Origin of the sequence: Paenibacillus agricola (assembly GCF_011440305.1) — a bacterium.
Lineage (GTDB): Bacteria > Bacillota > Bacilli > Paenibacillales > NBRC-103111 > Paenibacillus_S > Paenibacillus_S agricola.
Genome location: NZ_JAAOIW010000002.1, coordinates 240,084 through 470,769 on the forward strand (window position 1 = coordinate 240,084; position 230,686 = coordinate 470,769).

The 230,686-nt window shown below is 47.0% G+C and carries 217 protein-coding genes, 1 tRNA gene, 1 pseudogene and 3 riboswitches (1 of these 222 running past the window's edge); of the genes and pseudogenes, 49 read left to right on the forward strand and 170 right to left on the reverse strand.

All coding sequences use genetic code 11. The features are described from left to right. The 5 genes from G9U52_RS05535 to G9U52_RS05555 all read right to left on the reverse strand — a co-directional run. Positions 1-3,349 (reverse strand): hypothetical protein (locus tag G9U52_RS05535; RefSeq protein WP_166147117.1); only part of this gene is annotated, 3,349 nt, incomplete at its 3' end. Between the two features lie 174 nt (positions 3,350-3,523). After that, complete coding sequence (gene pheT / locus G9U52_RS05540; protein ID WP_166147119.1) at positions 3,524-5,998, reverse strand: phenylalanine--tRNA ligase subunit beta; 2,475 nt, start codon at positions 5,996-5,998, stop codon at positions 3,524-3,526. Positions 5,999-6,019: 21 nt separating this feature from the next. Further along, complete coding sequence (gene pheS, locus G9U52_RS05545) at positions 6,020-7,054, reverse strand: phenylalanine--tRNA ligase subunit alpha (RefSeq protein ID WP_166147121.1); 1,035 nt, start codon at positions 7,052-7,054, stop codon at positions 6,020-6,022. A gap of 645 nt (positions 7,055-7,699) precedes the next feature. Continuing rightward, positions 7,700-7,924, reverse strand: a complete 225-nt coding sequence (locus tag G9U52_RS05550; RefSeq protein WP_166147123.1) for a helix-turn-helix domain-containing protein — start codon at positions 7,922-7,924, stop codon at positions 7,700-7,702. A 133-nt stretch (positions 7,925-8,057) separates the two neighbouring features. After that, positions 8,058-8,651, reverse strand: a complete 594-nt coding sequence (locus G9U52_RS05555; protein ID WP_166147125.1) for a DUF5710 domain-containing protein — start codon at positions 8,649-8,651, stop codon at positions 8,058-8,060. 254 nt (positions 8,652-8,905) lie between these two features. On the opposite strand from G9U52_RS05555, the gene G9U52_RS05560 reads away from it, so the two are divergent. Both G9U52_RS05560 and G9U52_RS05565 read left to right on the forward strand, forming a co-directional pair. Beyond that, complete coding sequence (locus tag G9U52_RS05560) at positions 8,906-10,540, forward strand: Ig-like domain-containing protein (protein ID WP_166147127.1); 1,635 nt, start codon at positions 8,906-8,908, stop codon at positions 10,538-10,540. Positions 10,541-10,634: 94 nt separating this feature from the next. After that, complete coding sequence (locus G9U52_RS05565) at positions 10,635-11,237, forward strand: hypothetical protein (protein ID WP_166147128.1); 603 nt, start codon at positions 10,635-10,637, stop codon at positions 11,235-11,237. A 111-nt stretch (positions 11,238-11,348) separates the two neighbouring features. On the opposite strand, the gene G9U52_RS05570 is transcribed toward G9U52_RS05565, so the two are convergent. After that, positions 11,349-12,989, reverse strand: a complete 1,641-nt coding sequence (locus tag G9U52_RS05570; protein ID WP_166147129.1) for a stalk domain-containing protein — start codon at positions 12,987-12,989, stop codon at positions 11,349-11,351. Between the two features lie 520 nt (positions 12,990-13,509). After that, positions 13,510-13,752, reverse strand: coding sequence for a hypothetical protein (locus G9U52_RS39150; RefSeq protein WP_207952814.1), 243 nt, complete (start codon positions 13,750-13,752; stop codon positions 13,510-13,512). Between the two features lie 212 nt (positions 13,753-13,964). On the opposite strand from G9U52_RS39150, the gene G9U52_RS05575 reads away from it, so the two are divergent. Next, positions 13,965-14,171, forward strand: coding sequence for a hypothetical protein (locus G9U52_RS05575; RefSeq protein WP_166147130.1), 207 nt, complete (start codon positions 13,965-13,967; stop codon positions 14,169-14,171). 234 nt (positions 14,172-14,405) lie between these two features. Here G9U52_RS05575 and G9U52_RS05580 read toward each other — a convergent pair whose 3' ends face one another. The 4 genes from G9U52_RS05580 to G9U52_RS05595 form a co-directional block, all read right to left on the reverse strand. Beyond that, positions 14,406-14,822, reverse strand: a complete 417-nt coding sequence (locus G9U52_RS05580) for a J domain-containing protein (RefSeq protein ID WP_166147131.1) — start codon at positions 14,820-14,822, stop codon at positions 14,406-14,408. After that, the gene (locus G9U52_RS41580) at positions 14,756-15,097 is read right to left on the reverse strand and encodes a hypothetical protein (RefSeq protein ID WP_375790230.1); all 342 of its coding nucleotides are present in this window, start codon (positions 15,095-15,097) and stop codon (positions 14,756-14,758) included. The genes G9U52_RS05580 and G9U52_RS41580 overlap by 67 nt, the downstream gene beginning before the upstream one ends. Next, positions 15,076-15,294 (reverse strand): hypothetical protein, encoded by a 219-nt coding sequence (locus G9U52_RS05590; protein WP_166146745.1) that lies wholly within the window; start codon positions 15,292-15,294, stop codon positions 15,076-15,078. The genes G9U52_RS41580 and G9U52_RS05590 overlap by 22 nt, the downstream gene beginning before the upstream one ends. Before the next feature lie 90 nt (positions 15,295-15,384). Beyond that, complete coding sequence (locus tag G9U52_RS05595; protein ID WP_166147133.1) at positions 15,385-15,573, reverse strand: Spo0E family sporulation regulatory protein-aspartic acid phosphatase; 189 nt, start codon at positions 15,571-15,573, stop codon at positions 15,385-15,387. 33 nt (positions 15,574-15,606) lie between these two features. Beyond that, positions 15,607-15,703: riboswitch (cyclic di-GMP riboswitch) on the reverse strand. 207 nt (positions 15,704-15,910) lie between these two features. On the opposite strand from G9U52_RS05595, the gene G9U52_RS05600 reads away from it, so the two are divergent. From G9U52_RS05600 to G9U52_RS05610, 3 genes are all read left to right on the forward strand, one after another. Then, positions 15,911-16,078, forward strand: coding sequence for a hypothetical protein (locus G9U52_RS05600; protein WP_166147135.1), 168 nt, complete (start codon positions 15,911-15,913; stop codon positions 16,076-16,078). A 162-nt stretch (positions 16,079-16,240) separates the two neighbouring features. Next, a tRNA-Gly gene (locus G9U52_RS05605) sits at positions 16,241-16,311 on the forward strand. 461 nt (positions 16,312-16,772) lie between these two features. Then, complete coding sequence (locus tag G9U52_RS05610; RefSeq protein ID WP_311764809.1) at positions 16,773-16,922, forward strand: hypothetical protein; 150 nt, start codon at positions 16,773-16,775, stop codon at positions 16,920-16,922. A 352-nt stretch (positions 16,923-17,274) separates the two neighbouring features. On the opposite strand, the gene G9U52_RS05615 is transcribed toward G9U52_RS05610, so the two are convergent. From G9U52_RS05615 to G9U52_RS39785, 3 genes are read right to left on the reverse strand one after another with little or no spacing between them, the layout of a single operon-like run. Further along, complete coding sequence (locus G9U52_RS05615) at positions 17,275-17,946, reverse strand: TetR/AcrR family transcriptional regulator (RefSeq protein ID WP_166147137.1); 672 nt, start codon at positions 17,944-17,946, stop codon at positions 17,275-17,277. Positions 17,947-17,982: 36 nt separating this feature from the next. After that, positions 17,983-18,687, reverse strand: a complete 705-nt coding sequence (locus G9U52_RS05620; protein WP_243767159.1) for an oxidoreductase — start codon at positions 18,685-18,687, stop codon at positions 17,983-17,985. After that, the gene (locus G9U52_RS39785; RefSeq protein WP_243767160.1) at positions 18,657-18,794 is read right to left on the reverse strand and encodes an SDR family NAD(P)-dependent oxidoreductase; all 138 of its coding nucleotides are present in this window, start codon (positions 18,792-18,794) and stop codon (positions 18,657-18,659) included. The genes G9U52_RS05620 and G9U52_RS39785 overlap by 31 nt, the downstream gene beginning before the upstream one ends. A 1,036-nt stretch (positions 18,795-19,830) precedes the next feature. On the opposite strand from G9U52_RS39785, the gene G9U52_RS05625 reads away from it, so the two are divergent. Further along, positions 19,831-20,457 (forward strand): glycosyltransferase, encoded by a 627-nt coding sequence (locus G9U52_RS05625; RefSeq protein WP_166147139.1) that lies wholly within the window; start codon positions 19,831-19,833, stop codon positions 20,455-20,457. Positions 20,458-20,686: 229 nt separating this feature from the next. On the opposite strand, the gene G9U52_RS05630 is transcribed toward G9U52_RS05625, so the two are convergent. Together G9U52_RS05630 and G9U52_RS05635 are read right to left on the reverse strand one after the other, a co-directional pair. Next, the gene (locus G9U52_RS05630; RefSeq protein ID WP_166147141.1) at positions 20,687-20,887 is read right to left on the reverse strand and encodes an aldo/keto reductase; all 201 of its coding nucleotides are present in this window, start codon (positions 20,885-20,887) and stop codon (positions 20,687-20,689) included. Positions 20,888-21,068: 181 nt separating this feature from the next. Continuing rightward, entirely contained in the window at positions 21,069-22,055 is a 987-nt protein-coding gene (locus tag G9U52_RS05635; protein WP_207952815.1) for an SDR family NAD(P)-dependent oxidoreductase, read from the reverse strand. Positions 22,056-22,157: 102 nt separating this feature from the next. On the opposite strand from G9U52_RS05635, the gene G9U52_RS05640 reads away from it, so the two are divergent. The 3 genes from G9U52_RS05640 (at position 22,158) to G9U52_RS05650 (ending at position 25,838) form a co-directional block, all read left to right on the forward strand. Then, positions 22,158-22,709 (forward strand): TetR/AcrR family transcriptional regulator, encoded by a 552-nt coding sequence (locus G9U52_RS05640; protein ID WP_166147143.1) that lies wholly within the window; start codon positions 22,158-22,160, stop codon positions 22,707-22,709. Positions 22,710-24,218: 1,509 nt separating this feature from the next. After that, positions 24,219-24,638, forward strand: a complete 420-nt coding sequence (locus tag G9U52_RS05645; protein ID WP_166147146.1) for a hypothetical protein — start codon at positions 24,219-24,221, stop codon at positions 24,636-24,638. A 378-nt stretch (positions 24,639-25,016) separates the two neighbouring features. Further along, positions 25,017-25,838, forward strand: a complete 822-nt coding sequence (locus G9U52_RS05650) for a GNAT family N-acetyltransferase (protein ID WP_243767205.1) — start codon at positions 25,017-25,019, stop codon at positions 25,836-25,838. A 501-nt stretch (positions 25,839-26,339) separates the two neighbouring features. Here G9U52_RS05650 and G9U52_RS05655 read toward each other — a convergent pair. Continuing rightward, positions 26,340-30,482, reverse strand: coding sequence for a choice-of-anchor I family protein (locus G9U52_RS05655; protein ID WP_166147148.1), 4,143 nt, complete (start codon positions 30,480-30,482; stop codon positions 26,340-26,342). 220 nt (positions 30,483-30,702) lie between these two features. On the opposite strand from G9U52_RS05655, the gene G9U52_RS05660 reads away from it, so the two are divergent. After that, positions 30,703-30,882, forward strand: a complete 180-nt coding sequence (locus G9U52_RS05660; protein ID WP_166147150.1) for a small acid-soluble spore protein H — start codon at positions 30,703-30,705, stop codon at positions 30,880-30,882. A gap of 45 nt (positions 30,883-30,927) precedes the next feature. On the opposite strand, the pseudogene G9U52_RS05665 reads toward G9U52_RS05660, so the two are convergent. Next, positions 30,928-31,084 (reverse strand): annotated as a pseudogene (locus G9U52_RS05665) (cell wall hydrolase); the annotation flags it as partial. 462 nt (positions 31,085-31,546) lie between these two features. Between G9U52_RS05665 and G9U52_RS05670 the strand changes: the two are divergent. Continuing rightward, positions 31,547-32,095 (forward strand): RNA polymerase subunit sigma, encoded by a 549-nt coding sequence (locus tag G9U52_RS05670; protein WP_166147152.1) that lies wholly within the window; start codon positions 31,547-31,549, stop codon positions 32,093-32,095. Positions 32,096-32,121: 26 nt separating this feature from the next. Beyond that, entirely contained in the window at positions 32,122-32,358 is a 237-nt protein-coding gene (locus G9U52_RS05675; protein ID WP_166147154.1) for a hypothetical protein, read from the forward strand. 205 nt (positions 32,359-32,563) lie between these two features. On the opposite strand, the gene lepB is transcribed toward G9U52_RS05675, so the two are convergent. Beyond that, positions 32,564-33,103: a signal peptidase I gene (lepB, locus tag G9U52_RS05680; RefSeq protein WP_311764810.1), complete on the reverse strand. Its 540-nt coding sequence runs from the start codon at positions 33,101-33,103 to the stop codon at positions 32,564-32,566. 80 nt (positions 33,104-33,183) lie between these two features. Continuing rightward, positions 33,184-33,657 (reverse strand): hypothetical protein, encoded by a 474-nt coding sequence (locus G9U52_RS05685; RefSeq protein WP_166147157.1) that lies wholly within the window; start codon positions 33,655-33,657, stop codon positions 33,184-33,186. Positions 33,658-33,767: 110 nt separating this feature from the next. Here G9U52_RS05685 and G9U52_RS05690 point away from each other — a divergent pair, with 110 nt between their 5' ends. Further along, on the forward strand, positions 33,768-34,700 hold the full coding sequence (locus G9U52_RS05690; RefSeq protein ID WP_166147159.1) for an aldo/keto reductase: 933 nt from the start codon (positions 33,768-33,770) through the stop codon (positions 34,698-34,700). 120 nt (positions 34,701-34,820) lie between these two features. Beyond that, the gene (locus G9U52_RS05695) at positions 34,821-36,029 is read left to right on the forward strand and encodes an MFS transporter (RefSeq protein WP_166147161.1); all 1,209 of its coding nucleotides are present in this window, start codon (positions 34,821-34,823) and stop codon (positions 36,027-36,029) included. Between the two features lie 114 nt (positions 36,030-36,143). On the opposite strand, the gene G9U52_RS05700 is transcribed toward G9U52_RS05695, so the two are convergent. The 4 genes from G9U52_RS05700 to nikR form a co-directional block, all read right to left on the reverse strand. Further along, the gene (locus tag G9U52_RS05700; protein ID WP_166147164.1) at positions 36,144-37,925 is read right to left on the reverse strand and encodes a putative bifunctional diguanylate cyclase/phosphodiesterase; all 1,782 of its coding nucleotides are present in this window, start codon (positions 37,923-37,925) and stop codon (positions 36,144-36,146) included. A gap of 180 nt (positions 37,926-38,105) precedes the next feature. Then, positions 38,106-39,785 carry a copper resistance CopC/CopD family protein gene (locus G9U52_RS05705; protein ID WP_166147166.1) on the reverse strand — a complete coding sequence of 560 codons (1,680 nt, stop codon included), beginning with the start codon at positions 39,783-39,785 and terminating at the stop codon, positions 38,106-38,108. A 30-nt stretch (positions 39,786-39,815) separates the two neighbouring features. Next, positions 39,816-40,220: a DUF2203 domain-containing protein gene (locus tag G9U52_RS05710; protein ID WP_166147169.1), complete on the reverse strand. Its 405-nt coding sequence runs from the start codon at positions 40,218-40,220 to the stop codon at positions 39,816-39,818. A 26-nt stretch (positions 40,221-40,246) separates the two neighbouring features. After that, positions 40,247-40,762, reverse strand: a complete 516-nt coding sequence (nikR, locus tag G9U52_RS05715) for a nickel-responsive transcriptional regulator NikR (protein WP_166147171.1) — start codon at positions 40,760-40,762, stop codon at positions 40,247-40,249. Positions 40,763-41,368: 606 nt separating this feature from the next. Here nikR and G9U52_RS05720 point away from each other — a divergent pair. The 3 genes from G9U52_RS05720 to G9U52_RS05730 all read left to right on the forward strand — a co-directional run bounded on the left by G9U52_RS05720 (position 41,369) and on the right by G9U52_RS05730 (position 46,823). After that, on the forward strand, positions 41,369-43,594 hold the full coding sequence (locus G9U52_RS05720) for a ribonucleoside-diphosphate reductase subunit alpha (RefSeq protein WP_166147173.1): 2,226 nt from the start codon (positions 41,369-41,371) through the stop codon (positions 43,592-43,594). Positions 43,595-44,049: 455 nt separating this feature from the next. Next, complete coding sequence (locus tag G9U52_RS05725) at positions 44,050-45,087, forward strand: ribonucleotide-diphosphate reductase subunit beta (RefSeq protein ID WP_166147176.1); 1,038 nt, start codon at positions 44,050-44,052, stop codon at positions 45,085-45,087. A gap of 212 nt (positions 45,088-45,299) precedes the next feature. After that, a complete protein-coding gene (locus G9U52_RS05730) occupies positions 45,300-46,823 on the forward strand; it encodes an amidase family protein (protein ID WP_166147178.1) in 1,524 nt (507 codons plus the stop codon). Positions 46,824-47,058: 235 nt separating this feature from the next. On the opposite strand, the gene G9U52_RS05735 is transcribed toward G9U52_RS05730, so the two are convergent. From G9U52_RS05735 to G9U52_RS05745, 3 genes are all read right to left on the reverse strand, one after another. After that, positions 47,059-48,240 carry an ROK family protein gene (locus G9U52_RS05735; RefSeq protein ID WP_166147181.1) on the reverse strand — a complete coding sequence of 394 codons (1,182 nt, stop codon included), beginning with the start codon at positions 48,238-48,240 and terminating at the stop codon, positions 47,059-47,061. Positions 48,241-48,367: 127 nt separating this feature from the next. Further along, on the reverse strand, positions 48,368-50,104 hold the full coding sequence (locus G9U52_RS05740) for a diguanylate cyclase (RefSeq protein ID WP_243767161.1): 1,737 nt from the start codon (positions 50,102-50,104) through the stop codon (positions 48,368-48,370). 51 nt (positions 50,105-50,155) lie between these two features. Then, positions 50,156-50,530, reverse strand: a complete 375-nt coding sequence (locus G9U52_RS05745; RefSeq protein WP_166147183.1) for a response regulator — start codon at positions 50,528-50,530, stop codon at positions 50,156-50,158. Between the two features lie 213 nt (positions 50,531-50,743). Between G9U52_RS05745 and G9U52_RS05750 the strand changes: the two genes are divergently transcribed. After that, positions 50,744-51,127: a hypothetical protein gene (locus G9U52_RS05750; protein WP_166147185.1), complete on the forward strand. Its 384-nt coding sequence runs from the start codon at positions 50,744-50,746 to the stop codon at positions 51,125-51,127. 42 nt (positions 51,128-51,169) lie between these two features. Here the strand turns inward: G9U52_RS05750 and G9U52_RS05755 are convergent, their stop codons facing one another. The 5 genes from G9U52_RS05755 to G9U52_RS05775 all read right to left on the reverse strand — a co-directional run bounded on the left by G9U52_RS05755 (position 51,170) and on the right by G9U52_RS05775 (position 56,597). Beyond that, positions 51,170-51,457: a CD3324 family protein gene (locus tag G9U52_RS05755; protein ID WP_166147187.1), complete on the reverse strand. Its 288-nt coding sequence runs from the start codon at positions 51,455-51,457 to the stop codon at positions 51,170-51,172. Positions 51,458-52,129: 672 nt separating this feature from the next. Further along, positions 52,130-52,735: a pentapeptide repeat-containing protein gene (locus tag G9U52_RS05760; RefSeq protein WP_166147190.1), complete on the reverse strand. Its 606-nt coding sequence runs from the start codon at positions 52,733-52,735 to the stop codon at positions 52,130-52,132. Positions 52,736-52,807: 72 nt separating this feature from the next. Further along, complete coding sequence (locus G9U52_RS05765) at positions 52,808-53,596, reverse strand: alpha/beta hydrolase (RefSeq protein ID WP_166147192.1); 789 nt, start codon at positions 53,594-53,596, stop codon at positions 52,808-52,810. A 96-nt stretch (positions 53,597-53,692) separates the two neighbouring features. Beyond that, positions 53,693-54,799, reverse strand: coding sequence for a histidinol-phosphate transaminase (hisC, locus tag G9U52_RS05770; protein WP_166147194.1), 1,107 nt, complete (start codon positions 54,797-54,799; stop codon positions 53,693-53,695). Between the two features lie 211 nt (positions 54,800-55,010). Beyond that, a complete protein-coding gene (locus G9U52_RS05775; RefSeq protein WP_166147196.1) occupies positions 55,011-56,597 on the reverse strand; it encodes a bifunctional metallophosphatase/5'-nucleotidase in 1,587 nt (528 codons plus the stop codon). A 182-nt stretch (positions 56,598-56,779) separates the two neighbouring features. Between G9U52_RS05775 and phnD the strand changes: the two genes are divergently transcribed. From phnD to G9U52_RS05790, 3 genes are all read left to right on the forward strand, one after another. Then, positions 56,780-57,763: a phosphate/phosphite/phosphonate ABC transporter substrate-binding protein gene (phnD, locus tag G9U52_RS05780; RefSeq protein WP_166147198.1), complete on the forward strand. Its 984-nt coding sequence runs from the start codon at positions 56,780-56,782 to the stop codon at positions 57,761-57,763. A gap of 109 nt (positions 57,764-57,872) precedes the next feature. Further along, positions 57,873-58,823, forward strand: coding sequence for an aldo/keto reductase (locus G9U52_RS05785; protein WP_166147201.1), 951 nt, complete (start codon positions 57,873-57,875; stop codon positions 58,821-58,823). 51 nt (positions 58,824-58,874) lie between these two features. Continuing rightward, positions 58,875-59,804: an aldo/keto reductase gene (locus G9U52_RS05790; RefSeq protein WP_166147203.1), complete on the forward strand. Its 930-nt coding sequence runs from the start codon at positions 58,875-58,877 to the stop codon at positions 59,802-59,804. A gap of 64 nt (positions 59,805-59,868) precedes the next feature. Here the strand turns inward: G9U52_RS05790 and G9U52_RS40805 are convergent, their stop codons facing one another. The 6 genes from G9U52_RS40805 to G9U52_RS05815 form a co-directional block, all read right to left on the reverse strand. After that, a complete protein-coding gene (locus G9U52_RS40805; RefSeq protein ID WP_279538554.1) occupies positions 59,869-59,991 on the reverse strand; it encodes a hypothetical protein in 123 nt (40 codons plus the stop codon). Continuing rightward, positions 59,985-60,782: a lipid II flippase Amj family protein gene (locus G9U52_RS05795; protein WP_207952818.1), complete on the reverse strand. Its 798-nt coding sequence runs from the start codon at positions 60,780-60,782 to the stop codon at positions 59,985-59,987. The genes G9U52_RS40805 and G9U52_RS05795 overlap by 7 nt, the downstream gene beginning before the upstream one ends. Positions 60,783-61,021: 239 nt before the next feature. Beyond that, entirely contained in the window at positions 61,022-61,816 is a 795-nt protein-coding gene (locus tag G9U52_RS05800) for an ABC transporter permease (protein WP_166147206.1), read from the reverse strand. Then, a complete protein-coding gene (locus G9U52_RS05805; protein ID WP_166147208.1) occupies positions 61,809-62,810 on the reverse strand; it encodes an ABC transporter ATP-binding protein in 1,002 nt (333 codons plus the stop codon). The genes G9U52_RS05800 and G9U52_RS05805 overlap by 8 nt, the downstream gene beginning before the upstream one ends. Before the next feature lie 133 nt (positions 62,811-62,943). Further along, positions 62,944-63,813: a YitT family protein gene (locus tag G9U52_RS05810; protein ID WP_311764819.1), complete on the reverse strand. Its 870-nt coding sequence runs from the start codon at positions 63,811-63,813 to the stop codon at positions 62,944-62,946. A gap of 10 nt (positions 63,814-63,823) precedes the next feature. Continuing rightward, complete coding sequence (locus G9U52_RS05815) at positions 63,824-64,060, reverse strand: hypothetical protein (RefSeq protein ID WP_166147212.1); 237 nt, start codon at positions 64,058-64,060, stop codon at positions 63,824-63,826. 144 nt (positions 64,061-64,204) lie between these two features. On the opposite strand from G9U52_RS05815, the gene G9U52_RS05820 reads away from it, so the two are divergent. The 4 genes from G9U52_RS05820 (at position 64,205) to G9U52_RS05835 (ending at position 67,888) form a co-directional block, all read left to right on the forward strand. Beyond that, the gene (locus G9U52_RS05820) at positions 64,205-64,696 is read left to right on the forward strand and encodes a hypothetical protein (protein WP_166147214.1); all 492 of its coding nucleotides are present in this window, start codon (positions 64,205-64,207) and stop codon (positions 64,694-64,696) included. Positions 64,697-64,929: 233 nt separating this feature from the next. Then, a complete protein-coding gene (locus tag G9U52_RS05825; protein WP_166147216.1) occupies positions 64,930-65,676 on the forward strand; it encodes an ABC transporter ATP-binding protein in 747 nt (248 codons plus the stop codon). Next, the gene (locus G9U52_RS05830; protein ID WP_166147218.1) at positions 65,673-66,857 is read left to right on the forward strand and encodes an ABC transporter permease; all 1,185 of its coding nucleotides are present in this window, start codon (positions 65,673-65,675) and stop codon (positions 66,855-66,857) included. The genes G9U52_RS05825 and G9U52_RS05830 overlap by 4 nt, the downstream gene beginning before the upstream one ends. Positions 66,858-67,018: 161 nt before the next feature. Beyond that, a complete protein-coding gene (locus G9U52_RS05835) occupies positions 67,019-67,888 on the forward strand; it encodes an alpha/beta hydrolase (protein ID WP_243767163.1) in 870 nt (289 codons plus the stop codon). Positions 67,889-68,142: 254 nt separating this feature from the next. On the opposite strand, the gene lplA is transcribed toward G9U52_RS05835, so the two are convergent. Together lplA and G9U52_RS05845 are read right to left on the reverse strand one after the other, a co-directional pair. Then, entirely contained in the window at positions 68,143-69,159 is a 1,017-nt protein-coding gene (lplA, locus tag G9U52_RS05840; protein ID WP_166147223.1) for a lipoate--protein ligase, read from the reverse strand. Between the two features lie 157 nt (positions 69,160-69,316). Then, positions 69,317-70,351, reverse strand: a complete 1,035-nt coding sequence (locus G9U52_RS05845) for a Gfo/Idh/MocA family protein (protein ID WP_166147225.1) — start codon at positions 70,349-70,351, stop codon at positions 69,317-69,319. Positions 70,352-70,526: 175 nt separating this feature from the next. Here G9U52_RS05845 and G9U52_RS05850 point away from each other — a divergent pair, with 175 nt between their 5' ends. The 3 genes from G9U52_RS05850 (at position 70,527) to lplT (ending at position 75,012) form a co-directional block, all read left to right on the forward strand. Then, entirely contained in the window at positions 70,527-71,369 is an 843-nt protein-coding gene (locus tag G9U52_RS05850; RefSeq protein WP_243767164.1) for a helix-turn-helix domain-containing protein, read from the forward strand. Positions 71,370-71,650: 281 nt separating this feature from the next. Beyond that, positions 71,651-73,756, forward strand: a complete 2,106-nt coding sequence (locus tag G9U52_RS05855; RefSeq protein WP_166147229.1) for an AMP-binding protein — start codon at positions 71,651-71,653, stop codon at positions 73,754-73,756. Positions 73,757-73,797: 41 nt separating this feature from the next. Then, positions 73,798-75,012, forward strand: a complete 1,215-nt coding sequence (gene lplT / locus G9U52_RS05860) for a lysophospholipid transporter LplT (RefSeq protein WP_207952819.1) — start codon at positions 73,798-73,800, stop codon at positions 75,010-75,012. A 79-nt stretch (positions 75,013-75,091) separates the two neighbouring features. Here the strand turns inward: lplT and G9U52_RS05865 are convergent, their stop codons facing one another. The 12 genes from G9U52_RS05865 to G9U52_RS05920 all read right to left on the reverse strand — a co-directional run bounded on the left by G9U52_RS05865 (position 75,092) and on the right by G9U52_RS05920 (position 90,464). Beyond that, the gene (locus G9U52_RS05865) at positions 75,092-76,480 is read right to left on the reverse strand and encodes an MFS transporter (RefSeq protein ID WP_166147231.1); all 1,389 of its coding nucleotides are present in this window, start codon (positions 76,478-76,480) and stop codon (positions 75,092-75,094) included. 112 nt (positions 76,481-76,592) lie between these two features. Further along, positions 76,593-77,387: an alpha/beta fold hydrolase gene (locus G9U52_RS05870; protein ID WP_166147233.1), complete on the reverse strand. Its 795-nt coding sequence runs from the start codon at positions 77,385-77,387 to the stop codon at positions 76,593-76,595. Positions 77,388-77,540: 153 nt separating this feature from the next. After that, positions 77,541-78,542, reverse strand: coding sequence for an S-layer homology domain-containing protein (locus G9U52_RS05875; RefSeq protein WP_243767165.1), 1,002 nt, complete (start codon positions 78,540-78,542; stop codon positions 77,541-77,543). A gap of 267 nt (positions 78,543-78,809) precedes the next feature. Beyond that, on the reverse strand, positions 78,810-79,691 hold the full coding sequence (locus G9U52_RS05880) for a carbohydrate ABC transporter permease (protein ID WP_166147235.1): 882 nt from the start codon (positions 79,689-79,691) through the stop codon (positions 78,810-78,812). Between the two features lie 21 nt (positions 79,692-79,712). Beyond that, positions 79,713-80,678 carry an ABC transporter permease gene (locus G9U52_RS05885; RefSeq protein ID WP_166147237.1) on the reverse strand — a complete coding sequence of 322 codons (966 nt, stop codon included), beginning with the start codon at positions 80,676-80,678 and terminating at the stop codon, positions 79,713-79,715. 87 nt (positions 80,679-80,765) lie between these two features. Continuing rightward, positions 80,766-82,409, reverse strand: a complete 1,644-nt coding sequence (locus tag G9U52_RS05890; RefSeq protein WP_166147239.1) for an extracellular solute-binding protein — start codon at positions 82,407-82,409, stop codon at positions 80,766-80,768. A gap of 247 nt (positions 82,410-82,656) precedes the next feature. After that, positions 82,657-83,538, reverse strand: coding sequence for a carbohydrate ABC transporter permease (locus G9U52_RS05895; protein ID WP_166147235.1), 882 nt, complete (start codon positions 83,536-83,538; stop codon positions 82,657-82,659). Positions 83,539-83,559: 21 nt separating this feature from the next. Continuing rightward, a complete protein-coding gene (locus G9U52_RS05900; RefSeq protein ID WP_166147242.1) occupies positions 83,560-84,519 on the reverse strand; it encodes an ABC transporter permease in 960 nt (319 codons plus the stop codon). 85 nt (positions 84,520-84,604) lie between these two features. Next, the gene (locus G9U52_RS05905; RefSeq protein ID WP_166147244.1) at positions 84,605-86,245 is read right to left on the reverse strand and encodes an extracellular solute-binding protein; all 1,641 of its coding nucleotides are present in this window, start codon (positions 86,243-86,245) and stop codon (positions 84,605-84,607) included. A gap of 182 nt (positions 86,246-86,427) precedes the next feature. After that, entirely contained in the window at positions 86,428-88,818 is a 2,391-nt protein-coding gene (locus tag G9U52_RS05910) for a helix-turn-helix domain-containing protein (RefSeq protein WP_166147246.1), read from the reverse strand. 202 nt (positions 88,819-89,020) lie between these two features. Further along, a complete protein-coding gene (locus G9U52_RS05915) occupies positions 89,021-89,479 on the reverse strand; it encodes a bactofilin family protein (RefSeq protein ID WP_166147248.1) in 459 nt (152 codons plus the stop codon). 22 nt (positions 89,480-89,501) lie between these two features. Continuing rightward, positions 89,502-90,464, reverse strand: coding sequence for a M23 family metallopeptidase (locus G9U52_RS05920; protein WP_166147250.1), 963 nt, complete (start codon positions 90,462-90,464; stop codon positions 89,502-89,504). Between the two features lie 195 nt (positions 90,465-90,659). Between G9U52_RS05920 and G9U52_RS05925 the strand changes: the two genes are divergently transcribed. Then, on the forward strand, positions 90,660-91,751 hold the full coding sequence (locus G9U52_RS05925; protein WP_166147253.1) for a ParM/StbA family protein: 1,092 nt from the start codon (positions 90,660-90,662) through the stop codon (positions 91,749-91,751). 63 nt (positions 91,752-91,814) lie between these two features. Here G9U52_RS05925 and G9U52_RS05930 read toward each other — a convergent pair whose 3' ends face one another. The 14 genes from G9U52_RS05930 to cobJ all read right to left on the reverse strand — a co-directional run bounded on the left by G9U52_RS05930 (position 91,815) and on the right by cobJ (position 107,654). Then, positions 91,815-92,684 (reverse strand): metal-dependent hydrolase, encoded by an 870-nt coding sequence (locus G9U52_RS05930; RefSeq protein WP_166147255.1) that lies wholly within the window; start codon positions 92,682-92,684, stop codon positions 91,815-91,817. A 27-nt stretch (positions 92,685-92,711) separates the two neighbouring features. Next, a complete protein-coding gene (locus G9U52_RS05935) occupies positions 92,712-93,938 on the reverse strand; it encodes an MFS transporter (RefSeq protein ID WP_166147257.1) in 1,227 nt (408 codons plus the stop codon). Between the two features lie 30 nt (positions 93,939-93,968). Next, positions 93,969-94,973, reverse strand: a complete 1,005-nt coding sequence (locus G9U52_RS05940; protein ID WP_166147260.1) for an aldose 1-epimerase — start codon at positions 94,971-94,973, stop codon at positions 93,969-93,971. A 240-nt stretch (positions 94,974-95,213) separates the two neighbouring features. Beyond that, the gene (locus tag G9U52_RS05945) at positions 95,214-95,774 is read right to left on the reverse strand and encodes a nitroreductase family protein (RefSeq protein ID WP_166147262.1); all 561 of its coding nucleotides are present in this window, start codon (positions 95,772-95,774) and stop codon (positions 95,214-95,216) included. Between the two features lie 10 nt (positions 95,775-95,784). Then, positions 95,785-97,326, reverse strand: a complete 1,542-nt coding sequence (locus G9U52_RS05950; RefSeq protein ID WP_166147264.1) for a cobyrinic acid a,c-diamide synthase CobB — start codon at positions 97,324-97,326, stop codon at positions 95,785-95,787. Next, positions 97,316-98,569: a cobalt-precorrin 5A hydrolase gene (locus G9U52_RS05955; protein WP_166147266.1), complete on the reverse strand. Its 1,254-nt coding sequence runs from the start codon at positions 98,567-98,569 to the stop codon at positions 97,316-97,318. The genes G9U52_RS05950 and G9U52_RS05955 overlap by 11 nt, the downstream gene beginning before the upstream one ends. Beyond that, the gene (gene cobM / locus G9U52_RS05960) at positions 98,566-99,366 is read right to left on the reverse strand and encodes a precorrin-4 C(11)-methyltransferase (protein ID WP_166147268.1); all 801 of its coding nucleotides are present in this window, start codon (positions 99,364-99,366) and stop codon (positions 98,566-98,568) included. Before cobM ends, G9U52_RS05955 begins: the two co-directional genes overlap by 4 nt. Beyond that, positions 99,366-100,076: a precorrin-2 C(20)-methyltransferase gene (cobI, locus tag G9U52_RS05965; RefSeq protein WP_166147271.1), complete on the reverse strand. Its 711-nt coding sequence runs from the start codon at positions 100,074-100,076 to the stop codon at positions 99,366-99,368. Before cobI ends, cobM begins: the two co-directional genes overlap by 1 nt. Next, positions 100,069-101,355: a precorrin-6y C5,15-methyltransferase (decarboxylating) subunit CbiE gene (gene cbiE / locus G9U52_RS05970; protein ID WP_166147273.1), complete on the reverse strand. Its 1,287-nt coding sequence runs from the start codon at positions 101,353-101,355 to the stop codon at positions 100,069-100,071. The genes cobI and cbiE overlap by 8 nt, the downstream gene beginning before the upstream one ends. Before the next feature lie 436 nt (positions 101,356-101,791). Then, entirely contained in the window at positions 101,792-102,916 is a 1,125-nt protein-coding gene (locus tag G9U52_RS05975) for a cobalt-precorrin-5B (C(1))-methyltransferase (RefSeq protein ID WP_166148166.1), read from the reverse strand. Positions 102,917-102,930: 14 nt separating this feature from the next. Beyond that, on the reverse strand, positions 102,931-103,581 hold the full coding sequence (locus G9U52_RS05980) for a precorrin-8X methylmutase (RefSeq protein ID WP_166147275.1): 651 nt from the start codon (positions 103,579-103,581) through the stop codon (positions 102,931-102,933). A 5-nt stretch (positions 103,582-103,586) separates the two neighbouring features. After that, the gene (cobK, locus tag G9U52_RS05985; RefSeq protein ID WP_166147277.1) at positions 103,587-104,360 is read right to left on the reverse strand and encodes a precorrin-6A reductase; all 774 of its coding nucleotides are present in this window, start codon (positions 104,358-104,360) and stop codon (positions 103,587-103,589) included. Positions 104,361-104,377: 17 nt separating this feature from the next. Beyond that, the gene (locus G9U52_RS05990; RefSeq protein WP_166147279.1) at positions 104,378-105,487 is read right to left on the reverse strand and encodes a sirohydrochlorin chelatase; all 1,110 of its coding nucleotides are present in this window, start codon (positions 105,485-105,487) and stop codon (positions 104,378-104,380) included. A 229-nt stretch (positions 105,488-105,716) separates the two neighbouring features. Further along, entirely contained in the window at positions 105,717-107,654 is a 1,938-nt protein-coding gene (cobJ, locus tag G9U52_RS05995) for a precorrin-3B C(17)-methyltransferase (protein WP_166147281.1), read from the reverse strand. 165 nt (positions 107,655-107,819) lie between these two features. Further along, a riboswitch (cobalamin riboswitch) is annotated at positions 107,820-107,966 on the reverse strand. Between the two features lie 203 nt (positions 107,967-108,169). Between cobJ and G9U52_RS06000 the strand changes: the two genes are divergently transcribed. The 5 genes from G9U52_RS06000 (at position 108,170) to G9U52_RS06020 (ending at position 116,104) form a co-directional block, all read left to right on the forward strand. After that, complete coding sequence (locus tag G9U52_RS06000; protein WP_166147283.1) at positions 108,170-109,237, forward strand: acyltransferase family protein; 1,068 nt, start codon at positions 108,170-108,172, stop codon at positions 109,235-109,237. Positions 109,238-109,272: 35 nt separating this feature from the next. Next, positions 109,273-110,586 (forward strand): O-antigen ligase family protein, encoded by a 1,314-nt coding sequence (locus G9U52_RS06005; RefSeq protein ID WP_166147286.1) that lies wholly within the window; start codon positions 109,273-109,275, stop codon positions 110,584-110,586. Then, on the forward strand, positions 110,583-111,743 hold the full coding sequence (locus G9U52_RS06010) for a glycosyltransferase family 4 protein (protein ID WP_166147288.1): 1,161 nt from the start codon (positions 110,583-110,585) through the stop codon (positions 111,741-111,743). The genes G9U52_RS06005 and G9U52_RS06010 overlap by 4 nt, the downstream gene beginning before the upstream one ends. Before the next feature lie 50 nt (positions 111,744-111,793). After that, entirely contained in the window at positions 111,794-114,985 is a 3,192-nt protein-coding gene (locus G9U52_RS06015) for a heparinase II/III domain-containing protein (RefSeq protein WP_166147290.1), read from the forward strand. Between the two features lie 96 nt (positions 114,986-115,081). Continuing rightward, on the forward strand, positions 115,082-116,104 hold the full coding sequence (locus G9U52_RS06020; RefSeq protein ID WP_166147292.1) for a glycoside hydrolase family protein: 1,023 nt from the start codon (positions 115,082-115,084) through the stop codon (positions 116,102-116,104). Positions 116,105-116,321: 217 nt separating this feature from the next. Here the strand turns inward: G9U52_RS06020 and G9U52_RS06025 are convergent, their stop codons facing one another. The 23 genes from G9U52_RS06025 to G9U52_RS06135 all read right to left on the reverse strand — a co-directional run bounded on the left by G9U52_RS06025 (position 116,322) and on the right by G9U52_RS06135 (position 138,781). Further along, positions 116,322-117,137: a polysaccharide deacetylase family protein gene (locus tag G9U52_RS06025; protein ID WP_166147293.1), complete on the reverse strand. Its 816-nt coding sequence runs from the start codon at positions 117,135-117,137 to the stop codon at positions 116,322-116,324. A gap of 34 nt (positions 117,138-117,171) precedes the next feature. Beyond that, positions 117,172-118,293, reverse strand: a complete 1,122-nt coding sequence (locus tag G9U52_RS06030; RefSeq protein WP_166147295.1) for a glycosyltransferase family 2 protein — start codon at positions 118,291-118,293, stop codon at positions 117,172-117,174. Between the two features lie 11 nt (positions 118,294-118,304). Next, positions 118,305-119,501 carry an acyltransferase family protein gene (locus G9U52_RS06035; RefSeq protein WP_166147297.1) on the reverse strand — a complete coding sequence of 399 codons (1,197 nt, stop codon included), beginning with the start codon at positions 119,499-119,501 and terminating at the stop codon, positions 118,305-118,307. Next, positions 119,432-119,974, reverse strand: coding sequence for a VanZ family protein (locus G9U52_RS06040; protein ID WP_166147299.1), 543 nt, complete (start codon positions 119,972-119,974; stop codon positions 119,432-119,434). Before G9U52_RS06040 ends, G9U52_RS06035 begins: the two co-directional genes overlap by 70 nt. Next, positions 119,967-121,136, reverse strand: coding sequence for a DegT/DnrJ/EryC1/StrS family aminotransferase (locus tag G9U52_RS06045; RefSeq protein ID WP_166147302.1), 1,170 nt, complete (start codon positions 121,134-121,136; stop codon positions 119,967-119,969). Before G9U52_RS06045 ends, G9U52_RS06040 begins: the two co-directional genes overlap by 8 nt. A 20-nt stretch (positions 121,137-121,156) precedes the next feature. Then, positions 121,157-122,260 carry a lipid II:glycine glycyltransferase FemX gene (locus G9U52_RS06050; RefSeq protein WP_166147304.1) on the reverse strand — a complete coding sequence of 368 codons (1,104 nt, stop codon included), beginning with the start codon at positions 122,258-122,260 and terminating at the stop codon, positions 121,157-121,159. Further along, positions 122,257-123,051 carry a methionyl-tRNA formyltransferase gene (locus G9U52_RS06055; RefSeq protein WP_166147306.1) on the reverse strand — a complete coding sequence of 265 codons (795 nt, stop codon included), beginning with the start codon at positions 123,049-123,051 and terminating at the stop codon, positions 122,257-122,259. Before G9U52_RS06055 ends, G9U52_RS06050 begins: the two co-directional genes overlap by 4 nt. A 114-nt stretch (positions 123,052-123,165) precedes the next feature. Next, positions 123,166-123,792 (reverse strand): sugar transferase, encoded by a 627-nt coding sequence (locus tag G9U52_RS06060; RefSeq protein ID WP_166147308.1) that lies wholly within the window; start codon positions 123,790-123,792, stop codon positions 123,166-123,168. Between the two features lie 64 nt (positions 123,793-123,856). Beyond that, positions 123,857-124,585 (reverse strand): acyltransferase, encoded by a 729-nt coding sequence (locus G9U52_RS06065; protein ID WP_311764811.1) that lies wholly within the window; start codon positions 124,583-124,585, stop codon positions 123,857-123,859. An 18-nt stretch (positions 124,586-124,603) separates the two neighbouring features. Next, a complete protein-coding gene (locus G9U52_RS06070; RefSeq protein ID WP_166147310.1) occupies positions 124,604-125,209 on the reverse strand; it encodes a sugar transferase in 606 nt (201 codons plus the stop codon). Between the two features lie 6 nt (positions 125,210-125,215). Beyond that, the gene (locus tag G9U52_RS06075) at positions 125,216-126,412 is read right to left on the reverse strand and encodes a DegT/DnrJ/EryC1/StrS family aminotransferase (protein WP_166148170.1); all 1,197 of its coding nucleotides are present in this window, start codon (positions 126,410-126,412) and stop codon (positions 125,216-125,218) included. Between the two features lie 52 nt (positions 126,413-126,464). Beyond that, positions 126,465-127,667 carry a glycosyltransferase gene (locus G9U52_RS06080; RefSeq protein ID WP_166147313.1) on the reverse strand — a complete coding sequence of 401 codons (1,203 nt, stop codon included), beginning with the start codon at positions 127,665-127,667 and terminating at the stop codon, positions 126,465-126,467. Beyond that, on the reverse strand, positions 127,664-129,127 hold the full coding sequence (locus tag G9U52_RS06085; RefSeq protein WP_207952820.1) for a flippase: 1,464 nt from the start codon (positions 129,125-129,127) through the stop codon (positions 127,664-127,666). The genes G9U52_RS06080 and G9U52_RS06085 overlap by 4 nt, the downstream gene beginning before the upstream one ends. Before the next feature lie 2 nt (positions 129,128-129,129). Next, positions 129,130-130,485, reverse strand: coding sequence for a nucleotide sugar dehydrogenase (locus tag G9U52_RS06090; RefSeq protein WP_375790236.1), 1,356 nt, complete (start codon positions 130,483-130,485; stop codon positions 129,130-129,132). A gap of 5 nt (positions 130,486-130,490) precedes the next feature. Further along, positions 130,491-131,648 (reverse strand): DegT/DnrJ/EryC1/StrS family aminotransferase, encoded by a 1,158-nt coding sequence (locus G9U52_RS06095; RefSeq protein ID WP_243767167.1) that lies wholly within the window; start codon positions 131,646-131,648, stop codon positions 130,491-130,493. Between the two features lie 65 nt (positions 131,649-131,713). Continuing rightward, complete coding sequence (locus G9U52_RS06100) at positions 131,714-132,751, reverse strand: Gfo/Idh/MocA family protein (protein WP_166148177.1); 1,038 nt, start codon at positions 132,749-132,751, stop codon at positions 131,714-131,716. Positions 132,752-132,778: 27 nt separating this feature from the next. Beyond that, a complete protein-coding gene (locus G9U52_RS06105) occupies positions 132,779-134,605 on the reverse strand; it encodes a polysaccharide biosynthesis protein (RefSeq protein ID WP_166147318.1) in 1,827 nt (608 codons plus the stop codon). After that, positions 134,605-135,285, reverse strand: a complete 681-nt coding sequence (locus tag G9U52_RS06110) for a CpsD/CapB family tyrosine-protein kinase (protein ID WP_166147320.1) — start codon at positions 135,283-135,285, stop codon at positions 134,605-134,607. The genes G9U52_RS06105 and G9U52_RS06110 overlap by 1 nt, the downstream gene beginning before the upstream one ends. After that, positions 135,269-136,021, reverse strand: coding sequence for a YveK family protein (locus G9U52_RS06115; RefSeq protein ID WP_166147323.1), 753 nt, complete (start codon positions 136,019-136,021; stop codon positions 135,269-135,271). Before G9U52_RS06115 ends, G9U52_RS06110 begins: the two co-directional genes overlap by 17 nt. A gap of 89 nt (positions 136,022-136,110) precedes the next feature. Continuing rightward, a complete protein-coding gene (locus G9U52_RS06120) occupies positions 136,111-136,377 on the reverse strand; it encodes a PqqD family protein (RefSeq protein ID WP_166147325.1) in 267 nt (88 codons plus the stop codon). Next, a complete protein-coding gene (locus G9U52_RS06125) occupies positions 136,374-137,168 on the reverse strand; it encodes a hypothetical protein (protein WP_166147327.1) in 795 nt (264 codons plus the stop codon). The genes G9U52_RS06120 and G9U52_RS06125 overlap by 4 nt, the downstream gene beginning before the upstream one ends. A gap of 67 nt (positions 137,169-137,235) precedes the next feature. Next, positions 137,236-137,538, reverse strand: a complete 303-nt coding sequence (locus G9U52_RS06130) for a helix-turn-helix domain-containing protein (protein ID WP_166147330.1) — start codon at positions 137,536-137,538, stop codon at positions 137,236-137,238. Between the two features lie 19 nt (positions 137,539-137,557). Then, positions 137,558-138,781, reverse strand: coding sequence for a glycosyltransferase family 4 protein (locus tag G9U52_RS06135; protein ID WP_166147332.1), 1,224 nt, complete (start codon positions 138,779-138,781; stop codon positions 137,558-137,560). Between the two features lie 183 nt (positions 138,782-138,964). On the opposite strand from G9U52_RS06135, the gene G9U52_RS06140 reads away from it, so the two are divergent. Further along, the gene (locus G9U52_RS06140) at positions 138,965-139,333 is read left to right on the forward strand and encodes a helix-turn-helix domain-containing protein (RefSeq protein WP_166147334.1); all 369 of its coding nucleotides are present in this window, start codon (positions 138,965-138,967) and stop codon (positions 139,331-139,333) included. A gap of 91 nt (positions 139,334-139,424) precedes the next feature. Here the strand turns inward: G9U52_RS06140 and G9U52_RS06145 are convergent, their stop codons facing one another. Next, positions 139,425-139,616 carry a hypothetical protein gene (locus G9U52_RS06145; protein ID WP_166147337.1) on the reverse strand — a complete coding sequence of 64 codons (192 nt, stop codon included), beginning with the start codon at positions 139,614-139,616 and terminating at the stop codon, positions 139,425-139,427. 155 nt (positions 139,617-139,771) lie between these two features. Further along, positions 139,772-140,188 carry a hypothetical protein gene (locus G9U52_RS06150; RefSeq protein WP_166147339.1) on the reverse strand — a complete coding sequence of 139 codons (417 nt, stop codon included), beginning with the start codon at positions 140,186-140,188 and terminating at the stop codon, positions 139,772-139,774. Between the two features lie 227 nt (positions 140,189-140,415). Between G9U52_RS06150 and G9U52_RS06155 the strand changes: the two genes are divergently transcribed. Together G9U52_RS06155 and G9U52_RS06160 are read left to right on the forward strand one after the other, a co-directional pair. Then, positions 140,416-140,613: a uracil-DNA glycosylase gene (locus G9U52_RS06155; protein ID WP_166147341.1), complete on the forward strand. Its 198-nt coding sequence runs from the start codon at positions 140,416-140,418 to the stop codon at positions 140,611-140,613. 94 nt (positions 140,614-140,707) lie between these two features. Continuing rightward, entirely contained in the window at positions 140,708-142,276 is a 1,569-nt protein-coding gene (locus G9U52_RS06160; RefSeq protein ID WP_166147344.1) for a glycoside hydrolase family 26 protein, read from the forward strand. Positions 142,277-142,437: 161 nt separating this feature from the next. Here G9U52_RS06160 and G9U52_RS06165 read toward each other — a convergent pair whose 3' ends face one another. After that, a complete protein-coding gene (locus G9U52_RS06165) occupies positions 142,438-143,010 on the reverse strand; it encodes a DJ-1/PfpI family protein (RefSeq protein WP_166147346.1) in 573 nt (190 codons plus the stop codon). 328 nt (positions 143,011-143,338) lie between these two features. On the opposite strand from G9U52_RS06165, the gene G9U52_RS06170 reads away from it, so the two are divergent. Next, positions 143,339-144,634 (forward strand): homocysteine synthase, encoded by a 1,296-nt coding sequence (locus G9U52_RS06170; RefSeq protein ID WP_166147348.1) that lies wholly within the window; start codon positions 143,339-143,341, stop codon positions 144,632-144,634. A gap of 228 nt (positions 144,635-144,862) precedes the next feature. Here the strand turns inward: G9U52_RS06170 and G9U52_RS06175 are convergent, their stop codons facing one another. The 12 genes from G9U52_RS06175 to G9U52_RS06230 all read right to left on the reverse strand — a co-directional run bounded on the left by G9U52_RS06175 (position 144,863) and on the right by G9U52_RS06230 (position 155,932). Then, entirely contained in the window at positions 144,863-145,186 is a 324-nt protein-coding gene (locus G9U52_RS06175; protein ID WP_166147351.1) for a DUF2325 domain-containing protein, read from the reverse strand. A gap of 18 nt (positions 145,187-145,204) precedes the next feature. Further along, the gene (locus G9U52_RS06180) at positions 145,205-145,369 is read right to left on the reverse strand and encodes a hypothetical protein (RefSeq protein WP_166147353.1); all 165 of its coding nucleotides are present in this window, start codon (positions 145,367-145,369) and stop codon (positions 145,205-145,207) included. Between the two features lie 234 nt (positions 145,370-145,603). Then, positions 145,604-147,577 (reverse strand): dihydroorotate dehydrogenase, encoded by a 1,974-nt coding sequence (locus G9U52_RS06185; RefSeq protein ID WP_166147356.1) that lies wholly within the window; start codon positions 147,575-147,577, stop codon positions 145,604-145,606. A gap of 171 nt (positions 147,578-147,748) precedes the next feature. Next, the gene (locus tag G9U52_RS06190) at positions 147,749-148,528 is read right to left on the reverse strand and encodes a TspO-related membrane protein (protein WP_166147358.1); all 780 of its coding nucleotides are present in this window, start codon (positions 148,526-148,528) and stop codon (positions 147,749-147,751) included. Between the two features lie 29 nt (positions 148,529-148,557). Continuing rightward, positions 148,558-149,337: a TspO-related membrane protein gene (locus G9U52_RS06195; RefSeq protein ID WP_166147361.1), complete on the reverse strand. Its 780-nt coding sequence runs from the start codon at positions 149,335-149,337 to the stop codon at positions 148,558-148,560. 101 nt (positions 149,338-149,438) lie between these two features. Further along, positions 149,439-149,600, reverse strand: a complete 162-nt coding sequence (locus G9U52_RS06200; protein WP_166147363.1) for a hypothetical protein — start codon at positions 149,598-149,600, stop codon at positions 149,439-149,441. After that, positions 149,581-150,609 carry a TRM11 family SAM-dependent methyltransferase gene (locus tag G9U52_RS06205; RefSeq protein ID WP_243767168.1) on the reverse strand — a complete coding sequence of 343 codons (1,029 nt, stop codon included), beginning with the start codon at positions 150,607-150,609 and terminating at the stop codon, positions 149,581-149,583. The genes G9U52_RS06200 and G9U52_RS06205 overlap by 20 nt, the downstream gene beginning before the upstream one ends. Further along, positions 150,602-151,153, reverse strand: a complete 552-nt coding sequence (locus G9U52_RS06210) for an MOSC domain-containing protein (RefSeq protein WP_166147365.1) — start codon at positions 151,151-151,153, stop codon at positions 150,602-150,604. Before G9U52_RS06210 ends, G9U52_RS06205 begins: the two co-directional genes overlap by 8 nt. 122 nt (positions 151,154-151,275) lie before the next feature. Beyond that, a complete protein-coding gene (locus G9U52_RS06215) occupies positions 151,276-152,316 on the reverse strand; it encodes an AAA family ATPase (RefSeq protein ID WP_166147368.1) in 1,041 nt (346 codons plus the stop codon). Continuing rightward, on the reverse strand, positions 152,306-152,977 hold the full coding sequence (gene pnuC, locus G9U52_RS06220; protein ID WP_243767169.1) for a nicotinamide riboside transporter PnuC: 672 nt from the start codon (positions 152,975-152,977) through the stop codon (positions 152,306-152,308). Before pnuC ends, G9U52_RS06215 begins: the two co-directional genes overlap by 11 nt. A gap of 99 nt (positions 152,978-153,076) precedes the next feature. Further along, positions 153,077-153,850: an NUDIX domain-containing protein gene (locus G9U52_RS06225; RefSeq protein ID WP_166147370.1), complete on the reverse strand. Its 774-nt coding sequence runs from the start codon at positions 153,848-153,850 to the stop codon at positions 153,077-153,079. Positions 153,851-153,997: 147 nt separating this feature from the next. After that, positions 153,998-155,932: a GGDEF domain-containing protein gene (locus tag G9U52_RS06230; protein ID WP_166147381.1), complete on the reverse strand. Its 1,935-nt coding sequence runs from the start codon at positions 155,930-155,932 to the stop codon at positions 153,998-154,000. A 143-nt stretch (positions 155,933-156,075) separates the two neighbouring features. Here G9U52_RS06230 and yhfH point away from each other — a divergent pair, with 143 nt between their 5' ends. Next, the gene (gene yhfH / locus G9U52_RS06235) at positions 156,076-156,273 is read left to right on the forward strand and encodes a protein YhfH (RefSeq protein ID WP_166147383.1); all 198 of its coding nucleotides are present in this window, start codon (positions 156,076-156,078) and stop codon (positions 156,271-156,273) included. A 75-nt stretch (positions 156,274-156,348) separates the two neighbouring features. Here the strand turns inward: yhfH and G9U52_RS06240 are convergent, their stop codons facing one another. After that, complete coding sequence (locus G9U52_RS06240) at positions 156,349-156,759, reverse strand: hypothetical protein (protein WP_166147385.1); 411 nt, start codon at positions 156,757-156,759, stop codon at positions 156,349-156,351. A 169-nt stretch (positions 156,760-156,928) separates the two neighbouring features. On the opposite strand from G9U52_RS06240, the gene G9U52_RS06245 reads away from it, so the two are divergent. Further along, positions 156,929-158,701 (forward strand): hypothetical protein, encoded by a 1,773-nt coding sequence (locus tag G9U52_RS06245; protein WP_166147387.1) that lies wholly within the window; start codon positions 156,929-156,931, stop codon positions 158,699-158,701. Positions 158,702-158,889: 188 nt separating this feature from the next. Here G9U52_RS06245 and G9U52_RS06250 read toward each other — a convergent pair whose 3' ends face one another. From G9U52_RS06250 to G9U52_RS06365, 24 genes are all read right to left on the reverse strand, one after another. Next, positions 158,890-159,822 carry an SPFH domain-containing protein gene (locus tag G9U52_RS06250; protein WP_166147389.1) on the reverse strand — a complete coding sequence of 311 codons (933 nt, stop codon included), beginning with the start codon at positions 159,820-159,822 and terminating at the stop codon, positions 158,890-158,892. After that, on the reverse strand, positions 159,823-160,257 hold the full coding sequence (locus G9U52_RS06255; RefSeq protein ID WP_166147392.1) for an NfeD family protein: 435 nt from the start codon (positions 160,255-160,257) through the stop codon (positions 159,823-159,825). 475 nt (positions 160,258-160,732) lie between these two features. Then, positions 160,733-161,506 (reverse strand): peptidoglycan recognition protein family protein, encoded by a 774-nt coding sequence (locus G9U52_RS06260; protein ID WP_166147394.1) that lies wholly within the window; start codon positions 161,504-161,506, stop codon positions 160,733-160,735. Continuing rightward, positions 161,493-161,864, reverse strand: coding sequence for a phage holin (locus tag G9U52_RS06265; protein ID WP_166147396.1), 372 nt, complete (start codon positions 161,862-161,864; stop codon positions 161,493-161,495). The genes G9U52_RS06260 and G9U52_RS06265 overlap by 14 nt, the downstream gene beginning before the upstream one ends. Positions 161,865-161,869: 5 nt before the next feature. Next, positions 161,870-162,244 carry a hypothetical protein gene (locus G9U52_RS06270; protein WP_166147399.1) on the reverse strand — a complete coding sequence of 125 codons (375 nt, stop codon included), beginning with the start codon at positions 162,242-162,244 and terminating at the stop codon, positions 161,870-161,872. Next, positions 162,234-162,470, reverse strand: coding sequence for a hypothetical protein (locus G9U52_RS06275; protein WP_166147401.1), 237 nt, complete (start codon positions 162,468-162,470; stop codon positions 162,234-162,236). Before G9U52_RS06275 ends, G9U52_RS06270 begins: the two co-directional genes overlap by 11 nt. 2 nt (positions 162,471-162,472) lie before the next feature. Next, the gene (locus G9U52_RS06280) at positions 162,473-162,754 is read right to left on the reverse strand and encodes a hypothetical protein (protein WP_166147404.1); all 282 of its coding nucleotides are present in this window, start codon (positions 162,752-162,754) and stop codon (positions 162,473-162,475) included. Positions 162,755-162,971: 217 nt separating this feature from the next. Then, on the reverse strand, positions 162,972-163,115 hold the full coding sequence (locus tag G9U52_RS06285) for a CD1375 family protein (protein ID WP_166146747.1): 144 nt from the start codon (positions 163,113-163,115) through the stop codon (positions 162,972-162,974). Beyond that, a complete protein-coding gene (locus G9U52_RS06290) occupies positions 163,112-163,546 on the reverse strand; it encodes a YomQ N-terminal domain-containing protein (protein ID WP_166147406.1) in 435 nt (144 codons plus the stop codon). The genes G9U52_RS06285 and G9U52_RS06290 overlap by 4 nt, the downstream gene beginning before the upstream one ends. Before the next feature lie 15 nt (positions 163,547-163,561). Beyond that, positions 163,562-166,456, reverse strand: coding sequence for a hypothetical protein (locus G9U52_RS06295; protein ID WP_166147408.1), 2,895 nt, complete (start codon positions 166,454-166,456; stop codon positions 163,562-163,564). Positions 166,457-166,489: 33 nt separating this feature from the next. After that, complete coding sequence (locus G9U52_RS06300) at positions 166,490-167,131, reverse strand: hypothetical protein (protein WP_166147410.1); 642 nt, start codon at positions 167,129-167,131, stop codon at positions 166,490-166,492. After that, complete coding sequence (locus G9U52_RS06305; protein WP_166147412.1) at positions 167,124-168,299, reverse strand: baseplate J/gp47 family protein; 1,176 nt, start codon at positions 168,297-168,299, stop codon at positions 167,124-167,126. The genes G9U52_RS06300 and G9U52_RS06305 overlap by 8 nt, the downstream gene beginning before the upstream one ends. Further along, positions 168,289-168,648: a DUF2634 domain-containing protein gene (locus G9U52_RS06310; RefSeq protein ID WP_166147414.1), complete on the reverse strand. Its 360-nt coding sequence runs from the start codon at positions 168,646-168,648 to the stop codon at positions 168,289-168,291. Before G9U52_RS06310 ends, G9U52_RS06305 begins: the two co-directional genes overlap by 11 nt. Further along, positions 168,630-169,079 (reverse strand): hypothetical protein, encoded by a 450-nt coding sequence (locus G9U52_RS06315; protein ID WP_166147416.1) that lies wholly within the window; start codon positions 169,077-169,079, stop codon positions 168,630-168,632. The genes G9U52_RS06310 and G9U52_RS06315 overlap by 19 nt, the downstream gene beginning before the upstream one ends. Further along, positions 169,076-169,867: a phage protein gene (locus tag G9U52_RS06320; RefSeq protein WP_166147418.1), complete on the reverse strand. Its 792-nt coding sequence runs from the start codon at positions 169,865-169,867 to the stop codon at positions 169,076-169,078. The genes G9U52_RS06315 and G9U52_RS06320 overlap by 4 nt, the downstream gene beginning before the upstream one ends. After that, the gene (locus tag G9U52_RS06325) at positions 169,860-170,186 is read right to left on the reverse strand and encodes a phage baseplate plug family protein (protein ID WP_166147420.1); all 327 of its coding nucleotides are present in this window, start codon (positions 170,184-170,186) and stop codon (positions 169,860-169,862) included. The genes G9U52_RS06320 and G9U52_RS06325 overlap by 8 nt, the downstream gene beginning before the upstream one ends. Beyond that, positions 170,177-170,650 carry a phage baseplate protein gene (locus G9U52_RS06330; protein WP_166147422.1) on the reverse strand — a complete coding sequence of 158 codons (474 nt, stop codon included), beginning with the start codon at positions 170,648-170,650 and terminating at the stop codon, positions 170,177-170,179. The genes G9U52_RS06325 and G9U52_RS06330 overlap by 10 nt, the downstream gene beginning before the upstream one ends. Further along, positions 170,638-173,040: a phage tail tape measure protein gene (locus G9U52_RS06335; RefSeq protein WP_166147423.1), complete on the reverse strand. Its 2,403-nt coding sequence runs from the start codon at positions 173,038-173,040 to the stop codon at positions 170,638-170,640. Before G9U52_RS06335 ends, G9U52_RS06330 begins: the two co-directional genes overlap by 13 nt. A 42-nt stretch (positions 173,041-173,082) precedes the next feature. After that, on the reverse strand, positions 173,083-173,283 hold the full coding sequence (locus G9U52_RS06340) for a hypothetical protein (protein ID WP_166146749.1): 201 nt from the start codon (positions 173,281-173,283) through the stop codon (positions 173,083-173,085). After that, on the reverse strand, positions 173,264-173,557 hold the full coding sequence (locus G9U52_RS06345) for a hypothetical protein (protein WP_076233246.1): 294 nt from the start codon (positions 173,555-173,557) through the stop codon (positions 173,264-173,266). Before G9U52_RS06345 ends, G9U52_RS06340 begins: the two co-directional genes overlap by 20 nt. 74 nt (positions 173,558-173,631) lie before the next feature. After that, entirely contained in the window at positions 173,632-174,027 is a 396-nt protein-coding gene (locus G9U52_RS06350; RefSeq protein WP_166147424.1) for a phage structural protein, read from the reverse strand. A gap of 107 nt (positions 174,028-174,134) precedes the next feature. Further along, positions 174,135-175,154: a DUF3383 family protein gene (locus tag G9U52_RS06355; protein WP_166147425.1), complete on the reverse strand. Its 1,020-nt coding sequence runs from the start codon at positions 175,152-175,154 to the stop codon at positions 174,135-174,137. A 12-nt stretch (positions 175,155-175,166) separates the two neighbouring features. Continuing rightward, entirely contained in the window at positions 175,167-175,685 is a 519-nt protein-coding gene (locus G9U52_RS06360; RefSeq protein WP_207952821.1) for a phage neck terminator protein, read from the reverse strand. Positions 175,686-175,893: 208 nt separating this feature from the next. Next, entirely contained in the window at positions 175,894-176,403 is a 510-nt protein-coding gene (locus G9U52_RS06365) for a sigma-70 family RNA polymerase sigma factor (protein ID WP_166147427.1), read from the reverse strand. 335 nt (positions 176,404-176,738) lie between these two features. On the opposite strand from G9U52_RS06365, the gene G9U52_RS06370 reads away from it, so the two are divergent. Beyond that, entirely contained in the window at positions 176,739-177,179 is a 441-nt protein-coding gene (locus tag G9U52_RS06370) for a helix-turn-helix domain-containing protein (RefSeq protein WP_166147428.1), read from the forward strand. Between the two features lie 49 nt (positions 177,180-177,228). Beyond that, positions 177,229-177,636 carry an ImmA/IrrE family metallo-endopeptidase gene (locus G9U52_RS06375; protein WP_166147429.1) on the forward strand — a complete coding sequence of 136 codons (408 nt, stop codon included), beginning with the start codon at positions 177,229-177,231 and terminating at the stop codon, positions 177,634-177,636. Here G9U52_RS06375 and G9U52_RS06380 read toward each other — a convergent pair. From G9U52_RS06380 to G9U52_RS06495, 24 genes are all read right to left on the reverse strand, one after another. Further along, positions 177,630-178,262, reverse strand: a complete 633-nt coding sequence (locus G9U52_RS06380) for a hypothetical protein (protein ID WP_166147432.1) — start codon at positions 178,260-178,262, stop codon at positions 177,630-177,632. The genes G9U52_RS06375 and G9U52_RS06380 overlap by 7 nt on opposite strands. A gap of 402 nt (positions 178,263-178,664) precedes the next feature. Continuing rightward, entirely contained in the window at positions 178,665-179,792 is a 1,128-nt protein-coding gene (locus G9U52_RS06385; protein WP_243767170.1) for a toxic anion resistance protein, read from the reverse strand. A 40-nt stretch (positions 179,793-179,832) separates the two neighbouring features. Next, on the reverse strand, positions 179,833-180,561 hold the full coding sequence (locus G9U52_RS06390; protein WP_166147436.1) for a hypothetical protein: 729 nt from the start codon (positions 180,559-180,561) through the stop codon (positions 179,833-179,835). Positions 180,562-180,842: 281 nt separating this feature from the next. Next, positions 180,843-181,895: an ATP-grasp domain-containing protein gene (locus G9U52_RS06395; RefSeq protein WP_166147439.1), complete on the reverse strand. Its 1,053-nt coding sequence runs from the start codon at positions 181,893-181,895 to the stop codon at positions 180,843-180,845. Further along, complete coding sequence (locus G9U52_RS06400) at positions 181,892-182,734, reverse strand: HAD family hydrolase (RefSeq protein WP_166147441.1); 843 nt, start codon at positions 182,732-182,734, stop codon at positions 181,892-181,894. The genes G9U52_RS06395 and G9U52_RS06400 overlap by 4 nt, the downstream gene beginning before the upstream one ends. Beyond that, entirely contained in the window at positions 182,734-183,879 is a 1,146-nt protein-coding gene (locus tag G9U52_RS06405; RefSeq protein ID WP_166147443.1) for a cysteine protease StiP family protein, read from the reverse strand. Before G9U52_RS06405 ends, G9U52_RS06400 begins: the two co-directional genes overlap by 1 nt. After that, positions 183,876-185,309 carry a phosphoribosyltransferase family protein gene (locus G9U52_RS06410; RefSeq protein WP_243767171.1) on the reverse strand — a complete coding sequence of 478 codons (1,434 nt, stop codon included), beginning with the start codon at positions 185,307-185,309 and terminating at the stop codon, positions 183,876-183,878. Before G9U52_RS06410 ends, G9U52_RS06405 begins: the two co-directional genes overlap by 4 nt. Further along, on the reverse strand, positions 185,242-186,456 hold the full coding sequence (locus G9U52_RS06415) for an HpcH/HpaI aldolase/citrate lyase family protein (protein ID WP_166147445.1): 1,215 nt from the start codon (positions 186,454-186,456) through the stop codon (positions 185,242-185,244). The genes G9U52_RS06410 and G9U52_RS06415 overlap by 68 nt, the downstream gene beginning before the upstream one ends. A gap of 81 nt (positions 186,457-186,537) precedes the next feature. Next, positions 186,538-187,296, reverse strand: a complete 759-nt coding sequence (locus tag G9U52_RS06420) for a MeeY/MeeF family manganese export membrane protein (RefSeq protein ID WP_166148186.1) — start codon at positions 187,294-187,296, stop codon at positions 186,538-186,540. Between the two features lie 56 nt (positions 187,297-187,352). Further along, positions 187,353-188,693: a TerD family protein gene (locus tag G9U52_RS06425; RefSeq protein WP_166147447.1), complete on the reverse strand. Its 1,341-nt coding sequence runs from the start codon at positions 188,691-188,693 to the stop codon at positions 187,353-187,355. Between the two features lie 70 nt (positions 188,694-188,763). Next, positions 188,764-189,345: a TerD family protein gene (locus tag G9U52_RS06430; protein WP_166147450.1), complete on the reverse strand. Its 582-nt coding sequence runs from the start codon at positions 189,343-189,345 to the stop codon at positions 188,764-188,766. Positions 189,346-189,479: 134 nt separating this feature from the next. Next, positions 189,480-190,055: a TerD family protein gene (locus tag G9U52_RS06435; RefSeq protein ID WP_166147452.1), complete on the reverse strand. Its 576-nt coding sequence runs from the start codon at positions 190,053-190,055 to the stop codon at positions 189,480-189,482. Positions 190,056-190,108: 53 nt separating this feature from the next. Then, entirely contained in the window at positions 190,109-190,699 is a 591-nt protein-coding gene (locus G9U52_RS06440) for a TerD family protein (RefSeq protein ID WP_166147454.1), read from the reverse strand. A gap of 67 nt (positions 190,700-190,766) precedes the next feature. Beyond that, positions 190,767-191,213 (reverse strand): tellurite resistance TerB family protein, encoded by a 447-nt coding sequence (locus G9U52_RS06445; protein ID WP_166148188.1) that lies wholly within the window; start codon positions 191,211-191,213, stop codon positions 190,767-190,769. 222 nt (positions 191,214-191,435) lie between these two features. Next, entirely contained in the window at positions 191,436-192,329 is an 894-nt protein-coding gene (locus G9U52_RS06450; RefSeq protein WP_166147457.1) for a nucleoside hydrolase, read from the reverse strand. A 25-nt stretch (positions 192,330-192,354) separates the two neighbouring features. After that, positions 192,355-194,745 (reverse strand): helix-turn-helix domain-containing protein, encoded by a 2,391-nt coding sequence (locus G9U52_RS06455; RefSeq protein WP_166147459.1) that lies wholly within the window; start codon positions 194,743-194,745, stop codon positions 192,355-192,357. Between the two features lie 44 nt (positions 194,746-194,789). Further along, positions 194,790-197,927 (reverse strand): glycosyl hydrolase, encoded by a 3,138-nt coding sequence (locus G9U52_RS06460; protein ID WP_166147461.1) that lies wholly within the window; start codon positions 197,925-197,927, stop codon positions 194,790-194,792. Between the two features lie 201 nt (positions 197,928-198,128). Next, the gene (locus tag G9U52_RS06465; RefSeq protein WP_166147464.1) at positions 198,129-199,184 is read right to left on the reverse strand and encodes a sialidase family protein; all 1,056 of its coding nucleotides are present in this window, start codon (positions 199,182-199,184) and stop codon (positions 198,129-198,131) included. A gap of 91 nt (positions 199,185-199,275) precedes the next feature. Then, the gene (locus tag G9U52_RS06470) at positions 199,276-200,928 is read right to left on the reverse strand and encodes an extracellular solute-binding protein (protein ID WP_166147466.1); all 1,653 of its coding nucleotides are present in this window, start codon (positions 200,926-200,928) and stop codon (positions 199,276-199,278) included. Between the two features lie 111 nt (positions 200,929-201,039). Further along, a complete protein-coding gene (locus tag G9U52_RS06475; RefSeq protein ID WP_166147468.1) occupies positions 201,040-201,924 on the reverse strand; it encodes a carbohydrate ABC transporter permease in 885 nt (294 codons plus the stop codon). A gap of 16 nt (positions 201,925-201,940) precedes the next feature. Next, the gene (locus G9U52_RS06480; RefSeq protein WP_166148190.1) at positions 201,941-202,966 is read right to left on the reverse strand and encodes an ABC transporter permease; all 1,026 of its coding nucleotides are present in this window, start codon (positions 202,964-202,966) and stop codon (positions 201,941-201,943) included. A gap of 334 nt (positions 202,967-203,300) precedes the next feature. Next, complete coding sequence (locus tag G9U52_RS06485) at positions 203,301-204,158, reverse strand: carbohydrate ABC transporter permease (protein WP_166147470.1); 858 nt, start codon at positions 204,156-204,158, stop codon at positions 203,301-203,303. 1 nt (position 204,159) lies between these two features. Beyond that, positions 204,160-205,113, reverse strand: coding sequence for an ABC transporter permease (locus G9U52_RS06490; protein ID WP_166147472.1), 954 nt, complete (start codon positions 205,111-205,113; stop codon positions 204,160-204,162). Between the two features lie 27 nt (positions 205,114-205,140). After that, positions 205,141-206,712 carry an extracellular solute-binding protein gene (locus G9U52_RS06495; protein WP_166147475.1) on the reverse strand — a complete coding sequence of 524 codons (1,572 nt, stop codon included), beginning with the start codon at positions 206,710-206,712 and terminating at the stop codon, positions 205,141-205,143. 263 nt (positions 206,713-206,975) lie between these two features. Here G9U52_RS06495 and G9U52_RS06500 point away from each other — a divergent pair, with 263 nt between their 5' ends. Next, the gene (locus tag G9U52_RS06500) at positions 206,976-209,282 is read left to right on the forward strand and encodes a helix-turn-helix domain-containing protein (protein WP_166147477.1); all 2,307 of its coding nucleotides are present in this window, start codon (positions 206,976-206,978) and stop codon (positions 209,280-209,282) included. Positions 209,283-209,595: 313 nt separating this feature from the next. On the opposite strand, the gene G9U52_RS06505 is transcribed toward G9U52_RS06500, so the two are convergent. From G9U52_RS06505 to G9U52_RS06535, 7 genes are all read right to left on the reverse strand, one after another. Continuing rightward, positions 209,596-210,852, reverse strand: a complete 1,257-nt coding sequence (locus G9U52_RS06505) for an MFS transporter (RefSeq protein ID WP_166147479.1) — start codon at positions 210,850-210,852, stop codon at positions 209,596-209,598. Continuing rightward, positions 210,839-212,851: an ABC transporter ATP-binding protein gene (locus G9U52_RS06510; RefSeq protein WP_166147481.1), complete on the reverse strand. Its 2,013-nt coding sequence runs from the start codon at positions 212,849-212,851 to the stop codon at positions 210,839-210,841. The genes G9U52_RS06505 and G9U52_RS06510 overlap by 14 nt, the downstream gene beginning before the upstream one ends. Positions 212,852-212,874: 23 nt before the next feature. Beyond that, on the reverse strand, positions 212,875-213,774 hold the full coding sequence (locus G9U52_RS06515) for an ABC transporter permease (RefSeq protein ID WP_166147484.1): 900 nt from the start codon (positions 213,772-213,774) through the stop codon (positions 212,875-212,877). 96 nt (positions 213,775-213,870) lie between these two features. Then, on the reverse strand, positions 213,871-214,818 hold the full coding sequence (locus G9U52_RS06520; RefSeq protein ID WP_166147486.1) for an ABC transporter permease: 948 nt from the start codon (positions 214,816-214,818) through the stop codon (positions 213,871-213,873). 47 nt (positions 214,819-214,865) lie between these two features. Then, positions 214,866-216,446 carry an ABC transporter substrate-binding protein gene (locus G9U52_RS06525; RefSeq protein ID WP_166147488.1) on the reverse strand — a complete coding sequence of 527 codons (1,581 nt, stop codon included), beginning with the start codon at positions 216,444-216,446 and terminating at the stop codon, positions 214,866-214,868. A gap of 109 nt (positions 216,447-216,555) precedes the next feature. Beyond that, a complete protein-coding gene (locus G9U52_RS06530) occupies positions 216,556-217,263 on the reverse strand; it encodes an isochorismatase family protein (RefSeq protein WP_166147490.1) in 708 nt (235 codons plus the stop codon). 52 nt (positions 217,264-217,315) lie between these two features. Beyond that, complete coding sequence (locus tag G9U52_RS06535) at positions 217,316-218,023, reverse strand: isochorismatase family protein (RefSeq protein WP_166147493.1); 708 nt, start codon at positions 218,021-218,023, stop codon at positions 217,316-217,318. A 262-nt stretch (positions 218,024-218,285) separates the two neighbouring features. Here G9U52_RS06535 and G9U52_RS06540 point away from each other — a divergent pair, with 262 nt between their 5' ends. Then, on the forward strand, positions 218,286-219,215 hold the full coding sequence (locus G9U52_RS06540) for a LysR family transcriptional regulator (RefSeq protein ID WP_166147495.1): 930 nt from the start codon (positions 218,286-218,288) through the stop codon (positions 219,213-219,215). Between the two features lie 101 nt (positions 219,216-219,316). Here G9U52_RS06540 and G9U52_RS06545 read toward each other — a convergent pair whose 3' ends face one another. From G9U52_RS06545 to G9U52_RS06580, 9 genes are all read right to left on the reverse strand, one after another. Then, positions 219,317-220,297: an aldo/keto reductase gene (locus G9U52_RS06545; RefSeq protein ID WP_166147497.1), complete on the reverse strand. Its 981-nt coding sequence runs from the start codon at positions 220,295-220,297 to the stop codon at positions 219,317-219,319. Between the two features lie 36 nt (positions 220,298-220,333). Continuing rightward, positions 220,334-220,492 carry a hypothetical protein gene (locus G9U52_RS06550; protein WP_166147499.1) on the reverse strand — a complete coding sequence of 53 codons (159 nt, stop codon included), beginning with the start codon at positions 220,490-220,492 and terminating at the stop codon, positions 220,334-220,336. An 82-nt stretch (positions 220,493-220,574) separates the two neighbouring features. Then, positions 220,575-220,871 carry a hypothetical protein gene (locus G9U52_RS06555; RefSeq protein ID WP_166147501.1) on the reverse strand — a complete coding sequence of 99 codons (297 nt, stop codon included), beginning with the start codon at positions 220,869-220,871 and terminating at the stop codon, positions 220,575-220,577. Positions 220,872-220,964: 93 nt separating this feature from the next. Beyond that, the gene (locus G9U52_RS39155; protein ID WP_207952822.1) at positions 220,965-221,174 is read right to left on the reverse strand and encodes a hypothetical protein; all 210 of its coding nucleotides are present in this window, start codon (positions 221,172-221,174) and stop codon (positions 220,965-220,967) included. Continuing rightward, positions 221,175-221,885, reverse strand: coding sequence for an isochorismatase family protein (locus G9U52_RS06560; RefSeq protein ID WP_166147503.1), 711 nt, complete (start codon positions 221,883-221,885; stop codon positions 221,175-221,177). 36 nt (positions 221,886-221,921) lie between these two features. After that, positions 221,922-222,644, reverse strand: coding sequence for an isochorismatase family protein (locus G9U52_RS06565; protein WP_166147505.1), 723 nt, complete (start codon positions 222,642-222,644; stop codon positions 221,922-221,924). Positions 222,645-223,478: 834 nt separating this feature from the next. Beyond that, positions 223,479-225,146, reverse strand: coding sequence for a PAS domain S-box protein (locus G9U52_RS06570; RefSeq protein WP_166147507.1), 1,668 nt, complete (start codon positions 225,144-225,146; stop codon positions 223,479-223,481). Between the two features lie 27 nt (positions 225,147-225,173). Further along, complete coding sequence (locus G9U52_RS06575; protein WP_166147509.1) at positions 225,174-226,187, reverse strand: DoxX family membrane protein; 1,014 nt, start codon at positions 226,185-226,187, stop codon at positions 225,174-225,176. A gap of 188 nt (positions 226,188-226,375) precedes the next feature. Continuing rightward, the gene (locus tag G9U52_RS06580) at positions 226,376-228,004 is read right to left on the reverse strand and encodes a glycoside hydrolase family 43 protein (protein WP_166147511.1); all 1,629 of its coding nucleotides are present in this window, start codon (positions 228,002-228,004) and stop codon (positions 226,376-226,378) included. A 174-nt stretch (positions 228,005-228,178) separates the two neighbouring features. Further along, positions 228,179-228,267, forward strand: a riboswitch (cyclic di-GMP riboswitch). Positions 228,268-228,341: 74 nt separating this feature from the next. Between G9U52_RS06580 and G9U52_RS06585 the strand changes: the two genes are divergently transcribed. The 4 genes from G9U52_RS06585 to G9U52_RS06600 all read left to right on the forward strand — a co-directional run bounded on the left by G9U52_RS06585 (position 228,342) and on the right by G9U52_RS06600 (position 230,166). Continuing rightward, complete coding sequence (locus G9U52_RS06585; protein ID WP_166147513.1) at positions 228,342-228,533, forward strand: hypothetical protein; 192 nt, start codon at positions 228,342-228,344, stop codon at positions 228,531-228,533. Positions 228,534-228,602: 69 nt separating this feature from the next. Then, positions 228,603-229,217, forward strand: a complete 615-nt coding sequence (locus G9U52_RS06590; RefSeq protein WP_166147514.1) for a nitroreductase family protein — start codon at positions 228,603-228,605, stop codon at positions 229,215-229,217. Positions 229,218-229,239: 22 nt separating this feature from the next. After that, positions 229,240-229,668 (forward strand): universal stress protein, encoded by a 429-nt coding sequence (locus tag G9U52_RS06595; protein WP_166147515.1) that lies wholly within the window; start codon positions 229,240-229,242, stop codon positions 229,666-229,668. Between the two features lie 156 nt (positions 229,669-229,824). Continuing rightward, positions 229,825-230,166 (forward strand): 2Fe-2S iron-sulfur cluster-binding protein, encoded by a 342-nt coding sequence (locus G9U52_RS06600; protein ID WP_166147516.1) that lies wholly within the window; start codon positions 229,825-229,827, stop codon positions 230,164-230,166. Positions 230,167-230,376: 210 nt separating this feature from the next. On the opposite strand, the gene G9U52_RS06605 is transcribed toward G9U52_RS06600, so the two are convergent. Continuing rightward, positions 230,377-230,686 carry the 3' end of a GntR family transcriptional regulator gene (locus G9U52_RS06605; protein ID WP_243767173.1) on the reverse strand. 404 nt of this gene lie beyond the right edge of the window, so only the last 310 of its 714 coding nucleotides appear in the window; its start codon lies off the right edge, out of view; its stop codon occupies positions 230,377-230,379.

Here is a 230,686-nt window from a genome sequence, read left to right on the forward strand (position 1 = left end):
CGCGTGCTCTCAGCGCTGCCTCGCTTTGCTCCCTCTGCTCGCGCAACGCTTGCTCGCTCCGCGCTTCCAGCTCACGTTGCTCAGCTTCACTACGCTCTCGCTGCTCTTGCAGCACAGCTTCGTTCCACTCCTGCTGTTCTCGCAATGCTTGATCCCTCTGCGCTTCCAGCTCCGCCTCGCGTGCTCTCAGCGCTGCCTCGCTTTGCTCCCTCTGCTCGCGCAACGCTTGCTCGCTCCGCGCTTCCAGCTCACGTTGCTCAGCTTCACTACGCTCTCGCTGCTCTTGCAGCACAGCTTCGTTCCACTCGTGCTGTTCGCGCAATGCATGATCCCTCTGCGCTTCCAGCTCCGCCTCGCGCGCTCTCAGCGCTGCCTCGCTTTGCTCCCTCTGCTCACGCAACGCTTGCTCTTTCTGCGCTTCCAGCTCACGTTGCTCAGCTTCACTACGCTCTCGCTGCTCTTGCAGCACAGCTTCGTTCCACTCCTGCTGTTCGCGCAATGCTTGATCCCTCTGCGCTTCCAGCTCCGCCTCGCGCGCTCTCAGCGCTGCCTCGCTTCGCTCCTCCTGCTCAAGCAACGCTTGCTCGCTCCGCGCTTCCAGCTCACGTTGCTCAGCTTCACTACGCTCTCGCTGCTCTTGTAACGCTGCCTCGCTTCGCTCCTGCTGCTCACGCAATGCTTGCTCTTTCTGCGCTTCCAGCTCACGTCGCTCAGCTTCACTACGCTCTCGCTGCTCTTGCAAAACAGCTTCGTTCCACTCCTGCTGTTCGCGCAACGCTTGATCCCTCTGCGCTTCCAGCTCAGCCTCGCGTGCTCTCAGTGCCTCACTGCTTCGCTCCTGCTGCTCACGCAATGCTTGCTCTTTCTGCGCTTCCAGCTCACGTCGCTCAGCTTCACTACGCTCTCGCTGCTCTTGCAGAACAGCTTCGTTCCACTCCTGCTGTTCGCGCAACGCTTGATCCCTCTGCGCTTCCAGCTCAGCCTCGCGTGCTCTCAGTGCCTCACCGCTTCGCTCCTGCTGCTCTTGCAGTGCTGCCTCGCTTCGATCCTGCTGCTCACGCAATGCTTGCTCTTTCTGCGCTTCCAGCTCACGTCGCTCAGCTTCACTACGCTCTCGCTGCTCTTGAAGCACAGCTTCGTTCCACTCCTGCTGCTCACGCAATGCTTGATCCCTCTGCGCTTCCAGCTCCGCCTCGCGTGCTCTCAGTGCCTCACCGCTTCGCTCCTGCTGCTCTTGCAGTGCTACCTCGCTTTGCTCCCTCTGCTCGCGCAACGCTTGCTCGCTCCGAGCTTCCAGCTCACGTCGCTCAGCTTCACTACGCTCTCGCTGCTCTTGCAGCACAGCTTCGTTCCACTCCTGCTGCTCACGCAATGCTTGATCCCTCTGTGCTTCCAGCTCCGCCTCGCGTGCTCTCAGTGCCTCACCGCTACGCTCCTGCTGCTCTTGTAGCGCTGCCTCGCCCCGCTCCTGCTGCTCGCGCAACGCCTGCTTACTTCGAGCTTCCAGCTCACTTTGCTCAGCTTCGCTACGCTCTCGCTGTTCTTGTAGCGCTGCTTCGCTTCGCTCTCGCTGCTCTTGTAGCGCTACCTCGCTTCGCTCCTGCTGCTCACGCAACGCTTGCTCTTTCTGCACTTGCAGTTCAACGTACAGCTCCTGCTGTAGCTGTAATTCTTCCATCCCACTATTTAATTCGCGCTGCAAATTGCCAACTTGCTCACTTTGCTCACGCAACTGATTCTCAATTTCTTCTTTACTTTGCTGCTCTTGCTCTAATCGTACATGTAAATCTTTAAAGCGTTCACCTTGCTCCTGTAATTGGTTCTCAATTTCTTCCTTATATAGCTGCTCCAGCTCTAATTGTTCCTGTAATTGCTTCAAATGCCCAGCTTGCTCGCGCAGTTGGCTAGCGATTTCTTTTTTCTGTTGCTTCTCTTGCTCCAAATGCTCCTGTAATTCGCGGATACGAGCTTCGCTTTCATCAATCTGCAATTGCAAGTTCTCTTGCTGCTGGCGGCTCTCATTTAATTGCCCGGCATGCTCAGCAAGAAGCTTCGCCTGCTCGTCATTCAGCTCCTGAAGCTGATTTTGCAGCGCTGTATTGCGTTCCTCGCCCTCGCGATGTTGTCCATCCAGCTCTTGGTATAGCTCAAGCTGCAGGTCGTATTCATCCTGGCGAAGCCTGATCTGCTCCTGGAGCTGATCATTTTGCAGGCTTATTTCTTCCAACTGCTGCTGTCGTTCCGCATATTGCTGCAGCAGCTCCTGCGCTTCGCCTTTCCGTTCCTCAAGCTCTGTACGAAGCCCTTTTAGCTCGCTCTGTCCCTGCCACAGCTCCTTCTCTAGTACTTGTCTGGCTTCAGCTTCTTTGCTTATCACAGTATCCTTCTCATCCAACTGGGCAAGCAGGCTGTCCTGCTCCTTTGTTTGCTGCTCAAGCATCTCCTCGAGCAATTGCTTTTCTTCCAAACGCTCGGCTAACTGCTTCGCAGCTGCAATCGACCGCTCCGTAAGCTCTGCAAGCTCCAGCTCTTGCAGTTGACTGCGTTCTTCCAGCTCTTCGCCAATAAGCTGCAAAGCCTTCAATTGCTCATCAGCAGCTAGCTGCTGGGCTTCCAGTTGTTCGTAAGAAGCCTTACGTTCTGCTTCTAATTGTTCCTTGCTCGCTTCACGTTCTGCCTCCAGTTGTTCCTGGCCTGCTTTGCGCTCAGCTTCTAGAATTTCCTCCGAAGCTTCACGTTGCACTTGAATTTGGCTTTCTGCAGCCAGTCGTTCTGCTTCTAGTTGCTCCTCGTAAGCCAGCCGCTGTGCTTCCAGCTGCTCCTTAGAGGTCTGTCTGAGGGTACCCAGCTGTTTTTCCAGCCTAGTGCGGGCTTCGCGCTCTTCAAGCTGTTGGGCTTCCAGCTTTTTGCGCATTTGCTCAAACTCTTTTGCAGACGCTTTCAACCTCTCTAGCTCGGCTAATGCCTGCGTACGTTCACTTTCTAACTGAAGGCTTCCTGCCTCAAGCTCCTGTACATGGTCTCGTTGCTGCTCCAAATCTTGCAATAGCCGGACATGCTGCTCCTGTAAACCGGTTAGCTCCTTGAGCGATTTTTCCATTTCCTGCTGCTTCGTCTGCATTTGCTCTAGGCTATCTTTAATTTTGCAATAATCATCTGACATATGAACCGCCGCCAAAACAGCGATTTTTGGTGTATCCAAACGCGGGGAGCCCGCGGAAATTTTTTCCATCTGTTCATTAACTTGCGCCACAACACGTTTCATATGGGGAACACTCGTCTGTGCAACCAGCTTATATGGGCTTCCAAAAATATCTACCGTCATTCGTACTTTGTCTTCACTACTCACAACAAGCTCTCCTTTCGGAAATTCGCCCTAACTATTGTTTGTATCTTGAGTAAATCGATCCAAGCATAGCAAATTCCTCGTATCTCAATTAGTTCGATACGAGGAGGCTTTTTTCCTGCTATGTCAAGGCATTTTCGTTATTTTCCAATACATGGAATAAAGGCTCGGTGCAGTTTACTTTCTAAGCTCGGCTCCAAAGGATTCCTCTAGAGATGCCACCACACGTGCATGAAGCTCACTAACCTCTTCATCCGTTAAAGTGCGCTCAGCTGTCCGGTACACGAGCGCCAAAGCGACGCTTTTTTTATCCATACCAAGGCGGTCTCCCGTATAAATATCAAACACCTGGATCGATTCCAACAAAGCGCCCGCCACTTTCTTGGCCGCAGCTGTCAGCTCACCAACTTGAACCTTGCGGTCCACGACAACAGCCACATCCCGTCCTATCGAAGGGAATCGTGGGAGAGGACTATACGTAATTTGCTCATCTGCATATAGGGCTAATGCGTTAAAATCAACCTCCAGCACATAGGTATCCGCCAAATCCTTCTGTTGTTGAAGTGCTGGATGCAGCTGACCGATCGTTCCAATTACTAGGGTGCCTTCTGGCGTTGCCAGCGTAATATCGGCTGTTCTACCCGGATGGAAGCCGTCTTGTACAGCTGCCACATATCCGGTAATACCGGCAATGCCCAAGTAGTCCACAAGGCTTTCAAAAACGCCCTTCAAATCATAAAAATCTACATCAACAGACTTTCCGCTCCAATGCGTAGCCTGACGTTTGCCAGTTAACAAAATAGCCAGCATAAGCCGCTCATCCGGCAACTCGGTTAAAGCCGTTTCGTCGGTTACGAATATCCGTCCAATCTCGAATAAAGCAACATCATCCGTATTACGGTTGCGGTTATACGAGGCAGCCTCCAATAAATTCGGAATTAAGCTTGTACGAAGCGTACTGCGTTCCTCGCTCATCGGCATGGACAAAGCAATTGGCTTTGCCGCTTTGAAGGCTCCTGGGAAATCGCTAATTTGCTGGGGATGCGTAAACGAATACGTGACCGCCTCATACAATCCGCTTCCTGTAAGCAAGGTGCGAGCCAAACGACGGATCGATTGCTCCTTGTTAAGCGCACCCGGAGTCGTTACACCTGTCATCAAGGTTGTAGGAATATTATCGTAGCCATAAAGCCTTGCTACTTCTTCAATCAGGTCAACACCACGTGTGATATCGCCGCGTCGGCTAGGAACGTGTACATTGAACTTTTCACCCTGCAAGTCTACCACAAAATGCAGCCGTCCAAAAATCGCCTTCACCTCTTCGGTGGACAATGCCGTACCTAAGTAGTCATTAATCCGGCTCACGCTTATTTCGATCTGCACTGGCTTATGCTCTTGGGCGATGGACTCTACTACGCCTGAAGCGATCTGTCCACTGGCGTATCGACCCATCAGGAATGCAGCACGGTGTAAAGCAGGCAGCACCGCTTCTGGGTTAGCTTCCTTCTCAAAACGTTGCGAAGCTTCAGAACGAAGCCCCAGCTGGCGTGATGTTTTACGGACGGTCCCGCCATCAAATTTAGCCGATTCCAGCAAAATCCGTGTAGTTCCGCCTGTAACCTCGGAGTTCTCGCCACCCATAACGCCGGCAATTGCGACCGGCTTCATGCCGTCTGTAATGAGCAGCATATGTGGCTCCAATGTGCGTTCTACACCATCCAAGGTAAGAAGCTTCTCACCTTGCTTGGCCAAACGGACATCAATATGGCCATTTTCCAGCTTATCCGCGTCAAAGGCATGCAACGGCTGTCCATACTCCAGCATCACGTAGTTCGTAATATCCACGATGTTGTTGATCGGACGCAAGCCCGCTGCCATCAACCGGTTTTGCATCCATAATGGGGAAGTGCCAACCACTACGCCTTCAATCAATTTCGCCGCATAATGCGAGCATTGCTCCTTCGCCGTAATTTCCACCGAAATATGGGCTGATGCCTGGCGAGTTGAATGGGCTCCTTCGCTCGCACTGCCGGCTCCATTCGCAGCCCCTTGCTCGGCATCCGGCAGCAAGATTGGCCTGCCCAGTATCGCCGCGATTTCGTAAGCCGCCCCCAGCATGCTGAGGCAATCTGAACGATTCGGTGTCAGGTCAAGATCCAGTACATGATCATTAATCGCCAGCACATCGAGAATGCTTAGCCCAATTTCTGTATCCTCGGGAAGCACCAGAATGCCCTCTTGAATTTCCTTCGGTAGCAGCTTATCGTTAAGGCCAAGCTCTTTGGCTGAACAGATCATGCCTTGGGATTCCACACCACGCAGCTTCGCACGTTTAATGTTTAAGCCATCCGGCAGCTTGGCGCCGACTATGGCCACAGGCACCTTTTGCCCAGCCTCCACATTTTTCGCCCCACAGACGATTTGCAACTCCTCGCCCTGGCCTACATCGACCTTACATACGCTTAATTTATCAGCATCGGGATGCTTTTCGCGGGACTTCACGAAACCAACGTACACACCCTCTACACCTTTATTGCGATTTTCCACAAAATCCACTTCAACGCCACTGCGCGTTAGCTTTTCCGCCAATTCCGCAGCCGTAAATCCACTCACGTCCACATATTGGGACAGCCATTGATAAGAAACCTTCATGCAGGTTCACGCTCCTCTCGTTTAGATATGTGCGAATTGCTTCAGGAATCGAAGGTCATTCGTATAAAAATGTCGTATATCTTCAATATCATATTTCAGCATCGCAACCCGCTCTACACCCAGTCCAAACGCAAAACCGCTATATTCCTCAGGATCATAGCCCGCCATCTCCAACACGCGCGGATGCACCATCCCGGAACCCAGAATCTCCAGCCAACCTGTCTGCTTGCATACACGGCATCCCGCGCCGCCGCACATGGAGCAGGTTACATCCACTTCAGCACTCGGCTCTGTAAAAGGAAAAAAGCTCGGCCGCATGCGAATCTTAGTATCCTGACCGAATAGCTCCTGCACAAATTGCAGCAAAGTTCCCTTGAGGTCGCTCATCCGAATATTGCGGTCAATAACCAGCCCTTCGATTTGGGTGAACATATGACTATGTGTAGCATCGTCGTCATCGCGGCGGTATACGCGCCCTGGGCAAATAATCCGAATCGGCCCTTGGCCCTTCATCTTCTCCATCGTGCGAACCTGCACAGGGGAGGTCTGCGTACGCATTAAAATATCTTCGGTGATATAAAAGGAATCCTGCATATCGCGTGCCGGATGGTTTTTCGGTAAATTCAGCGCTTCGAAATTATAGTAGTCCTGCTCAACCTCAGGGCCTTCTGCTACCGTATAGCCCATCCCGATAAAAATATCCTCAATCTGCTGGATTACCTTGCCCAGCGGATGCATCGCACCGATAGCTCCAGGCTTGCCCGGCAATGTGACATCGATGGTTTCGGCGCGCAGCCTTAATTCCGTCTCCGCCTGCTGGTACTCGGCTTGCTTGCTTTCGATAACCGCTTCAATGGCGCCGCGCACATCGTTAGCCACCTGCCCAATCGCCGGACGCTCCTCTGCACTTAAAGCTCCCATGCCCCGCAGAACCTCGGTTAGCGGACCTTTTTTGCCCAAATATTTAATGCGCATCTCATTTAATTGCTGTTGGCTCGCCACCTGCGCCAATTCCAATAAGGCTTCCGCCTTTAAAGCTTCTAAACGCTCTTTCATTGTTTCTCCTCCTTGGCATTTTGCTTTAGCAAAATTATCTTCGTAAGCATTTCTGAGTTTTCGCAAGAAAACTTGCTTTTAGGCGTTTCTGTTTTTTTGCTTTTAGCCCTACTAGCCCCAAAAGCCCGGGGGTGAAAACCAGCGAAGTGGCCAGGGTGTTCAGGAGATAGCGTAGCGGTGCCTTTGTTCCTTGGAACAACAGCAATCGGAGGAACACCTTGGCCACGCAGCGAGCCTTTCCCCCGAACGCACAAAAAAAACGTTCCCCATCCCGGAAAGGGACGAAAACGTCGTGGTACCACCCTTGTTTCGAAAAGCATGCGCATGAGATTACAGCATCCACGACGTGGGTACCTTAAAAACAAGCGTGCATTCCGCTTCATTGATCATAACGGTTCTAGAACGCGAACGTCCATAGCCGGTTCCCTCTACTTGCCGCCGGCCGAGGCCGTAGTTTCAAAGGACTGCTCAGGAGTGAACTTCGACAGCCTATTTCTGTAGAACCGCTCTCAATCTCCGGCGGCTCCTCCCTGTATAGAGGCACTGTTTACTTTTCTCCGTCAACGCATTTCATGGTATATAATTATTAGCAGTATTATATGCAAATTAAGCCGAGGTTGCAAGTAAAAGCATTACTATCATCTATTAAGATTTTAATAAGCTGTCCATTTCACTCTTCAGCAAAAGATATCTATGCGTGCTTCTCATAATTTTAATTTTGGTAAGGCAATGTTTATCCACATAGGTTTTCATGGCATCTTTAGATAATCCCAGTAAGGCTCCGGCTTCAGTAATGGTTAGTACTTCCTCATTACTTGTTGCGTTGAACGTTTTTTTTACCTTCTGGTTCCAGTCTTCAAACGAATTCATCACTTCACAACCTTTTCTTATATTAAAATTACCTTAACGGTACCTTAATCGTACCTTAATCATTTTAACACAAAACGTGAAATTTATCTCGTTTAAAAATAGTCCCAGTAGATCAAGGGTATCGCCAGCCGCTTTATTCCATCAACTCTTTGGCTTGCGATTGAGCTCTTGCTGGGGGAAGCCACTGCTCAAAAGGCTTTAAATCCATTCCACCTGGAACAAACCAAGATTTATCTCTGGGATTCCATATGGCTCCAAGCTTTAAGGCTCTATCCTTCTCCATAATCGGAACGACCAGTCTCACAGGCCTTACTGCTGGACCATCGTTCAGCCTTCTTCTCCATTCCTCAAGCGGAATTTCATCCCAGAGCTCTGCCTCTGCATCGTATTCGACCACAAAGCTTTCTTTCATCATTGTGCTATTGATTTGTTGATTATCGACCACAACATAGTTATCCCCTTGCCCTGTATCGCAGTGCGGACATACATGCATAATATATTCCTTTTTCAAGAAAGCACTATATCGCGTTTCTAGAAGGACTCCATGCTTCTTCGCTAAGCCGATCATAGTCGGTGTTTTCTCATAGGCCAATTCTGTTTGGAAAAAGTAACCATTAAACAAAAATATGGTGTTAGTTGGTTTATAGCATAACATAATGTCCATTTGTTGGTCACATTTGTGGCACATGTAACCGGAATGAATTTGAATGCCCCATTGCTCAGCCATTAACAACCCTCCTATGAGTTTTTGAAGAAAACCTGCTCCGCATACATACGAAATTTCCCAATAAACCAGAGTGTTATATTATCCCAATTATAGCATATAAAAAACACAAATTATATAAAACCTCCGACTCAAAAGCAAATTCATAGAATATGTTGATAATAGCTTTATTTTTTTAGTCAAAATGTCGATATAAATGTTAGCTGAATATAATTAAAAGCATTTATTCTATTTTTGAGGAACGAAGGGAGCTTTCAATGAATTTACATGTTGCCCGTATGGTGCTGCTTTTCGCTTTTCTTACTGGTTCTAGCCTACTAACAGGCGCATTATGGGCAAATACAGCATACGCGGAGAGCGAGTCTGCCGCTACCCTAACCGAATTTCAAACTAAGCTGGAGGCGGCTATGCAGACCCGACCCGCTACCTACAGCATTAATTACACAGCAGGCGCTTTTACCAAGAAAAACATGAACGCGATCCTTGATGCTATTTATGACAATGACGATTACCTGCATTACAGCACGAAAACCTATGGTTACACGATGACGTCCGATAAATTATCGGCAACTGTAGATCTCTCCTTTACTTACTGGGAGACCACCGAGCAGTCTGAAGCCGTTACCGCAAAGGTTAAGGAAATCCTTCCACAAATCATTACCGAAGGCATGAACGATTTTCAAAAGCAGAAGGCCATCCATGACTGGATCGTCGCCAATCTTACATACGACACCACTCTTGCGCAGCATTCGGCTTATGCCGGTCTTTTCGACAACCAGAAAACCGTATGCCAAGGCTACGCCTTGTTAGCTTACCGCATGTTGTCCGAAGCAGGCTTGCCTAACCAAATCATTGAGGGCACCGCGGGTGGGCAGCTCCATACATGGAACCTTGTTAAGCTTGATGGCAACTGGTACCACCTTGATACCACCTGGAATGATCCTGTTCCCGATACGGAAGGTTCTATATCGTATGGCTACTATAACTTAAGCGACGCCCAAATCAAGACGAACCATAGCTGGAAAAAGAAATACCCAGCCGCTACCACCGATTTCGGCGTTACCCTTACAAGCAAGAAGGATAGCGACAGTACGAATATTTCCTTTTACGAAAATTTACAGAACTCACTTGAGCTTCACTATCTGAAAGATGAGTATACTATATCCAGCCCTGCGAACCTTTCAGCCCGCATCAAAGAAACATTAGCTGCTAATCTGCCTTCTTTCACAGTGCGCTACACGGCAAAAAGAAGCATTGCCAATGACCTTAAATCAGCGATTAAGAGTTTCGGGAATATATCCCAATATAGCTATGGCTCGCCTGATTATACCAGGACATCTTCAACGGCTGACGCACTGCTAACCGTCAACTTGACCTATACTGATCCCATTGCCGTGAGTAGCCTTACCTTAAATACAGCTAGCGAGTTTTTGAATGTCAGAAGTACACTTGCGATAGTCCCAAGCATCCAGCCGGCCAATGCCTCCAATCAAGGAATCACTTGGTCGTCCTCCAACGATTCGATAGCCCTTGTCAATGCAAAGGGAACGGTCACAGGTAAAGGCGCCGGCACCGCCACCATTACAGCTACCACAATCGATGGTGAAATAACGGCTACTATGGAGGTTACCGTTATCCAGCCTGTAACTCGCATTTCTGTAAGTAAAACAACACTTGCAATGAAGGTTGGCGATCCCGACTTTGCCCTAAGCACCACCATAGCTCCTAGCAATGCCTCCGTGAAAACCGTCACTTGGTCCAGCAATAACACTAATGTTGCTACTGTTGATGAGTATGGTAACGTACATGCCATTGCCTCCGGCAAAGCTACCATCACAGCCAAATCGAACAACGGCAAGAATGCCAATACTACAGTGACTGTCGCCAAATAACCCGCATGGTGTTGCTGTGCAAACATTAATCTGGAATGTTGGTTTCAAAGTCACGCATGGTCAATCCTAGGGATATTGCTGGAGGCGTATGGGGATGTTGAAAAAAATAGGTCTTATCGGAATGCTAAGTTTGGTTATCATATCCATATCGCTAGTTGCTTGCGGACCCGAGCCAAGCGCAGCACCGATGGAAGGGGAACCAAGCGTGCTGAATGCGTCACCCTCTTATCCACCATTAACTAGCGATGAACTCAATCAATTTAAGGCATACCTTCCTTCGATAAGGGGATTCACTTTAGTTAAAGTCGCTGAGATTAGAAACCAGAATGAAGCCTATATTCAATACTTCCCAAGCTTTAGTGACTACCAAGCCGCGAGTAAAGACAACAGCTTAAGTGAGACCGAGTTCAATACCTATTTTTCACTAATGGATACCGTCAATAAAGTGTTTATGGAAGAGTCCCTACGCCTCTTGCACGAATTTCCCACTATCACAAGAATCACGATGAAAATACCTCACAATAACCAAGTGTATGCTATAGAAACCAGCAAAAGATCAATTGAAAATTATATGAAAATCAACTTCAAAAAACTTCATGATGAACCCGACCAGAAGCATTGGAAAGAGCTGAAGAAAAAATATTTTGTTAGTAAAGAAAGAGAAAAATTCGCTATGAGATTTATCCGTGCTTCTTAGGAAATTGAACCTTTTACTAAAAAAAAGCTTACAGGACCCTAAGGTCTTGTAAGCTTTTTTTGTTTGACAAGTTGATGGTTGGAATTGATTGGCTGATTAATGGAATACGGTTTATTTAGTAGCTTCTCCAAATTGGATAATAGCTATGGAAGAACCGATACCCGGCTCGCTCGGCTTGTTATCGCCACGCGGCAAATCAAAGTTGCTGATATACAGCGTATTGCCGACAAAATAAGGGCTTGCCGGGAACTCCAGCGGACCGTTGTTATCGTTATGAGCAACCTCGGTTACAATGCCGTCTACGGTTACTCTAACGATGGAATTACGTTCATTGACTGCTACATAAAGTGCCCCGTCAGGTCCAAAATTAATGCCGTCTGCGCCGTATAGCAATGGACTTTTGGCTACTTTCTCCGCTGCACCGATCGAACCGTCAGCGTTCATAGGGAAGCGGTTAATAGCTCCTCCACTTGTGTCAGAGACATAAAGCTTGCCATCTTGCCCAAAGGCAATGCCATTCACAACAATCAATTGATCCGTGCGCTCGGGCAGGATGTCGCTTTTGAACGTTTTCAAAGTACGGTCAGGAGCGACCCTATAAATATTACCATTCGCACCACCAGTTATATACAGGTTGCCCGCCTTATCGAAGGCCATACCATTCGCGCCTGCCACACCACTCACATACGTTTCTACCTTAGCAGTCTCGAAGGCTCCGCCCTCAAGGTCTTTGGCCAACACCCGCAAGATAACGCCTTCTTGGCCGCCGCTTGCCAGGTATAGGTTACCTGCTGCATCTAAGCCCAGGCCTGTTGCTGCACGCGGCAATTCAGTCAGCACTTCAAACTTACCGCTGTCTGCCATGATGCGGAATAGCTTTTTGGAATCTGAATCTACGGTAAAAACATGGCCCTTCGTGTTGGCAATTACGCCTTCAGTCCGCATCCCCGCTGCCTTCTGCGGATCCAAATCCGCTAGAATGGAAAGCTTGGCCGTATTGAACTTGATCGTCTGTTTAACATCAGGCTGCAATGGCAAGCCATCATTACCGACCAGTTGCACCGTCAATGTGTGCGCGCCAGGCTTTAAATTACTGAATACCAGCGGCTCTCCCTTAAAGGATTGCGTAGCCACCTTCGGATCTAGGTCGGTATCCAGCCAAACTAGCATATGCCCTTCTCCTGGCTTGGCCGTCTTATTGACCGTATAGTCTGTTAACGTTTGATTCTGTGCCAGCACAGCAACCTTCAAATCACTGCCCAGATGGTATTGCCCTTCATTAATGCCTAATATGCGTAGCCCCGGCTTTGTATCCGAGCTTAGACTAACGGTTCGTGTTTGTGCATCATAGCCTACCGAATAACCGAAGGCTTCATAGACGAATCGAACGGGAACATGGGCTGTATCTCCTACCATTTGCAGTGGAGTTGCCAAGGCCAACTTAACTCCGTTTACTGTAACCGTTTTCATATCTACCGTAAATTCCAAGGTACCGCCTGATTTACGCAGCGTGAGTGTCTTCGTATCGGCTTTCCACTGGGCTTCTGCACCCAAACTGCGAGCTAATGCCGTATAAGGCGCGTAAAGATTACTGTCCAGCAAATAACTTTGAGCTGCATACTCGGCATCTTTGCCATTCAGCTTAAGCACCATGTTGGACTTTACCGTATCTGCTGCAAAAGCCATGGATGAAAGCAAAACGAGACTGCTGGTGGCCACCGCTGTGGCAGTAAGCCATTTTTTAATCTTCATTCCTTTAACCTCCTCATAATTTGCTTGCTGCATAAACCTGACTGGTATGTATGTTAGCCGGAGACTACTCCGCTAATTACTAAACATTCGCTGCTTCCCAAACTTCTCCTGCCATAAATATGGCATTCGCTTCTAAAAATTATTCTTAAACAGCTCAGGTGGCTATAAAACAAACTTATTTGCCAAAAGATTATATAGACGGAGGACCAGAGTTGTTGATACGTACCCGTTCGTTTAGAGATCAGTTGGTATGCGTTTTAAATTCCGTACTGCGGGTAATAAGTCATATAAGGCTAGTCCAAAAATCTTAGGAAACGGGGTTTTATTATGAATGATTTGTATATATATTTACCAGTTATTTTTGCCCTTGCCTTTGCCTTTATTATAAGCTATATGGCATTTCGCAGAACCGACGAGGTTGCCTAACAGTGGCCATCCAATTCTTTTATAAATAGAATTCCAATTATAAGCAAAAGAATCTCCTTATCCCCTGTTAAAGTGGGTAGAGGTTCTTTTTTGTTCATACCACGCACTGTTGTTGCATAGGCATAGCTGCGAGAATCTGCTCCAGTCTAAAGACCCGCAGCCCTTTCTGGGTAAAGCAATATGCACAGACATAATTATTTTTGATCGAACGCGCTTCAATAAGACGTTGTGTAATGTTCCCATGTCGATCTATATACATAATCTCTACCTTCTGGCCCATACACCGCTGTAGCTTTTGTTCCATTTCCATCACCTCGCCGATAATTCTCGAAATCAAACAGAACATTTGTTCTCTAATCATATATTCAATATACCGAACATATATTCGTATTTCAACAGGTATTTTTTGGGATATCCTTAAATGGGGGCTAGAATCACTGCAGGGGGGCAAGATATAAAAATATTATGCTCGCCATGCTTCATTATTTCGGCTAACGGGTATATTTTATTATAAGCAAAATAACTCAACATCAGAGGGAGAAACCCACCATGACTGAGGCCCAGCAAAAGATAATTGACGCCTTAAAAAATGATAGATTTGTAAGTGCGCACAGTTTATCCAGGCTAACCAATTTGCCCCTTTATGAGGTTTTCGAACAATTACCCGTTCTTGAATCCGATAAAAAAATCAGATATATTCCTTTTAAAAGCCCTGAGGGCAGCGAAGAAAAAGCTTACTATTTGGCATCAAATTAAACCAATCCAATAGATTCCCGCCTTAATGCGGGTAAGTTTTTTAGAGTCCTTTTAGGGCTCTATTTGTTTTCCTGCTTAATTGGATTTGCAGCTTAAAACGCCGCAGGTCTAATTTTCTGCTGTTTAGAGCCACTTTTACTCTGGCGCAAAAATAATGCAAAAAAAAGCCACTACATAAAGTGGCTCTAAAAATTGAAGCTATACGTTGAAAGCTTGCTGCGCTCTGCTAATGAGCTATTTATGTCCCGGGTGTTGTGCCATTGGAAATTCGGCAGGTGAATAAGCACCTACATCCTTGGCTCCTGCCTGGAATGCCATATACACCTCACTAACACCGATACCAACAGCAAAGATCATCAAAACGAGTACAAGCGAGTAAACAATCTCCATCATGTAATTATCGCGGATATGTTGGACCTTCTCCCTCCACTTTAGCTCGCGAAACTCCACCTTTTGCAGCGGAACATAACCAATTAGAAAGCGGTAAGCCTCATTAATAGCAGCAAAAAGCGGTTCGTCCAGTGAAGGCCGCTCGTCGGCTTCGAGGTATTTGTATCTTTTCATCAGAAAAAAATAACGGTTCTCTATCTCTTGCTCACTTGCATCCTCCGAAAGACCAATGATCCCACATGCTTCCCTGCGGTTTTGCATGATTTTCCCTCCTTTTTATGTAGAGGTTTTGCATTTGGCAGGGAATTTATGCATGTTATCAAGGAACTTTTTTCCATGGGGGAAATTATCGTAAAGAGTTTATTGTAGCTCCCGGTATAAAATCCGGTATCCATACCATCCAAGTTAATGACCATGTGGTTATTGGCAGCTTGTACCTCTTCATGGTTGAGTGTATCACGCCAACCGTCGCCCTCCAAAGGATATTCCAAGGTCGTAGGGTTATCCGAATTGTTCATCCAGATCGTAACATGCATAGTCCCATCCTTCCGTTCAAGGCATCGGGGTTAGCGCTTTTCACGACATGGCGGAACTCCCTCCAGAAGTGGTGATCAATTTCATTGGCTACATCCAGCCTCCAGCCATCCAGGATTTCCTCGACATCATCACGCCCGGCTGAAAGATTGAAATCACTGATCTTACGAAGCATAAAGCTAAAAAGTAAGGACAGCATAGCCCTCCATGCAAACAAAATAACCACTTGGCGAATTCCATAGTTCGCTAGGTGGTTATTTTGGATTCGTATTCGTTGATTTAGTATTCGTTAATGCTGGTATTTAATGAATTTATTCAATTTTCTATCAAGCATTTCACTAAGCTGGAACAAGAGTGGGTCGTGGAGGCTTTCCGTCTGCTCGTACACATTGATCATACATTTTTTCAACGCATCGATTTCAGCCATAAGCAAAACCAATCTAACTTGTTGCATCTGTCGACTATAAGTCTGCATCATACACATTCCTCCTCTAGTTTAAAAAAAGAGTGTTTCGGTAACTGGCTGGCATAGTCTTATTGAATACTGCTGACTTTAGCCCCTGATAGCTTTGCGTCCCCATTTTTCAATGGCTTTGCCTTTTCGGTCTTGCGTATGCGCTTCAATTATACCTCAAATATTGCTAATTTTCATAGAAAGAAAGCCCTATTTTTTCGACATTATTTGCGCTTTCTTTCGTTGTACAAGCTTTGAATACAATTAAAATATTCATTTTATGACAACACTCTTCGAGCATCTTTTCACATAAATTGGGATACTCTATGTAGGTAATAGATATTCATGGAGGTGCTAACATTTGAAAAAGATCATTACTGACGATTGCCCAGCTAGAGGTGGATGGACCGAAGCTGCCCGCGGGCTAGAGGAGTTAGATACCAAGCTAGCAGAAGAGACTGATTATGAAATCGAGTTCGTCAAAAATCAAAACAGAATGATGTCTTTATGGAATGAGATTGTTCAGTGATTGGGTTGGGTGCTTCGGAGGTGAATGGCATCAAAAGCATGAAAAATAACCTGGCTGGAAGTTTCGCTCCGGTCGGTTCAATCTCCTCTGGACAATCGCGTTCAAACGCTTTATAATCAATTGGCAGGCAATGCGCTGTTAGGATAAGCGAGTGCCGTTCATGCGGGTGTAGTTCAATGGCAGAACTTCAGCTTCCCAAGCTGGTGGCGAGGGTTCGATTCCCTTCACCCGCTTACCAAGAAAAACCCTTGATATATAAGGGTTTTTTGTTTGTTTATTTTTCGACAAAGATACCCTATTTTAATGACTTGTTGACGGTGTTGATACAATAAAAAAACACCGGTTAAGGTGTTTGGAAATAGACTGCGTCAACAGTTCGTCAAAAAAACAATAATCCGGTTAGAGCAGTTCCAGATCTATCACAGATTATTTTTTCAGTTCCCACTTTATATCGATGAGTAAAATCTTATTCGACTTCGCCGTTTCTCTTAAGTAATTCATAAACTCCTTCTGGATCAATCTCATACGCAAGTAAGCACATTTTTTTAGCAAAAATATGGTACCTTTCCCTTCAATGATATAATGACAAAACAAGCTGGAAAACGCAGAGAATCCAAGCCAAGCCAAACAACAACTCAGTTTTGAAGATCTGCTTCATTCTTTTATTCTCGATTGCAAGGCGAAATTTTATATTTTGAACGGCGGAGATCCGTTTACGCTTAGACGAATTCTTGGCCATGCTTCATTAAAAATGGTCGACTATTATGTCGAGTTGTTCAGCAGCGATATCAAGCAGCAGCACAAGAAATTTAGTCCAGTTGAGAACATGAAGCGGATCTTATAAACTATTAGAGAGAAGGCATCCATTGTCTTCTCTCTGACAGAGCAATAAAAAATATGAGCTTCAGCTTTCCACTCGGAACATCCTATAAATTTTCATAATTTCCAGTTAACGAGCGACTTGCTGGCTTCAAGTTTTCCCCGTTTATCCTGTGAACTCTCCGAGATTTTAATCGCCTGGAACAGTGGGCCGTTGCCGTGCATTTCAAGGCTACGGAGATTGCTCGTTTGGTTTTTCAGGGTATAGCGGCACCTGTGTCAAAAAACAAAAAAGGACAGACGTCCGAATCGTTCGGATACCTGTCTCACTTCGCTAAACACTAAATTGTTTTTACAAACCCACTGATTCACCAAAGCTACCGCTCATTACGCCTTGAATGCTTGATTAACCCATCTAAATAATACTCCATAGCCAGTAAGGCATGTTTCTTAAAATTCACCCTGTAACCGTCCAACTTATGGTCACCAAGAACCTGATGCATAGCTACAGGCAAACTTGCCGCATTGGCATAACCAATAATAATTGCATTTTGTGCTTGAAGCAGTTCAAAGTAGGATTCCGCTGTAAGGACTGGCAGTCTATTCGTCAGCAACTGTACGATTTTTCCCAGTAAAGTGAACAACCCTATACTGACTTTAACCATCGTGTCGTAATCGACATTCTTCTCAAGCACTGTGCTCTTAATCGCAACCAATCGAACAAATACGGAATCTTGATCCAGTATGCTTTCCATTTCGTGGAGAAATAGAATTTTGAATGATTCAAGCGTTATCGTTTCCAACGGCAGAAGCATATCCTCGAATCTTGCGAATCGCTTCTCATATTCCTGAAATATAATTTCCATAAAAAGTGATTCTTTTGTTTTATAATATAAAAACAGTGTTCCTTTTGATACGCCTGCCACTTTTGCGATGTCGCTCATTTTAATGGCTTCAAAAGGCTGCTCCTTGTAAAGATCATAGGCGACACTGACGATAGATTGTGCTTTATCTGCTTTGGCACGGTCTGTCATAGCCCTTCTTTTCATACCCTCACCTCTAATCATATCCAATTGACTTGAGGTCTATTTTATCATGCTCATGATCATTTTATCCATGGTTCTGTCACTGAATAATTTTCTCATCAATATGGAAGGTCTGGCCAATTTCCCAACCGCATATCTCGTTTTGGGCTTGTTAGCACGAATCGCTTTAACCACAGTATCTGCAATTACGGACGGAGAAGAAGCGGCTCCTGGCTTGTATGATTTTGTATGCATCTTTGCAACAGCCTTTGCCAAACCTCGGTATGGCCCATCTCCAGAGTTCTTTAACATGGGCGCTCCTGATACTTGAGCAAACTCGGTCTCAATCGTCCCCGGTTCAATCACTACTACATCGATGCCGAAGGGCTTCACTTCCAATCGCAAACAATCCGACCAGCCTTCCAACGCATGTTTACTTGCATGGTACCAAGCGCCGAGGGGAGCGTGAATCTTCCCTGCAACAGAGGACGTGCTGATAATAGTTCCGCTTCCTTGCTTTCTCATATGAGGAAGGACAAGTTGAGTGACTTTGGCCAGGCCAAACATATTGACTTCAAACTGATACCTTGCATCGCTTAAACTTACTTCTTCAACACTGCCATAAAGAGCAAACCCGGCATTATTAAAGAGCACATCAATTTTTCGTTGCTCTTTAAGAATTTTGTTTATGCATGCCTGAATGTCTTCTTCGTCTGAGATGTCCATTTTCACCGTTATGGCACCCGCTTTTTTAAGATCCTGCATTTGTTCAAGTCGCCTGGCTGCCGCAGACCTTCAGCAAGCAGTTTTTGGGACGTGGCTTTGCCTATCCCCGATGAAGCCCCTGTTATTAAAATAACTTTCTTGTTCATATGAATACCTCCGCTACGTTTTTTAACGACATAAATGACCCGGGGTCATTATATAGTAATCATAAATGACTCAGGGTCATTTGTCAATTTTATCTGATACTTTGGTTATGTCCTGTGATGATGTTCCGATAGACAAGTTTTTCGAGGTAAGGAACCTTGGTTTATAAGAACCTTTCAAACTTTAAATGATCACAGAGAGTTTTTTATTGCACACTCCTTTTGTTTCATCTCACCTTCTGTACTTGAAATCCTATGAGAAAAGCCACCTTCGTTTTCAATTTCGAAGGTGGCCATTCATACCAATTTTTTTGGAGGATAGCTACTGAGAACCCCCTCCGTCCCATTGTTTGTGGAGGCTCTCCCATGTATTTCTATTAAATGTGTATTCCTGGATCGCCATCAATCAGAAAAGTATAACAGGCAAACAGCTAGCCCGGGCGCTGCGGATCAGCCCGAATATGTTTTCCTGTTCTTCCTCGGTCAGAATGGGCTTTGCGATCCTTAGTTTATTTCTAGCGTGCTGGTTCAACGCCACCACTTGCACTTGCAACATCATGCGGCTTGATTCCCAGCGACCATTGCTTTCAAGTTTTCTTCTCTTGGCGTTGCTTCATGCTGTCACCCTACTCCCGATTGGCTGTATTGCTATTATATTCCCGATCTTAAACACCCGCGGTGCTTTTCGCTGCAAACAATGGGCTTTTACGACTCCTTTGTTAACGGATCGGACTTCGGATAGGTCGCTGGGTTAATCGTCCGTCAGCGCCCATGCAGATGATTTCTATAGTACATCCAATGTACTTCTCCAGCTCCTTCTCCATAACATCGCCTCCTAAAAATAAGAGCTTTTGTTTGTATATTTTGTAGACTAAAATACTAAAATAGTAGATTAACGGCACCGCTAAACTACCGGGCCGGTTTGATTAAAAAACGACGATAATTGGAATAAAATAGATGGGTTTGTCCATAATAAAACAGGCTGATCGATTAATGCTTGAAGGAGAAAATATCCATGAAAAGAAAGTTCCAATTGTAGATGCTGTTGATTATGTCCCTTGTATTCAGTTTGACACCAATAGAAGCACAAGCCAATGGAAACGATCAAACTTGCGTACAATGTTTAAGTCCAACGATAGTGCAGCTCCAAGGAGACTTAAGAAAGCTCTGGATTGACCATACGATATGGACGAGGAGTTACATTGTAAGCGCCCTTGCAGGATTGGATGATCAAAAGGACGTATTGGCAAGACTGCTTAGAAATCAGCAGGACATCGGAGACGCTATCAAGCCGTATTACGGGGAAGCGGCAGGCAATAAGTTGGCTGAACTGTTGAAAGAGCACATCCTCCTCGCAGTGAAAGTAGTGGACGCCGCAAAAAGTGGAAATCAAACAGATTTGAAGAAATACAATAAAGAGTGGTACCGGAACGCCGACGATATCTCTAAATTTCTAAGTACCGCTAACCCGAACTGGACGCAGAAAGATCTACAGGATTTGCTGTATGTGCATTTACAATTCGTTACAGACCAGGTCACCGCAAGGGTTACGAAGGATTGGAAAGCGGATATCCTTGCCTTCGACAAAGGTGAGGACCATATTATCAAGCTCGCCGACACCCTTACTGAAGGGATTAAGAAACAGTTTCCGGAGAAGTTTAAATGAAATGCTATAATGTTCTTGGGAAATGGCATTAAGCTATCGGACACGATATAAGCTTTTTATTAAAATCTTGGTGATTAATATAACCGGAATTCCTTGATAGTTAGGGAGTCCCGGTCTACTTTATTATCACTGAACACTAATGGTTAAGACAGCAATTTTAGACGGATTAGAAGATGCACTAATATGTTTATTTATGTGCAGTAATCAAATAAAAAGCCAGTCTAACACATTATGTTTGTGTTTTGACTGGCTTTTGTTTATTGTCGCCAATCTTACCTTCATTGACCAATTTGCTCATTGCCGTGATTGTTGTTTCGATCGGTACCGTTGGATAGAATCGGTGAAGATATACAAGGTCAATGTAATCCATTTTCAACCGGCGTAGCGACCCCTCGATTGCCCTGATGATGTTCCCTGGACTGCCATCCACGACAGCCGTACCGCCCTCTCCTCGTCATTACTCGGCCATAGGCTGTACTCATGCCCATGCAGCCCAAGCCTTCTACACTCACTTTTAAAACCTGTGTTCCCAATTGGACTGTTTTCATTTTTAGTTTCCCTACATCTCGCCAAGTTAATAATTATTTTTGTTCGATTCTAGAGAGAGTCAATCAGGGCCTCTGAGGAATTGTTCCATGAGAAATGTGCAGAAAATCCTCACTGATCGTCCAAAGCTTTTCGGCCAACGCTGGATCGATGGCCCAAGAACGGACTCCACGTTGCAGCGTGCTGTCTGCCGATACGACCTCCGCGATATCGCCGTCTTCGCAATAGACGCCTCCTTTGCCGTTTAGCATCGGACTGACCGCGCACCATACGGATGTGGCGGCGCCTTGCTCGGCGGTTTTGAAATCTCCCGAAGACATATAGGTACCGTCTTCGTTCCGTTTAACGCCCCAACCTGCTAAATCCTCATCGCTCAAGTGTCGGACCAAACCCGACAGAATAGCGCCAGGATGAACCGCAAAAGCGCGCACCCCGTGCTCTCGACCTCGTTTATCGAGCTCAATGGCAAACAACGAGCACGCGGTCTTAGACTCGCCGTAGGAGACAACCTTGTCGTACGGCCTTTTATTGAAATGCAGATCGTCAAAATTGATCGGTCCTGTCATATGGCCAATCGACGAAAGAGCGACGACCCGAGCGTTACCCGAACGCTTCAGCGCTTCCCATAAACCTACCGTCAGTTGAAAATGGCCGAGGTAATTCGTCGCGAAATGGGTATCGAACCCACGCTCGTCTTTAATCGTCGGTGGAAAGCTAACACCTGCGTTCAAAACCAAAAGGTCGAGCGCTCGATTAGAACTCAAGAAGACCGCGACGAATTCATCAATCGAGTCGGGATCCACAAGATCGAGCCGGATGACCTCGACATTTTTCAGCGTAGTGAGCACTTCTTTCGCTTTATTGACATCACGGGCACCGACAATGACGGTTGCGCCGGCTCCAGAAAGCGCGCGTGTTGTTTCTAGCCCGATGCCTCCATGTCCGCCTGTGACGATTGCCACCTTTCCACTTAGGTCTTGTCCAGCCAGCACCTCTTTAGCGGTTGTTTGGGGTCCGAATTCCGACTGCAACGGTTTTTGTTCGGTTGTCATAATTTGTTTGCTCCTTTACATTATGTTAGACATAAAATATAAAATGTCTATATGTATATACTTACAACTGGACAAAGTTTGTAAAGTGTATAAAATGGAGATATGGACAAGAAAAAGAAACTAGATATTGTTGCGACGGCGTTAGATGTGTTCTTCAAGTACGGTTACAAGCGGGTATCGATGAACGAAATTGCGGAGGCTGCAGGCATTTCGCGCCCAGGCCTCTATTTATACTTTAAGAGTAAGGAGGAAATTTTTAACGCCGCGATTGTTCACCACGGTGACATCCTCATAGAGGAGATTAACAATGGGCTATTGTCCCATCAAACAACAGAAGACAAAATTTTATATGCCTTCGAAGTATGGGCGATCCGTAATTTCGACGATTCGCTAAACTCGCCGGAATATAAAGAAATAACGGACAGCTCCTACCAGTTTGCCCGGGAGGCGCTCGACACGAGCTACGGAAAGTTGGAAACCTTGCTGACCGGCTTATTAGAAATGTACCCTGCCACAGCAAGCGGTATTCCTCCAATGAGATTGGCACATCTGGTAACAGGCGCTTTGCGCGGCTTTAAAACTATTGCTAAGAACTCTAACGAGCTTCGCCATATGATTCAGGACTTGCTCCGAATCGTCTCTGCCAGTCAGTAAGGAATAGTCATCGATGTAAGGTTACTCCAAAGCACGATGCAGTATGAGGTCAGCCAGTTACACTACTGGTTGGCCTTTTTTATTAAGTTGTGTATTTAAGTTGTGTAATCAGTCTGGATGTTTCCAAGGTCAAGCGATCGGGAGCATGGGTTGTCCCAGTCGATACAATACGGATCGTGCCCAGTTCTTGATAAGCTCCAGCTTTGGCTCTACACTGCTTTTAGTCATGACCATCACCTCGCTTTGTTAAATGTCAAAAGAAAAAGCACCGGTTAGGATGCCTTCATCCATTTATTTCAAATGTTTCATAAAAATCATCACCCCCTATTGACCTTCACTTCTTCGACAGGAGGCGAGAAATCAACTTTTTATCCAGCCATATAATATTTAACATAATCTTTATAAATATTACGTTTATTAATGGTATTCTATAATTACTCCTCTTTGTTTAATTAATGATTAGACCTACATCATAATAATGGTGTGGGTCTAATTTGCGTTTACTTCTTTGGCTTTTTTTAATCAATGTATTTATCATGCCGCAAATCCTCTAGCCTCTTTCGATCCAAGCCAACCAGACAGGAGCAATACCCGCCTAGCAGATTAATGCCCCATTGCAATTTGTAACTTATCCATGCCTCACCACCCTCTCCTTCGCAACCTAGTTTATAGACAAGATAATAATGTTGTAGACTGGATTAATTGTAGTAACGTAAATAGAGGATAATTAGTTCATTTAAGAACGTTTTAAAGCTGAAAGAATCCAGAAGAAAACCTAGGGCTTTACATAAGGACGAGGTCGAACAGATATACGAGTCCACAACGAACATTCGTGATCGATTGTTGATTCAGCTGTTGTTTGAAACGGGACTACAAAAACATATGAAAGCGAATAGGTTGCATAATAATCGGCTCGAACAAGAGATTTCCAGCTATCAAGAGCGATTAGTTCATGATGATGGGTCCGTGTCGTTTCACAAAGTAGAAAACTCCTATTTCATGACTGATAATACTTGGAGTGTAGATGTAATTGGTTCCATAGCTAACTTTCAGGATCAGCGAGACAAATACAAACGATCTAATAAAAACATTCGGTTCGAAGTTCAAAACCCGTTGGTTAATCTAAACATCGATAAGGCGGATCGGGAATGGTTGTTTTGGTTGGGAAATCAAAATATCCTAACACAAACTATAAGGAGACATGTATAAGGAGACATTATGTGTACGGAGAACAAATAATCAAATGTTCAATTACACACTTTTTAAGGCATATGCATACCACTTTGTCTCAACTTATTGATACTCGGGAGGAATGGGATAAAGACCGTTGAGACATCCGAACTTTGTATGATACGTATGGGATTAATTTCAATAAGTCGCATTCTCAATATTTTATTTTGTTGACTTCTCGAAAATAAGCACCTCTCAATCCGGAGAAGTGTTAAAATATATATAAAGCAACGTCTTTTAAGCAAAAACAATTTCTCTTGGTCTACTGCAGCAGTCTATATGAATGTTATTCCTGGGTTCTTAAACTTCATTTGCAACTTAGAGCCATTATGGGATGACTTAAAAGATCTTCAAAGAAGCCATATTTCAAAATATATTGAATCGCTTCACCAAAGTGCAAAAAAGCTTACAAAACGTAATTCAAACCCCGAATCGTACATTAAATATAATCTATCTGCTGTAAGTAAGTTTTTAGATGACATTCAGCGTTATGAATATGACATTGCTCCTAATATAAATACAAGACAACTACTTTTTCCCGAAGACAGACCAAAACGTAAAAAGAAACCTTACGATCAAATTGATTACACACCGGAATATGTATTAGAACAACTTTTTTCCAATTTATCCAGAGGTTCAACCTTTGGTATGGATAGCATTCAAGACTGGTTTACGTATTTCAGATGTATTGGGATTTAACACAAGATTGCTTGTTAAGAATCAATGGAAAATACTATATTGAAACTGATATTGAAAAGACTTGTGAAGGGTCACCGCATTCCAAGCGATGACGAATTAGCTAATATGGTAGCGGCTTTAATAAAAAAATCAATTGAGAATAGCAATGAGGACATCAATCTAGAAAGGTACGTCTTTATTCAACTTCGTGGTTCAAGAAAAGATTGACCGTATTCGAACGGGCAGTTTAACGCAAAACAGGAGGTTGTTGTAACTTAGCAGCCGTTCTGTAAGGGTAGTTGAAATAGTTTAGAATTGTGTTGAGGACAGACAGACGTAATATAGTAAGAGGGAAACAAAATTTCCTAAAACAAAGGGAGGCAGGAGAACGTGTCGAACATGGACAAGGAGAACCAGGCTCTGGAGAAAGCGAAAATGGTGTATGAAACAGGCGAGATCATAAGAACCGATATCCTGGCGGGCCTGGATGCCGAGCGACGGTCGCTGGGCGTGCCGTCTGCCAGCGGTGACGTGGTCGTGGATCGCTCCACGGACGGATCGGAGTGCCGGATCGTGTTCGCCAGCCTACCGCCGGAGGAAACCGATAACCTGATCCGCTGGGAGCTGGATGCCGCCGTCTCCGGCGGCTATAGCCTGGAGTGGAAGTACTACGGTCACGATACGCCAATCGACCTGCCCGAGCGGCTCGTCGCCGCCGGGTTCGAGGCCGAGGATGAGGAGGAAGTGTTGGTCCTGCCATTGAACGAGGCATCGCTGGCTGTCTTCGGTGACGGCGGCGAGCACGAGATCAGGATCGTCCGAGAAGAGCGCGACCTGGTGGACTACGCCGAGGTGTCCCGCGAGATTGGCAGGCACAACGTGGAGGAGGAGCGGCGCGCGCTGGCCCTTATGTTGAAGGAGAATCCGGACGAGATGAGCATCCACATTGCCTACGTTGACGGCGAGCCCGTCGCCTGTGGGCGGGTCTACTTCCGGCCCGGAGGGCCCTACGCCGAACTAGCCGGGGGTCGCACCAAGACCAAACACCGGAGACAGGGACTGTTCACCGCGCTGGTCGCCTCGCGGTTGCAGGAAGCCCGTGATCGCGGCCGGACGCACGCCTTCGTCGACGCGCTGCCGACCTCCGCGCCGATCCTGCGCAAGCAGGGCTTCCAGTTCGTGACTCGGACGCAGCCGTTCGTGTTGGAGCAACCGCGGTGAGCGCCGACGCTGATTGGGCAGAAAAGAGCAAGATGAGTAATATGTGCGGGAACAAAATAAAGATTACATGCAGAAATTGTGGCAATGAATTACCAGATGGAAGTTTATTCTGTACCCAAACAGCCAGTCAGATATTTTATAGGTACTTGGAAAGCCTTTAGCTGCATAGAGTTCATGAGGCTCAAGCATGCGCATGCCGATATCCACGATTTGATAAAGTGTCCCTTTGATCCGGTTTAGCTATTGAGATGGCTAGTACTAAGCAATTGTAGAGTTTATGCGGAAGTGATGAATCAACAAAACGAAAAGGAGCTTTGCCACTGAAGTACGGTGGCAAGCTCCTTTTTGAGTTACACTGCGTTACCGTCAATAGTGAATACCAGCTACATCGAGTCGAGCTTGAAAATAACTTCAACCTGATCGTGATAAATGAGACATTATCGACGTAAACGCAAAAGGGTCCGACTCCATTGAGGAGCTCGGACCCTTCTCATAACGACCTTACTTCAGCTGTTGCATGAAGGTGGCCAGCATCTTCGCTGCTTCTTCCCGCGTAGCAGAGTCTGCTGGTGCGAAGTAAACGTCTGCCTTACCTTCAGAGCTTTTGCCGCTTACGATTCCTGCTTGCTGGGCAGCCTGAGCAGCCATCAACGCATAAGCTGGAATAGAGGATTGATCGGCGAACGGAGTTGGTATCATCGTGGCAGGCAAGGTGAACTTCAGGCTGTCTGCCAATCGAACAATCATAGTGACCACTTGGTCACGGGTGATGCGCGCTTGCGGGTCGAACTGACCGTCCGCTACGCCATTTACGATGCCTTGTGCTGCTGACCATTCGACAGCCGCCGCGTAGTATTGATCTGCAGCAACGTCTTTAAAGCGGGTACTGGAAGGCTTACCCAGATCCGCACCAGCAATACGTGCCAGAATCAATGCGAAGTCTGCCCGCGTAATGGGTTGCTCAGGAGCAAAGGATTGATCGCTCACTCCGTTGATGATATTTCGAGCTGCCAAGTAAATGATCTGCTGCTGTGCAAAGCTGGTAGTTGTGTCCTTGAATTCCACTTTGTAGTAGCCAACGGCATACAAGGAGAAGTGCTTCACACTGAAGGTAATCAGACCTGTAGCTTGATCATACCATGCATTGGAAATCGTCTCTAGTTGTCCGCTGTCGGAGACATAATAGATAACAATTGCATTTGGGTTCTCATCCGTCTTTGGCTGATAAGGGACATTAATCTGAACATTACCACCGCCAAAATCAGATATCTTCTTATCACCAACGGATACGGTGAAATCAAAGATCGGGCGATCCTGAATCGCAGCTGCCAGAGCCTCTCTCGATGCGGCTGGAAGCCTTGCTGTCACTTCATCCGCGCTCGTTCGATTGATCGAGACAGAAACGGGCTGATCGAGCGCTGATTGGGATACCGTGAGAATTGCGCTATGATCAAAGGATAGGGTTCCGATGCCTGTTGATAAGGTGAGCTCAGCAACGTTACTGCTAGCTAGCTGACTAAATACGGAGCCTGGCAGCTCAATCACAGCTTGCTTAGCGGTTGCAGCTACCCCGACTTTAATCTCGATGACCTTGTTGGCTTGGCCAACTTGCTCTAATGATTTCAGTACTTCCGTAACTTGCTCTGCTGTAATGGTTGCCTTGACATTCCCTTGAGCGTCAGTCTCAACCTTAGCCGATATTGTACCCTTCACTTCGTTATTGTCGGTTCCAACGACAGGAGCAGACTGAATGGGATCATTCGGTGTAGCAGAAGTGCTAGGCGCTGAATTAGAATTAGATGAATTTAGGGCAGCTACTGTTACATTTGCTTCCGCTGAGCCATAACCATCTGCACTAACTGCTCGAATAACTGCAGTCCCCGCGGTAACTGGGGTAACTGTTCCATTGACGTCCACAGTTGCTACATCCGTGTTAGAAGAGGTCCATGTGACGGTTGAGGCTCCTTCTCCGAACGGTACAACAGTCGCGGTCAACATCTGGCTTGCACGCCGAGCGGTTAAGCTAAGGGTAGTCTGATCCAGTGTCACTTTCGTAACATTCAATTGCAGTACCGAGACGGTACCGCCTACTTCATTGGCTACCAGTAGGAGCGGCAATTTCGTAGGGCTTAGCTCCGCTGGGATAAAGTCGAGACCCTCAGGGCCTGTATCGGTATTGAGGCCTGCTGTGAAATCACGTGTATTGGTGTAGTTCACGAAGATAGGCTGTTCAGGGTTCGAAATGTCATACATCATGACACCACCGACGCGCTCCAAACCGATAAAGGCAATAGTTTTGTTGCCGGCCTTACCAACCTTTACGTCCTCCGGCTCTGGTCCTTTTTTTGTGCTGCGATTATCAAGAGTAACGTTGTTGTTGCTGGCATTAAAATTCGCAGGATAGCGCTGTCCTGTAATTTTTTCAAATGCATTGCCGCTATCATACACTTGCGCCATCGTAGCAGTATTCCAGATGGAGAATGAGCGACTGCCGTATAGATAGATGTTGTCGTTGCCCCAGCCGGTTATCGCTTCGACGCTGTCGTAAGCATTCTTGCTGGCTAGAAATACCGCGGCATCAGAACCGGGAGCCAGGCTTCCCTTGAGTTGTCCGATGCTGGAGGCATTGTTCTTGCCAGGCCATTCGGTTGCATCCCCTTCGTTGGCAGAGAGCAGATAAGATGTACCGTTCAGTGTGGCTGAAGTGATTCCGTCAGGCATGTAGATGCCCTTAAACGGCACATTCTCCAATAGTACCTTGTTATCCTTCTGCAGGTCGAGGCTGTTACCAGGAAGACTATAATCCTTCATGCCCAGCCCCTTAACAGAGGTTATCGTTTTGCTGTTGAGGTCAATGGTGGCTATGGAATTGTTTTCCTGCAAGGAGACATAAGCTTTATTCTGGTCGTCAATGATCGTAATATATTCCGGCTCAAGGTCGTAAACAGCATCTGCCTTCGTCCCTTTGCCTGCAATCTTGCCAGCGCTTGAAGCGCCGCGGATATACACGGTATCATCGATAATCGCCGGGTTGTCGAATTTCAGATGGACTACGCTGTCGTTCGTCGTATCTACAATTGTAACGCTACCCTCTGGATCTTGGCCGTCCAAGCGAGGCTCTGCCTCATTTGCAGTCAGGAGGTAACGTCCATCGATAGATGACTTGATCATGTCTGGCTGCACACCAGCAGGATATTCCTTCAAGAGGTTTCCTGCGTAATCCAATACAAGAATTTTACCAATTTTCATGTGATCTAGCTCTTGTACTGAAACAGACACGTGCTTGGTAGTGGTATTTACATCAACGCTCGTTAAATCGCCATATAAGAAGCCATTCGTCTCAGCCAAGGTCTTCACTTGGACGGAGGTTTCCTTTACAGGGGCAGCTCCACTAAGGTTAACAATGTCCAGTGTTGGTGGATTGCTGGCTCCGTTTACAAGATAGAACTTGCCGTTGTCCTTGTTGTACTTCACGATCTCCGCCACCCCGCCATCGGAGTTCGGCGCTGCAGCCTGGTAAGAGCCGATCTTGGTCACTGAGAAAATATCCGGGATTACCGGTTCTGCTACTAGGGCAGCTTGTACGTTTAACGTTAGGCTTACATTTGCAGTCGAATACACCGAATCGGTTACCGTCACGGTAACTGAATGGTTGCCTTCGGTTCCGGCAGCTGGAGTCCCGTACATGGCACCAGTGGTTGTGCCGATGCTCAAGCCGTTTGCAAGTCCGCTCGCTGTGAACGTGTAAGGTGCCGTTCCTCCATAGACAGACAACGTCACGTTATAAGCAGTACCTACACGAGCACTATCCAGGCTGGTTGTAGCAATGCCCATAGTTTGTCCCCAAGGACCGTCCACAGAACCTCGGGGTTTCTTCAGCTGAATATCACTGGTGCTTGCCATTTCGATGTCGAATTGGGTGAAGTCGGCTTTGTTATTATCGGTATCCGTGAAACTCTTGCGTCGAACGGATTTTTTCTTTGAAGTACCCTCATCCGATCCTGTTGGGAAGGCGGTTTCATAGCTGTTAATTGTACTTCCAGAATCGTTGCTGCCCGTGCCCAACATGTCTACATAACCTTGGGGCTTGTTTGTAAAAAGGTTATTGCTTGGTGTCGTAGCATAAAGGTTATCAATCGAACCGGTATTGCTTGTCAAGACCACCATCATGCCTTTGTTGAGCAAATGCCCAGTGATGGTTTGATTAGCCTTTCCTGTTAAATCAATCTTCGGATTCGTTGCGGTCGTTGCATCCCCCGTAATCAGATAAGAGGAATGAGCAGGAATCGTACCCGTTAAATTAAGCTGCTGCCAGTTGCCGGCAGGACCGGTCTTATTGGATTGCCCAGCGTAATGAAGCGACCAACCGTTAAGATTTACTGCTTGGTTTGTTGGGTTATACAGCTCAATAAAGCTATGGGACACTAAAACGGATGGATCTGCTGCTCCCGTGCCAAACACCTGATTAATCATCACATGCGGTACAGAGACGTCATAGCTGCCTTCCGCACTATTCGGCGTACCGGGATCGGGAACTGGGGTCGAGGCTATTGCCCCCCCTGCGAGGAACAAGCTTGCAAGCAGCTCTGCGGCCAGCAGAATCCCTATAAATCTTCTAAATTTCTTTTTAAATGAGTTCTTCAAACCTTAAACACTCCTATCCTAAATAAAGATATTATGTAGAAAACACCTTCTTCATCTTAGATTAGTTATGTAAAGGGCGTTCGTGGTGTTTATTGAGATATTGTAAAAGATCCTGAGATAGTAGAAAACGTACAGAGAGTTGGTTTAATCATACTAAGAATAATCAGTTGTTTTTGGTAAATAATAAAATGTCGCTATATCAAACATGGAGGTCGTTAACTTGAATAAACAACGAGCACAAGAAATTGTAGAATCACCCGTTATGATTGATGTAACTTACCAAGGAACACCGATCTATATTCAAAATGTTGATGAACACAACGAAATGGCAAGAATCTATCCGCTTGGTGAGCCAGAGAATGAGCAAAGCGTCCCTTTAGACAGCTTAAATGAACAATAAAGGAACAATGAAAAGAGGCCGCCTTTTAAAGGTTGCCTCTTCGTTCTAATAAGTATTATAAATATTTGGGCAAGTTTCAGCAGTTGTTTGGTAAAAACAATGTGCTTTGTATCTTCCTACTAAAGGTTGACCGTACATTCAGCAGGGCATTCTCCTGGTGGTTTAAATACCATAAGCTGAATTTTGCTGGCCAAGCTCTCTCCATTAACCGACCGCTGGCCCCATTGGCGACTACCTAAATTACTTGTATGTCTTCTAGCGTAAATGGACTTCGATATCCCATTGGATGATCCGCTTTCTCTGACCCCGGACGATGCCATGATCCAGTTTTCCCTGCGTACAACTCCGATTTCGACCTGTTCTATTTGCTGTTGATTCCATTCCAATCGGTTGATCCTCCATCCTCAAATATCGTATAGTTATTACAAGGCGGTGGTGGTTGAATGTTTGGATTGACAACGGCTTTATGGGTGGTTATTGGCCTTGCTATTCTTGGGGCAATCTTACTCTACGGAAAATATAACAAGTAAGTCCATGTTGCTCGTTCACAATTTTTCCCCTCCATTCATGGCGAATAAATATGTCTCTGCCCTAAGAGGCAAAATATTTGATCCGGCTGCCGCACTGCATGCCAGATGGTCATTGGGAATGAGGAGGTTATATAATGAAAAAGAAGATCAGCTTGTCGGGAATCATTCTACTCTTACTCGCGGGAATTGCAGCACTTACAGGCTGCTTAAACAGCCCAACGCAGGTTATCGAGCCCCAGTCCCAGTCCGCGTTGCCAGGATACGATTTTAAGCTGTCACCCCAAGAGCAAGAGGTGTACAGCCGCTTCCAGAAGGATTTAAATGAACAACATTTAAAAGAGCTAGAGCCAATCAGTATAGCCAAGGTATACATTCAGGCATCATTGGACAATAAAAAAGAGGTGCAATACGCCCTATACACAGATCGATCAGGACATGTCCTCTGGACCAAAGAAGAGTCTGAGAAATTTACTGAAACCGGCGACCGAGTCCAAAACAAACAACAAACCCTCAAACTATTTAATAACATTGAAAAAGGAAGCTTTATTCAAACAAGTGATTTTGAAGGCTATATTGAATTTGTGCCCAGGCCAGAAGTACAAGGGGCGGAAGGAAAATCCGGCTTTCAAATGATTAAAGACGAGGACGGCATCTGGAATGTAGCGTTTCAGCCTATTCAATAAGCTTAAGGAAGAGAGGCGTGCTTTTTATGAAATTGCCTTTTATATTGCTGCAGGCGCTAGGTGTATTCATTGTTTTCAAAGGTACGATGGTGCTTTTATCGGAAGTTAGAGGTGTAGATGTAACTATTTATGAGCTAGGTATCTTAATCCCGGCTAATGATCGAGGCGTTTATACGTTCGGGACGGTATTTGTTGCCATGGGACTGCTGCTGCTATTCCTTCCTGAGCTGATCAAAAAATTTACTAAAAACCAAAAAAGCTAACGCAAATGGTTAGCTTTTTATTTGCATTTCGTTTTCTTTATTTCTATTTCTTTATTTCTATTTGCCTTCAGATTTATTCGATTTTTTGTCCGATGTACGGGTGGTTGTATTTTTCGCAGCGTGCCCTTGCTGTTTAGCCATGTGGTGACCCCTCCTTTTATAAGTATGGGGTTATTGTTGGTGAAAAAGGTCTTCATTATTCAACTCAATTCAACCCATCCAATGCACCCATCTGGTCAAAAGGGAAATAACGAAACATCACTTTGCCCACCAATTGGCTTTTATCGACAAAAGGGGTTGGCCACAAATGGGCATCCAGGCTCTCATTGCGGTTGTCCCCCAAAAATATATATTGATCCTGAGGCACCTCAATCGGCCCGAAGGTGTAGGTCATCGTTTCTTTCACATAAGGCTCAACCACCGCTAGTCCGTTACGGTACAATGTGCCAGCCTTAACCTCAATTGTATCTCCAGGCAGGCCGACCAGCCTTTTGACGAATCGCTCGTCTTTTTTGTCTGGAAGCGGCGGGTAGAATACCACAACGTCACCGAATTGAAAGTCGGTCAAAGCCACCATCTTCTCAACCAATAGCTTATCCTCCAGTTGGATGGTCGGCAGCATCGATCCGGTTGGCACTCGCATCCCCTGTGCTACAAATGTATTAAAGGTAAAGCTTACGGCTAGCGTAATCAGCAGGGACGGTACCCATTCCTTGAACCATCGTGGTATGCCCTTTCTCTTCACAGCTTCGTCCCCCTCTCCCCGATTAAATACCATTAAGGACAAGTGTACAGCAGCTTAGTGAAAAAAGTGTGAAAAGCACATTATTTAGGCGCGGAAGTAGGGGCAGGAGTTGCGGCCGGCGCGGCTTCTATTTTGGCGGGTGTTATATATTCTTTAAGCTGGGTACCGCCAACCTTCCATTCGATGATAATCTGCTCGGTATCCTGCCAGGAAAGCACTTTGGATTTTTCGCCTAACGTGATGGCTTGTCCAGTTTTCAGCAAATCAATGGACTCCACATAGTAGGTTAATGGAGTCTGACCCTTATGTCCTACTGTTACCGAGGCTTCAGTCAATTCTTCCAGGCCTAGAAATTGGAGTGTTGTAATTTCCTCTAAGTCTTCGCCTCCGACTATATAATCGACCTTCACCTTCCAATGCTCGGATTGGCCTTGTAGGGTAGCAGGCTCCAATTTGACGTTTTGAGGTGCTGGTGTTGTAGCTGATGTACATCCAGCAAGGCTGGCAATCGCAAGAAATAAGGCTAATAGGGGTGTTAGCAGTTGGGTACGCATCGCTCTAATCTTCTCCTTGTATGCTTTTTGTATTATTATCAGCTTTTGACATCGTTTATGCAAATGTCGTTAAATAGAGGGGAAGCTATTCATTCGAGGAGGGTCAACAAATGAAGTATCGGAAATTGGGATCCACGAATTTAAAAGTATCCGTAATTGGCATTGGCACCTGGCAGCTTGGTGGCGAATGGGGAAAAACCTACACACAGCAAGAAGCCGACGCTATTCTGGATCAAGCCAAGGCATCAGGCATCAATCTGATCGACACTGCCGAATGCTATGGGGACCATACCTCGGAATCGCTGATTGGCAGCTATGTGGAGCGGGGCCGCCGCGAGGATTGGGTTATTGCCACGAAGTTCGGGCATCAATTCCATGAGCATATGAACCGCTCCCAATGCTGGTCGCCGCAGGAGGTAATTGGCCAACTGGAGGCCTCTTTACGTGCGCTACGTACTGATTATATTGATCTTTACCAGTTCCATTCGGGAACGGATGAGGCCTTTGACCAAGAGGAGTTGTGGAATCTATTAAGCAAGCAGGTGGAAGCCGGAAAAATTCGCCATCTCGGCACCTCCATCGGCAGTAATGATAATATATACCAAACGCAGAAATCGAACCAAGTCGGCTCTGAAGCCATCCAAGTGATTTACAATCGGCTGGACCGCAAGCCTGAGGAGGAGGTTTTCCCAACCTGCATCGAGCAGAATTTGGGCGTATTGGCGCGGGTTCCACTGGCCAGCGGTTACTTAAGCGGCAAATATAAGCCTGGAGCGGTATTTGCCGACAATGACGTACGCAGCAGCCGTGACCAAGAGAAAACCAAGCTTGTTCTGGAGGAGGCTGCCCACATCCAGCAAAACGAGGTGCCCGAAGGGATCAATATGGCGACTTGGGCACTGGCTTGGTGCTTGAAGCATCCAGCGGTCACAGCGGTTATTCCGGGCTGCAAAAGCGCTGAGCAGGTCGTTGCCAACGCTGCGGCAGCCGAATATATATCCAATAACCACCCGCAAAGCTGGAAGCCGGGCATAGTTATATAATCCATGTTTTTGAATAGTACCGTCCATGTAAATTGATGTCGTATCGCGGTATGCTAATCCGTGAACATATTGACGGGGCTTTCTTGCCTCTGCCGCCCTGTACGAAAGGTCTTGAAGCAGATGAAAGTATCGACCCGTATTTATTTGGATGCCGGATTGCAAAATATGAAAAGTGTTTTCTTCTTTACTTTCCTTGGTGTGTTGATCGCCCGCTTAGGGGCAACCAATTTCCAAATCTCTTTATCGAATTCACTTCCGCCTCTGTTTTGTGCGCTCTCGCTGGCTTTTCTGACGCGGCAGCTCCCAGTAACCAGGGGCGTTTTTCTGATGAGCGGTTATGTTAGGCAAGGAGCCTTTTTATGCATGGCCTTCTCGGTTCTGCTGCCGAACCCGATCCCTTACCTGATGTTTTTCTGGTCGATCAATGCTGTTTCCGTGATGATCAGCAGCGCCCAGCAGCCGGCTATTTTGCGAAAATGGGTTGCCCCCCATGAGTTCCCGCGCATATTCAGCAACAATAAAATTATCGGCATCGTTATTGTCACTATAGGCAGCTTTACGCTGGGACATTTTCTCGATATTTTCAATTGGATGTTCCCTAAAAACTATGTCATCTCCATGCTGGTGGGCTGCTTTGCGACCTTCGCGGGAATGTCGTTGATTGCTGAGCTGGCTCCCCGGGAAAAAAAGAAATTGAAGTTTACCAAGGTACGGCCCTTTCAGGAATGCGACCGGAAAACCTGGTGGATTGGGCTTAATAATACCGGTATTGCGATGGTAGGGCCTCTATTCGTTATTTATCATGTTAATGTATTAAAGCTAACCAATGCACAAATCGCTTATTTCGTGGTGACCGCTGGTATTTTATCCACACTGCTGCTTCCTGTCGCACGCCGCCTGATGGAGCGCTACGGCATCCTGAAGGTGTATGGGGTGGCTGTTATTGGGATGGCGCTTGCCATCATCCCCTATGGATTTATCCAGTCGTTTTGGCTGCTGCTGGTCATTCAGGGCTGGGTAGGCATGTGCCTCGCTGTCCATGAGGTATCGTCACAGACGATGATGATGAACGAAGCCTCGCGGCACCATAAAGAGATGGCCTACTTCTCCGACTTCCAATTGGTAATGAATCTCGGCAACGGGGTTGGCGCATTGCTTGCTGGGTTACTGATCGCCTTTCTGCCGATCTGGGGCTGCTTTATCATTATTGCGATCACACGGATTCTGTTCTTCCTGACTTACCGTGCAGAGCACCATGCCGATCCTCAGGAGCAGCTTATGCTGCCGATGGTCACGGGCGGCAAGCTTAAGGATGCCGCGAAGCTGTGAAATGTGAGCTATGAGCTGTGAGCATCCTATATCGCATAGCCGACGCCCTTCTACTAACTCGAAATACCCCTCCAGACCCACTTCGTGGTCTGGAGGGGTATTAATGGTATCGGGCTAAACAGCCGACGCCGATTCGGATGTCGAATTCGTCTCCGCAGCAGACGGCAGCAGCTCTAGCAGCTTGATTAGGTCATGAGACGGCACCGGACGGCTGAAAATATAGCCTTGGATCTCCTTGCACTGTAGATCCATCAGGAACTCCAGCTGCTCCTGTGTTTCTACGCCTTCGGCAATGACACCCAGCTTTAAGCTATGCGCCATCGCAATAATGGCTTGGACAATAGCCGCATCATCCGGGTCAAAGGTGAGGTCACGCACAAATTCCTGAGCAATTTTTAGCTTATGTATCGGAAATTTTTTCAAATACGTCAAGGATGAATAACCGGTTCCGAAATCATCAATTGAGATTTGCACACCATGGTTGCGCAGCGTTTGCAGCTTGATAATCACCTGCTCCACATGGTACATCGCGATACCTTCAGTAATCTCAAGCTCCAGGTATTGCGGATCCAAGCCGCTTTCCTTCAACGCATCCAGTACAATATCCACAAAGCTGCTTTGATGGAACTGGATGGGCGAAATATTGACAGCCACCTTCACAGGCGCATACCCTGCCTGCTGCCAAGCCATATTCTGCATGCACGCTGTACGCAGCACCCACTCGCCAATGCTAATAATAAGCCCAGTTTCTTCAGCTAGAGGAATGAAGTCGCCTGGTGGGATTAAACCTAGATTCGGATGGTTCCAGCGCAGCAATGCCTCCATTCCGGTTATCCGGCTCTTGCCCACCTCAATCTGGGGCTGGTAATGCAAAAGAAATTGCTGCTCCTCTAACGCCCGGTTCAGCCATTCTTCCATAATCAAGGTTTGAATCACCTTGTCATTCATTTCCGCGGTGTAACGTTGAAACCCCGTTTTGCCGTTCTCCTTCACGCGGTACATCGCCGTATCGGCATTTTTCATCAATGTAACAGGGTCACCCCCATCGTCCGGATAGATGGCGATGCCGATGCTGCAGCCGATCCGCAGCTCGTGGCCCTGGATCTTGAACGGCTGCGTTAGCTGCAGGAGCAGCTTCTGTGCTATCGTCTGGGCATGCTCCGCATTCGCCATATCCTCGATCAGCACACAAAATTCATCGGCGCCGGGTCGGGAAATCCAGTCGACCGCTCGAAGGCTGCCGCGAAGGCGCTCGGCTGCTTCAATTAGCAGCAGGTCACCAAAGGTATGGCCGAAGGTATCATTCACGTTTTTGAAACGCACCAGGTCGATGAACAGCACCGCCATCATTTGCTCCTTTTCCTTGTGGTGGTGGATGGCATTTTCTACGTGCTCCTCGAACATTTTACGGTTCGGCAGGCCTGTCAGCATATCGTGGTAAGCCAGGAAAACTAGCTTAGCTTCCGTTCGTTCACAATGCCGAATATCAATCAGTGAAATATAAAGCGCTGGCAGCATAAACAGCAGCAAACCTGCAACATCATATAAGGTTCCAATCGGTTGGTCCGCATAAGGAGTGAAGCTTCGAACCCCTTCCTCCAAAAGCTCTACGGCAACAAACAGCATCAACAATATAGGAAATAAATAACCGGCTGTGAATTTTCTTCGCGTAGCGATGAGGAACGCCGTTGGAACCAGCACAAACAGGAGAAGCCCTGTCGTGATTACGTCCAGCGGATCCAAATTCACGCCCAACAGCAGCCTGGACATTACAATAATAACCTTCGTTCCTGCCATAACTAGCCATAAGCGAAGCAACGAAGCATGGCTCAGCCAACGGCTACCGCCTTTAATTCGCTCTCTGGATAGCTCGGATAGATACTTTGGATCGTCCATTTATGTCCTCAACTTCCTATAATGGAATTTATGATTAATTCTATTCTGTACTTTCCTATTTTACCCGGTTCGAGCGAATTCGACAAGACAAATATAGACCAAAAGACCCACAACCATCAATCGATGGTTATAGGCCTTTATAATTATTTTATATAAAATTAATAAAATCTTAATTATCCGTTAAAAAAGCCTGATTTGCTTCTCGTACACAGTTTCATCATCATTGCTATTCATGGCACGCACTTCAATTTTCCAGTATCCCGGATAGGGCAGATAAGCGCCTCGCGACTTATAGGTATACTTTTTCATCCCATACGATTCTTCCATCATACTGGTATCCTCCGTAATTTCAAGCGGAACATCAAGCGGTGCCATATCGGGTGCCGTCATATCGCTCATTTTTAACAGAACCTGCTTGGGCTTGCCCAGCTCCTCGGGAAGCCATATTTTCACAGTAAAATCATTAACACCCGGAATATTGGGTGTAATTTGCGCTGACATATGGATCTTCTCTCCCATCACATGCCAATTCAATGGTGCATTGGCCGGAAGCGGTGTTAGATAAGTAAAAACTCCAACAATACCGATGATCAAACCTGCCAGAACGGCATCGATTCGCAGTAAAGTGCCTATTCCAGACCCTGCACGCCGGCGTTGATTGAAGCGTAACAAAGCGCCCGTAACAATAACTAGCAGCACAAGTGTACTTTTGGCCAGAAGCAGCTTGCCCCAATTGGTTTCGAGGATGTATCCTACATTCGGCAGGAAAATAAACACCGACAGCACACCGGACACCACAAGCACAGCAAGGGTGGCTAATGCCATTCCTGATACACGCGGGAATAAAGTGGCCGCTTCCTCCTTATTATGGCGCCATAGCACCAACAGCAGCAGCAAACCGCCAATCCACAGCGCTGCGGCAGCCAAATGGACCACATCGAGCACAATAGTTGGTACCTTAGGTTCAAATGCCGCGGCGTGGCCGTTTAAGCTTTTGGTAAACCAAATCATAACCACCCATACGAGGTCCAGCCATAAACTGCGGTAAAGCAGCACAAACCCAAGCAGGGAAAACACTAAGGATGCCATCCACACATACCCGATATTCGTGTGGGTAAACAGCATCGCCAGAGCCTCAGAGCCACCGTCACCAATCATCGCGAACAAATGGGTAAACATCATAAAAATAAAGGCCACAATAAAGCCTCTTTGCAGCAGTACCGTCCATCCTTTCAGCATCGAAGTCGTGCTTGCTTGTTGGATGCGGCTGAACCGCAACCACAACACCCATCCTGTAAAAGCAAGCATAAACGCATAGTAGGCTATTCTGGAAATGAAATGGACAATATCCGTAAATCCCAGTCCAGTTGATAACCCTTCCGTATGTAAATGCTCACTTTCCATCGTCTCGTCTATCGGAATATTTGTCAGGCTTTGCCCAATTGCAAACAAATAGGTGCCTTTTAAAGGATGCCCGTCCGCAGAAACCACCTGGTAAGTAACCAAGTAACTGCCATGCCCAAGCTGGGGCAAATCCAATGTAATTTGAGTGCGCTCCTTATTAATTTGCGCTTTATTGGCAGTCATCTGCTTTTTATCCATGTCTAACACTTTTATCGATAACAAGCCTTCTTCAAGACGTTCATTAAAGGTTAGCTTAATTTGTGCGGGCGCTTGCTCCAATTCAGCATTGGCAGGAGGTATACTTTCTACCAAGCTGGCATGAGCCCACACGCCCTGGGGCGTTGCCAGTAAAACAAGCATAAGCACCATGCTGAGCAAGATAAGCTTTAGCCCTTGATGCCGTTGATGCTCTCTAGCTTGTCTTGCCAAGTGAAGCAGTGATCCACCACTATCCATGATATTAAATCCTCCTCGTGCTTGTAACCGCTACTCCTCAGCAAGCTTTTTGCGGCCTGAGAAGCCTTCATCCACACCGTGATAATGCGTAATGCTTTCTTCCCCTTGCCTCCAGCAAAGCAAAATATGCTGCCCATCCAGCATCGCTGGAAAATCGACAAGCCCACTGTCAATATCTTTTAGTTGTACACCTTTTAACTCGAAGCTTTTTACAAGGGTGTTGCCCTCAAGCTGCAAAAAATCCATCTCGCATTCCAGCGTAAAAAAAGGGTCGCGCCCCTCAGGAGGTTGATGCTTACGAAAATAGGCTTTCAACAGCTGTAATTCATCATATTTCGTTCGATATTTCTGTTTGATGCCCTGGAGCTTCTCAATATCCAGCTTTACTGACGGAATTAATGCATTGGCCTCATTTACGGTGAAAAAAGGTTTCATGTGCGCAGCCTCCATCTATTTATATATTACAAGTTACTAGAGCTTGAGTGGTTATGCTGAGGGCCGCCGTTTGCATCATGCTCATGCTGGTGCCCATGTGGATGGATATGTCCGCCATGCCCTTGCTCATCCACATGCGTCACAGACAGCTCGGCATAGCTTACACCCTTTAATACCTGGATACGTTGCTGTAGCTCGCGGAGCCGTCCTACAGCGCCTCTGACAACAATTACCTCTAGACACTGGTATTGATTCAGATGGGTATGCAAGGTTGAATTGATTTCTTCATGGTAGTGGTGCTGCAGCTCGGTCAGAACAATCGGCAGATCACTGATATGATGGTCGTATACCATCACAATCGTCCCTGCAGCCATCTGGTCAGTCTGGATATGGCCTGGAGCCAGCAGCGCCCTGCGCACCAAATCACGAATGGCCTCGGAGCGGTTGTCATACCCCTGATTGACCAGCATAGCATCGAACTGCTCAATCAACGATTGCGGCATCGAAATACCGAAACGAACCAGCGCTTCCTTCTCGTTCATTCTCTTTCTCCCCCTTACCTACGTTCACATTTCACGCTTTTACCTTCTTGCTTTAATGTAGCATATTCATAAGGGACAAACCAATTTTTCACCTTACTGTCATAACTTATAACGCAGAAAAAAGGCATCTGGATGAACACCATCTGCATGCAATAGGTACATAATGAATAAATCTAAATCCGACATGAAGGATTAGGCCTATACAAAACTATTTTTTGGGTAGCAGTCTGGCTCCTCGCCCGTGGCTAACTCGCGTTTTTATCCGTAAACGGTCGATTATGGCGAAATACGTCGATTTTATAGATAATCAAGGCCATTCCGTGGACGGCTCGCCTTAAATTAAGAGATTGACACAACACCATATATTGAGGTAAATTCATTTTACGGCTTTAAATTCGACTAGATCTTGTGTAAACGGCTATCACATAAGAGAGATTTTGTCAATGCAGCCGCTGACTGGCATGTTCCTGTTTCGACGATGGGGCAACATGCTTTTTCATTGTCTACAAGCCGCTAACCCTCAATAGCAAGACGGCTTCCCTATTTTATGCTTTCCGATATTCGAGCATGTATTTTATTTATGTTTACAAAGGAGTAGATTACGAAGTGATTATTGTCAAAAGAGATGGCACGAAAGAAGAGCTAGTATTTTCCAAAATGAAAAAGGTTATTGATTTCGCCAGTGAAACCTACCCGGAATGTGATCCGCTGGAGCTGGAGACCGCATTATTGCCTTTATTCCGCAATGGTATTACTACCCAAGAAATTCAACGCCTCCTGATTCAGGTAGCTGTGGAAAAAACAAGCGTTGAACAGCCGACCTGGCAATATGTTGCCGCGAAGCTGTTAGCGTATGATCTATATAAAGAAGCCCGCCTGAACCGTAAGTATGGACATTTTGGCTATGGCGATTTATATTCGCTTGTGACTTATTTATCCGATATCGGCCTATACGGCAGTTACATATTAGAGCATTACACACGTGAGGAAATTCAGGAGCTGGGCCTCTATATCAAGCCTGAACGCGACTACTTATTGAACTATATCGGCCTTAAAACCTTGGCTGACCGTTACCTCATCAAGGGTTTGGATAAAGAAATTCTGGAGCTGCCACAGGAGCTGTTCATGGGTGTAGCGATGCACCTTGCGATGAAGGAAGCGGACAAGCTGGCTTGGGCCAAGCAGTTCTACGACGTTTTAAGCAAGCTGGAAATGACGGTAGCCACACCAACACTCGCCAATGCACGCAAACCGCTGCACCAGCTATCCAGCTGCTTTATCGATACGGTGCCGGACAACCTTTGGGGCATTTACAATGTGGACCAAAGCTTTGCACAGGTTTCCAAGCATGGCGGCGGTATGGGCATTTATGTGGGTAAAGTGCGTAGCAAGGGCTCCAATATCCGCGGGTACAAAGGCGTTGCAGGCGGCGTTATTCCTTGGATCAAAAACTATAACAATACGGCGATTGCGGTTGACCAATTAGGCGTTCGCTCCGGTGCTGTTGCGGTTTATCTTGACGTATGGCACAAGGATGTCCTGGATTTCTTGAACCTGAAAACCAACAATGGCGATGATCGGATGAAAGCCCATGATATTTTCCCAGGCGTGTGCATCCCCGATTTGTTTATGAAAACCGTACAAAACCGTGGTACCTGGTACTTGTTCGATCCCCATGAGGTTCGCAAAATCAAAGGCTACTCGCTTGAAGATAGCTGGGGCGATGAATGGGAACGCCGCTATAACGAATGCGTCCTAGACGACAAGATTTCCAAGGACGAAATCCCGGCAATCGACATCATGAAGCGGATAATGACAAGTGCATTCGAAACAGGCACACCATTCCTGTTTTTCCGTGACACGGTGAACCGTGCCAATCCGAACAAGCATGCCGGCATGATCTACTGCTCCAACCTCTGCACCGAAATATGCCAAAACATGAGTCCAACCGAGCTGCTGCAAACCGAGCATGAGGATGGCATCATTACCAATAGAGTCAAAAGCGGCGACTTCGTCGTATGCAACCTGTCCTCCCTGAACCTGGGCCGTGCGTATACGAAGGAAGATATTGAACGTGTCGTTACTACCCAAATGCGGATGATGGACAATGTCATCGACTTGAATTACTACCCGATCCCGCAAGCGGAAATTACGAACAAGAAATACCGTGCTGTCGGCCTCGGCTCCAGCGGCTACCACCAAATGCTTGCACAGCTTAAGATCCAATGGGAATCCGACGAGCATGTCACCAAAGCAGACGAGGTTTACGAATGGATGAACTATTATGCGATCAAGGCTTCGATGGAAATCGCCAAAGAAAAAGGCGCCTTCAGAGCTTTCGAAGGCAGCGAATGGCAAACCGGCGCTTACTTCGACTCCCGCGGCTACACCAGCCCTGAATGGCTGGAGCTAAAGGCTCAGGTCGCTGAGAATGGCGTGCGCAACGGCTGGATGTTCGCTATCGCACCAACCGCATCCACTTCCTTGATTGCCGGCTCCACAGCAGGTATTGATCCGATCTTCAACAAATTTTTCGTTGAAGAAAAGAAAAACGCGGTCATCCCACAAACGGCGCCTAATCTTAACGCCGAAACGATGTGGTATTATAAGGAAGCCCACCTCATCGACCAACGCTGGAGTATCAAGGCTGCCGGCATTCGCCAGCGCCATATCGACCAGGCGCAGTCGTTCAATCTCTATATCACTCCTGAGCTATCCGCGAAGGAATTCCTCGAGCTGTACATGGCTGCGTGGGAAAACGGGCTCAAGACCGTTTATTATGTCCGCAACAAAAGCCTTGAAGTGGAAGATTGCGTCAGCTGCTCCGCTTAAGCGCCAGCCTTCATAAGCAGCCATGCTTCGGTAAATACTAGTATGGCTGGCTGGGTTATCCCTTGCAGCAGCGAAGCGATCTGCATATCTGTTGACCTTCAGCTTTCATGCAGCAGCGAAGCGATCTGCATATCTGTAAAGTTTTAGTTACTTGAACTTTGTGCTCTTGACCTGCACCAACCGTAAAGCGTGTCTAGCGGATCGATAGCATTGCAACTGCAATGCTATCGATCCGCTAGACGGACGCGAGGCTACACCGCTCCATCAACAACATCATCATCGCACCAAAGTTAAGCGTGTGGCCCGTAAGGATGGCATCCGGCCAGAGCCGGTGCCATCCTTACGGGCCACGAACGCGAGCCAAACCAACAGAACAGTAACTCCCAAGCAAAGGGGGTCCAGGGGGCATAGCCCCTTGGGGTCCCCCTTGCAGGGGGATTTAGGGGGCAGTCTCCATGGACTTGAAAAAGAAAAAACTATTCAACGAGCACGGTGACCGCGACTGGGGCAAACGCCGCATGATTGGCGGGAATACCACTAACCTGATCGAGCTCAACAATGTGAAATATGACTGGGCCACCAAAATGTACCGCAACATGATGAACAACTTTTGGATCCCCGAGGAAATTCCTTTGGCTCAGGATGCCAAGGACTACAAATTCCTTACGCCACATGAGCGCCAAGGTTATGATAAAATCATCAGCTTCCTGATTTTTCTGGACTCGCTGCAAACGTCCAACTTGCCGAACATTAATGAATATATTACCGCACCCGAGGTGAACCTTTGCCTGACCGTGCAAACGTTCCAAGAGGCTGTACACAGCCAAAGCTATTCGTATATTCTAGACAGCGTCTGCTCGGCTGAGGTACGTGACGATATTTATAATCAATGGCGCGAAGACAAGCATTTACTGCGCCGCAACCGTTTTATCACCGACCTATACGAGAAATTTATCGAGGATTCTTCAACGGAAAACCTGCTGCGTGCGATCATGGCCAATTATATCCTTGAAGGCATATATTTCTATAGCGGCTTCAGCTTCTTCTATTCCTTGGGACGCCAAGGCAAAATGCTGGGTACAGTTTCCGAAATCAAATATATCCAGCGTGACGAGCTAACCCACTTGGCATTGTTCCAAAATATATTCCGTGAAATCCGCAAGGAAAATCCGGAATTGTTCACGGAGCAGTTGATCGATGATTTACGCCAAATGATGAGAACCGCCGTTGAGCATGAAATTGAATGGGGCCAATATATTACCAATGATATGATGAATGGCCTGAGCAATGAAATCATCGACCAATATATCAAATATTTATCCAATGAGCGCTTAAAAATGCTCGGTCTGGAAATATTGTACCCGGAGGTTGTTGAGCACCCAATGAAATGGGTAGAAAACTTCAGCAACATGAACAGTATGAAAACCGACTTTTTTGAGCAAAAGGTAACCAACTACAGCAAATCCTCCAGCTTGAACTGGGATGATTTATAAAATTACAATTTTACAGCTTTATTTGTAACCTTGTAGGCTCCAGCTACTCAATATGACCCCTATAGGAAGACCCGTTTAGCCCTGTGAACTCCACAGGCCGAGCGGGTCTTTTTTTGGCTATAGCCAGATTATAATCAAACTCTCCATGTCTTTAGCAAAGAGGGTATGTTAAGTTAAAGATATCGAACTACCATAAATAGGGAGTTGCTCCAATGACAAATAAACCGCAAGCATGGATTATAGAAGCGGATATCACCAAGCTACAGGCCGCTATGGAATCAGGATCGATATGCTCAGCGGATATCGTTCAGGCCTATCTAGAGCGAATCCATCAATATGATTCCACCATCAATTCGTTATTGGAAATTAATCCAGAAGCGATTACAATCGCGAAAGCATTAGATCAAGAGCGCAAGGAGCAAGGAAGCCGTGGAAGGCTGCATGGCATTCCTATCTTATTGAAGGATAATATCGATACACAGGATAAGCTGCATACTAGCGCTGGCTCTATAGCCTTAGCTAGCTCTTTTGCAGCAGCAGACGCCTTCGTAGCGGCCAAGCTGCGTACGGCAGGTGCCGTTATCCTCGGTAAAACGAATATGACGGAATGGTCGAACTTTATGTCAAGCCAAATGCCGGCAGGATATAGCTCACGGGGTGGCCTTGTACTCAATCCCTACGGTCCCGGGGAGCTGTTCATTAGCGGGTCTAGCTCTGGGTCTGCCGCAGCCGTAGCTGCCAATCTGGGAACAGCAGCTCTCGGAACGGAAACAGCAGGATCGATTGTAGGTCCTGCAAGCCAAAATTGCCTGGTGGGGATTAAACCAACGGTTGGATTAATTAGCCGCTCTGGCATTATCCCCATTTCCAGCAGCCAGGACACCCCTGGACCTTTAGCCAGAACGGTTACGGATGCGGCTATTATTTTGGGAGCATTAACTGGAGTCGATGCCAAGGATACAGCCACCTTGGAAAGCGGCAATCATTCCTATACAGACTACACGCCATTTTTGGATGCAAGCTTTTTACAACATGCACGAATAGGCATCCCAAGGCATTATTATAAGCATTTGGATGAAGGTAGACTTGCCATTATGGAGGCTGCCATCACAACACTACGCGATGCAGGCGCCACAATTATGGATCCTGTAGTTCTACACGTCGAAGAAAATAACTGGAACAATGATGCCATTACTTACGAATTTAAAAAAGGACTCAATCAATACTTAGCCCAATTGGCCAGTTCTGCTCCGATTCATTCGTTGCAGCAATTGATTGACTTTAACAACAGCCATGCGGAGATTGCTTTGAAATATGGGCAGGACACCCTGATGAACTCGGAAGAAAACAAACTGACGGAAGCAGCTTATTTGAAAAAGAAGCATGCATACATGCAATTATCCCTGACACAAGGGATCGATTATGTATTGGATACTCATAGCTTAGACGCGTTAATGCTGCCTGGAGATGTCGATGGGATGTATATTGCCGCACGGTTGGGCTATCCTCTGGTAGCCGTTCCCGCAGGATATTCATCAGTAGGCACAGTTGACTCGGATGGCGACCCTACATGCGGTCCCTTTGGGGCCGTGTTCTCAGGCAGAGCATTTAGCGAGCCTTTGCTAATCAAAATCGCTTATGGTTTTGAGCAAGCGACCCACCACCGCTTTCCGCCTCAATTAAAAAACCAGCACGACATTCATGGCCAGGCTGGCTTGACTACCTGGAAATCCTAAGGCGGGCACATAAGCCCTGATTGATCCAGAATCGCCTGTTCGCTAAGCCCTCGGACACAGGAGCCGCTATTAGGCAGAAATATCTATAGGAAGCCTAATCCTGCAAATAGCGGTTTCTGCGTCCGCCAAATCTCCCCAAGGCGGGCAGAATCGACTTTAAGGCTTAAGGATTTTCGGCGCAAAGAACCTCCTACAGCGGACTACTTACTCCAACTCTGTAGAAGCGCCTTGCTGCTCACTCAATGGATTGGAAGGAATCCATGCCTTCCTCCCAGCTCTGGATCACACTGGCAGCAGCTCCGATGCAGCTTGCCAAAGGGAAAAGCTTCGAGCGGACCAAGGTGACTTGGTCGCTTGTGATCCACAAGCACCGTGACTTAAGCTCCTCCTCGATAAACGGGAACATATAAGCGGACGCCTGCATCAACGGTCCATCACAAATAATCAGCTTCGGATTGAGCAGGTTGACCACATAGCTTAAGGCTTGACCAATATATCTGCCGGCCTGCTCGAACTCAGCCGCCACCTGCGGATTACCTGAAGCCAGCTCAGCGAACACCCAATCCAATGAGATGGCTTTTTCAGCAATACGGCCCATTCGCGTTAGAAGGGCTGGAATGCTGACCAAGGCTTCCAAGCAACCTCGGTTTCCGCAGCCACATAAAGGTCCCTCTGGGTCTATGATCATATGTCCCAATTCGCCAGCGGCGTTGGATTCGCCACGAAAGATGGTTTCGTGGATAATAATTCCGCTGCTTACACCATTGCCAAAATAAGCATAGACGAAATGGGCTAAGCCTTGCCCTGAGCCATGCCATAATTCACCAAGTGAGGCCAGTTTCACACTGTTGTCTAATTGGATGCTGATGTCAATTTTGTTCTGGAGCATAGACAGGATCGGGACATCATGCCAGCCCAAATGGCTGGACCTGATCACTTTACTGCCACCAGCTCCCATCAAACCCGGGATACCCAAACATATCCCGATGCAATGGGCAGGCGAATATTGGGCTGCCAACCGGTTAATGCCTACCAAGAGCGCAGCGACTACCTGTTCGGGCGTAGACGATGCCAAGGCAACCGAAAAGGAATCCAGCGGGTTGGCGTACAAGTCGGTAACTACCCAATGCATGACGGTCGAAGTTAATTGGACACCGATTGCCCATTTACTCTGCGCATTGAAGCGGATAATAACCGGCTTACGACCCGCAGTATTCGTCTCCTGAAGACCAAATTCCTGCACAAAGCCTGCCGCCACCAGCTCATCCACAATCGAATTCACCGTATTCTTATTCAACTGCAGCTGTTTGGCCACCCCTACCCTTGAAGTGCTCCGTTCATGTTTGATTTGCTTATATACCAATTTCCGATTAATATCTTTAGCCAGGGTTGGCCCCCGCCCTTTTGATTTTGCCATGGGGTCACCCCTCCCTTTTACAAAATGTCACAGCCTTCATCATAACAGGGAAGTTGCAGGGTGTACAAAAACTGCAACGAAAATAAGCACCTGTCTCTTCATTTAAGAGACAAAGTGCTTATTAGGATTATGTCAGCTCGAGCTGCTGCTTAACTTTAACTTCAAGCTCCACCATCGAAAATGGCTTATGCATATAAGTATCGACCCCTAATTGGAGCCCTCGGGTCAAGTCTTCCTCCCGGCTGCGACCAGACAGCATCAGGATGCGAAGGCTCTCCGGCTTGGAGGATTCCTCCTTCATTCTTTCTAGCATTTCGAAGCCGTCCAGCTTTGGCATCAATCCATCTAAGATGCACAAGTCCACCGGCTGTTTTGTTAAGATCGCATAAGCATCCTCTCCGTCAACAGCCTCCAAAAAGTCGACCGGCAGATGCTGCAGCTTCGATATAAGAATTGAACGAAGAATTCGATCATCATCAGCAATGAGGATAGTTTTGCGTCGTTCCTTTAACGGAACCAGCTCAGGAGCCACAACCGCAGACATGCCCTTGCTATAGAGCAGGACACCATTCCTGCCTTTTTGTTTGGCTGCATACATCGCATCATCCGAGTATTTAATCCATTCCTCTACGGTCATTTCCTTGGACCACTCACAAACACCCGCCGAAAACGTAATATGAAAAGGCTGTCCTTCATTCTGGGCGACAGGGCCGACACGTGCGTGTTCAAGCACGGATTCAATCCATCGTACCGCTTCCGGTCCTGAGGTTCCAGGAAGTACAATAACAAACTCTTCGCCGCCGAAGCGGGCCAGCATATCCGTTGTCCGCAAATGGTTTTGCAGCAAATGTGCCAAGCCTTGCAGTACTAAATCGCCAATGTGGTGTCCATAGGTATCATTAATCGATTTGAAGCGATCGATATCGATAAATACCAAGGACATCGATGCCGGATACCGCGCGACACGTTGCAGCTCCACTTGGATCTGGTGGTCAAAAAATCGTCGGTTATATACACCAGTCAAAGGATCTCGAAAAGCCATTTGCTCGAAGTCTTTGGTTCTTTTCAGCAGGCTATATATACGAGCACTTAGCTCTTCATATTGGAAGGGCTTGGTAATAAAATCATCGGCACCCAAATAAAAGCAACGCACCTTATCATGGATATGGCTGCGACCGGAAAGCACGACTAACGGCACCCACTTTAATGTAGGATCTTCCTTAACGAATTCAAAAAGCTCATAGCCCGATTGGGGGTGCATCATCAAATCTAATAAAATCAAATCGTATGTATATTCCCGAAGTAGCTTTTGGGCGTTTGGTACATCGTTTGCTTCATCGACTTCATATCCTTCAATCTTAAAGCGTCGAACCAAATACGAGCGTAAAACCTCGTCGTCATCGATAACAAGCAGCCTGCTGCCTAAAGCGATTGCAGGAGCATGCTTCACGATCTGCTCTTGCTGCTCGTCCAGGTCATACTCTTGCTCATAGATATCAAGCTCCATAGACAGCTGCTGCATCAAGGTGGAGCTGCCCATAAGCGCTGTTTGAAATTCGCCTTTAATCGAAATATCTTTGGGGACTGTTTGTTCTTTGTCTTGGGCCCATTCCCAGAGACGAACCAGCTTTTCAGCAATCGTTCCAATCCGGATGAAGCCAAACATAGGAGCACTGCCCTTTAAGGTATGCACAAGCCGGTATAATCGAAGAGCAGTATCCAGAGTAGTTTGGTCTTCCTCCATAGAGCTTAGTTCAGCAAGCTGTTCAAGCTGCGTTCGAAGGACCACCATATATTTTCTTCGGCCTTCCTTCATCAATCGTTCTTCTCTACGTATGCGTTCCTCTGGTGTAGTTTGCCGCAAGACCTTTCACATCCAGTCATTATCTTAATAAATACCAAATTTCTTTGGCCATTAGCTTTCAATTAATTGTTGCACCGTATCCACAAGCTGCAGTGGGCTAAACGGCTTTACGATATAAGTGCTGACGCCCGCAGCCTTTGCCCGTTCACGATCCTTATCCAGTGCCTTGGCTGTTAACAAAATAACGGGAGCCCCTTGATTCGGGTTGTCATTGTTACGCAACCACTCGCATACTTCCACACCCGTAAACTCAGGCATCATATAATCCAGAATAATTAAGTCATACGTATTGACTTTAATATAATCCAATGCTTCCTTGCCATCTTCAGCTTCAGTAATATTGTACCCTTCATCCGCCAAAGTTTCTGTTAATAAAAACCGTAGCGCCACTTCATCATCAGCCATTAAAATGTTATACTTGGACATTCGGGTATTCTCCTTGGTTTCAAACATACGATAAAAATCATTATACCATTTTTTTATATGACTATGTTAAAAACATAAGATAAACTTCTTTTTGTATATAGGCAAAAATAACTATTTTTATGTCGTAAGAACTATGATATTATTAGAAACAGCTTCATTCTAATATATACTTTATTTTCGATAGATCATTAGAACTAGTAAAGGAGACGTAAAATGGATAAAATTAACCAAATTATTAAAAAAGTTTCAACCTGTGTAACCTTTGGACAACCCGTTTCGTCCGGCTCTGTGATGAGCCAGCGCCTGTCCGATCCTCGTATGCCCATAATGGCCTATTATATGTCTATGAAAATGATTGAAGAAGCTGAGCATTATTACCATGAGGCTTGGTTAAAAAAGGAAGGATTATTTGCTATAACCGAGGCTTGGTACAAAGATTCCAACGTATCCCGCAAATTATTGAAGGATAATCTGACCTTCGAGCAACTAAAGGAAGAGTTTGGCGAAGAAGAATCCAATGCAGTGGTTCTCCGTATGACAGAGATTATTAAAAAGTCAGAGCGGGAAGACTGGCGCCCCACTTCCAAAAGGGCTTAGCAGCAGTAGACGCTGAAGCCCTGAGATATTTCGTTTACCCAGCTAATGCTGGCCAGCAGCAACACTGCGGGTCTTGACGATAATTTTACGAATACTATCCTCAGACAAATGATAGGTTTGAATCAATTCTGGAACGGTTGAACCGTTCTCATACAATCTATATATTTCGAAATTACGCCGCTGAATGGTTTGGCGTGTGCCATTGTTCTCGCCCCAGCCTGCGCGCGTTTGTTCTTTTTTCGGTATATAGATAATCTCGCCCTGTATATAGTCCTGCAGTTGCTTGAGCAGGCTAGCGGGAAGAAAATCCCTTCCGTTTTTGTACCCCATCGATGAAATCCTCCTTCCGTGCTTTAATTGCAAGCGCCGCCGAGAAAGAGATAAGCATTTTCATCTTCACACCTCCTAAAAGTTTTCATAGAAAACTCATTTCGCAAATTTATACCTAGTTGATGTATATCTTGCTGTGCAAGCATCTACCGAATTTTCACAGAAAAATGACTTCGTAGGTGTCTGCCGCGTTTTTTTTTATCAATGAAAACAAAAAAACACGATCTGCCGTATCGTGCCTGGGTGTCCTTATATGTCATGGTTCATGTTTACGACGTCAGGTGACGGTGATGGAGAAAATGCTTATTCAGTTCAGCCAAACCCCTCTACTTACAGTGCCTTCAACCATCGCACGCCACTCCCTTCGTCTTGGATTCATGATCCTTATTCATACATACAAAATTATACAATATGTACGCTTTAAATGTCCACCCTAGTTTTAGCGGGTACCACCCTTAACGCATACAGAGCTTTAGCGGTTAAATTATACAGGGAGGCCTATAGCCTCCCCGTCATTATGGCAATCCCTGCTTACGCAGAGACCACCTCAGGTTGTAGAATCATTTTCACGATCACTCCTTTCATTGGTACGTTAGCAGGCCTGCTACACTATCTATTAACGCATATTAAAAGGCTGCCCTCAAGCTATTAAATAATTATAATGATTCTATCCTAATTGACGATAGCCCCATAAGAACGTATAAAAGCAACCGCCTGCTGGATATCCATCCGTGCATCCTTGACATCCAGCGACTTGAAATCCACACCGTCCATCTTCGCTCCCCGCAGGTCAGCGCCCTTCAGCCTTGCCTTGGCCAAATGCGCTCTTGTGAGATCTGCGTCTTTTAGGATGGCTTTTTCCAAAATAGCTTCGTATAAATCAGCTTCTACAAACCGAATTCCTCTTAGATCCTGCTTGGACAAGTTAGCTCTGCGGAGATTGGTGTAAGACCAGTCCCCACCTTGAAGTGTGATGCCATCCAGCTGCGCTCCCGTGAAATCGGAGCCGACCATTTTGCAAGCCACGAACTTGGTTACGAACAGGTTAGACCCTTGGAATCGACAATTCGTGAAAGCCGAGCCGGTATGAATCGAAGCGTTCAGCAGCGCACCTGTGAAATCACATTCGATAAAATGGCAGCCGGTAGTCGTAACCTCCTCCAGATGCGTCCCCTTGAATCGGCAGCGTGTGAATGTGCAGTGGTCCAATTCGCCTTCCCTTTGGTCGGCGTGGCTGAAATCCTTTTCCTCATACTGCTGGCTGATATATTGGTACATGGAATTCCTCCTGCCTAGCAGAGTAAGTTCTGTAAGTTCTAGCTGTGTATGCAGGAATATGACCTTGTCCGCTCAAAACCCTTGTTTGGCCAACCATATCGCGCAAGCATCCGTCCATGCCCGAACACCAACCACCTCAGTACCCAATCCTAATCCATGGCGCCCGCTTTCGTAAACATGTAGCTCGAAGGGTACTTTATTGCGGCTGAGTGCGGAAGCAAACATCAGGCTGTTCTCAACTGGAACCGCCGCATCGTCTGCAGTGTGCCAAAGAAAGGTAGGTGGAGTCTCGGGAGTAACTTGCTGCTCACTGGACATAAGCTCGACAAGCTGCGGATCGGCGGGATCACCAAGCAGGTTTGCTCGCGAGCCCATATGGGCATTGGCAACAAAGCTGATCACGGGATAACATAATACGAGCAAATCGGGCCGGCTGCTCTCCCGCTCAATCGGATCTTCTGCATCCGCTTGGCCTTTATCGTAATGAGTACCGCTGGAGGAGGCTAAGTGGCCACCAGCCGAGAAGCCAAGAATCCCGACACGGGCGGGATCGATATTCCACTCCTGTGCCCGGCTGCGGACGATCCGAATCGCACGTTGGGCATCGGACAACGGATTGGGGTGCTGGTAAGGCGCAACTCGATAATGGACAACAAACGCTGAAACCCCCAATGAATTCAACCACAAGGCGATCGGTTCACCCTCATGCTCAGCACGGCGTTGGTAGCCGCCACCCGGACATACAACGACCGCTGCTGAGGGAGCTGCTCCCTCAACTAAATAAGGCACAAGTGTAGGCTTGTCTTCCGCGTCCTCCCCTAGTTTATTCGGTGTACCATTTGGCCAAAGTAAAAGACTCATTGCATAATCCCTCCAGGTTCTCTGATCAAAATAAAACTACGTTTCGATCATACTATAAGCGGGTCAAGGGTTGCACTAAGAGTTTTCGTTGAAAACTTACTTCGGCAATAGGCTCTGGAGCGCTTGGATCAGGAACTCATTCTCCTCCGTGGTTCCAATCGTAATTCTTACATGCTGCGGAAGCCCCCATATGTCCCCATAGCGCACCACTACGCCTTGGGCGAGCAGCTGTTCATAATACGTTTTGGCTTGGGCACCTAGCTCAACCAATACAAAATTAGCCATGCTTTCCGTAAAGGAAAAGCCCATCAACGAAAGAGCGTTATATAACCGCTCTCTACCCGCCGTATTAAGCTGGCTGGAGGACTGGACATGCTGATCATCTGTAATCGCCGCCGCTGCGGCTGCCTGCGCCAATGCGTTTACGTTAAATGGTTCTTTGACTTTAACAATATGACGGATGATCGCTTCAGGAGCAGCACCAAAGCCAATACGCAGGCCGGCGAGCCCATATATTTTGGAAAAGGTTTGGAGGACAACAACCGGATAACCAGCTCGCACATACTCAAGCCCATCCGTATAATCCGCTGCGGTGGCAAAATGGCTATATGCGGCATCAACCACAATCAAAACCCTAGCGGGCAGAGCAGAGAGAAGCCGCTCCATATCTTGCTTTGGCAGGTAAGTGCCTGTTGGGTTATTGGGTGTACAAATGTATACAATCTTCGTCTTTTCTGTAACTGCAGATAAAATAGCTTCAATATCATAAGCAAAATCCTGATTTAACGGAACGTCCACCACTCCGGCATCCATCAGGCGAGCGCCAAATATATATTCTGTGAAGGACGGAGATGGAACGATGATCTCATCCTCCGGCTCCAGAAACGCTTCCGAAATTAGCGAGATCAGCTCATCCCCGCCATTGGTCACAATAAGCTGCTGTAGCTGCAAATCCAGCTTTCGGGCAATAGCTTGCTTCACATCCAAGGCATTGGCATCCGGGTAACGGTGAATTTCTGCCAAATAGTCTTGGGCGGCTTTAACCCCTAGCGGTGAAGCGCCTAGCGGATTCTCATTCGATGCTAATTTCACAACCTTAACCAGCCCAAGCTCCCGTTGCACCTCCCAAATCGGTTTACCCGGCGTATACGGTTTAATGCTTTGCAGCGCTCGGCGCGGCTCGATTTGTGTATGATCTGTCAAATGTTCCAGCTCCTTAATAAATAATCACTACATTACGATAATACATTAATGCGTTACTTTAGTAAAGCATTAATGTGAAAAAAACCTTTTGATCAGCGGACAGCGCTTTGCATAATGTGCTTTGGGATGGGCTTTATTGTACAAACGCCTATAAGGGAACATTCGCAAGGACAGGGCGAATGTTTCCTTATAGGCGTTGTTGAAGCCCTTGTTACTCCCAGATCACCTCCCAGTTGCTATTCAAAGCTGCTTCAATTGTGCCCTTTTCCATAATATAGGCAGCAAGTAGCTCAGACATATCGGTCGGAATATCCTTTACAATCGGCTTCCCTTGAAACATCGTATAGTTTCCGCCACCAGCGGCTCTGTAGTTGTTCATAGCAACCTCATACTCAGCCAACATGTCACAGGGCTCCCCGTTATAACGCAGATCTGAAACACGCTCGCCTTCGGGTCTGGATATATTCAATTTGTATTCAATACCTTCCCACATATCATAGTTATAATGCTGTGGCTTCGGCTCTATAAAAGCGGCGCTGACGCGCACAGGACCGCCCTCGTAAGTAGCGAAATAGGAGGCGGATCGCTCAAGCGCATCCTTAATATCTTGACCTGTAATTCGTATGACCTGCAGGGTATTGGGATAAATATAGTTAGACACAATATCACGCATCGTAATATCAGGCGGAAACCCTAGCGAGATGTTATCAAATAAAGCTGTATTCGATATCGAAGCGCCGGATATATCCATCTGTACCTTATTGATAAATTCGATCAAGGGATGCTCCCTCAACCGTAGTGCCATCGGATCTGTAATTCTCATATCGCCGAGCAGCTTGCCAATGGGTTGGTCCAGCCATTTCTGCGTTAACGCTTCATGCGGCTGTAGAATCGCCAATACTTCAGCCGCTGGCTGAACTGCTGCGGGAGACAATAGCTCAGAGGTTGAGCCCGTCACACGCCAGCCTATTGTCATATGCTCCATCTGAAGCTGTACCTTGCCCAGATAAGCCCCTTGGCTGCCAGGCTGCATGACGATGACCCCATTTACGCGCTTGTCAACAATCGCCCGATGCTGATGGCCCGTAAGCAAAACATCTATGCCCTCCACCTCATAGCAAAGTGCATACCCAACATTTTCACCGGTCAATAGCTCAGTGGGATTACCTGTATCTAGATCCCGTTCAAATCCGCCATGGTAGGACACAACAATAACATCAGCCTTCTTTTCGTTACGCAAATAAGCGACCCATTTTCGGGCGGAATCCACGACATTGTCGAACCGCAGGCCTGCAATATGCTCCGCCTTTTCCCAAAGGGGAATAAAAGAGGTCGTCAAACCTAGCACAGCTACAACCGGACCATTAGGAAAGCTTTTTAAGATATAAGGCTGGCCGAAAAAGGGAGCTCCACTCTCAGCATCTACTATATTGGCGCTTAGCCAGGGAAATGCTGATTCCTCCACCGCCTTGTTTAATAAAGCTTGCCCATAGTTAAACTCATGGTTGCCAATAACCGCACCATCATACAACAATTCATTCAGGCAGCTAACCATCGGATTGAGGGAAGCCGGATTAACGCGAGCATGGTGGTAAGCCAGAGGAGTCCCTTGAATCAAGTCCCCATTATCAATCAGGATGACGGCTGCATGCTCCGCTCTCTGTTTATGTATGATCGTAGCCAGCTTGGCAAAGCCGATCTCGCTGGGCTCATTATTGGCATATTGAATAGGTAACATATAACCATGAAGATCGCTGGTCTGCAAGATTGTGATCGAATATGTCCTGTCGCTGTCCATTATTCATCAATCCTTCCCACTCATCTACACTACGACTTTTCCTGTAATTTCATTATTAACCTAACTATAACAAAGTTAACCCACGCGCTTCAAGGTAACGATATGTTTCAGAACGATTATGTTCAGACCCGTTATGCTATAGTAGAACCAGGTTGTATTCTATGCACACAAGGAGGCCATCCATGTTTAGAGCCCTTGCAACAATAAGCTTATCCTTCCTTCTGGCGGCAGGACTAGCAACAGGCTGCACCGGAGCAACACCGCCGCCACCAGCAGCACCTGTCGCAACTCCTGTACCAACACCTACGCCTGCTCCTGCACCTGTAGCCAAAGTATACATGCCTAAGGAGCTAGACGTGCAATTCGTACCACTCACCAGCAGCGAGACGATCGAAGCCAAAGCAAAGCAGCTGGAAAAACCTCTTACCCAAAGGCTGGGCATACCGGTGAAAATAAAAGTTGCCAACGCCCATAGCGCAATCGTCGATGCGATAGCAGCTAAAAAGACAGATATCGGCTTCTTGACGCCGACCAGCTACGTGCTAGCCCATGATGAGAAAAAAACCGCCGATTTGCTGCTGCAGGCTAGCCGCTATGGATTCAATAGCCTAACCGCACAAGTAGACAAATCGATGCTTGTTAATACCTACCAATCGGTCGTTGTCGTAAACGCCGATTCGCCGATTAAGACGGTGGAAGACCTCAAAGGCAAAAAAATTGCCTGGCTCGATATATCCGCCTCCGCCGATTATATATATCCCTATATGGAGCTGAGGAAAAAAAATATTGACCTTGAAAAGGATGTTAGGAGCATCATTGTTAAAGGCCAGGATAAGGCCGTGCTAGCTGTGTTGCACAACGAGGTTGATGCAGCCATCGTGTTCCAAGAAGCATTATTGAAGGTATCCAAGGGGGATCCTGACGTATATGCCAAAACACGTATGATTTACTTCGATACCTTGATTCCAACAGATACTATCAGCGTACGCCATGATATGAGCGAGGAATGGCGCAATAAAATCGCTGACGCTTTCATAGCTATCGGTAAAGATTCGCAATACCAGCAGCTTCTTTATGAGCTATTTACACATCGTGGGTATACGGTATCGGATGACAGCAGGTTTAATGTGGTTCGTGAAGCCAATAAACTACTGGGCGCAAAGTGAATGCCTTAGATAACGTCTAGGTAACTAGCTGACCTTAAGCACAGTTCTTCCTTAATGGATGGGGTTTGTTTATAATAAGCCTGAGACCCTAGTAAAGGAGAGAAGAATAGTGAAGTATCGCAAGCTTGGAAAAAATGGTCCAGAAATATCAGTGATTGGCTTTGGTTCTTGGGCAATTGGAGGTTCAGGATGGGCTAGTGCATGGGGTGACCAAGATGACCAACTGTCCCATGACAGTGTACGTGCAGCATTGGATGCAGGAGTAACCTTTTACGATACAGCAGCGGTTTATGGGCTTGGATATTCCGAAGAAATTATCGGAAAAGCTTTAAAGGGAGACCGTGATAAAGTCGTGCTGGCAACCAAATGCGGGATGGTCTGGGACGAGGCCAAAAAAATTTCCAAAAACGGAACCTACGATTCCATCATTCGTGAAGCCGAGGCTTCCTTGCGGAGATTAGGTACCGATTATATCGATTTATATCAAATGCATTGGCCGGATACCGACACGCAGGCACCTGCCGAGGAAACGATGCGGGCGATGGACAAGCTGATCCAAGATGGCAAAGTACGTTATGCCGGAGTGAGCAACTATGATATTCCTTTGTTGGAGCAGTCCCTTACAGTCAGGCATGTAGACTCTTTACAGCCTCCCTATTCGATCCTTCGGCCGAAGGTGGAGCAAGAGCTATTGCCATTCTGCCTAAGCCATGGTATTGGTGTTGTTGCTTATAGCCCACTTACTTCAGGGCTTCTATCCGGCAATTATACATATGACACGAAATTCGATGAGGGTGACTGGCGTTCACGCAATGCCGCCCACACAGGCGAGGGCTTGAGAAAAAATGTCGACAGAGCCAATAAGCTGCTAGGTATTGCTGCCCGCTACGATCTTACCCTTCCGCAGCTCGCAATCGCTTACGTCTTGGCGCATCCCGCTCTCACCAGTGCGCTGGTTGGGGTTCGTAAGCCAAGCCATATTTTGAGCGTGTTACCCGCTGTATATGTAACTCTAGATGAGTCTACGTTAGCGGAAATCCGCGGAATCGCGGCGGAGTAACCGAGCCTAACATTTCAGTTTGTAGAAGCAAACTTCCAGGAGGTAGCTAAAATGAAATATAGACAATTAGGGAAGACCGACATCCAGGTTTCGGAAATTACGTTCGGGTGCTGGGAGCTTGGCGGAGGTCAATGGGATAAACAAAGCGATGAGGTTAATATTCGTGCGATCCAAAAGGCTTTTGAATTGGGCATCCATACCTTTGATACGGCAGAAGGCTATGGACAAGGGCATTCCGAGCAAATTGTCGGACAAGCTCTGGAGGGCAAGCGAAAAGAATGCGTGATTGCTTCGAAGGTTTCCAGAAGCCACCTGAACCCTGCTGATTTACGTAAATCAGCAGAAACCAGCTTAAAGCACCTGCGTGTGGATTATATGGATATTTACTATATCCACTGGCCCAATGATGATATTCCGATCAGTGACACGATGTCGGAATTAAACAAGCTTAAGGAAGAAGGGCTTATTCGTGCAATTGGCGCATCCAACTTCTCCATTAACCAGCTACAAGAAGCGATGAAGCATGGACGCATTGATGTCATCCAACCGGAATACAGCCTGCTGCACCGCGGTATTGAAGCGGAAATTGTCCCTTACTGTGAGGAGCATTCCATCGGGATTATGAGTTACAGCTCTATTGCCAAAGGTATCCTTACCGGCGTGTTCCACAATGGCAAGGCAGTTGTCAATGATACGGACTTCCGCAAAGAAAGACGGCTGTTTTTCCCTGAGCATCTGAAGCAGGAGCAGCCATTAATTGATGTATTAAAAAGCTTGGCCGAGCAAAAGCAGGTTTCCTTATCGGAAATTGCGATTAGCTGGCTGCTGCACCAGCCTGTATTAACTTCCGCCATTGTTGGCACGCAAAACGAAAAGCATTTAGCCGAAAATACGCGTGCTGTTGATGTTAAACTGACGGAGGATGAATTAAAGCAGCTGGATCAAATTAGCGCCGATGTAATTGCGGGTATAGACGCTTAATAAGCTCAATACTAAGCTGAAACTGCTGATTATTGGCCAAGCTTAAACATCTCGACAGCGGAATTCAACCCTCTGCCCATATAGCCAACGATAGGGCGGCCGCAGCCATTTGCTCACTGCTTGCGGCCGCTTTCTCCGTTGCTGCGGCGATGCGAATATTACCGATAAGCTTAATTATTTTTACCAAAACGGGACTGCCTTCGTAATGAGGTACGTTCCAGGCAGCAGTAAAAGCTGGGCAAGCACGGTGCCAAAAAAACGCGAGAACATGAGCAGCCCATACATTTTATTAATTTGTGCCATGCTTTCATTGCCGTTCATGGCCCGATCCGTTAGCAGCGCCACCTGCGGATCTACCAGGATCGTCATCAAGATTGTTGCTACGCCGTTAATCAGGCCAGACGATTGCGAGGCGGTAACACTGAACTCCGGCAGCAAAAAGGAGGCATAAAGTGCGGCTAACACCCCTACTGTATAGATGCCGGTTACAAGCGTGTTAAGCACTAACAAACGCTTGGGCACGCCGCCGATGCGCAGTCTCGACAGCATCTCCCAGCTAGGCAGCTGGACATGATGCTTGGCATACTTCAGCTTGCGAATCGAGACCGATTCGCGAATCAGCCGCGGAAGCGAGCCCGCTTCCTCCAGATGGCTGATCATCCTCACTGACAGCCTGATTGCCGTTGGAATGAGCACTATGGCAAACAGAGTGCCTAAAGAAGCGGCAGCAATAAAAATATGAAGCACAGCTTCAAAGGAGAATTCGGGATGTTGCCTGGCATAATCAGCAATCTTGCCCATCATAGGGGCTTGACCCAAATTCGAGGTTCGCGAAACCAAGACGATCATCCCCGTAAGTGATAAAGCGATCGCCAGCTTGCCTGTTCTCACACCCGCCAAACGAACTCCATAAGATAACGTTTCTACAGCATGGATAATAAAAGTCAGTATCGATATGATGATAATTTTTTCAATCATATAGGTTCTATCTCCTCTTTCTCCCGTTCGACCCACAGCTCCGCCCTTATCTCTTCCACCCAAGCTCCATTTAGGTTCGATAATAGTATATATTCGGCAAGCTCTTCATCCATACACATACAGCCAAGCGTAGAAGCGAATTGACTTCTTTTCGCTTCTACGCTTGGCTGTGCTAATTACTGTGCTGCTTTACAACATGTTCATGTATAGCTTTCTTACTTTTCTATGCAGTATGGTTCTTATCCGGCGATATCCCGTTTTGTAAAAAGCAGCCAGGAGATTGCATAAAATACGACCCAGTAAGCAACTAATACGGCGATCGAAAAACCTAAGGTCATCCCAGCCACCAGCGGATGGCCACCCGCCATATCATTGGCTGCACTACTGGACATATAGACGGATAAATCCGTATTCGCGAACAACAAATATTTCACCCAGGTGTATTTGAATTCGGCAAGCACAAAAATAAGTGTACTGGAGGAAAACATCAGAAAGATCGATAGCCCGATTGCTAAAGAGCTACTGCGAAAAGCCGCCGAGATCATAAAAGCCAAACTGACTGACATAAGCAAATCAATGCTTTTAAAGCCATAGCTTTTCAGTATGGCTGTATATGAATCCTGCTCTGGCATCAGACCGCCCAGTCCAAAAAATAAAAGCCCGATAAAGTAAGAGCTGATCAACAACAATAACATGAGCGTGATCAAGAATAAAACAACCGATACATATTTGGATGCTAATATTTTTGACCTTGTCGCAGGGCGGATCAGCAGCAGCTTAACCGTTCCCCAAGTAAATTCCGAGGCCACGCTATCCCCTGCGACGATTACCGAGAAGATAAACACTAGCGCTGTCAAGCTGGTGCTCATGGATACGAACGAAACCATACTGTTCAAGCCGGTTTCCATTACGTATTTCAGCATAATTGCCCATAATAAAACAACCAACACTACTATGCCCAGCATCACCCATGTACGGACACGGCTGTATATTTTCATCTGTTCATTTTGCAAAAGACTAAGGAAGTTAGACAATTTGGTTCCCCCTTGTTATTTCAAGGAATTGGTCCTCAAGAGATTTGTTGTGTATCCGAATCCCATAGACTCTTACACCTGCACGGACAAGTTGAGCGTTCAACTCGGCGATTTGCTCCCGCCCTTCGGTTAAGGTTACAGTCAGGATGCCGCCAGCTGCTTCGGCAAGGTCAAGTGAACCGGAAGCCAGCGACTGTGTATTCGGGGCTTCAGGCTTAGCAGGCAGCTGCTGGATAGCCTGATTGCCTACCAAATCCTCCGCAGCTTGCGCCGCAGCATCGAGAAGGTCGACATCGAATTGAACCTCGACTCTCCCAGCTTCGGATTGCATCTCTTTGAAGGAGCGCACATCAAGTAGCTTGCCATTCTGAATAATGGCTACCCGGTCACACATCAGCTCCATCTCCGAGAGCAAATGGCTGGATACGATGACAGCGAGCCCTTCCTCCCTGGAAAGCTTCCGCAAATAATCACGTAGCTCGCGGATCCCTTCCGGATCCAGACCATTCGTCGGCTCGTCCAATATGAGCACGGACGGACGGTGCAAAATAGCTTGCGCCACTCCAAGGCGCTGGCGCATCCCAAGCGAATACGTTTTCACTTTATCATGAATCCGATAGTCGAGCTTGACCAAGGCAATAACTTCCTGTAGCCGTTCTTCCGTAATTCCAGGGATCATTCGGGCAAAATGCTGCAAATTCTGATATCCACTCAAAAATTTATAAAATTCGGGATTTTCAACAATCGCTCCCACATGCCTCATCGCTTGTTCGAAATCCTGCTTTATATTGTGGCCTTTAACCAATATTTCACCCTCGGTTGTGGACATCAGCCCCACGATCATCCGAATGGTCGTTGTTTTGCCTGCACCATTAGGTCCCAGAAAGCCAAAGACCTCACCTGGCTGCACATCAAAAGACAGACGATCAATGATCGTTTTGGACCCAATCCGTTTGGACACATTACGTAGTTGTACAACACAATTTGATTCCATGAGACCTCCAGCAAAATAAGGATAGGGTAACTTTTCAGGAAAAGTATACCATACCCTCTATTGTAGACCAACCACTCTATGCAAATACTACTAACTTAGCCCGCTTCTGTTTACTTCTGCTTATTATTTCTGCTTAATGGATATCTTTCTTTTTAAAACGCCCGCCCTTGACATCATGGATATTGCCTACTGCCAAAAAGGCTTTTGGGTCATAGTCCTCTACAATCGACTTCATCTTGGCTTCCTCCAAACGGGTGATGACGCAAAAGATAACTCGTTTCTCTCCGCCTGTAAAGCCGCCTTCGCCATTTAAATAAGTAACCCCCCGACCCAGACGGTCAAGGATCGCTTCGCCAATTTCCCGGTAGGAATCACTTATGATCCAGACGGACTTGGACTCATCAAAGCCTTCTATTGTAATGTCGATCATTTTAAACGCTATATAATAAGCAATTAATGAGTACATAGCGTGGTCCCAGCCAAAGACGAAGCCAGCGCTAGCCAGTATAAATAGATTAAAAAACATCACGATCTCACCAACGGAAAACGGTGATTTTTTGTTGACGAGGATAGCTACGATTTCCGTACCGTCAAGCGACCCCCCATAGCGGATCACCATCCCAACACCAACACCTAGTATCATGCCTCCAAATACGGCCGCCAGCAGCGGGTCAATCGTCAGGGGTGGAACGGGGTGCAGCAGCGTTGTGCCAATCGACATCACCGCAACACCAACTACTGTGGACAAGGCAAAGGTTTTCCCGATTTGCTTATAACCCAGAAAAAAGAAAGGCAGGTTGAGCACAAATAAGAAGATACCCAAAGGAACGGAGGTGAGATGGGACAAAATAATCGAAATGCCCACAACGCCACCATCAATAATATTGTTCGGAACCAAAAATATTTCTAAGCCTACAGCAACGAGGCTTGCTCCTAGCAATATAAAAATAGCACGTTTGATTAATTGGACACGTGTTGCTCTGGAATGCTGCGGGGTAATGATTCCTGCTGAATTACTTGGGATCGGTTTTGATGACAACCTCAACCCCTCCTTCGCACGCTTGACCCAGCAGCCCGAACTCCATCCAAATTTCACGAATAATGAGATCCGTAGCAGAGAGCTGCCCGCGGATGAATTCTTGAGATTGCTCCATGCCCTGCATCTCAAGCTGCGCGGTCAAAGCCTGTTTGCGTACTTGCAGCCGTTCTAAGTAGTGTTCAATCTTAGATTTGCGATACGTTTCTGCCATAACAAAGCTCACTCCTTTTCCATAACCTATTCTTATATTGTATTCAGTTGTATACAATAAATCAATTTATTTTCAAAAATTAATGTTCTGCCAGTTAAACGGATAACCTACTACTAATTCTGTTATTTAAGGAGCTGATATTAGGTGAAAACCATCGTTCATGTTCTCGTTTTTGGATTACTTCTGCTGACAACGGCAGGCTGTGGCAACAAGGGTTCCGAGCCGCAGCAGCCGGGTACCTCTAAGGGGCAATCGACTGATCAACAGCAAGCGCCAGGCAAATCAATCGACTCTGAGCTTAAGGAACAGTTGAAGATGTACAAGGAAATTAAGCAATATAAATTTGACGAGGCCGAGAAGGTTCGGAAAGCGGAGAAGGAGCAAATGAAGAAGCTTCTAGATGAGAAGGATAAGCAAGCGGACCAGATCATACAAGAAAATGAAGCGCAAAGTAGCGGGTCTAGCCAAGGAAAGGATCAAGAGCAGGAGCAGGATCAAGAGCAGGATCAAGGGCAAGGGCAAGAGCAAGAGCAAGAGCAAGGGCAAGATCAAGGGCAAGATCAAGGGCAAGATCAAGGGCAAGATCAAGGGCAAGATCAAGGGCAAGATCAAGAGCAAGAGCAAGATCAAGGGTAAGATCAAGGGTAAGATCAGGGCAGGATCAAGAAAAAGAAAACTAGGATCCATGAGCAATTTGATCCAAGCTGCAGCCTTTTCTGAAAGATCGTTAATGAGCTAGCCTGTAGAATGCTTGCCACTTGACTATCGGTATAGGCAATTTAGAACCAATTCCTTGGTTTAAGTGGAAATTCGTTGTTATTTCCGCTAAGCTTAAGAGATACCGATTTCAAGGGAGGACATTTACATATATGAGGCCGATTCTCGAAGTGGATGGCATTACTGGCGGCTACAGCCGCTTGCAGCCTGTGCTGCATAACTTAAGCTTTCATGTGCAGCCGGGAGAGATGATTGGCTTAATCGGCTTAAACGGGGCAGGCAAAAGCACGACCATTAAGCATATCCTTGGCTTGATGCTTCCCCATGAAGGAGAAATTCGCCTTAAGGGCCAGACGTTAGCCAACTCGCAGGAGCAATACCGCCAAACCTTTGCGTATGTGCCCGAAAGTCCACTATTATATGAGGAATTAAATGTTCGTGAGCATATGGAGATGGCCGCGATGGCTTACGGCTTGGAGCGGGCTGACTATGAGCAGCGGGCTGAGGTATTGCTTAAGCAGTTTCAGATGGACACCTACAAAGAACGGCTGTCCTCGCACTTATCCAAGGGGATGCGCCAAAAGGTGATGATCCTGTGCGCCTTTCTTGTACAACCTGAGCTGTACATCATCGATGAGCCTTTCCTGGGGCTCGATCCGCTCAGCATGCGCTCCTTGCTGGAGCTACTGGTTAGCGTGAAGCAAAGCGGCGCGTCTATACTGATCAGCTCGCATATTTTGGCTACGATTGAGCGTTACTGCGACCGCTTTCTCGTGCTGCACCAAGGTAAGCTGATTGCCTCGGGGCCTGTCGAAGCGTTGCAGGCAGAGGCTGGACTGCCTGGGGCTTCCTTGGACGACCTCTTTTACGAGTTGGTTACAAGGGGCGAGCCGCGATGATGGATACGAAAGCCTTGTACTACCGCCGCCAAGCGGAATTTATGAAGGAAATCCGACCCTACCTGCATTACGCATTGCAAAGTATAGCCATCGCTGCTGGTATCGGGTTTCTACTCTTTTCCTTCGGCTACCGGCAGTTCCTGCAATGGGTAACGCCGGAATTCCCTTGGCAGCTGGCGGCGACCGCCTGCATGCTTATTATTTTGGGCGGCGGCCGGGTGCGCACCTATTTGCAGCTGGCGGACACGCTATTCCTGCTGCCGCAGGAATCGGCGATGAGCGCCTACCTGCAATCCGCTATGCGCCGTGCCGGCGTCATTCAAGCCATCTTCGTCACCATAGCATGGCTGCTGGTTTGGCCAATGTACCACAAGCTCGCTCCATCAAGCGGCTGGTTATTCCTGCTGATGCTCATCGTATGGCTGGTGTTCAAGCAGGTGATGCTGTTCGGCAAGTGGACGGAGCTCCAGCTGCAGGAGCAGCCTACACGGCTCTGGTTTATGCTGCTACGCTGGTCGCTATGCGCGGCACTCACGTATGCGGTGTTCGCGCTGGACCCAGCCTACGGCATCGGCCTCTTGGCAGCAGGCTCGATTGGCTATCTCGGGCTGCTGCGCCTTCCGCGGCAGCATAAAGTGCATTGGAGCCTGCTCATTGATATGGAGCTGCGCCATAAAGCAAGCATTTACCGGATGCTCAACCTGTTTATCGACGTTCCCGAGCTGCAGGGCAAAGCAAGAAATATGCGCTGGTTAAACGGACTTGTTCGATTGATCCCGTTTCAACGTAAGGGAGCGTATTCGTATTTATATACACTGGTTTGGCTGCGCTCTGAGCTATTCGGGATTACTTGCCGCTTTGTCGTGATCGGTTTTTTCATGATGCTGGCCTTTGACAACAATATATTCATAGCAGTGTTATACGCAGGAATTGCCTGCTTCAGTGCGATTCAATTGGCAGACCTCAAACGCTATTATCGCGAAAATCTGTGGCAGCATATTTACCCGCTGGCTCCACAGCTGCGAAATCGCTCCGTAAGCACCGTGCGCTCGATTATTCATTTAGCGTCAATCGTCTTGGTGGCGATCCCGGCTTTTTTCACAATGTCTTCACAGATCTATGCGGCTGGCATGCTGCTTATTGCGGCAGCCATTTCCTTGCTTTACCATCGTTTCCGATAACCAATCGCCATCATGGATCGTTCAATGTCCACCATGCTGGCCTACTACCCACGCCAACCTTATTTTATGGAAGGAATTTGCCCATGCGACCTACTCCCACAATATCCAGAGCTCCGCACCCCCGCCTCCCCCTCAAGAGGGTACTGTGGGCTTTTATTATTTTGATTCTAATTCTTGCCCTTACCAGCGCTGGCGTTTCTACTTATGTAGGGTGGAAGCTGACCCATCCGGCACGCAAGGCGCTCACGGACAGCCCTGACAAGCATGGCTTAGCTTTTACGCCTATCGAATTTACTAGCCGCACCAAGGATGTGCGCTTAAGCGGCTGGTTTTTACCCTCGGCAACGCCATCGACGCCAGAGAAGCTGACCGTCATTATGGCTCATGGCTACAGGGAGAACCGGCTGCATAGTGGAGCCGAAGCGCTAAAGCTTGCTAAGGAGCTGGTGGCGCAAGATTTTAATGTCATGATGTTCGACTTCCGCAATTCAGGTGAATCTGGCGGCAGCTTAACGACCGTTGGTTATTTGGAGAAGCATGACCTGTTAGGCGCTATCGATTGGGTTCGCACGAACCATCCGGGGCGGATCGCTTTGCACGGATTTTCGATGGGGGCCACAACCTCGTTGCTTGCTGCAGCCGAGGAGCCAGATATTGTGGGCGTTGTCGCGGATAGCCCATTCAACCATCTGACACGTTATTTAGAGGATAACCTGCCGGTCTGGTCGCATCTGCCTAATTATCCTTATACACCACTAATTTTGACCATATTGCCGCCCTTAACGAAGATAGATCCCGACCAGGTTGATGCTTTGAGCGCCGTCGACCGCGTTTATCCACGCCCCGTTTTGTTCATTCACAGCTCAGAAGATGGTTCAATTCCGTATCTGAACAGTGAGTCGATGTGGGCGAAGCATCCGGATAAATTCGAAATTTGGCAAACCAGCGGCAAAGAGCATGCACGTTCCCATGCCAAGTTTGCGAAGGAATATGAGGCAAAGGTTATTGAATTCTATAACAAGCTGCGGTGATACTTGACCCTCTTTGCCCATTTTCATGTAGGATAGAGATATCACGTATTTCGATCGGGTGTTTAAAGCCAAAACCTCGATGAAGCCCAATGCGTATATGAATATAGCATGCGGGAGCAGCTGTAAAAAAAGCCTAAACCTTAAGTCATAAAGGTTTAGGCCGTTTGGCATTGGGTTGGTGTTAACTTCGCTTGGCATTCATACAGAGTCTTCCACAGCCCCGCGGCTTCATGCTTCAACTTGACCCAGCACACTTAATTCGCAGCAGGAATTTCCTGGAGCAGCAGTAAAGCAAGAAGCTCCTCCGCTGTAATGGCTCCGAAATATTTGCTGAGGTCAACCTTCGCAAGCATGCTGCGCAGCTCAACCTCCTCATAGCGCACGCCAACCAGAAGTTCTTCAAGCTCGGCTACATCGTAAGCACCAAAATAATCGCCAAGCATTCGTATATGGTGGATGTACCCTTCCTCCACCTGCAAACGCACATCGATAATGCCGGATGCAAATTTGAACGCATTTTCAATATTACTTTTGGGCGACTTGCCATAATTCCATTCCCAGCTGCGGTATTGCTCATCAGCCAAACGATATACACTAGCCCATTCGTCCTCTGTCATTGGATACACGGGAATATCCTGTGGATCACATTGGAACACTTCAGCTTTTATTATCTCGCTAAACTTCTCAATCGTCATCGGCTCAGGCAGAAACTCCGATATATTAGCGACTCGTGAACGAACCGATTTCGTCGATTTCGATTGAATTTTCATCGGCTTTACATTCAAGGCAGATGCTACCTGTGCCAGCTGAGAATCAAACAAAAGCGTACCATGCGTGAACATACGCCCCTTGGAGAAAAATTGCGCATTGCCGGAAATTTTACGTTCACCGACCTGAATATCATTACGTCCGGTAAGCGTTGCCTCGACACCGATTTTATTCAATGCATCCGTAACAGGCTTGGTGAATTTGCCAAAATTATGAAAGGATTGCCCATCATCCTTGGTCAGGATGCTGTAATTCAAATTCCCATAATCGTGATACACGGCTCCACCTCCTGATAAACGGCGCACAATTTGGATATCGTGCTGCTTCACATAATCCGCATTAATTTCTTCGACCGTATTCTGGTTTTTGCCAATAATAATGGATGGTTTGTTGATATAAAATAGCAAGCAGCTCTCATCCAGTGGTAAATTGCGCAGCACGTACTCCTCCAAGGCAAGATTGATGGCAGGATCTGTAATTCCCTTATTATCTATAAACAGCATGTAGCTACCCTCTCCATTCGGCATCTCTCGTATGTAGGTTATTATATACTACTCCGTTGAAGAACTGTAACTGTGCAGGTGAGAGGTTCGGCAAGCCTGGGCATACCAAAAAGAGCAGAACCGAAGTCCTGCCCCATTTCCTATAAGTTGTAGCTGCTTACACAACGACCTCTGTCCCGCTATAAACAACCTTTTGGCCTGTCCGTGAGGATTCATAAATATCCATAACAAGACGGAAGCCATTATAGCCTTCAGGACCGTCAATCCAGAATGGCTTACCTGCCAGCAGATGCTCATAAAAATCGCGAATTTGCAATTCGTGGCTCATGCCCCAGTACGATTTCTCACCCATGGTGTTAGCCACAGGCTCTTCCAGAATGGTAAGCTTGCCATCCTGCTCCAAATACAGCGTATCTCCACGTTGTAGCAGTGTGGCTTGCTCGAACACAAGCTCCACCTCGACTGGTGAATTGCGCCCATAAGCATTAGTTGCATAAAAGACCGCTGTAGCTCCACTTTTGAATGAAATGTAAGCATGTGCTGAATCTTCTACTTCAATGATGCCCTCCAACGAATCCGTGGAGATCGAGCCTTTAACGAAGGCGATTTCGCCGCCCAGCCATTGCAGCAAATCCACCGTGTGAATTGATTGGTTGATCAGTACGCCGCCGCCTTCTGTTGCCCACTTGCCTTTCCATTCCGTTTCATAATAAGCCGACGTACGATTCCAGGTAACCAAGCCCTTCAAGCACACCAGCTTGCCATACTCGCCGGAATCAACAGCTTGCTTCATTCTACGGGAAGGGGCATTGTAGCGATTTTGAAAAATAACGCCCAATTGCACTTCTGGAAGCTCCGCGGCAGTTTGCAGCATCTTGTGTGCGGATTCCAGGTTTTCAGCCATTGGCTTTTCAGTTAGCACGTGCTTGCCCGCCTTCAAAGCATCAATCGTCATTGGGGAATGCAAATAATGCGCCGTGCACAAATGAACCACTTGGATATCTTCGCGTTTCAGCATCTCTTTATAGTCTGTGTAATAATCGCAGCCATACTCTTCAGCAACTTTTTTGGCTAAAGCTTCATTAATATCTACAACCGCTTTCAATTGCGCCAGCTCAAGGCCTGCCAAAGCTTTCAAATGCACGCCCGAAATGGAACCGAGACCAATAATAGCTGTACCTAATGCTGTCAATCGAATCACCTTATTTCATAGGATTGGATACGCCTTCGCTCATAGCTTGAACATATCATTAAAGTTAGCTCTATAATGCAGTATAATAAAAACTAATACATTGCGTCAATTGTCGTCTTTCTTGCTTTTTTTGACTTTTTTCATAGATGATAGCTTTTTAATGGAGGTTCTCGCTTTGAATTTCGATATCCGGTATACGACACCCCAGCTGCAGTATAACCATAAGCATTTAATGCAGCCTCCCAAAATGGAATTTCATTTACACGACCGCTACGAGGTATATTTCTTTATATCGGGGGACGTGCATTTTTTGATCGAGAAAAAGGTGTATCCGATGGCTTATGCCGACCTGCTTATTATTAACAACCGGGAGTTGCACAAATCCACATTTCGCTCGGATGCACCTTATGAAAATATTGTCATTCATTTTGACCCAGAGCTTGTCCAGCCCTTTGATTCCGTATTTCATTATGGACTGCTCGACTGTTTTACGAATCGCGCTCCTGGCGAGCATAATAAAATCCAGCTGCATCCCGATCAATTGGAGGAGCTGCTGGCTTTACACAAACGGATTGATGCCTTGCAGCTGCTCCCTTCCGAGGAATCCGGCTTGTTGTTGACAGCCTATTTTATTGAGATGCTTGTGCTGCTGAACCGCGCCTTTCGGCATAATTTGGCACCACTTTCGTCATCTGCCGTTCCAGAGAAGCTCGCTTCTGTCCTCGATTATATTGACCATCACCTCGACCATGATTTGACCTTGGAGACCTTGGAAAAACAGGTTTTTATGAATCGCTACTATTTAAGCCGGCTTTTCCGGCAAAGCACAGGCAGCACCATCCATTCCTACATCTTAATGAAGCGAATTTCGCGAGCCAAAAAACTGCTGCATGATGGTCATAATGTTACAGATGCTTGCCAAATGGCCGGCTTTAACGATTATTCGAATTTTATTCGTATGTTTAAACGTATAGTGGGCATCCCTCCCGGCCAATATCGTAAGCAAAAGTGGGAGTGACGTGCTAGCGCGATTATTGTGGATATGGCGCGATTATTTAAAGGATCAAAGCAAGAAACCTATTGAGCAAAAGGATTTTAGAATGCCCGCGATCGTATTTTACGGTTTCGCAAGCTCTCGAACGCATAGCGGTTGATGCACACCTACCCAGAAAGGGTACTAGTTAAAGTTAGTACTCTTCACCAAGCCTGATACCATGTACAATACATATATAACCAATCTTCGTATTTAACCCATCTATATCCGAAGCTTATGCCCATCCCATAAAGGAGTCGATTTCCATGCCCATTCTAGTCTCATTTCTAAAAGGATTATTCCGTATCCTATTTGGCCTCAAGCTGACCGGCCTGGAAAAGCTCGACTTTAGCCAACCAACGATTCTAATGCCCAACCATGTTTCACTGCTTGACGCTTTGCTGTTGGCGATATACTTGCCACCTAAAGCGACCTTCGTCGTCAATACTTCGATAGCACGCCGCTTAAGCTTTCCACTTAAGCTACGCAGCCATATCATCGTGGATCCGCTTAATCCGTATGCCGTAAGGAAAATGATCAAAACCGTGCAAAGCGGCGTCCCGCTCGTGTTGTTTCCTGAGGGACGGATCACCACGACAGGCGGATTAATGAAGATTTACAGCGGCATAGCCTATGTGGCTTTGAAGACCGGCGCCAAACTGGTTCCGATCGCCATCCAAGGGGCAGAACGCTCCAAGCTGTCCTATATGGGACACAAAATCAAAACGGTCTGGTTGCCGAGAATCAGCATCCACATCGGAGACAGCTTCAGGATTGAACAACAAGATGATACGTCCATGAAGCTGCAAAAGCAGCAGGCTGCCGATACGATTCTTATGTCTATGCAGGAGCATCTCCTGAAAAGCCGCTTAAAGCCAGCCGTCAATTTGTTTGACGAACTGCTGCTGCAAGCCTCCATCCATGGATCCGGCAGGATGATCTGCGAGGACCTGGGCCAGCGCCTCACCTATAAGAAGCTGATCCTCGCTTCCTATATATTTGGCCGCAAGCTGCGCCCCATGCTTCAAGAGCAAGCCGCCATCGGCTTGCTGCTGCCTAACTCGATCGGACATGTGATCGCGTTGTTCGCCCTGCTACGGCTTGGCAAGACGCCGGCGATGCTGAACTTCTCCGCCGGCCAGCAAAGCCTGCTAGACGCTAGCGAGACCGCTGTACTGCGCACGATCATCACCTCACGCCAATTTATCGAGAAAGCGAAGCTCGATGGCGTAATTGAAGCGTTAAAGCAAGAGCACCACATCATCTATTTGGAGGATGTGAAGGACAATGTCTTGCTGCCCGACAAGCTGGGGGGCATGCTCGACCTTCTTACAGGCAAAAAAGCCGACGAAGGGTTTCGCGACATTATCCTGTTCACCTCAGGTAGCGAAAGCAAGCCAAAGGGTGTTGTTCTTGGCCATGACCAATTGTATGCCAACATCCAACAATGCAAAGCTGTCTTTGATTTCACCTCGGCAGACAAAATGTTCAATGCCCTGCCGATGTTTCATAGCTTTGGGCTGACTGCGGGAACGCTGCTTCCTATTCTGACCGGAGTTCCGGTGATGTTCTATCCAAGTCCGTTGCATTACAGGGCGATCCCCGAAGTCGTCTATGACCGGAACGCGACGATATTATTCGGAACCTCGACCTTTCTGGCAGGCTATGGACGGGCAGCGCACCCTTACGATTTTCATTCATTGCGGATCGTCGTGGCCGGTGCCGAGAAGCTCAAAGATGAAGTACGCGAGCTATGGAGCCAAAAATTCGGCATCCGTATCTTCGAGGGCTATGGCACAACCGAAGCTTCGCCGGTCGTTTCTATCAATTCGCCGCTTGCTTATAAAAGAGGCTCGGTTGGCAGGCTACTGCCTGGCATCCGCTACAAGCTTGAGCCTATCCCAGGCATTGAGCACGGAGGCAACCTGCTGATTCAAGGTCCCAACATTATGAAGGGCTACTTAATCCATGGAAAAGGGTTCATTCCTTGTCCGGAATGGTACGATTGCGGAGATGTCGTGGAGCTGGACGCCCAAGGCTTTCTAGCGATCAAATCGAGATTGAAGCGTTTTGCCAAAATTGGCGGCGAAATGATCTCCCTGCAGCTCGTAGAGGAGCTGGCAGCACAATGCTACGGAGATACTCCGCTCGCGGCGATCAGTATCCCAGACGGACGCAAGGGAGAACGCATCCTCTTGTTCGTCACCAAGGAAAGCTTAAACCTCCAAGAGCTAAAAACGAAAATTAACGAAAAAGGCTTCTCGCCAATGCTGCTACCAGCACGCTTGCAAGTGATCGAGAAGCTACCGCTGCTTGGTAGCGGTAAAACCGATTATGTAACGCTCAAGAAGCAACAAGAAGCGGCAACTTAAAGTCCCGCTAATCACCTTGAAAAAGGAAAGGAATGATAAAGATGAACAAGCGAGCGTTAAACTCCTTATATATCACGCAATTTTTATCGGCCTTTTCAGATAATATGTCGTTGCTCGTCATTGCCAGCCTTTTAAGCGAAAATGGCTTTTCGCCTGAATCCTTAGCCCTAGTGACGATGGCCTTTTTCCTTCCTTATATTTTATTAGCACCCCTTGTAGGGCCTTTTGCAGATAAGCTCCCCAAATCCGTTGTCCTTGTTGTCGGAAATCTGATTAAGCTATTCGGTATTATCGGGCTCATTTTCGTAGACCATTCCAGTATTGTTTTGCTGATGCTCTGTTATTTCACGGTTGGTGTAGGTGCCGTCGTTTACTCTCCAGCCAAATATGGAATCTTGCCGGACCTGACAACGAACGATCAGGAGCTGTTCAAGGCGAATTCGAGGATTGAAGCTTATACGATTCTTGCGATCCTGGCAGGTATTGGTGGCGGCGGCGTTATTGTCTCCATGACCACGACTATTCAATCATCGATCATATGTGCCGTGTTATATGGATTATCCATCTGTGTGACCTTTCTCATTCCCCGTATCCAAGGTAACCCTTCCATCCGGTATGCAAAGGAAGCCTCACGATTTTTTAACAGCATTTCGTTATTATTGAAAAATCCCAAAACCAACTTTTCTTTGATTGGCACAGGAGCGTTTTGGATGAGCTCCGCTGTGCTCCGTACCGCTGTGTTAGCTTGGATTCCCATTTCGCTTGGATTTGACCCGAAGGATTTTAACGTTTCGTTAATTCTGGCAACAACCTCGGTCGGCATTATTATTGGAGCTTTTATGGCTCCACGGCTGATCCAGCTTCGTTTTTTTCATAAATCGATTATTTACGGCTTTCTGATGCTGGTTTTGATCCTGATCTTTCCGTGGATCCATGTTACGGCAATTACCATTGCGTTTTTGTTGGCGGTCGGTTTTATGGGTGGGGTGTTTATCGTTCCTATGAATACGGTTCTTCAAGAGGAAGGCACGAGAATGGTAGGGGCGGGAAAAACGATTGCCGTACAAAACTTTTTTGAAAATATATTGATGCTGATCGGATCGGGGCTTTATTATTTCGTCGTTGAAAAAGGCGTCTCCATTTCGATGGCGATTGTCATTCAAGGCTTGATTATGCTGCTGTTTCTTGCCTACCTCAGCCTGCAAATCCAACAGAATAAAAGTAAGCTTGTCCCCGTTGAGAGCACACATTCCTGATATTATTAAATCAGGCTACCACTGAGCAGGAGGTCAAACACGCGGCAAAATTCGCGCATGTTGGCCTCTTTTTCCATTTCTACTCAGTTCCAGATTCCAGCTCTGACTTATTCGGCATCCTTAAGGACAAAGCCACCATCACGATGCTGATTGCCACACAGACCCATACCAGTGTATGCAAATGCGCTGTCGTAATATTATTGCTGAACACCGCACCCAGCAAGCTTGAGGAAAGAATCGTCCCCATAAATCGCGAAGTCATAAACAAGCCCGAGGCAATCCCGGTTTCCGCCGTCGATACATAGGTGTACAAAGAAGTTTGTAAGCCCAGGTTTTGAAAACCATTGCTGATCCCAAGCACCGCCAAGCAGCTAAATATCGCCAAAGGCGTGGAGGCATCATGTACGGTAAGCAGCAGCAGCGTTCCCGCCAATACGAATAAGGTGCCGGTTATAAGCGGTATTTTCGAGCCTGAACGGTCGATCCACCAGCCTACTAATGGTGTGACAAACACGCCAAAGCCCGACACGGCCAGCATGATCAGCCCAACCGTTTGTCCCCCATAATGGCGCACCTGCTGCAAGTAGGAGGGAATTCCAAACATAATGGAATAAAAAACGATATTGACCAATATGAATTGCAAATAAACAAAACAAACATTCGGATTCTGCTTAAGGAATAATACATCGATAAATGGCTTCTGCCTTTGGGCTTCATACTTATAGAAAAACCAGCTTAACAATACGCTAACCGGCAACAGCAGCCAATTCACACCGTCTTTGAACGATAGGAAAAAAAACAGCCAGCTAAAAATAACTATGGTGAATAGAATGATACCCTTGATATCCAAATCCCCAAAGGTCTGTTTGGTTAACAGCTTATCCCGCGGCATGACACGTAATGCCAAAATTAAGGAAGCCGCAATAATCGGAAAATTCACAAGGAAGATCGCCTGCCAATCACTATATTGGATCAGAAAGCCTCCGAGTGACGGACCAAATGCCGCTGAGGTCGAGGAAAATACGGACATGATACTCAATGAGCGTGCCTGGTTCGTGGTGATCACTGCCCGGATAATGCCCATTCCTGAGGGGAACAAGGCGGAGCTGCCGATTGCTTGAATAACGCGGAAACCGATTAGCCAGCCAAAGCTGGGCGATAAAGGCGCCAGCAAGGAAGCAACCGTTATAAGCCCAAGCCCGAGCAGGAACATTTTCTTACGCCCAAACATATCGCCAAGCTTCCCCATAACTGGCTGCGCCACAGCGCTAGCTACATAATACGTAGCGATTAACCAAGAAATCGAGGCGTAGGTAACCTGAAATTCCTCCTGCAGCCTGGCAAAAGCAACCGCAATCATCGTTGTATTCAGTGGATTAAGCAAGGTGCCCAAAGCCACCGCTGTAATTAATAAAAATCGGTATCTGCGAGATTCCTTTGATTCCGCAGTTTCAGCTAATTCTCCCAATATCCCCACTCCCAAGCCTTAAAAGTATATATGTAAAAGAATCCAAGCCGAGGCTAGAAAAAAAATAGGACGGCACTTTCCATATGGTGTGCCATCCTATTTTTTATTTAGTTTACTCTTTAGCCAGAAAAGTTTCAATAGCTTCCAGCAAAGCTTGTGGGGCTTCAACCATACTCATATGGGCCGCTGAGGGGATTTGGACTTGAGTAATCAGTCCGCTGCTTACCGAAAAGGTGCGTTCCACCGGGATGATCTGATCCTGCTCACCTGCAATAAGCAGCACCGGAATCTTCGCTTCTGCTAATACATGGTTGCGGTCCGGGCGTGAACGCATCCCCTGCAACGTACGTATCGCTGCTTGCGAATCCGTTTGTTCGCCAATCCGCTTCGCTTTTGCTACTGCTTCGGGCATGGATGCAAGATGCTCCGGGGCAAATAGCTTCGGGATCAACCCTTCAATAAAGGCAGGAAGCCCTTGCTCCTCAATCGTCGTTATCGACTTTAAGCGTCCTTCTTTGCCTGCTTCATTATCAGGGAACCCCGTAGAATGGATCAGTCCGAAGCCAGATAGCAGCTCTGGATAGCGCTCGGCAAATGCCAAAGTTATGTAGCCACCCAAGGAGTGCCCCAGCATCACAACAGGCTCTAATTCCAGTCCCTTAATCATTTGGGCAAGGTCAGCGGCGAATGCATCCATCGTATAATCGCCTGCCGGCGCACCTGATTCACCATGCCCACGCAGGTCAGGCATCATCCAACGGTAGCCTTCAGGAAGCAAGGGCGATAGCTCATCCCAATAGGCTGAGCTTCCACAAAACCCATGCAGCAGCAAAATTACTTTTCCATGACCTTGCTCACGATAGGATACCTTAGCACCACCATCAACTGCAAAAAAATTGTTTTCCATTTTGCACAACGCCTCCCTCTTTCATCCATTAGGTACAGTACATTCGTTAGGTAATCGTATTATTTCTACTATACGATAATACGATACCCTAATTCCCTAACGGTTGAAACAAAGATGTGGCCGATATACATGTAGAACCAGCCCGTATGGCACTTACGGCAATATAGTAGGAGAGCTAACTGCCGGGGTGGAAACGGTCGGCTCCGATGATCCAACGCTTGAAGCCTGTTCAGCGACCACTTTATATTTCGAAGAAATGTACGTTTCCGCTTTGCCTTCTGTTATCACCTGCGGATACATCATACCCGGCTTTGGCTCACTAATCTTGAATTCAACAACAGCGGTTCCATCCACTCCAAAACGGACACCCGTAATCGCAAAGCCATAACCAGGATGCGGCAGGCTGTGGGTCAGTGTTACTTTGTTAACATCCGCATTTACGGCTTCTACAGTAACAGCAGCTTCACCTTGGCTTTCGCGAGGAGGCTGAACCTGTGGTTGGCCAAGGGTTGATCTGGATTCAAGGAACTTCACCGTATTACTAACCCATACAGCGGCTTCGCCGCGCGTCATCTCACGCTTCGGATAAGCCATCCGGCTTTCGTCCAACGGGAGAATCCGATATAGATGAAGGCGTTGGAAGGTACCTTGGAGTCCTGGGGAAAACTGATCATCGTCGGCAAAAAGGACCGCCATTTTCACCATCGGGAACGTTCCTTTTAGCTCTAACGCGGTAACCAGCAAATTTGCATACTGCTCTCGGGTGATGGTTGCGTTCGGATCCACGTCCTTGGCAATGTCCAGCCCATTAGCCTTAGCGTTAACAAAAGCTTCTGCATACCATGCATCATTAGCCACATTCGTGAAATAATCGGAGGCTTGCGGCTGTTTCGTAAATGAAATGGCACTCAAATTCAAATCCATTGCTTTCACAATCAAGCTTATGCTTTGCGCATAGCTGATTGGGCTGCGTGGTGCAAAATGCTCACTATCGATACCTGCGACGATCCCCTTATCCTTGAGCAACATAATCGGCTCCTTTTCCGTAGCGTTGAGGTCTGTGAAGGCGAATACTGATCCTGCTGATACTGTGCATAGCAGAACCACTGCCGAAACCATGGAGGTCATTTTTTTCATTGAAGTTATCTTTTTCATAATATCCACCTTTCATTAACATGAGTATTTGTTGTATTTGTTAATTGTTAATTGTTCATTCAACTTTGAAGTTAATTCTATAGACGGAGCCCTTATGTAAAAGGTTGCTGCTTGTTCAAAAATTATATACATAAAACCCGATACATCTAAAGAGATGCACGGGCTCAGGGATTCTCACATTTATTCGATAGTAGTTTCTAAAAAAGCCGCTTAACATGCCCCAGTCTATAACTAGGGCAGCAAGCGGTTTTAAGCTGTAACATGCGATCAGCCCTTCAAAGCACCGATCATAACACCTTTAACAAAATATTTTTGCACGAATGGGTATACGCACAGGATAGGAACGGTCGCTACCATGATGGTCGCATATTTAATCGTTTCTCCGATTTGGAGTTGGTCGCCTGCACTGGCTCCCGCTGACATACTATCCGTCTGGTTGGCAAGCAGGATCTCACGCAACGTCAATTGTAGCGGGAATAATTCCCGGTCTTTCAGGAAAATGGATGCATAGAACCAACCATTCCACTTCTCAACAGCGTAGTACAGAATCATAACGGCAATTACGGGCATCGATAATGGGATAATAATTTTGAACAGGATCGTGAAGTGATTGGCTCCATCGATCTTGGCTGACTCTTCCAGGCTATCCGGTACCGACATAAAGGCCGTACGCATGATAATCAGATTAAACGTGCTAACCGCAAACGGAATAATCGTTGCCCATAGAGAATCGATTAAACCCACATTTTTAACGGTTAGATACAAGGGAATCAAGCCACCGTTGAAGAACATCGTGAACACGATAATCAAGATAAACGCCTTGTTCCACATCACATTTTTACGGGAGAGCACATAAGCCCCCATAGCCGTCATCAATAAATTAAGGGTAACACCCATAATTAGAATAAATAACGTGTTCCGGTATCCAATCAAGATACCTGGGTTTTTGAATACACTCTTGTACGCTTCTATACTGAATCCGAGCGGTTTAAGCAGCAGCCCCTTATGGGATATCAGCTGCCCCGCGTCGCTGATCGATGCAAATGCTACATACAGCAACGGATAGAGTGCAAAAATCATTAAGATGACGAGCCCCACATGAATAAAAACATCCATTAGTCTATCCGCAAGACTTTGGTCTTTAGGCATGGTATATTCCCTCCCTTCGCTTTACCATAAGCTGCTATTATTCACTTTACGGCTAATGTAGTTCGCTGTAATCAAGAGAATCAGGTTCAGCACGGAATTGAATATGCCGACAGCCGCGCTGTAGCTCCAACCAAATTCCAGCAAACCTTTCCGGTACACGAAGGAGGAGATCACATCTGCCGTTTCGTAGGTAACCGGATTGTAGAGCAGGATGATCTTCTCGAAGCCTACGTTCAGAAGGTTCCCCATCCGCAGGATAAACATAATGGCGATCGTCGGCATAATACCAGGCAGCGTGATATGGAGAACCTGCTTCCAGCGGCTTGCTCCATCCATGCGTGCTGCCTCATATTGCTCCTGGTCGATACCCATCAGTGCTGCAATATAAATGATCGACTCCCAGCCGATTTTTTGCCAAATTTCAGAAAGAATGTAGATGCTTCGGAATAATTCTGGCTTTTGAAGCATCGCCCTTCCGTCATACCCAAAGTACGTCAAAAGGGTGTTAATAACCCCATCCGAGTTCGTGAAATCACTAATCATTCCGCATATGACAATCATGGAAATAAAATAGGGCATATAGGTGATCGATTGAACGACTCGTTTAAAAATCTGATTGCGAACCTCATTGATGAGAACCGCAAGAATAATCGGTGCTGGAAATTCAAAAATCAAGGAATACGAGCTAATGACAACCGTATTTTTGAGAATACGCCAAAAATAATAACTGCCAAAGAAATCATTAAAGTGCTGCAAGCCCACCCAAGGGCTGCCCATGATTCCTTTCATCGGGGTGTAGTCTTTGAAGGCGATAATCGCTCCATACATAGGAGTGTAGTGAAAAATGACATAGTAAGCAAGGACGGGAACCATCATTAAATATAAGTATTTGTTCATCAAAAAATCTCGGAAAAACCGTTGTGCAAATGTTTGTGATTTAGGCTTGCTGGCCAATCCAGAAGCTTCAACCTGTACAGTTTTTGCCATCTCATACCCCTCCTGCCTTCGCTATTCATCTATGGCTTGTAGCCTGTATAGGGAGGGAGGACTTTTCGGCCCTCCCCTTTAACAAGTTTAGCGTTTGTTGTAGCGATCCAAAGCTGCTTTTTGAATTTCAATAGCGCGGTCAAGCTTAACGGATTTCAGCTTTTCCGTGTATTTCTCGAAAGCATCTACTGGCTCTGCTCCCAAAATAATTTTCAACGTCATTTCATCGACTAATGTGTTGACATCTGTCATAATTTTGGAAAATTCAGAGCTTTCTTCTGGCGTCGGTGTAACTGGTGGCATTTGATATTTGGCCATGTCAGTTTTAGACCAGATAGGAAGGGCATCTTTTTGTGATTGGAGCGCCAAATATTGGGTAATGTATCCTTTGTCTTGAACGAATGGGCCACTGTAATTGGCACGGGTATAGCTGGCTATCGTTTGAGCCGGAGCCAATTTATCCGGATTCTTCATTAGTAGGTCCGTATATGTCGGAACCCCATTTACCATCGTGTAGCTTACGCCTTCTTGTCCAAAGTTGAAGAATTTATTTCCTTCTTCGCTATAACCATAGTCCAGCAGCTTAACAGCCAATTCTGCATTTTTAGAGGTAGCTGTGATGGCTACCATGCCACCATTTATTGAGAACGGCAAGTCTCTCTGTCCGAACTTCGGCATATCACCTTTCTTCAAGACCGGCTGAGGAGCAGCGACCAGCTTCGCCTTAGGATCCTTAGCCTCAATAAGCGGTTGCCATTTACCGATACCGCCACCCGTATTGGCTACTGTCGCACCGGATGCACCGGATACAATGTTGGCATCAAATGCCTTCGCATCGACGGTCGCGATGTTCTTATCCAATAATCCTTGCTCGTACCATCCACGGAACAGTGCGAGCCAATCTTTATAGCCCTTTTCAGCCGGACCAAATTTGATGGTTCCACCCTCCATATAGAAGTCGCGTGTAACTCCGTAGGCGCCCATAAAATGTCCGACGTTAAATTCATTAAATACGCGCGGCTTGCTGCTTACCGTAAAAGGTGCTGTTGCACCTTTCTTTTCTTTAAAAGCCTTCAGCATAGCTGTCCAATCGTCGATAGTTTCCGGCAATGGGATTCCCAGTTCATCGAGCCAATCCTGGCGAACGATCGGGCCTTGATACACCATTAGTAAATCATCACCACGAATGAATGGGAACGAATAATAGCTGCCGTTATCTGTCTTTACCATCTTGTCGATTTCCGGATGCTCCTTCAAATATTTCTTCAGGTTAGGCGCATTTTTATCGATCAAATCGTTCAGCTTCAGAATATAGCCGTCTTTAATCGCTTTTTCCGGACCACCAGGGAAATCTTTAAAGAAGTTGTACTCGATCATGTCTGGCAGATCTCCGGAAGCCAACATAACGTTAAGCGCTTCTTTAGCTTGGTTGGTAGGTGGTGCAATGAATTTCAAAGGAACACCGGTTTTTTTCTGCCATTCTGCAAAGAATGGAACGTCTTGGTGGGTCGATTTAATGCCAACCAAGTTACCAGTTAACTCACTCCAATAAGAGAGTGTTTTATCCGTCTTTATCGGATAAGTAGTTGCGGCTCCAGCAGGTGCTGTGGAAGCAGGTGCTTTCGTGTCAGCAGCAGGTGCAGGTGCTGCTGGTGTAGAGCAAGCGACGACCATTGAGCCCATTATTGATGTTACCACTAGCGTTGAAACGATTTTCTTGTTTCTCTTCATAATATGAAAGACCTCCCTGATACTTTTTTGATCCACATAAGCATTAATATGAGACATTTCTCATGTTTTCATTATATGTTGGCGCTTACACTAAATGAAATCGTATTTAATGACAATTGGATCGGCAAAACGAAGATTATCATACTCAAAATGGACAATCGAGTATGCAAAACTACCAAAAAAGTAGAAAAGCCGCTTACATGCCCAGTCAATTCCAGGACAGTAAGCGACTTTATTCGACATGCATTTAGCCTTTTAAGGCACCGATCATAACACCTTTAACAAAATATTTTTGCACGAATGGGTATACGCACAGGATAGGAACGGTCGCTACCATGATGGTCGCATATTTAATCGTTTCTCCGATTTGGAGTTGGTCGCCTGCACTGGCTCCCGCTGACATACTATCCGTCTGGTTGGCAAGCAGGATCTCACGCAACGTCAATTGTAGCGGGAATAATTCCCGGTCTTTAAGGAAAATGGATGCATAGAACCATCCATTCCACTTCTCAACAGCGTAGTACAGAATCATAACGGCAATTACGGGCATCGATAATGGGATAATAATTTTGAACAGGATCGTGAAGTGATTGGCCCCATCGATCTTGGCTGACTCTTCCAGGCTATCCGGTACCGACATAAAGGCCGTACGCATGATAATCAGATTAAACGTGCTAACCGCAAACGGAATAATCGTTGCCCATAGAGAATCGATTAAACCCACATTTTTAACGGTTAGATACAAGGGAATCAAGCCACCATTGAAGAACATTGTGAACACGATAATCAAGATAAACGCCTTGTTCCACATCACATTTTTACGGGAGAGCACATAAGCCCCCATAGCCGTCATCAATAAATTAAGGGTAACACCCATAATTAGAATAAATAACGTGTTCCGGTATCCAATCAAGATACCTGGGTTTTTGAATACACTCTTGTACGCTTCTATACTGAATCCGAGCGGTTTAAGCAGCAGCCCCTTATGGGATATCAGCTGCCCCGCGTCGCTGATCGATGCAAATGCTACATACAGCAACGGATAGAGTGCAAAAATCATTAAGATGACGAGCCCCACATGAATAAAAACATCCATTAGTCTATCCGCAAGACTTTGGTCTTTAGGCATGGTATATTCCCTCCCTTCGCTTTACCATAAGCTGCTATTATTCACTTTACGGCTAATGTAGTTCGCTGTAATCAAGAGAATCAGGTTCAGCACGGAATTGAATATGCCGACAGCCGCGCTATAGCTCCAACCAAATTCCAGCAAACCTTTCCGGTACACGAAGGAGGAGATCACATCTGCCGTTTCGTAGGTAACCGGATTGTAGAGCAGGATGATCTTCTCGAAGCCTACGTTCAGAAGGTTCCCCATCCGCAGGATAAACATAATGGCGATCGTCGGCATAATACCAGGCAGCGTGATATGGAGAACCTGCTTCCAGCGGCTTGCTCCATCCATGCGTGCTGCCTCATATTGCTCCTGGTCGATACCCATCAGTGCTGCAATATAAATGATCGACTCCCAGCCGATTTTTTGCCAAATTTCAGAAAGAATGTAGATGCTTCGGAATAATTCTGGCTTTTGGAGCATCGCCCTTCCGTCATACCCAAAGTACGTCAAAAGGGTGTTAATAACCCCATCCGAGTTCGTGAAATCACTAATCATTCCGCATATGACAATCATGGAAATAAAATAGGGCATATAGGTGATCGATTGAACGACTCGTTTAAAAATCTGATTGCGAACCTCATTGATGAGAACCGCAAGAATAATCGGTGCTGGAAATTCAAAAATCAAGGAATACGAGCTAATGATAACCGTATTTTTGAGAATACGCCAAAAATAATAACTGCCAAAGAAATCATTAAAGTGCTGCAAGCCCACCCAAGGGCTGCCCATGATTCCTTTCATCGGGGTATATTCTTTGAAGGCAATAATCGCTCCATACATAGGAGTGTAGTGAAAAATGACATAGTAAGCAAGGACGGGAACCATCATTAAATATAAGTATTTGTTCATCAAAAAATCTCGGAAAAACCGTTGTGCAAATGTTTGTGATTTAGGCTTGCTGGCAGAAGCTTCAACCTGTACAGTTTTTGCCATCCCGCACCTCTTTCCTTCGCTATTCATCTATGGCTTGTAGCCTGTATAGGGAGGGAGGGCTTTGCGGCCCTCCCCTTTAACAAGTTTAGCGTTTGTTGTAACGCTCCAAAGCTGCTTTTTGAATTTCAATAGCGCGGTCAAGCTTAACGGATTTCAGCTTTTCCACATATTTCTCGTAGCTGTCAACCGGCTCTGCGCCTAAAATGATTTTCAAGGTCATTTCATCGACTAATGTATTGACGTCTGTCATGATTTTGGCATACTCGGAGCTTTCTTCTGGCGTCGGTGTAACCGGCGGCATTTGATGTTTGGCCATATCGGTTTTCGCCCAGATAGGAATAGCATCTTTTTGTGCTTGGAGCGCCAAGTATTGTAGGATATAGCCTTTATCTTGAACGTATGGTCCGTTATAGTTTGCACGGGTGTACAGAGATAGCGTTTGAGCAGGAGCCAATTTATCCGGGTTTTTCATTAAGAGATCGGTATAGGTTGGAACCCCGTTCACCATATTGTAGCTGACGCCTTCTTGACCAAAGTTGAAGTATTTATTTCCTTCTTCTCCATAACCGTAGTCGAGCATCTTAACGGCTAATTCCGCGTTTTTGGAATTAGCTGTAACCGCTACCATTCCTCCAAAGGAATACGGCAATTCTCTTTGACCGAACTTCGGCATATCACCTTTCTTCAAGACCGGCTGAGGAGCAGCGACCAGCTTCGCCTTAGGATCCTTAGCCTCAATAAGCGGCTGCCATTTACCGATACCACCACCTGTATTGGCTACTGTCGCACCGGATGCACCTGATGCAATATTGGCATCAAAAGCCTTAGCATCAACGGTCGCGATATCCTTATCTAATAATCCTTGCTCGTACCAACTATGGAATAGTGCGAGCCAATCTTTATAGCCCTTCTCAGCCGGACCAAATTTGATCGTTCCGCCCTCCATATAGAAGTCGCGTGTAACTCCGTAGGCGCCCATAAAATGCCCGCTGTTGAATTCATTAAATACGCGCGGCTTGCTGCTTGCCGTAAATGGTGCTGTTGCACCTTTCTTTTCTTTGAAAGCCTTCAGCATAGCCGTCCAATCGTCGATTGTTTGCGGCAATGGGATTCCCAGCTCATCGAGCCAATCCTGACGAACGATCGGGCCTTGATACACCATTAGTAAATCATCACCGCGTATGAATGGGAATGCATAATAGCTGCCGTTATCTGTCTTTACCATCTTGTCGATTTCCGGATGCTCCTTCAAATATTTCTTCAGGTTAGGCGCATTTTTATCGATCAAATCGTTCAGCTTCAAAATATAGCCGTCTTTAATCGCTTTTTCCGGACCACCCGGGAATCCATTAAGGAAGTTATATTCGATCATATCCGGCAGATCTCCAGATGCCAACATAACGTTTAGCGATTCCTTCGCTTGATTTGTAGGAGGAGCTGTAAATTTCAAAGGTACACCAGTCTTTTTCTGCCATTCCGCGAAGAAAGGCGTATCAGCATGGGTCGATTTCACACCGACCAAGTTACCAGGCAATTCACCCCAGTAAGTCAGTGTTTTATCCGTCTTTATCGGATAAGTAGTTGCGGCTCCTGCAGGTGCTGTGGCAGCAGGTGCTTTCGTGTCAGCAGCAGGTGCAGGTGCTGCTGGTGTAGAACAAGCGACCACCATTGAGCCCATTATCGATGTTAACATTAGTGTAGAGACGATTTTCTTCTTTCTCTTCATAATCGTGAAACCTCCCTAATATTTTTTATGAACCGATATTGTCATGAGATACCTCTCATTTATTGTATTATATGATAGCGCTTACAATAAGGTAATATTCATTACTGACAATTGGGTATGCAAAATAGACAATTAAGTATCCAAAAACGTTCACTAGAAGCAAAAAGCCGCCTGGAGGCGGCTTATTCTTCTTTCATCTCTTTATATTTACCTGGCGTGATTCCTTCGTATTTCTTAAAGGTCCGTATAAATGCGTTAACATCATTGAAACCTACACAGCCTGCAACATCACTTACATTCTTATTGCTATCATCAAGCAATAATTTGGCTCCCGCAATTCGCGTTTTATTGATCGAGTCCAACAAGCCTTCGCCGGTATGGTCTTTAAATAGCTTGGACAAATACGCAGGTTTCATGTCAAAATGGTTTCCAATCATCGAAATATTCAAATTCGAATCCTTGTAGTTGGCATCGATATAATCCATTATTTGCCCAATCCGTTCATCCATCATCCGCTGCCTGGATTGCTGAATATTTTGCTGGCGTTTGTTGGAGGTATATTCACACACTTTCTCCAGAAAATCCGTCATTTGGAGCTGCATTTCTTGAATCGTGTCACATGTTGTCAATTGTTCGATCCGTTTCTCAATGCGTCTCGGGTTCTGGATGAACTCACTTTCCTGGATATCCCCGAGCTCGATGATCGTTTTGATCATCGTACTCACTAAATTTAGCATCAAACATCGGGCAATCGTTACTGACATGAACGTGCGGTTAAAATTGCGCTCAATAATATCATCCAACGTGCGCTTGGCCATTTCAAAATCACCGATTTTGACATAATTAATAAGCTGGAGCTCCACTTGGAGCGGGTAATAATAAATCGTGTCCGATTCTTCAGCCGCTGCACTTTGGCGAATCTCTTCATAGGACAAAATTTCTTTGCTGCCCATGACCAGCTTGTACTCCATCGCATCCAGCGCCTCTAAATAAGCTTGGGATATCCCTGTAATCCCATTATGAATGCCGCTAATCGATAGGGTCAGCCCCAAATGATACTTGGACATAAGGAAAGATTGTGTGTCCCTGGCAATGCGTGATAATTCCTCCATACGTCCCTCAGGCGCTTCCGATGAGAAATTAATCAGGCAAACGAGCGTTTCCTCCATTTCCACGACGAAGCCTTGGTGGTGCTGCGCCGCTAACTCCTCCATTACATTCTTAATAATAAAATGCATGAGCTGCTGCGGATCTGCAGAGCCTATTTCTTGGATACGGTTCTGAAAAGAAGCGCTTTCCTGGATATAAAGGAGGATCACGGCAAAATCATCGGTAACAAAGCTCATATTGAAGGTAGCCAGAGACTCAACGGTAGGAATTTGCTCATTCAGCTTGCCTTTCAGCATCCGCCCGACAAAGTTGGAGCGCAGGATGTGATGCTGTTTTTTTCCTTCCGACATGATCTTCGCCATTTCAACCAACGTATGGTCAACCGCCTGCTCAATAAACCGGAATTCATTGTACCCATCACTGCTAGCCATTTCCTTATTAACAGATAAGGTTTTGACCAGGCGCCGTATCGGAATATAGTTTCTGCGCAAGAAAAAATAGGTTAAAGCGATACCGCCAAGCAAGCTAATAAAAATACTCATATAAGTCAGATTACGTATTTTCTCCGCTTTTTCCCAGAACAGCCGGCTAGGAATGATAGAAAGATACTTCAGCTTGGAGCGATCAGATTGGATATAAGTAATCTCATAGTTTTGCCCATCTTTTTCCCAAAAAAATACATTAGAGCCCATCATTTCTTGATCAAAAGGAAAATCACGCAATAAATTTTCACCTTCACCAGAGTTGGAAACCAGCACCTGGTTAGCCTCATTTAAAATTAACACATGACCTTTATTAAAAATCTCCATATTGTCGATAGCACGGAGAATTCGCGATTGGTCAATCATGATCACATTCGTAGCACTCGATTTACCTTTTTCTATAGCATAGGAGCTAACATAAGCAACTGTACTCCTTATTTTCCCAGCTTCATCAATGCGATCCATCGGAATAAAACCTTTGGCATTGGTTTGACTAACAATTCGGTTCCACTCGCTATAAGGAAAAGTATTACTTTTATGCATTAAATCGTAGGCAAAAGGAGCTTCCCTATATACATCCGGCAATAGCACTTTATTGGAGTCGGCTAAGTAAATATAGAAGAGGTCGATTAGGGAATAAGAGGTCCTATATAAAAGCAGATCCTGCGTAATCTGGTGGAGATCATATAAATACTCATTGGGAAAAAGCTGGTACTTATCCGAGTAAAGAAATTGCTGTATTCTCACATTCCATCTTAATTCAAAATTCAAGCGCTCCATGGCCTCAAATTGATTATCCATCACCTCACGGACTTGCATCAGCAAGGATTGATTAGCTTGATTAATTTCATTCTCTAAAGCTTTGCTGGATTGCGTGTATACGATTACACTCATAATCACAGGAAGCAGAAGTACAGCCAAATAAGATAGAAGCCAGGTAAGGAGTACGCTGCGCCTGTTGATTTGGAATTTGCCCAGCATTGAAATACCTCCCTAAATATTAATATGAATTTATTATACTTCAACCACAGCGAATTCGCGACATTCATTGTGAGAGGTTATCATGTAGGGGCGGTTACAAATGGGAAACATGATGAAATCGATCTTCATGGGTAAGTAAAAGAACCTCCCTCTTAGTAAGGAGGTTCTTCGATGCGTAGAATGCCATTTACCTACAATAATTCTACTGCCAAGTAATAACCGTCGGTGTCGTAGGTGTATTTGGAAGCGATGCTGCCGTCCGCTCCTCGCTTTCACTTTCCTGCTTCTCTACCACACTAATCGAATCCCCAGTATCCATTTTACTGGCGCCCTGGAATACGCCTCCCTCAGCAATGACCAAGGATTGTGCGGTTGTATTTCCATAAAGCTTGCCCGTCGAATGGATCATCAGCTTGCCCTTGCACATGATATTGCCATTGACCGTACCTGCCAAAATTACATTACGTGCGATCACATTCGATTTTACAATCCCATGCTCGCCGATGGTCACATCTCCCGCACAATCTACATCGCCAGTAATTTGCCCCTCAATACGAATGCTGGCCTCTGACTTAATCTTCCCCTCGAAGAGTGTGCCTTCACCAATTAACGTATCTGTAACATGTACATCCAGCGCATGCTTCTTTCCTCTAAACATCATCTTGCCCCCGTCCATATCGTTTTTATTTTAAATAAGGCATAGGATCAATACTTTCTCCGTTCTGGAGCACCTCGTAATGTAAATGATAGCCTGTACTTCTGCCAGTCGAACCCACTAGTCCGATATTTTGCCCTTTAAGAACGGGGTCACCCTTCTGTACAAGAATGGCATTAAGGTGCATGTACCAGGTTTGCAGGCCTTTGCCATGGTCTACCAAAATATGATTGCCACGCTCCGAATCGGTGCCTGTTAATTTCACTTTGCCATCAGCCGTTACATATACCTCCGAATTCGCCGGGGCGCTAATATCATAGCCGCTATGGAAGCTGGGCCGATTATTGAAGGGGTCTTTGCGCAAGCCAAACCCCGAGCTGATTCTACGGCTTGCCGAGGGCCATATCGTGGGCGTAACCCTTAGCTGCTCCTTAACGGCCAGCGCTTTATTCTTCGAGTCAGCGATGCTTTGCTTAAGCTCCACCACTTCTTTATCCATATCATTAAGCTGCGTCGTAGTTTTTACCAGCATGGCTGCTACCTCGCTGTCTGCGGCTGGATGGCTGATCCCTCCCATTGCACTATCTATAGGAGCCTCTGCATCAATAATCGCTACGCTATTAGCCGAGCCTGTGATCGAGCGCACCTCATCCTCCAGCTTGCGAATGTCGTCAATTTTGATCTTCATATCTTCCGTTCGTTGGGAAAGCTGGATCACTTCATTCTGGAGCTTATCAATCATTTCATTTTTCTCATCGACAACATCCTGGTAAACGACCTCTTGGCTAACCACTTGATCCTGTAGCTCATTAGCAAGCAGCGAGGTTCGCCCATAAAACACAAAAATGGTTACGGATACCGATAGCAAAGCAATAGTAGCCAAGCCGGCCACATAAGGAAGCAGACTCGGTACCTCAAACCTGCGAACGGAACGGTTAACGTCTGGGATAATGACTAAAGTAAATTTTTTATGGCTCCAATTCAACTTCATCTCTGCTCCTTCAGCCCGACAAATAATGACATATTCCAATTAAATATAAATATATTCGTCAATAAAGCCCAATTAACCTGCAAATTCTAAAATTTCATAGTAAAAATGGTTCTAAAGTACGAAGGGATTTGGTAACATGAAATCGAATTCTAGTACTAAAGTAATTTTTTGGCATCGACAGGAGGATAACTGGAAATGAATTTGGCTGGTATCGATATAGGTAATGACAGTATAAAAGTAGTTTTGGATGGAGTCCGTGATCCGCTAATGATTCAAAATATTGTCGCGCCCGGGTATGAAAGGCATATTTTGCAGGAGGAGGACTCTCCCTTAAAAGCACTTGATGTGGTGGTACATAGTCCACGGCTTTCCAAAAATGGGCAACGGTATTTTGTAGGTCTGCTGGCTATGGAAAACGAGGATAGTATGGAATTAGAGGAGACCGATAATAAAGCAGTTTCCGATCAGTCGTTGGTTGTTGCGTTAACAGCACTCGCTTATGCAGGAATCGTCAGCCAAACGGTTACAAATTCCGGCTATAGCAATATTGAGGAAGTGGAGTATACCATTGGGACTGGCCTGCCTGTGAGAAGCTACGCCTATTACAATAAAATGTTCGAGGACCGGCTGGTCGGCGAGCATGAGGTGACCTTCCTGACAACGCCTACCCTTCGTAACCGCAAGGTTAAGGTATCGATACGCAGGGCGATTATCTCCATTGAAGGCGCCGCTGCTCTCTTCCATTTGGCCACCCATGAGAATCTTCAGGTTCGGGATGAAGAGCTGCATCAGGGATGTATCGGCATTTGCGAAATAGGTGCCTTAACCACGGACTTTCCCGTAGTTAATAAAATGAGCATTGATAACCAATTCAGCACCGGTGAGCAGATTGGCATAGCTACTTACCTGGATTACATCATCCGTGACGTGGAGGATCAATTCGGGTACCGTTTTCCGAGTCGGGCCAAACTCGTGCAACGGATCAAGCGTAATGATTTCATCATTAGGCGCATTGGTGAAGGGCAATCGAGCATGAAGCAGGTCGTGGATATGTATTTCAGCCGCGCTGCCAACAAAATCGTCGACCTGATCAAAAAACGCTGGAAAAAACATCCCGATATCCAATGCTTTTATGTAATCGGCGGTGGCGCTGCAGCACTTCGTTCTTATATTGTCGATGCGGCAGGTCCGATTAAATTGCGTTTTGTGGATGATAGTGAGCTGCTTAATGTCCATGGCTATTTGAAAATGGCCAAAAATAAAATGAACCAAAACAAATTTGCTTAAGAAGTGTCCAGACTTTCCACAGAAAAAGACCGGTGCTCCCATTTTGATGGGCACCGGTCTTTTTTACTTATCCATAAATTCGTATAGGAAGGATTGCTGCCCTTTACGGTAAAATCGTGGATCATATATAGCAAGCTGCTTACCATCATCGACAATAACAACGAATGGCGCCCATTCATGCAAGGTTCGAGCCTTCGGGTTCTTGGCAAATAAAAGGCTCAAGTCAGTCTGGTCCTTGGACTCCAAGGTAGCCTGCAGCTTAGGCTGTGTAAATACGGTAGCCGCGCTGATTTCAACCTTGCCGTCTTTTTTGCCGATCAGTTGGAATTGTCCCGGAATAAATCCAGCCGATAAAGCCAGTTGGTCATATTGGCTCCCATACTGCTGGTGTAATACATAGCCTTGCAGGGATTGAACCAGAAAGTGGCATAGCAGCAGCAGGCCCACAATGCGGTAAACCCGGTAGGCCTTTAGGGGCTTGCGCAGCTTTACATACAGCAGCCCGCCTATCATAATAGCCCAGAGCATGAAATCAACAATCGGAATGGTTCCGAAGGTAATCCTCATTGGCGAGAACGGCTCCAAGTAGCCGGTTCCCCACGCATTAAACAGATCACTGGTATCATGAATCAATACGGCCAATACACCCAAACCAAATAGCCGCCAACCGCCTACCTTGAATAATAGCCAGTTCAGGGCTACTAACAGCGCAGCCCAGACTGGAACTAAAAATACAGAATGGGTCAGTCCACGATGCCACATTTGGTATCGTCCTCCCGTATCCCACAAAGCTGAGACAATATCAATATCAGGGATCTGCGAACCACCAACAGCCGTTACGAACAAAGCTCTTTTTTCATGGGGAGAGCAGTTTCTTTTGTCAATTGCCGCATACATCGTCAGCCCAAAAAGCGTATGCGTGATTGTATCCATCTGAATGCAATCCCCTCTCTAGGCTTTTTAAGCTTCCTTCGCGACCGCATCGCCTCTAAACAGCGGAATCATGATGATCACGCCAATAAGGAATAAAGCTGCTGCGGCTTCATACATAATAACGATATTGAAGATACCCTTCAGCCAGCCTGCCAAGCTCATCGTTATGACCATAGCTCCCATAAATAGCGGACTTAATATCCCGTTGACCCGCCCTACAAAAGCCTCATCCGTGGTTTTTAGTATCATCGTATTAATCCCGATCTGAATGGCCGGAAGTACGAGGCCTCCAAGAAACTGTGCGGTCAATGTCAGCCATAATAAGGTAGACAAGCCGGTCACCACCATACTGGCAGCACTGACAATCATACCGATAGCAAGCATGGCTTGCGGCGTCATCTTTTTTGTCAGGCCCATCGTTAGCCCACCGCCGACAATCATCGCCAAACCGTTGGCGGTCATCAGCCATTGGACGTTCTCCTTAGGCAGACCCAGCCGCTCCGTAACGAGGAAAATCGCAAGCGGCTGAATCAGCCCAAGCGCCAGGCCAGCTGCCATAAAGCAGCCTCCCAACGTCGTCAATACTTTCTTGGAACGCACATAACGGAAGCCCGCCGCCATTTCCTCACGAAGTGTGGTCGTTGCCAAGGCTTCATCCAGCTTTCGGTCAGGGGGCAGCAACAACAGCACGGCCGCAGAGAACAAGAAAGCGAAGCCCATGATGGCAATAGCCACTTGGATGCCATAGGTTTGATAAATAAACGTACCTAATATCGGTCCAAGCACCATAAATAAGGCGAACATCGTTTGGTACATCGACATACCCAGCTGCATCAGCTCTTCTTTTACGTGAATTTTGAAGAGGCGCATGCCGGATGGCTGGGAAAACTGGGACAAAATCGCCGAAACCAGCGTCGCAAAAAACACAGCATGCCAGCCTGCATACATCAGCGTAAGCAGTACCGCAAACACGGATACCGCACTAAGCACATCACACCAAATCATCGTCTTCTTGGGCATCCACCGATCTGCAAAGGTACCGCCGATAAAGGAAAAAATAAAGATCGGCGCAAATTCAGCTACCGAAATCATCGAAATGGCAAAAGCATCACCATTGGTTTGATCCATCACAAATAACAAAATGGCAAAATTCCGTACCCATATCCCAATTTGCAAAAATAGACCTGATAGCAATATTACTTGCACAAACCGGTTGCGAAATAAATCCGCCATACCCGGTGTAGCTGTAGACATGCAAATCCGTCCTTTCTTTTTTACAGCTTTTTATTGCTCTACATACAATTTGCAAGAAGCCGACCATCCAGCGCCAGGTGCTAGTAATTGGAAGCCCGTAATGTCGTCAGGCAACGCAAGATTTGGGGCATTGATCGCCCAGGTTTGCGGCTCTGGGCATATAAATCCACTTTGCCCGTCATCATTCCATATCGTCCAATGGCCAAATGCCGGATCAACCTCATAAACAAAGCTAATATCACGCTTGGTATCTACCAAAACAGCCCCATGGAAGCTTGCACCCTTGCGCTCCATAGCTTCGCTTGTTACATGCGTAGCATAAGCTTCACCCGTAGGTCGAACCCCAGCAAGAGGCAAAGCTTTATCCTTTTCATCAAGGGGCACGATGTTGCCTGTTGGTACAAACATGGACGTAAGCTCCCATTTCTCTTTAGCGGATACTTGCAGCAAATAATCCTGCTCCGATCCATCGGCATGGAAAGGAACCTTGAACGCAGTATGGAACCCTACACCAAGCGGCATCGGCTCATTGCTGAGATTGGTGATCAGCACTTGCTGGTGAAGGCCCTGCTCCGATAACGTATACGTTATCTCATAAGTAAATTCATGCGGGAAATAAGCAAACATATCGCCACTTTGATCCATATTCATCAGCAGGGTGACTTCGGCGGCCCCATCCTCACGAACACCGGAGAATTTGACCTCCCACGGTCTTTTATGGAGAATGCCATGCATATAGTTTTGCCCATCCGGGGTATTCGGTGTCAGTACATAATCACGGTAGGGGGTAGAGATAATGCCTCCCACAATCCGGTTGGGTGGAAATAACGGCGGTATCCCATATCTTTGCCCAGACTGGCGCAGCTTTTCAATCGTATCCGGCGTCCGCAAAAAGCTGAGATGATCATTAGGACGGCTTAATTCGACCATATTCGCCCCTAAACCAGGCACAATCACCGCTTGGTAGCCTCCAGCATTTAATTGAATGGCAGGCTCATCAAAAAATTGAATAGCTTGGACTGAAGTTTCGTTCATATACAATCATCCTCTCTGGTAACCATCTATAAGACTCATTGGATTGATTCAACCCTTCTATTATCTATGAAAATACCTTCCAGCGCAAAGTTGAATATCGACTATAATCAAAAAATCCAGGCAAAACCTCATTTCAACGAATTCGATTGAAAATACAAAAAAGCTCGCAGCATTGGTTGCTGGAGCCTTGTAATGTAGTTGAAAGGAATGCCGCTAAGTACAAGAGATCCTTTCATTTCATTATTGTACAAATGTTGTTTTGTCGCGATGGGGAGTTCTGGCGGTTGGTGTCGCTTCTTCGACAGGATATCCGATAAATACCGTACCTATAACCTGCTTATTCTCCGGGGAGCCTATAAACTGGTGCATCCGTTCGTCATGGACTAGCCCAATCCCGCGGGTACGCCATACAAAGCCTAATCCCAGCTCATCGGCAGCCAGCCACATCGAATGAATCGCACACGCTGTAGCATATTCATTATCCTTAGAGGATGCCGGATCATTAGGGATTACGTCTGAGGTAACCACAATTACAAGCGGTGTAGCCGTAAGCACCTTAAGCGATTCCTCTACAAGCTTGGGCTTGGTCGGAAACCGCTCCTGCAAGTAAGCAAGCGCCAAAGCCTCATACCGAAGCTTTGCTTCACCACGAATCACATAAAAATGCCAAGGCTCGCGCAACCGATCATTGGGAGCCAGCGCTGCCGCTTCGAGCAGGGCGTGTATTTTTTCCTCTTCCACTTCAATAGGCTGAACATTTCTAGTCGCCCGTCGCTTACGTAATAGTTCCATAACAGACATGTAAAATTCACTACCCTTCTTTGGCCAAGCTTTCGCGATTTTTGGTAAGACCAGTTTTATAAGACAAGCATTGTTCAACCCAACGGGCTGCCAACGCCGGATCTGAAGCAAAATGAATATGCGTGTAGCCAGCAATCAGATTACCCGTTTCATTGCGGTAGCCTTCCGGCTTTGTTCCACGAAGTCCCTTGGTTACATAGGCGTGGCGAAAGGAAGGCTCTAAAGCCATTGAAGAAACAGCGCTAGGTGATTTATGAATTGATGCTGCAGGATCGGTTGAGGTCGCTGCCACTGGATGAGTTGTAGCTAAAGCAGGCTGTTGTGGATGAAAAGTGGAATAATGAAATTCATGCCCTTTGGCCTTGTTCGCTGCACCGAGCAGGAAATTGCCCTCAGTACCCGTAATTTCACGGTAGCCAAGTGCTGCCAGCTTTTTCTGCATGCGCACCGTGCCCGGAATCAATCCTAGCATCGGGTGCGACTTGCCACTTGTATCCTCAATCGCATCCGTTAAATACATAAAACCTCCGCATTCCGCAAGTGTTGGCAAGCCTCCAGTGATCGCTTCACTAATCGAACGTCGCACTGGCTCGGCTTCACCCGCCGACAGCTGCTCAGCAAACTCCTCGGGAAATCCGCCGCCGAGGTACAGCCCATGTACACCCTCTGGCAGCAATTCGCCGGCCAGTGGCGAGAAATAGATGCAACGAGCCCCATTGGCTTCCAGCAAATCGATATTTTCTTGATAGTAGAAGTTGAAGGCTGAATCTTTGGCAACAGCAATCCTTACTTGCGGCTCCTGATTCGGCATACTGCCTACTTGCGGAAACATGCGCATATTGTCTTGGGGCGGCTCCACATCGGAAGACGCTGCGAGCTCCCAAATGCGTTCCACATTGACCGTAGCCGAGATCAAGGTCGCCAGCTGATCAAAAAACGGCTGCAGCTCGCCCCGCTCGATAGAGGGAACAAGACCAAGATGCCGCTCCGGCATAGCAATCTGGTCGTCGCGCAGCAAATAGCCGAGCACCGGAATCCCGCATTCCTGCTCGATCGCTTCACTGACAATGCGATGGTGGTTGGCGCTGCCTAACCGGTTGGCGATAACGCCAACGATCCGAGCGCGCGGTTCCATGCATTGAAAGCCTTTCACAATCGCAGCGGCGCTGCGCGCCATGCTTTGGCAATTGACTACGAGCAGCACCGGGGCATCCAGCAGCATGCTAATTTCAGCGGTGCTGCCCTCATTGTTTTTGGGATTTTTGCCGTCATAGAAGCCCATAACTCCCTCAATAATCGAGATATCGGCATCATGGCTGGCCCTTGTGTATATTTCCTTAACGGTATCGTGAGACAGCATGTAGCTGTCAAGATTTCTTGAGCTGCGACCGGTTACCGCGGTATGAAAGGTAGGATCGATATAATCCGGTCCACATTTAAAGCCCTGCACCCGATGGCCGAGACCACGAAGGGCAGCCATCAGGCCTATCGTAAGCGTCGTTTTGCCGACGCCACTGCCGGTTCCGGCGATAACAATTCGTCTATCGGCCATCCGCTTGCCCTCCGGTTGTGCCAGGGGCAGTCGGCGTTGCTGAGGAGGCCAGTGCTGTAGACGCCGTTTGTGCGTCTTGTACGACTTGCGCGCCTTGCGCGTCTGCGGCTATTGCTTGCGGCTCGAACGAAATCAAGCCAACGGAAATCGTGACGTTGCCGGATTTTTTCTTGACCAGCGCAAGCTCCGATGTGCCAGCGTAAAGCTTCGCTGCCGGCTCGCTGACCGCGTAAGCGCCCGTAAAGCGGTGTACTGTATCGGAGGGATCCTCGATATGTACTTCATTCAATTGCTCTGGTGTATAGGTGACGAACGGCCAGCCATATTGCTGGGTAATGGCCAGCAAGCCCACCTCGTCCTTCTTGAGATCGATTGTGCAGACGGCTTTGACGCTGCGGATCGAGAACTTCAGTTCGGCCAAAGTCTCGACGATCACAGCCTCAATCTCTTCGGCAGAGGTGCCACGGTTGCAGCCGATGCCAAGTGCAAGCACCTTGGGCCGGTACAACACACCATTGGTTAGTATCGCTTCTTCGGCATCGCTTAGCAATCGGTGCGTGACGACAAGTGCGGCCTGCGGTTTGGCGGCAAGAGCAGCTTCCACAGACGCATACTCGCGTATTGTCGGGGGAAGCGGTGTATCGTGCAGCCACCAGCCCGGCTCGCCGGATTCCTGCACAACGGCGACCTGCTCCTCGTTGACGACCGAGGCACTGACGGGAGTCAGCTTCGCCCCGGACTCCCACACCCAGCCAAAACGGCGGCCGAACAAGTCGACCGCGATCGTTTTTTGCACATCGGAGGCAGTAGTAATAACTGCTCTCGCACCGATGGCAGCAGCCACCTCGCGGGTTAGCTCATTGGCACCGCCCAAATGCCCGGACAGCATGCTAATCACATGCTCTCCTTTATCGTCAATGACGACAATGCCAGGATCGGATTTCTTATCTACCAATAAAGGAGCAATCATGCGTACGACTGCTCCTAAGGATATAATCGTAATAATGCCTTTGTATGCGGGAAATAAGGCAGGAAATAACATTCTGACGCTACCCTCGAATAACTGGATGCCACGCTCCGCTTCATCGCCGCGGGCAAATTTGGACATATAGTACAAATCCGAATGTGAAAAAGACTGCTGCAGCTTGCGCGCCAGCTCGACGCCATGCTTCGTAATCGCTACGATTGCATAATCGCCACGCTGCTCAATCTGTGGGAATTGCCCCTCAACTAAGCTGATCATGAAGGCTTCACTCCTCTGCGGAAGCGGTGTGTGAACTCCTTGTCATACAGCTTGGAACGGTACTCCTCATTGCTATGAATATCCGGGTCAAGCGCCCAGCCTGCCAGTATCATCGCATGGGAACGGATGCCATTCGCACGCATCTCCTGGTCAAGCTGGGAAATGGTCGTACGTATAATAAGCTGGTCGGGCCAAGTCGCGCGTTGCACCACAGCCACTGGCGTATTCTCGCTCCAGCCTGCTTCGAGCAGGTCGTTGACGACTTTTTTGACAAGAGTCGCACTAAGGAAAAGAGCCAATGTACAATGGTGGGCGGCCAAATCCTTAAGCTTTTCCAGCTCAGGGACGGGAGTACGCCCCTCGGCGCGGGTCAATATTAACGTTTGGGTAAGCTCCGGTATCGTAAGCTCGGCTCCAATGGCTGCCGCCGCCGCAAATACGGAGCTAACGCCTGGAATGACCTCGTAGCCGATGCCTGCTTTTTTCAATAAAGCAATTTGCTCCATAATCGCCCCAAACACAGCCGGATCCCCGGTATGAACACGTGCGACCATTTTACCCTGCCGTACGCGATCGACCATAATCTCGACCATTTCCTTTAGATCCATGCCCGCGCTTTTCAGAATCTCCGCTCCCGGCTTCGCTTTGGCAATCAAATCCTCATTGACCAGCGAGTCGGTGTAAAGCACAACATCCGCTTCCTGCAGCAAGCGCAAGCCCTTAACCGTAATTAGATCAGGGTCGCCGGGACCCGCACCAATAATATAAATTTTTCGAGTTGTTTGTTCAGCATCCATTATTTTCGCACCACCATTAACGTTAAGTATTCCAGCTCACGGCCCTGCAGCACGCGAATATCACGCCAGATCATTTCTTCGGAAGAGGTTACTTTAGTCAGCACAGCAGCCTTGTCGATCAGGTTCAGGTCGCCCAGCACTCGCAGCATCAGGTCAATCACTTTGGCAACTTTAATGAATACAATGCAATCGTGCGATTCAATCGCATAACGCATTTGGTCGTAATCATCAACAGCTGGCACAATCGCTATTTTCTCATCGCCATCCGCCATCGGAATGCCTAGCTGCGAAGCAGACGCATTGACCGAGGAAATCCCTGGAACCGAACGAATCTCTACCTCGGGATGGTGCTCCATCATCAGCCTCATTAAGTGGATGAATGTACTATAAATCATCGGGTCGCCCTCAGTAACAAAAGCAACATCCTGCCCCTGCTCCAAATACTGCCAGACGGATGCTACGGTTTTAGTCCATTGCAGCTCTAACGCTTCCCGATCTCTTGTCATCGGAAAAATCAACGGCACCATAACCTTTTCTTCCGTATTCACATACAACTCCGTAATCGCTAAGGCGTAGCTTTTGGCGCCTCTTTTTTTACGTGGATAGGCAATTACCGGGGATTCCTTAAGAATCCGAAAAGCCTTCACTGTGATGAGCTCCGGGTCACCAGGTCCAACGCCCAAGCCATATAAAATGCCTAAGTTACTCAACTGCCTTCGTCTCCTTTATTGCCGCGCTCTCTGGCGCTTTGTGCTGAGCCGTAATAATATAAACAGGATTTAGCCCCTCAAAACGGGTCATATCTAATATAGGCTTACTCCGCGAAACCTGTGCCAGGATGATATTCGTTGCAAAGCCTTCCTCAGCAAAAGTGCGGTTCGCCTCATAGAGGTTCTCAATCGTCACTGCGTTGAGCACAATTCTTCCACCCGGGCGCAGCCGTGTGCAGCATACATGCAGCAGCTCTTTCATTTCGCCGCCGCTGCCGCCGATAAATACAGCATCCGGATCAGCAAACTGCTCCAGCCCTTGCGGTGCGCGACCTTGGACAGCGGTTAAATCAGCACGAAAGCGCACCATATTTTCCAAGCAGTTAGCGAGGTCGGCTTCATTTTTCTCAATCGCGTATACTTCACCCTGACGGGCAATTCTTGCTGCTTCAATCGCTACTGAGCCTGTGCATGTACCGATATCCCAGACGATGCTGTCGGAACGAAGCGCCATTTGGGCGATGCTGAGCACGCGAATTTCTTTTTTGGTGATAAGTCCCTTGTCCGGCTTACGCTGGGCGAACCGCTCATCGTCGATACCAAACGGCCATTGTGGTGGAGTTGTTCCGGGAGCCGGGCGTTTTTGCTTCAAAATGACTACATTTAATGAGGAAAAGGTTTCCGGTGCCAGCCCCACGATTTCTTGAAGCTCGTACCAACCGGTTTTTTCGGTCGGCCCGTCCAAATTTTCGGCAACGAACACCCGATATTCCTCCATGCCAAAATCAAGCAAATAACGGGCAATCGCCTGTGGATTATTCGTTTCATCCGTTAATAGCGCTACCTTCCGTTTGCCATCTATGCGCTGGGCAAGACCCTTCATGCTGCGTCCGTGAACACTGACAACCTCGGCATCCTGCCAGCTCTCGCCCATTCGGGCAAAGGCCAGCTGGACAGAGCTCAGGTTCGGGTACACCTCAACGGCAAGCTTAGAGCTTAAGTAACCGCCTATGCCATAAAATAAGGGATCGCCCGAGGCTAACACCACAACGCTGCGCCCCTGCTCAGACTCCGCTTTTAACCTCGCTGCCAGCTCGCCGAGGCCGCCCTTGATCGCAAGCTGCTCCCCTTGGTATTCCGGGAAAAATTGCAGCTGTCGTTCTCCGCCGACCAGCAGGTCGCTGTTCTCGATCCATTCCAAGTATCGGGGCAGCAAGCCGTCCCTTCCGTTGTCGCCTATGCCGATGACTTTGGGCTTGTTGGTTGTTTGTGCGCTCATTGTGTTCTCCTTTGCGATGGATTGATGTTCCTACGATGGATAACGCTAAGTGGCCAGGATGTTCTTACGATGGATAACGCTAAGTGGCCAGGATGTTCCTACGATTGCTGTTGTTCATGGTTTTTTGGATTATATAAACTATTTAGCGGTAAAAAACCATGAACAAAGGCACCGCTTCGCTATCTCCAGAACACCCTGGCCACTCCGCTAGTGATTCGTTCCTGCTTTTAGAAATCTTAAGAGCTTTAGAACCTTTCGTAGCAGGAATTCTCAGCCATTAGGAAGGTTAGACGGACACAGAAACCTCTATTCGCAGGTTTAGCCGTCCCTAATGATAGATTTCCTGATGGCAAGCCATAATCGCTTTAGCTTAGTTCTCTTAGCTTTTGTCTGAACCGGCAAGGGCTAATTGGGCAACCTGGAGGGTGGTAACGGACTATAAATCTGTCCGAATGGCGCTGCCCAGCAGCAGGGCCTTCATTGAAATAATGACGGTGTCGATTTCCAAGCCACCGCCCACTTCTTTAAGGCTCATCTCGCAGCAGTAGCCGCACAGCAATTCAAAAAAACGGTTATAGCCCCACTCCTGCATCCAATCGCCGACCAAAGCGGCAGTGTTGGCTCCCAAGATCGCCTCTGCTTGCTCCTCGGTTGCCCCTGCTTCCCGCGCCACTTGGGCGAGAAAGCCAAAATCGATCGGTGCGCTTTTGCTGTGCACCATCATCACGCCTTGGGCTACCTTTGAAAATTTGCCCATCATGCCAACCATCGTTACTCGTTTGATCCCCTGCTTTTTACAATGCAGCAGCGCAAACCCAACAAAGTCTCCCATTTCGACAAAAGCCTCATCAGGCAACCCAGGGTACATATCGATCCCATACTTCTCGGTGCGTCCACCTGTGGATAGCACAATATGCGTGCAGCCGCCTTTAACGGCAACCCGAATGGCCATCGCCACACTCGCCTTGTAGGCTGCTGTAGAAAAAGGTACCACCGTTCCCCGTGTACCGAGGATGGAGATACCACCAAGAATGCCGAGTCGGCCATTCAGTGTCTTTTTGGCAATTTCCTCGCCATCTGGAACCGATATGACCACCTTGATTCCACGTTCCAAATCGAATTCTTTTAACACATCGGTTGCGGCTTGACGGATCATTCGGCGGGGAACCGGATTAATCGCTGCCTCGCCTACCGCTACGGGCAGGCCCGGCTTCGTAACACGTCCGACACCAATACCGCCATCCAACTCGATCCCAAGCTCTTCCCGCCACGAAACCTCAGCAATAATCCGGGCTCCATGTGTAGCATCAGGATCGTCGCCACCATCCTTAATAACCTCGGTTTCCGCACGCTCCGCATTAAATTCACAGCGAATAATCGTAAAAGTTACATCTTGTCCAATCGGCAGATGGATGGTTGCCTCCGTCTGCTCCTCCTGCGCAATCAGCGCAGTTAACGCTGCCTTCGTTGCTGCTGCCGCATTCGAGCCTGTTGTATACCCGTGACGCAATGGCTTGGCTTCTTTGTCTTCCTTCGCTTCTTTGCTTCCGGACTTGTCCATCGCCATATGCGGCCCTAGCCTAACCGTTCGGCCATAAGCGAAATTGCATTAACTGTCGCAACTGCCACAGGGCTTCCGCCTTTACGGCCAATATTCGTAATAAAAGGAATATCCAGCTTGGCCAGCTCATCCTTGGATTCTGCCGCTGATACAAATCCAACCGGTACACCAATAATCAGGCCAGGCTTAGCTGCCCCTTCTTTGACAAGACGAATGAGCTCTAACAAGGCTGTAGGCGCATTACCGATAGCATAGATCGCTCCATCTGCTTCAAGAATAGCTTTGCGGATCGAAATAATAGCACGGGTTGTGTTCAAGCGTTTGGCTTCCTCCATCACATCGGGGTCGGATATGTATACACGCACGTCGCCGCCGAACTTGGCGATTCTCGGCTTACTGATGCCGACTTGCACCATTTGTACGTCTGCCACTACCCCTTTTCCAGCACGAATGGCATTAATGCCAGCTTGAATCGCATCTCTATGAAAAACAAGACTGCGTCCTAGATCAAAATCTGCGGATGCATGAATAACACGCTGTACGACAGGAAATTGCTCATCTGTGTACAAATGCTCGCCAAGCTCCTCGGTAATCATTTCAAAGCTACGTTCCTCAATTTCTTGCGGCTGTACTGTTAATGGTTTAAACTCTGTTCCAAAATCCATCGTCGTTAGGCTCCCTTCAATAGCTCGTTTAATTTTCCAATTACTCCCTCAAAATCCCCAAAATGCAGGCCATACTCAACCTCTGGACGTCCAATCATAATGGTTTCAATTCCGAGCTCCAATGCCGACTCCAGCTTCTCATCCACCGCGCCGACCTTGCCGCTCTCTTTTGTAATCATCAAGGTCACTTTATAGTGCTCGTACAGAGCTGTATTTAGGGCTTTGGAAAATGGTCCCTGCATGGCCACGATGTTTTTTTGCAGGAGCCCAAGCTCCTCGCATTTCTCCATATTATCTCTACGGGGCAGCATGCGGGCAACCAGCGTAGTATTCGGCTCGTTCAACAGCCGCTTCGCAAAAATATGCAACGTTTTGCTGCCTGTAGTCAGCATAATCACGCCCTGCCTCTGTGCAGCAAGCTCAGCCGCCTGCTCATAATCGTCCGCATAAGTGATCAGCGGATTGCCCTCGAAGGTCAAGCGATCTCGCTCATAGCGGACGTAAGGCAGGTCCACTTCACGGGCTGCGGCTATCGCATTTTTCGATGCCTCTTCAGCAAAAGGATGCGTCGCATCCACGATGGCACGGATACCGCGTTCCCGTACTAGCGCAGCCAGCTGCTCAGCCGTTAGCCTGCCTATCAGCACAGGCAGCCCGGCAGCCTCCATCGATTTGGCGGCGCTATCTGTGACAACGGTGGTCAGCAGCTCGTACCCTGTCTGCTGGATCTGCACAGCAAGCTCTCGGGCGTCACTTGTTCCAGCCATAACCAATATCATCGTTATGCCTCCTTATGTTAGGTTGATACCGAAGCCGTTTTGGGGCTGGCGGGTTGCTTTGGCTGTTCGTGATCATCATGGTGATCATGTGCATGGTCGTGCGGATGCTCATGGCCGTCATCATTCTTATGACCATGGTCTTCGTGGCTGTGATCATGGCTGTGATCATGCGCTTCATGAGCATGGACATGGGCATGTGAATCATCATGGTGGTCATGGCTGTGGTCATGGCTGTGGTCATGGTCGTGGTGATCATGATGGTCATGCCCATGCTCATGGTCGTCATCGTGGTGGTGGTGGTGATCGATATGCTCCATCGCTGCTATGCGGTATTGGCACATATCACAGTTCATTTTAGCCGCGCCCTGCAGCGCTTCCTGCGCACGCTCAATCAAAATTTGGCGTAATTTAGGATGAAAGCCGAAGTAATCGGCCAAGGAAAATTGATGCTCCGGGTAGCGTTCTTCAAAAATCTCCAGCATACCCTCCATCCGTTTGATCAAAACGCCCGTAAATAAAAAATAGGGCAATATTATAACCTTGCGGGCACCCAGTTTCAAACATCGTTCCATTCCCTCTTCCAAGAGCGGAGCCGTTACGCCAATAAATGCCGTTTCTACCCATTTCACCTTTAGCTTTTCCCAGAATAAACGGGATATTTTAAACAGGTCACTATTGGCATCTGCATCGCTACTGCCTCTACCAACAACAAGTATCGCCGTTTCTTGCAGCTCTTGCTCCTGCGCCAGCATGGTTTCCTCAGTCATTCCCGCGCCTTCCAAGCGTGAGGTGAGAATTTCCAGCACTTGCTCATGCACACCAATCGGCCGTCCGTAATTAAACTTAATGGAAGGGTGACGTAGCTTCGCCTCGTCGATTGCCGCTGGAATATGGATCTTCGCATGTCCCGCTGAAAATAATGTAATCGGTACAACAGCAATCTGCGTAGCACCCTTGGCTACACATTCATCGATACCCTGCCGAATATTCGGCTTTTCGAATTCCAAAAAACAGGTTTCCACCATCGGTCCTTGAAGTTCTTTTGCAATAGCGCCAACAAACTGCCTTATTTCTTCATTCCCCTCGGCATCCTTACTGCCGTGCCCTACAAACAATACCGCGTCCATCTTTTGCCTCCCCATATAACTTGCTATTTCTGCATATAAAAAGTTGCCCCAACAAAAAGTACAAAAGAGCTGGAAAATCTCCTCCTATTCCTTTCACAAACCTGGTTTTTAGCCTATTACAGGAAAATCTCCCGTTACTTCAAGCCTTATATAGCCAAATCTGGTGTTGTTGCACGTTGGTCATAAAAGAGAACGGACTAGCCGCTCACGACCAGCAGCCCTGCCCTTGTTAATCCCCGCAAATTGCATTTTCTATAGTAAAAACGGGTAAATCCTGATGGCGATAGCCTTCAAGCTCCTTCACACGTTTGAAAAACTTATGGAATCTCTCGTTTGGATGTCCTTCCGATACATAACGTTGCATAATGCGCTCAATCGTTTCGACCAACAACTCTGGCTCTATTCCTTCAGCAACAGGCTGAGCCGGGTGGACGTTGCGTCCAACGGTTTTGCCGCCAAGGAATAAATCAAATTTCCCTCTCCGGTATACAACACCGATGTCTTCATTAACTGCCCCGTAACAAGCCATTCCACAGCCATTGAAGCCGATCCGCATTTCTTTGGGAACGGCGAGCCCGCCAAGCTTCGCTTGTAATTCATCTGCAAAAGGAATCGATTCGCCTTTCTCACCATTGCAGAAATCGCAAGCCTTGAGCTGTGCCACATCGCCGATGGGCGATAGGATAAAGCCCTCCAAGCGAAGCTTTTCTGTAACCTCTGCCGGATTATCCGTCGGCACACGCACGATTAGCTGATGATGGGGCGTATACTCCATCGTGCCTTTTTCGCCGATTACAGCGGCTAGGGTTAGCATCTGCTTCGCTGTAAATTGCTTGTTAGCTACGCCTGGGCTGACAGCCAGCTCGAAGATCGACTGCTGCCGGAACAACCCGGCAGCTATAGGCGCGGCAGCCGTCGTACGCGTTGCTACCGGCGATGGAGCTGCGCTTGCCGCTAGCGTGAGCGTGCTGGCCGGCGCAGCTCCGGCGCTGCGACTCGCGAGCTGCAGCGCCTCCAGCGCCAGCATCAGCGGGTCCGCGCTCACGCGGCGCTCCGCTACGGCTAAGGCGCTGACCGCGCCCAAAGCTGAGCCTGCTGGCTCAGCACCTGCCACAGCCGGGCTCGCATTCACGCTTGCTCCCCGCACCGATGCGCCAGCATTCGTGTCTCCAGCCTGTGCATTCACACCTACTGCTCCGCCTGCCGATCGCTCGACAACGGTCGTTACAGGCCTGCCGCCTTTCGGACCGCTGCCATCGTCGTCCCCATCGTCATCGTCATCGTAATCATCCGATTCCTCGTCGTCGAAGTCATCCGCTGCGTCCTCGTCAACAGGCAGCTGCTTAAGCGCCCAGGGCTCCGCCGCTTCGCGCAGCCTTTGATGCGGGCGCAATGGCTGCACATCGGCGCCCAACGTATACTTGCGCTGGTAGCCGCGTGGCGTAATCATTAAGCCGTCATACACCATCGTCGACGAATTTCCGATAATGACGGTTGTCAGCATGCCGATATCGTGGTCCAGCATATCACGCAGGTTCGTTAGCACGACATGCTCACGATCTCTGTACGCACTTTTTACGATGCCCACAGGCGTTTCGGGAGAGCGGTATTTCAACAGTATGCGTTGCGTCTCAACGATTTGCCGTGTTCGCCTGCCGCTTCGCGGGTTGTACAAGGCGATGACAAAATCCGCCTGACCCGCCGCCTCAACCCGCCGCTCGATCAGCTCCCAAGGCGTAAGATGATCGCTGAGGCTAATTGTGCAGGAGTCATGCATGATAGGAGCGCCAAGTAGCGAGGCTGAGGAATTAATCGCAGAAATGCCGGGAATAATCTCAACCTCAACACCGCCATCACGCTGCCAGTTTTTTTCCATCAGCACTTCGTACACCAGCCCCGCCATTCCGTAAACCCCGGCATCGCCACTGGAAATAACGGCTACCTTTTTCCCGGCTTCTGCTTGACGAACGGCTTCCTGGGCACGGCTGACCTCCTCGGTCATACCGGTTCTTACGATTTGCTGGTCAGTTAATAAGCCACTAATTAAATCGACATACGTGTTATAGCCGATAATTACCTCGCTCTCTTGGAGCGCTTCACGTGCCCTTTTCGTTATATGTTCGAAACTGCCGGGTCCGAAACCGACAATAAGCAATTTTCCTGGCATTTGCGCACGTCCTTTTTTTACACTTTTTTGGCAACAAAAAAAGCACTTCCAATGTGTTAGAAATGCTGTTTTAGCGCGCACCAGCATGGTAGGGACAGCGCGTTCGCGCCTTATGCCTCCATGGGTAAGCCAGTCTCTAACACCTTCCTAAATCCACGTAGGTCAACAGTGTTTTTCAAACAGGCAGGTTTCCTGGCTTAGAGCAGTGTTACAGCTCTGTACAGTGGCGGGTCCGCGCCGGTCTTTAACCGGCTTCCCTATTAAGCAGGCGACATCATGCTATCGCTCCGCACCTATTTTAAATAATATGTAGTTGTCCTGCAATCATATCACCCGCAGGGAAGCTTTGTCTAATCATAATATTGATGGCTGCTTACGAAGGCTTTAAATGAAATTCAACTATTGACATGATACAATTCGTATCGTATTATTTGTTTATACCACAATGATACATTATGTGCCAATAATTATAGCCAGCTTTTTATACGACTTTATGAAGGGGGTTCCCATTCCACATGTCCACCATAGCCCGTAAAAGACAAGCGGATATTGATATCCTGCGCTGCGTTGGCATTTGTCTTGTCGTGCTGGGACATTCCTTTCCAACCGACGTTCTCAAAGAAACACCGTGGCTGATTCATTTTTTCCGCAGCTTTACCATGCCCTTATTTATGGTCATATCTGGATATTTATATATATATGCGGAAGGTGGTAAAAAAGGCTATTACCGCTTCGTGATAGGCAAGGTGAAGCTTCTCCTTGTCCCCTACATTTTGCTAAGCAATATCGCTTTTATCCCAAAGGCTTTACTTGCCCATTATGCCGAACGTCCTATCGACCTGAGCTGGAGTTACTGGGTAAAGAGCCTGCTTTATCCAACTGAGAACGTCATTATCTACTTTTGGTTCATGCCCACCCTATTCCTTATTTCCATATGCGGACCTCTATTTAATTGGGCGATCCGCTATAGATTAGCGGCCGTCGTGCTCACATTGGTCTTGGCTTTGCTGCATCTGACCGATCCACTGCAAGGGGTATTGCTGCTGAATCTGGCGGGTGTGTCGCATTATATCCTGTTTTTCTGGCTGGGTAGCTTATTGGCAAGTGGTAAAGCTCGTACCGAGCGCTTCATTGAAGCCCCGATCTTGCTCCCGTTTCTACTTATCCTCCAGGTTTTACTTTATCTAGCCATGGAAAAAGCCCACCTGATTATCGAGCTTCCACTTGCGCTGATTGGTACGGCAATGGCCTTCTCCTTCGGAAAGTGGTATGTACGCCAACGGCTCAACTGGTTTCGCTGGCTGCATGGTTATACCTACCAAATTTATTTATTATCCTGGTTCCCGCAAGTATTTGTGATGATCATTTCACTTAAAGTGCTCCAATTGCCGTATAACTTCACTGTAGCTGCCATGTTTATAAGCGGCCTGCTACTGCCCGTATTAGCTGCCCGGCTTATCAATCTTTATTGCCCTTTTTTCAATATTGCGGTTGGTTTAAAACCGAGGGGTGGCAAACTTAGGACTGTTGGAAATACCCAGCTATCAGAAACAAATAAAAGTGACAATATTCAAATTTCTTAATTAAACAAGAACATAAAAAGGTAGGGTGTGGAAAAATGCTGTTACAGCGAACAACAGTGCTTTACGGCGTAATATCGTTGCTTTTTTTAGGGATTCTCACTGCTAGCATGATGGTTGATTCCCTGTTAATTGTTCTCATTATTTTATTGGGAGTGTATGGGCTTGCACTTTCCTTTCGTTATCCATTCATCCTGCTAGTTGCCTATGCGGTAGCGATTCCATTCGAGGATATTCTCAGGATCGGGGGGTTTTTCAATACATTAACCAAAGGCTTTGGCCTGCTCTTCGGTTTCTTATATTTCCTGACCCATTTCCGCCAAATGAAGTTTAGTGCCGTTCCCGCCGTATGGTGGGGATGGCTTGGCTGGAATATTCTTAGTATCCTATGGACACCAAATGACCATTTTGCCGCTATCTGGTTCAGCATTTCGACGTATGTGCAATTATTTTTTATGATGCTGCTTATGGTTAATATCCTTCAACATGATCCGAAACGAATTCCGATTTTACTCACCTTTTACAGCATTGCTACAACCGTTACCTCACTTTACAGCATCCTGAATTTTATTCAAGGCGTTGAGCTGTCCGAGGGTACACGAACGGGCGCCTTCCAGGAGCAAAGCGTTGCCCATTTTGCCGCCATGATCGTTCCGGGATTATTGTATATCATCTATAAGATTTTACACAGTAAATCGATCCTGCATAAAATTTGGCTTTCTCCTATTGCCCTTATTCAAATCATGGCCGTTATTCTCTCTGGTACACGCAGCGCCTGGATGGGGTTAACTGTCGCTATCTTGTTCCTGCTGCTTGCTAAGTTTAACTGGAAAAAGGCAGTTGCCATTATTGTCGTAAGTGGTGTTGTCTTGTGGGGCGTTAATGCGATCCCTCAATTGGAGCAAAATATTGCGGCCCGTTCCGAGCAGGCCATCGATAGCGGAGGATCGGGGAGAACGAAGATTTGGGAGCATGCTGTTGGTGTGTTTGCAGAGCATCTGGTTATTGGTACAGGATCAGGAACGTACCACAAGCATCAGGATTACCCCCCTTATGGAGCCCATAATATTTATCTGGGGGCTGCGATCCAAACGGGTATCATCGGTCTGCTTCTAATGGTATTCGCCTTATGGCAAACCTTTCGTGCACCATCGGCCAACAAGCTCAATTTATTTCTCAAAGCGCTGCTTATTGCCTATTTAGTCCAGTCCTTTTTCCTTGAAACGACCATTACCAAATATTTTTGGCTAGCTATCGGGTTAGCCCTTGGAGCGGGCACTTTTCACATCCCAACCTTCCGGCTCCCGCTCAGGGCTCGTACCGTCACAAAAAAGGAGCAGGTTCAAGTATGAAAATTGTCCACTTTACTTCCGTACACCATGTGTATGACACTCGGATTACCATCAAGGAGTGCAGTTCCTTGCAAAATTACGGCCATGATGTCCGATTGATTGCCGCCCATGACAAGAACGAGCTGGTGGGCGGCATTCAGGTTATTGGGATCGGCAAGGGGCCGAAGCATAGGCTCGCCCGGATGCTGGTCACCACGGCAAGGGTGTTCCGGGAATGTTTGAAGCAGAAGGCAGATATTTACCACTATCATGATCCCGAGCTGATGCCCATTGGGCTGCTCTTGAAATGGCTTGGCAAACGGGTTATCTATGACGTTCATGAGGATGTCCCACGCGATATTTACTCCAAATTTTGGATACCCGGTTGGTTAAAGAAGCCGGTCTCCCTTTGTGTGGAAGCCACTGAGCGCTTTGTTGCCAAACGAATGGATGCGATCGTACCCGCCACCCCTTATATAGCTAACCGGTTTCGGACTTATAACCCCCATACCTATGAGATTCAAAACTTTCCACTTTTGGATGAATTGGTTAGTCTTGAGGTTGAGGTTAACGATAACGAGAATAAATCAGGGGAAATGAATTACATCGCTTATATCGGCAGCATATCCGAGGTCAGAGGCATTAAAGATACCATGGAGTGCCTGGAGCAATTAAATCTGGTTATGCCTGTCAGGCTGCTGCTTGGAGGGGACTTCTCCCCCCCTGCGCTACTGGATGAAGTTCGCCAGTTGCGTGGCTGGCAATATGTGGATTACCGGGGCAGGGTGGATCGCGAGCAGTTCCGTGAAATGATGGCGCAAAGCAAGGTGGGACTTGTGGTACTGCATCCAGAGCCCAACTTTATGATGTCACAGCCCAATAAGCTGTTTGAGTATATGTCCGCCAGCGTGCCTGTGCTGGCGTCTGACTTCCCCCTATGGAAGCTGATCGTTGAGGGCAACCAATGCGGCATGTGCATTCCCCCTATGCAGCCTCATTTAATGACCCAAGCGATCCAATATATGCTGGAGCATCCGGAGGAAACCAGGCGAATGGGCGAGAATGGCCGCACGGCCGCAGCTACCCAATATAATTGGCAGCCAGAAGGCCGCAAGCTTAATGAGCTATATGAGAGGCTGATGAGGCCTCATACACGATTGGAGCCGGACCCTGGTTAGCCTTTGATCCTGGCTCCGGGAATGCACTTAGAAGGATAAGGAGTGAGAACATGCAACTCAGGTGGTTAAAAAAGAAATATGTGCTTTGGACCTTCGGACTCTCTATGTCCCTGACAATAGTCGGTCTGTTTATACCTTTTGAGGATACGACCTCAAGCGCTCTCCAAAACCAAATCAATGACCCCGTGAAAACCAGAAGCACCTATTACACCCCAGAGAAGGTACAAGCCGCCAGAAGCAATATAGAAAAGTACGATTGGGCCAAAAAGATTCGCAATGATGCCGTTACAGAAGCCGACCGTTATTTGCGGCTTGGTCCTTCCTTGCTGTGGGACTCCATTACGCCTCAAACGATCCCCCGCAGCTATACAGTCAACCAATATGAGGGAAGCCCCATAACCGGGCAGGATCTAAATCAATACGGAGCTTATCCTTATACGTTTAATGTGAGCAAGGAGCCTTGGAAGCTGACCGATCCGTCCAGCGGATATAAATTTCCTACCAATGATTACGGTGCTTATTATCGAAGTGGTTTGAATGCATCTGGAATCTTTGATTCCAATCTGGCGGACCGCAGCCTGTTGGTTAATCAGCTTTATCCTGAAAAGGGAGCAGGTTGGGGCGTCGATGACGGCACCGGCTGGCTGGATGCAAATGGCAATAAATTCACCTTTATTGCTTATTACAACCATTGGGCGATATGGCGTGATTTCGTTAGCAAATCGCTGCTTAGCCTCCGCGATGCCTATATTTATACGGGTGACGATAAATATGCGAGTGCCGGAATTATTATGCTTCACCGTATTGCCGATGTGTATCCGGCTATGGATGTATCGGTTTATAAATGGGATGATGGCTTCCGTAACTCACACGGATTGACTGGCCAAGGCAAAATTCTCGGTTCCGTCTGGGAAGCGCCCCTGCTCCGCGATATCATTAGCTGCTATGATGCCTTCTTCCCTGCCATGCTGGAGCCTCAGGAGGAAGCCCCGCCTTGGCTTCAACTCCTTGAAGAGCGTAGACAGGCCTATAATCCCGATGATAGCAAGCTAACTGCCAAAAGCATTCGCAAGCATATTGAGGACCAAATCGTCAGACAGGTTTATCCCGCTGTGAAAAAAGCGCAGATCTATGGGAATGTTGGCTTTCACCAAAGTACGCTGGCTATGGCTGCTGTTGTGCTCGACGACCCTGCCGTCGTTAAGGAGTGGATTGATTTTATTTTCCGCACCGGCGGGCTGATCGAGGATAATAAAGGAATCCGAGTAACAGGCGGCAATATCAATTATGTATTGGCATCCGATGTCGATAGGGATGGGCTCGGCAACGAGGCAAGTCCGGAGTACAATAGCTACTGGCTTGATAATCTTCGGCAGGTTGCCGATATTCTAAAGGGCTATGACCGTTATACGGAATCGGATATTTACCAGAACGTCAAGTTTCGAAAGATGTTCTCGGCCTTTATCCCCTTCACCCTTTCCGGCAAATATTCCCCTTCGATCGGAAATTCCGGCAGTGCAGGCAAGCCGGAAATTTGGCTAAGGAGACAAACGCTCATTAAAGGTTTCGAGGTGTACCAGGATCCGTTGTTGGCGCAAGCTGCTGTATTTGCCAATAAAAATTCAACAGCAGGCTTGATTAACGATATTTTCATGCTGGACCCCGATACTACGCTGAAAAGCATTAACAATATTATTAAAGCTCAAGGCACCCTGCAGTTAAACAGCATGAATTTAACCGGATATGGCATGGCTGTGCTCAGGGATGGGAGGACCCAAACCGCCGACCAGATGAAAGCCAGCAATAACCAGCGGGATTTATGGTTGTATTATGGCAGGAATGCCACCTCACATGCCCATCGGGATTCATTAAATATTGGTATGCATGCTTATGGGCTTGATCTGATGCCGGATTTAGGGTATGTCTCCTACGCTGATAACAATTGGTTGTCTACCTACTGGGAGCGCAATACGATCAGCCACAATACAGTTACCGTTGACAAAAGTATGCAGGCTGATTCTTGGACAGGCTTACCGCTGCATTTTGACCATACCGAGCAGGTTCAGCTCATTGATGTAGCATCGCCTCACGCATATCCCCAAACCGAGCAGTATCGCCGTACCACCTCGCTTATTCGAGTGGATGAAGCCCATTCGTATGCCGTCGACTTTTTTAGAGTCAAGGGTGGAAGCCAGCATGACTTCAGCTTTCATGCAGCAGAAGGGGAGGTTACGACCCAAGGTCTGAAATTAACCAGCCAACCGGACGGCACTTACGCTGGGAGCAAGATCCCTTATGCCAATGAAGCCTTCACGACCAAGTCGTCCAGCGGCTTTAACTATTTGACGAATGTGAAAATTGCCGCAAGTCCTCCCACCATTTCCAGTGTGGATTGGACAATCAAGGATACCTGGAAGGCGCTCTCCAGCGCCGGGGGCTCTACCAATATTCATCTGCGGCTAACCATGCTTGGCAAATTGAACCAGATCACCTTGGCGGAAGGAAAACCACCGCAAAACAAGCCCGGTAATCCAGAAGCCCTGCAATATGTGATTGCCAACCGCTCAGGCACGGATCTGAACAGTATTTTCACATCTGTCATTGAGCCTTACCGCAAGGAGCGATTTATCGAGTCGATCGAGGAAGCATCTGTTTTCTATCGAGGCAGCCTGGTTCCTAACGAAGAAGCGAGAGCCGTTAAAGTAAAGCTTACCAATGGGCGTACCGATTTGATTATCAGCGCGCTGGACACGGAGAAGGTGTATATGGTCGATAACCGCATCCAATTCCAGGGAGCGTTCGGCTACTATGCCGAGAAAGGTCTTGTACCTGTATACGCTTATGTTCAGGAGGGCAAGTCAATTGGACTCCCCGAGGAACCGGCGATCAGTGAAGCGACACCACGCATTCAAGGAAAGGTCAAAGACTGGAGCGGTGGCCTTGCCGATAAAAATTGGCTAGAGGTCGAATGGACCAAGCCAGCAGACCTGCCCATCGAGCAGTTAGTTGGCCGTTCGATTCATATTAACCATGTGGAACAAGGAGCCGACAGCCCGAACTCGGTATTTGAAATGAAGGAGCTTACCGAATTGCCATCCGGAAGGACAAGAATCGATTTAGGGGATTCCTCCATCGTTCATGGCTGGAAGGATACCCGCGACTTTTCCAAAGGTTATGACTACTTAGTAGCCGATAGTGATACCTTTACGATCCCATTGTCAGCCGAGCATAAGTATGAATAGCAAGCCTCATCTTTAGAGGCATATCGCGATTAGAGGCATTCCCGGTCGCTCAGCGGCACTTATTCACCGCAATTTAAACAGAAAGGATACACCTTTATGAATCCACGAGCAACGCTTGGCAAATGGAAAAGAGCCATGGTCCGCAGTGGCCGTTACGTTTCTTGGCGGGCGCGTCGCATGCTGCACCATGGGGATACCCATCTTCCTATTCCGATTGTCATACCGACCTATGACGGCTCTGGACAATCCGTCCATCCCAGCGTTCTATATTTTCCGCAAACCCGAGGAGGCCATCGCTATTGGATGGCCTTTACCCCTTATCCCAACGGGAATGACCAGCTGGAGAACCCTTCAATTGCCGTTTCCAACGATGGTATCCATTGGAGTGTCCCAGCCGGAATCCAGAATCCACTCGTCCACTCTCCAGGGACATCAGCCGATTATTTATCAGATCCTAATTTATTCATGCATGGCGACCATATGTATATGATTTACCGGGAGTATATTCGCAGCGTAACCCCCTTTGAAGAGCGATGGTTTATTATGCGTTCAGAGGATGGATTAAGTTGGGAGACGCCGGTTCAGCTTACATACAGCCAAGCAAGCATACAGGTTTCCGCTTGCATCCTGCATGACGGAAGCCAGTTTGTGATGTACTTCGTTACCTATACAAAGGGAGCGTTTCAAGCGATCCAAAAGATGGTTTGCCTTGGTGACCCTATGTGCAAGGAGCAATGGTCAGAGCCTCACGACACCCAGTTGACGGGGCTCCCGAGTGGCGTGTATCCCTGGCATATTGATGTGGCCTTGCAGCCTGACAGCGGCTGGGATATGCTGCTAACCACCTGTACGGAAATTGGCGGCATCAACTGCCGCCTCCATTATGCATACAGCAAGGACGGCGATCATTGGAAGACAACGGCTGAGCCATTTATCCAGCCCTTGCATCCGCTTGAGAATAGCCTCCACTACAAAGCATGTATGATCCGAATGGAACGCCAGCGCTATCATCTTTGGTATTCTGCAATGGACGTGTGGGGTAAATGGCATACCCTATTCCTGCCTGTATGGAAGGGGCATAACAATCTGCTTGCAGCGGTGGATACTAAATCTAAGTAGCCAGTCTAAACTCATAAGTTTGGGCCATGGCGAAGAAACGGACTGTAAAGCCCTTAAAGGCGATTCAGGACCAATATGGGCTTCTGTGACGCGCTTCAATAAACAACTTCAAAAAAGCCGCCAATACCACTGGAAACCAGTAGTATTGGCGGCTTGCTCGTTCATTAAACCAGCCAGACTTGAAGCCACTTGAATTGAAGGCAATTGCAGGCAGGCGCTAAAACCGCGTCTGCCTGCTGCCGAGCATTCTTCGGCGAATGTCGAGGTATACTGTGCCGGCTACGGTCTTGGCCGCCTTTTTCAGGTTCCAATAAATCGCCTGCCGCATTCTTTGCACAGGATCACCAGCGGCAATGGCAGCAGCGGTTTTCGGCGATGTCGCCTTTTTCATCGCATAACGCCCAAGTATTAAGCAGCCATCTACAATAGAAATACCCGTTTTCGGTTCGGACGTAAACAAGTATCGAACCCCACCCAAGGCAGCCGCCTTCGCGAGCTGGACGGAATAGGAGCCGCCTGGGATGGACGCCGTAGTGACAGACTCGCCCAGCAGCTCTGACAAGGCTTGTACACTGGCCTTCCATTCATGTACCTGCTGATCCCAGGTGCATTCGGAGAAGCGGGTAGGATGGGTACAAGAGTGGGCTCCAATAATATGCCCTCGCGCATGCAAAGCGCGGATCTGCTCCTTGGACAGGAAGCCTTCGGTTCCGATATGGCTCGTTGTTATAAAAAAATGCCCCCTCCAGCCCTTTTCCTCCAGCATGTCTGCGATCATGGAATAGGCACTCACACCCCCATCATCGAATGTCAGTGTCACCGTACGAGGCGCAACCGTATGGGGCAGGCCTGCTTGTTTTTGCAGCGCCTCGAAAACGGTTTTGATCCGGATTCGCTGGTTGAGAGCTATCTGATCCAAATGAAGCTTAAACTGTTCCTTGCCCAGCTTGTATGCCCCCGCATCCTTTCCCAGGAATCCGCTGGAGTCCTCTTTCCCGGCTGTTACTACATCATGGTACATCAGTGATATCATCTGGATCTCCTTTCCTAACTGTTATTGAAACTGCTTACTTATAGCTCATAAACGACCGACCGTGAAATGGGAGGCCCATACTCGTTACCAAACCCATCACATTGCCTACGCCGTAGGATAAATGCAGTACGGGAAAGACGGGAATCAGCCGCAGCCACAGCCACGGGCTTTTTCGTTTGATCACCCCTTCATGAAATGAGACCGCAGCAATGACCGCGGTATAGGCAAGCAGCATAAAGAGCCATAGACCAACATGAATAAAACCAAGAAAGACCACCGCAGCAAGAAAAGCACTAGGAGCAAGCCTTCGAAGCGTTGGAACCCTTTTATGCTTAACCAAAAATTTGGACACCCAATAGCCATAGCGGTAATATTGCTTCCCTAATAGCTCGATGGTAGGCCTGGAGAAATAGGTAAATACAATGCCCGGGTTAAGCAGCACCTTGTAGCCCAATTGCTTAGCGCGAAAATTGAAATCGGAGTCCTCATCATACAAAAGAAATTCGTCAAAGCCTCCCAATTCCGTCCAAAGCTGCTTCGTAAAGCTGGCAAAAGGAACCGTATCGACCTCGACACACCGCTGGTCTGTTCCATTCGAGGTCCGGTACAACGCATTGCCGATCCCAACCGGATGGCTTACAGCTACGGTAATCGCTTTGGCCATTGTCGTAGGCAGCCCCGGCTCAATCTGGATCCGTCCTCCGCATACAGCCTGGTTGCCCCCCTCGGCTTCGAGCATCCGTATCACTTCCGTGATATAATTGGCCGGTGCAAAGGTATGTCCGTCCAAGCGAATGAGAAGCTCCGAGCTGGCTTGTTGGCATGCCAGATTCAGGGAGACCGGGATATGGCGCTTCGGATTGCTAAGAAGCACAATACTGCGATTCAGCGGCAGCCGCTCACGAATTTTACCGATGATAGCAACGGTTCGGTCGGTAGATGCACCATCGACAATAATTATCTCAATATGCCCCCGAAATAGCTGGTCAACCAGGCTTTGCAAGACACCGGTTATATACATTTCTTCATTGTAAGTCGGTATAATGACGCTAACCTCCGTAATGGCTGGCTGCTGACTATTCATCATTTCCCCTGCCTGTTCTGCCTGTTCTGCCTGTTCCGCACGTCCTGCCTGTCCTGACTGTCGACGATCCATCGATTTCCTCCTTAATCATTGGCAATGTTAGGCAGCAGCTTAAGTGGCTTAGGCTCTTTGGAGCCCATTTCGGTTGAACCCTTTCCAACTCTGCCGGCAAAATAGGGTCCCCAGCTCCACTTATTTAGTAGATGCAGGGTTACTATCGAACCGAGTGTACTGCCCAATAACAGCACAATAACGCCTGCCACCGTCCCATCCAAAAAAGGTACCTTCCTCACCACCAGCACCATTACAGCCAAATATAAAGGATGGAACAAATAAATCCCGAATGAATACCGGCTGATGGTAAGCATCCAACGCGGAATTTCTTGTAGCCTCAGTCCGATATAAAACAGAAATAAGCTCATGGCGACCGTAAAAAAAAGCATATCTACTCTTTTAGAGGAAATATCCACGAGTATTCCCTGCTGCAGTAAGTATAAAGGTACGCTGGATGCCACAAGCAGGAAGACCAAAATCCAAAGGCCATTACGCCGCACACCTTCCTTGAAGGCCTCGTAATTACGTCCGCAATAATAAGCGAGTGTAAAATAAAATAGCCAGCCCACACAAGGCACCCAGTATAATTTACTCCAAATGTAGTCCCCGTAAGGAATATTCATTGGCTCGGTGAAGTTGAAGAAAGCCAAATAAGCCAAATTAATTACTAAGGATATGCTGAGCACAAGCCTGGCCGAGTAGCGCTTCAAGTACACTTGAAACAAGCGGTGCAAGCAATAAAATTGGAAAATGATCAATATAAAATAACCATGGTAATCACCGATCAGCACATGCCGCAGGGATAGCTCCGCAAAGGTTTGGGCAAGTGGTGCGGCGGTCGCCAGGCTCGCTTCAACCGCCTTCATACCCGCATAAAAAATGCCAAATAGCACGTAAGGCACCAAAATATAAGAGAGCCGCTTTCCCCAAAAATCCTTGGGAATGGTATGCGGATACGAATGGGATAAAATAAATTCGGAAATAAACACAAAGGTTGGTGTGCCAAAGGTCATCAGCAAGGTAACCATCTGAATCGTTAAGGTATCATTGCCATAAATCCGATGGATACAATGCAGCAGTACGATACTTAAACAAGCGATAGCCCGCAGCAGAAACAGCTCATTAATTATTTTAGCTTGGATTCCTTTCGCTTGGGTTACTTCAGCTTTGTCGTTAGGTTTGTTAGTGATTTGGTCGTTAGGTTTGCCGATCGCTTTTGCTTCCATGTTCTCCACCTCTGGTTCAGAATCACAAGCAGTACTACTAGGGCTGCCCCCAGCAAATCAATCCCGATATCCTGCACAACCCCAGTTCTGGTCGTTGTAAAGGATTGATTCCATTCATCAAAGCCAGCCACAAGCAGCACCACTGCCATGACAGCCCCTATTCTCCATAAGGCTTTAGAGATGAATGTTGCAAAACCAAGATACGAGAGCAGTGCAAGCAGTGCATATATACATACGTGAGCCCCTTTTCGCACCAAAAATTCAACGAAGGTAAAAGGTCTCGTTTTTGCTGCTACTTCGCCTCCCAAATAATGGATTGTCCAATCTGGAAGCTTGGCTGCAAGCTGCTCTTGTGTATAAAAGGTCCTTAGCCAAGGCTGAATGCTTTGCTGTTGATAGGTTTGGAAGGACAAATACAAAATAAGTACTATCCATAAAAGCAGTAATATGAGGAAGCCCTTTCGTTTATCCAAAGTTTTTCACAGCTTCCTTGGCAAAACAGCTGCTTATGCAGCCCATAACCCGGTTTTGCTCCTCCTCAGAAAGATTCGACCCCGACGGCAGGCAAATTCCCGAGTGAAAGAGCTGCTCAGAAATGCTTTCATCAGGGCTATGAGGATAATAGACGCTATTGGCATACAAGGGCTGGAGATGCAGCGGCTTCCATAATGGCCGGGCTTCAATATTTTGCTCTGCCAAGGCTTCAATCAGCTTGCCGGGTGTCGTCTGCGCTACCTCCATATCAAGCAGCATTACAGTAAGCCAGCGATTGGCTCTTCCATAGGACATTTCCGGCATAAAGGAAACGCCTGGATGTGTGCCTAAGCCTTGCTGATACCTCTGAAAAATCGCCCGGCGGCGGTCTACCCGATCATCCAGCACAATTAACTGGCCTCGCCCTACAGCCGCTAACAAATTGCTCATCCGGTAATTGTAGCCAAGCTCGCAATGCTGGTAGTGACTGGTCGGTTCCCTTGCTTGGGTTGCAAGAAATCTTGCACGCTTAATCAGCAGCTCATCGTCCGAGACAATCATACCTCCGCTGGAGGTAGTAATAATTTTATTCCCGCTGAAGGAATAGATGCCGACTTTACCGATCGTTCCACTCATCCGATCTTTATAGGTGGCACCTAATGATTCGGCAGCATCCTCAATAATGGGAATACCAAAGGCGTCACAGATGCTTTTGATCACATCCATATCCGCATTTTGTCCGTATAAATGGACAACAATAACAGCCTTGGGCATACGTCCAGAAAGACAGGCATCGTCAAAGGCTTGCTGAAGCGCCTGTGGCGACATATTCCACGAATCCGGCTCGGAGTCAATAAATACCGGCTCCGCCCCTTGATAGACGATCGGATTGGCACTGGCAATAAAGGTCAGGCTCGAACAAAATACAAGATCACCCTGTCCCACGTCCAAAAGCCGCAGCCCCAAATGAATAGCGGAGGTACCGGAAGATAAGGCTAAAGCTCCGCGTACACCCACATAGGCAGCCATTTCCTGCTCAAAGCTCTCCACATGCGGGCCTAAAGGGGCGATCCAGTTAGATGCAAATGCGTCCAGAATCAGCTCCCGCTCCTGCTCTCCCATATGGGGTGGCGATAAATAAATTCGTTTCCAATCTTTCATCGAAGGTTCACCTGTCTTTACTAGGATTGGGAGGAGCTGATCAATACGGATGGCAATACCTGTAGCTCCGGATGCCGATAAACCGGAAAGAAATCCTGTGCGGCCGTTGGCATTTCTATATGCTGGGTTATAGCTTCATACAAGGAAGGACAATGAATCTTCTTTCCTACATAAAAGTCAGCCATTTGCTGCTCATTGAAGCTCCGTTTAAAGCGAAATAAATTATCGTTACCCGTATAGCCGCCGCCCAAATGCAAATACCGATACCCACGTTCCTTAGCACGCAAAGCTGCATAATGAATCAATAAATTTATAGGTGCAGCGGGGAGAAACTGCTTATTCGAGCCCATCAGGTGATAATGCATAAATTCGCCTTTGTGCATAAACATGGCGGATGCTATCACCTTGTCGCCATACTTCACCTCAACCAGCTCCACATCGTCTCCCAGAAACTTCGCCGTATTCGCAAAAAATTGCTCACTGAAATAGAAATACGTTTGTGCCTGCTTCTTATCCATCGTGGAATAATACAAATCGAGCAGCTGGCTCAAATCAGCAATATCCGCTTCAGCTACCGTGAGGCCTTCCTTATGAGCCCTGCGAATCCGATTGCGGTTATCCCGGGAATATTGCTTGGTCAGTTCCTCCTCGCTATGGTCCAGATTAATATAAATCGTATTCCTCACAAAGCTGGGAGCGACAGCCCGGTAATCCTGCTCATTATTCAAGATCGGATGAAAGCGGACAAATTCCGTGACGATGTTTTTTTCCTGGCAATAATCATGAAAGGCTAGCTCAAACTCCCGAAACAAGGAATCCCTTTCCACGGAATCCAGCACATTGCTTAAAGGTCCCCCATAGCCATATGGCGTTGAAATGTCATAAACCTTATCATTCAGGTTTAGCCTTGCAATTAACGGCAGCTCGCTAATATTGCGAAGCAAATAAGGGTAGCAAACAAATTGGTCACCACGGTGGTAGACAAATAACTGTGCTTGGCCATCCCCATTTTCCTCATAAATTCGGCAATATTCTGCCGTGAAATAAATATCGCTGCGAGGCACCTGCTGTAAATAGGCATTCCACTGCTCTGCTTGCTCAGCACCTAGTATGAACATACTCATCCGTTACTCTTCCTCCCTATTCTTACAGGCTCATGGCCAGGAAACTGAAAAGCACGAATACGCCTACTCGTTTCTTCCTTAGAAAGGCCCGCTGGCAATTGCTTATACTTCAATACCTGATCAGCATAATAGGTAGTGGCTGTGATCCCGAGCTTGTCCATATATTCCTGCTGGGGGACGCCACGCAGCCGACCTGTGGCTATATAAACCAAAGTCTCTTTGATCAGCTCCAATCCAAGCTCATTGCTTTGCTGGAATAGCTCGAACACCGTGTCCTCTTCGGCGATGGGGAATCTCCGCACAGCCAGAATAGGTCCTGTGTCGACTCCCTTATCCATCCAATGCAGGCTCGTCCCAAATTCACTCCGCCCCTCTACAATAGCGGCCGCGTCACACATCGAGCCCCGCATATCCGGTAAAGGTGCTCCATGCAGGTTAACGACACCCAGCCGAAAACGAGCCAGATGCTGTGGACGCAAAATCTCATGGAATCTTACGCTGAGTCCGAAATCCGCTTCCATGCTCAGCACATCATCCATCGTAAGCAAGGGGATGCCCCACTCTATTGCGGCTTCCTGCATGTCGGGATCATCGAGCTCCAGCCGCCAAGCCGACCTTGGCTTCCGCGTACAGACTACACCCAATACCTCAAAGCTATCCTCGGTCAATAACCACCGCAAGCAATCGACTGCCACACCTAAGCTACCGAACAATACCAGCTTCCACTTGCCCCCGGTACGCTTGCCATTCTCCTCATCCTCTGCATGCAGTCTTTTATCCGCTATCCACATACCCTATAACCACATCCTTTTATCCGCTATCGGCATATCTTCTATCCGTATATCTCCTATTCATATATCCTCTAACTGCATATCCTCTACACGCATATCCTCTAACTGCATCCTTTATCCTCTATCCGCATCCTGCCGCCCCCACAATTTACGTTCGTCATCAAGATCCGGCATAGACAGGCTTGGCGCCTCCGCCACATCCTTGCGCCTTGCTACCTTGGCTATTGTTTTCCACATAATGACTAAATCCATCGCTAAGGTATGCTCCTCCACATATTTGACATCCAAGGCAAACCGCGCTCCCCAGCCGACATGGTTGCGGCCGCTAATTTGGGCAAGCCCTGTAATTCCAGGACGGATTAAAAAGCGCTTTTTTTCCTCCTCTGTAAAATAAGGCAAGTAACGAATCAATAAGGGCCTCGGACCGATTAAGCTCATATCGCCTTTAATGACATTGAATAATTGCGGCAGCTCATCAAGGCTTAGCCTGCGCAGCATGAGGCCAAAGGGCGTGAGCCGTTCTTCATCCGGCAGCAGCCTGCCCTTATGATCTACTTCATTAGTCATCGTACGAAATTTCAGCATGGTAAAGGGCTTCATCGCCCGGCCCGGCCGTACTTGCCTGAACAGGATCGGGGCACCCAGTTTATATCGAACTGCAATCGCCGTAGCCAGGATCACTGGCAGCAGAAGCAAGGTCGCGAGAAGTGCTACAGGTAGATCTATACATCTTTTTATCATAACAACCATCTCTCCATTGCTATTACTGGTTCTAACATTGCTGGTGCTGGCTCCTCGGTCATGGCTACTGGTATTTCAATAGCTGTGACTTCGGTACCTTGCGCAAGAATTTGGCCGGAACACCAACCACAAGTTCCTCACTCGCTACATCCTTGGTAACGACGCTACCTGCAGCAACAGCTCCATCTACCTCAATCGTAATACCCGGAAGCGTTGTCGCATTGGCTCCAATTCTTGCGCCATCCTTCATCGTAATGCCTTTCATGTTTGCAAACCGCTCTCGTGTCCGGCCCATGTAGTTGTCATTGCTCGTAACTACACCAGGAGCTACGAATACATCATTGCCCAAGCTCGAATAAGCGGTAATGTAGCAGTTCGTCTCCAGCTTGCACTTGCTGCCAACGGTGCAATCGTTCTCGATAGAAGCGCCTCGCCCAACAATCGTTTTGTCTCCAACCGTTACACGCTCGCGAATGGTTGCCAGGTCGGCGACGAACACGTCCTCGCCCAGCTTGGCTCCCGCGTAGATGATGGCCGAAGTGCCAACTGTGCTCCCATTGCCAATTTCTGCTGGGGGCTGTTTCGGGCGATCCAGCATCACGGAATTTTTGGCTCTGGCCGGCTGTTTGCCAATGACTGCATTATCTTGGATCACGACCCGGCTTCCAATGATGGTACCTTCGTAAATAATGACATTGCTGCCGATCCAGACCTGCTCTCCGAAAACTACACCATCTCGGATCTGGACATTGTTCCCCATCTCCACTGAGGGCTGTTCATTTACATTCAACAAGCGAAACCAGCTCCTTTTTCACATAATTTTATGCAGCGTTTGCACAATAATCTCTACATCCTTTTTCAATGAAGCGTTTTGCAAATACAGCAAATTCATGTTCAGCTTATCCGGCATAATCCGTTCGATATACAGCTGCTCTGGGTGCTCCGCCGAGCTCAGCAGCGCGTTCTCATCGCTATATTTAATAGAAGCCCAATCGGTGATGCCAGGACGTATCGAAAGCACCTCTTTTTGCTGCTCATTGTAATAGTTCACGTAATAGGGCACCTCGGGCCTAGGGCCGACAAAGCTCATTTGTCCACAAAGCACGTTAATTAGTTGCGGCAGTTCATCGATTTTGTACTTGCGCAGCAGGCGGCCGCTTTTCGTAATTCGCGCATCTTGGCCAACCGTAATTTGCTTGCCCAATTTCTCCGCACCCACAACCATCGTGCGAAATTTAAGAATAGTAAAGGGCTTCTGCCCTTTGCCGATACGCTGCTGCTTAAAAAAAGTAGGCCCTCGGGAATCCAGCTTAATCCAGCCGATCACAACGAGGAAGACAGGCAGCAGTGCCAGCAAGCCGAGCAGGGAGAACACAAGATCAAACGACCGCTTCGTGAATAGATAGGTTTTTTTCATAAGGCATTACCTTCTGTGGGCGGCAAGTAAGCGGGTCACATGGAAAATCACGTAATTCACTTCTTCCACCGCCATGCCCGGATACAGCGGCAGCGAAATGGCGGCTTCGTATGCCCGCTTCGTCTCCGGGTAATCCTCCATCGCAAAGCCGAGCCTCCGGTAATAAGGATGATGGGGTACCGGGATAAAATGGACGCTGGTGCCAATCCCTGCTTCCTGAAGCTGCTCAATCATTTCAGCACGGGAAATATTCAGCAGCTCTTCCTTCAAGCGGATCACGTATAAATGCCAGGCGTGGCGGTGCTCACTGGAATCAGCAGGAAGGATCAAGGCTTCATTGCGAGAAAAGGCCGAGTTATACATCGCGGCATACAGCTCGCGCAGCTCCTGCATATAGGCAAGCTTGCCCAATTGAACCAAGCCGAGAGCCGCCTGCATATCGGTCATATTGTACTTGAAGCCGGGCTCCTGCACTTCATAGTACCAAGAGCCTTTTTCCGAATAGCGATTCCATGCATTTTTGTCCATACCATGCAGACTGAGCACCCGAATGCGATCGGCAATTTCTTCATCCTTGCTCGTCACCATCCCGCCTTCGCCTGTCGTTAAATTTTTGGTTGCGTAGAAGCTGAAGCATGTAACATCGCCGATGCTGCCGATCTTTCGACCCTTATATTCGGTATGTACAGCGTGGGCGGCGTCCTCGATAATTTTCAACTGATAACGCTCGGCGATTTGCTGGATTTTGTCCATTTCACAAGGCAGACCGGCAAAATGAACGGGGATTATCGCTTTCGTTCGTGAGGTGACCGCCTGCTCCAGCAAGTCGGCGTTAATATTCATTGTGATGGGATCGATATCGACGAAAACAGGAGTGCCCCCGCAGTGAATAATTGTATTCACGGTTGCGATAAATGTGTAAGGCGTTGTAATGACTTCATCGCCTGGACCGACACCATAAGCCAACAGAGCCAGATGCAGGCCGGCCGTGCAGGAATTCAAGCCAATTGCATGCGGGCTGTTTACAGAGGCCGCAAACTTTCGCTCGAATTCAAGTGTTTTGGGTCCTCTACTAAGCCAGTTCGATTGAAGCGTATCGATGACCTCTTTGATTTCTCTGTCCTCAATCAGCGGTAATGCATAAGGAATCCGCAGCTTGACACCGACGGTTTCTGCACCTGTAGTGCTTGTTGGATTATTCATAGCTCTCATACCATCCACCTTTTTGTAAGTTAATATAGCGCTCCGTCCGTCCTTATTCCACCGCCTGTGGAACCTTCGCCACCAATCCCTCGTATAGCCTAATCAGCTTCTCGGCATTGGAATCGGCATCGTAATGCTCGAAGACATAGTCCTTCAATCGCTGGGCACGACCGGCGGCGTCCGTTCTTTTTATCCGCACATCCTTGATCGCCTGCTTCAGCTCCTTCACCGACTTCGCCGGGATCATGCTGCCCCGCCCCTCGCCCAACAGCTCGGGGATACCGCCAACATTTGTGGCGATCACTGGCGTGCCCGCTGCCCCTGCCTCGACCAGCACGGTTGGCAAGCCCTCGCGGTAAGAGGGCAGCACCAGCAGATCCGCTGCCGCCAAGTACAAGGGAATGCGCGTATTGGGCTGAACACCTGCGCTTACCATATGCGGCGTCTGCTTGACCTCATCCTCCAGCTCGCCCCCACCAACGAAGACACCCATGATCGAAGAGTCTCCTGAATGAAGTTCTTCGAGTGCTTTTAGCAGCTCGCGAATGCCCTTCGTCTCCAGCAAGTAGCCTATATACAGCACCAGGAACGCATCCTGCGGCAAACCGAGCTGCAGCCTGGCTTCCCTTTTGCTTGGCAAGGAACGGTAAGCCTTCAGGTTAATGCCCACCGGCTTCACAATCGGACGCACTCCGCTCACCACCTTCGTCCGGTCAGACAAGGCTTGGCTCACTGCAAGCACCGAGGTCGCGCCAGTGACGGCAGCACAGAAGCGCCGGCACGTCATCCTGTTAATTTCCGGATATACATTCACATCACTGCCGTGAAGCGTCAGGACGCTGGGCACTCCCCATATGCGGCTTAGATGCACGGCGCTTAGGCCGAGCGGAAAAGAGAAATGGGCATGGATCAGGTCCGGCTTTGGGAGATCCATTCGCAGTATTTTATTGCGGATCAGCAGATGGTCCGGCATCGCCAAATGATTAGCCTTCGGTATCGCCAAATAGCGCGGGCGATGAATCGTGACACCACCGTCCATATATTGCTCAGGTGTATGCTTGTATTGCTGCCACTTGGCGCGGAAGCTATCCATCATCGGTGGCACCCAAGGCACCGGAGCGATGACACGAATTTCAGCGCCCATCCGTTCTAAAGCATTGACCTCCGTTTTATGAAAAATCCCTCCTATTGGATCGCTAACCGATGGATAAGCCGGCGCTAGCCACAATACTTGAAGCGGGTTTTGACGTTTCATCCTACTGCCCTCACCTTCCTTCTGAAATATCCGGCTAACAGCTTCCAGTCATCCGGCTGAAGGATGATAAAGTTCAGGTAAGCTACGCCTGTTAATCTTTTGAAAATAACCACATAAATAATTGAGCTGATCGTATAAGTAGTCGAGGTAGCGATGGAAGCACCGATCATCCCGAAGCGGGGCACCAGCAGTAGATTCAGCAGCAGGTTACAAGAAACCGTAATAAAGGACACCTTCATGACGATTCCCGGCTTTCCCCTGCCTGAAAGATCATTGGCAATAATCCGTTCCAGTGAGCCTAAGATAATGCCGGGAAGCAATAGCTGCAGCGCTAACGCACCCACTGCATAATCCGCTCCAAACATCAGGTTAATGAACCAGCCCGACATGAAATAGAAAATAAGACCGCCAACAATCGATAATGCCAGTACGCAACGCCCTACAACCGAGGTTAGCCGATTACGTTCATCTTCACTATTCAGTGAAGAAATTTTGGGGAACAATACCATTGACACGGCTCTCGACAAAAACCAAAGCTGCTCCGCTACACTGACCGAAATTGCGTAAATCCCAACCGCCGCCGAATTGACGAATAAAGCAATCATCATTAAATCAGCTCTGTAGTTCAGAAAGGTAGCGATGTTGCTGAGATGGTTTTGAATCCCATACACCATGCTTTTCTTCAGATAGGCCACCGAAATATGGCTACCCTTCAACCGTAAGCCATAGCTGCTTCTAAGCAGGTACCACGTAATAAGCAGTGTGGTTACATGCCCTGACACTGTGCTAATGAGCGCTCCCATAATGCCTAAGTCCAGTACGATGACCAATAAGCACATCAACAGCAGCGTCAGCGACTGGCTTAAAAAAATGACGCCGGTCAGCCGCTTAAAGTCCTGCTTGCCTTGAAAAATACTTTGCAAAAATATATTCAAGAACAGCACAGGCAGCATCGACAAGCAAAGGAACAGCAGGCTGATGGGCGTGGCTCCGAAGAAGGCCTCCGAAGCCAACCAGATGATAACCGTCCCGACGAGCAAGGATACAACACTTAGTACCAAAGCGGCCATTACATTCGTCTTATAAATCGTTCCTAGCGATTCCTCCTTGCGGCCGATGTAGTAAACGGTTGAAACCTCGATGCCGAAGTTCAGGAACAGCATCAGCATCGTAGGCAGCAGGATCGCCAGCGAGAATATGCCCTGCCCGTCGGTGCCTAAATACCTGGCAGTCACCACCGCTGTCGCAAAGCCAATTGCGATACCGGAGAGCTGCCGGGCCACCGTTAAAAAGCTATTATGCAAAAATGCCTTATTCTCGCCTGACCCCCTTTGCCTTCTTCCTCTGGCAACCCGACTCTCCCTGATGATCTCGTTTAAGCCTGCGCCCTCACCACTGATCTCACTCACGCCTAAGCCTTGCCCGCTTGTTCCATTCAAGCCCACGCTTTTCCCTTCCATACTCACAGCAGGTAGTACTTGCCAAGTACCTCCATTCCCTTCATTGCATTTCGGGTATCGAACAGCACCGAGGCACTGCGGCGGATGACCTCGTAATTAAAGCTGGAATGATCCGTGGTGATAACGGAAATATCGGCCTTTTTCAAATTCGCCGAGGTCGCTGGGATGGAGGTGTACAACCGTCCTTGATGCTTGCATTTACTGATATGCGGGTCACTGTACATGATGACCGCTCCTCTTTTTTCAAGCTCCTCAATAATTTTAAGCACGGGGGATTCCCGGTAGTCCTCGATATCCTTTTTGTAGGATAGACCGAGCAAAAAAATCTTCGAACCCTTCAGCGACTTCTTTTCTTCATTGAGAATATGGCTGATCCGCTCTACAACAAACTCCGGCATGCTGTTATTGATCTCACCAGCAACCTCGATCAAGCGGGTATGGTAGTTGAATTCCCGTGCCTTCCAGGTCAGGTAAAAGGGGTCAATCGGGATACAATGCCCGCCAAGCCCAGGTCCTGGGTAAAAAGCCATAAAGCCATAAGGCTTGGTTTTTGCCGCATCGATCACTTCCCACACATTAATGCCCATCCGATTGCAAAGGATCGCCATCTCATTAGCCAATGCAATATTAATATTGCGAAAGGTGTTTTCGAATATTTTTTCCATCTCGGCTACATCGGGGCTGCTTACCTCATGGACTTCGCCATCCAGCACGGCCCGGTACATCGTAGAGGCTACCCGGGTACAATTAGCTGTGACGCCACCTACAACCTTAGGCGTGTTTTTGGTATTGTAGCTTTTGTTGCCGGGATCGACACGTTCGGGTGAGTAGGCCAGGAAAAAATCAATCCCGCATTTTAATCCCGATACCTCCTCCAAGGTAGGCTTAACTAATTGCTCGGTTGTGCCTGGATAAGTCGTGCTTTCCAAAATAACCAGCATGCCGGGACGCAGATATTTGGCGATGGCTCTTGTCGATAGCTCGACAAAGCTTGTATCCGGCTGCTGATAAATATCGAGCGGGGTTGGCACACAAATCGCCACCGCGTCCACTTCGCTAATGAAGGAATAATCCGAGGTTGCTTTGAGCCTGCCCTCCATCACCATGACGCGTAAGTCCTCATCCACTACATCGCCTATGTAATTGACCCCTTCATTAACCAAATCCACCTTGGTCTCTTGAATGTCAAAGCCGATGACCTCAAAGCCTGCCTTCGCTTTCTCCACGGCTAAGGGCAGGCCCACATAACCAAGGCCCACAACACCCACTACAGCCTTTTTTGCATGAAATTTGGCAATAAGCTGCTCCGCCATCAAAGAAATAGCTAATGCACTGCCCGTTAACGTCGCTGCTGTCATTGCGCTCATAGTAGCTCTCCCCTTTTCTCAAAAAAATCGTGGATGACGGCAATCACGTAAGCCTGGTCCTCTTCGCTCATTTCCGGATACAAGGGTAATGCCATCGTTCCTAGTGCCGCATGCTCCGCTACTGGCAGGCTGCCAGCCCCATAGCCAAGCGGCTCATATACTTGCTGTCGATGCAGCGGTACGGGGTAATAGCTCCCGGAGCCGATACCATGCGCAGCCAAATGCTGCAATAAGGCATCCCGATGTTCGGTATGGATGATATATAAATGGTAAATCACATACATGCCTTTCGATTCTATGGGTAATTTCAGCGGGGTTCTCCTTAATTCAGCGGTGTACACCAATGCTTTTTGCCGGCGCTTGCGGTTCCATTCATCCAGATGAGGCAGCTTGACCTTCAGCATAGCCGCTTGCAGCGAATCCAACCGGCTGTTATAGCCGATCATGGAGTGGTAATACTTGGGATTACTTCCGTGTACCCGCAATATTCGCAGCTTGGCTGCCAATTCATCATCATTGGTAATGACCATTCCACCGTCGCCATAGCCGCCCAGGTTTTTGGTTGGAAAGAAGGAAAAGCATCCGGCTGTTCCGATTGAGCCGATGGGCCGGTGTCGGTAAGCTGAGCCCATAGCTTGGCACGCATCCTCGATAACATACAGCTCATATTTCCGCGCCAGCTCCATCAGCTCGTCCATTTGGACCGGCTGCCCAAAAATATGCACGGGTATAACCGCCTTCGTCCTTGGTGTAATGGCGGCTTCGAGCAGCGCAATGTTGATGTTGTAGGTATCCGCTTCAATATCGATGAATACCGGCACGGCACCCACCTGCGAAATAACCTCAGCACTTGCGAAAAAGGTGAACGGGGATGTGATCACCTCATCCCCAGGGCCAATGCCAAGCGCATCCAGCGTCAATAGCAGGGCATCGGTTCCGTTAGCTACACCAATAGCATGCTTGACGCCACAATATTTGGCAGTCTCTTCTTCAAACTGCTTCACGGATGGGCCCATAATATAGCTGCCACTCTCCAGCACGTGGTTCATCGCTTGTTGAAGCTCCTCCTTTAAGGATGTATATTGCGCCACGGTATCAAGAAGGGGAACCTCCCTCTTTGTGTAATCATTCAAACCATGTATGGTCATGCTCATTAACGATCTCTCCCTTTGGAATAAATGTACGGTGATTTAAATGCGTGCAATCGGTTGTGCTAGCTTCAGTGAGCCGCACCCGGTTGTACGAAGCTCCGCGCCGTTGCATTCCGGTCTGCCGCCTCGTAGATGTCGAGTACCAGCTTCAGCGCATTCCGCCCATCCTCAACGGTGACAACCGGCTCCCGGTCTTCCCTAATGGCGCCGATCATGTCGCTGATGATCTGCTGATGCCCAGGAATGCCGTGTGGGTCTGCTTCGATTCTGCGGATTAGCTGCTCGTTGTCAGCTTGGACGCTATCCTCGAACGCCCAATGTTTAATCCAGCTTGCCGTTGGCCCGCCAATAACCGCCGTTCCCTTTTCACCAAAAATACTGAGCGATTCCTCATAATTTTTTGGATATATGGTTGAAGCTGCCTCGACCATACCAACAACTCCGCTTTCGAACTCCAGCAACGCAGCCGCCACATCCTCGGCTTCAATATCGCGCAGCCTAGTCGTTGTTAGGGCTTGGATATGCTTCACAGGACCCATTAGCCATAGCAGCAAGTCTAGGTTATGGATGGCTTGATTCATCAGCACCCCGCCGTCCATTGCTTTCGTACCACGCCACAAGGCTTGGTCATAATAAGCCTGATTCCGGTTCCAACGCACCGTTGCGTTTACATGGCTGATCGTCCCGAATTTACCCTGCTCAAGCATTTTTTTTAATTCTACGATGGCCGGACGGAACCGATTAGGATGCACGACCGCACACTTAACACCATTACGCAGGCAAGCCTCCTGAATCCGGGCAGCCGATTCCAAATCTAAAGCGACCGGCTTCTCTACAATAATATGCTTACCAGCATTAGCAGCCTGCACAGCCAGCCTTTCATGCAGCCCGCTTGGCGTACAAATATTGATGACATCAATCTTCGGATCATCGAGCATTGCACTATAATCGCTGTACCCGATTGCCCCTGTTTTTACAATAAAATCATCAAGAGAGATACGATTTGTATCACAGACCGCGTACAAATGCGCATCTTGGGCAAGCTTCATAGCTTTTGCGTGCTTATGGGCAATATGCCCGCAACCAACGATTGCAAAATGGATCATCACTAGCTTAAGCTCCTTTTAAATGGTTTAAGAAACATGCTCGTTTTGAAAGGTAGGCACTAAATGCTTTAAGCCGTCGCGAATGATGGTTGGATCCTCATCGACTAATTTCTCCAGCTGCTTGATCGCAAGCTCAAGGGAGGCACGGCTTAGATTTATAGGCTTGCCAATAAATATCCGCTTATGCTGCGTTGTAGCCAAGCCTTCCTCCTCCATTAATAGCTCCTCGTAGAGCTTCTCGCCAGGACGGATGCCGGTGAACACAATATCGATGTCGACATCGGATTCAAAGCCTGACAAACGAATCAGGTCCTTCGCCAAATCGACAATAAGCACGGGCTTGCCCATGTCGAGAATGAAGATTTCTCCACCTTCTGCGAACATTCCGGCTTGCAGGACAAGCTGTGCGGCTTCAGGAATCGTCATAAAATATCGAATCATCTTCGGATCTGTCACCGTCACAGGTCCGCCCATCGCAATTTGTTCCTTGAAGCGTGGGATGACGCTGCCTCTACTGCCAAGCACATTGCCAAAGCGCACCGCAACAAACTTCGTAGTGCTGCTGCTGTTCATGCTTTGGACATACATCTCGGCAATCCGCTTCGTCGCCCCCATCACGCTGGTTGGGTTCACGGCTTTATCCGTCGAGATCATCACAAACTTGCCGGCTCCATATCGATCCGCGCTGTCCGCCACATTTTTTGTGCCGAATACATTATTCTTAATCGCTTCCGAAGGGTTGCGTTCCATAAGTGGTACATGCTTATGTGCCGCAGCATGAAACACCACCTCCGGTCGATACATCCGAAACACCTCATCAATCCTACGTTCATCCTGGACATCGGCGATGACGGTTTCAAGCTTAAGTGTCGGGAAGCGGCGGCTTAGCTCCATTTCAATCGAATAAATACTGTTCTCGCCATGGCCTAACAGCAGTAGCGTCAAAGGATCGAACCTGGCAATTTGCCTGCATAGCTCCGAACCAATGGACCCGCCAGCACCTGTGACCAGCACCGTTTTACCTGTTATAAAACCGGCAATACCTCCTAGGTCCAGCTTTACCGGGTCACGCCCCAATAAATCCTCTACCTCTACATTGCGTATTTCGTTATAGGTCAGCTTCCCGGTAATCAGGTCATCGATACGTGGAATAATTTTTAAGCTCGCGCTGGTTGTTTTGCAAATTTCAATAATTTTGCTAATCTCTCTTTTGGACACCGAAGGCATAGCAATAATGATTTCATCAATTCCATGCTTCGCCACCACTTCGACAATTTTGTCGCGATTGCCCAGTACCGGAAGCCCGAAAACCTCCTGCCTATGCTTAAGCGCATTATCATCAATGAAGGCTACCGGATATACCTTGGAATCCTTGTTGCCCTTGAGCTTCTTGGCTACGGTTGACCCGCCGCCGCCAGCTCCGATAATTAACGCCTTCAGCTGCGTTGGGACAATCTTGCGGTAGCTATCGGCATAAATGCGCCAGGCAAAACGGAAACCCCCAAGCAGCAGCAGCGTCGTTTCAAAGGTTCGGACGAATACATGCAGCGGTACGATTCGGTTCGTGATTAAGCAAGTCAGAATGAAGGAGATCACGCAGCTCCAGATCGTGGCTTTAGTGATCGAGATCATTTCACCGATGCTGGCGTATTGCCAAATGCGATTGTAAAGCTTGAAATAAAACATACTTGCCGTGAAAACGACAGTCGAAACAAGGCATAAGGTCAAGCATTGCTGTAAATAAAAGCTCGGAATACGTTCATCGAAGCGGAAGTAATAGCTGGAATAAATGCTAATCCATACAATGACTAGATCGAATATTAAAAATAAAGATAATTTCTTCGAGTAGCTCATCACTTCACTCCATAATAGTAGTGAAAATCCTCATCGTACTTTTTTACGTTGTTCAGAGTCGCACCCAAAACTTTTGCACCTACGAATTCAAGCTGCTCTTTTGCTTTTTTGACGATACCGGCTTTAACTCTGCCGCAATTGATAACCATGACAACACCATCACATTGTGCAGCCAATATCTGGGCATCGGAGAACATGAGAACCGGCGGCGAATCAATAATGACCATATCGAAGGATTCGGCCAGCTTTTGCAGCAGATCCTTCATCCGATCCGAACCGAGTATTTCTGTAGGAAGTAAAGCAATCGTACCGGAAGCAATCATCGTTAAATTAGGAATCCCGGTATCCAATAAAGCCTCCTCTAAGCTGCACTGCTGCGCCAGCAGGTTCGATAAGCCTAGCCGGTTCGACTTCCCGAAAAAATGGTGCAACGTTGGTTTTCGCAAATCAGCATCAATAACGAGCACCCGCTTGTTGTCAAGCGCATAGGCGGTCACCAAGCTAGCTGTTGTCGTCGATTTGCCTTCACCCTTCTCTGCGGAGGTGACGAGCACGACCTTAGGTTCAGCCCCATCGGTCGAGAACTTAATGTTGGTACGCAGCGTTTTGAATGCTTCGGCTACCGAGGATTGCGGCAGCGATTGAATCAGCAGCGGATATTGCCTAGAGGACGGATGCATGGGTGGAACCTCCTACCTTTTTATTGGAATAAGCAGCACGGCTTGCCTTCATATCTTTCCTCTTCACTTTGGCGATAGCAGTCAGTGTCGGGATTCCCAGCTGCGCCCATATGTCTTCCTCAGATTTGACAGTATCATTGAAATATTCAAGTACAATAACAAGGCTAATCATGAATATTAGCGATGTTGCCATCGCAACCACCACATTGAAATACACTTTCGGGCTGATGGCCTCTGGGTTATCAATCATTTTGGCTTCATTCAGAATCACTACATTGTCTACCTTCATGATGCTTGTGATTTGCCTTTGAAATACAGTGGCAATGGAATTAATCAGCTTAACCGCATTCTCATGGCTTCCATCCTCGAAGGTTAGCATCATAATCGGTGTTTGTGGAACTGCACTGATCTTGACCTTCTTAATTAATTGCTCTGACGTATAGCCAAGAGTGGGGTTCTGCGCCGCAACGATGTCCATAATAGCAGGTGATTTGACAATTTCCTTGTACACATCGATCAGCTTGATGTTCAAGTTCACCGTATTATAATCGAGTGCCGGCAGACCCTTATTTTCCTCAATCTTGTTGACGATCAGCTTGGTAGATGCTTCATACGTAGGCTTCAACACATACTCGCTTAAGTAAAAGCTTACCCCGCAAGCAATCACTACCACCAACATAATAAGCCAGGCCCGTTTACGCAAAATCTTTAGAAAAAACTTCAAATCGAATTCCATATAAGTCCTCCAAACTTTATTTTTTCTTATGATACATATTGTATCATCGTTTACACCAAAAAACAATACATATTGTATCATTTATTGGATCACCATTTTTCAACCAACCCGATCTGTACTAAATGCTCCAGCAGCACCTCCACATCAGCTGCCGACGCTTCCATCACTGGATCTTTTTGTAAGCCAGCGAATAGGATAAGCTGGTTTACTGTCATGCTTTTGTACAAAAGAGACCATACCGAGCCTGCCGTATCATTCAGCTTTGTTATGGTATCGTTTTTCACCTGGATAATCACCCATTCTCCCTCGCACTCCACGGCTTGCGCCAAAGGACTTCTTTTGTATAACGTGCTCATACAATATGTTCCCAAAACGTGTCGTTTTGCTGGAAATTCAGTTGGGCGATCGGAACCTGCTCAGCAATCGTTTTGCTCATGACCAGGATCTTGTTAGACTCCCTTGTATCCGTCGGCCAATAAAATAAATGATTCAGCACCTGCAGAATCCCATCCGGCTTCCTTAGGGATAACCGCTGAACCTGATGTGACGGCTGTAATATGAAAATCCCTCCCAGACGCCTCTTGGCTCTTTCCTCTGTTGACTTGATTTCGCTACGAAATGGAGAATTAAATACTGTAATTTCCTGTTTGCGCACTCTAATAATCGTCACCTCGTCAGAGAGTACAAGCCGCGGCTGCGACAATTTGGCAACAGTCGATTTCCCTGTTCCCGATCGCCCCGCAAATGCATAAGCTTGGTTGCCCTCCTCCAAGCTGGATGCATGCAGCAGTAACCCCCATTCATGATAGATCACAAAGGAGCTGTACAGATTCAGCAAAGCGTGCTTGAGCGCAAATTCATCAAACATATAAATAGAAGCTTTCGTATGGGTGCGATTGACTCGAACGGTATAATCGGAACGCTTGTAGCATACAAAGTCGTCGTCTGCTACGACACGGACATCGTAGCTTTGAAACGGCTCACGGGCTTGCTCATCAATATGAACCAGCAGATCCGTGTCTTGTTCCCTAGCATGACCTTCTTCTTGATTCATATAAAACGTGCCCGTTATCCAATTAACGACCTGTTCCGACCAAGTCGTAAACCGAATCGAATGATCCCCTATGATCGTATGGATACTGTACATATAGAAGCCCTTTCTATCATAACGTTATTGCTCATTATGATACATATTGTACTTATGTAGCTTGCCGCTATAGTAGCCGATTCGAGTAAACCCAATGCCTAAAATGGACAATGTGGTAGCCTAACAGCCTGGCGGGTTTGGAGTTAGCCTGCGGATCCTCCTTGTGAATACGTCCGATTCCTCCCAATAAATAATCAACATTGACATAAAAAAAATCGGCTATATGCTTTAGGGTTTCAAAATCGGGCTCCCTCCGATTATTCTCATAATGCGATAAGGCAGCACGTGAAATCCCGATTCGCTCCGCCAGTTCCTCCTGAGTCAACTGCTTTTCTTCGCGGAGCAGACAAATGCGTTGACCATACTTCATATTTCTTGGCCCCTCTAACTCACATGTTTTCAATCATTCGGTATAGCTCTGGATACGTTTTCCGTCGGTCAAATCTGCTCTCAGCAAGCTTTCTTGAATTCGCTCCAAGCTGCCTGCCCGTTTGCCTCTGATGAAATAATAAAGCAATATAATGGGCGCAGTTCGTAAAATCGCCTGGTTTATAGTTGAAGCCAATATTCGAATTCGCAACTAAGTCCATCACCTCCTTATTTTCACAGCTATTGATCATTGGCAAGCCGGCAAATAAGAAATCACCGATTTTATTCGTTACACTAGCCAGCGCTCCCTTGGCTATCGCGTTGGCTGCAACATCAGAGCGAACCAGATAAGGCACCATATCCTCATAGGAGTGATGGCCCATAAACCTCACAGGTGCCTGTAATTGCTCGGCAAGCTCCTTAAAGCGTGCTTCATGGGGACCTGAACCAAAAATGTTAAGCACCACATTCTCATAGCCGGTACGCTCCAGCAACGAGACCGCCTTAATAACGGTTTCGATATCGTAGCTATGGCTTAACGTTCCAATGTAGGTGACCCAAAACTGCCCTAGTGGCTTCTCAACCGCAATTTCCCGGCAGGCACAGGCATCGAAATAAGCCTGGTCGGCACCGATGAATAGGCAATGGTACGCTTTGGCGTTCTGGTTCGCCGTTTTACCCCGTGCTACATACGTATCCGAGACGCCCACGATGTAGTCAGCCAGCTTATACACCTGGTTCGCATACGTGGTGAACGGTGAAACTAACAGCTTCAACCAAGGCTCTGGCAGCTTCAGCACGCTATTAATCGACTCCGGCCAAATGTCCTGGATGTCCAGAATAAACGGAATGCCTAGCCGCTTCGCATAACTCCCTGCCATTCGGGCTGCCCCCATTAACGGGTATGCTGCATACACCACATGTTCAGTTTGCTCTTTGCGTTCCAGGTATAGCCTGAGGTTGCGCTCAAAGCAGCGATGGCTTCGGATACGCTCCAAGCTTACATTACGGCTATAGCCCCGCTCCTCGATGAGCGTAAGCCTATAGGGAAGTGATGGCCCTATCCATCTCCCATTCTCGTGCTGGCGGAAGCTTTTCTCTGCGTGGGAGTAGTTGCTGGTTACCAGCTCCACCTCATGGCCCAATCTGGCAAGCTCTTCGGCAATATAGCGAAACCGATTAAAGCCTTTCTCACCAGGCAACACCGTGAAAGGAGCTATGATCAAAACTTTTTTAAGTGCCATGTATAAAACCTCTCCAATTGGAATAAAATAGGTTTAGATACATAATGTATCATTAAACAAAGATTACTATACATATTGTATCAAGTCAACCATTTTCGGCAAACCACTTTTATAGTACAATTAACTGAGTAATGAACATTTGGGTATGATGCTTAGGTGTAAGTGTGAGAGGAGTGGCATGAAATGAAGTATGGACATAGAATAGCAGGTCTTCGGGACGAAAAACACTTAACCCAAGAAGAGCTCGCCCATAAAGTAGGCATTACCCGCTCTGCTTTATCCCATTATGAAAATAATCGAAGAGAACCGGATTATGAAACCATCCAAAAGATCGCCGATTTTTTTCATGTATCTGTAGATTATTTAATGGGTCGCGACGAAGCCCCCAGCCAAACGCCCGACCCCAATGCCTCCGAGTTTGTCAGCCAATTGGAGCTATCCGACCAAGCAGTGCTGGACAAATTCGCCTTGATGATCGATGGAAGGGAATTAACTTCCGAGGAAGCGATGCGTTTTATTCATTTCATTCGCGCACAACGCTCATCCTCCTAGTCCTAGGCTGGGGAGCGCTGCGCAGCTATAAGCTTACCAGAAAAAATGAGCCCTCCTTCCAACTTGGAAGCAATGGGCTTTTTTGTTATGGCTAGCTGCAGGAGCTTATATTGATTTCCCTGTGATACGACTCTGTTATTACCTCTTGACTCTTGATAAAAGCGACCTCATTGTAGGCGTGATGGATGGGATTTAGCACCTTGGCTTCCTCCAGCTGCTTCATAGATATATGAAGCTCAGCTAAAACCGCACGTATATCAAGGGTAATTTTGGAATCTATCATTAAATTTCCACTCTCCATTTAAGTAGATTAATATAACAAGGAACGATGTTATTATAATGGAAACGTTTAAAAAAAAGTGTCACTTGATGGTAAGCATTTAAAAAAGTTTTCTATTATTTTTGTCGAAATCAAACAGATCAATAAATCTTTAGAAATTATCCAAGCAAGTCCAGCTTTTGCCCCTCCTTTGCCTTTTTTTCCAGGCTATATTCACTGTAGCTTTCTCTCCTCAACCTCATAAAGGGATGTTCCCTGTCCCTAATAAACCTGGCTTCATACATGTACATGCCATTAGGAAGCTGCAGACCGATCTGGTTCACCAAGATCCCCTGTAAACCGGGGCTGTCGTCTAGCCTTTCACTAAGCCGGAGCTCCCATATTAGCTGCTGGCCGCACGGAAGCAACAGATCGGTTTGTAAACGGAGTCCTTTGGCATGAATCCAAATGATATCCATATGGGCCCACTTGGAGTCAACCTGGCAGCCGTTGATCCGTATGATCTTCATCCTGCCTTCGTGTGCCACTCCCGGTATTCGCTGCAACTCCAATTCCAACTCCTTATCGGCATTCACTAGGGCTTGCTCCTTCCCTTTTTAATTGACATAGCTCACATAGATCAGATAAAATAAGATACATAACGTATCACAATTTATGATACATATCGTAACTAAAATTGTTACACGCTGCAATAGGAAGTTTTGTCGAAAGCTTGCAGGATAATGCAACCAGCCCATAGAACCAAACATACACAGCATTTTTATGCATATATAATAATAGAAAGTAGGAAGGTACTAACCCTATGCGTAACAAGAGCAACAACGAACAGCCTGTAGCCAAACCGATTAACTGTATAAAATGTGTTTATTATTATGTAACCTGGGATCCAGCCATGCCTAAGGGCTGTAAAGCCTTTGGCTTCAAAACCCGCGAGTTGCCCTCCGTTGTAGTCAAAAAATCATCGGGACATGCCTGCTTGAAATTTGAAGCGAAGCATTGAAGACAGAGCGAAGACTTTCAACTATCTATTGCTTTTTTCATGTATACTAAATGAGTACACCCAAGCAAAAGCTTATAGCTAAAGGAGGCTGCGAATGAAGAAGCTTTTATTGTTTTCTGCATGTTTGTTTGTAGGGGTTATTGTATATTGGGCGCAGCAGCGTTGGCAGACCGTTCCTTTAGCCTTACCCAAGCCCCCCACAGAGGCAGTGCCTACCAATACTACTTTGCCCTGGTGGGAGATGCAGATTGAGAACGCGGTCGAGAATAAGGAGTGGCGGCTAGCTGCAGACTACACGAGCAGAAAGGCCGCTTATCATAGAAGCGTCAACGAGCTTAACCAAGCCGAAACCTTGGACGCACTCAGCCGGCAATATGCGGATAATGATACGGATAAGCTGCCCTTGGTGTCCTCGGCAGAGCCCGTCGCGAGCCCGTCCAGCTATGCTACATTGGAAGCATTTGTAAGCGCGCCCACTACAGCGGCTGCCCAGCCTGCCAAGTTTGAGCCTGTGACGGGTGTTTACTTGGGCATGCTTGGTGCCGACAAGCGTGTTGGCTTCAACTGGAAGCAGATTGAACCTGTATATGGACGGACCCATGCGATGTATTTGACCTATGTCGGCTGGCGTAAGGTCCAGACGCAGACGAATTCCTATTTTCCGGTGCAGCAAGCCGAAAATGCGAAAGCGATGGGTGGCTCCTTGCAGATTGGCTGGGAGCCGCGGTATGGGCTGGATGATGTGCAGGATGATGAATATGTGCGGACATTCGCCAAGGAAGCCAAAGCTTCCGGCATTCCGGTATTTCTGCGGTATGCTTCGGAGATGAACGGGGCGTGGGTCCCTTGGTACGGCGAACCCGCCAAATATATTGAGAAATTCAGGCTTATTCATAAGATTATGAAGGAAGAAGCCCCTAATGTTGTAATGGTCTGGTCGCCTAACTTTATGCCCAGAGACAGCATCCACGATTATTATCCAGGAGATGAATATGTCGATTGGATTGGCTACTCCCTTTATGCTACTGGCGGCCCGCAAAGCGCTGTTAATGACAAAAGTGGCTTTCTCGACTCGTTCCGTCCTTTATACGATGCCTATCCCGGCAAGCCTATTATGATTTCTGAGAGCGGAGTATCGCATTTCAACCTGGTGAAAAATGTAAGCTACGAGCGCTGGGCAGAAAACCAGCTTGGCGATCTTTATGCGTATTTACCGAGGTTATATCCGAGGGTTAAAGCCATCACTTATTTTAACTTCAGCAAAGACAGGGCTGTGCGCAGTAACATGGATACGGTATACGATCTGGGCGAAAATGCATTCGCCGACCGCATCTACCAGCGCCTAATCCAAAGCGACCTTTACCTAAGCGAGGTGAAGGATAATGCCAACACGAAGGAAAGTATCACCTACAAACCGCTCGCCCAGGCCAGCAACCTGCAGGGTAAACGCAAGCTGTTCACTTATGTTTCTATGCCTTTTAGCGAGCAGCCTTTTGCTGTGAGCTATAGCCAAGCAGGCAAATCGCTTGGCGTATCCCACGAGCTGCCTTGGGAAATCGAGGTCGATTTCTCCAAGCTTGACCGCAGCCAGCCGATTACGATTACTGCCTTCAATCGCAGCATGGAGAAAATCGTCGAACAGCAAACGCAAGTGCCTCAGTAAGAGTCTAAGCTTGACGACTTTCCTTACTTTCCTTCTGGCGAACATGGGCAAGAGGGCTATAATACGATGAAAAACATCGTATTATAGCCCTTTTTGAGTTTTTTGAGATCTTGCGATGTTTTTGATCGTGAATATCAAGCGTTAATTTTGATAGTAATCCTTTATTTGTTCATAATATCTTTAAAGAGCTGCTCTTGTTCTTCATATTGGCCTTGATAAATATCCAAATAATCAAATATCTCAAAGGAGAAATCAACAAATGCGCGACCTTTGGCGGTAATGATATTTCGATCCTTTACAACCCTTTGATCGATATAATTCTCACGTGGAAAAGGGTTCTCTACGCCCAGCTTTTGTATCGCTTCTACGGAGCAAGAGGTCGTAAAGCTGTGATCGTTCAAAATACCAGCCCTGCCCAAATATTGTGGCCCGTTACATATCGCTGCAATCAGCTTTTTTTGCCCATCCAGCTTGAGAATCAGCTCGGTAAGCTCCGATTGCTGGCATCGGATCGGCCCGCCAGGAATAATCAGTGCTTCAATATCGTCAAGCTTCAGAGCTTCTGAGACTGTTAAGTCGGGCTTGTAGTTCAATCCAGACTCACTTTTGACAGCCTCGTAGGTGTAACCTGCCGATAGCACCTCTCGTTTGCCTATGTTTTTGATTTTATGAAATACCAAAGTAATCTCGAAGTCAGCAAAATCCTCAGTGATCAAACACACTATTTTCCCCATGCGATACCCCTCTTTCAATCGTTTCCTACTATTATCAGTGACCACTCTTCTCTATTCCAGTTTAGCAAAAAAATCGATACAAGGCGATTCAGGTAATCATCTATTTCTCTACCACTTACCGCAATCAGAACCACCATTCTATAAGCAGCTTACCATCCCTTTTAATTCATTGCCAAATATGAGAAGATAAGAAGGGATAAAACGTTTACATTGCGTTAAAACCAGCTAGAGCTTTCGCGCTCAAGTTTATTTTACCCGTTTCAGTTTCACTGTCGGTTTCAATTCATTTCAATCATTTCAGTTCATTATCATGAGGAGGAATTTATCAATGTCTGAGGAAAGAAAGCTTAATTTGGAAACCTTAGCGGTGCATGCCGGACAGGAGATTGATCCAACTACCATGTCACGTGCTGTGCCTTTGTATCAAACGACTTCCTACGGATTCCGCGATACCGATCATGCAGCCGATTTATTTGCACTTAAGGAATTCGGCAATATTTATACCCGCATCATGAATCCAACTACCGATGTATTCGAAAAAAGAGTGGCCGCGCTAGAGGGAGCCCCCGCTGCATTAGCTACCGCCTCCGGACAAGCCGCCATTACATACTCCATCCTGAATATTGCTGGAGCAGGCGATGAAATTGTATCGGCGGCCAGCTTGTACGGCGGCACTTATAATTTATTCGCTATTACATTACCAAAGCTTGGAATCAACGTAAAGTTCGTTGACCCTTCCAATCCTGAGCATTTTCGCGCTGCGATTACAGATAAAACCAAGGCGATTTTTGCCGAATCCATTGGCAATCCCAAAGGCGATGTATTGGACATCGCTGCTATCGCCGCGGTTGCGCATGAGCACGGAATCCCGTTGATTATCGACAACACATTCCCAAGCCCTTATTTATGCCGCCCCATCGAGCACGGTGCAGATATCGTTGTCCACTCGGCCACCAAGTTCATTGGTGGACATGGTACATCGATCGGCGGCATCATTGTAGATGGCGGTAAGTTTGACTGGGCGGCCAGCGGCAAATTCCCTGGGCTGACCGAGCCGGACCCAAGCTATAACGGCGTTGTCTACACCGCTGCTGTTGGGCCGATCGCTTATATTATTAAAGCGAGAGTCCAGTTGCTGCGTGATATGGGAGCATCCATCTCGCCGTTCAACTCCTTCTTGCTGCTGCAGGGTCTGGAGACGCTGCATCTGCGGATGGAGCGCCATAGCTACAATGCCTTAAAAGTTGCCGAGTTCCTTGAGGCACATGAGGCTGTAGAATGGGTGAGCTATGCTGGCTTGCCAAGCCATGCCTCCTACGAGCTGGCGCTCAAATATTTGCCTAAAGGCCAAGGTGCCATCATGACCTTCGGCATTAAAGGCGGGATTGATGCGGGACGTTCCGTAATCAATCATGTGAAGCTGTTCTCGCATTTGGCGAATGTTGGCGATTCGAAGTCGCTGATCATTCATCCGGCCAGCACAACCCATGCCCAATTGAATGAGCAGGAGCAGCTAGCTGCGGGCGTATCCGCAGGCATGATCCGCTTGTCGATCGGCACGGAATCGATTGACGATATTTTGTATGACCTGGACCAAGCGATCAAGGCCAGCCAGCTGGCGTAAGCGAAGCGGATTCAGCTCCTAACCCTGAAAACCTCCAGTTAATTATTCCCTTTAACAGGAGCTTTTCCAGCTAACTAATATTTACTAACTAGCTCGCATACTTCTGCACTTCTGCTATCCTTCGGAATTCTTTGCGGGTTCTCCCGTCTCGATTCCATCTTGAACGAATAGAAGCCTCCAACGCCACTTGTAAAGTGGTATTGGAGGCTTCGTTATTCTGCAAATGATTTAAACCGAAGTTTTACTATTGCTTTCCATAAATTTGCACACATGCTCGCAAGAACAGAGCGCTTTTTGCACGGAACACCATGATCTTTTGGAGTAATAAATCGGCAGCTCCTGCTCTTTGGCCTGCTGCTTAATAACCTTAGTCAAATTATGATTAATATAATCGGTCAATACCAACACGGCATCTATTTTCTCAGGAATCCCTTTACGAACCATTTGGCATTTACGTCCTGACATATGTGTCACCTTATCAAAACCAATATTCGCCAACTGCTCTGGCATATTCCCCAAATGATCCGCACCTACTACTAGTAACGATGGCATCAATAAACCTCCTTTTTCCTAAACTATATATGGTTTGTGTGAAGCGGCCAGCTGCCGCGCATCTTTTCTTTTCAATCCCAGTGAATCATATGTATGGTAATCCCGCATACTCCAACAATAAAATACGACCAAAATCATGGCTACAGACAAGCCGGGCAGCAGTAAGTAAAGAAGTATTGGCATGGGGAATTTCCTCCTTCTGGGATCGATTTTTGAAGCTTGATAATAATTCTCAGCGACTCTATAAATTAAATGATAATGGTTCTCATTATCATTGTCAACCTTTGTTTTAAATAAAACCATTTTTTTACCACTTTATGTATCATAAGTATGACAAATTTGCGATATTTAAGCTATTTTTGCAAAATAAAGCCAGATTCCCTTCCCATAGGAAACCTGGCCGACCGGTTAATATTCTCAGCTTTTCGGATAATTCGCGTTTGGTAATAGACCAGCCCGGGGATTTTTTTGCCCCTTCATCAAATAAGGATATAAAAAGACAAGCCCAAACACATAAAGCATCAAAGCAAAATAAGCAGGCAGCAGATGTATAAAATCCGTATACCCAATCGTCAAATGCACCGAAAGCCCCGCTATAAAGCCCGGTAGCCCTCCCAGTAAAAATGTCCACCACAGCCAGCGCTGCCCTTGGTTAATCCCCCATAGCGCTATCGTTAGCATCGCTATCGCATCCGAGAACAGAGCCCCGCCGAAGCCTGCGCGATCATGGGCAATCAACGGCAGTAAGCGCTCGTTGATTTCATTCAGCATGGTTGGTGTCATGCATAGGTACGTCAAATCCTGTGGGACGAATACTTGCGTGATGCCAACCGTCGAGATCACAATCCCCCCAATGGCCAACGAAATGCCCAGTGTCACCATCATCAGCTGGCCCCACTGCGCTAGCCGCCATGTACGATCATTGACCAGATTCGGCCGCTCCCAGGAAGGGCGTTCCTTAATGCCCCGCATCGAAAGAATAAACATCGGAAGCAGCAGGAGCGATACCAGAGCATGCAAAGGGTCAAAGTAACCATGGCCCAAGAACAGAAAAAAACTAGTGAATCCGACGGCGGCTGAGGTGAATAAGGCGATTTTCGTCCAATGCTGGCCCTTGCTCAAGCCATGGCGTGCCAGCTGGTAATACAAAATGCCAATGGAAATCATTGTTCCGGCAAGCGTAACACGGTCATGCGACATAAATTGCAGCACCAAGGGATTAGCCTGGTCAAGTATCCTTGGCTCCATTCCGAGAAACGAAATGTCATAGGGAAGCACCACAACGGTAGCCGCTATGACCCAAGCAAGAAACCCGCCAACAATCATTCCAATGCCCAAAAAGCACATCCAGCCCCAATTCAGCCAAAAGGAAGCAGGCAGCGGCTCCTCTTCCCCACGGATTTTTTCGTAGATGACCGCTTCATTGATCCGTTTAGGCAAGCCCGGCCCCGAATAAACAAGTCCGCTGTTGATTTGCACATAATCGGCACCTTCGTCCATCAGCTCTAACGCGTCCAAAGGCTGGTGGATACCACCTGAAGCAATCAGGCTAAAGCTGGCAGAGCGGTTGTATAAGCGAACACAACGGACTTTATCCAGCGTTAGCGGTTTGGCTGCCCTTCCTGTCCAATCCCCCTCCGCCGTCCTGATCGTATCGCCAATGACTGCTCCGCTCCATGCTTGCTCCAGTTTTATAAGCTCCATCAGCTGCTCCAAGGCTTCCAAGGGATAGTCCAGCGGAATGTAGAGCAGCATGGGCTTGACGGTTGGCAGCATACGCGCCTCCTGCTGCAAGGCCTGCAAATGCGCTATTGTATCTGCCAGCGCCCAGTTGGCGTCCAATGTCTCGATATAAAAGCTGGCTGCATAATAGGAGAGCGCCTCCATCATAGCCAGCAGCTCCTTGCGTGCCTGTAAAGGAGTACAGCCTGGTGTGCTTTTGATCCTCAGCATAAGCGGAAGGCCATGCCCTTGCTTGGCGCGCAGCCTTGCTACCATTTGATGCAGGCCTTCATTGATGCCCGCATCTGAGTAAATAATCGCTTCGTTCGGCGAATCACGTTGTATAACGATACTGCTGCTTGTATGTTCCTCTATCGTGACAGGCCCAATTTCAATAAATCCTAGCCCGAATTGTGCCAATGCCTTGTGTGCCGTACCATTGGGATCCAGGCCACTGGATAATCCAACAGGGTACCGCAGCGGAATACCCGCAAGCTTACTTTCCAATATAGGCGAAGCTTCCATATGACCCATCGTGCGAATAATAAAGCTGCCACCCGGTATTCGGCTTAATGAGCCCATCGCCTGCAAAGTGAAATCTCTGGCCAGCTTCGCAGGAAGCCGAAACAATAAAGGGCGAAATATCGTTTGATACGACCAATCCGGCATATATGTCACCCCATACCCAAGTATTCCTGATCCCGTATACATTCCACTTCACGCGGTAGAACCCTCTATTTTCAGCTAAAAAAGGCAGAACCATACAACCAAAAAACCTTATCCACATGGTGGTGGAATAAGGTTAGAGTCTGCAATTTCATGGTGTTTGGGCATTGTTCACTAGACTCGGTCAAGTACTTTACGGCGAACGATACTGGGTTCACCCCACAGCATCGAAACTGCTAAAAGCAGCAGCAATCCCGCAAAGCTCCAGGCTGTATAAAATACGGTATCATTAAATGAGTTCGCAATCCCTATCGCCATTAGTCCCCATACCGTTGTCCCGATAAAAGCAGGGTCGCGAAAGTTAATACCCGCCATAGTGGCCACAGCAACCATAATAAAGATCATCAAGAGGGTCCACACTGTACCTGAGAAATCGAAGCCTCCTTGGTTGAATTCATGCAAAGCTTCTGAGATTCGAACCAAAGCCATGACAAAGGTCCAGCCTAAGTAAAGGCTGAAGGGTACCTGTACCATCCAACGCACCAGCGGATCTGCTGACCAGCCTTGAGATCTTGTTCGTGTATAAATCACAATCAAGGCCAGCAAAAGCGCAATGCTTAGCATTAATGAAGGCACGGTATATAAATAATGCCATAGCAGGATTGAAGCGCTTTGCAGCAGGCAGCTTATTACGAACCATGGACCTATTTCTTTAAACTCCAAATGCTTACGGACAGAGGGCATAAATTGCAGAAGAACGAAGCCAATCAATAGTACGTAGATCGCTCCCCAGATTGCAAGGGCATAAAGTTCAGGATGGATAGCAACCAGAAACCTGGATGAAATTTCTGCTGTCGTTAATCCATTTAATGGGCGTGCATCGGCAACCCAGCTATACAAAAGCATAGCGAAAAGTGCAAGCACATTGAGCCAGCGAAGTACAAGATTGGTCATCGTTTGTTACCTCCTCCATCGTTGTTTTTTTATATTCTTGCTCGTCGATTGTTAGAGATCAAGCCATTTTTGGCAAAAAGCAGCCATACCACCAATAGGAACAAACCTGCAGCCGCTCCCCATGCACTATATACAATCGTGTTAGTATTCGAATTCGCCACACCAATTCCAATTAAGGCCCATACCGTAACAGCCACAAATGCCGGATCACGATAGCTTATTCCCATAATCACAGTTATTACGACAGCCAGCATGATCAAAATGAGGGTCCAGGTCGTACCGGAGAGCCCGAAGCCGCTCCACTTTTCGTCATATAAAACAGCAGCAGCATTGACGATCGTTGCCACGGATATCCATCCCAGATAAATGCTAAAAGGTATTTGTACAAACCAACGTTCAGCCAGGTCGGATGACCAACCATAGGGTCTGGTATTTACATAGAGTACAATGAGTGTAATCAAAATGCCAAGCATGACGAATATCGAGGTTGTTGTAAATAAATATTGCCACACCACAATCCAGGTCATATTCAATACACAGCTAATGATAAACCAAGGACCGATCCGCCGTATTTCCTCATGCTCCCTTTTGCTGGGCAGAAATTGGATAATGGCAAAACCGACCAGGAACGCATAGATAAGCCCCCAAATGCTGAATACATAGGGTGCTGGTGTAATCTGGACGGGAAACATCGCCGAAACTTGGCCGGTAGTTAAACCATTAATCGGAAGTGCATTAGCAAGCCAATTCACAAAAAGTACGGCAATCAGCGCTAGGGCATTAAGCCAACGATAACCCGCATTAGTCATTGTTCAAAACCTCCATGGAATAGTGTGAATTTTCATATGCTTGGCATCTGGTTAACTTATTGCCTTTTATGTAAGTAGCGTTGAAGCCAATCATATGCGATTTACTGCCTCTTATGAATGATTAACCATTTCAATAGGTCTTTAATCGTTTCATACAAATCCGGACATGACCGGACATAAAAAAACCGTTTGATCAGGGCAGCAGCTGCGCCGATCAAACGGTTGGTGATTGGGTTAATCATGTCACACACAAACCAGCACATGCCGACAAAAGCTTCCTTTCCTCGCTACACAGCGGTCTAGGATTTGGAAGCCTGCCTGCACAATTTGCGAATCGATAACCTCTGTCGAAATAATAACTGCCCTACCCGCAAGGCGCCTTGTACTCTCCAGCATAGCCAACTGCTCCTCGGTAGATAAAACCGAGCATAGATTATAAGGCATATCCAGCACAGCTGCATCGTAGCTGCCGGTTAAAGTGCGCATATCTTGGATGGCGACTGCCGCGGGCAATCCAAAATGCGCCAAATTTATGCGTGCGCCCCGAACCGCAAGCGGATTGCTGTCCGATCCGACCATATCGATGCCCATCGAAAGGGCCTCGACCAGTACGGTGCCAATCCCGCAGCACGGATCAATCGCCTTCACACCTGCCGGCGATGGCACCGTAATATTGGCGACGGCCCTCGCCATTCTTGTGCTAAGCGCTGTCGAATAATGCTGAGGCTTCATATTGTGCTTCAGCCACATCGCTTGATTGGTTTCGCACTCGCCAAACAGCCATTGACCTTGGACATAGGCGATTCCGAATAGCCGCTTGGGCTTGCGCATTTCAGCCTTTCCACGAATCACTGCCCCTATCTCTCGCTCTACTGCCCGCTGCCCACTATAGTCCGGGGCAGTCAAGTCGTCGCCCGTTGTTTCCACATAAACGACCTTGAACAGTTCGCTTTGCAGCTCCTGCCCTCGAATACTGGCAGTAATCGCCTGAATACTATCGCCGCTAAACATCACGGCCAGCTTTTGTTTTATAAAAGGGCTGCGGCTAGCATCTATGCTAATGCTGCTTAGTACATAGTTGCGATAATTAGCCGAGTCACTATTGGAGGCTTCTCTATCTCTCGCGCCATTAGGCGTTGTAATGCTCGACGCATCTGCATATTGAGCGAGGGGCGCTGCGTAGCCGCCACCGAATAAGGAACGCAGCTCAAGCTGGCACAGCGGTGCCTCATCTTCGTGGCAGGCATACGTATATAGCAGCATCTTATGCATCAGCGATCACAATAGCCAACGTGTCCCCTTGGCGAATATCGCCGGGGCATTCCACGGAGCAGACAATTCCACGGCGTTTGGCGGCTGAACGCACGAATTTCGCCTGGAGTGCAGGATTTGCGCATTCTTTAGCAATTAAAATGGCCGGACCGGAGCATGGCTTATTTTCCCCTTCACAAATCAACCCTGCACCTGATCCTGACAGCAGCCTTGCTCCCATCGGCAGCATCGTTAGCTTAGGAAAGCCGCTTACTAGGATATTAGCCCCCAACCACTCAGGGAGCACATGCTCAATGCCCAGCAGTTGGGCAACTAGCTCGCATTCCTCAACGGACACAATACTCAGCTGCCTCCGATTAGCGATCAGCTTTCCACGGGGATAAAACTTTTGCCGTACATCCGCAGGCCGCAGCAGACCATAATGCCTGTCATTGGGGATTCCCCCCAAGTCTACTGTCAGCTCCTCTACACGCCCCGTTATAAAAAATGCCGGATCCGGCGTCATCAATACAGCTTCTACACGCGCTTCAAAGCGCTTTATCATCTCGCCACCTCCTTAGATGGGAATTCCATTCGATATATCTATTACAGATATATTTACTATAAGGGAATTTAAAAGCTCAAGCAAATCACTTCCATTAGCTATATGCCCTAGCTGTGCCTTAGCTATATCCCATTTTTGGTCAACCGTTGCCCCCAAAGCTCACCCAGATTATCGTATTTGGTGTAAGCCTTTAATACGGCTTCTACCTTCGCTACTCTCTGCCCAAGGCTGCCACTGAGCGGGATAAAAGGAATTTTTCGCTGCAAGAGATCGGCTTTCATCTGCTTTTGAAAAACCTCGCGATGCACCTCGCCGGAGCGGTCCCAGGTGTTATCATAAGGAATGTCCGTTTCGCATAAAAATACGAGGTCATAGCGTGTCGCCGCCAGATGCGCCAGCTCCGTGAGCCGCGGTAATGCAGCTCCATGATAATAATGCGCGAATAGGCTTGTCGTGATCGCATTGGTATCGACGATCAAATACCGGTTCGCTTCCATGCATAGCGCGTCTTCGCGCTCGATATGCCCCTCGGCAATCTCGACCAGCTGCTCAGGTGCAAGCCGCCGATCCTGCTGGTGCTGCGCCCAATACTCCCGTCCATATTCGGGCATCCATACCGTCTGGTAGGTATCAGCGAGCGCGGCAGCAAGCGTAGTTTTGCCTGTTGAGGGAGCTCCTAGCAGCACAACCGATGTCAGAAGATCTCGATATACAAGCGGAGCCACAAATTGCCTATGGGTATGAGCCGCCTCACGTATTTGCGTACCAGAGATCGGATAGGTGACCCGCGCCGGATCGACTTGGCGGTCTGTTGCCTGTAAGGCTTTGCTCATATGGTCGCCATAACGCTCGCTGCTATAAAAATGCGTAACTGTGCGCCCCTTCAGCAGCCCGATTACATATTGCTCCTGAGCATGCATAATAGCTGGTGTGTAGCCACTTTCAACAGGGCCGTTCCACGCCTCGATCACATGAATCTGCGGATACAGCTGCTGGATCCAGCCAGAACGTACAGGCAATGGAATCGCCGTCGCATCTGGGCTATCATAAATAATCACGATAACCTCATCCATTTCGGCAAGCGCCGTTTCAAACATATATTGGTGCCCGCTATGCAGCGGAGCGAATTTCCCGAGCGTCAGACCAATTTTTTTAGCGTGCATGGAAGATTCCCCCTTGCCTTTTGCCAACCTCCAGGTATTCCTTTTTCCAGCTATATAACCCGCCTACGGCAATTCCCAGAAAAATCAAATATAAAAAAGCGACCGCATACAGCTCTTTATACGCATACATACCTACCGAAAGGACGTCAACGATTATCCAAAATGTCCAGTTTTCCAATATTTTGTTCGAAAGCAAAATCTGCGCCACAATACTTAATGTAGCGATAAAAGCATCTGCATAAGGGATCGAAGCATCCGTAAAGCCTGTCAGCACATAACCCCAGCCTATCGTAAGCACTACGATAAATACGGGTGCAGCCATCCACATCCATGGTGTCATACGCCGAGTTGGGCGCACCTTCGACCCAGCTTTTTTGGTCAGCCAGATCATCCAGCCTTGGACATTAAGCAGAAAAAAAACAATCTGAAGCGTCATATCGGCATATAGCTTCGACTCGAAAAACATAAAGAAAAAGCAGGTAGTATTAATCAATCCAATCGGCCAGCACCAAATATTTTCTCTAGCTGTCAGCCATACGCAAAGAAGCCCTGTCGTGGTTGCCACAAGCTCCAACGTTGAAGATGAGGTGTAATACGCAACAATTAGCATCGCGATCATCAATCCAGCGACCGTGTACCATCTATCCATATAATGATTCATGATATACGCCTCCTTTTGAATAAGTTCAAGTTCTTAGAGGAAAACCCCTGCCACGCAGCAACGCTCATACCACTGCAACTTATTCACCAAACTCCCAACCTAGCTGTATAACGATAACCTCGGCATAACGCCGGTAAACCGGTAAAGCTGGGCAGCACGCTGCGAGAATTCGTTCGACTTCTTAGGTTCTCCCTTGGCATCCAGCACTTGCTCCAATACGCCACTGCGGCTTTGGGTCGATTTCATTTTACGGATAAAATTAGCCTCTTCAAAATCGGGGACTACGGTTTGAACCACCTGGTAAAGCTCGCTAAGCGTAAATTCATCGGGCAAAAATTCCTTGGCAATCGAGGTTAGCAGCATTTTGCTGCGAATTTGCTCCAGCGCATCACCAATGACCTCTTGATGGTCAAAGGCGAGCTCAAGCCCCTTGCTCCCCAGCTCCGATACCGTGAACAGGCCTACATCTGCCGCATCATCGGAGGCCTTGCGTTCGACCAAATAATCCTCATGGACAAGAGCGAAAAAAGCATGGGAGATGATCCATCCCCGCGGGTCACGCCCCGGCTTGCTGTATACATTGAAATATTCCATATGGACAGCATTCACTCCGGTCTCCTCTTCAAGCTCTCTTCTCGCCGTTTCGTACATCGATTCCTGATCATTCGAGAAGCCTCCAGGCAAGGCCCACATCCCTTCATAGGGCCATAGCTTTCTTTTGATCAAAAGCACCTTCAGCTCACGTTTTGGCAATGATTTGGTTGCCCGGTTCAAGATTTCGGTAGTGATGGTAAAAATAACAATATCGGCTGGCGCACCATCTGGTGTGCGATATTTACGGGCTGTATAGTTGGAAGCATTCTCGTCAACCAATTCGATCACTCCTTATTGTCATATCAATATATTCATTATGACACATACAAATAGTTTGTCAATCTTTTTCTCTTTATCGCAAGGAAGCACCAAAAAGACCGAACCTGTTAAAGGAACGGCCGAGCAGGTACTCACACACCTTTCACATCACAGCACGTATTGGTTTTTACCGCCCTCTTTGGCTTTATACATCGCAAGGTCTGCGTGCTTCATTAAGGCTTGCGCGTCCTCACCATGGTAAGGGTACAAGCTGATGCCTATACTCGCACCTACTGTACCTTGCTGCCCGTCCAATTCAAACGGCTCCCTCAGCACATCCAATATGGCACCAGCCACTTCCTTGGCATAGTTGGTATCCTCCAAATCCGTAAGGATCATCGTGAACTCGTCCCCACCCAACCTTGCTACCGTATCCTCCGGTTTCACACAGGTTAACAGCCTGCCTGCCACACCCTGCAGCAATATATCTCCGGCATCATGCCCCAGCGTATCATTCACCTTTTTGAAGCCATCCAGATCAATGAATAACACGGCAAGCCTTGAATTCGTCTCTTTGGCATGGAGCGTTGCCTCGTTCAATCTTTCGGAGAACATCAATCGGTTAGGAAGCTGCGTCAAGGCATCATGAAACGCTTGGAATTTCATTTTTTGTTCATATTCCTTGCGCTTCGTAATATCCTCAATCATGCCTATAAAAAATTCAGGCTCATCATTCACTCCACGAACTAAAGAAACGATCGAATTTCCCCAAACGATGCTTCCATCCTTATGTAAATACCGCTTCTCCACCTGGTAGTTCGTCCGTTTTCCATCCAGCAGCTCGTAAAATGGACGTACTTCCTTTTGCACATCCTCGGGATGGGTCAGTCCGGACAGCTTTTGCTCTTGGAGCTCCTTCTCCTCAAAGCCTAGCATTTGCTGGAAGGCTCCGTTGGCTTCCAATGGCCTCTGGGTCAAATCAATCCGGGCTATGCCCACCGCAGCGAATTCGAATATCGTCCGAAAAATTCGCTCCTGCTGCACAATTCGGTAATATAGAATGCGTATTTCGTACAGCAGGGTTCCCAAAACCAAGGTAGCCGATAATAAGCTATTCATCCGTGTCGCATACCAGCCTATACTGTAACGGCTGCCTGAGAACAAGCTTAAGGTGACATCCAACAACGAAGCCAGCACCGCGACGGTTAGCCAAAGCTGGACGACTGTGCGACCGCGGGCAAACCAGGCAAGGCCGGCCAGTGCCAGCAAATTCAATAGCCACACCACCGGACCCACACCCGAGGTGATCATGATTCTGAAATTATCCTCCTGGATAACTTTCGGCAGCACCTCATCCGCATGAAGCGATAGCAGGGTTAGGCCAGCAACAAGTAAAGTGACCGTTCCCAGTGTTAGCCATAACCCGAGCTTGGCTTGCTTGGAGGTCAACCTGACTTTTTTGAACTTGGTATCCACAAATACGTAGAGGAACACCAGTAACGGAAATCCACCGTGCCAGAACACCCATAGCCAAGTTGCTGTCTGGGTTCCTGCGTTAAAGAGGCCCGTTTCAGAAAACACGCCAGGAAAGGTAAGAAGATGCGGAATCGTAATCAATCCGGTAAATAAATAGGCAGAGGAAAGGATTAACAACCCCGGTGACCTCGTTACCTGAAATTCGCTGAGCATCAAATAAGCGGTAATCCATTCACAGAAAAATACAGCTGCGATAAAAGCGGGTAAAAAAGCTTGAATCGTTGCACCAGGAGCCTGGGCATAAGGAAACACGACCACAACAATGAGCAGCATCATAAAGGTCATCACAGTCGCTGCGGCTCGCTGGTAATACGTGGATCTGGAATAGGTAATACTCATCGGTGCATCTGTTTGTTTGTTAGTCGCCATCCGCTTGGTTTCCTCCTCCTGCTTGTCCCGAAGCTTCTTGCGAATAAATTCATAGATTCCCGAGATCATAATGACTATAGAAAGCATGCCCAACGCATACGGAGCTAACAAGGGGATGACCCTGAGGTCGGATATATGAATAAGCCGTAAAAACAAAGGATACAGCAGCATCAGAACAATAAAAGCGCCCAGTTTCATCGAAGTTCTCCTTGTGATTTAGTCAGCGCTAGTATAACACCCAGCCCAATTGAAGAACAAATATTAAATATATTAAAAGCGCTTACATTTCCAGATTTATTCGTGTTATAGTAGGAGTATCATGAACAAAGGGAGTGAACTGCATGCTTATGCGTACAACCGAGTTTTATGAATCATTGCCCGCCAAATGCTGTGATACCTGTAATGAAACGATGGAAGAAATGGCTGACTGCTACAGCAGTACCTGTATCAAGTGCCAAGGGATAACTTTTTATCCTTTAAGTCCCTTGGCAGCAACCGGAGAAGCCTTACCCATAATGAAGCGACCGCTTATTGAATAAAGCTGAATGTCATACCACGAGCCCCTTCGACCATTTAGCTCTAAAGCTGAACGGTCCGAAGGGGCTTTTTTCGCGCTAATCGTTTTCTACCACTCTGCTCACTTGCCCCCCACATTCTGCGCAGCTCCCTTTTAGCACAAGGCCTAGCCGTTCACTGCTTATCGTATAGTCCCGAATGATGACCGCATTTGAGCAACGGGCACACCAAACGTTTCCGAGGATTTTATCACGTGTTGCCGCTGGTATCTCCATCCACTTCTTCCATACGGTTAGCTGCACTACACTGCTGTCATCCCTGCGATCCTCATTCCGAAGAATGGTTAACAGCACATGGGATTCTGTAGAAAGCTTCGCACCTAAATAATCCTGGATCTCACTGGACATTTTGTAGCTTTCCACCAATAGCTTCATCAGATCCTGCTTTGACAATTGATTCAGCTTGCTTTTCAGCTCTGAGATTTTCATCTTCGTTTTTTTATCGCTCATCGCTTTCACCTATCCTTTAGATCATTGTACCATGCCCTTCCTTACAGTGTTAGATGTATGTACTTTCCATAGGCGATTAAGCTGGTTCGAGTAGACAAGGGACGGGTATTAACGGTATATTGTGAGAGATTCTTAAACATTATGACCCTGGAAAAAGTGAGGAACGAACATGACATTTCAGTACGGCTCAGACGACCCTTCCATTAAAAATCCGTTCAAACGGGAAGGCATCCTTTATTTAGCGAGCGGCACGATTATATTGGCACTAGGGATTATTTCCTTGTTTGCACTACGTAATCAGATGGTAGCAACCGGACAAGCTGCCGGCTGGCTTAACCTGGCGATCTGCCTTATTCTGTTGGCCGGTGGTGTAGCCTATGTGACGAAAGGGCTGCTGCAAATATTCCGTTTCTATGTAGGACGCGGCATCCCCTCAAGCATTAGCAAAAACGAAGCTCGAAGCGAGAAACATGTGTATGAGGCGGGAGTGGCCTACAGCGCCGAGGATTTGGATCAAATGCTGACCGGGCGAAAAAATATTACCTTTCGTGAGCCCTCTACCTTGCTGGATCGTATGGTGTACAGCCTGTATCCGAAGATGCTGTTCCTGCCTTACTCCATGCGCAACTATTTACATGTGCTTATCCAAAACACGGGTTATTCCTTAATTGCTTTACTGATCTATTTGCTCGCCCTGTTATCAAGCTCACTTGGCCTCACCCAGCTCACTAACTCCTCTTTCAGCAGCTGGCTTGGAATTGGCCTGGCCTGTTCCTTATTGCTGATGTGGCTGTTTAATACGCTTTCCGTCAAGCATACGCATAGTACGCGATTATTAGGTGGCAAGGGCAGAATCGTATGGGTGATTCTCCTGAGTATACTCATTCCTGCAATCGGCGAAATCGCTTTGCGGCAAGGCGTACAGTTTCCAGAAGCTCCGGTCGGACCTGCACTACATCTGATTGCCTTATTCCTGATTATTCCTATCCTTGTAGCGGCAAGCCTTACGTTGGCCAAATTCCGCTCAGAGCTGTATGAGCCGCTGACCGAGGTTTCCGAATTTCGCGAGCATTGGCAGGAAAATGTCCATCCCAAGGACTTCTTCCGCTCCTTGGACATGGAGCTTGCCAATTTGAGATACAAGGAGTATCCCAATCGGATTTACAGGGAGCTTAGCCCAAATCTAAATATGGAAGGCAGCATGGATAAGGGCAGCTTCGTTGGCGATACGATCCAAGAAACACAGCCGGTTTATGAGGAGCTGGCGTATCCTCCCCTATTCCAACAGCTCAGGCTGTATACGGCAGTTTTCGGCCACTTGCTTGTCGTGTTGTCTGCTGTGCTTTTATTTGTTACGAATCGCCAGCATATTGATGGCCTAGATGGGACGCTGCTGTTTGATGGGATTTTTTTCCCCTTGTTACTCTGGATATTTGGCAGTGCTGCTCAAACCCTCTCGCATCTATTTTGGGCCGAAATGCATTTCAGCAGCTACCTGATCCATTTCCAGGGTGAAGGCACCTACACTGAATCCAAGCTTTCTGTAGGCATGGCCATCACGGATTCTACTAGAAGCGAGAATACCTTCGTGCGTACCTCCTTCAGCCCATGGCTGCTGGTTAGCCGACTGATGACAAGCACCCAGGCCGGCTCTGGGGCGGGAAATTTGGCAGGCCCACGGTTCGTGACCAGCATGCATAGGGCTGACGATTTGCTGGACCATCTAGTTGGCAAAATCAGGCGGTATCTAGGTGACCGTGAAATCATCGCAACTACTATATCGAATAAAGACTTGGGCGCGATCCAAACCATCTATGCCTTTAATGAATCGGCGCCATCCAAGGAAGCGATCGAAAAATTGGATAAGCCCGAGCTTAAGAAGTCCATTAGCCGAATCGGCGACGAGGATGGGGATGGAAGCAATGGGGAGAGCAAGGATTAATGGCAAGCACTAATTTCGGCGTTGAGCCCATTAATACAGCAAAAAAAGAGGCAAATCGATCGCATAAGCGCGTATCGATTTGCCTCTTTATATTGCAATAACGGCTGCTGCGGGGGCGATATAACTTTTGGAGTAGACACCTTTCAACTTGGATATCCCACCCAGCTTTCACCTGCTTTATGCTTGAGTTATTCCTGTTTTTTTGCTTTGAAAATTTCGCCAATAGCTCCAATGCTGCCCAGCGTTTCAATGGCGCTAGTTGGGATGAAGATTTTGTTAGCAGGTCCTTTGGAGATCTCAGCTAACGTCTCTAAAGAACGGTAAGCCAGCACGTTCTCATCAAGCCCCGCGGATCGAAGCAGCTCAATGCGATTCTTCTCTGCCTCGGCAACCGCCATAATCGCCTTCGCCTCACCTAATGCCTCCAGCTCCTGGGCTTGCCCCAAGCCTTCTGCTTGGCGAATCCGTGCTTCCTTATCACCCTCAGCCTTGAGGATCTTGCTTTGCTTGTCGCCTTCCGCACGTAAAATCATATCCTGCTTGGCCGCTTCCGCTTCCAACACAATTGCACGTTTACTCCGTTCAGCTTTCATCTGCTTATCCATTGACTCTTGGATATCCAGCGGCGGCTGAATGTCGATAACTTCGACACGTTCAATCCGTACGCCCCATTTTTCCGTGGCTTCATCAAGCGCAATCCGAATTTCGCTGGAAATCTTTTCGCGGCCGGATAACGTTTCATCCAGCTCCAGCTTACCGATAATTTGCCGCATCGTGGCCGTGCTAATATTACGCACCCCATATACGTAATCGGAAATGCCATACGTAGCCTGCTCAGGTCCAACCACCTGGTAAAAGATGATCGTATCGATCTTTACCTGTACATTATCCTTCGTAATAACCGTTTGCGGGGGAACATTAGCCTGCTGCACACGCAAATCATGATGGATACGCACCTGGTCGATAACCGGAATCAGAATATTCAACCCCGGTGTAAGCAATCGGCTAAACTTACCTAAACGCTCAACCACCGCTACTCTTTGCTGTGGTACAATTTTAACAGTCAGTGCAATAAAAACAATCACAATAGCCACAATGACAATCGTAACAACCGTTCCCATTTAAATGATACCTCCCCATTTTTGGACTTCCACTATCGTATTACCTCGTTCAACTACGATGACAACCTCATCCTTGGCTAAATATTCATTGGAAGAGGCGCTCCACGTTTCATTGCCCACTTTTACAATGCCATGCTTTCCAGGCTCGATTGCCTCCAATACGACGCCTTGCTTCCCGATCATCTCATCAATCACATCTTTAAAACCCTTTGATGCCCGAAAGCGGCTTGTAAGCGGTTTTGTAAAATAAGTCAGGATGAGTGCGGTTATGCAACCCGCAAGTATTTGCAGCACAATCGCATCAGGAGCAAGCCATGCAATAGCCGCGGCAGCGACTGCCCCAATAGCAAGCCATAGTAAATAAAATGTAAAGGTTAGCATCTCCACAATCAGCATAATTCCACCGATGATAAGCCAGATCGCCCATAATTCCATCTTGACCCCACCTTTCTAGCTTTAACAACTTGCCTAACTCTTATTAGTTTATTCGCCAGCCACCTGCTTGTTTCCTCCTTTTCAAGAAAAGTAACATCGATTTTTAATGTGAACCGCTGTCTATTTGCGTCGAAATAGGGCGAATAGGGCAAAATGGGGCGAATTTCAGCTTTTGTTAAATAATTACCATATTTTGAAACACTTCTTTGCTACAAAAGCGTTTAAGAAGAAAAGGATCCGGTTAACTTATCATTTGATGTTTATGCGATTTTGGGAGATTCAGAAGACCAACTTATCTATAGCTATAAAATACCGCAGATTTCTGGTTCCACCCGAATGCAATCAGGATACGAGCTTAGCATTCCATGGAATCAACATGGGACGGATGGTAAGTTAATGGAGCCAGGAGCCCACAACTAGTGAGAATCAGCGTTGTCGTCCAAAAAGCTACCTAGTTACTTATCAATCATTTCGTTTAATAAACTTCAATACCTCGATCCAGTCTGCCGTCCAACACGGTGTTCAAGAAAGCCAGCTCCGTAGCCGTCATGGTTTGATCAACAATCTTTTGCATCCAGTCCCAGCCCAGTCGCTCCTTGTTATATGCGTCCCCCATGACCTTGTAAAGCATATCCCACTGCCATGGCTCCAATTTCATCGGCATATTATCCACGTCCTCTTCTGCCCGCAGGCAATCGATATATTCGCTCACAACGTCCTGTACAAATGCGCTAAAGCTCTTGTCCAGCAGCTTTAGCGCATTCATCGGGTCTATTTTACGTGTTGGGTCAAGGATGTGATGCCCCGTTATGCACGTTGCCGGATTTAAACCATTTCGGTAGCAGCTATAAGCCAGCACCCAAATGTAGCGCTTATAGGCTTCAACCAGATCAACAGCGCCGCCATAACAAAGCTCTACGCCACCGGCTGCGTCGTTCGCATCTGCTCCGAATATCCCGTTGTCGATGACCGGATTGTATCGGACATGCCAAGCTTTCTCAGGCAATGCGCTCAGGAAAGGTATGCACTCGATAATCTCTTTATCGTCCACGAAGATATGTGCCGAAGCCTCCGCTTCGTTCCGACTTCTTTCGTAGTAGCTGACATTGCCTGCGGCTGTCGATCCAGGGTTTCCGGTATCGTGCGCTACCATTAAACGGCATGTATTTAGTGAGATGCAAGGGCGCCGCATGCTGGGGCCGGTCAGGTACCTTTCGACGATCGGATATTTAAGCTTAAACTCGCTCATTCGCGTCGCTCCCCTTTGGCTTTACAGATGTATTAAAGTCCTGCACCGCCTTTTCTATGGCTGCCTGTATCTCCATCATAGAAAGCTGGATGCCTGCCTCTTTAAGTCGAGCCGCTACATACGCTTCAGCCGCATGCAGCTTTTGCATCCCGTTAGCCTCTTGGAATGTTTTTTCTATTAAAGCCTGCGCCTCATTGGCGATACGGTATAAGGCTTCCCTTTGTGACGCTGTGGCCCGGCTGCTCAGGAAATCGTCTGCTTTTTTACGCAAGGTTAATAGCCCTGCAAGAACAAGGCTGGTAAGGATTCCAATCACAGCTTGCAGAGCCAGTGTGATATACGGTTGAATCAGCTCCATTGTATTCAATCCTTTCGGTCTATTTTTCTTAGGTAGATAAACAGGTCGTACCGTCTCGTGTAGGTCACAATCGCCAAGCTGGCCAAGCCAATCGTTGTGCCGAGTTGCGCGATTGTCCATGCGCTGGTTTGCAGCATCTTGACCAGTGTGTCATTCCATTCCAGCACGGTTGCGGCGCGAATCCAAATCACCGTAACCATTTTGAAAATATAAGCCGTAATAAAAAAAAGCATCGCCACCATAAAAAGGTTGACGACACCCGTTTTAACGCGATCCTTAAAATAAGCGCGATGCGCGAACACAATGTACAACGCGCAACTGAGAGAAATCATATATAACGACAACAGCACAAAATCAATAACCTCAATATCATGGCTCATGGGGCTCCTCCTTCATGTACAATAAATGCCGGGCGATCCCGTTGGCTTCAGCGATCTGCTTCAGCTCATCGCCCATATCCTTATACCGTCCTATTGCCAAGGTTACGCGCTGGCTGCTTTGCTCGATCCGTTTCTGCTGATCCCGAAGCACAGGAATGCGATGTAGCCGCGTCAAAATGTTCTCTTGCAGCTGGTCCAGCCAACTGAAAAAGCTTTTTCGTTTCACGTTCATCCTCCCCTATCCCCGGAATCATCTTTTTTCAACCTGCTCAGCGTATCCATAATGGGTTTCATAATCCCTCTTCTTTCCTCATCGAGCATAGCCTGTAGCCGGTCCCTATCCTCCTCCACACGCTCCAGCAGGTGCCTGGGGACAAGGTCGCCGCGAACAAGCATACGGCCTACAACCAAAAGGACAATCAGCAAAATCATTAACAAAATTACGGCTAGCCCATACTTTTCAGCCAGTTCAGCGATTTTCTCGATCTCGGATAATCTGCTTGCATCCAAGGGGCTCACCACCTTTCTACCCGTTTCGGGCCTAAAATAACAAAAGCCCCGATTGCTCGGGGCGTGTGCTTTATTGTGGTGTTACTGCATTACTGCCAGTGGCTTGCTTGCCGTTCTTAATTGTCACAATGCCACCAGATCGGCTGATGCCATGAGCCATTCACCTCTCCTCCCACTGATTTCAATTAACAGCCACATTAAAAAAACGCACCATTGATCATTCCCCACTTTTAGGCTGATCGGCAGCGTTTAAAGCTTGCTCTACTTGTTGCCTAATTGTCGTTGGCACATCTTCTATCGTGCGCCTGCCTGCCCTTATAAGCTGCACGGCTGCCGCAATCATGCGTTCATCCAAAGTCAAGATGGTTCACCTCCCGCCATAGTTGCCTGTATGTCCAAAACGGTAATATAAACATCGAACAGTGCGTCCATGGTGTCCAGGTTGGAAATCTCGGTATTGGCTAACTTATCGTTTGTTTCAGCAAGCTCCGACTCCAACCTTACTATTTTTTGATCCTGTGTTTCTGGCTGGAGGGTGTTCTGGATCGCGTCCAGTTCCTCTTGTGTAAGCCCTTCGCCCCATGTTTCGGAGTCCAGGTCAAACTTCAGTTTATACAATCCTTCTGGCGGACGGATCGCGATACGATAGCCTACTAGGACAGGCTCTACAGCTTGGCCTTCTTCGTTTGGTTCTGCTATTGCGTAGATAGGAAAAACGCCTGTCACCTCATCGGCAACAAGCGTCACGTCCGTCATAAACCCGTCTAGGTCGATTACGATTGCTTCTTTCATGGTTTACCTCCTCCTTTAATCTAACTCATAAGTAACGTTATCCAAGTAAACCGCAACATTGTTGAGATTTCCACCTTGAATATACAACTCGCCATTAGTGCTAATAAGTGCGGTCGTGACAGTCCATGGAGAATAAGAGACAAGCATCACCGATTTTGTTTCTTTAGGCTTGTATGGAAGAATGCATATGAAGGTGTTCACGGCGAATGCGCCGCTTTTTATAACTCCCTTCATTGTCACCCTATTTAAAGGGTTAAGACGGTATCCGGGAATCGGCGTCACTCCTGTGGGATCATATGCAACCCAACCATTAAGCAAAGTAGGAGCTATCCATTGCGGCTGTACTTTCTGCGCTTTCGTATTTTCCAACACTCCTACCCTAGCCGTTACGTCTGCTAGATACGCTACCGCCATATCGACTACCGTTTTTAAATTGCTTGGGTAATCCCCTTGGATGGATTGGACGTTGCTTGTAAGGCTATATTGATCGAGTGCAAGGTAGGTTGTGGTGTATGAGGCCATCAGATTGTCGCCAACATCCGGCGTTATTAGATACCCATTGCCAATCAAGTCTATATAGGTGCTGTCCCATCTCCAAGTCTTATCAATCTTCCCGTCTTTATACGCCGACAAAAATTTTAAAACCCTGTATTTCAGCTTTGAACCGCCTGTACCATTTATATAATAATTTGCCGCATTACCTTGTATCGCTCCGCTTTCCCTTACAATCATTCCATTGCCAACTTCAATTTGGTTTAATCCTGCGTGTAGCGTGATATCTCCCTCTACCGCGATTTCCTCCAATGTGGATTGTGCTAGTTGGTATTGGAGTTTGTAGGGTTTGTACGTAGTACCAGTTGGCGGATTTGTTGGCGTTACAATAACGTTATAATCTGTTCCATCTATATTGCCGCTTGATCGTGGCAATTGGCGAATCCACACTTTTGTACCAGACGTATAAGGTACATTCGAATCAGCACCATTATACATCTTCCACCCATAAAAGTACGCCGATATTTCCGCGGCCAATGGTGAATAACCTTGTCCCCAACCGCTGTCTACATTTGGGATTACAACGTAAGTTGTCCCTCCGGCAACTATAAAAGTATCTGCACTTAAAACGGCGCTGTCCACTTTAAGAACTTTACCATCATACTTAATCATTGTTTGGTTTGGTGCACCAGCTAAACCATTTGAGTATTCCACTCGTTTTGAACCCGTTATTGTAACTGGTGAATGACTCCAAGCCAAACTTCCATCCAAGTCCATCGTTTTAAACCTTGCTTGCTTAAAATACTTACCGTCCCAATGTCCCAACGTGTCGGTTATCGTGCCGTCCACATTAGATGCAAGCTTTACATCTGGAAAGAATAAGTGATCATCGGCATTTGGTTTAAAGGGTAATGCAGTAGATCCAAGGTTAAGCATAGGATTTGAAAATACGACTGCCGCTGTAGTCCCATCATAAATTAGCAAGCTCACTTGGATGGTAGTAGTGTTAGTCGGGGAAACGGCGTTAATGCCAATGTTATACACGCCAGCGCTCGTAAACTTGTTAGTAGCCGCATTGCTCATTGTCCCAACAACGACACCATATTTATCAACAAATGTAACAACGTAATAAACCCCTACACCTGTTCCAACAACTATGGATTTAACATCAATAGTCATACTGAAATTATAAGATTGACCTTCAACGGCTGGCACATTTGTTAAATAAGAACTATATCCAGCAACCGTGGTTTTCGTGTACCGTAAAGTATAAGCACTTTCAACCTCTTGCTTATCCGTAATTAGATAAGCTGTCCATTCACTAAACGGTGGCAACAAGTTTTCCCCACTCTTAATTACATACGGCGCTCGGATAGCTTGCATATCATCCACATAGGGGTAACGTGCGGCAATTTGTGTGGCTTCAACTTCCGTAACACTTGCACCTAAAGCGTCAAACTCCGCTTGTGTAATACGGAATATACGGAAACCATCAATGTTAATATTATGCCCGCTTGTTCCATCTGCGTTGACTCTGGCTAAAAAATTAGATGTGCCGGGAGTTGTCACAGTTTCTATTTTGAACGCTGAAATAAAAGGCACGAAACGCCCGGTTACTTGGGTTACAAACCCACTCATAGCGGTCACATATTTTGGTGTCGTTGTTACTCCGTTTAACATCTGCTGGATAAATAATTGAGTGGAAATGTTTTCGTTGTAAATCTCTGCGATACAAATAAAGCAATCGCCAATGGCTGGGTAAATAGATTTATTTGCTAGTGGTTGGACAATAGTATTGACTGCTGTTTTGACGATTTTAATACTATTTGTTCCATAAGCCTTGCGTGTAGCGTCTATAGTTGCCGTTCCACCGAAATATGTGGAATTAGCTACCGCTTCAAAATTACCATCCCTACCCAACAAGTTAATCAACGTCCGCCCTGCAATATTAAATAGGTTATAGGGTGTATGGTGAGGCACGTTAACAACCTGTAATCCATACCCAAGGTTTAGGGGTGTGGCTGCCGGGCTTGCTGTAACGGCTGTGTCCAAATTCGCCTGTACAGCATCTACGGTATCTTTTCGAGCTATATCTGCCGCCACGGAAGGTGCTGCGACTTGGGCGCGCCCAGCGGCATCCCGCTGGATGATTCTATTGGCCGTTGGTGCCGAAGTGGAGCCATGAACGTTATTTGTTTGCGCTATATGCCCAGTTAAGTCTGCATCTAAACCTTCCACTTCAGATGCCTCTGCCGCCTTCTCCTGCAGCTCCTTCAACGCCTCATAGGTTTTGTTCTGATGCCAATTCAACCAATCTGCTGGCGGCTTTTCACTGGGCTTCCAGCCTTCATTCCGTTTTGTTGAAGGCGGCTTAATTCCGGTTGCCTTCCATTCAGGTAATTCCTTTTCAAAAGCCATACAGTCCACGCTCCTCGATAATATGGGTCCAGCTTATATCGGCAAATCGGTTTCCTCTGCCGGGGTAAATACTGCGCCAAGCGTCCCGCCAGTAAGCTGGTCAATGTCGGCGAAACCCGCCGTCGGGTCCAGCTCTTCATCGCTGCCACTAGCAAATGAAAAAGTACCCTGCAGCTCGACTGCATCCACTCTCACACCAGCGGCAACTGTCTTTTGAATGATTCGGGCAAATTGACGTAAATCGATTTCCGAATCGCTTATCCGGCTTAAGGGCAGACGCAGCAAAGAGATCGCAGCAGGCTCGGGGTCAAAAGAATCCATAAACTTCTCATGAATTTCAATCTCTGAATACTCAGCTTTTACGGACAACGCTATAACCCTAATTACCGTGTTGATATCTCCACGGGACAAATTTCTCGCGATTTTGCTCTTGATTAAAACACGATACGCCTGATCCGTTGCGGCTCCCCGGGGCTGGGCAACATTTTGCCCAATGCTGTCGAGCGTTGACCCTTGCGCCAAATCAATATCCCGCCACAGCTCCATGGTATCCAAGGTTTGTAGCAAGTCGTTAAGCTGGATGTTCAAGATAGACATCAGCTTGCCTATACGGCTTTGCGGATCTTTATCGTAGTTATCTGTAAGACGCCTGAGCATATCAACGACATTAAGCATGGCTGACCACCTCAATATCGCTGTATACCACCTGTGCCACCTGGTTGCTTAAAACCGCAATATTTCCCGCACTGTATCCACCAGTTGTAGCTGCCTCCAGCTCTACATCCTCAACGCCCTCAACTTTAAAAATCGCACTGATCAGCTTCGTATAAATCACATCATTACCCATCCCCAATCCGCTATAAAGCGATCCATCCGACGCCTCACCGCCGATATAACGGATGAGAGCTGTACGAATTTGCTCGTCTCCGTCCGCAGGATATTGATCATTTCGGGTAATATTTACACGCAAATGAATAGCGAGCTCTTCGGCATAGCTGAATTTGATGGTACGCTCCAGGCCTGAAAGGTCCGTTACGATGCTGGATACATCCCCGTAGGTCTCAATTCCCGCAGCCTTGGTATCCAGAATACTCTGGGCAATGGCCTGCGAATCACCGCCCAATACATAGGCTTGAAAGCTTTTGCCTGGCCGCCCGGCAGAATCGGTTACAAGTGTTGTATTCTCGATAACCGTGGCTGCTCTTACATCTGCAATGCGAAGCAAGGCTCCCCGGATCGAGTCCACCGTAGACGCACCGCCACCCGATACAGAAAGCTGGAATCGTTCACGAAACTCCGAATCGCTTTCTTTTTCTCTTCCTCCAGCAGCAGCCGTTCCATTAGCCACAGAGGTAACATTCGGGTTGGGGTTAACGATCTCGACGATCGTTCCAGCTGCCACATTTCCGCGTGCACCAGCTGCGGAAGCTCGAATTGGTGCCATCCCCAAGCCTGTCCCATCCAAAGTAACACCACTTAAAGTCGTAAAATAAATCCCGCTTGGCGTACGGACAGAAAATCCTGCGGCAATCATATGCCCGGCTTCACCTGTAAAATTCACGCTGCCTGTAGCAAACTGCTCTGGAATCCTGGTAATGCCTACATAAGGACCGAGACGATCCTGCTGGATACCCTGCGCAGTGTTGATGTAGGCGGAATAATAAACATCCTCTGCCTTCTCCCACGGCTTGCTAAGAAACCATGCAAAAATACGCAACAGGATTCCAAGCGGTGATCGCTCAGAGGTATTAATCGTTTCTCCATAAACCTCGCGCGCCTTTGCTTCCATCTCTACAATCAGGTCGGCATACCGTTTGCGTTTGAATCCTTGGCTATCCAACATCCTGCTCCACCTCACCTTCCAGCTTTTCACCATTAACCGCAGTTGCTGTAAACCGCACAACCAACGTCCGGTTCTTTCTATCGAAATCAAAAGCGATGCTATCGACCGTCTTGATACGCGGCTCCTGAAACAATCCCTGCCGAATCTGCTCGCGCATCTCCTCTTCATTCTGGTTTTTCTCCAGAAAGGCCATAAATGTAATCCCTAAATTCCGGTTTAGAAACCACTCTGCCTTATTCGTTCCAAGCACATTTTTCACGCATTGGGCAAGCTCTTCTTTTCCATCAATCATCACAAGCTCTCCATGCTCTATAGCCAGATCTCCATTAATTAATTTAAAAGACTCCATGGCAGCACCCCCACGATAACAGCATCATTTTTACTGTGTTTACGTTTACTATCCGGTGTGGCAATCTGTCCCAAAAGTGTGTTCTTGATCTCCATATCAGCGCAGACAACTAGAACCACATCACCAACCGCTACTTTAGGTATAAAAACTGCTTCACTCTCCATCATGGTGACTGTACGCTCGATACCCTCATCAATAATCGTTTGCTCATGCTCTTTGACTGTACTTTTTTGCCCAAGCATCGGCACATTTTGGATCACTGCCGGCTCCACTGTACCCACTCGAATCAATGGTTGAACAACGGCTTTGCAGCTTCCCACATCAAAGGAAATGACCTTACAAGGAAAGCATACATAAAGATCATTAATGGCTTTATCCAGCATTCCAGAAATAAAAACATTCGCCGCACTTCCGGGATCGACTACACTCATGGAAAAATCCCCTCCATCTCGGTCACAAAATCCGATCCGTTGTACCTGTGCGAGCCTTTTCTAATATGCAAGGTTACATCCTTATGGCGCTTTGAATTAAGTTTTATAACCGAAGCCGTTGTAACTCGATGCTGCAGCTGCGTTTTGAGCTTCATGACTTCGAAAGTCCCTTCTGTTGAAGCTTCTGGTTGACCTATCAATCCCGTATTAGCAGATATATCAATAAGGTCATCAGCTCCTTCACGTAGATTACGAATATATAGCCTGCCTTTATTGATATAGGCACTAGTCCCGCAGTCTGCTGCGAGCTTCTTGATAATATCTGTAATTTCCCCAGTTGCTGTGTAACCTCCATCATAACGTACATCCTGGTTTAAATTCATTTGTGCAACCTCAAGTCCTAGTTGACCGGCCATCTCTTCCAAAATTTTACTGGCCATCGTTCCTTCTGCATAAGCAATATCCTCCAGCTTGCGACTGGATAAGTTTTCAGAATCCAATACATAAATCGTTGTCGTTTTATCCACCCCACTGAAGGCGGTCGTAACTCTGGATATGAAGCCTTGTAAAATTGCCCCCGTATTCCCCTCGTATCCTGCATTCACAATTAATTTTTCATCACTTTTAAAACTTCCTATCGTAGTATCAGAAAGGTTGAAAATTTTAATTTCACTTTCATTCGGTAAAAGATCGTTGTCGAAAGGGACAGTAAACTCAATAGTAAAATTTTTGTTGGATAAACTCACATTCCCTGCTTGAATCTCCACAACACGACCGAAATTAACCATGATCCACCTCCCAATCCACCACAAAAAGAAACACGGTTTCACCCAATGTTTGTGCATTAACCTCAACGTTATTTCCCGATTCATCTAAAGGAATGAGCCCTACTGCTGGAAACCTTGCATCAGCGATATCATGAAATAAAGGCATACCGTATACCAGCTTCTCACCAAAAGCCAGTACCTCTTTATTTCTATAAAGATCTAAAGTAAAAAAATCAAACCCTGGATTGTAGTGAACTTCCATTTCATAAAGGACATTAGACAATGAAATTTCAAACCTATAAGGAATTTTTTGTTTATCGATGTCAATAATTAATCCCATACGGACTCCTTCCCTGCGCTACTGCTACTGCTGCTAGTACCTTTAGCGGCCGTTTGCTTCCTTCCCAAAACAAGAACAGGCTGCTCTGCTGCACGTATCGGAAGCGGCAATTGTTCTATTGTGGAAGTTTTAGCTACAAGAACTTCTTTAAGTGTCGCGGAAAAGGATAATCCGTTCGATATTTGGTGGTTATGTGTGCTGCGAAAGCCTGTAAGGATGCCTACAAACTGGTTTCTGCCAATATACTCAATGATTGAACCTGATTGCAGCAAATTCAAAATATTTTGTCTAATTTGTGCTGCATCCTCACCGACAATAAACCCACTGATATTCATTGTTTTTGCTTTTGGGCGCACATGATCCAGAAGGTCTATTCCATCCTCGATGGGTTGCTCCGTTACATCAATATCATGGGAAGGCTCTTCCGACTCAACGGTTACATAATTACCGTTTATAGTTGCCATGCTTCACCTCCCACAATTCCTTGCCTGCGTGCTGCGCTCTCGAAAACTTCCTGAATCGCCAGCTTGACACGCTCGGCAATATCCTGGGCTGTTGACCCGCTGCCATCACCATTAACAGTAATGTTGATAACAGGGTTGATTTCTGTTTTGGCAACGTTATTGGGTGCAGAAGAAGGGCTGTTATAGGATGCAGCAGATATGGCAGATGCCTTGTTAAAGGACGGATCTAGACCTTGATCGGAATTAATTCCTACATTCATCATTCCTTTATCGTATGGTGTAGTAGCTGCTGTTACTATCTTTGTGGAAGAAGCTCCCACACGATTCTCACCATCTTCAATTCCCTCAGCCAATCCTTCAGTTGTCCAAAACCCTATCTCCATCATCACTTTTGAAGGAGATGCGATGCCAAACATACCTTTAAATAAGGATACTATACTATTTACAAGCGAACTTAGGTATTCTAAAATTGCTGGGGCTGCATTCGAGATTCCAGCTATTAATCCTCTTGCTAGTTCAATTCCCAAATCAAACATTTTGAAAAAAACATTTTCAATAATTGCTCCTATACCAGGCAAAATACTTTTTAAAGTTTCCAGAAACGTATTCCACGCTCCTGAGAAATCGCCAGTTATGAGTTGCAAAAAACTACTTAATAATCCACCAATAAGACCAGCCACAAAACTAATTAAGTTGTAGGTAGTGAAAAAAAACAAATATATCATGTTCCACACATTCAAAAGGGCGAGTTTAACTGTTTCCCATATAACCGTAAGAACAGCTACAAATATTGAACTAATATTAGGCCAAACAAAAGCCACTATTTGCAAAATATACGGCATTATCGTGTTAAAATAGGCTCCAATTGCAGAAAAGTAACTCATTACAGAATTAAACACAACCATCGCTGTATCACGAATGCCAAACATGTTGTTATTCCAAGCATATGCCAAGATCGCAACATATGCAGCAGCGAGAACAACAGCAGCGATAAAAGGCAATAGCGGTGAGATAGCAGCCCATCCTGCTGCTGCCACGCTCCAAAGTGCAGCAGATAAAGCAACACCAAATGCAACAGCAACCACCCCTATAACGGGGCCTAAAATTTTAAAGTGTTTGTCAATAAATTTTATGGATTCAGTTATACCGTTGAGAGCCCCTATAGCACCCTCGCCTATCGAATCTAAAAATTTATTAATAAATGGCATTAGCTTATCAAAACTTCCGGATAATTCAGTAATAGCATTCTCAAGTATCGGAATTGCTTTACCAGCCCATTCAAGCATTTTGCCACCTAAAGGTTTAAGTGCACTTGTTATACTTTTCTTTAACACTTCAAACTTATCGCCCAGTGTTTCCGTATCTGCCGATGTTTGCTCAATAATCCCGTGGGAATTCTGCATCTCATCAAGCATTGTACCTATTTCCAAACTGCCATCCCTAATGGCTGCTGCCATACCGGGACCTGCCGATTCTCCGAATGCTTCCATCGCCCAAGTGGTAGCTTCAGTAATCGTTTTAGCATTTTTGATTTTATTTAATGCATTTTCAAGCGCTTTAGGCGTATCCTTTACGCCGTGCTTGGACATTTTTCCAAGTGCTGTCGAGAACGAACCCAGAACCATATCAGCGTCCAGGCCATTATTCGCCCATTGTGCGATGAGAGATGCACTAGTATCAAAATCAAAACCTAGGTTTTTCATGGGTCCACCGAATTTAACTAATTTATCTGAAAGTGTGTTAATGCCCATTCCTGATTTTTGCGAAAGAAAATATAACTTATCGAAGATTTCACCACCTTGGTCGGCACCTATACTCCAACTCTGCATAGCACCTGTAAGAGAAGCACCAATTGTACTTGTACTCACCCCTGTCAAAGAACCTAAGCTCAATATTTTTCCCGACATATCCTCTAAACCTGTACCAGTTGCACCTGTGCTGTGATGAACTTCCGCCATTACGGAAGCCACAGTATTCATGCTGTCTGGAACCTTGGCTCCCACTTTTTCATAGCTTGCCATTAAACTATCTAACTCTGCTCCAGTTGCTTTAGTACCAATTTTCATAATATTAAGTGACTTTTCTGCTTCCATTGCTGCATCCCAGCTCGCAGTTCCGATCATTTTAAATGCCGAATATATCCCCGAAGCAGCAACTTGCCCCAAATTAGCTAAAGACTTTCCAAGCTTCGAAAACCCCGATTCTGCATTTTCCACACTTTCCTGGACTTCATTTGTAATATGGATGAATTGATTAAGCTGCTGGCTAACTTGTATGATCTGATTGATCTGACTGATTTGGTTAATCTGAGTATTGTGGATGTTCTGGGTATTTTGATTAATTTGAGCAACCAAACCACTTGAGTTTGTCATTGAAGCAACGTTCGCCATATCCCCTTCACCACCCTTCCCTAAAAAGAAAAGAAGCGCCCGTCAGGAACGCCTCTTCGACTTCTCCATATTTTTCTCCATCATCTCGATGTACATATCCAGTGCCGCATTGGCCTCGGCCAGATCGTCCTGGTCCATCTGGTTCAGCTCGCTGTAGGTGATATTCATATCACTCAGCAACAAGCGCCACATGGCCCAATTGCGCTCCGCCCGCTTGCGTGCTTCACTCTTGGTTATGATCATCCGAGGCTTCCTCGTCTTCGCCCTCAAGGAAACGGAAGGAGGCTGCAATCACATCGTTGAATTCTTTCTTGTCGCTGCCAAAATAATCCCAGGAGATTTTGGGCTCAACGATGACGTTTTTCATCATTTCCTCAGCCAGCTTCTCCTCCTGCGGGACACCGAATTTGTTCTTCACACGGTCGCTGATTTGTGCCGCTGCACGAACACCAGGGAATTGGAAGGTATAGGCTTTACCACTTCGGGATGTATAGTTTTTCTGCTTAAAATTGCTCATTGCTCAATCACTCCAATTTTCTTCATATTTCTGTTGCTATCCACCTGCATCCATTACCGTAATCCAACCAATTCCTATTCCAATTTAAGATCCAAGGCCTGAAATTCATACTCACGGTCTTCAGCATCCTTGCCGTACTTGCGGTCAGAAGGCTTTTTCAAAAAAGCTTCCGTCACCGAAGTCGTTTCCTTAGGATCATTGGCTGAAATAATGCTGATCGGAATCAAGGCTCCGCTGTTCGCCAGCCTGTCCAGATAAGCTAATTGCGGGCTTGTTTGCTGCAAGGTGAGTTTGATCGTACCCAAGCTATTGTTGATTTTCGTACGCACTTTATCGCCTTGGGCACCCACCTTTGTATCGTAATTGTTCTCGTCCTTCGTAATTTCGACCATGCTCTCACCAAGCCCCGTAATATACACGCCATTTACGGTGACTGTCACACTTTTGGGATCATAAGTTTTTGTAGCCATTGATATTCCTCCTTAGAATGGGATGATGCTTTGAGCTTGTATAGAATTAAATTTGGTACGATTAAAAAGGGAATCTCGCTCTAACATTAGAGAACGAATCAGGAACCTTAAAATTGGATAACGCCGTTAATTCTGGCATCATGCACGGCACCAGCAAGCTCGAAGAAAAACGAACCATCGTTATAGCTTCGCGCTGCACGGTCAGCAGGATCCACCTCTTCACGAGATTTGAAGGTCGTGCCATAGAGGCCGACACCATCCTCGTCGCTCGCGATAATGCCTTGATTGTGCGCCCGCTGCAGCACGGTTCTTACCACGCCTTCGATTTGGGCGATGCCCGCTGCCGTATAAGGCACCTTCGGTGTACTGTTCAGCAGCTTCTGAACGCCGTACTCGATGGAGAACTTCACATAATCCCGAGCATGGATAATGTCGATGTATTCTTCGTCAACAACCTTGCCTTCGGTCGTAACGGAATCACCTGCCTTCGAGACATAAGTGTTAGCGCCCAAATTGTGGATCGCCAACAGCTCAGTGCCCGACAGCTCCAACGGCTGAATGCCGGTGAGCTTTTTGAATTTCCAGGTCACGCTGCCTACAGGTGCCGAGCCTGCTGCACCTACCCAAGCCGCCTCTGGGTAATTCGTAATCGTCGTATGGTAGAGAACGGTCGTGCGGGTGTAGGTCTTAGCTTTAATATCTGCCAAGTCTGTAAGGCTTGACGAACGGGTGAAAAACTGGTGCGTGCCATCCGCTTCAATTTCATCAGCAACTGCAAGCACATCTATCTTGGCAGCAGACGTACTGACCAAGAAGTACCAATCCTTATCCATTACGGCCTGCAGATGCTCGACCAGTGTTTCCTCTGATTCACCTGTTGTTGAATTGCGGCAGCTAATGGCAATGACCGCTGGCGCTTGATCTCCTTGGGCAAAAATCGCCTGAGCCGCTTTATATTCCTCCGTACTCTCGATGAAATCCAGCTTCACGCTTGCCAAATCCAGATACTCCTTATAGCTGAAGCCACCTGTTTTTGCCCCAAGAATAAGAACCTTGCCAAAACCTAAACGCCCTACGGGCTTTTGAATATCAATAACCACAGTTACATCCTTCATTGTGTTTACCATGTTAATTCCTCCCTAATTCCAATTTACTGTTTGAATGGCGGTTTGGTTCATATCGACTACGCTGACGGTTCTAAAAGTAACGTAAAACCTATGCCTTCGTTCCCATGCACTATCCATTTGCCTATCGCGACCTTTAATCTTTCCAGCTTGTACAACCACCACATTGGCCTCTTGCTTCAACCTATCCCGACCAATGGTTCGAAACCAATCATGCATCCGTAGCGCATACTCTATGCTCTCCATCTGCTGGTCTGAGCAGGAGCTAAAGCGAATGCGGAAAGTAGGCTGCTCCGTGTGCCGCTCCGTCATCTCTTCACCAGCTTCATCCCCTTCTGCCGGAATGAAAGTAACCACTGGTGTGTTGCTTGGGAAGACGATGGGTCCTCTAAAGCTGTACGTAATGAAGGGATACGGTGTTGCTGTTTCCGTATGGATCTCCATGACTGGAATTTCCAGATGGGCACTCAAACCGTCTACAAGGGTTGAACGGATAAGCTCCAAATCAATCATCGGCTCTACCTGCTTGCCCATACAGTCGATGTCCACTTGACCTCGCTGCTTGCCCTTGCCCCAACGATGCTGAGCGTGATTTACAATTCTGATTAAGCTTGTCCATACCTTTCATCCTTCATGGCTCCTTTCCTCCCTCTTGCTATAGCTACAATTTCCTCAAATAAAAACAAGAACATTTGTTCGTATTTTTGTTCTCATTATTAGGTGGCAGTCGTAAGGGGCGCCCTTATTTTAAGGCTTGGGCTTGTACTACTTTTTTGTTCGCGGTTTGGATATAGCCTTGTACAGTGCCCTTTTTCACTCCAAGCAGCTCCGCAATTTCACTTAAGGAATAGCCACTCCCATGATGAAGCTCATAGCATTCCCGTTCGCGCACACTTAGGCTGGACAATACACATTCGAGTTGGATTCTTTGTACTTCTGAAACTTTGTCTGGCTTGCCCAACGGCTCGTTATGCTGCTGCATATAAATTTGCATTTGAAAAGGGTCGACCAGCTTTTCCCGTTGATACGCGGCTCTTCGCTCGATCCCTCTGCGGTTTCCCGGGCATCTTCCGGTATGCATCCATTCAATCGCATAGGTGAGGTCTGCGATCATTTCGGCGATTAACAGTTGCTCCTCGGGAGGGTGGCTGTTTTCTTTAGCACTGACCAGTATACGGCGGGTACTGCGGTATGACATTTTCAGCTCCGCTATACCGTTTAACCATTCTTTTTGGGTTTCCCATGTATTCATTTTCAATCAACCTCCTCTTATTTATGATACGGATAATAATTGTTGCCTACTTTATATATAATACCTTTTGGTAACGAAAAGAGCTGAAAGATTCTTACAATTTTCTATCATTCAGATTCTTCACAAAAAAATGTTGCCTCCTCATCTTCTTATGCTATAATACTAATCAACGAACATACGTTTGGTAAAGATGGAAAAACAGCCAAATTTCACCTTAAACAGCTGCTATCCTCTTATTTAGTCCTTTTGGTAACGTAAAATCGCATTTTCTCTTTACCTTTTGGCATACATACGTTATATTGTTACCAAGAGGTAACGAAGGGTAGGTTCTTACTATGGGTGAATCGCAGTTTGGCAGCTATTTGAAATCAGTCCGGTTGCAGAAGGGCATCAGTGTTAACCAATTAGCATTTGATTCGGGTATTAGCAACGCACAAATTTCCCGTATAGAAAATGGCCTTAGAGGCATTCCTAAACCGGTAACGATCCGTAAGCTTGCTGAGGCTTTAAAGGTGCCTTATGAGGAAATGATGGACCAAGCTGGCCATATAAGGGAGGAGCGGATGCATGAGGTTCCTGCTTGGGCTACGCACAAAGACAAACGGGATTTCAAAAAAATGCTGGAGGAGGATGGTGAGGTGATGTTCGACGGCATGCCAATTAATGATGCTGACAGACAGCGGATTATGGATGTCCTGACTGGATTTTTCTGGGAAGCCAAGCAAATGAATAAACACAAAAAACCTCACGATTCCGACAACTTGCCTAAGCCGTGAGCTCGTAGGTTTTAACTGCCTTACTAATTGAATTAGCTGGGTGATGATCATGGACGATATCGTAATAAAGCTTATTAAGCGACATAAAACCAACTGCCCTTTTACGATTGCGCGGGGGATGGGCATCCAGGTTCGGTTTCACGATCTCGGCACGAATACCAGAGGCGTCTATTACCGCAAGCTCCGCCGCAGGTTTATCGTGATCCACAACCAGCTTTCCCAGGAATGGCAGCGATTCGTCTGTGCCCATGAGCTTGGGCATGACCGCCTGCACCGAGGTGTTAGCCGATTTTTCTTGGAGGAGCATTCGTTTTTTAACCCTGGCAAGTTCGAAACACAGGCTAACCGCTTTGCCGTGAAATTACTGTTAGCCAACAATGAGATCCAATCCGAAGAAACGACCCAGCAATTTTGCTCACGGCATGGCATTCCTGAGGAAATGCACAAATTTTACTGAAACCGATTGTGGTTATTTCCGCTGAAATCACCCGGGTTTCCTAGCTTTTGTGCCGTTTCCTCATAGATTTTCACAATATTCCGTACTTTGTCAAACTCCTCATCGTTTGGCCCCATACCATCCATGAACATCCGCTTCAAAATTTCTTTATAATAAGTGACTCTCCTAAGGACAAGGCTTCTTTCCTGTTCTATAACCTGTTCAAGCGAATTCCCCTGAATAAAAGCATCCAAATCCTCTAGGTCGTCCGTAGCTTCTGTAACTTCTGAGATTTCTGGAATTTCCGGAATGGCTGGATGGTTTCTATTGACGGTGCCAGCTCTTTCGCCCATTCCGCCACGCTTTGGCATAGCAGGCTTCTCGCGGTGCCCAAGGTCAATCGATGAATGAATATTTGATAGCAGAATCCGTTCCTTGGCGAGCATAACCAGGAAGATTTTGTTGGAAAACATCTCCGCTATAACTAGCCGGCTCATTTCTTTATTCCCCAACAAGATACCCTCGAAAGGATGAAGGATCCATACATCATCTCTAAGAAAGAGATTAAAGGTGAACCACTCTCCACCAAACAAATACCGCAAATGTATCGATGATTCGGTCATAACCTCGAATTCAAACTCTAGCATATTCCTGCCTCCGATCAATAGGTACTACCTACATAGTACCAGATTCAACAGGATTCCGAAAATAACACCTCGATCAATCATTCAACATAGCTATGGAATTAGCCTTCTCCCTCCCTGCAATTAGGATTAGTGTGATAATAAAACCGAACGCCGTTAACCCTTCAATCATATCAAACATATGCACACCCCGATCTGCTTGTTATTAACGACAAGATTGCCGATGACAAAACCAATACCTTACCTTATGCCTACTCGACTTGCTAGCATTCCATTTTCATTTTATGCCTATAGGGATCATTTGGTTCCTTGTAAGCTTTAGTCCACAACACAAAAATAGCCCCATTCACTCCTTGAAGTGGACGGGGCTGTTCCTTTGCCATATGAAGCCTGCCCGCTTGGATTTTATTCCAAAAAGCTCGATAAAGGCTGGCTTTGCTGCTGATTGGGAAGCGCAGCTTGTGTAGTTTGTGAGCCTGTCTGCGAGCCTGAAATACCCAAACGCTCGTTCAGCTGCTTATTGATCGCTGTCATCTTTTCCGTATGCTCACTCGCTGTTTGGATGATGCTGCGATTGGATTGCTCGTATAGATCCATCGCTGTGAACAAATCGCCAATCGCTTGATTGATAACATCCATCTGAAGGGCGGGTTTTCCCAATAAATCATTCGTTTTTTGGGTGGTTTCCTTAAGCAGCCGTGAATTTTCGGCAAACATCGTTTCCAACGTCCGGTTAGCCGAATTAACCGCATCAATCGTATCCACTTGATCCTGAAGCGCCATCGAAATCATCGCCGATACCGTGATCAGATGCTGCGTTTTGTGGATCGTGCTGTCCACCGCATCAATAAGCTTATCGTTGTTGTCGTTAATAATATCCGTCCCGGCAATGGCCTGCTGGTACAGCAGAATCATTTCGGTAAACGATTGGATACGCGTTACCACCTTCCGCAGCCCTCGCTCCAAATGTGTCTTGCGATGTGCATTCTCTGGCTTTGCAATCTCAAGCTCGAATAGCTCCTTCAGCTTATTGCCCAGAGCAATCCGCGCTTGCACATTATATACTTCCTGGATCGCTGTACGCTTCAGATTTTTCATATAGACGATATTTTCCTGTAGCGTGTCCTTGCCATTGCGCAGTGATTGGACGATTGCCGCCACATTTGTATTGACGGATTGATATTTATGCACGAAGTTTTTCATTGGCGTCTTTTTCAGCAGCTTATCAAAAAAACTGACCTGCTTGCTTTTGTTAAGCGCATCCACCTCATCGCGGAGCTTAAGTATATGATTCGTTACCTCGGAGCGTTTGCCGGACATAAGCTCGTTAACAGGCCGCTCCAGCATCGACAATGACTGTCCCGCCTTTTCCATTGTCCGTTGCCCCATATTGCCGATTTCATCCATCAGGTTGTCCAAGTTCAACGTATCCGTTGTCGCTACCCTTTGAATGAGCTGCTGGGCTTCCTGTTCTACCTTCTTCACATCCTCCTGTTTAAGCAGGACAAGCTCTGATAATGGTTGCGTTGACAATAGGATCATCCCCTAACAATTCGTTTAGTTAGCTTTGCATTTAGATTTTGGAGTTATAGCGTTGCTGAATCAAGTCAATTTTAGTCTGGAGGTCAATCAAATCCCTTTGCTCGATAGACGCGACATAAAAAGAGATTTTCGAATCAATATCCTTGAGCCCTGATAGCAAAAGCCTGCGATTCTGCTGCTTGGCTTCCCCACTCAATCTTAAAAAGGGATTAATGGCACCATTCAAATCCTTAAAAACAAGCCGATTGATATTATGGTTAATATTGCCGTCATTTAATTCCTTCAGCTGGGGAATCACTCGCCCAAGCCGCGATAACAAAGCGAGCGTCTTTTCCACGATTTCATCGTCGAGGTTGTTTTTCTGCCCCTCGGAAATAATCATATCCTCGATTACCCCTATATACTCCAAAACAGGTCCCCATAGAGGATCTGCCACAATAGGGCCATTGGAGGAGGAGCTATTGGCTGGGCTAGCAGCGCTAGCGGCAGTCTTAATAGTCCATGCAGAAGGTTTAGCCGAGGCTTCAGCAGCACCGGCACTTTCGGATGAAAGAGCAGAAGATGACGGTTTCGAGGTGCCGTCGAGTGGCTTGGGATCAGCCTTCGCAATTCCTGAATGGTGCTTGTACACAATAAGTCCAATAAAGGCTAGCAAGGACGGAAAGAACAAGGCCACAAAGGCTGGGGAAAAAAAGGAGGCAATCAATCCGATTACATATCCAGTCCCTATTAACAATGCAAATATTTGGTTGCTTGACATGAAGTCTGTGCACCTCCTGAAAATAGGCTGCCTTCCCCTCTATCATAACATAAATAGACTGTAAATTCAGACTACGTCTGCTGGTAATAGCTGCCCTTAAGAGTACATCGTCCGAAAGAGCATTGGATGACCCATTACTGTTCAGACTCTACGATGGGATCGTTATCGAGGACCAGCATCTGGGATTCCGGCCGTTGTTGTGGCCGCGTTTCCTTGGATGATAAAAAGCCTTCGTTTCCACTAAGGCATTCAGTGGAAACGAAGGCTAATTACAGCTAAATTTACACGGACTCTTCAAGCACCCGCTGGGTGGCTCCACTGGCCGTTACAATAATCGGCTGCTCCACATAGGTAGCCGTAATGCCAAGCTGGGGCGCAATCGCATCCATAGGCTGCCCAAGTACAGCTTTCACAGCCAAGTAAGGGATATTGACGCCAGAAAGGCAAGTAATATAGAGGCCACCGGACATGCGCGGATTAATCTCCAGCAGTTTAGGAACGCCCTTATTGTATTTCACTTGGATATTATACACATAAGGGATTCGGTATTCTTCGGCAAACCGCCTTGACATGTCCAGAAGCTCAGGGACATCTTCAAGCAGATAGAGGCGCCCCTCCTCTTTGCGCCGCGGGATGGCTGCAAGCCATTCACCCTCAGCCGAGGCCAAGCAATCGATGCTATATTCGTGGTCCTCCAGCATCTCCATGACCATAATAGGCTCGAAGGTCTCTTGGGAGGAGAAGGCTTCATAAGCCTGCTCGAAGGTAATCTTAAGATTCACCCACCCATACAGCTCCGCAAGCCGGTCTTGCTCCTCCACCACTACGCGAAAGCCCATGCCGCCTTCTGCATTCGTAGGCTTAAAGCATACGCTTAGCCCCTTAGCCCTTAGGTCCTCATAGGCATCTTTAAAGCCAGCAGCCGTATTCACAACTCGATATTCCGGGATTTCCACAATCCCCTTGCCACGGACAGACTCGTAAAACAAATCCTTTTCCATCAAGCTTTCCAGAAGCAAGGTATCGCGGCAGACCATCACCTTGGTGCCGATTGCCTCAAACATATCGACATAGGTAGCAATTTCCAGCATCTTCAGCCTGGGGATGAAGACATCGATTTTGTGGCGTTTACAAAAATCCAAGCAGAATTCAACATACTCGAACCCTTCAAGCACAGGCTCGGTTTCGGCATGGTCGCAAGCTTGCAAGGACATGTGCTGAATATTGGGATGTGTCCCGTATAATTCAAATTTTTCCCCATAAGGATTATTGCGGATTAAATTCATATAATGGAAAGCAACGGAAAACCAGCGATTAAACCAAATTCTTTTCATAGAACACCTTCCTTATTTACGTATTGTTCGCTATAGCCATTAATGAGGGCATGTCGTTCCAACACCTTCTCCAAAATCTCAACGGAAGCAATAATACCCGGGAGCTGTGTATAGGAGATATGGGGATGGACAGGATAATGCTTAAACAATTCTCCATGCCTTGGTGCTATCGCTTCATCTGCAGCCATCAGCAGGCTCTCGTCCAGCAACGAATCGCCCGCCGCTACAACGAAGGAAGCACCTAGCCGCTCTTTAAGATGCAGCATGGCTGCACCTTTGCTTAATGCCGCAGGAACCAGATAAATCTTTCTTCCTTGGATCGATAGATTCCAGCCTAAGCCAGCTATTTTCACTCGAAAATCCTCCAGCTCAGGCTGGGGAATGTTGTCGCGCACGACTACTAATGAATAGAAAAGATCATCCGCATACTTCTCCGTGAGCACCCATTCCTCGGATGCGATTTCGTCAAAATAAGATTTGATTTCTTCAGCAGGAGCGCTCGTCCCAGCAACTGCCGCCGTAACCGCTTGCTTCCACTCTAGATCGATTTGTCCATTAACGAGGATTGTTCCCCCATTGCTGGTGATCGCATATTTCGGCTTCACCGTATCCTTAAAAACAAAAATACGTTCGTATTGCACCACGGTACGCGTCGTTACCGGAATGAAAGCCATTTTCGCAGCTACTTCTCCTAGCAGGTTGATCGCATGCTGAGTCATAAATGAAATATATCGATTTTCATATAATTCAATAGGAACGGTCTGCTCCAGTGGCGTCAAAAGGCCCATGGAAGCCTCTGAATATATCAGGGTTTGATCCAGGTCGCTGGCAAATATCACTATTCAGTCTCCCCTTTTTCTAATGGCTTAATAATTCCGCAGCAGGAGTAGGTGAGGTCTGGATATACTTCTACTGGCACATTACGATCCTTAGCCAGCAGCAAAATATGGCGCAAATTCGGATTATCCAACCGATCCACAAGAATTTTCCAGGGAACTCTGCGCAGCAATACTCTTGTGGTCTCCCCAACTCCCGGTTTAACCAGGTTCACATCAGCAATCCCATAGTCCTGCTGGATCCGCAAAATGTCCTGCAGCCCTTTCCATGAGGCTTGGGTAAGCTCCGATTGTTGGAGCAAAACCGCAGCGTTTTTTTTGGCTGCCGGCTCCACTTGCTTGAAATGGTCGGAAATTTGGTCTATGAATACATTAGATAAGTCCTTCGACAACCACTCTTTATAAAATTTAGCGCCATGAAAATCTTCGGGACCAATCAGGTCATCCCGTAAAACCGTTCTGCTCATTAAGCCCGAGACCGTCGAATTCAGGCATGCACTTGGAATCAGGAAATCCTCGCGGGTGCCAAAGGTCTCCGAGCAGTAGCCTGGATCAGCCAATACAGCCAAATCATCATTTAACCGGACACCATACTTCTTCTGCATATGCGCACAAGCTTCAACCAGCACCTTGCGAATGGCACCTTTTCCCGTCCAGCCGTCAATAAATTGGATCTCGTGCCCAGGATGGTTTTGCAGCATATACTTGATCGCATTCTCATCAATACCCTTACCTCGAATAATCGATATACTATAGTGGGGAAGATCCAGCCGATAGATTTCCTTAATATATCTTTTAATTAAGATACCGATAGGCGTTCCTGCTCGTGCCAATGAGGCCAGTACTGTATCTGTGCCACGCTTACTAATAATTAACTCCGCCACAACCCCAGCGGCGATCGCTACTTTCTCAGCAGATTCATCAAGGGTTTCATGAAAAAGCTGGATGTAAGCGTCTGTAGGCTGATACTCTACAGGAAGCATTTCCGAGTAATGGACGCCGGATTGAATCGCTTCTTCACGATCCTCCGTGGCACGCTCCAAGGTTATATTGCTTAAGTCTTTGAGAAGAAACAAAACATCATTCGTACTATAGCTCCCTACTGCTGACGGGGCATGAACCGACTTAGCAAATAATTCTGCATTCATGAGCGAATCTCCTTTTTGCTTTCGTTCGCCTGCTTCATTTCTGGACTGAAATAGACAAGATGAAGCTGGGTGGTTTGTGTGCGTTCTAGGGCTTCTAAGAACGGTACGAAGGCTTCTTGAGAAACCTCTCTTTCCAAGAAAACAAACAGTTCATCATAGTGGCCTACAGGAATATTATACAAAAAGTTCAAGACAGCCGGATCTTCAGGAGATGTATAGGAGGCTCTGCTCTGAATGGCATAACCAGCGTCGTTGCTTGCGTGAATAGGACTGCGTGTTGTGGATTGATAGAGGATGCCTTCCCCCATTTCCGCTGCGATTCTCATAGGCAGGTACATAAACTCACCAGTGCCCAAGCATAAAGTGCTTTTGCCGGTTCTTTGTGTTTTCAGGAAAGCTCCAGCCGCTGCAACCTGCCTATCAAAGGCAGCATTATCGGTACAGGCAAGCCCAAAGCGACCCGATAAGCTTACATAGGGCTGATCGTTAATGTGACCGGAGGAATCCTCCGATGTTACCTGCAGATGCTCGAATTGGCCATACAGATAGTGCTTGGCCAGTTGTGAGGCATGTGTTCTTTCCAAGGCTGGCTTTCTCGTTTCATGCATATCGATAGAATCGCCAATCACTTCAAGCTCCCCTGCAATAAGCGAAAGGCAAGAAATTTCGATGCCAAGCTCCTCTTCCAAAGCGGTGAATTTATCGCGGTCCGTAGCTGATCTCCAGTCCAAAAGGCTGGCAACAATATATCTGGACCGAGGAAATTTCATTTGCAGATCGCGGATCATATTAAGCGCGGTTTTCCCCGTCGTTATTTCGTCATCCACCAGTACAACTGGCTGTGTTCCTTGGAAAAATGCAGCATCTATCGCATAACAGCGATGTGCCGTTGCATGCGAATGCTCCTCTTCGAAGCTGATCAGGGATGTTAATTCCCTAATGGATTCCCTCGTTGTATGCAAATATTGCGTAGTACCGCTGCATGCATCATACATGCTATGGCCAAGCGCCGTAGCCGTTTCAGCGAACCCGATAAATAGATGCGGCCCATTGAGGGGCAGCGGGTTATGCTTTAGCTTAGCGTATACTTGCTCTGCATATAGCGAAGGCTGTCTAATCGCTTGGACAATTTCGGGAAGGTCTACAGTCATTTCACCTTCGAAGGCATTCTGCAGCAATACGGCTAAAGCAGCCCCGCCCAATAAGGAAACATGCGGATTTACAGGGATATGCTTACCTAAAACCTTGCTTACAAATAAAAAGCTTCTTTTCTTGTTAACTCTGGCTGCCATTAGGAACAGCTCGTCCATATCCAGCTCTAAAGGGTTGCTCGTAATATGAACAATAACCTCTAGCTCTCCTTTAATTTTGTAAATATGCTTTTTCTTGCCCGAGTCGGATGAGTAAGGATGTAAAGTTTTGATTTTCATGGAGCACCCCGTATACTTTTGATCTACTGATGATTCGCTGCGCCCAATTCATATGTGGTTTGATTTCATTCATTTTATTCTCGTATTGGCTCTTCATAACACCTAGGAAACCTGTATTATTGGCCATAATGCTAGATGCATCCATGTATTCTTCGTGGGTGACGACTAGAAGGGCTTGTACAAGCGTGATGTGAGTGGGATGAATAATTGTTTTTCCAATAAGCCCATTTTCTTTATCCAATGCAATTTCCCGGATAAGCCCGTCCATAAAGCGATTGATTACCTGCATACGCAGCCTGCGGCCTTTACGTCCTAGTGCATCCTCAAAAGGGGTTTCGCGGAGTTGAGGCTTAAGCACTCTGTCGTTTTTGAAATATTCCCATACAGGTCCCGAAATGACATACCCATCTTCAATGCGGCCAAATATATTGATAATGTCAGCAATACAATCACGAATGACACTTAAATCGTAAATGGTCATGTCCGAGCTTCTGCGAATTCCGAATAAACTGGAAAAATCGGTGGCTCCAATGCGGATATTTAATATCAATTCCTTATGGGGATCCAATTTCTTTTTAATACCAATTAATGTCTCCAGCCTGCTCTCACGATAAATGACAGCGGTGGTTTCTAAGATGGGCATGCCGTACAAGGCTGGGGCAGAGGGGGATTTGTTGCGATTATAAGCAATGAGTAATTGAAGGAATTCGTCGGCGTTGTCCACCGTAAATTTGGGAAAGACGAAGCCGGTAAGCAGCTCAACATTATCGCCAATTAAGGCCAATACTGTGCTCATTTGTTCAGGTGAGCGGATACGAATGAACAGCAAGGGAAGATGATGCCTCTGAAGCGTGCCGTGCCGAACCCAAGCGGATAACCGATTTAATTGCAGCAGTAAGCATTCCTCAGCCAGCTTTACTTGATGGTCCCCAATCGCATCTTCGAGGTCAATAATCATGGAAACCAGGCCTTCATGCTTTCCTGCAAGGATGTCATCAGCGATTGTTTGTCGAGTGGCTGGTGTGTAAAGGGCAGCCCCAACAGCAAAGGAAAGCATTTCTTTATCAGATGCATTGTCAAAAGAAACCGGTAACTCATGGAAGAGGAGCTTTTCCTCTTCTTCCGAGAGGTAATTAAAATAACGCATATGATCGCTCCTCCTTCGTCTCAAATATAAGTTAAAAATATCCCTCCGGGAATGGAAGGATATTAGGTAACTATGAGTCTTTTAGTTCGATTTAGCTTGTTTATCTCCCTTTTGTTTGTAACTACTGTAGACTATCGTACCTCCAAAAATAGCAATTAGCAAGGAGAAGAAATACACATGTGGAATATGAACGCCAAATGCGGCAACGATCATCTTAAGACCGATAACAATAATTAAGATGAATGCTGCGGATTCTAGCTCTGGGAACTTCTCGATCAATTTCAGGAAGACCTGAGCGACACCACGCATCATGAGCACGCCTAGAATACCTCCAAGGAATAACACCCATACTTGCTCGCTGACACCAAAGGCAGCAAGGACACTATCGATACTAAAGGCAATATCCATCATTTCAACAGCAAACACTGTTTTCCAGAAGCCTTGGCCCTTATTCTCCACTTCATGCTCTTCCACAACTGCTTTTTTGCCGATATAAGGCAGAACCCCGTACAATTTGAATTCCAGTTTAAACAAATGGCTGATGGCAATCCATAGCAAGTACACACCACCAGCTACTTTGACCCAAGTAATTTTAACTAGGAACGTACCAATGCCGATGGCCAGGAACCGGAAAATATAAGCTCCCAGAATCCCGTAAAACAATGCTCTTTTTTGCTGCTCTTTAGGTAAATGCCGAACCATAACCGCAAGCACTAATGCGTTATCCGCAGATAACAAGCCCTCAAGTATGATCAGAGTACCTATAATTCCCCAGTTGACCGGGTCAGACAATGTGGCTACAATGTTAGTCCAGCTAAAAAACGAGCTGAAATTCGCCATAAAACTACTTATAAATTCTGTCAACGTCTACGACCCCCTTCATTCTGTTTAAACCATTATTTCGAGCCGGCTACCCACTTTAAACCCCATCTATAGGCTTCGTCCATATTTTTATGGCCAGCAAAGTAAGACACCAGCTTCTCTACACTGAAGGTCTGGTCTTGAACGTTCTCGAACAGGGCAATCGCACACATGCCTTTATTCTTCTCGTGCTCATCCATCCGTACTTCAATATCAGGTCCACCACTTTGCTTAATCGTAACAACACCATTCGCCTCAGCCCAATTGGCAGCACCCTCATAAATGAAGGCAAACACAAGCACTCGTTTGAGTTCCTTGATCATATTTCCATTAATCCTCAAATTCTCGCCCGTCTTAACGGTTCCCGTCCGATCATCTCCATCTAACGCAATAAACGGTGGACGATTAAGCGAACCAAAGGAATTCCCTAAAGCCTGCACAACACCTTTGCTTCCATCCTTCAATTCATATAAACAGGCCAAATCCAGATCGAGATTACTGCCACCGCCGAACCAGCCCGTTTTCTTCTTTTTCTGATCCCAGTTCAAATTAATTAATATTTCCCCAAGACTGCCGGAATTTTTCTGGAGGTTAATCGAGTCTCCACGTTTCTTCAACTCGATTTTGTTCAGATTGATCGAGCCTCCGACCGGGGGAACATTCGTTGCTTCACTTTTAGGGCGATTCAGGTTTAACGGCGGCTTATTGGCTGGTTTATCTGGTTGAATAACAGTCGGCGCTGCTGGTGGCTGTGGAGTGGGTGTAGGTGTAGGTGTAGGTGTAGGTGTAGGTGGTTTGATTGCCTCTTCCTTAACCTCAATACCAAAGCTGCTGCATAATGCTCCCAATCCCCCGGCATATCCTGAACCGATCGCGTTAAACTTCCAATCACTGTTATATCTATACAATTCCCCTACGACTACGGCTGTTTCGACGGAGAAATCTTTACCCAGATTATATCGAAGGAGTTCATTGCCATTTGATGGATCAATGATGCGAATATAAGCGTCCTCAATTTGGGAAAAGTTCTGTTTTCTTTTCTCCCCTTCATAGACAGTTAGGGAAAAGGCAATTTTGGCCACTTCTCCTGGAATGCTATTTAGGCTAACCGTAACTTGCTCCCGATCTACTTGTCCAGCCACATGCTGTTTGTCGCCTACCAATAGAGATACGGACCGGTTTGCACCTAACGGATTGCCGTAGAAAATAAGATCTTCATCTCGTGAAACCTTGCCATTACCCGCTAAAACAAAAGCAGAAAAATCCACTTCAACGGAATCTGCATTTCGCCAGCCCATACCAATCAATACTTGCACCAAAGAAGGATTCGTTTTAGTTAAGTCCGCTTTCTGGCCTTTTACTATCGTTATCGCCATTACTACCCACCTTTCTTAATTAATTATGAATAAGCCGGCCGCTTACGAAAAAGCACCAGCTTTTCAACTATTAATTAGCGTCCAGTCCGTAGTTTTTGCAGAGCGCCGCGAGCCCTCCGGAAAATCCGGATCCGATTGCTTGGAACTTCCAGTCTGCTCCCTGACGATAAAGCTCGCAGATAACCACTGCGGTTTCGATGGAGAAATCCTCACCTAAATCATACCGCAAAACTTCTCTGCCATTCGCTTCATCCACGATACGGGCAAATGCATTGGAAACCTGGCCGAAATTTTGCGCGCGGGTTGCTGCGTCATGAATCGTGACTGTTATGCCGACTCTTTCAACGTTCGCAGGCACAAGTGCGAAATCAATGACGATTTGCTCATCATCCCCATCACCTTCGCCTGTTCGATTATCCCCTGTGTGGATAATCGCTCCATTAGGGGTTTTGGGGTTATTGTAAAACACGAAATCATCGATACCTTTAGCTTTGCCGTCTTGATATAGAAGAAATGCCGAAGCATCCAAATCAAAGTCGTTGCCGCCATTATATTTGTTCGTGTCCCAGCCCAAACCAACAATGACTTTGGTGAGTCCCGGGTTAGTTTTGGTTAAATCAATTCGTTGTCCCTTTGATAAACTGATTGTCATATGTAAGAACTCCCTTCAAATACTTCTTTTATTTACAATAAGCCGCCTTGTAAAGGGCGGCTTATTAACCATCAAGGAATAATCGAACAATAGCTATTGATCATTATTCTTATGCTCCTAAATGGAATAGAATATTACGAAAGACCGTAATCGCGTACCAATCCGTTCAAGCCATCTTGATAACCGCTGCCTACTGCACTAAACTTCCATTCGCCATTGTTACGATACAGTTCAGCAACAACAATAGCTGTTTCAATGGAGAAGTCTTCGCCTAGGTCATAACGAATCAATTCTACATTTGTTTCTTCATTAACAATACGTGCATAAGCGTTGGATACTTGTCCAAAGTTTTGGCTGCGTGTTTGGGCATCATGGATGGTGATACAAATCGAAACTTTTTCTACTTCAGGAGGTACGGAAGCCAGGTCAACCTTCACTTGCTCATCGTCTCCGTCGCCCTCGCCTGTTTTGTTATCGCCAGTGTGTACGATGGAATTGTTAGGGTTAGCTGGATTATTGTAGAAAATAAAATCTTTCTCGGATGAAGCTTTGCCGGAAGCATTCAAGCAAAATACCGAAGCGTCCAAGTCAAAGGCTGTTCCTCCATCATACTTGTTAGTATCCCATCCTAAACCGATAAGCACCTTAGTCATACCTGGGTTTGTTTTCGTTAAATCGATCTTTTGACCTTTAGTTAAGCTGATTGCCATAATAATTCGCCTCACTTTTCTATAATTTGGGTTATGTGTTGCTAGCATAAAAATTATGTGTAGCGTCTTGCCAACAAGTCGATATGCGGAGCTTGTTCGCCTTCGCCGATGGCACTGAACTTCCATTCACCGTTATTACGGTAAATTTCGCCGACGATCAAAGCTGTTTTACCAGCGTAGCTATCCGTTAAGTTAAACCGCACTAGCTCTTGACCGTTAGCAGGATTAAATACCCGAATAAAGGCAGACTTAATCATCCCAAAGTCTTGTTTACGTGCTTCACAGTCATAAATATTTACAACCATGAGGATTTTGTGAACATTAGCAGGCACTTTAGACAAATCAATGTTGATTTGCTCGTCGTCCCCATCACCCTCACCGGTCACATTATCTCCGGTATGAACTACTGAACCGCAAGCACTTGATTTGTTGTAGAAACAAATCAAATCACCTTTTTGCTCCAGCTTATTGTTAGCATTCAACATCAATGCAGAAGCGTCACAGTCAACAGCAGCTTTTTTGCCACCAAAAAAACTTTTCTTTTGCTCAATTGCATCCCATCCAAGTCCAACAACCACTTTCGTTAAACCTGCATTGCCTTTTGTCAAGTCAACCTTTTGACCTTTAACCAATGAAATTGCCAAGTTGTGCACCTCCCTAGATTAATTCTTCAACAGGTACTACGGCGTTTGCCGCTGGTGGTTTCATATTTTACAAGCCAAATTCTCCGGAGCTAAGACCCAGCACCTTGCAGATATCACGCACAGCGTTTTTCTCCATATCGTCAAAGTCGCCATCTGCTGCACCAATCGCGCAACATACGCCTACAATCACGCGGCCTACCTCTGGTTTCGAGTTAAAAGCAGCAATAGCCCTAAGCGCTTCTTGCTTGCCGATTGTTACATCGAAATCCATATTGCCGGCATAATGATTAAAGCGGTCAATTACATCTGACATTTTATATACTTTCAGGTCTTCGCTGTGGTTCAAATAACCTGCCATTTTTTGCTTTTCTGCCGCAGAGATAGAACCATCAGCAGCAGCTACAATAGCGCATCCGGCAACGATCGCTTCAAGAAGTTCCTTGTTCTTGTACTTTTTGACGGAATCCTGCAAATTGGATTTGCTTTTGGACAGCCAATTTTGAAATGAACCCATTGTACTCATTTTGTATTCCTCCATTTTCAATATATTATGCTACTTAATCTGCAAATTTATAAGTAACTTAGCTTTGCAGGCATAATTTGGCACTACTTTGCTAGTATTAACTTTATACATATCTACAACGATTTGCAAGTTTCGGTGGCTTACTTAATAAATAATTAAAGATGACAAACAAATGCTTGTCATCCTCAGGTAAAACGATGGATATAAGATTAGTTAGCTGCTGGTGTTTTTGCGGGCAAACTGGGCAAGCTTCGCGAAAAAGTCCTCCATAATAAACCGTGAATCTACGGTTTCATAAACCTTGATGACACGGTGCTGGCCATTGTGGATGTAATTCATCTGCGGATCAATCTCTGGCGCAGGACGCCATTCCGACCTTCCGCATTCCGGGTACATCATAATCCCGATTACAGGTGAATCGCCTAAGGAGCGGTATTCAATCGCTTCTTTTTTGGTGCTGTTGTAGGCAAGCAGTTGCTCCACCAAATACGCGCCGATTTCACCTTGGTTATATACCTTTTCTATTAATTCCGCATGGCTGACCGGCATCATCCGGTATGCATTATAAGGAACCTGCCAAACCTCCAGCTTAGATTTGAATACCACATTGGCAGCATGGATGTCGTTGGCTAAATTATATTCCTTGCCGCCTAAGGGCCAAGTATAGCCGCCAATCCAGATGACGCGAATTTTGCGCTTCTCAATAGCAGGCTCCAGCAATAAGGCCGATGCCATATCCGTCAAAGGGCCACAGAAGGCGATATTCAACATGCGGTCATCTTCTTTAAGCGCTTCCTCAATAATGAGCCGTGCTCCCGGTGAATCAACAGGGGTTTGCTCGTCTGGCATTTCGTGCAGCGCACCGTTTTCTGCCCTGACCCTCCCCTCCAGCCCCATCAGCCGGATCAAGAGGTCAATTTCCTCACGGCTGTCCTGCATGCTGGTTGGCGATTTGAGCTTGCCAAAATGCGCCGCGATCATGCCGTGGATCTCGAACGAGGGCGTCAGAAGCCCGTGTACGATCGCGTATTGGTCATCCGCCTCAGCTTTCGTGTCGGTGTTAATTATGACTCGCAGCTTTTTGTGGTCCGGGAATACAGATTCCAAGGATAATTCCTCCTATGCAGACAGCCTAATCCGTTTTTTTGTACAAGGTCCGATATTCATTGGGAGAGACCCCTTCTACTTTCTTGAACACGCGCAAGAAGGTGGTACGGCTGTGGATACCGATACTAGCGGCAATATCATTGACCCTCATATCCGTTTGCGTCAGAAGCTCCTTGGCTTTGTCGATTCGAACCTGGTTGATATAATCGGTTAAATAGACATCGGTTTTGTCTTTAAAAATTCTTGAAACGTACTTCACAGAAACGCCCATTTCGTCGGCAATTTGCTCCAAGCCGAGATCCTGCGTATAATGCTCCTGGATATATTTTTCAATTAAAGAAACCAGATTACCCGATTTTTGTCCTTTTTGCGGCTTGGTCGTTTCAATGATCTGGGCATAAAACCGCTGAATAACCTCCTGCAGTTGCGGTGTCGCTAATAAGGAGGACTCGAAGGCCGGATCTGTGAACCGGGTGAGCTCAGGCTCAAGCTCCAGGCTCGCCACTTTATGCCCCTTTTCCGCGAGGAAACGAACACCTGTTACGTACATTTTCTTAAAAAGCTGGCCGACATGCTCATGCGACATGCTCCGTCTTGCATTATTTTCCACGATCTCCTCGACCAGAACCCGCAGTGCCGCCTCATCGCCCATCTTTAAATAATTCAATATTTTCTGCTCATCATATAACGAGTATTGGTAATGGTTCTTGATGGACATCAAGCTGGAATCGACAATTTGGAAGCGGTGCTCCTTGTTGCGTTTGCCCAGCGCGGTCATGGCTTCGTTGAAGGAAGCCCCAATATCATTCACATTTACATAATAATTGCCGATACCGATTGTAATATCGTAATACATCCGAATATCATATTCGAAAATACCGAGCATCCGATTAAAAGCTTCATATAGTAATTCAGTTTCCTGCGCTTCATTCATATTTACAAGCCCTACAAATAGGTTCTGCCTGTGCTCCAGCACATAGCTAGGAAGCTGTCGGCTCAGGAGCTCCCATATAATCTTTTTGATCCCGCCAATGACATAAATACGATCTGTGTCCTGAATATCCCGGTAAAAGGCTTCTTTAAAGTCAAAATGTATCGCACAGCATATAAAGCCTGCCCGGTTGAAGCCAAAGTCGGCCTGCAAGGTTCCTCTTAAAATTTCTTCTTGGTTCAAGGTATGCCCTTTGAGCAGAAACAATAAAGAATATTCCACATACTCGCTGGTATGCTTGTCATATTTGACTTTGTATTGCTGATGGCTATTAGACAAGCGATCTATGCCCAGCTTAATTATTTCAAATTCATTGGAGGCTGTATGAGCTATTCCATCACCCAAGCTATCCTTATTGTCTGGGCTGTCTGCATGCCCGAGATCGCTTTTTAAAGCAATAATATCCCGGATATTACGGATTGGATTGTAGATACGAATACTGAAGATATAGGAAAAAATAATGCCCATCACAATCAGCACAATACAAAGCAGCACCGTCATTTGCAAAATACTGACCGTATTGCGGTTAAATTCACTAAGCGGAGTGAACGAATAATATTGCCAGCCGTACAAGTCCGACTTGATGTGGGCGATCATATACCTTTTTCCATCTAAATCCATCTCTTTGGCAATGCCGCTTTCTTCAAAGGCATCCATCCAATCTGCAGTAGCACCTAACGAACCTGCATAACCTTTTTCGTCATAAATAACCTGCTGCTCGCCATCGAGCACGACGAAGCGGGTTGAATCGAACACCGCATTTCCCTTTAATGTCCGATCGATCGCGTCAACGGATATATTGACAACCATCACTGCATTCTCATTCTGGATGCGATTGATCATCACTATGGGAACGACCTGCTTGAGATAGTTTTTCTCCTGGGTTACTTTGGAAACAGGCAACAACTCAATGCTGGTTTTGGAATTCCGTTTGTTGACCCAAAAGCTGGTGTCATACTTTTCATATTTGTACATGTTCGTAAAAAAAGAATGGAAATTGTTGACGCCCGCACTGACATACACATCCTGCTGGTCGATATAGACAAAGGTTGAATCAGTAAAGTTACTAAGAATATTTTCGTTTCTTTGCAAAATTCGGGGTAATCGCCACAGCTCGGACATAACCTCCAGGCTCTGGGTGTCCTTAGGCATTAACAGCCTTCGAACGGTTTCATCATACAAAAAGTTAACTCCTGTTTCCTGTGTGGTCTTGATATATAAGTCAACCGTATTCGCTGCAGCTTCCAGATTCGTCGTGATCCGCTCGTTGAATTGGTTTTTCATCATGCTTATCGAATAGACATACTCCGACGCCCCAATAATGATAATCGGAATCAAAAGAGATAGGAAGCAAGCGAAAATTTTCAGGAATAATCGGTTCTGCTTGCCTTTGGTAATATTGAAGCGCATTATTCCCTTTTTCATCTGACTCCCCTCTCTTTGGTTCCGGCGGCATCACATGGCGGCCGTTAAGCTTGAATACGAAGGATGCGGAGCTGGTCATACAAGCCATATGGCTGGACTTGGTAGCCTGGCGTAAATTCTTTACCTTCCCTGCGGAAGGCATCCCAGCCGGTCGTCGTTTGCCTGTGTCCCCGCGCTTCATGGAAAGGCCCAAACATATTGCGCGGGCTGCCCATGACCTCGATCTCCAAAGCATTCATGCCCGTATGCAGGAATGGGGTCAAATCGACACCGTCTGCGGCCTTCCAGGGCACATGGCCTGCCGTTGCCCCATTAACGCGAATCTCTACAGTTACAGCTGAATGCCCGCCGAGCAGCAGCACTGCTTTTTCATTGTTGCTACTGTGGTGCTCATAATCCAGCCTGTACACCATACTACCATTATAATGATAGTAGCCCTGCATGCACCAATCCCCCAAGTGAAGAGTTGAGGGCTCGGAGACAAGGCTGCGGCTTAGATTCACTCCAAAATCGCCAATCAGGTAGCAGTCCTCAACCTCCATCGCTAGATTATAAGCGCAATAGAGTTCTAATTCATTGTCACCCTGCCGGATTCCCGGGAGTGCTACACGATCCATCGACCTGTCAACGAACCAGCCTTTGGAGGTATGGGGAATAGGTACGCCGTTAAGTTTGATTTGGAATTGAGCGGCGCCTTCAATAACAAGCTGTACCTCTGTCAACGGCAAGTCAACCACATGGAAATTCAGCTTAAAGCCAACAGGTGTGCCGTTATGCGGGTGTTCATCATGGATCCATTTGTAGCGCTGGGTAATCCCGTTATAATAAACCTGTCGCATATCCAGCTTATCACGGATCGCGCGTTGGGCGTTCCAAATTTCACATGGCTCTGACCATGCCTCTTCCCTAATCCTGTAAACACATGTATCTAAGGTCAACACATTAGGCATCGTCCGGGTGAAGGAGAGCTCGGGACCAAAGGCCGCAATTAGCTGATGGTCACTATGGGACAAGGGCAGGAACGCTTTCTGCATAGGCCGCTCCGTGGCTGCCAGCTGTGACCCATGGATCACATACAGCTTCGAATCGGTAGGACCAAAGCTGGCGTTAAAGCACAGCCTGCCGTTAGCCGTCCAAGCAGCGACCTGGGTCACGCGGCCGGTCAGTGCGTCCCATTCCTCAATACGGCCATTAGCTGCTGTGTCGATCGCTACTTCATACGAATGGTCACGGTCATTATTGATGATAAACAAAGTATGGCCGTTTTCGATTTCCTTCAGCAGGTACATAAGCTGCGTAGCTTCCGCAGCATATTGGTTGCGTATACGGACAGCTCTCGGCTTTATACGTTCCAAGGCTTCAATAACTCCCTCAGGTTGTTCCGTAACCATCATACCTGCATGCGTATAGAGACGAGCAAACTCATCAGATGACCTGCCCTCAATCATAGCCGCTAAGGGAGCCATTGCGATTACTTTGCCGCCACCCTCTAGAAACTGTAAAAGCAAATCTAGCGTGCTGCGCAGCATCGTACGAATCGGCGGGATGACGACCGTTTCATAGCTTGCCAGATTGACGAAAAGCTTACGCTCGCGAATCGCGCCTACTTCGGCCATAATGGTTTCATCACCGAGATCAAAATCATAATGCGCTCCAAGCAGCACACGCAGGAAAGCATTAAATTCGTAGCCATAGATGTCAATAGCGGGAATATCCCGGTCAAGCCCGCGCTTTGTATTCGTTGCGTAGGGATCCGTTCCCAGCATCGACCACGCCGTTGAAGCGGGATGCAGCACCAGAATATCCCTAACAGGCTGCCCTTCGCTCATCACTGCGCCAATTCTGGCAAAGTAATCCTCCAGCATATAATTATATTTCCACCAGCTGTTTTGATAGTTGAACACGGGCGGGTAATCCCTTTTGCGGCAGCCCTTTAGCGAATACAACGCCAGATGCTGGGATCTGAGATTAACCCCCAGCACATATTGCCAATCCCCCACCCACTTCTGCCCTTCAAAGGTAAATTCCCAGCCAGTGCAGCCATAGGTTTCTGAGATTACAAATTTTCGTCCATATTGGTTGGCTACGCTTGTACATTGCTTAACGGTTAAATGCTCATCGGTCTGCTCGCAAAGCAGGTCGATTCCTGGCACCTGCTGGTAGCGGTAATGTGGCATAATCGCCCCGCTTACCCGAGTTGCTACACCCAAGGCGCCCTCCCACAAAAAGTGTCCCGTAAAAGCGAGCCCATTCACCTCGCACCAATCTCCCAGCTGCTTGGAGAAGGCCTCGGAAAATTTATCCGATACGGTCCGCCAGTAATCATGCCTCGCCTGCGAGGAAAGCTTCCCGTTAAAATAAATGTACGGAAGGAGCTCTAAAATATCATACCCGCGTTTTTCCGCGAAATAGGCGGGCAATGTATACGTCCATGGAATCCAGCCGCGGCCAGGCGTGTATTTACTATGGCGGTCATGCACACTTGGCTCATCCGTAAAGATACCAGCAACCGTCTTTCCGAACTGGTCGCCCAGCTCTTTTTTATAGACCTCATAAGTCGAATCGATAAAGGCACGGACCGCATCGGCATTCATGCTGTCCGGCGGTGCCTGATCATTAAACCATTCACTGGGCGCTGATACTTCTACACGAAAGACCAGCAATACCTCCTCGCTGGATATCTCCTTGGCGCCTTGAAGCGGTAACTGTTCACAGCGGAGCAGATCCATACCTTGGATCACAGCTTTATATATCGCTATGACGCGGTCGTCATGCTCGTAGCTGCCTATTGCAGCTTGGACAGCTGATTCAACTGGCGTCGCTCGGACAACTTCCAGCGTTAAGCCTTTAGTGCGGTATTCATCGCCTTTGGCAGGTACCATGCCACCTGCGGAGCCCGATGGCCAACGATCCTCGTCGTAGAGCCATGCTTTCATCCCAAGCTGCTCCGCCTGTGCGACCGATTCGCGTATGGCTGTCATCCACTCAGGCCCCATGTACTCAGTCTCCAGCCCGTCACGGGAATGCATAAAAAATCCACCCATGCCCTGCTGCTTCATATCTTTCATCTGGCGATTAAGCTCTTCCTGCTTTAATTCATCATTCCATGCCCAAAAAGGCAGTGAACGGAACTCTGCCGGCGGCTGCATAAACCGCTTCTTCAATTCAGGCAGCAAAGCCATCGTAACTAACCTCCTTAATGCTTTCGAAGCAAGCGTGTTCGACCGTCGGTGATTGGTTGGCTGATTGGTGGTTGGCCAATAGCTAATGGCCTGCTTCGAAAGTCTAATTAATTTTCCATTGTTTAATTTTTATGGTTAGTCCACACTCGTGTAATCAACTGCACCCTATTTCAAGATAGGCTAATACGAGTAGAACCATTTTTATCGCTCAACTTCAAGGCTCCAGCAGACAACCCGCTCCCGTTTCCAGGTATAGGTGACATAAATATGGTTGCCCTCCGCGATTACGGCTGGATACGAATATTCGCCCGGCTCAATCGGCTTCATGTACGTCCGATAATCGCCTTCAAGTACGACCAGTTGCTCCCAGTTCTCGCCATTATCGGTCGAGATGCTAAGCAAGAGTGGCATACGGGGACCGTTATACATGCCTACTGGATTATAAGCTAATACAAGTGTCCCGTCATCCATCCGAGCCAAATCGATGCCGCTGTTATTATTCGGCAGGTAAGTACGGTAAGCCGTTGACCAGGTTTGCCCGGAATCCGTAGAGTCACTGCGGTAAATAAAACCGGCTGTGCTTCTGTGCAGCATATGCACATGGCCAGGCTTCGACTCCCAAATCGTCGGCTGGATAAGCCCCTTGCCCCGAATCACTTGGCTCTTCGAGACAGGCGCGGATGCAGAGGTGGGTACGCTCCCTCCCTGCTCGCCATTGCCTCGAACCACGGGAACCATGGCGCTCTGCGTCCATGTCTTCCCTTGGTCGTGGGAAATATCGGCAAATGCATCCCAGGTCTCGTCTTCAACGGATGCAGGGGCAAGCCAGGTTCCGTCCTTAAGCACAATTAGCTTGTTTTTGACGGGGCCCCTACCTCCTACATCGCCAGGCACTAATTCCTCCGGCTCACTCCAGGTCTCTCCACCATCATCGGAGGTGATCACTCTTGTATACCATTTGGGGATCGGTTTCCCTACCTTATAATGAAGAACGATTTGTCCGTCGTCCTTGCGGAATAACACGGGATTCCAATGGACAAGCCCTTCCTCATCGGCCACTTTGTAGGGCTTCGACCAGCTGCCCTTCGTTCTTTTGGAGCACCAGATGGCAACATCTGGCTCTCCTTCCTTGCTTCCTGCAAAATAGGCGACTAACAGACCACCATCAGGCAAAGTAATGACCGTTGAGGCGTGGCAGGCGGCAAACGGTCGATCCTCTTCAAATAGAAACTGTCTCTCTTGTTGCTTCAGCTTCATAGTTTCACTCCACTCGTTGTCTGATTTCTTCGAAGCACACCAGTCTGATTTCTTCTCAGCATGCTACTGTTTCCCGTCCCATTAAATAAGTTTATTTCTTCTGGTTCAGCCGTGCCAATGCACCATTGTAGATCTTTTCCAGCTCAGCTCCGCCGGAGTCGCGGGCTTTTTTCATAACGGCGTCGTATTCATCCAGCTTCTTGACACCCATAATAAATTTGTCATATTCCTGCTCCAGCATCGTATTCAACGTAACGAGGATTTCCTTCACGCGAGAGGATTCATCCTTCGTTAGCGGTGGATCGAGGTACGGATCATGGTAAGCCTTATCGTTCTCGATAATTTTCCAGAACTCCTCATGCTTGTCGCTCCAGTTGCCCGTCAGCTTCTCTACCTGCACCTGGGGCTCGGAGTTCGAGAACCAAGGTGTAAAGCTGAGCTTGCCAGACCCGAGGTCTGAGTACATCGCATAGAAGCCTGTAGGCTGGCCGTCTTTAAACTTCATCACATAGTCGCTTTTCAGCTGCGGCTGGCCTTTGGCATCCAGCGTGTGGTGGACGCCCTCAACACCATAGTTCATCAGGTTGGACGCCTTCTCGCTGTACATCCAATCGATCAGCTTTACGAGTGTTTCCGGATCTTTGGCTTTGGAGCTGATTGCAAAAATTCTGTCGTTCGTAATCGTAGTTGCATAAAACTCAGCTCGCGCTTTGCCCGGCTTGTATTCAGGAATTGGAATCAGCTGAAGCTGGCCCTCTGGAATCGCTTTCTGAAGCTGTTTCGTATAATCCAGTGCAAAGCCGCTGTTATCCATAAAAAAGAAGGCTTTGCCGCTGGTCAGCTTCTCTGTCCATTGCTGCTGGGTAGCCACCGCATAATCCTTATCGAGCACGCCCATCGTGTAAGCCTTGTTTAAATAGCCAAGCACGTTCTTGAATTCAGGTGTTCCTTGCCCATACACATATTGCCCGCCATTGACATCCTTATCATAATAAATACCATTTCCGTTGCCAACACCCGAGCCCAGCATGTAAGACATCGTTTTGAAGAGCTGGTGGATAGGCCCACTGCCCTTACGCGCAGAGAATGGACTGGAATCGGGATAAATCTTCTTCAGCTCTGCCAGTACGGTCAGCAGCTCGTCAAAGGTTTTGGGTGTAGCCAAATTATGCTTTTTCAGCAAATCGACACGGATGATCGGACCAAAGCCGTTTTTCTGCTCGTTGCGCCCAATAGCCGGGAAGCCGTACAAGTCACCGTCTGCCGTCAGCTTGGCCATATCGGGATTTTGATCCCATACCTTTTTGAAATTGGGCATTAGGCCTTTATTCATATATTGAAGCAACGGCAAAAACACACCTGTAGAAGCGAAGCTATTAATATCGTTCATATCCACTTGAATAATGTCCGGTAAATTGTTAGTAGCAATCAAAATTTTCTTCTTGTCATTAAAATTGCTGTTGGGTACGGTTTCAAATTTCAGCTTGATATTCGTTAGCTTAAGAATTTCCTGCTGCACTGGAGCCATGTTTTTGACAGGTTGGTTCGGATGCTCGGGGAAGGTGACCGTGACCTCACGCTCCTTGGCAGAAATTTTTCCGTCTGCTTCAGCTGCGCCAGTTGTAGCACCGCCCTGCGGAGCCGTTGCTTCCTTGCCTGCCGTGCCTGTGCAGCCCGCTACTGCCGTTGCCATAATAATTGTAGAGAGCGATAAGGATACACCTTTTACCCATTTTCTAGCCATCTTTTTGAAAGCCTCCCTTTAATATAATAAGTTATGAAATTGTCAAGCCTGCTTCCCGTTTCTCCGCTTCAGGACATTCCCCCTCTCATAAGCACCTACTCCAAAACCATCCTAACCCTTCAATGCACCGATCATCGCACCTTTAACAAAATATTTTTGCAAGTAAGGGTAGGCAATCAGGATCGGCAGGATCGTAATAATAATAACGGCAAATTTGTAGTTGGTTGCCACGACCCGGAAGTTGGAGGAAGCGCTCCCGATATCGGCCGTTTGGTCGGCAAACTCCCCCGCAATCACAATATTGCGCAGCAGCACCTGTACAGGGAATTTTTCACTGTCATTCAAATAAATCAAAGCCGGGAAAAAGCTATTCCAATGGTGGACGGCATAAAATAATACCATCGTCGCCATAACCGGAAGCGATAAGGGAAGGATAATTTTCCAAAGCACCTGAAGCTCGTTGGCTCCATCCAAATAGGCAGATTCCTGAAGCGCCACCGGAATCCCTTCAAAATACGTTTTCATAATGATCATATTAAACGTGCTAATTGCAGTCGGCAGCATTAACGCCCACATCGTATCAATAAGACCAAGCTGCTGCACGACCAGATAGACCGGAATCAGCCCGCCACTAATGAACATCGTAACCGCGACCATGAAGATAAAGATGTTCCGTCCATAAAAGTCTTTTCTCGAAAGCGGAAATGCGCAAAGCGCTGTCATAACAACGTTAATGAGCGTGCCAACGATCGTATATATAAGCGTATTGCCATAGGCCTGCCAAATTTTCGGATTATCGAATACGACCTTATAGGCATCGAAGGTAATATCCATCGGATAAAACTTGATCAAGCCGCGTGTAACGAGATTGCCATCACTGATCGATACGATAAAGATATAATAAATCGGATAAACCGTCGCAAAAATTAAAAGCAGCAGGACTATGATATTGCAGCCATCAAATATTCTCGATCCTAATGAAGTGTGTTTATTCATCGCAGCCTCCTGTAATCTACCATAAACCGGTTTGACTGATCTTCTTGGAAATCCGGTTCGCGGAAACCAATAACACCAGCCCTATCACTGCCTGGAAAAGCTCAACCGCAGTAGCGTAGCTGAAGTCGCTGCCGAGCAACCCCCGGCGATACACATAAGTCGAGATCACATCGGCGGTTTCATAGGTCGAGCCGTTGTATAGCAAAATAATTTTATCGTAGCCAATTGCCATCAGCCTGCCAATGGCAAGGATCAGCATGATCGATATCGTGGGGGAAATCTCCGGCAGCGTAATATGGATCAGCTGCTTCCAACGGTTTGCCCCATCGATTTTGGCGGCATCATAGAGCTCCTCATCTACGGCTGTAAGCGCGGCCAAATAAATAATCGATCCCCAGCCAATGCTTTGCCAGATGCCCGATGTAATAAAGATGGTCCGAAACCATTCCGGCTTCATCATAAATTGGATCGGCTCTCCGCCAAACCAGACGATAATTTGATTGACCAGCCCATCCATTGTGAGAAAGTTAACGATCATTCCGCAAACTACAACGGTAGAAATAAAGTGAGGCAAGTAGCTTACACTTTGGGCAAATCTTTTTAGCCCTTTATTTTTTAATTCGTTTAGCAGCAGCGCCAAAATAATCGGAGCGGGGAATGCCCAGAAAATCTCATAAATATTAATAAGCAAGGTATTACGTACCAGCTTCCAGAAATAAGGGTCATTCAGGAACTTATGAAAGTGGATGAAGCCTATCCACGGGCTTGCCGTGATGCCTTTGACGATATTGTAATCTTTAAAGGCGATAATAATTCCGTACATCGGCCAATAATGAAACAAGATGTAATAACAAAAGGGCAGGAAAAAAATCACATATAAATATTTGCTTTTTTTCACATTTCGCAGGAACGGGCTCCTCTTGCTTCGGGGAGTTAAAGTTGCCTGCTGAACATTGGACTGATGAATAAAAATCCCTCCCGATAACGATTGATTGATTGGTGCGGCTCCGGCAGCGCAAGCAGCCGCTTTCGTGATTCCCATTATAGGGATCATTTTCACGGCTTGAAAAGCCCCGATGCAGGCTTGGTGGGTGCATTTTTCTCACAAAACAGCCAATGATTCATATTTCACAGTAGGTCCAAATTTCGCACAAAAGGCTGCGAACCCAAGCACACCAAGGGTTGCACAGCCTTTACAGACTTAATGGGGAAAAGGCCAAGCGAAAATGAAGCCGCTTGGCCTTAAGCTGGAGCTGGATGGAGCTGGATGAAGTTATAAGTGGGGATCCCACTTATTTTACGGGCGAATACGCGTGGAGCCTGGGCACTCATCCTTGCGCTAAAAGCGCTAGATGCGCTAGATGCACCTAGATGGGCTATTCTTTGACAGCTCCCAGTGTCGCTCCTTTCACGAAATACTTTTGCACAAAAGGATACACCAGCAAGATCGGCAGCGTGACGAAAATAATCGTCGCCGCTTGGATCGTTTGCGAGTTGTATGGCATCGCACCCAGATTGACAGCGAGGTCGGAGTTGACAATCGTCTCACGCAGCTTCAATTGGAGCGGATAAAGCTTCGTATTGCGAATAAACAAAATCGCATGCAGGAATATATTCCAATAGATGACCGCGTAGAAAAGTCCCATTGTAGCTAGTGCCGGCTTGGACAACGGCAGGACGATTTTGAATAAAATGCCATAATCCGTGCAGCCGTCCATCTTGGCCGACTCCTCCAGCTCATATGGAAGCTGCTGGAAAAAGGTGCGCAGGATAATCAGATTAAAGGCGCTGATCGTTGACGGGATAATAAGCACCCAGATACTGTCGAGCAAGCCCAAAGCTTTGATCGTCAAGAAATAGGGAATCATCGGAGCTTGAAAAATCATCGTCAAGACGATGCCGAACATAATCGCATTGCGGATTTGAAAGTCCCGCCTCGCCAATGGATAAGCCAGCAGCGACGAGAAAAACAAGCTGAGGAACGTGCCAACAACCGTCACGAAGATGTTGACCCCGAGCGAGCGCCATAGGTCGCTTTTGCCAACAATATGCGACCAAGCTGCAGATGTCATGTCCACAGGAACGAACTGTACCTGATGGGCATCGACCGCAACGGGATCACTGAGTGATATAGCCAGCACATGAAAAATCGGTAAAATCATCGATATCGATAACAGGATCAGGACCGTATAATTAACCAAACGAAAGCAGGTTTCCCCGAATGTCGATTTCATGTTAGAACAACCCCTGTTGCGTGGTTTTTTTGGAAATGTAATTGCAGCCATACAGCAGAACGAAGCCAACAATCGATTTAAACAAGCCTACAGCCGTAGTGAAGCTATATTGGCCCTCCAATATTCCCGCCCGGTATACATACGTATCGATAATATCCCCGACAGCGATCGTGGATGGCGTCAGCAGCACGTAAATATGGTCGAAGCCTAGCTCAAGGAAATGGCCTATTTTCAATAACAGCAAAATAATAATCGTCGGCAGCAGCGAGGGTAGTGTAATGTAGATGGTTTGCACAAGTCGGTTCGCTCCGTCGACCTTCGCCGCCTCGTACAAGCTGGGATTAATGCCGGTAATCGCCGCCAAGTAAATAATCGCACCCCAGCCGATTTCCTTCCAAATGGAGGAAAGCACAACGATTAGCCGGAAGAAGGATTCCCGTTGCATATACAAAACCGGCTCCTCACCAAACCATAGCCGTACTGTATTGATGAAGCCCCCTAGCGACAGCAATTCAAAAATCAGCCCGCCGACAATAACCCATGATAAAAAATGTGGCAGGTAGAAAAATGTCTGTACGGTTCTTTTCAAAAAGGCGAGCCTAACCTCATTAATTAAGATGGCTAGCAGGATCGGCGCCGGGAAGCCAAAAACAAGCTGGTAGGTACCGAGCAGCAAGGTGTTTTTAAGCACAACGACAATATCGGGATACGTAAACATAAACTCAAAATGCTTCAAGCCCACCCAGGGGCTTTTCAAAATTCCGTTTAAAATTTGAAAGTCCTGGAAAGCAATGACCGACCCCAGCAAGGGGATATATTTGAATACAATAAAATATAATACGCCAGGCAAAATCATTGTATACAGCATCCACTGTGCCCGCAACGTATGAAGAAATTGCTGTGATGCGGTCCGCTGCTGGATATGGATACGAGCCTCCCCGCGATTTGAGTACATGGTGGTTCCTCCCTATCCAAGCTGCCTCTACTTTTTGTTCACCTTTTGGTACCATTCATTAGCGCGTTTGGTCACTTCGGCGCCGCCCGCTTCATTCCACTTCTTCACAAACTCATCAAATCGCTCAAGCGGCCATTCGCCAATCACGATATTGGTCAAATATTGCTGGTACATTTTATGCGTTTTAATATCAGCGAAGCCATCATACACACTAATTGGCATTCCATCGCCTGCGACCACCTTGGTCGTTTTATTAATCCGGTCATACATTTCCGTCATCGCTTTATAGCGGGTCGGGTACTTGACGGTAAGCTCGGCAATTTTGGATTTATAGTCAAACGTACTAACGGAAGCGGAAAAAATCGTTTTGCGTTGCGTCCAATTTTCGGTCGTGTCCTTCTCCGGCAAATATTTCTTGGCGCCATTCTCAAGCACGAAGCTATCGTTTTCAATACCGTAATTATTAAAGTCGATACCCTCAGGTGTGTAATAGAAGTCCAAATATTTCAGTACGGAAGCCGCTTTGGCCTCTGATTTTTTAGGAATGACCCATTCCACAAAACCAAATCTTTTCAGCGAGTAGAACCCCTCATAGCCTGGCACCTTAGGAACGGAGACCATCGTAAAGTCGGCATCGGGATTTTTCTTCCTCAGCCCTTCGTACCCGCCAACCGTAATCGTACTGTCCACAATATGGTAGAAGGCTCCCACGGTGTCATTTAATATTTTGCCCGTCCAAACCTCTTGCTTATTTAGGAAGGTTTCATTATCGAGCAGCTTTTCTTTATAAAGCTCTCTGGCGAACTTGATCGCTTCCTTCATATTGGGCTGTACACCCGCGTACTGCAGCTTGCCATCAATCATATCCCACTCTGGGTAGCCTTCCCACATCGCAACCCCATACATCGCAAAAATATGATCGAACCACCTGCCCTGCTCACGTCCGCTGGTTGGAATTTCGTCGGCCTTGCCATTGCCGTTTGGATCTTTATCGCGGAAAGCCCTCAGCATTTCCACAAATTGCTCTTGGGTTTCAGGCGCGTTCAAGCCGACCTTTTTCAACCAATCCGTGCGGATAATTAAGCCGCGGTTATTCGTATTTTGCAGGGAGGGAATGTAGTAGATCTTGCCATCCGGCGAGGTGGAACGAACGATATCCCAGATTTCCTTAGGGAAATACTTCCATAGGTTAGGAGCGTATTTCGGTAAAAGGTCATCTAACGCCAGCGCTCCTCCTTGCGTAATTAACGTTTGCTCAACGCCATTCATCGGCCTGATGATATCTGGAAAATCGCCGGAAGCGATCATCGTTTGCAGCTTCTGTGCATAATCGGCACCGCCGCCCCAAGGTGCCGTCTCGTACGCCGGCTCAATATTGAGCTGCTTCACAAAAAATTGGGTGTATTTATTGCTGCTGTCAGGCATGGGCGGATCGATCGGCCCCCTGAAAATTCTGATCTTCTCTAATTGCTTCGAATTACCATCCACTGCTGCTGTTTGTTGTACAGGAGCAGGATTACTACAGCCCACAACAAGTGATGCCGCAACAACAAATAACGATCCGGAACGTCCCCAATTTCTCCATTGTGCTTGCTTCATACGTCAAACCCCTCTTCTATTCATATTTATGCATTTGCTGCTAGCCCTTGTATCATAAGTGGTGCGAAGCGGTAGGTTCAATAGCCCTTTCCACTTGCGGTTATGCATTTCAGCCAATGTTGTGCCCGGCCCCACTATCTGCATACCTGTTGCTGTAATGGACGGTTGCCCAAATAGGGCCCTTAACCTTTATATTTAATAAAATACCTTTATAATAAGGGTATTGGCTACTTGAGGAGCAGGTAAGAGAGGCGGAGCATCTTATGTTGAAATCACTCAAGCATTGGACAAGCTATTTTTATTCCAACAAAAACTCGCGGTTAATCATGATGGTCACCATCGGGATGTTCATCATTATTACCATTACGGGATATTCCTTATATTTTAGCAGCAAATCGGTTTTGCAGGCAGAGGTCAGTGAACCGCAAATCCATCTGCTGCGAATCGGTATGGAAGCAGTTAACAATTCGGTCACAGCCGCCGACCAGATTGGCGTTAATATTTTATTGTCCAATTTGACCTATTCCTTCCTGAATCCAGATTATGAAATGAAGCAGGTTGAGCTAACCCATTTGATTGAGTACCTGGACAATCTGACCGTTTCTCCGTTGGTCGAATCGGTTTTGCTCTTTGACAAAACCCGGCAACGAATTGTCGGCAGCACCCCCTATGGCTACAGCTCCAGCCTATCTAATCTGGCCGACCAGGACTGGCAAAACTATACAGCCAACATGAGTACCAATCGGTTTACTATCGTGGACCGCAATAAAAATTTATTAGGCTTCGAACAAAAAATTCAAACGATTACGCTCTTCAGGCCTGTAGTACGGGATAACGAAATTACCGGCATCATTATGGTAAACATCAATAAGAAAAAGCTGTTTGATAAAATATTCGAAAATTACACCTCACAAACCGCTGCTTCCCGATTTGTGATCGACGGCAGCAACCATATTGTATATGAGGCGAACAACAGTATTTTGCCCCAGGATCGAATCGCCGTTGCTTTAGCCCAGGAGCAAAGAAACTATTTCGACTATACCGATGGCAAGGAGCGTTACTTAATTTCCCAGATAACCTCCGATATTACCGGCTGGAAATTCGTCTCGGTTATTACACAGCAGCGCTTGCTGCAGCAGGTTACCTTAATTCGCAATATCGTTTTCGGCCTCTCCTTGACCTCCATACTTGCAGGAGTCATTGGCATTATGGTGACGCATTATGTAACATTTAAGCCCGTCCGGCGCATCCGCCATTTAATACTGGCAAACCAAGCCGGTCCCCATAACCTGGACCACCGTGAGCTGGAGGATTATTTCCAAAAGCTAACTGCCGATTTATCACATGTCTCCAGTATTGTGAAGCATAATCGCGGAGAGCTCCATGCCAAGTACATCCAGGATTTAATAGCAGGGCGCATGAATGCGTGGGAAATGCAGGACCGCTGGCACCGACATTTTACCGATTGGACCGATCTTCCCATGTTCACGATTCTTATATCCATTGACAATTACCATCAATGGGCAAGCCCCTATAATGATGAGGATCAAAATTTATTATGGTTTGCGATTAAAAATATAGGCTTGGAGTGGATGGGCAGTCGTTGGAAAATTGCTTTGGTGGAGCGCGACCAGGATTTACTGCTGATTGTGCAAAAAAATTCGGACAACCAGGATTTACAGCATTTACGCGAAGACTTAGCCGAGCTTATGCAAACGATCCACAACCTGCTGCGCACAGAGGTTTCGGCTGCAGTTGGGAGCGAATTTTATAGCTACACCGAGCTGCGTAATAGCTATTTACAAGCTGAGCTTGCGCTCAGCTATCGATTGTACAGCGGCTATTCACAAATTAACGTGTTCAGCGAAATAGCCGAGGGCACCGACATCCCGTCTATCGAAGGACAATGGAAGCAGGATTTACTGAAATGCCTGGAGGGCAGCAATGTTGAAATCGCCACCAAGCTATTGACGACCTTGCAAGACAATGTGATCAGAGCAATCGTCCATCCCGCTCAAGTGCTTTCCTTTTTCCAACAATTAATGGACAGCCTGAACGCTCACTTTACCGACAATGGCTTGGCTAAGCCGAACGTACTTAGAAGGTACAACAGCTTTTGGTTCAAGACAATGAAGCTTGATGATATGATTGCTCTGTTCATTCAAGTGTACCAAGAGGCCTCCCAGTTATTGAACCCCCATATGCGTAGCAGGGATTTCTTGGTCGTACAGCAAATGATCCAGTATATGAAGCTTCATTTGCATGAAAATATAGGTGTGCCGGAAATTGCCGAATCTGTGGGGTTGAGCAAATCCTCAGTGAATACCATATTCAAGCAAGAAATGAGCCGTACCTTATACGATTATTTAACCGAGCTTCGTATGCAGGAGACAGAAACCAATCTGGCTGAAACGGATTTGAAAATAGCGGAGATTGCTTTAAAAGTCGGATATCAGAATGAAAACAGCCTGATCCGCGCCTTCCGCAAGCATAGAAGCATGACACCTGGCCAGTTTAGGGAAATCGCCAAAAAAGCTGCTGCAACCGAAACAACAGAGCTTATACAATAAGACCAATTTATAGAGAGACTGGACAAAAAGGAGGGTCATTTCGTTGATCAGACTAATGGAGCCAAAGGCAGCCCCATCGAGGCTGTTTTCACTAAATAACAGTAAGCATGGTTGGATGGCCTTAAAGCGGTAATGATGCCCATAGGCATCTGCATGGTATGGGTTTATAAGGAGAAGCACCCGATTGCCGCTTAAATCGCAGCAATCGGGTGCTTTTTACTACCAGATAATTATTTCCCGGGAATAATTTCGGGCTATTTTTGATATACCCAGCTTACTGTCTGGCTTACTGTCTGGCTTACTGTCTGGCTTGCTATCGCTTGGCAGCCTGTACCTTGTCACGCGCATCCGTTTTTAAATTCCAGTTCTTGCTGGTGTAGAGCGAGAAACCAAACATCATCGATACGAGGAAAATGCCACCCGTGAAGAAAGCGAAGGACAACCCCAGGGTTTGTCCGAGAATACCGAACATCGCCGGACTAAGTATCTGCGAAAAACGATTCGTTAACAGTCGCAAGCCCATCAGCTTGCCGCGGTCGGAATCCTTGGTATCATTGACCACGATCATGATGCTTACAGGCAGGTTAACGCCAACAGCCGAGCCCATAATGAGCACTAACACGATAATGCCAACAATATGCAGGCCGGCTAATGGTGTCAGCAGCACACACACCGAAGCAATCATGCCAGCTATCGTCAATATGCGTTCGAGATGGGTCCGCTTCATGATCCAGTTTAGCGCGTAACGCGAGAGCATTCCCGCCAGCCCTCTAATGGCAAGCACAATCGAGATCACGAAGGTGGAGTAGCCTAGTTCCTTCATATACAAAGGCATAAAGCTCATATATAGAGCTTGGATATACATAATTAGAAACGTTCCTATAAGCCCGAACTGGACAGCCCGGATTTTAGTTAAATGCCAGCCACTGGTGTAGCTGTCTACAATACCTTTGACTCGAATAATATCCCTTGGCTTGATTTCAGCTTGATTGGGATCAGGATGCGGATAATTACGTGAGATGACGAGGATAAAAATCAGAAAGCCGATGGAAGCTATCCCGGAAATCAAGAACGAGGTCTTGTAGCCCATCAATTCGGAAGCGAATAAGGAAACAACCCCACCCCCAACCAGCGGTCCAAGCATCCCACCACCGGACATCCACATGGAATATTTATTAATATTTTCGTTGCGTTTGTTTTTCTCTCCATCCGATACCAGTACTTGCAAAGCAGATGCCATAATGACGATGCTTGCGCCCATAAAAAATTGGGAAAGCGACAGCATCCAAAGCCCATTCCCGTAATAAGTAGTAAAGAGCGAGAGAATGAGCAGCAGGCTGCCCCACTTGAGCATTTTCATCGGGCCGATCGAATCGATCATTTGTCCTGCGGGCATCGCAATGAATATAGGCAATAAGGAACGTAAAGTAACCATAAAGCCAATTGCGGAAGTCGAAGCGCCCACTTCCTGGGCGTAAAGTGTGAAGAAGGGCTGAGCCATTCCGGTTATCGCAAAGAATAGCCCACCGCCATAGATGCCAACTTTGCGATATAAATCAAGAGACGGCATGACAAGCTACCTGGCGCACAATCTGATAATCCTCCAAGGCAGGCTTTTGTCGGAAACAAAGCTCTGTTGCTAGTGGACATCTGGAATGGAAGGCACAGCCGAGAGGCGGGTTGGCCGGACTTGGTAATTCGCCTGATACCAATTGAATATCACGCTTTGATTCGATTACAGGATCAGGTACAGGTACTGCTGCGAGCAAAGCTTTCGTATAAGGATGCGCCGGATTCGTAAACACCCTTTCAGCAGGCCCATATTCGACAATTTCACCTAAATACATAACGGCAATTTTATCCGAAATGTAACGTACGGTAGAGAGGTCATGAGAGATGAAAACGAAGCTAAGCCCCATCTCTTCCTTCAAATCGCACAATAAATTAATAATTTGTGCCCTTACGGATACGTCCAGGGCTGAGGTAGGCTCATCAGCGACAACTACAGATGGGTTTAAAGCCAATGCCCGGGCGACACCAATACGCTGTCTTTGGCCACCACTTAATTGGCTTGGATACCGTTCCAAATACGAGGCCTCCAAACCGACCTTGCCGATCAATTCACGAACTTTAAATCTGCGCTCCTCCTTCGTGCCAATCCCCTGCACATTCAAAGGCTCCGCAATAATATCACCGATTTTCATCTTCGGATTGAACGAGGAATAAGGATCCTGGAACACAATCTGGATATTGCCGTTAACCTCAATGCTTCCTGATGTAGGCTCATCCAGACCCAACAGCATCCGTGCTGTCGTACTTTTCCCACAGCCGCTCTCGCCGACAATCCCAATCGTTTCGCCACGCTGAAGCGTAATATTAATGCCATTAACTGCTTTAATAGCCGGAGCCGATTTCCAAGGCAGTATCGAATCCCGTTGAAAATGCTTATGCAAATCTTTGATTACCAGTACATTGTTGCTTGCTTCTGCCACCACTACAGCATCATCCATGTCCGATATAGCCACAGGCATTTCGACCGGCTTTTCCAAGGAAATCGCTTTACCCAGCCCAGCTGTGTTCAAGCCATCAGCCAGCCAGCAAGCGGAGAACTGTGCGCCATCACGCTCCAGCAGAGGTGGAGCCTCCTTATAGCAACGGCTCATTGCTGCCGAACAGCGCTCTTTATACGAACAGCCTTCAATCTCATTTTTCATATCATGGGGAAATCCGCTAATATGGAGCAGCCGTCCGTTTTTCTCTCCACTAATCTTAGGTATAGTTTTCAGCAAGCTTTGTGTGTAAGGATGCTTCGGATGGGCAAACAGCTCCCCAACCGTGCCATATTCGACGATTTTCCCTGCGTACATGACAGCAACCTTCTGGGCAAAGCGGGCAACTAGCCCCAGATCATGCGTAATGAACATCATCGCCGTTCCCGTTGTTTCTGTTAGCTCCTTCAGCAGCTGTACGATCTGTGCCTGAATCGTTACATCCAGCGCCGTTGTCGGTTCATCGGCAACAATGAGCTTCGGGTTACAGGAGAGCGCCATCGCTATCATAATACGCTGCCTCATCCCGCCGCTCATTTCAAAAGGAAATGAATCGATCCGTTTGGCGGCATCAGGTATGCCTACACGGTCTAACCATTCGATGGCAACCATGCGCGCTTCTTTGCTGCTGATCTTGAGATGCATGCGGATCGGCATGATCATTTGGTCGGATATCCGCATAACGGGATCAAGCGACGACATCGGGTCTTGGAATACCGTCCCTACCTCTTTACCGCGAATTTTGTTCAGTTCCTTATCCCGCATCCCGATCAATTCCCGGCCTTCAAGCTGCACACTTCCCGCCATAATGCGGCCTGGATAAGCAATCAATTGGATCAAGGACATGGCCATTGCGCTTTTGCCGGAGCCGCTCTCACCCACGATAGCTAGACGCTCACCACGCTGAATATCAAAGGATACACCATTTACCGCTCGAACCGTCGCACTATCTGTTAGAAAATGAGTATGCAAATCTCGCACCTGCAGCAGAGCACCTGTCTCTTTATAAGCATTATCCATACTAATTCCCTCCAGTGTGCAGCCTATTTTCTAGAACGAGGATCTAAAGCCTCACGAATACCGTCAGACATAAAATGCAAGCTAATCGCGATCAACAAGATGACTACACCAGGCAAAGTTGAGATCCACCAGCCCGTTTGCAGGTAAGTCTGGCCTTCTTTAATAATATTGCCCAGGGAAGGTTCAGGCGGCATGATGCCTAGACCCAGAAAGCTAAGGCTGGCCTCAACCAGAATCGCATTGGCAGCAGCAATACTCGCGGCAACAAGAAGCGAGGAGATGGTGTTCGGAATAATATGCTTGGTCATTAACCATAGCTGAGATGCTTTCACAGTCCTCGCTGCATCAATGTATGTTCTTGATTTTAACGTCAGCACCAAGGAGCGCTGCAGCCTGATAAACCGAGGTACATCAGCAAGCGAAATCGCAATGACTACAGGAATGAAGCCCGCGCCCATAATGGAAACCAACCCAATCGCCAGCAATAAGGATGGAAAAGCCAAGAAAATGTCGACAACCGACATGATCACGCGGTCGACCAGTTTTCCGTAAAATCCAGCAATCGTACCCAACACAATCCCAAAGACCAACGCGATAATCGCAACGCTAAACCCGACCGACATCGAAACCTTAATGCCTGACAAGGTACGGCTGAATACATCGCGCCCTAGCTTATCCGTGCCGAACGGATGATCCAAAGAGGGAGCGCTCATACTGGACTTGACATCAGTAACCAACGGTTGCGGGAAAGGCAGCACAGGTGCAAGAAGAGTGAGGAGCAGAATAGGGAGCAGAATGAGAAGCGCCCACCGCGCCTTCTGGTTCGATATCAGAAAGTGCAATCCCGGAATCCGAATCTTACGCCAAGAAAACGAACCTAGTGACTTTCCTCTGCTGGTACCAAGTGCTTCTTGAGTGTTCAAATTCTTCACCTTCTTCTAAGAGTTTTGCGGAGCAAAACTTGCTCCGTAAGCATGAGCCAGAGCGCTCGGACAACACTTACTTGGTAAGCCCCAGCTTTAGAATTGAACGCGCGGATCGATTTTTTTGTAAACCAAATCAGTCAGAAAATTAATCGCAACGAACAGGAAAGCATAGAACAAAATTAACGTCTGCACCAGCGGATAATCTCGACTATTAATACCATTAACCAGCAATGTGCCTATGCCCGGTATCGTAAAGATAAATTCCACAATCACCGTGCCATTCAGCAGATTTCCGAAGCTAAGCCCGACCACCGTAACAATCGGCAATGCGGCGTTTCTTAAAGCGTGGCGGAAAACAACGAGAATTTCCGAAATGCCCAAGGAACGGGCGGTGCGTACATAATCCTCATTTAATACTTCAAGTACAGCCGTTCTTGTAATCCGTGCTAAAGTAGCCACCTGGGTGATCGAAAGCACGATAATCGGAATCGCAATCCGTTTCATCAGCATTTCCGGATTGTCTAGCGTCACACGGCCGCTTGCCGGGAATAGCCCCAAGCCTAACGACAAGATCAACAGAAGCAGCAGCGCCGTCCAAAAGGCAGGCATCAAATCGACAACCATGGCTGCCCATGTAATCGCATTGTCGAGCGACTTCTTGCCTTTATGCGCCATATAAGCAGCAAGTGTACCCAGTGGAATGGAAATACAGACCGCCATAAAAATCGTAATGCTAGAAATGAGGAGCGTAATCGGCAGGGCTGTCATAATCATCCCCATAATGGGTAGATTCGTCGTGACGGTATTACCGAAATCAAGCATCAGTAAATTTTTCAAGTAATCCAGATACTGCAGCCAGAGGGGCTGGTTAAGCCCCATAGCCTCCCGCAGCCGTTCCATTGCAGCTGCCGATACGCCTTCTCCTGCCATGGCTGAAGCAGCATCTCCTGGTATGAGCCGCAAAGCGAAGAATACAAGCGTGACCACACCAAGCATTGTAATGATAAGCTGCGTGACTCGTTTAAAGGAATATACCAGCACAAGCGCCACCTCCTGGATATACGGATCTTACCCACCCTGCATATTACTTACTTAAAATCGACTCCATAAAAGTCAACCTGCGCCAATTTGTTGATCACAATACCCTCAACATTGGTCTTGCTTGGCCAATACACATTACTTGCAAAGGTCGGCATGTAAGGCAAATCCGTCATGGCAATAATTTGTACTTCTTCATATAGCTTTTTGCGTTTCTCCTTATCCACCTCAGCACGTGCAGCTTCCAGCTTCTCCGTTAATACCGGATTATCATAACGTGCGCCGTTCAAGCCACCTGGCGATTTGTTACTTGGGTGCAAGTAGCTGAAAAGGATCATATCCGGGTTGACTGCTGGCAACAACCGGCCGGCTGTCATGAAATCTCCATCATTTCTTACTTTGTTATAGGTTGGTGTATCCACTAAAATAAATTCCAGCGTGATGCCCACCTTCTTTAAATATTCCTGCTCCAATTGTAAAGTATCTGTAATGCCTGTAGCCGATGTATTCGTCTGTGTCATTTTAAATCCGTTCGGATATCCGGCTTCCGTCAACAACTGCTTGGCTTTCTCAGGATTGTATGGATATTTCGGCACCTTATCCGAATAACCGTCCATCCAATCCAACAATATACTGCTTGTTCCCGCTTGTAGCTGAGGGTTAACCGCCTTCGCTATAGCCCCGAAATCTACAGCGTACGCAAGCGCCTGCCTAACTCGAACATCAGCCAGAATCGGGTTGGTCATATTGAATACCCGCAAGCTGTTCGCATAATTTTTTACATTGTTCATTTTGAAGCCCGCTTTAGTCAATGTATCGAGATTCTCTTCTTTATTAGCCCGCATAATAACGTCGATCTCACCATTTTGCAGCGCTATAGTGGAGGTTGCTTCATCTTTGATGATCGAAAATATAAGTTTCTCAATAGGAGCCGGCCCCTTGTAGTATTGAGGGTGACGCACCAGCACGATTTCAGAGTTAACATCTACACTTTCCAGCGCATAAGGCCCAGTGCCCACTGGTTTAAATTTAACTTGCGTGCCTGCTGCCTCAATGGCTTCCTTCTTCACGATCTGCCCTTGATGGTAGTTGGCAACGACATGCAGGAAGTTACCGTCTGGTTGCTTCAATGTTACCTTAATTGTATAAGCATCCGGCGCTTCCATGGTTGCGATGTTGGCCAGATCAGTTGCATACGGCGATGCTGTTGCCTTATCGATATTACGATTATAGGTATACAGCACATCCTTGGATGTGAACTCACCATAGCCACCTTGCCACTGAACACCTTTGCGTAATTTGAATGTCCATGTTTTGTTATCCGATGTTTCCCAGGACTCCGCCAAATCTGGAGTAATAGCACCGGTTTTAGAATCGTAGCTGGTTAAGCCACTGAAGATATTAAAGACGATATTTTCATTTTCAATTCGAAACACAGTAGCTGGGTCAAATCCAGCGGGGTCATCATAAAACCTGACTTTCAGTACTTTGTGGTCATTAGTCGCAGCACCTGCTGTAGTACCCGTTGCCGCACCAGTTGCCGGGGCTGCCGGAGTTTCGCTCTTTGAACAAGCAGACACAACAAGCATAAAAATGATAGCCATAATGAAATGCCATTTTCTACTTTGCATACCCGTCGTCCCCCCTCATTACTATTTGTATAAACCTCGGAAGTGCGGCAGATGATGTGCATGCAAACGTTACAAGGTACACTGCACTTCCGAGCCAGACCTAGCGTAACTAGGCTCGCGCTCCAACCTTACTAACAGCACCAATTTCTTGAAAATACGTTTTAGCTGCTGCCAAATCAACAACATCAGCATATTTCTGGTGGATATCGTACAAATTCATATAATGGGAGGCTTCTGTCCGGTCAAATACACATTCGGCTACAACACCCATATGGAAGCGATTGGTTGCTCCGTCTACCGTCGTTGCCCTAACACAGCCGCTAGTCGTTTCACCACAACAAATGAGGGTATCAATACCTAGGCTATTCAGATGAAACAAAAGCGGCGTTCCCTGAAAAGCGCTTGGTGATGCTTTTTCAATAACCAGCTCACCGAAGATCGGCTTCACTTCTTCTACAATTTCAGTTCCTTTTTGGCGAAGCTCATCAGAAATCTCAACGCGCTTACGTGTATTGCGACTCCAGCTATTAACGCCTGTGTGTAGGCCTTTTACATGGATAACGGGAATTTGGTTATTGCGGGCAACCTCCAGCAGCTCAGCCGTTTTATCAACAGCCTCCCAGCCTTCAAGCCCTGTACTCGATGACCAGGTTTTCATCGATTCAAAGATCGGTTCACGCTTTAACCCGAGCACACTATAATAAATGTCAATTAACAAGAGCGCCGGCTTTTTACCAAAGCCATATAATTCTTTCTTGCCCCACATCTCATCGTGCAGCTTATCGCGTTCGCTCATAAACTTTTCCCATCCGTACATAAAGTATTCCCTCCCTGGTTTTTAATGAATGAATTGGTTTTCCGTTACTTAGCTATATAGTGACTTTTTTGGCAGCACCTATTCTCTGAAAATATTCCTTTGCATACTCTACGCCCACGACATCCGCATATTTTTGGTGCATGTCATACAGGTTCATCCAATGGGAGGACTCTGTGCGATCGAATACCCCTTCCTCAACGACACCCATTTTAAATCTTTGTGTAGCACCATCCACAACCGATGCGCGAATGCAGCCACTTGTTGTTTCTCCACAAACGATAACCGTATCTATGCCAAGGCTTACCAATTGAAAGCTTAAAGGTGTTCCCTGAAAACCGCTTGGTGCCGACTTCTCAATCACAATCTCGCCTTTGATCGGCTTCACTTCATCCACAATCTCCATGCCCTTTTTTCTCATCTCCGGTGACATGGTTGACGGTCCACGTTTACGATGAATCCAAGGCTTAATGATATTATCCATTCCTTTAACATGGAACACGGGAATTTGATTCTCGCGAGCAACTGCAAGCAGTTCCGCTGTTTTATCAACAGCTTCCCAGCCTTCCAACCCCGTACTGCCGGGCCAAGTTTTCATGGATTCGAAGAGTTCTTCGCGTTCCAAACCGAGTACACTATAATAGATATCGATCAATACCAAAGCAGGCTTTTCACCAAATCCAGCTAGCTCCTGCTTTCCACGTAGCTTATCATGCTCTTTGTCGCGTTCTGACAAAAACCGTTCCCAGCCTCTCGAAGTCATCTTACATTCCTCCTTGGATAATTGAATGGTAATGTTAGATTAAGTAACTTAAATATAACTTATGTAACTTAATCATTTACATATACCTATCATAGTCCACGCTTTTGATTGCGTAAAGGCTCATTGATGAATGAAAATATTAGTTAAATGAATGCAAGCGGATTCATTCGTTGCTTTCGTATCATTAATTATTATATAATGTGTTATGAAACCTTACATTTAATTAATTGCTAATTAATTTACGAAATGGGGGGCTTTAAAGATGAATCTTGAGCAAATCACCACATTTTTACAGGTGTATCAAATCGGCAGCTTTCAGGAAACCGCTAATCAGATGTTTTTACCTCAGCCAACCATCTCTCATAGGATTACCCAACTCGAAAGAGAATTAGGGAAGCCCTTATTAATCAGGGGAAAAGGAAAAGTCCGGTTGACCGAAGAAGGCAAAGCTTTCCTCCCGTACGCCCGACATATTCTGGGTTCCTTGCAGGAAGGCCGTGAGGCTGTAGCCAGTGTTGAACAAGGCTCCGCTGGGAAGCTGACACTAGGCTCTAACAATTCGTTCGCTAGCAGTGTGTTGCCTGAGGTGCTCGATTCGTTCATGACGGAGTATCCGAAGGTGGCACTCAAGGTGCAATGTTACGCTTCCCCCACTTTAGTCCGTTTTATGAAGCAACGGGAAATCCAATTGGCCATTACCCGCTACACCAGCAATGACCGCGGTATCACTTACCGTTCCGTTTATAGCGAATCCACCGATCTGATCGTCTCCCCCTCCCATCCCTTTGCCAAACGTAAAAAAGTAGATATCGAAGAGATTCTAAAAGAGACCTTTATCACCTATCAAAAGGATACTCAGTACAGAGATCTGCTTGATTCTACCTTGAACCAAATCCAGTTGAACTACATTACCAAGTTCGAAACGAATAACCTGGGCTTGATTAAGCATTTTATTAAACAAAATGCAGGTGTACATTTATCGGGCAGTTTATATATGAGGAACGAGCTAGCAAGAAAAGAGCTGGTTCAAGTGAAAATTGAACACAACCCTTTTGCACAAAGCCAGGTATTTATTGCCCATCTCAAGGACGAAGCCAATAGCTTAGACCAATTGTTCATCAAGCATTTTGAGAAACAAATCAATTCCCAATTAAATAGGGAACGCTCGTTTTTGAATGAGGTCACGATCTAAGGGATGCATGCCCCATTTGCCCTAAATGACAGCCACAAGGCACTTCACGACACCTATATGACCTGTACGACCCACTATTACAACAGCAGCCAAGTACCTACTCAACCACTCGGCGATGTGCAGATCGAATCCAATACCACCATATCCTCTTCTTGCAGCTTTATCTCCGCCAGCCCCTCTATCGCTTGTACATGTTCGGGTCTTGATGCACCCAATATCGCCGAGGCAACACCAGCACGCTTAGCCACCCATGCCAATGCCATGCACGGAAGTGACCAGCCACGTTCATTGGCAAACTCCTGAAGCTTACACACATTTTGCAGTATCTGCGGCTTGGCCAGCAGGGCCAGTAACGCACGATCTGCCCTATCAGCGCGCGAGCCAGCCGGATGAGCACCGCCGTCCACATACTTCCCTGTCAGTAAGCCACGAGCGAGTGGGCTATATACAATGGCTCCCACCCCTTCTGATTCACAAAAAGGTAAGAGCTCCTGCTCAATATCACGAACCAGCAAGCTGTAGGGCGGCTGAACGCTTACAAACCGGTTCAAGCCCTTTTGCTGGCTGATCCCATGAGCTTTGGCTATTTGCCATGCAGCATAATTGGAGCAGCCAATGTAACGGACCTTGCCTTGCTTAACCAAATCATCCAAGGCTCCAAGCGTTTCCTCCAAGGGCGTATCTGGATCAAAACGGTGTACCTGGTATAAATCGATCACATCCGTTTGCAGCCTTTTTAAACTGTCCTCTATAGCTCTTGTAATATGGTAGCGACTTAAGCCATGGTCATTGGGACCAAGCCCTACTTTTCCATTCACCTTGGTCGCCAAAATAATCTTGCTCCTGCGCTTCTGGATGATCCTGCCTAGAATCGCTTCCGATTCTCCCGATTGCAATGGGTTCCGTGAATCCATGCCTCGACCATAAATATCTGCGGTATCAAACAGCGTAATCCCTGCATCCAGGGCAGCATCAAATACCTGCAACGAGGTTTTTTCATCGATCCAACGACCAAAAGCCATACAGCCTAATGAAATGACAGACACCTTCAGCCCTGTATTTCCTAAACGACGATGCTCCATAGCCCAACTCCCCATCTACTTGCTACTCACTACTTTTTACTTTAACCGGCAGCACCGGCGCAAATAGCCATACATCCCTGCGGATAAACCGATGAGCACGATGCCCAATGCACCCAAACCCATTGTGATGCCCACAAACCCAAACACACCGCCTAACACCACCGGATTTAGGACCTGCACCATTCTATTGGACATTGTCCTCAAGCTCATTCCCATGCCCTACTACTCAGACGCTACGCTTTTGGTAACCATTCCTTCTGCGGCTTGCCGGATTCGTTCAGCCTGATCGCTTATTCAGCTTGGGAAGAAGCCATGCACTTAACGTCGACACAACCGTAAATCCGATAAAGGCAGCAAATACAAATAAAAAAGAACCTGCATCCGCCAGCACCCCGCCAATAATCGGGCCGGAAAACTGCGCCAATGAATTAACGAATGTGAAGTTAGGTAACAGGTTCTCCTTCTTGCCCGAAAGCTTTGGATCCTTAGAAGCAATGGCCGCTGAGGCTTGCAGCGCCCCCAGCTTAGCAGGCTGCCTACGCCATTCAGCAATTGCCCTAACAGAATCGGCCAAAGGTACTGCATCAAGCCGCCGAATAAGTATAAGCCCCCGCTAAGCGCCATCACCAGTGATCCGATAAGGACCGCATGACGCGGTCCTATCCGATCAATAATACTGCCTGCTGGCATAGCGAACATTACGGGGATGACGGCACCTAGTGCCATCATAAGTCCAATCATTGGAGCCGATTAGCCATTGTCGCCAAAGTATAAAGCTAACATCGGACGCAGCATGCTTCCAGTTCAAGATCGCTGACCAGAATAACATGAGAATGCCGCCCCGAAGCACTACCCAATTACGCAATAGCTTGTTCAATTACGATTGAACCAATTGGGGGGCGGGCCGTTTGGCCAGATGCTCCAGCACTTCATCGATATGCATCACGTCAGCATATTTATGATGAAGATCAAACAGGCTGATTTTATGAGAGATGGGGCTTCGATCGTATACACATTCTTCGACAATGACAGTATGATAGCCATGAGAATACGCATCAACTACACTGGCTCTGACACAGCCGCTTGTTGATTCCCCTGCAACTATAAGGCTATCTACGCCCATCATGGTCAAATAGGATGCCAAGGGTGTTCCCTGAAAAGCACTTGCCCGCGTTTTATATACCAATAAATCTTCTGGCTGTGGAGCGAATTCATGATAAATTTCAAAAGCGTCTGCTGTTGGGGCACCCCCCTTGCGATTGGTAGCTGAAACTTTAACTCCTCTACGCCTTGTCAACTGGTCTGAGGTTAAGTAAATGACCGGGATGCCAAGTGCACGTACTGCCTTGAACAGGCTATTGGTTGGCTCGATCGCCTCCCAGGCATAAATTCCGCAGGAGCTCGGGAACTCGCTTTGCAGCTCTATCGGCGGTTTGGCACCACCTTGATAGGCGCTGTTGTAGAGGTCAATCAAAAGTAAGGCGGGTTTTATGCCAATAAAGGTTTCACGCTCGTAAGCCTTGTAAATTTCCAAGATATCCTTATCGACAACATCTTTCCAGCAGTGATCCTCGAAAGCATAAGCCATACACGTGAACCCTCCTATCTGCGCTATGCGGTTGATTTATACTTCGACTGTTGTTTTCTTAGCCGCACCAATCGTATCAAAATATTCGACTGCATAATCCAAGCCGACAACATCCGCGTACTTCTGGTGCATATCGTACAGGTTAATATAATGCGACATTTGTGTACGGTCGTAAACACATTCTTCTACTACACCCATTTGGAAGCGGAAGGTAGCACCATCTACTACAGAAGCGCGTACACAACCGCTGGTAGTTTCCCCGGCACATATGACGGTATCTGCGTTTAAGCTAATCAGTTGAAAAAGTAAAGGTGTTCCATGGAAAGCGCTGGCTGCGGCTTTTTCGATAACGATCTCGCCTGCAATAGGCTTGACTTCTTCAACAATTTGCCTGCCTCTCTCCATCATTTCCTCCGTCATCGAAACCTGCAGCTTGCGCTTCTTGCTGCTTTTCGTCCAATGATTGATTCCACTGTTCATCCCTTTAATATGAATGACAGGAATTCCATTCTTGCGGGCTGCTGCCAGCAACAATACAGTCTTATCCACGGCCGCCCAACCTTCAAGTCCGGTGCTCATCGGCCATGTTTTCATGGATTCAAAAATTTCCTCACGATTCAGGCCAACCGTGCTGTAATACATGTCAATCAACAATAATACTGGCTTCTCGCCAAATCCGTTCAGTCCTTGCTTGCCCCACAATTCATCATGCCGCTTGTCTTGCTCTGTAAAAAAATGGCTCCACTTCATTTCTTCCATTGCAATCCCTCCATTTCGTATTTGCTTCTTTAGTGTAAGTCAGCTTATCTGACATGTAAATAATGGTTTGTGCATGTAAACTCTCATAATTTGAATGTATGCGCATACAGGGACTCTGAGAAAAACCGCGGAGAAGGTCAGGTTCTTGACTAGTCCCTACGATGGAGCGTCGGCGAGGACATAGGTATGGGTATGGGGCTCCAACCGTTCTTGAAGTACTTCAAAGACGGTCCGCAGGCTTTCCACCCCACACCCATGTCCTCTGTTCATCTTTGTGTACAGCCTGCCACTCTTTAAGACACCACGACATTATTCCACACACATAAATCATTTGCTAGTTCAAATTACGCTTAAAGCTTTTCTGATTGACGGAAGGATAGAACCTAGTCGTAAGGAGTAGATAACCAAACTGACTGTAAAGCCCTTAAAGTCGACTCTGTTCGCCATTTAAGAGCATTGGCAAACCACAAGGTCTCCATAATGAGAGCTTTCACCAAAATAACGGCACCCGTGTCCGCTTATTCTCATATGCATCAACAACCAGATGCCGAGGCAGGCAAGCCTACCATCGCTTTCGCCCGCTTTTCCTAGCTTTACCTAAACCTTTTCACGTTTTTATATATTAAAAAAGCATTCGCAGCAACTCACGAATGCTTTAATTTCTACTACATATAAAAATCAGGTGAATCACTAGCGAAGCGGACAGAGTGTGCTGGAGATAGCGAAGCGGTGCCTTTGTTCGCTGATTTCTACTATTAAATGTTGTATCTAATCAAGAAATCAGTGAACAAGAGCAATCGGAGGCATACTCTGTCCGCGAAGCGAGCCATTCACCTACTCATGAACCACAACCCGGTTTCTTCCGCCTTGCTTAGCGAGGTAGAGGGCTTTATCCGTGTATTCAATCAGCATGTTAATAGACAGTGAAGGATTCGGGATTAATGTGGCTACACCAATACTTACGGTAACTACATCACTTACCCTGGACGAAGCATGGGGAATTTTTAAATCCTCAATCGTTCGCTTGATGAATTCGGATACCTTAAGGGCACCCCTCTTGTCCGTATTAGGAAGAATAATCGAAAATTCCTCTCCCCCATAACGTGCAGCAAAATCATTCGGGCGATTCAGTGTCTTTTTCAGGGTGTGAGCCACGAGCTGCAAGCAATGGTCGCCCCCTTGGTGCCCATAGGTGTCGTTGTATGCTTTGAAGAAATCAATATCGCATAACAGCAAGGACAAAGGCTGTCCATATCTAGCCGCTACACCCCATTCACGCTCCATCGTATGGTCGAAGGAGCGGCGGTTTGCAATACCGGTAAGTCCATCGGTTATCGAAAGACGCATCAATAAATCGTTCGTCTCCTGCATTTTCATTTCTGTAACTTTCCGCTCTGTGATATCCCGAGAGACCGCAATAATCTCAGTAACCTTGCCCCTCTTATCACGAATCGTACGACTTGTGGATTCAAACCAAATGTACGAGCCATCCTTTCGACGCATTCGGTAGCTATGAGTGCTGATCTGTTGTGCATTCACAATACTGGTGAAGCTTTCCAGAACCTGATACAGATCCTCCGGGTGGAACAGGTCATAAACCTTAGTCCCAATCAACTCATGCGGCTTGTAGCCTAATAAGGTATAGCAGATCGCAGATACGTACGTACAGATACCCCTCACCGTGTGGCGAGAAATCATATCCGTCGAATAATCGGCCAGCATTCGGAACCATTCTTCACTTTCCCGCAGCTTTTCTTCCGTTGCTTTACGGTCGGTCACATCTTGAAAATAAACGGACAACCCCTCTTTAGTCGGATAGATATGGGTTTCAAGCCATTTTTCATTCGATTCTTGGTTTGCCGGTACATATTCTTCAAAGGTGATGGTTACTTTTTGTAAGAGGGCATCTCGAAAATAGCTTCCATAATCATTATGCTCCAGAGACGGAAAGGCATCCCATAAAAGCTTTCCTTGCAATTCCGCATTTTTTTTACCCAGCTGCTTTTCTGCCTCTTTATTTAAGTAAACAAAACGCCATTCCTCGTCTAACGAATAAAAAGCATCCGTAATTGTATCCAAAATACTCATATTTTTAGCTGTAAGCTCATTAATTTTAGATTCCGCCATTTTGATCTTAGAAATATCAAGGATTTGTGAAATGAAATATCGGGGAGACCTATCCGAATTATGGACAAGCGAAACGCTAAGTAACGCCCAGACCGTATGGCCCTCCTTGTGGTAATATCGTTTTTCGAGCTGAAAGCTGTCTATTTCACCTGCAAGTGTTTTTTCTACAAGCTCAAGATCAGCGTCCAAATCCTCCAAATGGGATAAATCCTGAAAATTTGTCATTAGAAATTCAGCCTCTGTATAACCTAAGAGCTTGCACAAGGCAGGATTTACTTTAAGCCAGGTTCCATCCAAATCTACCAATGCTATACCAATAGGGGCATATTGAAAAGCATTCAGAAATAAATCGTTCTCTTGAGGTTGGTTCTGCAAAGGTTATCGCCCCACGATTCTTTAATTTTAGGCAAAACGGTAATAGATCAATAAGAAAGTAGAGAGCACAAATATAAAGTTCAATGAAACAAATACCATTTGGTCGAGCTTGGTCTTATGCATGTCAATAGGCGGCTTATAAAAGCTGACCCCTTCTATAATAAAAATAACCAATATCATATGAATCATAAAATGGCCAACCAGCTCTGTCATACCGAACAGCATCGTTGTTGACACGAAAATCCCCGTCAAAACCAGCGATAAAATACGGTTGAGAATACCTACCACTAACAAATAACCGACTACAAATTCTATAAATGCGGCCATCGTAACAAAGGCCTCGGGCGAGAATCCAAAAGTTGGCACACCATGATGCTGAATAATATCAACTGCCATCAAAGGGAATACCCACTTCTCCACCGCTACCCAGCACAAGGATAAGCCGGTTCCGAGATACAGAAAGGGGAATCCCCAAGCGCTCAGCTTTGTTTTCTCTAAAAGAAGAGCAACAATAATCGCCACATAAAAACCATAATCCAGCATATGAAACCAGCCGGCTTCGAGGGTCAGGTCCAAGAATAAATAAAGAATAACTAAAGCCCCTGCTTTAGTGGCATAATGGTGCGGCACCAACAGCAGAACGATAGAGATCCACAGAAGGATGCTTTGTTGCTGTGTGAGGAGCTCAAATTCAGGTACGAAAAGCGAGCCTGATAAGACCTGGATCAGCAAGGCAACAGCGAGGCCATATTTTAATAAAAGAATCGAATAAACACGCAGCTTGTCCAGCTGACGGTCGACCTTTTGCATAAACTTCAAGTTATTAAGAGTTGGCAATAGCTGCGTCAAGACAGCAAGCAGCACCGCTATAAGCAGAGCCAACGCCATAAAAAGGGGTGAAATAATTTGAGTCATCGCCTCTTTAACTGGCTGCAAATCCGTAAACCATTTGACATGAGCTTGCGCCGCTAAAGGCATAGTCATAGACAGCACAAAGCATATAGTAAAGCTTAGCAGGAAAGTCACCGAGTGTTTTCTCATACCCACTTCCCCTTCATCCCAAGTAAGAACAAGCGTCGTTTTTCCAACTGTATATAACATACCAGATTATTGGCAAATAATCTAAAGCTTTATCAGATTATATGCAGGAAAATTAAGGAATTACTACTAAACTGTATCCAGCTTTAATAAGCTGGGTACAGACTATGGCTAACCATTGCTGCAGCATTCTATTTTGTGATGCTAAACCATTCAAAGTCTGCGTATCCGGCGCTCTGTAAATTTTCATCTATTTCCTTATTGACCGCACTATTAACCGCAAATATACCAACCTTGGCTCCTACCCAACGCCCCACTGTAGCTTGAAACGGTTGGCCTATAGCCGTAAAAAGCTCGCCATCCACACTGTAGCTAAACCTGCATATAGCATTGTTCGCTACAGCTACTCTTACATATGTAGCCTCATGCGTATACTCGACCACGGTCTCTTCGGACTCGTTGGTGACTCCCGCCTTCGTTTCTCCCTGCATAAGCACGAGCTCGGACGAGCCCTCTCCTGAGCGACGCAGCGCCAGATAGCGATAGCTAAACCCAAAAATCATAAGCCCCGCAAGGTCGGCTTCGTGGCTCGGCTGGTAATGCAGCTTCGCCGTAGCCGTGAATTCCGGTGCTGGGAATTTCTGCAGCAATAGCTGCGGAGCCTCATACAAGCTAGCTGCGCCTTGGGCGCTTGGGTAGCCTTGAGTGCTTGAGTAGCCTTGGGTAAGCTGCGGCTTAAGCGGCTTGCAAAACAGCCTTAAGCTGCCTGGACTATCCGTCAGCGAGTACCAATCGGGCCGTGGATTGGCCTGCCATTGCCATTGGCGCCCAAGTTCCTGCCCGTTGAAATCATCGGAGGTTTGGGGCACCTCCACTGGATATTCCGCGCCTACGTCAGGCTTTTTGTAATGTAGAACCGGCTCGCCGATCCCATCCCCATTGCTATCCATCCCCATTATAGGCCAATCGCTCACCCACTCCATAGGCTGGAGATGGACAATCCGTCCATACGCATTCCGATCCTGAAAATGAAGGAACCAGGATTCGCCTGACTCCAGCTCCACCCATGCACCTTGATGCGGTCCATTGACGGCAGTGCCTCCTTGGTGCAGCACGATTTTATCCTCATAGGGCCCCTCGACATTCCTCGACCTGAGGATGGTTTGCCAGCCTGTAGCCACCCCACCCGCTGGCGCAAAAATATAGTAAAATCCATTACGTTTGTACATCTTAGGGCCCTCCATCGTTGGATGGTGCTCCGTCCCGTCAAAAACAATGACCCCCTCATCCAGCAATTGCTTGCCATCAGGTGACATCCGACATAAATTGAGCTTGCTCTTGATCCCCGCGCGGCTATGGGCAAAGGCGTGTACCAGATAAGCGGTGCCGTCCTCATTCCAGAATGGGCAGGGATCGATCCAGCCTTTGACCTCTTTAATCATATGTAAGGGCGTCCAATTGCCGAAGGGGTCATCTGCCGTACTCATAAAAATGCCCTCATCTGGTGTACTAACAAATATCCAAAATTTATTATCGTGAAAACGTATACTCGGTGCCCAAATTCCTTTGCCATGCTGTGGAATGCCATAGCCGGGCAAATCCACGTGAGTGATGACATGATTAACAATTGTCCAGTTCACCAAATCTTTGGAATGCAGGATCGGCAAGCCTGGTGTATGGGCAAAGCTGGAGGCAACCATAAAGAAGTCGCTCCCCACGCGAATCACGTCAAGATCCGAATAATCGGCGTATAGGATTGGGTTTTGAAAAGTACCGTCGCCCAAATCGGCGGTCCATACATTATCGTGCATGAGCATCATATAAGCCTCCTTTAATGTGCAGCTTTTAATATTCAGTATAAACTACTTTAGATTCAGCTTCTAATTAATAGTTATATATTCCTATTAATACACCTATTATAGTTCCTTATAACTATGTGTTGACTGTATTAAGTATTACTGGTACCCTTAACGCATACTTTTAATATAAAAAATTACTGATAATGGCAAACTTATTGAAAAATAAGGACGCAAAGCTATGGGTCTAAAGGTTCATTACGAACAATGATTGCCAAGCTGTCAAAGGGTCTTTTTCACCCACATTAACTGTAACAGTGCTGCAGTTTTTTTGTCTTCTAAACTAATAAGAGGTGATAATATGATAGTATTAAACCACAACCATGAAAAATTACCTGTGATGATCGAAAATCTTGCTGAGTATCTAGACTATGATGACTCAAAAGCTCTATTACAGGCATTGAACAACATGGAGTTCGAAGAAGTCGTTGAACTCCAACAATCGTTAGAAACCATCTTGATGTATCTGATAGCGGATACTATTGTCCATTAAATTGCCAACCTCAAAGCTGCATGTTATATTTAAATGATCAAATTCCGATAGATAAGGTGGTATTTATTTATGAGTGAAACGATTTCTGCCCTTCAGCAACTCACTGCGGAGGTTGAGATTTTCCGCAAACCGGAATTCCCTGTCCATCCCCTATTCTTAAATCGCTGGTCACCTAGATCCTTTTCCGACCAGAAGGTTTCCGATGATGATCTACATACGATTCTTGAAGCCGCCCATTGGGCGCCTTCGTCATACAACGACCAGCCTTGGCGTTTTATTTTTGCCAAAACCGATGAGCAGCTTGCCATATTCCGCGGGCTTTTGAGTGAATTTAACCGCATGTGGGCGTCCTCAGCCCCTGTACTTATCTTAGTTGCTTCTGATAAACTGAGAGAGAATGGCGATCCTAACGCACCCCATAGCTTTGATAGCGGGGCAGCTTGGGGTTATCTGGCTCTGCAAGCAAAAATCCTCGGATTGGCTACCCACGCCATCGGTGGATTTGACAAAGCAGAAGCAAGAAGACTATTAAATATTCCTGAGCAGTTTGAGCTTCATTGCGTAGTGGCGCTTGGTTACCAAGGTGGCAAAGAGACCTTGTCTGCCGGACTACAGGAACGTGAAGTCCCTAATACGCGCCGTCCATTAGGCGAAGTGATTTACGAAGGAAAAGTGAACGCTTAAACTCATTAAAGGAGGGGTGGACATGTCTTTCCAGCATATTCTTGTTGCCTACGATGGCTCAGAATTATCCAAGAAAGCTTTACATAAAGCGATAGCGCTAGTAACCGACAGCCCTGCAAAGCTTGAGGTGGTTTACGTTCTCCACAATCCGGTTATCGTCATTGGTGAATCCGTTATTCCTACGACCGCTCATTTCGAAGCCGGTTATCTTGATGAATCCCAGGCAATGCTTGAGCATGTCGATGCAGAAATTGCCCACCTGCCCAACGCGAAAACTACCTTGCTGCAAGGCAGCCCATCCGATGTGATGGTCAGCTATGCAAAAGCAGAGGGTGCGGACCTTATCGTAATTGGGAGTAGAGGTTTGTCTGACTTCAAAGAATTGTTCTTGGGCAGTGTAAGCCATTATGTGGTGCAGCACGCCGAGGTTCCAGTGCTCGTGGTTAAGTAAAAGCAGTTTGTATGTTTGTGTTAGGAAAGCATCCTTCGGGATGCTTTTTTATATGCAGCTTGGAGAACTATTCTGTATCCCTATTAATTATTTTGGTATACCATAAACCAAATTTATGTGATATACTAATGGTATCATTTAAAGGAGGGACATTTTATGCCATCTATTATTTTTCAAACGTCAGGCAAGACGATCGAGGTCGCACAAGACGCCAATCTGCTAAGAACCTCCATCCGATACGAGGGCTCCGTTCCCTATAAATGTGGTGGTGGAATATGCGGAACCTGCCGCGTACGAATTGTGGATGGTCATGAGAACCTCAGCAAGATCATGAAAAAAGAAGTCGACAGGCTGGGCAATGAGAAAATCAATCAAGGCTTCCGGTTAGCATGCCAAACCTTTATAACCAGCGGTGATATAACGGTCGCATGGGATGAAGAAGACATGGAGCGTTTGAACAAAATCGCCCAAAGACGGATTAATGCCGCTAATAATTAAACATGGGAGCACTTTCGGGAGCAAACACAAATCAGCATCCATCCCCGAAAATTAGTAATCCCTCAACCCTAAACAGGGGCTGCCCCATCTGTAGCTTTTACCCTACGGATGGGACAGCCCCTGTTTCTTACTATACCGTACCTTCTATTGCAACTGAAGTTTATTGGAATGCTTATTTTAACGCTCGCTGTTGTACGATGCCAGCCCTAGCTACTCTCTTTCCAACGCTTCCATATATGCCTTCTTCGAGTTTTCCAAATGAATCTTGGTCAAGCTCTCAGCAAGCTCTCCTTCACCGCTATACACTGCCTTTGCCAAATCCCTATGCTCATCCATCGCTTTACGTAACCGTCCCGGCAGCTCGTAGCCTAACTGCACGAATGCCCGGATATAATCCGACAACCCATCTAGCATTTGTGCTAGTCTAGGGCTTTGCGCCGCACGGCATATCACATCATTGATTTTGAAATGGAATCTATAATCAACTTGGTCAAAATTGGATTTGGTGAGTGCTTGATCA

Bases quoted from the DNA above. Each gene is read 5' to 3' on its own strand.
- pheT (WP_166147119.1), bottom strand. From the start codon at position 5,998: ATGAAGGTTTCTTATCAATGGCTGTCCCAATATGTGGACGTGAGTGGA.
- pheS (WP_166147121.1), bottom strand. From the start codon at position 7,054: ATGAAAGAGCGTTTAGAAGCTTTAAAGGCGGAAGCCTTATTGGAATTG.
- G9U52_RS05550 (WP_166147123.1), bottom strand. From the start codon at position 7,924: ATGAATTCGTTTGAAGACTGGAACCAGAAGGTAAAAAAAACGTTCAAC.
- G9U52_RS05555 (WP_166147125.1), bottom strand. From the start codon at position 8,651: ATGGCTGAGCAATGGGGCATTCAAATTCATTCCGGTTACATGTGCCAC.
- G9U52_RS05560 (WP_166147127.1), top strand. From the start codon at position 8,906: ATGAATTTACATGTTGCCCGTATGGTGCTGCTTTTCGCTTTTCTTACT.
- G9U52_RS05565 (WP_166147128.1), top strand. From the start codon at position 10,635: ATGTTGAAAAAAATAGGTCTTATCGGAATGCTAAGTTTGGTTATCATA.
- G9U52_RS05570 (WP_166147129.1), bottom strand. From the start codon at position 12,989: ATGAAGATTAAAAAATGGCTTACTGCCACAGCGGTGGCCACCAGCAGT.
- G9U52_RS05575 (WP_166147130.1), top strand. From the start codon at position 13,965: ATGACTGAGGCCCAGCAAAAGATAATTGACGCCTTAAAAAATGATAGA.
- G9U52_RS05580 (WP_166147131.1), bottom strand. From the start codon at position 14,822: ATGCAAAACCGCAGGGAAGCATGTGGGATCATTGGTCTTTCGGAGGAT.
- G9U52_RS41580 (WP_375790230.1), bottom strand. From the start codon at position 15,097: ATGCATGTTACGATCTGGATGAACAATTCGGATAACCCTACGACCTTG.
- G9U52_RS05590 (WP_166146745.1), bottom strand. From the start codon at position 15,294: ATGCTGTCCTTACTTTTTAGCTTTATGCTTCGTAAGATCAGTGATTTC.
- G9U52_RS05595 (WP_166147133.1), bottom strand. From the start codon at position 15,573: ATGATGCAGACTTATAGTCGACAGATGCAACAAGTTAGATTGGTTTTG.
- G9U52_RS05615 (WP_166147137.1), bottom strand. From the start codon at position 17,946: ATGAAAAGAAGGGCTATGACAGACCGTGCCAAAGCAGATAAAGCACAA.
- G9U52_RS05620 (WP_243767159.1), bottom strand. From the start codon at position 18,687: ATGCAGGATCTTAAAAAAGCGGGTGCCATAACGGTGAAAATGGACATC.
- G9U52_RS39785 (WP_243767160.1), bottom strand. From the start codon at position 18,794: ATGAACAAGAAAGTTATTTTAATAACAGGGGCTTCATCGGGGATAGGC.
- G9U52_RS05625 (WP_166147139.1), top strand. From the start codon at position 19,831: ATGCTGTTGATTATGTCCCTTGTATTCAGTTTGACACCAATAGAAGCA.
- G9U52_RS05635 (WP_207952815.1), bottom strand. From the start codon at position 22,055: ATGACAACCGAACAAAAACCGTTGCAGTCGGAATTCGGACCCCAAACA.
- G9U52_RS05640 (WP_166147143.1), top strand. From the start codon at position 22,158: ATGGACAAGAAAAAGAAACTAGATATTGTTGCGACGGCGTTAGATGTG.
- G9U52_RS05645 (WP_166147146.1), top strand. From the start codon at position 24,219: ATGAATGTTATTCCTGGGTTCTTAAACTTCATTTGCAACTTAGAGCCA.
- G9U52_RS05650 (WP_243767205.1), top strand. From the start codon at position 25,017: ATGGACAAGGAGAACCAGGCTCTGGAGAAAGCGAAAATGGTGTATGAA.
- G9U52_RS05670 (WP_166147152.1), top strand. From the start codon at position 31,547: ATGAAAAAGAAGATCAGCTTGTCGGGAATCATTCTACTCTTACTCGCG.
- G9U52_RS05675 (WP_166147154.1), top strand. From the start codon at position 32,122: ATGAAATTGCCTTTTATATTGCTGCAGGCGCTAGGTGTATTCATTGTT.
- G9U52_RS05685 (WP_166147157.1), bottom strand. From the start codon at position 33,657: ATGCGTACCCAACTGCTAACACCCCTATTAGCCTTATTTCTTGCGATT.
- G9U52_RS05690 (WP_166147159.1), top strand. From the start codon at position 33,768: ATGAAGTATCGGAAATTGGGATCCACGAATTTAAAAGTATCCGTAATT.
- G9U52_RS05695 (WP_166147161.1), top strand. From the start codon at position 34,821: ATGAAAGTATCGACCCGTATTTATTTGGATGCCGGATTGCAAAATATG.
- G9U52_RS05700 (WP_166147164.1), bottom strand. From the start codon at position 37,925: ATGGACGATCCAAAGTATCTATCCGAGCTATCCAGAGAGCGAATTAAA.
- G9U52_RS05705 (WP_166147166.1), bottom strand. From the start codon at position 39,785: ATGGATAGTGGTGGATCACTGCTTCACTTGGCAAGACAAGCTAGAGAG.
- G9U52_RS05710 (WP_166147169.1), bottom strand. From the start codon at position 40,220: ATGAAACCTTTTTTCACCGTAAATGAGGCCAATGCATTAATTCCGTCA.
- nikR (WP_166147171.1), bottom strand. From the start codon at position 40,762: ATGAACGAGAAGGAAGCGCTGGTTCGTTTCGGTATTTCGATGCCGCAA.
- G9U52_RS05725 (WP_166147176.1), top strand. From the start codon at position 44,050: ATGGACTTGAAAAAGAAAAAACTATTCAACGAGCACGGTGACCGCGAC.
- G9U52_RS05730 (WP_166147178.1), top strand. From the start codon at position 45,300: ATGACAAATAAACCGCAAGCATGGATTATAGAAGCGGATATCACCAAG.
- G9U52_RS05735 (WP_166147181.1), bottom strand. From the start codon at position 48,240: ATGGCAAAATCAAAAGGGCGGGGGCCAACCCTGGCTAAAGATATTAAT.
- G9U52_RS05745 (WP_166147183.1), bottom strand. From the start codon at position 50,530: ATGTCCAAGTATAACATTTTAATGGCTGATGATGAAGTGGCGCTACGG.
- G9U52_RS05750 (WP_166147185.1), top strand. From the start codon at position 50,744: ATGGATAAAATTAACCAAATTATTAAAAAAGTTTCAACCTGTGTAACC.
- G9U52_RS05755 (WP_166147187.1), bottom strand. From the start codon at position 51,457: ATGGGGTACAAAAACGGAAGGGATTTTCTTCCCGCTAGCCTGCTCAAG.
- G9U52_RS05760 (WP_166147190.1), bottom strand. From the start codon at position 52,735: ATGTACCAATATATCAGCCAGCAGTATGAGGAAAAGGATTTCAGCCAC.
- G9U52_RS05765 (WP_166147192.1), bottom strand. From the start codon at position 53,596: ATGAGTCTTTTACTTTGGCCAAATGGTACACCGAATAAACTAGGGGAG.
- G9U52_RS05775 (WP_166147196.1), bottom strand. From the start codon at position 56,597: ATGGACAGCGACAGGACATATTCGATCACAATCTTGCAGACCAGCGAT.
- phnD (WP_166147198.1), top strand. From the start codon at position 56,780: ATGTTTAGAGCCCTTGCAACAATAAGCTTATCCTTCCTTCTGGCGGCA.
- G9U52_RS05790 (WP_166147203.1), top strand. From the start codon at position 58,875: ATGAAATATAGACAATTAGGGAAGACCGACATCCAGGTTTCGGAAATT.
- G9U52_RS05795 (WP_207952818.1), bottom strand. From the start codon at position 60,782: ATGATTGAAAAAATTATCATCATATCGATACTGACTTTTATTATCCAT.
- G9U52_RS05805 (WP_166147208.1), bottom strand. From the start codon at position 62,810: ATGGAATCAAATTGTGTTGTACAACTACGTAATGTGTCCAAACGGATT.
- G9U52_RS05815 (WP_166147212.1), bottom strand. From the start codon at position 64,060: ATGGCAGAAACGTATCGCAAATCTAAGATTGAACACTACTTAGAACGG.
- G9U52_RS05825 (WP_166147216.1), top strand. From the start codon at position 64,930: ATGAGGCCGATTCTCGAAGTGGATGGCATTACTGGCGGCTACAGCCGC.
- G9U52_RS05830 (WP_166147218.1), top strand. From the start codon at position 65,673: ATGATGGATACGAAAGCCTTGTACTACCGCCGCCAAGCGGAATTTATG.
- lplA (WP_166147223.1), bottom strand. From the start codon at position 69,159: ATGCTGTTTATAGATAATAAGGGAATTACAGATCCTGCCATCAATCTT.
- G9U52_RS05855 (WP_166147229.1), top strand. From the start codon at position 71,651: ATGCCCATTCTAGTCTCATTTCTAAAAGGATTATTCCGTATCCTATTT.
- lplT (WP_207952819.1), top strand. From the start codon at position 73,798: ATGAACAAGCGAGCGTTAAACTCCTTATATATCACGCAATTTTTATCG.
- G9U52_RS05870 (WP_166147233.1), bottom strand. From the start codon at position 77,387: ATGGAAAACAATTTTTTTGCAGTTGATGGTGGTGCTAAGGTATCCTAT.
- G9U52_RS05875 (WP_243767165.1), bottom strand. From the start codon at position 78,542: ATGAAAAAGATAACTTCAATGAAAAAAATGACCTCCATGGTTTCGGCA.
- G9U52_RS05880 (WP_166147235.1), bottom strand. From the start codon at position 79,691: ATGCCTAAAGACCAAAGTCTTGCGGATAGACTAATGGATGTTTTTATT.
- G9U52_RS05885 (WP_166147237.1), bottom strand. From the start codon at position 80,678: ATGGCAAAAACTGTACAGGTTGAAGCTTCTGGATTGGCCAGCAAGCCT.
- G9U52_RS05890 (WP_166147239.1), bottom strand. From the start codon at position 82,409: ATGAAGAGAAACAAGAAAATCGTTTCAACGCTAGTGGTAACATCAATA.
- G9U52_RS05895 (WP_166147235.1), bottom strand. From the start codon at position 83,538: ATGCCTAAAGACCAAAGTCTTGCGGATAGACTAATGGATGTTTTTATT.
- G9U52_RS05900 (WP_166147242.1), bottom strand. From the start codon at position 84,519: ATGGCAAAAACTGTACAGGTTGAAGCTTCTGCCAGCAAGCCTAAATCA.
- G9U52_RS05905 (WP_166147244.1), bottom strand. From the start codon at position 86,245: ATGAAGAGAAAGAAGAAAATCGTCTCTACACTAATGTTAACATCGATA.
- G9U52_RS05910 (WP_166147246.1), bottom strand. From the start codon at position 88,818: ATGCTGGGCAAATTCCAAATCAACAGGCGCAGCGTACTCCTTACCTGG.
- G9U52_RS05915 (WP_166147248.1), bottom strand. From the start codon at position 89,479: ATGATGTTTAGAGGAAAGAAGCATGCGCTGGATGTACATGTTACAGAT.
- G9U52_RS05920 (WP_166147250.1), bottom strand. From the start codon at position 90,464: ATGAAGTTGAATTGGAGCCATAAAAAATTTACTTTAGTCATTATCCCA.
- G9U52_RS05925 (WP_166147253.1), top strand. From the start codon at position 90,660: ATGAATTTGGCTGGTATCGATATAGGTAATGACAGTATAAAAGTAGTT.
- G9U52_RS05930 (WP_166147255.1), bottom strand. From the start codon at position 92,684: ATGGATACAATCACGCATACGCTTTTTGGGCTGACGATGTATGCGGCA.
- G9U52_RS05935 (WP_166147257.1), bottom strand. From the start codon at position 93,938: ATGTCTACAGCTACACCGGGTATGGCGGATTTATTTCGCAACCGGTTT.
- G9U52_RS05940 (WP_166147260.1), bottom strand. From the start codon at position 94,973: ATGAACGAAACTTCAGTCCAAGCTATTCAATTTTTTGATGAGCCTGCC.
- G9U52_RS05945 (WP_166147262.1), bottom strand. From the start codon at position 95,774: ATGTCTGTTATGGAACTATTACGTAAGCGACGGGCGACTAGAAATGTT.
- G9U52_RS05950 (WP_166147264.1), bottom strand. From the start codon at position 97,326: ATGGCCGATAGACGAATTGTTATCGCCGGAACCGGCAGTGGCGTCGGC.
- G9U52_RS05955 (WP_166147266.1), bottom strand. From the start codon at position 98,569: ATGATCAGCTTAGTTGAGGGGCAATTCCCACAGATTGAGCAGCGTGGC.
- cobM (WP_166147268.1), bottom strand. From the start codon at position 99,366: ATGGATGCTGAACAAACAACTCGAAAAATTTATATTATTGGTGCGGGT.
- cbiE (WP_166147273.1), bottom strand. From the start codon at position 101,355: ATGAGCGCACAAACAACCAACAAGCCCAAAGTCATCGGCATAGGCGAC.
- G9U52_RS05975 (WP_166148166.1), bottom strand. From the start codon at position 102,916: ATGGACAAGTCCGGAAGCAAAGAAGCGAAGGAAGACAAAGAAGCCAAG.
- G9U52_RS05980 (WP_166147275.1), bottom strand. From the start codon at position 103,581: ATGGATTTTGGAACAGAGTTTAAACCATTAACAGTACAGCCGCAAGAA.
- cobK (WP_166147277.1), bottom strand. From the start codon at position 104,360: ATGATATTGGTTATGGCTGGAACAAGTGACGCCCGAGAGCTTGCTGTG.
- G9U52_RS05990 (WP_166147279.1), bottom strand. From the start codon at position 105,487: ATGGACGCGGTATTGTTTGTAGGGCACGGCAGTAAGGATGCCGAGGGG.
- cobJ (WP_166147281.1), bottom strand. From the start codon at position 107,654: ATGCCAGGAAAATTGCTTATTGTCGGTTTCGGACCCGGCAGTTTCGAA.
- G9U52_RS06000 (WP_166147283.1), top strand. From the start codon at position 108,170: ATGTCCACCATAGCCCGTAAAAGACAAGCGGATATTGATATCCTGCGC.
- G9U52_RS06005 (WP_166147286.1), top strand. From the start codon at position 109,273: ATGCTGTTACAGCGAACAACAGTGCTTTACGGCGTAATATCGTTGCTT.
- G9U52_RS06010 (WP_166147288.1), top strand. From the start codon at position 110,583: ATGAAAATTGTCCACTTTACTTCCGTACACCATGTGTATGACACTCGG.
- G9U52_RS06015 (WP_166147290.1), top strand. From the start codon at position 111,794: ATGCAACTCAGGTGGTTAAAAAAGAAATATGTGCTTTGGACCTTCGGA.
- G9U52_RS06020 (WP_166147292.1), top strand. From the start codon at position 115,082: ATGAATCCACGAGCAACGCTTGGCAAATGGAAAAGAGCCATGGTCCGC.
- G9U52_RS06025 (WP_166147293.1), bottom strand. From the start codon at position 117,137: ATGATATCACTGATGTACCATGATGTAGTAACAGCCGGGAAAGAGGAC.
- G9U52_RS06030 (WP_166147295.1), bottom strand. From the start codon at position 118,293: ATGGATCGTCGACAGTCAGGACAGGCAGGACGTGCGGAACAGGCAGAA.
- G9U52_RS06035 (WP_166147297.1), bottom strand. From the start codon at position 119,501: ATGGAAGCAAAAGCGATCGGCAAACCTAACGACCAAATCACTAACAAA.
- G9U52_RS06045 (WP_166147302.1), bottom strand. From the start codon at position 121,136: ATGAAAGATTGGAAACGAATTTATTTATCGCCACCCCATATGGGAGAG.
- G9U52_RS06050 (WP_166147304.1), bottom strand. From the start codon at position 122,260: ATGAGTATGTTCATACTAGGTGCTGAGCAAGCAGAGCAGTGGAATGCC.
- G9U52_RS06055 (WP_166147306.1), bottom strand. From the start codon at position 123,051: ATGTGGATAGCGGATAAAAGACTGCATGCAGAGGATGAGGAGAATGGC.
- G9U52_RS06060 (WP_166147308.1), bottom strand. From the start codon at position 123,792: ATGATAAAAAGATGTATAGATCTACCTGTAGCACTTCTCGCGACCTTG.
- G9U52_RS06070 (WP_166147310.1), bottom strand. From the start codon at position 125,209: ATGAAAAAAACCTATCTATTCACGAAGCGGTCGTTTGATCTTGTGTTC.
- G9U52_RS06075 (WP_166148170.1), bottom strand. From the start codon at position 126,412: ATGAATAATCCAACAAGCACTACAGGTGCAGAAACCGTCGGTGTCAAG.
- G9U52_RS06080 (WP_166147313.1), bottom strand. From the start codon at position 127,667: ATGAAACGTCAAAACCCGCTTCAAGTATTGTGGCTAGCGCCGGCTTAT.
- G9U52_RS06085 (WP_207952820.1), bottom strand. From the start codon at position 129,127: ATGGAAGGGAAAAGCGTGGGCTTGAATGGAACAAGCGGGCAAGGCTTA.
- G9U52_RS06090 (WP_375790236.1), bottom strand. From the start codon at position 130,485: ATGACAGCAGCGACGTTAACGGGCAGTGCATTAGCTATTTCTTTGATG.
- G9U52_RS06095 (WP_243767167.1), bottom strand. From the start codon at position 131,648: ATGAGCATGACCATACATGGTTTGAATGATTACACAAAGAGGGAGGTT.
- G9U52_RS06100 (WP_166148177.1), bottom strand. From the start codon at position 132,751: ATGATCCATTTTGCAATCGTTGGTTGCGGGCATATTGCCCATAAGCAC.
- G9U52_RS06105 (WP_166147318.1), bottom strand. From the start codon at position 134,605: ATGAGCTACTCGAAGAAATTATCTTTATTTTTAATATTCGATCTAGTC.
- G9U52_RS06110 (WP_166147320.1), bottom strand. From the start codon at position 135,285: ATGCATCCGTCCTCTAGGCAATATCCGCTGCTGATTCAATCGCTGCCG.
- G9U52_RS06115 (WP_166147323.1), bottom strand. From the start codon at position 136,021: ATGGAATTCGATTTGAAGTTTTTTCTAAAGATTTTGCGTAAACGGGCC.
- G9U52_RS06120 (WP_166147325.1), bottom strand. From the start codon at position 136,377: ATGAGCACGTTATACAAAAGAAGTCCTTTGGCGCAAGCCGTGGAGTGC.
- G9U52_RS06125 (WP_166147327.1), bottom strand. From the start codon at position 137,168: ATGTACAGTATCCATACGATCATAGGGGATCATTCGATTCGGTTTACG.
- G9U52_RS06130 (WP_166147330.1), bottom strand. From the start codon at position 137,538: ATGAAGTATGGTCAACGCATTTGTCTGCTCCGCGAAGAAAAGCAGTTG.
- G9U52_RS06135 (WP_166147332.1), bottom strand. From the start codon at position 138,781: ATGGCACTTAAAAAAGTTTTGATCATAGCTCCTTTCACGGTGTTGCCT.
- G9U52_RS06140 (WP_166147334.1), top strand. From the start codon at position 138,965: ATGAAGTATGGACATAGAATAGCAGGTCTTCGGGACGAAAAACACTTA.
- G9U52_RS06145 (WP_166147337.1), bottom strand. From the start codon at position 139,616: ATGATAGATTCCAAAATTACCCTTGATATACGTGCGGTTTTAGCTGAG.
- G9U52_RS06155 (WP_166147341.1), top strand. From the start codon at position 140,416: ATGCGTAACAAGAGCAACAACGAACAGCCTGTAGCCAAACCGATTAAC.
- G9U52_RS06160 (WP_166147344.1), top strand. From the start codon at position 140,708: ATGAAGAAGCTTTTATTGTTTTCTGCATGTTTGTTTGTAGGGGTTATT.
- G9U52_RS06165 (WP_166147346.1), bottom strand. From the start codon at position 143,010: ATGGGGAAAATAGTGTGTTTGATCACTGAGGATTTTGCTGACTTCGAG.
- G9U52_RS06170 (WP_166147348.1), top strand. From the start codon at position 143,339: ATGTCTGAGGAAAGAAAGCTTAATTTGGAAACCTTAGCGGTGCATGCC.
- G9U52_RS06175 (WP_166147351.1), bottom strand. From the start codon at position 145,186: ATGCCATCGTTACTAGTAGTAGGTGCGGATCATTTGGGGAATATGCCA.
- G9U52_RS06180 (WP_166147353.1), bottom strand. From the start codon at position 145,369: ATGCCAATACTTCTTTACTTACTGCTGCCCGGCTTGTCTGTAGCCATG.
- G9U52_RS06185 (WP_166147356.1), bottom strand. From the start codon at position 147,577: ATGCCGGATTGGTCGTATCAAACGATATTTCGCCCTTTATTGTTTCGG.
- G9U52_RS06190 (WP_166147358.1), bottom strand. From the start codon at position 148,528: ATGACCAATCTTGTACTTCGCTGGCTCAATGTGCTTGCACTTTTCGCT.
- G9U52_RS06195 (WP_166147361.1), bottom strand. From the start codon at position 149,337: ATGACTAATGCGGGTTATCGTTGGCTTAATGCCCTAGCGCTGATTGCC.
- G9U52_RS06200 (WP_166147363.1), bottom strand. From the start codon at position 149,600: ATGTGCTGGTTTGTGTGTGACATGATTAACCCAATCACCAACCGTTTG.
- G9U52_RS06205 (WP_243767168.1), bottom strand. From the start codon at position 150,609: ATGCATAAGATGCTGCTATATACGTATGCCTGCCACGAAGATGAGGCA.
- G9U52_RS06210 (WP_166147365.1), bottom strand. From the start codon at position 151,153: ATGATAAAGCGCTTTGAAGCGCGTGTAGAAGCTGTATTGATGACGCCG.
- G9U52_RS06215 (WP_166147368.1), bottom strand. From the start codon at position 152,316: ATGCACGCTAAAAAAATTGGTCTGACGCTCGGGAAATTCGCTCCGCTG.
- pnuC (WP_243767169.1), bottom strand. From the start codon at position 152,977: ATGAATCATTATATGGATAGATGGTACACGGTCGCTGGATTGATGATC.
- G9U52_RS06230 (WP_166147381.1), bottom strand. From the start codon at position 155,932: ATGAAACTGGGCGCTTTTATTGTTCTGATGCTGCTGTATCCTTTGTTT.
- yhfH (WP_166147383.1), top strand. From the start codon at position 156,076: ATGCTTATGCGTACAACCGAGTTTTATGAATCATTGCCCGCCAAATGC.
- G9U52_RS06240 (WP_166147385.1), bottom strand. From the start codon at position 156,759: ATGAGCGATAAAAAAACGAAGATGAAAATCTCAGAGCTGAAAAGCAAG.
- G9U52_RS06245 (WP_166147387.1), top strand. From the start codon at position 156,929: ATGACATTTCAGTACGGCTCAGACGACCCTTCCATTAAAAATCCGTTC.
- G9U52_RS06250 (WP_166147389.1), bottom strand. From the start codon at position 159,822: ATGGGAACGGTTGTTACGATTGTCATTGTGGCTATTGTGATTGTTTTT.
- G9U52_RS06255 (WP_166147392.1), bottom strand. From the start codon at position 160,257: ATGGAATTATGGGCGATCTGGCTTATCATCGGTGGAATTATGCTGATT.
- G9U52_RS06260 (WP_166147394.1), bottom strand. From the start codon at position 161,506: ATGAGCGAGTTTAAGCTTAAATATCCGATCGTCGAAAGGTACCTGACC.
- G9U52_RS06265 (WP_166147396.1), bottom strand. From the start codon at position 161,864: ATGGAGCTGATTCAACCGTATATCACACTGGCTCTGCAAGCTGTGATT.
- G9U52_RS06270 (WP_166147399.1), bottom strand. From the start codon at position 162,244: ATGAGCCATGATATTGAGGTTATTGATTTTGTGCTGTTGTCGTTATAT.
- G9U52_RS06290 (WP_166147406.1), bottom strand. From the start codon at position 163,546: ATGAAAGAAGCAATCGTAATCGACCTAGACGGGTTTATGACGGACGTG.
- G9U52_RS06295 (WP_166147408.1), bottom strand. From the start codon at position 166,456: ATGGCTTTTGAAAAGGAATTACCTGAATGGAAGGCAACCGGAATTAAG.
- G9U52_RS06300 (WP_166147410.1), bottom strand. From the start codon at position 167,131: ATGCTTAATGTCGTTGATATGCTCAGGCGTCTTACAGATAACTACGAT.
- G9U52_RS06305 (WP_166147412.1), bottom strand. From the start codon at position 168,299: ATGTTGGATAGCCAAGGATTCAAACGCAAACGGTATGCCGACCTGATT.
- G9U52_RS06310 (WP_166147414.1), bottom strand. From the start codon at position 168,648: ATGGAGTCTTTTAAATTAATTAATGGAGATCTGGCTATAGAGCATGGA.
- G9U52_RS06315 (WP_166147416.1), bottom strand. From the start codon at position 169,079: ATGAGTGTAGTCGATCCCGGAAGTGCGGCGAATGTTTTTATTTCTGGA.
- G9U52_RS06320 (WP_166147418.1), bottom strand. From the start codon at position 169,867: ATGGTTAATTTCGGTCGTGTTGTGGAGATTCAAGCAGGGAATGTGAGT.
- G9U52_RS06325 (WP_166147420.1), bottom strand. From the start codon at position 170,186: ATGGGATTAATTATTGACATCGATAAACAAAAAATTCCTTATAGGTTT.
- G9U52_RS06330 (WP_166147422.1), bottom strand. From the start codon at position 170,650: ATGGCAACTATAAACGGTAATTATGTAACCGTTGAGTCGGAAGAGCCT.
- G9U52_RS06335 (WP_166147423.1), bottom strand. From the start codon at position 173,040: ATGGCGAACGTTGCTTCAATGACAAACTCAAGTGGTTTGGTTGCTCAA.
- G9U52_RS06340 (WP_166146749.1), bottom strand. From the start codon at position 173,283: ATGATCATAACCAAGAGTGAAGCACGCAAGCGGGCGGAGCGCAATTGG.
- G9U52_RS06345 (WP_076233246.1), bottom strand. From the start codon at position 173,557: ATGAGCAATTTTAAGCAGAAAAACTATACATCCCGAAGTGGTAAAGCC.
- G9U52_RS06350 (WP_166147424.1), bottom strand. From the start codon at position 174,027: ATGGCTACAAAAACTTATGATCCCAAAAGTGTGACAGTCACCGTAAAT.
- G9U52_RS06355 (WP_166147425.1), bottom strand. From the start codon at position 175,154: ATGGTAAACACAATGAAGGATGTAACTGTGGTTATTGATATTCAAAAG.
- G9U52_RS06360 (WP_207952821.1), bottom strand. From the start codon at position 175,685: ATGGGCAAGCAGGTAGAGCCGATGATTGATTTGGAGCTTATCCGTTCA.
- G9U52_RS06365 (WP_166147427.1), bottom strand. From the start codon at position 176,403: ATGAATACATGGGAAACCCAAAAAGAATGGTTAAACGGTATAGCGGAG.
- G9U52_RS06370 (WP_166147428.1), top strand. From the start codon at position 176,739: ATGGGTGAATCGCAGTTTGGCAGCTATTTGAAATCAGTCCGGTTGCAG.
- G9U52_RS06375 (WP_166147429.1), top strand. From the start codon at position 177,229: ATGGACGATATCGTAATAAAGCTTATTAAGCGACATAAAACCAACTGC.
- G9U52_RS06380 (WP_166147432.1), bottom strand. From the start codon at position 178,262: ATGCTAGAGTTTGAATTCGAGGTTATGACCGAATCATCGATACATTTG.
- G9U52_RS06390 (WP_166147436.1), bottom strand. From the start codon at position 180,561: ATGTCAAGCAACCAAATATTTGCATTGTTAATAGGGACTGGATATGTA.
- G9U52_RS06395 (WP_166147439.1), bottom strand. From the start codon at position 181,895: ATGAAAAGAATTTGGTTTAATCGCTGGTTTTCCGTTGCTTTCCATTAT.
- G9U52_RS06405 (WP_166147443.1), bottom strand. From the start codon at position 183,879: ATGAATGCAGAATTATTTGCTAAGTCGGTTCATGCCCCGTCAGCAGTA.
- G9U52_RS06410 (WP_243767171.1), bottom strand. From the start codon at position 185,309: ATGAAAATCAAAACTTTACATCCTTACTCATCCGACTCGGGCAAGAAA.
- G9U52_RS06415 (WP_166147445.1), bottom strand. From the start codon at position 186,456: ATGCGTTATTTTAATTACCTCTCGGAAGAAGAGGAAAAGCTCCTCTTC.
- G9U52_RS06420 (WP_166148186.1), bottom strand. From the start codon at position 187,296: ATGGCGAATTTCAGCTCGTTTTTTAGCTGGACTAACATTGTAGCCACA.
- G9U52_RS06425 (WP_166147447.1), bottom strand. From the start codon at position 188,693: ATGGCGATAACGATAGTAAAAGGCCAGAAAGCGGACTTAACTAAAACG.
- G9U52_RS06430 (WP_166147450.1), bottom strand. From the start codon at position 189,345: ATGACAATCAGTTTATCAAAGGGACAACGAATTGATTTAACCAAAACT.
- G9U52_RS06435 (WP_166147452.1), bottom strand. From the start codon at position 190,055: ATGGCAATCAGCTTAACTAAAGGTCAAAAGATCGATTTAACGAAAACA.
- G9U52_RS06445 (WP_166148188.1), bottom strand. From the start codon at position 191,213: ATGGGTTCATTTCAAAATTGGCTGTCCAAAAGCAAATCCAATTTGCAG.
- G9U52_RS06455 (WP_166147459.1), bottom strand. From the start codon at position 194,745: ATGAAAAAGGGAATAATGCGCTTCAATATTACCAAAGGCAAGCAGAAC.
- G9U52_RS06460 (WP_166147461.1), bottom strand. From the start codon at position 197,927: ATGGCTTTGCTGCCTGAATTGAAGAAGCGGTTTATGCAGCCGCCGGCA.
- G9U52_RS06465 (WP_166147464.1), bottom strand. From the start codon at position 199,184: ATGAAGCTGAAGCAACAAGAGAGACAGTTTCTATTTGAAGAGGATCGA.
- G9U52_RS06470 (WP_166147466.1), bottom strand. From the start codon at position 200,928: ATGGCTAGAAAATGGGTAAAAGGTGTATCCTTATCGCTCTCTACAATT.
- G9U52_RS06475 (WP_166147468.1), bottom strand. From the start codon at position 201,924: ATGAATAAACACACTTCATTAGGATCGAGAATATTTGATGGCTGCAAT.
- G9U52_RS06480 (WP_166148190.1), bottom strand. From the start codon at position 202,966: ATGGGAATCACGAAAGCGGCTGCTTGCGCTGCCGGAGCCGCACCAATC.
- G9U52_RS06485 (WP_166147470.1), bottom strand. From the start codon at position 204,158: ATGAAATCGACATTCGGGGAAACCTGCTTTCGTTTGGTTAATTATACG.
- G9U52_RS06490 (WP_166147472.1), bottom strand. From the start codon at position 205,113: ATGTACTCAAATCGCGGGGAGGCTCGTATCCATATCCAGCAGCGGACC.
- G9U52_RS06495 (WP_166147475.1), bottom strand. From the start codon at position 206,712: ATGAAGCAAGCACAATGGAGAAATTGGGGACGTTCCGGATCGTTATTT.
- G9U52_RS06500 (WP_166147477.1), top strand. From the start codon at position 206,976: ATGTTGAAATCACTCAAGCATTGGACAAGCTATTTTTATTCCAACAAA.
- G9U52_RS06505 (WP_166147479.1), bottom strand. From the start codon at position 210,852: ATGCCGTCTCTTGATTTATATCGCAAAGTTGGCATCTATGGCGGTGGG.
- G9U52_RS06510 (WP_166147481.1), bottom strand. From the start codon at position 212,851: ATGGATAATGCTTATAAAGAGACAGGTGCTCTGCTGCAGGTGCGAGAT.
- G9U52_RS06525 (WP_166147488.1), bottom strand. From the start codon at position 216,446: ATGCAAAGTAGAAAATGGCATTTCATTATGGCTATCATTTTTATGCTT.
- G9U52_RS06530 (WP_166147490.1), bottom strand. From the start codon at position 217,263: ATGTACGGATGGGAAAAGTTTATGAGCGAACGCGATAAGCTGCACGAT.
- G9U52_RS06535 (WP_166147493.1), bottom strand. From the start codon at position 218,023: ATGACTTCGAGAGGCTGGGAACGGTTTTTGTCAGAACGCGACAAAGAG.
- G9U52_RS06540 (WP_166147495.1), top strand. From the start codon at position 218,286: ATGAATCTTGAGCAAATCACCACATTTTTACAGGTGTATCAAATCGGC.
- G9U52_RS06545 (WP_166147497.1), bottom strand. From the start codon at position 220,297: ATGGAGCATCGTCGTTTAGGAAATACAGGGCTGAAGGTGTCTGTCATT.
- G9U52_RS06550 (WP_166147499.1), bottom strand. From the start codon at position 220,492: ATGTCCAATAGAATGGTGCAGGTCCTAAATCCGGTGGTGTTAGGCGGT.
- G9U52_RS06560 (WP_166147503.1), bottom strand. From the start codon at position 221,885: ATGGCTTATGCTTTCGAGGATCACTGCTGGAAAGATGTTGTCGATAAG.
- G9U52_RS06565 (WP_166147505.1), bottom strand. From the start codon at position 222,644: ATGGAAGAAATGAAGTGGAGCCATTTTTTTACAGAGCAAGACAAGCGG.
- G9U52_RS06575 (WP_166147509.1), bottom strand. From the start codon at position 226,187: ATGAGAAAACACTCGGTGACTTTCCTGCTAAGCTTTACTATATGCTTT.
- G9U52_RS06580 (WP_166147511.1), bottom strand. From the start codon at position 228,004: ATGATGCTCATGCACGATAATGTATGGACCGCCGATTTGGGCGACGGT.
- G9U52_RS06585 (WP_166147513.1), top strand. From the start codon at position 228,342: ATGATAGTATTAAACCACAACCATGAAAAATTACCTGTGATGATCGAA.
- G9U52_RS06590 (WP_166147514.1), top strand. From the start codon at position 228,603: ATGAGTGAAACGATTTCTGCCCTTCAGCAACTCACTGCGGAGGTTGAG.
- G9U52_RS06595 (WP_166147515.1), top strand. From the start codon at position 229,240: ATGTCTTTCCAGCATATTCTTGTTGCCTACGATGGCTCAGAATTATCC.
- G9U52_RS06600 (WP_166147516.1), top strand. From the start codon at position 229,825: ATGCCATCTATTATTTTTCAAACGTCAGGCAAGACGATCGAGGTCGCA.